Below are 230,686 nucleotides of genomic sequence, written 5' to 3'. Positions count from 1 at the left end.
TAGGCACGCAAATGCTTACCAAAGGGTTAGACTTTAGAAACGTAACCCTAGTAGGAATTATGAATGCAGATAGTATGCTTAACTTTCCAGACTTTAGAGCACACGAGCGTAGCTATCAATTAATTGCTCAGGTATCTGGTAGGGCAGGACGCACCGAAAAGCAAGGTAAAGTACTTGTGCAGACTTATAATCCTTATCATCAAATCTTACAGCAGGTTTCTTCAAATAAATTTGAAGAGATGTATAAAGAACAATTAGAAGAGCGTCGTAACTTTAAGTATCCACCATTTCATAGGTTGATACGCATTACATTAAAGCATAGAGATTATCAAAAAATTGATGAGTCCAGTATTTGGTTATCTAAGGCATTGCGACAAACTCTAGGTGCAGAGGCAGTACTAGGTCCCGAAACACCATCTATAGCAAGAATAAGAAACCTATACAGACGTAATATTCTTATTAAAATAAGTAGAAGGCAAAATTTACTCGAAACTAAAAAAACGATAGGTAGAGTAGTAACAAGTTTTAACGCTATTGCTCAATATCGTAGTGTACGATTAGTCGTAGATGTAGATTGTTATTAGGCATAAAAAAACCACTCAATGAGTGGTTTTTTATATTAAAATCTGCTTTTAAGCAGAGAGTGCATCTATAAGGTCAGACTTTTTATGTCTAGATAGCGGTATTTTCTCCCCATCTATCTCAATATTTCTACTGTTATACTTATCTACCTTGTCAATATTTATAATATAAGACTTGTGTATACGCATAAAACGTTCTGGAGGTAATTGTGCAACAAAAGATTTCATCGTAGCAAGTACAACAATAGGATCGTGCACCGTTACAAGTTTTACATAATCTCCAAGAGCAGTAATATACTTAAGCTCGTTAAGCATCACCTTTTTCTTTTTCAGATTACTTTTTACAAAGATATAATCATCATCCTCTACAGCACCTTCGGTTTTTAGTTTGTGAAGGCTTATGGCTTTATAAACAGCGTTTGTAAAACGATCCTTAGTAAGAGGCTTACGTAAATAATCTATAGCATTATAGTTAAAGGCCTTATAAGCATACTTTGTTTTACCAGTTACAAATATAATTTGTGGTTTATGTATAAGGTCATCTAGTAAATCAAACCCAGAAAGTATAGGCATTTCAATATCTAAGAAGATAAGATCAACCTTTGTTTCTAAAAGACCATTCTTTGTTTCAATGGCATTGTTATATTCGGCTACTAATCGTAGGTTAGGATGATCATTAATCATCTTTACAATAGCCAGTCGTTGTAAGCTAGAATCATCTACAACTGCACAATCTAATAATACTCCGTCCACAGTGATTTATTTGTTTAATAGGTTAAGCACGTCAATATTAGGTAAAAAACTCCATAAAACCAACAAAAAAGTGACTTTCATCGGATAATTACGTTTTTTGTCGAGCTGCTATTTCTAAAAATTATGATTGTTAAAATCTCTGCGAAGCCACAGTATTGGTAGTGAGCGCAATGTGGCTTAATAAGTCTCAAATCATATAATTCTTACAAAATGATTACTAAAAATTTAACACATATGGTTTTTAACAGTTTGAATGTAAGTTAAATAATGACTAGACTCTAGTTATATGTTATAGTAGGTTGTCTTACAAAAATTGTAATGTTTACGCTTTCGCGAAAGCGTAAGTATATACCTTATTAGTTATACATCATACAAGGGAAGAACTTTTTTAGAATATATATAAATAGCTGTTTGAAAATCAAAAGAGAATCCTTACTTTTGCACTCATTTTTAATTTAACTCATATTATATGAACCATTACGAAACTGTTTTCATCTTGAATCCCGTTTTATCTGATGATCAGATAAAGGAAACAGTAAAGAAGTACGAAGGTCTTCTTAAAGAAAAGGGTGCTAAGATGATTAGTAAAGAGGATTGGGGCTTAAAAAAGCTCGCATATCCTATCCAAAACAAGAAAAGCGGTTTTTACCACTTACTTGAATTTACTGTTGATGGACAAGCTATCAATGATTACGAACTAGCTTTTCGCCGTGACGAGCGCGTTATGCGTTACCTTACGGTAGCTATGGATAAGCACGCGATCTCGTGGGCTGAAAGAAGACGTGAAAAACTAAAAAAGCAAAAAGCGTAAGTTATGGCATCTTTACAACAACAAGCAAAAGGAAAGAAGGACGGAGATATCAGATATCTTACTCCTCTTAATATTGAAACTAACAAAGCAAAGAAGTACTGTCGCTTTAAGAAGTCTGGTATCAAGTATGTAGATTACAAAGATGCAGACTGGCTAGCAGGTTTTGTAAACGAGCAGGGTAAATTGTTACCACGTCGTCTTACAGGAACTTCTTTAAAGTACCAACGTAAAGTGTCTGTAGCTGTAAAAAGAGCTCGTCACCTTGCATTGATGCCTTATGTAACTGATTTATATAAATAGAAACTAGATAACAGATGGAACTTATATTAAAGAAGGACGTTGAGAATCTAGGATTTGCAGACGATATAGTACAAGTAAAAAATGGATACGGTAGAAATTACCTAATCCCTAACGGTCACGCAGTACTTGCTACGCCTAGCGCAAAGAAAGTACTTGCAGAAAACCTAAAGCAACGTGCTCACAAAGAGCAAAAAGTTGTAGATGATGCACAGAAGCAGGCAGATAAACTTAACGCTTTAGAAGTTAAGATATCAGCAAAAACTGGAGACGGAGACAAACTTTTCGGATCTATTACAAATGCAGACGTAGCAGAATACCTAGCAAAAGAAGGAGTAGAGGTAGACAAAAAGTATATCGCTATCGCTGGTAACACAGTAAAACGTTTAGGTAACTATGAAGCAAAAGTACGTTTCCACAGAGATGTGGTAGCTACACTTCCTTTTGACGTAGTTGCAGAAGCAAACTAAGTCCTTAGATACTTTATACAAAACCGTTCTTATCTAATAAGGACGGTTTTTTTATGAAATTTACTTTTTAAATACGCTTTCGCGAAAAAATATCACTCACAATGAAATACGCTCGCCTTACAAAAGAACAACTAGAAGAACTACACCCAGAGTTTATAAACTTTCTAGCTACCCAGTCTATCACTGCAGATGAGTGGGCAACTATTAAAGAAAAACAACCCCTCGTTGCAGAAGAAGAGATAGACGTCTTTTCTGACCTAGTATGGGAAGGTGTACTCACAAAGGCTCAATACCTAGAGCATATCTCGCCTAACCAGATGCACCTTTTCTTTTTAAGAGAAAACAATATGGCACTTATAGCCATAAAAATCAATAAAGAAAACATAGATATCACTACCGCAGAAGGGTATGGATGGCTTAAGGAAAACTTAGGTGATGATGATGTAGTATTTATGAGCGCAAGTAAAGACTATAGTGAAGATCGCAATGAAGATAAGTTTAAACTCATAAGAGAAGGCGCAGTAATCACACGTGGTGATCTTTATAAATGGTTTGAGCGCTTTGTAGATGTGAAGTAGTTATAATTCTAATAACAGCACTAAATGTAAAATTGAGGATATGACTAAGCTAGTCGTATCCTCAATTTTGCTTTTTTAAGGCGTTTGTTATCTAGTTTTTCTATAAAAGATTGAGCAGCGCTTTTGTGCACCGCTACAAAAGATTGAGTGTTTTTTACCTCAATGGTTCCTAGTTGCTCGCGTTGTGCATTTCCTTCTTTAAAGAAAAAACCAGCGATATCACCTTTTGATATCTTGTCTTTACGACCACCAGAGAGCTCAAGGGTCGTCCACTGTGATCCTTCTGGTATCTCTCTGTCGTGTAAGTACTCTTCATCCATTACCGGCATAAAGTCTGGTAATCGCTCGTTGCGCCAGTGTAGTACATAAGCCGTACCTTCAGACTGCATACGAGCTGTACGACCATTACGGTGAGTAAACTCTTCTGAGTGTATAGGAAGGTGGTAATGTATAATAAACTTGATTTCTGGTACATCTATACCACGTGCAGCAAGATCTGTTGCTAGCAGTAACTGGTGAGTCCCATTTCTAAATTTAAGAAGTGATAACTCACGCTCTCGCTGCTCCATTCCTCCATAAAAAGTGCCGTGTGCGATACCGTGATCGTTAAGATAATCACTTATTCTAGAGATGGTATCTTTAAAGTTACAAAAGATAATACCCGGTTGATCACCTAAGTGACATAACGCCTTTACAAGTGTGTCAAGTTTATCTTTTTCTGGCGAAATGATCGCTTTTATCTCGAGCTTAGAACCTCCTTGATGCAAATAATCTACTTCTACAGGGCTATTAAGCCCTACAAAGCGTGGTATATCTACACCTTGGGTTGCAGAGGTGAGCACCTTTTTTTCTAAAGCTGGTAAGAAGCTCATAATCTCTGTCATCTCTCCTTCAAAACCTACTTCTAGCGACTTGTCAAACTCATCAAGTACTAGGGTTTTTATATAGTCTGTAGAGAAAGTTTCCCTGCGTAGGTGATCTGCAAGCCTACCTGGCGTCCCTATTAATATTGCTGGACGGTGCTTTATGGCTTGTCTATCTGTATTAAAACTTTGACCACCATAAGCTGCGTGTATCTTATAACCCGTACCCATATTGCGGGCAACGTTTTCAATTTGTATGGCAAGCTCTCTAGAAGGTACGACTATAAGTAGTTGTACTTCTTCTATACTTAAGTCTAACTCTGCAATTACAGGTAGTAAAAACGCAAGCGTTTTACCAGTACCTGTAGGAGATAGTAAGATCACTTCTTTTGCTGAGTGTATGGCAAGTTGTGCCGCCTCCTGCATCTCGTTAAGTGAGGTGATTCCTAGTTTTGCTAGAATTTGTTGCTGATTTTTTTGATTACTTATCATAGGGTACAAAGGTAGAACTTTCTTTCAATGCGCGTTGTATGGTAAGAGCTCAAATATTCAACAGCTTGATTGTCTATGTGATAAGTTTTGTGGGGTTTTATTACACTTTCGCGAAAGCGTAATACCCATAAATAACATATTCACAATTGTTAATTAAATGTGAAAATAAAATTAACTTAAGGTTTAGTAAGTGTTAACACCTTCTTAAATTCGCGCAAAATAATTTTACAAAAATCTTATGTTCAAAAAACTTTTATTTTTAGTAACACTTCTAATGGCAGTAGCCGTAGGCGCACAGACGACTACTTCTGCTATCTCTGGAGTTGTAAACGCTGGTGAGCAAACGCTTCCTGGTGCAAACGTGGTAGCGGTACACACACCTACTGGTACTACGTATGGAGCGATCACAAACTTTGACGGTCGTTTTAACCTTTTTAATTTACGTGTGGGAGGACCTTATACAATAACGGTAAGTTATGTAGGTTTTCAAGCACAAGAATACACTGGAGTGACTCTTAACTTAGGAGAAACTTATAACGTAGAGGTAACACTATCTGAAGATAGTAATGCTCTTGAAGAAGTTGTAATTACAGGTAGCCGTAACAACACTTTTAGTGATGGACGTACGGGATCTGCTACAAATGTAGGAGAGCGCCAGCTTAAGGCATTACCTACGATTTCAAGATCTGCTGCAGATTTTTACCGTCTAGAGCCTAGTGCTTCTAGTAATGGATCTTTTGGAGGTCGTAATGATCAGTTTAACAATTTTAGTCTTGATGGAGCGGTTTTTAATAACCCATTTGGTCTTGATGCTGCTACTCCAGGAGGACAGACAGGATCACAGCCTATCTCTCTTGATGCGATTGAGCAAATTCAAGTAACTACTGCACCTTATGATGTAACTCTTTCTGGATTTACAGGAGCATCTGTAAATGCTGTAACTAAGAGTGGTACTAATGAGTTTAAAGGAACTGTTTACGGTTTTTATAGAAACGAAGACCTTACTGGTGGCAAAGTTGCTGGTGATGACGTTTTTAAGGCAGACTTAAGCCAGAACACATATGGTATAAGCATAGGAGGTCCTATCATTAAGAACAAACTTTTCTTCTTTGCAAACTTTGAAGATGAGAGCCGTTCTGACCTAGGAGCACCTTGGGCACCTAACCGTAATACGGGAGCTATTAATGAGTCACGTGTATTACCATCAGATCTAGATGCAGTCTCTGCAGCATTAAGCAGTATTACTTATGCAGATGGAAGTTCTTACGATCCAGGTAGATATGAAGGATTTAACTTTGATGCAGGTTCTACAAAGGCATTATTTAAGTTAGATTGGAACGTAAATGATAAAAACCGTGTTGCATTAGTATATAACTTACTAAGATCTTCTAAAGATAACCCGGCAAACCCTAATGCAATTGCATTACGTGGACCAAGCCAGTCTACAATACAGTTTGAAAATGCAGGGTATGCAATAAACAATAACATAGACTCTTTCCAACTAGAGTGGAATAGTGAGTTTGCACCAAACGTGTCAAACAAGTTTCAGGCAGGTTACACATTCTTTGATGATTTTAGAGAGCCATTCTCTACACCAGCACCTTCTATAAACATTACAAAAGGTGGTCAGAACTATATCATTGCAGGTCACGAGCCATTCTCTATAGGAAACAAGCTTGAGCAAGAAGTTTTTCAAATCACAAACAACTTAAACATTGTATCTGGTGATCACACAATTACGCTTGGTACTTCTTTTGAAAAATTCAGCTTCTATAACTCTTTTAACCTTACAGGTTATGGTTTTGATTTATTCGGTAGTGTAGCAATAGATCAAGAAACAGATCTTGATGGAGACGGTATCGCAGATACAGATTACATAAACGATGTAACAGGTGAGACAGATCTAGATGCTTTCCAGCAATTCCTTATAGATCGTTACCAAGATACGTTTACTGCTGCAGAGGCAGAGTTTAATGAAAACAATGGTTTACCTATAGGTGATCCAAACGGATGGTCACTTGCAGAGACTAACGTAGGACAGTTTAGCCTTTATGCTCAAGACCAGTGGAAAATGAGTGAAGATTTTACACTTACACTAGGAATGAGATTTGATAAGCCTTTATACTTTGATACTCAAGACAAGATTCAAGAGAATATTGATAGAAAAGGTACTTACCAGCCAGATAACGTGTATGTAGACCCAGCAACTGGAGAAGATATCTTATTAGACAGTACAGTACTTCCAGATAACGCATTCTTATGGTCACCTAGATTAGGTTTTAACTGGGATGTAAAAGGAGATAAGACGTTCCAAGTACGTGGAGGAACTGGAGTATTTACAGGTCGTTTCCCATTTGTATGGTTAGGTAACCAAGTTCAAGGTGTAGATTTCTTCTTCTACCAGACGGTAGATCAAGATTTTAAATGGCCACAAGTATGGAGATCTAACATAGGAGCAGATTACCGTTTTGATAATGGTATCGTTCTTACTGCAGACCTTTCTTATACAGAAGATCTTAATGCTGCACACGTACAGAACTGGGCACTTAATGATCCATCTTCTACACTAGAAGGTGTAGATAACAGACCTATCTACCAGACGTCAGATTTTGCTACAAACCAGTTTGGAGGTCCTACAAATGCGTATGTATTTACAAACTCAAACTCTGGACGTACTTATAATGCAACGTTTAAGGCAGAGAAGTCTTTCAGCAATGGTTTATTTGCAAGTCTTGCTTATAACTACCTTGACTCAAAAGATGTAAACTCTATTGATGCAGAGATTACAGGAGACGCTTTTAACGCAAACGCAATAAGAGGAAACGCAAATGATGATATCCTTGCAAACTCTCGTTATGGTGATCAACACCGTATTATCGCAGTAGCTTCAAAGAAATTTGAGTACGGAGATGGTAAATTTGCAACTACAGTTTCTGCTTTTGGAGAGTGGGCTAGAGGAGGACGTTTTAACTACACATATGCTGGTGATATAAACGGTGATGGTAGTAACTTTAATGACCTTATCTATATCCCTACTGCAGACGAGCTAGCACAGCAAAACTTTGCTACGCCAGAGCAAGCACAAGCATTTGAGCAGTACATCCAGCAAGATGATTACCTGAGCGAAAACAGAGGTGGTTATGCAGAGCGTTATGGAGCACTTGCACCTTGGAGAAGTCGTGTAGATTTCCGTTTACTTCAAGATTATAACTTTAATGTAAAAGGAAAGAAAAACACATTACAGTTTAGCCTTGATATCCTTAATGTAGGTAACCTTATCAGTTCAGATTGGGGACTTGTAGAGCAGCCTAACAGTATACAGCCAGTAAGTGTATCTGTTACAGATGGTGTTCCTACATATACTTATAATGAGGAGTTAACACAAACTTTTGGTACAGATGCAAGCCTTCTTAACAGATGGCAAGCACAAGTAGGGTTACGTTACATCTTTAACTAGAACCTTACGACCACATATAAAAACCGCCTGCAAGAAATTGCAGGCGGTTTTTTATTTATATAATGTAAAACTACAGGCTCTGTATGGTATAAGCAACTCCGACATAAAAGTAGACCGCGATAAAATGCGCAAAAGATCCTCCCAATACAAATACGTGGAAAATCGCGTGGTTATAAGGAATGCGAGATATACTGTAAAGTACAGCACCTATCGTATACAAAATACCTCCAGCAAATAACCATTGCACACCAGCAGGATCAAGATTAGTAAGTAATGGTTTGTATGCAAAAACAATAAGCCAACCCATCGCTACATAAAGGATAGTAGAAAGGACATCAAATCGTCCGGTAAAAAAGAGTTTTAATATAATCCCAAAGAGAGCGATAGACCAGGCTATCCCAAAAATCCACCACCCAGTAGTGCCATCTAGAGTTACTAGCGTAAAAGGCGTGTATGTGCCCGCAATGAGTACGTAGATAGCTGCGTGATCAAATATTTTAAGTCTTGTTCTACGTAAGGGTTTTGTTGCGCTATGATACGCTGTAGAGGCAAAGTATAATACACATAAACTTATCCCAAAAACAATAAGACTTATGGTGGCGGTTGTAGTTACGCTTTCGCGAAAGCAAAATAATATCAACCCAAAAACACTTGCTACAAAACCAAAACCGTGTGTCCATACATTAAGTCGTTCCTCTTGAGGGGAGTAATCTGGAGTTGGAGCTGGGGTGTTTTTCATTAGTTATCTGCGAGTAAGTAATCTAGGTGTTCCTTAAGAATTTCTGTAACCTCTGCTGCTGGGCCTCTTCCTTGAGCCATCACTGCATTTTCTACAAAACGTACGGTACCACTACGATCCATAAATACAAGCTTAGGATAGGTATTAGTTTTTAAATCTTGCTTTAAATAGCTGGCACCATCTACTAGGTGCTCAAAATCAAAAGGTTTCTTAGTTAAAAAAGCGTCGATTTTGCTTTTTGGTTCAAAAGTGATGGCTACAAAATTTACGCGACCCTCATATTGCTTTTTAAGATCATTGAGATATGGGATCTCTGCGATACAAGGAGGGCAGCTCGTAAACCACAAGTTAATGAGTGTAATTTTATCATTATAACTCTCCTTAGACTTAAGCCCGTTTGCAAGATCTTGCAGCTTAAAGTCGGGTAGGGGTTTATTAATTAATCCATTTACTCCTACATTAATATCTAGAGGAGCGCTATTAGATTGCGATAGCATCACCTCGACCTCTTGTATAATTGAGTCTTGACGCACACGCATATGGCGAACTTTAAAGTTGGCTTTAGTATATTTCCAGCTTCCTTGCGCACCATAAACCTGCTCAATAGATTTTAGTTTTGCTTGAAAAGCCTCCTCATTATAGGTATCACCTTGAAAAACGTAGTAGTTTTCTTGCGCGTTAAGCGCTAGCGCAAAGAATAATATAAATAAGCATTGTATTTTTTTCATTATCATAGGTGTGTGTTACAAAGATAGCTATTGCTATCAAACACGCACCTATACACATTTATCGTGCCTTAGTTAGGCTTAGGGGTGATTTTTTAATGTACGTGTAATAATAAGATGACGCTTTCGCGAAAGGATAATTTGAGGAAGGCTCTGAGGTATGAATTATTGATTAAATTGGGACTACATTAATTCGTGTTTTTCTTAGTGCATTGTCAGCAATTGAGCATTATTTCCAGAATCTCCACCATTTCGTTTTTGATTTATTTTCATTTAAGTTTAATTGATTAAAATCACTATTTAAAACATTTGTTTTATCATAAGAGTCAAATTCCGTGATATGACCATCTTGTTCACTTATTCTTGTCAATTTTTCTCCTTCTTTAAATAAAAGTTGAAGACCGTGTTCTTGTTCCCATTCACAGTCACAGGCTATATTCAAATAAATAGTTCCAAATTTATCGTGACTTCTTGTTACGTAAATATCTTGAGGGTAAATAAATTTCCAAATTTGTTTTTTCTCTTTTATATTCCAAAGTGGTTGATCAGCTTCATCAAATTCAACTGCGTTCAGAAAATCCATACAGTTTTCGTAGGCAAGATTTGATATTAATAATCTATCAACTTCAGATTTTTGTAAAAACGCTTGTAAGGCTTTATCTGCTTCAGTAATAAACTTAGTGTCACCTTCAGGAATAAAATCCATAAAAGTAATTTTCATTTTTTTATTATCGAAAAACGGAATTTCAATAAATTCACTTTCCCAATAATCCTTAAATCGATCGTTTTGTTTAAGTTCTCCTAATATTTCACTTTTTATTGTTTTCATTTCGGCTGTCAGCTTATTATTAATAGGCATTAAATAAAGCAAGTATAACTCGGGTAACTATCGGAACTGCTAGTATTTTTATTTGATTGTTTTCTAATTGATTGTTTAAATATACAAGTATTTAATAAAGAGGACGCTTTCCCGAAAGCGTAAAATGAATAAGGCACTGGGTGGATATTACACATTAAAATTAGCTTAAAAGCTTGCGCTGAGCGCAGATGAATTAGGCTTATTTTTTAACTCACTTCTTTGTTACCTGCTGGCTTTAATTTTTTCAAATTCCGTTTCGGTTAGGATTTCCGCTAATTCTAATTCAATCATCTCTTGTTGAATAGGGATTTTCCTTTTATATTTTATCATTCCAATATCTTTAACGTAGAAAGCGTCTTGATAAAACCTTTGCTCAACATCGTGGTCAAGCGCAAGAATTATATAGTCGTCTCTAAACTTAATTGCTCGATATTCCTTTTCATTTAAAGATATATTTTCAGTTCCAGATTCCACTCTTTTCTTTTTAAAGTCAAAACGGCCATATTTATTCACATACCTAACTGAATATGTGTATTCCTTATCTCCATTCCATTTGTAAACGTCTTTGTCTATTATTTTAGCTTTAATCTCTTTAGTTTCTCCTTTGTCATTTACTTCAAAGTCAGAATATGCAGTTAATTCAGCACCATTGTTGGTTATTTTTTCATCGAAAGTATTATAAACATTAAATTCAGAATCGTATGAAACTGTTTTTAATTCGTTCGTTTTAGGAATGGACGTTACTTTCCAATATTCAATTTTTGTTGAATCGCTTTTATCAACGTATTTATAAATCTTAATCTCTTTTTTATTGGAAAATGGGTAATAATAGTCTTTCAAATTCTCTTGGGCTTTACAGCTCAAAGTTGAAATCAATATTAAAAAAATGCTAATATGTTTTTTCATTCGTTTTGTTCAGCTTACATCCAACAGCCGACTACATAAAGCGAGTGCGGTACGGTAACGCCTGTTTTCTTGTTTTTTAATTGATGATTTAAATATACAAGAATTTGAGATTTTTTATTCTTTCGCGAAAGCGTAAAACCAAGAAGAGCCTACGAAGGGAAATATAGATGAAAATTGGTTTAAAAGCTTGTGCTGAGTGTCGTTTAAGTAGACTTGTGTTTTAACTCAGTTCTTTATTAGCCTTAGTTATTTTAATCGGTAGATTGTTTTATTTTTTTCTCCAATTTTTTCAAACAAACCTAATTCAGCTCCTTTTTTTAAATCTCTACTTGCCGTCGCAGAAGAGATGTCTTTAAAAGTATCCATATAATCTTTCCTAGTAAATTCGGTTTTATTCAGGGTGACGTAATAGGCTAGTCTGTCTTTTGCACTTAATGTTCGGTTGTTAAAATCTAACAATTCACTAATTGAAATGTGAATTACATTGAGCATATATTCAATAAACGCAGTGGATTTCCCTGCATTATCAGACTCAGCCAGCGCTTTGTAATACTTCTCTTGATCTTTACTAATTAGGGTTTCAAAAGGCAAAAACTCAAAGATTGGATATTTCTCCATCAAAATTAATGTTTGCCATAATCTTCCCATTCTACCATTTCCATCCAAAAATGGATGTATAAACTCCATTTCGTAATGAAAAACACAACTTTTAATCAATTCAATTTCATCAGACTTTTTAAGATACTCAAAGAGGTCTTTCATTAAATAAGACACATTTTCAAAAGGAGGAGCTAGATGCTCAACTTTAGATCCTTTTACAATTCCAACACCTTGTTTTCTATATGTTCCAGATTTCTCAATTAACCCTTCCATCAAAGCTTTATGGGCTTTTAAGAAGGATTTTTCATTAGAAGGTTTGTATTGCTCTAAATTCTCATAAATCTTAATGGCGTTCAAGACTTCAAGTACATCTTTCTGAGGACCTATCACTCTTTTATTTTCTAAAAGGGCTGTGATTTGTTCTTCTGTAAGCGTGTTTCCTTCTATTTTAAGAGAAGAATGAATCGTTTTTATTCTATTCTGCTTTCTCAGTTTAGGCGAAGGTCTGTCTAGATAACTAGCATTAACTTCTCCTATTTTTTCTGAAATAGAGGTGATTAATTTTAAAATAGAAGATGTTATTTCGTAAGGCGGTTTCATTTTTGATACTATCATTTGATACTATCAAATATACAATCACACGAACGAATTTTATAATTCAGTGTGATTTTTTAAGATACGTTTATTAAAAAGATGACGCTTTCGCGAAAGGGTTAAATCAGGAAGACTCTACGAAGAAAATTATAGATTAAAGGTAGCTCAACTGCTTGTGCTGAGCGCACCCGAAGTAGGTTTGTTTTTTTTAACTCAGTTCTTTGCTGGTATCAGGTTTTTTTCATTCGATATGCTAAATATAAAAACACAATCAGAATTATCGTAGACTTAAAAATTAATCCCAATAAATTATCTCCATTCATAAAGTAGTCCGATAATGTTATTAATAAATTTAAAGTCTGTGTATAAAACACAATCCCAATACAGACCAATGAAAATTTTAACTGATTTTTAAAATTAGCTCCAATGACTATTGCAAAGCAAACCAGAAAAAAAGTCAGAAAACTATTTATATACCGAGTGTTTTTTGTCCAATTAGATTTTCTTAATCGCTTTTTCAAGTGCGTGTTCTTTGTTATTTCGTTTTGTAATTGAAATAAATCTCTGCGATTAAATTCTGTTGGCAACTCGTTTTTTGAGATTCCATATTCGTTAAGCTCCGTTTTTGAAAAGTCACTTTGAATTATGCTATCAGGAATTTTTTTAAACAAGTCTGAGATGATTGTTTTTTGAGATTTGTTTTCAGTTTCTAAAGAGTCAGAATATTGGTTTATATATCCAATACTCATCATATCAACATTTGTTTTTTTGAATTCGGCAGCTTTTTCAATTCTTTCTTGGGAGGTAAATGGTTCTTTTCTTGCGTTTTCATACCTATCCAAGTATGATGTCATTCGAAGTTTTGGCACCACACTATTAGATAGTAAGAATATTAGTCCGCCAAAGATTAGTGATGCTATAAGTCCGAATTGGAAAAATTTTGAGACAGAGTTTTTCTCTTTTAATAATTCTGCTGTAACCAAGATTAAGGCAATGAAAATACCAAAATTAATTACTGCTGGTATTTGACTAAAACTAAAAAGTATTCCATTGGTTAGGTCAAATCCAAATTCACTAAAATATAAGCTGATGGTCTCAACAACTAAAAAGAAGTAATAAACTAAACAACTTATTATAAAATATAATATAAATTTTCGCAGGATTATTGCCATAATTGTGCCTAACAGGCCACTACATTAAGCGAGTGCGTTGCGGTACTGCCTGTTTTATTGTTTTTTAATTGATTGTCTAAATATACAAGTATTTAAGAAAGATAACGCTTTCGCGAAAGCTTAAAACCAGGAAGACCCTACGAAGGGAAATATAGATCAAAATTGGTTTAAAAGCTTGTGCTGAGTGTCGTTTAAGTAGACTTGTGTTTTAACTCAGTTCTTTGTTGGATTTTTGGCTTTTTTTATCAAATCGACTGTTTTATGAGCTTGATTTAAAAGAAACTTCCCATAAACGGTAATATTCCAAAAAGAACGATTCCGATTATTGAAATCCAATATTGATAATTTCTTTTTTCTTTCTTTATAGTACTAAAAATGACGAATATAACACTCAACAATAGCAGAATACTACCCAAAATGCCAAAATAGAATAAAGTCAAACCTGTATTATTTTCTACACCAGGAAAGTCAACGTAATTTATTGTCAGATATAAGGTGATAACATTTATAATGAGAATCCAAATAGTAAAACGAAAAGCCCATTTTTTAAAGTTAATTCTATTCATATTTAATTCAGTTTGTTTTCAGTGTGAGTATTTCACTGTTTGTACACAACAAGCCACTACATTAAGCGAGTGCGTTGCGGTACTGCCTGTTTTATTGTTTTTTAATTGATGATTTAAATATAAAAGAATTTGAGAAAGATGACGCTTTCGCGAAAGGGTAATTTGAGGAAGTCTCTGAGGTGTGAATTATTTATTGAAATGAGCTTAAAAGCTTGTGCTGAGAGTCTCTATAGTAAGTTTGATTTATAACTCTGTTCTTTGTTGGTAGAAGGCTTTATTTTCTACAGTTAATTCAATTTTTTCGCAACCGATACGAATTACTTTTCCGTCTTCAAAAAACATCATCAAGTCGTCATTCATTTTTGGTTTTACCTGCGGGAGAAATCCGTCATTTATTTCTCTAGATTCGGCTGGGAAAAAGGTGATTTCTCCAAGTTGTTGGGTATCCTCTTTTGCAGCTTTTGGGTCTCCGTCTTCAAAATATTCATAAGAGACATTTTTAAATTCAAAGTTTAAGTTTTTAAACTTGTCATTTTTCACCCAATCACCTAATGTCTGTTTAAAGACAATTGTTATATTCTTTCCGTTTTTTACAAGCTCGATAAAGTCAAAATTGTTGTGAAGGTCAATGTGCATTCCGTTTAATTGAACTGCATAGTTTTCTTCTATTTCAAAATTTGTCTCCATTCAGTTTTTTCTTAATGACGAACAACTACCCACTTAATAAAGCAAGCGTATCTCCCGATAGCTATCGAAATTGCTATTTCATCAGTATTATTGTTTTTCAATTGATTCCCTAAATATACACTTATTAGTGTATTCGTCACCGCATTAAGTGCCATAAAAACTTACCACTCAGGCCACAAAAAAAGTGGATACCTATCTCTAGATATCCACTTTGTATAATCATCAATTAAACTTTATTCTTCTTCTCCTGTGCGTTCTCCCTCGTTTCTAAAAACGAGTTTGTCGTCAAAGGAGTCTACGAGTATCACACTGTCTGATGCTACTTTACCGCTCAAAATTTCTTTTGATAACTGGTTAAGCACCTCGCGCTGCATTGCTCGTTTTACAGGTCTTGCACCATATTCTGGCTGAAAACCTGCTTCGGCAAGGAAGTCTATGGCTTGCTTTGTTGCGTCTAGCGTGATATTCTGCTGTGAGAGCATCTTTCTAATCCCCTTGAACTGTAGTTTTACAATATCACGTATATCTTTTCGCGTAAGCGGACTAAACATTACAATATCATCTATTCTATTTAAGAACTCTGGACGTATGTTTTGTTTTAATAATCCTAGTACATCCACCTTTGCAGACTCCATTGCAGCATCTACATCTGGAATGGTCTCAAAACGCTCTTTTATGATATGACTACCCATATTTGAAGTCATTATGATAATGGCATTTCTAAAGTCGGCGGTGCGGCCTTTGTTATCTGTGAGTCTACCTTCATCAAGCACTTGTAACAATACGTTAAACGTATCTAGGTGTGCCTTCTCAATCTCATCGAGCAATACCACAGAGTAGGGGCGACGTCGCACGGCCTCCGTAAGCTGGCCACCTTCATCATATCCCACATATCCTGGAGGTGCTCCCACCAGACGGCTTACACTGTGACGCTCTTGATACTCACTCATATCTATGCGCGTCATCGCATTCTCATCATCAAAGAGGTACTCTGCTAGTGCCTTTGCAAGTTCTGTTTTACCTACACCGGTTGTTCCTAAAAATAAGAACGAACCAATTGGCTTTTTCTGATCTTGCAATCCTGCACGACTGCGTCGTACGGCATCACTCACGGCAACAATAGCCTCACGTTGTCCTACTACACGTTTGTGTAACTCGTCTTCTAGCTTGAGTAGCTTCTCACGTTCTCCCTGTAGCATTTTTTGCACTGGGATTCCCGTCCATTTTGCAACCACCTCTGCAATGTCTTCGCTAGTTACTTCTTCCTTAATAAGCGAAGTATCTGCTTGACTTGCAAGATCCTTTTGTAGCTCCTCAAGATGCTCTTGAGCTTCTTTTATTTTACCATAGCGTAGCTCTGCTACCAGGCCATAATTTCCTTCTCGCTCTGCTTTTTCGGCTTCTAGCTTGTAGTTTTCTATGTCTTGTTTTGCATTTTGTACACTCTCTACAATATCCTTTTCAGATTGCCACTGCGCGTTAAGATCGTTGCGCTCCTCTTTAAGGTTAGCTAAATCTGCACGTAGGCTTTTGAGCTTATCTTCATCTTTCTCACGCTTTATCGCTTCAATCTCAATCTCTAGTTGCATCACACGACGGTCTAACACATCGAGCTCTTCTGGCTTGGAGTTGATTTCCATTCGCATTTTTGCGGCAGCTTCATCCATCAAGTCAATCGCCTTGTCTGGTAAAAATCTGCTCGTGATATAGCGCTGTGATAACTTTACAGCAGCAATAATAGCATCATCCTTAATACGCACCTTGTGGTGTGTCTCATACTTGTCTTTGATACCACGTAAGATAGAAATAGCACTCTCTGTATCTGGCTCATCTACGGTTACCTTCTGGAATCTACGCTCCAGGGCCTTATCTGCTTCAAAGTATTTTTGATACTCATCAAGCGTGGTAGCACCTATGGCGCGCAGCTCCCCGCGAGCAAGGGCAGGTTTTAAAATGTTTGCCGCATCCATCGCACCTTGACCACCACCGGCTCCCACCAGGGTGTGAATCTCATCTATAAAGAGTACAATGTCTCCATCACTTTCTGTTACTTCTTTAATAACCGCTTTAAGACGCTCCTCAAACTCTCCTTTAAATTTTGCACCCGCAATAAGCGCTCCCATATCCAGCGCAAATATTTGCTTGTTCTGCAAGTTTTCTGGGATGTCACCATCTACAATTCTATGCGCAAGACCTTCGGCAATGGCTGTTTTACCTGTACCTGGCTCTCCTACGAGTATAGGATTGTTCTTCGTACGGCGTGTTAAAATCTGCAAGATGCGTCGTATCTCTTCATCTCTACCTATTACTGGATCTAACTTGCCTGTGCGTGCTAGTTCGTTAAGGTTTTTTGCATACTTGCTTAGTGAGTTATACGTCTCTTCTGCACTTTGTGAGGTCACACGGTTACCCTTGCGCACTTCTGTAATAGCAGCTTGCAGGTGCTTCTCAGTCACCCCTTGATCCTTTAAGATCTGGGCTACTTTACTTTTTGTTCCAAAAATGGCGAGTATGAGATGCTCGATAGAGACATACTCATCATTCATATTTTTGGCAATAATATTAGCCTGAGTGATTGCTTTATTTGCTTCTCTCCCTAGCATTATATCACCACCAGACACCTTAGGATAACTCTCAAGGGTGCTGTCTAAAATTTGCTGTAATAAAGGCACATTTACATCAAGTTTTTGAAGCAAGAAAGGCGTTACGTGCTCATCTACTTCAAAAATTGCTTTAAAAATATGCTCATTTTCTATTTGCTGGTGGCCTAGCTCTTGAGCAATTTGCTGTGCTCGCTGTATGGCCTCCTGCGATTTTATAGTAAAATTGTTAATATTCATTTCATATGTTTTAAGAGACCATTACTTGCTGTAAAGCGCTTGCTAATGATTTCTGGTTGTACTTTTTTTGAGAGACAATAGTCAAGTATTGTTCCAAGACGGTATTGCGACATAATGTCTTGTAAGGGCTTGAATTAACTGACTTTATGACTTATTTAAGAACTATTTTACGCTTTCGCGAAAGCGTAACACAGACACAACGACTACCTTTGTATAAAAGCATATTGAAGAATGGGAATATTTAATTCGATTTTTGGAGGAGATAAAGAACCTCAAGAGGAAAAAACACCAATGCCGTGGAAGCAACTTACCACACTCGAGCAACTGGATCAAATCGCAAAAGATTCTGAAACGAAGCCACAGGCGATATTTAAGCACTCTACAACTTGCGGTATAAGCCGTATGGCAATACGCCAGCTAGAGGCACAATATGATATAGATCCAAACCAGCTGGATATTTATTACTTAGATCTTAAGGCGTACAGAGAAGTGTCTAATGAGGTGGGATATAAATTTCAGGTAATGCACCAAAGCCCACAGATTATATTGATTAAGAATGGAACCGCTGTGTATTCAGACAGCCACGGAGCGATAAGCGCACAAGCACTTGCCGAAAAGATTTAACCTAACGCTTTTTTTGTAACCCACGTTCTATAGCCTATGATGGCAAGCTGAAACTTTGTAGCTTGTGTAAGGTCAAGACCACGTTTTGAATAGGAGGGAAGTACTGCCTTATTAACTTTGGCAAGAAATTTATAGAGTTTTTGCATACCGTCAAAAGTAGCTAAAAAACAAAGCCGTAACGCAATGCGTTACGGCTTTGTTAGTTGGCTAATTCTGCTACAGGTTATGATAGTTAAATAAAACTATATACGTGTGCTTTTATGTGGTCCTTATACGTCTAGCAGTTGGGATGCTAGATGCGGCAGGAGGCACAGGATATATTATCCTATAAGTATTTCTAAAATGGTAATGATTACTTGTGTCATAAGGAATGGGTTTGGATTGGAAATGATTATTTAAAAAATTGATTGATGAATGAAAATTGATTGATGAATGATTGATTGATGAATGATTGATGAATGTGATTAATGATTACTATTATTACTTACCTAGTTGTAAAAAGGTAGTTACAATGTAAGAGATGCTAAGGCTTACCATAAAGATGGTATATAGACCTAATACTTTGTTTGTTTTTACTTGTTTCTGAGTGTGGACTGGCGTTTTCATAATAGTGAGATTTTGATTAGTAATTGTATCGTTGTTTGTTATTGATGAAGCAAAGAAGTCACCTTGAGCTCGATAAAACAAATAGAAAAGAAGTTTTTAATGAAATTAACAGCAATATTGTAACTAAAAAAATAACAACACTTTATATGTGTAGTGCCTTTATCTACGATTGTGTTAGGAACTGTAACCTGTGCTGATTGATATTGCCGTATCTGTTAGTTTTGTAGAGGGTTTTTGACCTCTTTTGAAAATCTGTAGAGGAAAATGGGCTATAAATATGCTTAAAATGGTGTTTTCATCATTTTTGTCCAGTTTTTTACAAGAGACTCTTGTAAAAAACAGCACATAAAAAAAGTCCACTTTCTGATGGAAAGCGGACTTAAATACTAATTGAGGATATATTTAATAGGTGGTATCTATCTGAATTACTCCGTTCTTTCCTTTTTTACCATAAAGCTTAATGGCTTTCTCACCTTTATATATAGTAACACTCTTAATAAATGTAGGATCTAAGGCATCTATCATTTCTTTAGAAGCCTCTTTATCATTTATGTAATAGATTGCTTTATCAAGCCCACCACGTTTTATCATATCTTCTTCACGAGATAGCGTCTTTGATTCTTCTTTACTTTTATCTTCTGCCGTGGACTCCTTGGCATTTACAAGTTCTTTATAGAGGGCATCACTCTCTTGTATCTGCACTCCCCATCTATTGTAAAATTTTCTTGATCCATCTGGGGTTTCTACATAGTAGTATGTGCCGTTTTCTAAAGTGACATAACCCGCTTTATTATTTTTAGCTGTTTTCTTAAGCTTTTTTCTTTTTGATTTAATACCCTCACGTTGCTCTTTCATTTGCATTTTCATACTATCACGTCTAGCCATTATGTACTGGCGCATAGAATCGCTTTGTGCACGGCCTTGTAGGTTTCTACGTTCATCCATACGAGCACGTAGTTCTTGTTTACGAAGCTCCATACCTGCACGTAGGCTATCTCTATTGCTCATTAGAGCCTTACGACGTTCTTCCATCTGAGCTCTCAAATTGTCATATGAAGCTTTTGAACCTTTATCCATATTTACATTGCCCATACCTGTAAAACCATTTTCATCCTTATAGATGTAAATATCATTAATAGGGTTAGGTGTTTGTAAGGTGTAGTTCTTATTATTACCCTTATCATCTATGAGATTAATTACAATACTTGTAATCTCTTGACTCTTATTTCTTTTAATACCACTCACCTTGAGAGTAGCTTTGTGCTTTTCTCTCATTAGCTTAATGAGCGCATCAATCTCATTATCCGTTGTGTTTTTAGTAATGATATAGTTATAGGTTTCTTGTACTATACGCGATACTACTCGTGTGGTGTCTGCTTTTGGACTGCTGTGTACAATGAGCGCACCGTCTTGTGCAATAGTTCCGTAGGCTTTGATAGCTTGAGCAGGAGGTAAGCTTGTGATACTATCACCTGTGACTCTTTTCTCTTTTTCTTCGCTCAGTACAACGTTATTATTCACAACTATAACGGGATTAGGTCCTAGTGCATCCTTTGTCGTATTATTTTCTTGAGCTGCTGTTTTTTTTCTATTTACAGCAACCTTCTCATCTGTGATGATTGTTTTATCTGGTGTGATGTTTATAAATGTGCCATCTTTTTGCTCCATTACAACAATCTCCTGTTCGGTATTAACCATTAGACTATAGCCTTCCCAAGAGGTATTTTCTTTTGCATTAAAAGAGAATTTATTGGTAAAAGCTTCTTGGTTTTCAAACTTCGCTTGTAGAAAGAAACCAGTAAGCGTGTTTTTTGCATTGAATTTTCTTTTGTTAAACTTAATGGCTACGTTCTCCCAGTGGTTTGATACATAGGCTTCTATTCGATCTAGTTTTGCCGGAGTGGTATTGCTATCTATAAAGAAAACATCTCTACCTTGATTTGCATAGGTGGTGTCTTTTTCCGCTTTCGCGAAAGCGGTATTATCCTCCTCCACATAATTAGTCACTTCTTTTACATTAAAAGAGTACATAAAGAGCGCAAGCACGGGAATGATAAGTGATAACCTCCAAAGATTGTTTTTGTGGGATTGTGGTGTATTGATCATAACGATTCGTTTTTTGATAAATGATTGATAAAATTGATTAGTAAGTGCTGGGGCAAATGAGGGGGATGAGACCTGTACCAGCGTGCGTTGATATTGTTTTGGATTCTTAATTTCTTGTATAGCTTGGTGATCTGCTAGGTATTCTAGATTTTGCTCAAGACTATTTTTATACAACCAGGCAAAGGGGTTACACCATTGTATCACAAGCGTTATTTGAGATAAGAGCATATCTAGAGAGTGCCTTTGCTGTGCGTGCACTTTTTCGTGAGCGATAATCATCTCTAGTTCTTCTGGCGTGTGAAGCGCAGGATTGTAAACAATTTTTGAAAAGAAAGAAAACGGACTTATCGCTTTTGTAACTGCTACAAATGTATAGCGCCCTTTTGTACTGCGACTGCCAGATGCAATGAGCTGTCTTAAGGATATGTATTGCGCACAAAGCCTAAAGAGCATTATACAGATACCTATTATATATATTATGACAAGTACTTGCCACCAGTTTATAGCTTGTTCTACAGGTTGCGGTGCTACAGCGATGGGTGCAGTGTTTACGGAGCTTACATCTAGAGCGGGCATCACAAGTGGTTGCGAGGGTATAATCACCTCGATCTCACGTGTGAATTCTATAAAAGGAAGAGTGATAGCAGCAATGATACCGGCAATAAAGTAATGCCTTTTTGCGGTAAACAAGGTATTTTTATAAAGTACGGTTAGGTAGATTACATAGAAGAGCCCGAGTATGGAGGCGCTTTTTGCAAGGAGGATGAGCGTTTCCATAAGCTTACTTTTTTTCTATGATTGCTAGTATCTCTCTAAGCTCTTCTGCAGAGATCTTTTCTTCTTTGGCAAAAAAGGAAACCATATTTTTATACGAGTTACCAAAATACTTTTGAGTAGTCGTCTCCATAAACTCCTTACGATATGACTCTAAAGACACGGTAGGGAAGTACTGGTGTGTTTTTCCAAAGGCTTGATGCCCTACATATCCTTTATCTGCCAGATTTCTTATAATAGTAGAAACTGTATTGTAATGATTGCCTTCTGGTAATGCGGCTACGACCTCTTTTACAAAGGCGCGCTCCAGCTTCCATAAAGCGTGCATAACCTGTTCTTCTTTATTTGTGAGTTTATCCATAAGAAACAATTTTATAATAGCGCTTTGCAAGCGATTGTATACGAGTGATTTGATTGATGATTCAAACATACAACGAAAAATATAGTTAAACAACTATTTTTATAGTTATATAACGAAATTTATAGTTTATGAGGGGTTTAGGCATAAAAAACCGTAAATAACTTATAGCTATTTACGGTCTAATGTATAACAATGTATGATACTAGAGTAGGGGTTATTGCCCTAGATAGTCTTGTGTCATTTGCACAAATGTTTTTACACCTAGTAGCATCCCGCTTTCATCTATATAAAAATCTGGTGTGTGGTGTGGGAACGCCTCTGTAGTACCCGGAGTTTTACCTCCTAAAAAGAAATAAAGCCCAGGAACTTCTTTTTGAAAGAATGAAAAGTCTTCTGCACCAGTTATTGCTTTTATAACGTGTACGTTTTCTTTACCAGCCGCCTTCTCTAGTGAAGGTACCATCTGGCTCGTAAGGTTTTCATCATTATGTGTAATAGGATACCCTTCAGGTATTGTAATGGTCGCTTCTGTGCGGTAAGCCGCAGCAATAGCCGGTACCATTTCCTTCATACGGTTATTAATATAAGTTTGCATATCATAATCTAGTGTACGTAATGTACCTACAATATGTGTTTCTTCTGGTATAATATTACTACGTACGCCCGCATTAATTTTACCTATAGATAATACTGCAGCCTCGTCTGTGAGAGGGATTTCACGAGATATGATGGTTTGTAAGCCATCTATAATCTTTACGGCAGCCATAATAGGGTCACGACTAGTCCACGGGGTTGAGCCGTGGCTTTGTTTTCCTTTTATATGGATCTCAAAGCTCTGTGAAGCGGCCATAATTCCGCCAGGCTTATAGGCTATGGTATTTACATCTTGCCCAGAACCTATGTGAAGGCCAAAAATGGCATCTACATCTGGGTTTTTAAGCACATTTTCTTTTACCATAAGCTCTGCACCACCTTCTTCGCCCGGAGGTGCACCTTCCTCTGCTGGCTGAAAGATGAATTTTACAGTACCTGCAAAGTCATTATTTTTTGCAAGTATCTCTGCCACGCCCATAAGAATTGCGATGTGTGTATCGTGACCACAGGCGTGCATTACAGGCACGGCCTCACCACGATATTCTCCCATTGCTTCAGATTTAAACGGTAAATCTGCACGTTCTTTTACGGGTAATCCATCTATATCTGCTCGTAGTGCGAGTACTTTTCCTTTACGCTTTCCTTCTAGTATGCCTACAACTCCAGTTTTGGCAACACCGGTTTGTACCTTCATCCCTAAGGATTTGAGGTGTGTGGCTATTTTTTCGGCAGTTTTAAACTCTCTGTTTCCTAGTTCTGGATTTTGATGAAAGTCTCGACGCCACTCTATGACCTTAGATTCTATATCATTAATTTGTTGCTCTAGATTGTTTTGCGCTTTCGCGAAAGCGAATACCAATAAGGCTACTGCTGCGAGTTTTAGTTTCATAAGTATGATTTGCTGTTTTATGTGGTTAATGTACAAATGATTTATGAAATGCTACAGTTTTATAAAATGATAGTTTTTTAAAATGGAGCAAAAAAAAATCCCTAGTGGCTAGCTAGGGATTTAATACATTTAGTGGAATCTAAATGATTTAGTATCCTGGGTTTTGTTCAAGTTGAGATAGCTCAATCTCTCTATTAGGAATAGGGAAGATTGTTTTATCTGCTCCAAATGCGCTCTCCACTTCGTTAGGCATTCCTGCTCTTCTTAAGTCAAGACCGTTTCTTAACAAGTCCATTCTACGTTGCCCTTCAAAGGCAAGTTCTTTACGACGCTCGTTTAAGATATCATCAAGTGTTACAGCAGTAAGTGCTACAAGGCCTGCACGTGCTCTAAGTAGGTTGATATCTGTAAGTGGATCTGCACCTATAGATGAACCGTTTCTTAAGTTAGCTTCGGCTCTTGTAAGGTATGCTTCAGTAATTCTTAGTACTGGTGCGTTATCTGCATTGTTTACTCCGTCAGGAAATTTTGCAGTAAATACACGTGCGTTACCTGGTGCAGATGTACCTATCTGAATAAGATCTGTGTATCTAGCATCTGGTACTGGGTTTCCTTCATCATCAAGAAGTGGGTTTCCATCTTCATCAATTTGGAATTCTTCAAGGTATGCAGCAATTAAGTTATCTGTAAATGGTGCATCACCACGACCTGTTGGAGCTGGGTTAGTAAGACCTGAGAATCCTTCTCCTGAGTCTTGTCCATCTGCAGATGTGTTTACTAATGTAAATAAGTGCTCTGGAGACTGGTCATTGTAAAACTCATAATTCTCCGCTAGTTGGAAAGAACTGTTTATCGCATCGTTAGATAGGGTAGCAGCTTCTTCAAAACGCTCTTGATATAAGTACAGACGTGCAAGTAACTGCTGTGCAGCTGCTTGCGTTGCTCTTGAGTTATCACTGTTTGTAAGTGCAGGAATTGCATCTACAAGGTCAATCTCAATCTGTGTGTGTACTTCATTAAGTGTTGCTCTTTTTGGGAATAATTCCTCATCTGTAGCCGTACTCGGGTTAACTGGGTTAACTACTAATGGCACAGCTAGGTTTGTACCTCCACCTACTTGAAGTGGTTGTGCAAAAAGATCTGCAAGCTTAAAGTATACTAGGGCTCTCATAAATTTTGCTTGCGCAACAATGTTTGCTCTATCTTCTTCAAGAAAAGTCTCATCTGCAATTTCTGGTACAAAAGCAATTACTCTGTTTGCAGCATTAATTACTTCATAACTATCATCATAAATACCCTGTATAGAAGTATTTGTAGATCTTGTGTCATACGTTCTAATGTCGTTAAATGTTGGGAAAGACCCTACAAAATCAACATTATCAGACTGCCATTCTGTAGCTAGGGCAGAAGTACCGTTAAGTACATCATCTTGCTGTGCAAGACTGTAAACCCCTACTAGTGCACCGTTTGCACCTGCTTCACTAGAGAATACTTGCTCAGGAGACTGATCGTCTTCTGGCAGTATGTCTAAATCGTCCTCACAAGAGTAGAACCCTACGCTCAAAAGGAAAATAAGTGTGTATTTAAAAATTTTCATATTGTTATTTGGTTTTATATTATAATTGGATCGTTGCTCCAAAGATGAAAGACTTTGATTGTGGTGGAGTAAAGAAAGTTTCTCCTTGTCCTAAAGCAGCACTTGTATCTGTTACCTCTGGATCAATACCTTCTAAGTCGCTTCCTTTTATAGTAATAAGGTTTGTTGCAGTAGCATATAACCTTATGTTTTTAACGTGTTTAGTCTTATCTAATACAGACTTAGGAATTGTGTATCCTAACGTTACATTCTTAAATCTTAAGAAAGAACCATCTCTTAACTGAGCAGTAGATCTCTGTGCAAACGTGTTAAAAGTTGGGCTATCAAAAGCAGGTACAAAAGCATTGTCACCTGGTTGTTGCCATACATTTAATAAAGCAGCTCTGTTGTTAAACGATCCAGAAGCAGCGTTATCTGTAAAACGTAATCCGTCTACATAGATATCGTTACCAACACTAAAGTTAGTCAAGACGTTTAAGTCAAAGTTTTTGTATTTGAACGTGTTTGTAAGTCCTCCTACAAAGTCTGGGTTTGCATCTCCTGCAATAACTCTATCTGTAGATGGGTTAGGATTTGTAGTTGCATTACCATCTGCGTCTAGCCACTCTGCATCACCAGTTTGTGGGTTTACACCTTTGTAACGTACTAAGTAGAATGTGTTAATAGACTCACCTACGATTGCTCTTTGAGAAGCAGATCCAGCTATAAATTCTCTTCCTTCTGTATCAATAGATGCTCCAGGTAAAGAGATTACTTCATTTGTATTGAAACCTATGTTAAGCGTTGTTGTCCATTTAAAATCACCATCTCTAAAGTTATTAGAAGTAAGGCTAACGTCAAAACCTCTGTTTTCAATCTCACCTACGTTACGAGCAATGGTATTATTTGTACCTGCTGCAGTAGAGATAGGAAGTGGAAGGTTTAAGATAAGGTCATCTGTTCTCTTCTTGTAATAATCAACACTAAAAGAAATTCTGTTGTTAAAAAGATCTCCTGCTAGTCCTATATCAAAAGCTTTAGAACGTTCCCATTTTAAATCTGGGTTTGGTGCAGAAACAGGAGCAAGACCAGCTTGATCATTGTACTGTCCAAAAGTACCACCACTGTAAAGTGCTAGTGACTGGAAGTTACCTATACGGTCGTTACCTGTCGTACCGAAACTTGCTCTAAGTTTAAGGTTATTAATCCAAGAACTATCTTCTAAGAATTTTTCTTCAGAAAGGTTCCAAGCACCACCTAGTGCGAAGAATGTACCGAAACGGTTATCTGCTCCAAAACGTGATGATCCATCACGACGTAAAGAACCTTCAAGAACGTATTTACTATCATAAGCATAGTTTACACGTGCAAAGTAACCTACAAGGCTGTTTGCCGTAGCACTAGATGTAGTAGTAGTCTTTTGTGCAGCAGACTCGATGTTTAAACTAGAATCACTAGCAAAACCTGTACCTGCAACAGCAATAGTTCTAATTGTATTCTCTTCATAAGAGATACCTGCTACTGCTCCTAAATCGTGCTTATCTCCAAATGTAGTATCGTAGTTAAGCGTGTTTGTTAAGATATAACGGTTGTCTTGTGCATAAAAGTTAGATCCTGTTCCTCCTGGTGAGTTAAGCTCAAAAGAACGTTGTTGCTCTTCTACAAGAACTCTATCAATACCAAAACGAGAGTTGAAAGTCAATCCTTCAAATAAAGAAACCTTTGCAGATACGTTACCTGTCGTTCTTGTAACATCTGAATCATTGATATCTAGCGACTCAATTGCAATTGTGTTTGCAATAAATCCAGTGTTTACTAGGTTTCCATTCTCATCTCTAGGTTGTACCCAAGGACGTATTAAATAAGCAGAAGTAAGTGGAGCAAACGTACTGTTTTCTGCACCTACACGGTCAAACTCATTTCTTGTAATCCCTATGTTTGCACCTATTTCTAACCAATCTGTTGCAGTGTGGTTAATGTTTAAACGACCAGCACGTCTTTTTAAATCATTACCAATGATGAATCCTTCTTCATCTTTAAAGTTTGTGCTTATGTAGAAAGAAGTTTTCTCACTACCACCACTTACAGATGCGTCTATATTGTTTGAGATTCCTGTTCTTGTAACACCATCTACCCAGTTAAATCCACCTTGAGGAAGATCTGCAACGTTGTCTATACCAAAGTAGTTTGCATCTACAGCATATTGTCTAAACTCATCAGCATTCATCATATCAAATGTGTCTGTAGACTCACTGATTCCAGTACTAACGTTTAAAGTAACCGTAGTCTGTCCTCCTTTAGAACCAGATTTTGTAGTTACAATTACAACACCGTTAGATCCACGAGAACCGTAGATAGCCGTTGCCGAAGCATCTTTTAATACAGAGATAGACTCTATATCATTTGGGTTGATGTTTGCAAGTGGGTTAAGACCTTGGTTTGCACCTTGGTTAGATGTAAGGTCTGTATCGTTAAGTGGTACACCATCTACAACAAATAGTGGTCTAGATCCAGATGATACTGAAGCGACACCTCTAATCTTGATAGTAGGAGCTGCTCCAAGTACACCAGAAGACTGTACTACTTGTACACCTGCTGCTTGACCTTGTAGTAACTCTTGTGGTGAGTTTGCCGGGATATCTTTAATAGCATCCTGACCAACTACAGATACAGATTGAACATTTTTCTTTTTTGTTTGTGAACCAAAAGCTACAATAACGACCTCATCCAGCGCATTATCTTCTTCTAGCGTCACATTAATAATAGTTTGATTTCCTACAGGAATAGAAACTTCTTTAAAGCCTACATAGCTAAAAGTTAATACATCTGTAGATGATGCTTCTAAAGAGAAGTTTCCATCAAAATCAGTTTGGGTACCCGTAGTGGTACCTTGAATTAAAACACTGGCTCCTGGTAGCGGGCCATTCTGTTCCTTCACCGTACCTGTTATTGTTTTTTGGGCTAAAGTGACTTGCGCCATAAAACCTAAAAGAACCAAAAACAGATACTTTTTGATAATAGTTTTTTTCATGTATGTATGTTTTTAATGATGCGATAAAATTATTCAATTAGGGTAATCGTTAAGAATGTCATATCACAATTAACCTAAGTTTATCATAAATTTAAGAATTCGCATTTTATGTTAAAATTTCTTACAAAATTTCTTTAACATTTATAACTATTTGAAAATCTATTAAGTAGGAATTTTCTTAACATTTTGGTCGTTGAGTTTTAATAAATGTTTAACTAAAAATGGTCTTAAAGTTTACCTTAAGGTAACATTGCTCTTAACATATATTTATGATAATTATATCTTAATTAAAACCAAAAAAGCGCCTCTTCACAAGGAAGAGACGCTCTTTAAATCGTGTTTTGTTTAACTTATTTCGAAAGGTAATCTACCGTAAGCTGACTAAGGGCTTTTACACCTAGCTGAAATCCGCTTTCATCTATATAGAAATCTGGAGTGTGATGCGGGAATGCTTCTTTGTTTCCAGGAGTCATTCCACCTAAAAAGAAATAGAATCCAGGCACTTTTTCTTGAAAGAAAGAGAAATCTTCACCACCAGTAACTGCCTTCTGTAATTGTACATTTTCTGCACCGCTTACTTTTTGAAGTGTTGGTAATGATTGCGCCGTAAGATCCAGGTCATTATAGGTTACCACGGTCATATTTTGCCATTCAATTTCTGCCTCACCACCGTAAGCCTTTGCAATGTCGCGTGCCATCTCATTCATACGTCTTATGATTTTTTCACGCATATCTGGATCAAGCGTACGTACGGTACCTATCATTTCTGCACTTTCTGGTATGATATTAAAACGTAATCCAGAAGTTATCTTACCCACAGTTATTACGGCAGCTTCTTCTGTTAAGTTACTCTCACGAGAGATAATACTTTGAAAACCGTCTATAATTTGAGCAGAGATAAGAATAGGGTCTACCCCAGACCACGGCTGGCTACCGTGTGATTGCTTTCCTTTTACTTTTACAACAAAGCGCTCTGTTGCGGCCATAGTCCCTCCAGGTTTATATCGTATAGTTCCCGCTGGTGTAGCGCTATTAATATGTAACCCAAAAATGGCATCTACCTGAGGATTTTGTAATACACCTTCCTTCACCATAAGTTTTGCACCTCCTTCTTCACCTGGTGGTGGTCCCTCTTCTGCAGGTTGAAAGACAAACTTTACAGAACCTTTTATTTTATCCTTATTCTTAGCCAGTACTTCTGCAACACCCATAAGTATAGCCGTGTGAGTATCGTGACCACAAGCGTGCATTACACCAGTTTCGGCACCTAGGAACGTAGTGGTAACATTAGATTTAAAAGGAAGATCATTACGTTCTGTAACTGGTAATGCATCTATATCTGCTCGCAGTGCAACCACTTTGCCCGGTAAGTCTCCTTTTAAAAGTCCTACAACACCAGTTTTTGCGACACCAGTTTGTACTTCTATGCCTAGTGATTTTAAGTGTTTGGCTATTTTTTCGGCGGTTTTAAACTCTCTGTTTCCTAGTTCAGGGTTTTGATGAAAGTCTCTGCGCCATTCTATTACTTTATCTTTTACTGCAGCGATGTCTTGATCAAAAGAGGTTTGCGCTTTCGCGAAAGCGGAAACTAAAATAGTCCCTACAATACATAAGGTTTTTGTGTATTTCATATAATTGTTATTAAGCAGACCCACATTTGAGTCCATATGGTATTAGGTTAATCTCTTATAATAGTACTAGGGAATGCTACTGGACTCTCGTGACCATCTTTACCTACAGCAGCTACGCCAAAGAAAAAGTTATCTATCACAATACCTTTAAGAGTGGCACTTGTACCATTTGTAATAAGTCTTGAGTTATCCCAAGTAGGAGAGGTGGTATCTCTCCAGTACACTTTATAAGCTACTGCGCCCTCTACGGCATCCCACTGTAAACGTGCGTTTGCCTCTACAATACCACCTATACCTACATTACTAGGAGTAGGAGGTGCCCAGGCGATGCTTGCAAGGTTTATGGCATTTACGGCTGTAAGTTTTGCATTATATGGAAAGTTTATGTGCTCAAATGTATCTCCATAATTTATTCCATTTTCTGTACGTATGTCTTGGTGTTGCTGTGTATAATTTTCGTGTGCTTCCATTATACGTATTCCAGCAAAACCAGCGTCGTTAAAAGGTCTGTGGTGACCACCACGGCCAAAACGGTCTAGTCTATATATCATCATAGGGTTCATCTCTGGCATATACGTCTTTGTGGTTTTGTAAATAAAACGAGCCAGTTGTCTTGATATACCATCTACCTCACCACCATAAAAGCGTCTTGCGTTGCGCTGTCTCTCTGTCTCAGTAGGAGGGACTGGCTCAGAAAATATTCTAAAGGTTCTATTATCTATTACCCCATCTACACCTTCTATATTACCTATCATATCATTGTTCATAATACCTATAATCTCCCAGCCTTGCTCTTTTGCGTAGGCTGCGAGCCCTTTTCCGCCAAAGAGTCCTTGCTCTTCTCCAGAGAGGCCTACATATATGATACTGTTTTCAAAAGTATATTTTGATAATACTCTAGCCGCTTCTAGTGTACCAGCCATACCGCTCGCATTATCATTTGCCCCAGGAGCGTCATCTGTATAATTTGTAGGATCAGAAATTCTACTATCTATATCACCGCTCATTAGTATGTAACGGTTAGGGTACTTACTGCCTTTTTGTACGGCTACAACATTTACTACCGCTACATCCTTTACTATACGAGGGTTTGTACCTTTTTTTACTAAATCACTCTGGTAAAAAACATCTAGACAGTTATTACAAGCTTGAGATGTTTTTTCAAATTCATTTTTGATCCATCTTCTAGCGGCGCCTATGCCGCGAGTGTTTGAAACGGTATCACTTAAGGTGTGTCTTGTTCCAAAATCTGCAAGTTTTTTTACATCTGCCCGTAATCTGTCTTCAGATACGGCATCTATAATATCATAGATTCTTGCATCTGTTTGCGCTACACTTGTACCTATAGAAAGGCAAAATGTAAAAGCAGTAAGTACAGAGGTAGTGATGAGTTGTTTTGGATTTGGAATGTGTAGGGTGGGTAAATTTCTTAACATTGATATAAAGTATAAATTTTTGTTTTAAAGATAGTAAAGAATGTGTTGATGTGTAGACCGCTTTCGCGAAAGCGTGTATATAAACTTTACAACACAATCGAAGCAACTCAAGATTTACTCCACGAGCTCAATAGTGCCAAAAATACCTGCGTCTATCCAGCCTCTGTTTTTATCTTCACCTGGCACGGCTACAGAGCCTATAAAGTTTTCTCGCTCTTCACTTGCATCATTATCACAATAGGCTAGGGCAAAGCCCATTTTTTTATTAGGTGCTAGTATTTTTTGCTCGTTCACACCACCATCTTTATAAGTAGCGTCATAGATAGTCATCTTACACTCCCATAGCATCTTATTTTCTCCTAAAGTTGTAGTTTTAGATTGTACGTGGCTATTGTATAATGTAGGTATTTTACCTGGTGCAACATCTACCACATTACCGTCTAGAGCTACGTGATATGCAAAGGCATTGTGGGTAAACTGGTGACCACCACCAGAGTTGTCTTCATCTATAAAGATCTCTAGGCAGTCATCATCCCACCATAGGGTGAGTGGGTCTTTTTCTTTATCATAAATTACGTCATCTGTAATTTCGGCAAGTATATATAAGGCCTCTGGAGTCCAAGCAAGTTTATAACGACCAGCAAAGTCTTGTGCAGTATAATCATCTCCGAGCCATTTTTGATCTAATTGTTGCCAGCTCACACTATTCCATATAGGATCATCTGCCTTTCCGTCCAGCTCTGGCGCAATAGTGGCTTTTTGAACTTGTCGTAACTGGTGATCTATCTTATTATTAGGTATCTCGCTTGTATCTTCAACCAGGTCTGAAGATGGGGATGCAGTTGTTGTAGTTTCTTTACAGCTCGATAATGCAAGTGTGAGTAAACAGATGGCTAGTAGGTGTTTCATTAATATTATAGTTTGTTAATTTTTTGAGTAATAATACCAGAGCTTGTAAAGACTTTTACAAAATAGATTCCGGACGGTGTGGCACTAAATGTTACAGTTGATAGAGTAGCCTGTGAAACTATTAATTGTCCTGTGATATTGTAGATTTCGAGTTTTTGAACGGCTGTGCCTGGAGCGCTTATACGTAGCGTCTCGCGTACTGGGTTAGGGTAGATCACTATATCATTTTGTGTGGTAACTTCTTCTATATCTAGAGTTCCAGAAACTACAAATCTAAGCGTAGCCTGAGAGTTAGGTCCTGTTTGATTAAGCCAGAAGGTATAAGTTCCGGTAGGTAGTGGTGGGGTAAAGCCTGTGCCCAGTTGCCCAATTTGTGGTAGTAAATCTGTATCTTGATTACCGCTACCGTACGTCATACCTCCTAGTAAATCACTTGCAGTTGTACTCATTGCATCTGTTGTAAACGCGTTGCCTTCTTGCAAACCAAGAAATGCCTCATTATTTGTACCCTCTGCGGTATAACTGTCAAGAACAAGTTGATCTAGCTGTAAATCTGGAGGTAGGGTGATCGTGATATAATCTATATCACGAGGATTACCTTGTTGATCTGCTGTAATGCTATTATCTCCTAGCTCGAGGATAAAAGGACCACTAGGAGCGTCAAATTGATCTGAGAGGTCACCGTCTGTGCCCTCATTATAAGTAAAGCCTTGAGCAGTTACAATTACAGATGTGAGTATAAATGCCATACTTAAAATAAGCTGCCTATTCATTTTTGTCTTCATTGTGCTCTTATTTTTCATCTTTATGATAGATAAATGATTACTCAGATTTTGGTTGTGAGATTGTAGATACAATAGCAATCTGATTACCACTAGGCGCAATAGCAAACCGTGTAATGTCTTGTAGCGCTGTATCTGTAAAACAATGGAAGACCTTCCACGCGTTTTTGTCTTTTACAAAAATGGTATTCCCCTTTGCCGCAAGTAATCGGCCATCTGGTAGCCAGTTTATATCTTCTACACCCTCATCTAGCGGTATTATGTTTTTTATCCTTTTTGTAGCTGGGTCAATAGATTTTACCATCCAGGGTTGTGAAGTTTTGTCTATAAAACTTACCAGATGAGTATCAGGTATTTTATGAAAAGATCTGCCTACTGCTATCTTTAGGTCTTCTGTTTTTTTACTATCTAAGTGATGAATTACTAGATGTAAATTATCTTCAACAATATCTGCACCTACAATGGTGTTCTTGTCAAACCAAGTATAGTAAGCCACTACCGCATCTTTAACTAGGGTAGGAGTTTCTGTTTTTCTAGGTAGGTAGTGATATAAACGCTGTAAGCCATCTGGATCTAGACGCACTGCAGAGATTCCTCGTGTACCCATCATAAACTGCGGAGAGTATTCTCCTCCTTGAGTGCTTATGTTAAACTGTTTTGAAATGCCTCTCGTATACTGTATGATTTCTGTTTGCCCTTCACGAGTACCAGCATAAATAATCACATTATCTGCCAGAAATTGTGGCTGGCTGTCATAGCCTTTATTTTGACTAATGTTTTTTTTGTTGTTAAGCACAGGTTTTTCGTGCGTGGCATCGATATCAAATAGAAAAATCTCTGTATCAGATTGTGACCTCACAAACGTAATTGAAAGCAGAAGTAACAGTAGTAATAGGTTTTTCATAATTAAACGTGTTGATGGTTTTTGTTACGCTTTCGCGAAAGCGTGATACTACATTTCTCGAGGTTTTGTTGAGTCATAATCACTATCTAGATCATCTGTCTCATAAGTACTATCACTAGCATAAGTCCTTGATGACGAATCATAGATTGTTTTATTTGATCTTAGATCGTGAGGTTCAAGGCTGTTATATGAAGAGCTTGTAGCACTTGATGAAGATATATAGGTGGTTCTTGTCATTTTATTCCAGGCGGGAACTCCTAAAAAATCACTTAGTGTTACAGCATCTGTTTCTATACTTTTTCTGTGGCCGTGATCAACAATATTATAACGGCTACCATCTTCAAATACAAGATTAATCTCATAGCTGGTGTAAGAACTTTTATTACCACGTACACGCTCTGGTAAAATTTGTAAAGCCTTTATGGTGTCTAGCTTATAATTATGTGCATCTTCTTGCACAGTTAGGCTTGTTACTTCTTTCTTTTTACTTCTATGAAAATATCCTGATGACTTATTAAATGTAATTGTGCTATTGAATTTTTTAATTATAAAGATCCCTACACCAATAAAAATAAGAGGGATTAGTACAAAAATTAACGCTTCTACCTTAAAGCCTGTTTTAATAATAGTTGTAGTTCCTACAAGGATAAATACTATAGGAAAAATAATAAATAGTGCTCCAAATATTTTTCCAAAAGAGGAGGCTTTATATTGAAGTTCGCTATCAGAGATTTTTACTAAGCTTTTGGTCTTGAAGTTTGCGCCACCGCCAGCCTCAGGAGACCAACTAACCTTACTGGCAAGCTCATCATTAAATACACCAGGATCAAAAGCTGTAGTTTTTGTAGCTTGAACGAGGTTTTTTATAAAATTAGAAAGTCCCATTGTACTAAAATAGAACTTTCGGAGGTAATATCTAATTAGTAGATGCTTAGAGTTTTTCCTTTAAGTATGTACCGGTAAATGATTTCTTATTTTTTGCAACTTCTTCTGGTGTTCCGGCGGCTACGAGTTTTCCTCCATTTTTACCACCTTCTGGTCCCATATCAATAACATAGTCTGCACATTTTACAAGGTCCATATTATGCTCTACAACAATGATAGAGTGACCTTTTTCAATAAGAGCCTCAAAAGAAGCTAGGAGCTTTTTTATATCGTGAAAGTGAAGTCCCGTAGTAGGTTCATCAAAAATGAATAGCGTCTTATCCTTTGTAGTTCCTTTTACGAGAAAGCTTGCAAGCTTTATACGTTGTGCCTCACCACCAGATAGGGTAGAAGAGCTCTGTCCTAAAGTTACATATCCTAGGCCTACATCTTGAAGTGGCTTTAATTTACGTGTTATTTTTGCCTCATTGTGTTCTGTAAAAAATGACACCGCATCGTCAATAGTCATAGTGAGGATATCGTCTATATTTTTACCATTAAAAGCTACCTCAAGCACTTCTTTTTTAAATCTCTTGCCGTTACACGTCTCACATTCAAGATGTACATCTGCCATAAACTGCATCTCGATAGTTACCTCGCCTTCACCTTTGCAAGTCTCACAGCGACCACCATCTACATTAAAAGAAAAGTGCTTTGCTTTGTAGTTTCTTATTTTACTAATTTTCTGACTTTCAAATAGTTTTCTAATGTCATCGTAAGCTTTAATATAAGTTACCGGATTTGATCTAGAAGACCTTCCTATTGGGTTTTGATCTACATACTCTATGGTTTTTATGTTATCATAATTACCTGTGAGCTTTGTAAACTGTCCTGCTTTCTCACCATAACCTCCTATAGCTTTAAGCATAGCAGGATAGAGGATCTTACGCACAAGTGTGGACTTACCACTTCCAGAAACACCTGTAACAGCCGTAAAAACTCCTAGAGGAAAACGTACATCTACATTTTTAAGATTATTTTCTCGAGCACCTATAACCTCTGCATAGTATTTTGAAGTTTTACGCTTTTTAGGCACCTCTATTTCTAATGTTCCATTTAGATATCCTGCCGTGAGTGACTCACTTTTAAGTATATCATCATAGTCACCTACTGCAACTACATCACCCCCAAAGGTTCCTGCTTCTGGGCCTATATCTATTATGAAGTCTGCTTGTTTCATAATATCCTCATCGTGCTCTACTACGATGACTGTGTTGCCTAAATCTCTTAGAGACTTAAGAACCTCTATGAGTTTTTCTGTATCTCTAGGGTGTAAACCTATGCTAGGTTCATCTAGAATATACATAGAGCCTACAAGGCTACTACCTAATGATGTGGCGAGGTTAATACGTTGTGACTCACCCCCAGAGAGTGTGTTAGATTTTCTATTAAGCGTGAGATAGTTGAGTCCTACTTTTTGTAAAAACTGTAACCTACTTTTTATTTCTGTAAGTAATCGCTTTGCTACCGTAGTATCATATTCATTAAGCGTTAATCCATTAAAAAAGTCTTCTACTTCGTTAAGGGGCAACTCTACAAGGTCTACAATGTTTTTTCCTCCTATCTTCACGTAGGTTGCCTCTGGGCGCAGGCGCTTACCTTTACAGGTATTACACTTAGTCTTACCGCGGTAACGAGAGAGCATCACCCGGTTTTGTATTTTATAAGCTTTAGACTCTAAGAATTTAAAGAACTTGTTGAGCCCGTCAAAGTGTGTATTACCTTCCCAAACAAGCTGCTGCTGTTCTGGCGTGAGTTCAAACCAAGGTTTGTGTATAGGGAAGTCAAACTTATATGCACGATTAACTAGCTGGTCTCTGTAATGACTCATACTATCACCTCTCCAAGGAAAAATAGCATTCTCATACACAGAGAGTGCCGTGTTAGGCACTACAAGATCTTCATCTATACCTATTACATCACCATAGCCCTCACAAGTGGGGCAGGCACCATAAGGATTATTAAAAGAAAATAAATGTACGTTAGGCTCTAAGAATGACATCCCATCTAGCTCAAACTTATTTGAGAACTGGCGTCGTGAGCCGTCCTCCATTTTTTCTATAAAGAGTGTTCCTTTACCTTCAAAAAACGCCGTTTGTATCGCGTCTGAGAGACGATTTACAAAGTCTTCATCTTCTGGATTTGTGATGATACGGTCTACCACAAGTAGAATGTCTTTCGCTTTAAGCTTAGAACCTATTTCGGCTACTTCATCTAGGCGTTTTACTTCTCCCTTTACTTGTATACGAGCATATCCTTGTTGTAAAAGGGCTTGAAGTTTTGATTCAATTTTTCTTCCTTTTTCTAAGTGAAGAGGAGCGAGGAGCAGGAGTTTTTCTCTTTTGGCGAAAGCCAAAATATACTTTACCACATCTGTAACGGTATCCTTTTTTACCTCATTGCCAGATACAGGTGAGTAGGTCTTGCCTATACGGGCAAAGAGCAATTTAAGATAATCATAAATCTCTGTAGAGGTACCTACGGTAGATCTAGGATTTGTGCTGTTTACCTTTTGCTCAATAGCAATAGCAGGAGCAATACCTTTTATATAGTCTACCTTAGGTTTATCTAACCTGCCTAAAAACTGTCTGGCATATGATGATAAACTTTCTACATAGCGACGCTGTCCTTCGGCATAGAGTGTGTCAAAGGCTAATGATGATTTACCAGATCCAGAGAGCCCTGTGATGACCACAAGTTTGTTTCTAGGGATAACAGCATTAATATTTTTGAGATTGTGGAGTTTGGCACCCTTAATGATAATATTCTTCTTAGGATTTACATCCTCAACGTCTATAAGCATCGCAATTCTTTAGATATCTAACAAAGATACCGAAAGTGTAGTGCTATTAAAACCGAGTAAAGACGGGTTTTAAGATGTTTTAATTAAAATATTGTGTAAATACCCCATTTTTTAAGAAAGGTTAACATAATTATTATATATTTACGGTTATAAACACAAAAACAAACTGCGTATAGCATAATACTACTTTATAAAATTTTGGGCTAGAATGGAGGTTCTAGCAATTTTAATCTACAAAGTGGTACTTATGAAAAGTGTTTTAATTACAGATGCTACGCTCGTTAGCAATTACATCAAAGGAGACGAAAAATCATTAGCTATGCTTATCGCAAGGCATAAACAACGTATATATAGTTTTATATATTCAAAGGTTTATGATCGTGATATCTCTGAAGATATTTTTCAAGATACTTTTATTAAAGTTATTAAAACGCTTAAAAAAGGTAAGTATAATGAAGAGGGTAAATTTTTACCTTGGGTAATGCGTATTGCTCACAATCTTGTGATAGACCACTTTAGACGTAATAACCGTATGCCTAAATTTGATAATACAGGTGAGTTTTCAATATTTTCTGTACTAAGTGATAATAGTCTTAATGCTGAGAAGCAAATGGTACGTGATCAAGTAAACAGAGATGTAAAACGTATCATTGAAGAGCTACCAGAAGATCAAAAGGAAGTACTCAAAATGCGTATTTACCAAGAGATGAGTTTTAAAGAAATCTCAGAGCGTACGGGAGTGAGCATTAATACTGCACTGGGAAGAATGCGTTACGCATTGATCAATTTGAGAAAAGTGATTGATACAAATAACATAGTTTTAACAAATTAACATAATAAGCCATACTTTTTTGCGTTCTTGATAAGAACCAAAGAAAATCCGAATGGCAAAACTTTACTCTAAACCTTCGTCAGGTAATAAAAAGACGACCCCATATGAACCAAAACAAGAGACTGTAGATTATCTCTTGAACTACTCTAAGGCTTTAAGTGTTATACATTATAAATCGATGAAGTTTGAAGCACTCATCAACTAAACTTTGAGAAAACCCCGACTAGTCATCGGGGTTTTTTTATGGGTTTTGAGTACGCTTTCGCGAAAGCGTAAAACTTATTTCTTCTTCTTTCTTTTGGCCATCATTTTTTCATAGTCTGCAAGTACTGTCTTACGGCCTATGGTTTTTGTAATGATATCTTTCTCTAAGTCCCATCCTCTAGCAGGTGAGTAATCACGGCCGTACCAGATGATTTGGAGGTGAAGATCATTCCAGAGATGTTCTGGAAAGAGGCGCTTTGCATCTTTTTCTGTTTGCACCACATTTTTACCATTTGTAAAGCCCCAGCGGTACATAAGTCTATGTATATGCGTATCTACAGGAAAAGCTGGTATACCAAAGGCCTGAGCAACAACAACACTTGCAGTTTTATGGCCCACAGCGGGAAACTCTGTAAGCTTCTCTATACTAGCAGGTACAACGCCATTATATTTATCTATAAGGATTTGTGATAGCCCGTGTATTCCTTTTGCCTTCATAGGAGAGAGTCCTACAGGCTTTATAATCTCTCTTATTTCTTCTACGGTAAGTTTTACCATATCATAAGGATTATCTGCCACCTCAAATAGTAGTGGTGTAATCTGGTTTACTCGCACATCTGTGCTCTGTGCACTCATAAGTACGGCTATAAGAAGCGTGTAGGGATCTTTATGATCTAGAGGAATAGGGATTTGAGGATAAAGCTCTTGTAGTGTATCTATAGTGAAGTCAACCTTTTCTTGCTTAGTCATTGCTTTATTGAGAATTTATAGCACCTTAAAAGTGTATTTCTTTTTGTTAATAGAGATAACTCGTAACTTTATAAAAGTGATGGTCTTTATGAGATGATCCTATTGTTATGTAAAGGTAATTAACCATTGTGAGATGTGAAATGAGATATCACAACCACAATAAATTTTAAATTGAAGATGAATACATTAGAAGTAGGGGATAAGGTCCCAGATTTTACTACAACAGATCAAGACGGAAATAGTGTAAGCCTTTCTGATTTTAAAGGGAAGAAGCTTATTGTATTTTTTTATCCTAAGGCTAGTACACCAGGATGTACGGCAGAGGCTTGTAATCTTAGAGATAATTATAAGGAACTACAAGACCAAGGCTACCACCTACTAGGTGTAAGTGCAGACTCTGAGAAGCGCCAGAAAAATTTTGCAACTAAGTATGAGTTTCCTTTCCAGCTTCTTGCAGATGAAGACAAGACGGTGATAAACGCCTTTGGCGTATGGGGACTTAAAAAGTTTATGGGTAAAGAATATGACGGTATACACCGTATGACCTTTAAGGTAGATGAAGAAGGTGTAGTTACAGATGTTATCAAAAAAGTAAAAACTAAGGATCACGCTGCTCAACTGCTAGATGCTTAACAAGTGAATTAAAATAAAAAAAAGCCTTAAGTTAAATACTTAAGGCTTTTTCTATTGCTATAATGTTTATGCTATTTATCTGCTTCTAGTAATGCAGATGGTTGGTAACCGAATAGGTTACGAGACTTTATAAGTTCAGAAACGCCTTCTGGTAGCATTTCTTCCCATCCTTTTTCACCATCAGAAATCATACGTAATACTTCTCTAGAGAATATATCTGTGATTGCTGGGTCATAATTTTCTATATCTAGTACTTTACCATTAAGTTTAAAGAACTTGTAAAGCTCCTTCATACGTGGGTGTACCTTAAGATTATCGCTTGTAGTGTACTCTCCAGTTTTAGAATCTTTCATAGGGTATAAGAATACCTTTAGATCTTTAAAGAATAATTTTCCAAAAGCCTCTAGAATACCTCCACTCAAGTGACGATAGTAGCTTGTGTCAAATATATCTATGAGATTGTTTACGCCCATTACTAGACCCATACGCTCTTTTGTGTAGTTTGAAAAATACTCAACTACACGGTAGTACTCTTTAAAGTTTGAGATCATCACTGTTTGCCCTAGTGAGCCTAACAGTCTTGCTCTTGCCATAAAATCCTCTTCATCTATATCTCCTTCTGCACGGAGGTTTGATAAGGTAATTTCAAAAATGGCCTCTGTCTTCTTCTCATTAACACGGTTTGCTTCTACAAACATTTTATATGCTTTCTCAAACATATCCATATTCACCTTAGTAACTGGTCTAAAGCTACCACGTAGGGCTAGTACGTTTTTCTTGTAAAGTAAAGCTGCTGGTAAAATGTTGTTACCTTTTGCATCAAACATTACGGCCTCTGTCATACCATTCTTTACAAGTTGTAAACTCATAAGACGGTTATCTACGTGTTCAAACTGAGGTCCAGAGAAGTTTATCGTGTCTATCTCTATCTGATCTTGATCTATGTGATCGTATAGATAGCGTAATAAATTTTTAGGGTTATCGTGCTTGTAAAAAGCACCATAAATAAGGTTTACACCCAGTGTACCTAGAGTTAACTGTTGTAAACGAGCATCATTTTCGTGAAAACGAACGTGTAAAATAATCTCATTAAACTCACCTTCTGGAGAGATTTGAAAACGTATACCTACCCATCCGTGTCCTTTATACTTCTTTGCAAAATCTATGGTAGCAACCGTATTTGCATAGGTAAAGAAGATTTTATCTGGCTGTTTGTAACGAGATATACGGTCTTCTATAAGCTTCATCTCGTGAGAAAGCATCTTTTTAAGACGCTTTTCTGTCACGTAACGACCGTCATCTTCTACACCATATATAGCATCAGAAAAGTCTTTGTCATAAGCACTCATTGCTTTTGCAATGGTACCACTCGCACCGCCTGCTCTAAAAAAGTGGCGCACAGTCTCCTGTCCAGCACCTATCTCTGCAAATGTTCCGTATATATTATTGTTAAGATTTACTCTAAGAACTTTGTTCTTGAGGGGAGGTACCTTTTCAAAGTCTTTATCTCCTAAAATTGTAACAGCCATAGTATTGTTTTTTCCATCTTTTAATGGTTAACCAAAGATACAAAAAGGGTCTACTAGCCAAAAAAATAACTGTATTTTTGTGAGAGAATTATTAGCTATTACAGTTTCTTAATCTAGTTACACTTACGTGAAAATCACCTTTCTCGGTACCGGCACCTCACAAGGCATTCCCATTATAGGAAGCACGCATCCCGTGTGTCTTAGTGATGACCCACGTGATAAAAGATTGCGCGTGTCTGTGCTCATAGAGTGGGACAAGTATAACTATGTGATAGATTGTGGGCCAGATTTTAGACAACAGATGTTAAGTACGCTTTCGCGAAAGCGCACACCAGCAGGCGATCCTGCTCCTTTGCACGGTATACTATTTACCCACGAGCACGCAGACCACGTTGCGGGGCTAGATGATATAAGACCTTTTGTTTTTAGACAAGGTGATATGCCTATTTACGGACATAAAAGAGTGATTAAAAATCTAGAAGAACGTTTTGAATATATCTTCACTAGAGAAAATAGATATCCCGGCGCCCCAAGTGTAACTTCTCACGAGGTTAAAAATAATGAGCCAATCTCTCTGGGTAATATAGCGGTGACCCCTATAGAAGTTTATCACGGCGATTTACAAGTATTTGGGTATCGGTTTGATAAAATTGCCTACCTCACAGATGTAAAAACTATTGCAGAAGAGGAGATAGCAAAACTGAAAAACCTTGAGATACTTGTTATCAATTGTTTACGTGAGGAGCCACACAGAACGCATCTTAACGTTGACGAGGCGCTATCATTAATAGCTAGAATTAATCCAAAAAAAGCATATTTAACACATATAAGTCATCATCTAGGTTTTCACGCAGATGCAGAAGCAAAACTCCCAGAAAACGTTTACATAGCCTATGATGGCCTTACCCTAACTACATAATTATGAGAAGAAATATTTTTCTATACCTATTTTTATTTGCAGCGTTGTATATCATTTTTCAATCTATTAATAGTAGTAAAGGTCTTGAGTATCAAGAACGCAGGATCAATAAACTTGAGAAAAAGATAGCCAAGAAAGATTCTCTTTATAGTGTTCTGGAAGATAGACTTGCAAATACAGAGTACTTTACACTTTTAGGTAATGAAAACACAAAGGAATACTTTGATAATGATAACCTTGTTGTGGAAGATATTAAACCAGCTATAGTAGATGGTTTATATGCAAAGAATACGGCAAACGGCAATGATCTTATAAACTTTGTAGGTGACGGGAGACCGTTTCAGATCAATCGTGTACAAATTTTGAACCACAGATGGATTATAGCCGACTTTTCAGATGGTAAAAAATGGGGAGAAATACTAGTTGAGTATTTTGTAAATGAAGATGGGTCTGTAGATTACAATCGTGTCGAAAGTTTAGTATATCCTAACTAAATTATACCTGCTCCTCAAGCCATTTTTTAAACTCATAAAAATTAGTAGGATGCACGCCGTGACCTACTGGAAACTCACTTAGAGTAGAGTTTATGCCTACTTTCTCAAGGTAAGGAGGTGTTTTTCGAGCAGCATCTATAGGTATTACTTGGTCTACCGTACCGTGTGAGTTGTAAACATTGAGGTGCGCATAAGAGGGATTACTTTTAAGCTCAATGATGTCCTCATTAATATAACCACTTAGACCTATCACATTTTTAATTTTTTCTGGATAGGTAAGTGCCACGGCATAACTAAGTATTGTTCCTTGACTAAAACCTAAAAGGGTTACATTATGCTTATCAAGATCATATGTTTCAATTGCTTCATCTATAAATCGGGCAATAAGATCTCTAGATTGACGTGCACCATCATTATCTGAAGATTTTACTCCATCTGGATCTATACTTATATGATACCACGCATTACCATATGGCTGCATTGCAATAGGTGCTCTGGCAGATATGATAAAATAATTTTTTGGTAACTCCTCTGCAAAACTAAATAAGTCTTCTTCATTACTTCCATAACCGTGAAGTAGGAGTAGTAGTGGTGCTTTATCACTAGAGGTGATGGTAGGCTTTTGTATAATGTGTTCTAATGACAGTGTCATAGGTATGTGTAATGCTAGTTATTGTTATTTCCTCCCAGTATATTCTGATAAAAAGAACCTACTAGAGGAACTAGTTGTCTTTTTCCTTGAAAGGCAGATATGATTCCATATAACCAGAGCGCAAAAAATAGCACCAAAAATCCACCAGATGCCATTGGTATATTCAAATAGCTAAGAGGAATCATTATTAAAAAATAGCTAAGGGTAAGCCCTAGCGATTGTCTTAAGTGAAAAGCGGCAAATTCATTTTTTGACTCACTATTCATAAAATAAGCTATGATAAGACCTACAAAGGTAATGTAGCTTACAACTGCAGCTGTTTTACCTTCAAATACTGTGTTTTCATCCATTAGTTAAGTACAACTTGATTATTTGCTATAATGCCATAAACCTCACCTTTTACTTTCTGATTAAGAAATATGGCGTTCTGAGAACTTGAGAGAATATCTTGTTTTGTAAATGTCTGGCTTCCCTTTGTAGAGAACAGTGTAAGATCTGCCTTAACTTGTTCTTTTACAGGGTTATTTTGACCTATAAATAGATTTCTTCCTGCTGTAAGTAGTGTTATAGCTCTTTTTTCTGAAACTATTGTAAGAAGTGCTTTAAAAGTAGCCTCTTGAGCTATTGCACCATACATAGCATTGTCAAACTCTACATTCTTACGTTCTACATCTAGCGGATTATGGTCACTTGTAACAGTATCTATAGTTCCATCTTTTACTGCTGCTACAAGGGCCTCTACGTGTTCTTTATTTCTAAGAGGAGGTAACACCTTATAACGTGTATCAAAATCTTCTATAAGATCATCTGTAAGGCATAAATTATGAATTGCAACACTACAAGTGACGTTAAGTTTTTTACTTTTTGCCGCTCGTATTAATGCAACTCCTTCCTTTGTTGAGACTGTAGGTATGTGCAGTTTACCACCTGCATATTCTAGTATATGTAAATCTCTTGCTATTTGTAAACTTTCGGCTATGGCAGGTATACCTTTAAGGCCCACTCTTGTGCTCATTACACCTTCATTTACCATTCCTTTACCAGCTATTTGCTGCTCTTGCGGAAATGACAATACAAGTCCATTAAATCCCTGAGTATATTGTAATGCAATTTTAAGGAGATTTGGGTTTTTGATAGGGGTCTGGTAATCGCCGAAGGCTACAGCTCCAGATTGTTGCATATCATATAACTCTGCAAGATCTACGCTCGCACTATTTCGCGTAAGCGCACCTATAGGATATAATGAAGTTGCGTGTCCCTCTGCCATTTTTTTTACAAATGTTATGTCAGAGCTGGTATCTATTATAGGATAGGTGTTTGGGTTAAGTGCAACACCTGTAAAACCACTACGAGCAGCTACATTAAGACCATTATCTATAGTCTCTCGCTCCTCATAACCAGGCTGCCCCATACTCACGCTAGTGTCAAACCAACCTTGCGAGATGTGTAAATCTTCTTTTTCAACTGTCGTTTCACCTTTAAGACTCGCTAGTTTTTGACCTATCTCTATAATGAGTCCATCTTTAATCCTGATATCTTGTGTTGTGCCGTGGTAGGGGCTCTCACTATCTATGATTGTGGCGTTCTTTATGAGTACTTTCATTTATAGAATTTTAAAATCAGGATTTCTAGTAGTAGAAATAGTAAGGCAAAAATAATAAACCATTTCCAAAGAGATTGTACATTATCACTACTCTCAAATTTGTCAAAAAGACTTTTAATTGAGGTATGGTAATTTTTATCATTATCTAGCTGTGCATATCGCAAGTTGCTTTCTGACCTAGTATAATTATAACTCACTTGCTGTAAAGTCGTTGTACTATACTGAACTTTATAATTACCAGCCACTTCTGGGCGCTGTGTTGTTGTGATCTGTACTCTACTACCTTTAGATTGCTGTAATGGTATAAAATTATTTTCTTGAGTAGTGCTTTGCTCAAGTGTGATAACTTCATCATCTTGTAATACTAGTGGGATATCATAGGTGTTTGTAACACCCGTATTCATATATAGATCTGGGAGTTGCAAACTTTGTCTAGCCATATTATAAAAAGTAGGCACAATGAGTGGTGAACTTTTAAAATTTGAGTTTTCTTGTGAAAGACTCCCAGAGAATGCATAGATGCTGTTTTGAGCAGTTAAAAAAGTTGATCCGTCTTGAAATTTTAAAATAGGATCACCACCAGCTATAGCATATGATTCACTTACAGATGGATATTGAAAATTATCAATTCTAGTATCAAAAACGTCTCTATAAATAGGGTGGTCATAATTGATTGTTGTGACTAGTTGCTTTTCGTTTTGCTTTGCTGTAACCTGTAGAGAAGCTAGATTTTGAAGTGTTAGATTGTAAGCGTTTGGTGATGTGGTGCTATTAGGTATTATTGTGCAGATTCCTCCCGCTTTCGCGAAAGCGTCTATAATCCCAATAAGAGATGACGGAATATCTGTCACTTCATTTAAAATGACATAATTTACCTCAGGAATTTTACTGTAATCTAAATCTTTGAGCGTGCTTGTGGTGTACTCAAACTCTGGAGCGGTAAAAATGCGTTGTAAGTAATTTGAATTACCACCATTAATAGCTAGCACACGTATAGGTCTATCTTTATTTATTGTAAAAAATAATGTGTTATCAAACTGTAATAAAGGATCATCTATAACCACGCGACCCTCTAAGCCATCTTCACTTTTTATTGTAAACAGAACACTTGTTGTGAGATCATCATTAAAGGAAGCCGTTCCTTTTGCTAGTAGCGTGTTTCCATTATAAAGAGATACAGCGGTATTAGTCTCTCTTTTTTCTAGTGTAGAGAGTAACACGGTAAGCTCTAGTCCCGAAGCTTTTCTTGCAGAAACATATATAGAATCAATGCTCACATTATTTTTTAGAACGGGTTGTAGCTGTATGTAGTTTTTTAAAACGTTTGAAGCAGGGAGTTGGTAAGGCGTTCCTTTTTCTTGATAATCTGAAATAAGGATGAGCCTTTTACTTGTAGAGGGGTCATTTGTAAATTCCTTTTGAGCTTTTAGTGTGACCGCCTCTTCAGAAAGTTGTGTAGCAGTAAAGGGGAGTTGTAGCAACTCATTTCTTATATCTTTTACTGTGGTGTTTCTATATGCTGTATTATTTGTGAGTAGGGTAAACTTTTGATCTTCTTTTAGGTTTGTAATAAGGTCTTGCGCAGCGGTTTTTAAAAGTTGACCAGAAGGGCCTTTTGCTTGCATACTATAAGAGTTATCAAGATAAATAATAGTCTCCTTAGGTAGTGTTGCTATATCAGATTGTGGTATAAATGGTTGAGCAAAAGCAAATACAATAGCTGCCAGTAATCCCATACGAGTGAGTAAAACAAGCCATTTTTTTATCGAATTACTTTTACGAGTTTGAGTCTTAATCTTCTTGAGGAAAGCAACATTTGTAAAAGCCTCAGTCTTAAACTTACGTAGTTGAAATAAGTGAACAATAATAGGGATAAGCAGCAAGAACAGGGCATAAAGTAGTTCTGGATGTCTAAACTGCATAAGGTTGTTCTGGTTTGTTCAAAAATAGATAAAAGACCCTTTATCGCCTAATAGTAAAAGTGAAAATACTTCCTTTACCCACAGTAGAGTCTACAGTAATAGTACCGCCTAATGCTTCTACGAGTTTTTTTACAGTGGCAAGCCCCATACCTGTACCTTTATTACCATTGCGATCATTTGTCCCCATAGTTTTAAAAGGCTCAAAAATATGAGCCTGCCTATCTTCTGGTATACCCACACCGTTATCTCCCACCGAGATGCTATAAAAATCTTTAGTAATAGTGCCGCCTAAAGTTATCTCTGGATGCTCACTTGTGTTATACTTAACACCGTTATCTATGAGGTTTGATATAACTTGCTCAATAGCCACGACGGGTACTGCTTTGAGATCAACGTTTTTATTAAGAGTGATAGTAACATCACTAGATTTGTGAAGGTTTTTCACCTCACTTACTATAGTATCAAGCGTAGCATCTTCTTTTGTCACGAGCAAATTATCTGCTCGATAATATTCAAGTAAGCCATCTATGTAGCTCCTCATAGATTTTGTAGACGTACTTAGATGTTCCATAAAGACTGTAAAGTCTTCATCATTTTCTTCTGCATAATCTTCGGTGAGTAGGTTTACAAGACCTTCTATACTTGATAATGGTGATTTTAGATCGTGAGCAATAAGTCTTGCAAAGTCTTCTAGTCTATTATTGCGCGCTGTTGTCTCTTGTTGTGATTTCTGGAGTTCAATATTTCTTTTACGCGCCTCAAATAATAAAATAACTTGCTTTGCTAAACCTAGCAGTGCCTCTTGCTGTTTTTCATCTAGCGTTCTAGGCTTGTGATCATATACACATAAAGTTCCTAATGCGTAGCCATCTTTAGTTTTGAGAGGGACACCGGCATAAAAGATTGCTTTAAAATCTTTTACTAGCGGGTTGTCTTGAAAACGCTCATCTACCCGAGCATCTTCTACTATAAAAATGGGATTTTCTGTAAGAATAGCGTGTCCACAAAAAGAAATATCTCTTGGTGACTCAGAGAACTCAATACCTAATCTAGATTTTAAGAAATTTCTATCTGCATCAAGAAGCGTCACTAGTGATATGGGAGTATCACATATATATGAGGCTAGCTTTGTAATAGTATCATAAGCCTCTTCTGGTAACGTATCCAGTAACTCATAGCTACGTAGCGCTTTAAGCCTTTCTTGTTCATTTATAGGTGGTACAGGTTTTTTCACGAGTATGGATAGTTGCTAGTTATATTGCAAACAGATTTTGATGACTGTTTTCTAATAAATAAAGATAGATTAAAAATTTTCAAAAGCACCAAGTCCAAATAATGCAAAATCATATTTTACTGGATCTACGGGATCCATTTTTCTTAAGGCTTTATCTAGCTCGGCTAAGGTTTTACCATCATTTTGCTTTCGCGAAAGCAATCTAAGCTTCCTTGCAACATTACTCGTATGTACATCAAGAGGGCAAGATAATAGGGAAGGGGAGATAGATTTCCAAATCCCGAAATCTACACCGGCTCGAGCATCTCGTATCATCCATCTTAAAAACATATTGATACGCTTTGCTGCCGAATTTTTGGAAGGATCACTCACGTGTTTTTGTGTGCGTGGTAAATGATCTACTTCAAAAAACACTTTTTTAAAATGTGTGATTGCAGGTTGTAAATCACCATTTGTAATTCCTGATAAAAATACCTGCTCTAGACCGACGTGATGCGTGTAGATGTTTTTAAGTGCTCTTATAAACGTCTCAAAATCTATGCTATTAAATGTGCGATGTACAAACCCTTCAAAGAGGTGAGCCTGCTCTGGCGTGTAGTTTATTACAAAGTCGTGAGGAGCTTCACCCATTATCTCCATCATCTTTGTAGCATTATTGATAATACTCTTTCTATTACCCCAAGCTATGGTAGCTGTAAGAAAAGCGGCTATTTCTATATCTTCTTTTAGATCAAATCTATGTGGAATTTGAATAGGGTCGTGAGGTATAAAGTCATTATTTTCATACTGTGCGGCCTTCTCGTCTAGAAAAATTTTGAGTTCCTTTTTGTTCATCTTCAGATTAGGGGTTGACCATAATGGTATATATATTACCTCAAGCTATGGGGCATTTTAGGCTTTTACAAACATACCGTCTTTCATCACAAGTTTACGGTCTGCCATATTTGCTAGCTCTTCATTATGCGTGACTATAATAATGGTTTGGTTAAACTCATCTCTAAGTTTAAAAAATAAATTATGTAAATGCTCTGCACTTTCTGTATCAAGGTTCCCAGATGGCTCATCTGCAAGTATAAGCGCTGGGTTATTTATAAGTGATCTTGCAACGGCTACACGTTGTTGCTCGCCTCCAGAGAGCTCATTAGGCTTATGGTCATAACGATGTGATAGCCCTAAAAAGTCTAATAGCTCCTTAGCTCTCTTTTCTGTAGTAACTTTATCTTTTTTTGCAATATAAGCAGGTATACAAACATTTTCTAGCGCTGTAAACTCTGGTAATAACTGATGAAATTGAAATATAAAACCTATATGCTCATTTCTAAAAGCACTCATAAGTTTTGCTTTCATACCTATGATTTCCTTACCATTTATATGCAAACTTGTAGTGGCACCCGTGTCTGGGCTGTCTAATGTGCCAATAATTTGAAGTAATGTGGTTTTACCTGCTCCACTTTGTCCTACTATAGAGACGACTTCACCTTTATTTACCGTAAGTGAGACATCTTTTAATACTTTAAGATCGCCAAATGTTTTAGAGATGTGTTGTGCCTTTACCATAAGAAATTACTTGACTGTGAAAATACTACAATAACCTTATAAGCACAATTAAGAGACCTTTTTAAAGACGTGCTTGATGTTGTTATAATCTATAAAATAAGTAACCCTCAATGATAAGGTATGATTTAGAGATTCTTGAAATAAATTACGTAAACTATCATTGTAGCTTATGGTTGATAATTCATCAAACTTTGAAATTTGATTACGATAGAGTAGGGAAGCTTCACTACCTGGTGCAAATCTCCACCTAAAACTTAGATCGAGATTCCAGATATTAAAATTTGCATTAGGATCTCTGCGCTCTGTTAGGTCATAATCTGCTATTTCTGATCGTGAACCATCATCATTAAGCAAATAATATATATTACTACTATGGTCTGACACTGCCCAGAAGTTCCTTAAACTTAAATTTATAGCTTTGTAGGGATCAAAATTATAGTTTGCTGTAACTCTATTTTCAAAAGAGGTTACGTCGCGTAAGCCTAAGAAGACCTCAGTATCTGTATTATCTACCCAGCCAAAGTTATTTTTTCTACTTGAGTAATCTGATGCTAATATGACAAGTAGTTTTTCTGAAAATCTATAACGTGGAGAGAAGTTAATACTATAATTAAACTGGTCTTGATTGCCAAACCACTGTCTTACAGCTCCTCCAAAATCAAAGGCAAACTTTTTTCTAAAGTCTGTAGAGATAAAGCCTCCTCCACCTAGATTAGACTCAAACGTTACAAACTTACCATCTACACGAGGCTCAAAATAATCTTGATTTTTACCATTCAGACTCAAATTACCGCCAAAGGCAAGTCTTTTTGTAGTTGCAAAAAATGAGTTGAGCCGGATGCTGTTACGTGTTTTTACGCTGGGCTTGTATAACCGCTGGTGACGTACAGTTACATCAAATCTATAGTTGTTAAATTTACCTTTAGGTTGTATGAGCTGGTATGAGCCACCTAGAGTGAAATTATTAAAGTTATTTCTAAAGTTTACGCCTAGGTCATTTATGTCAAGTTTAGTATCTGCAAAGTCGTGACCTACTCGATATCTCCAGTTTCCAGATATTTTTCTAAAATCAAATTCTGACTGAAAACCTGTAGTGGTCTCGCCAGACTCTCTCACATTACTAAAAATCCCTCTACCAGAGATGTTGTAATTATTGTTCTTATCTGCAATGTCAAATACCCCTCCTGTAACATTTGCATTTCTAAAATTGCTACCGTTCCTTGTGACATTTGTGTTTATAATTGATACAGAAGAGTTTTGATTAAACTGCTGGTCTAGTACAAAGACATTATAGTTAGATAGTGGCTCTATAAGAACTTTACGTCTCGAAGTGTCTAGAATACTACTTGTATCGTCTTCATTAAATTCTGTGCGCTCTATGGTCGCAAATGTCTTGCTACCTATCGAGTTTAGAAAACCTATACCTAGGCCACCTTTTGTACGTCCAGATATTTTAATTGAGTTGAGGAGTTTAACTTTTGCAGGGTAATCTATAATCTCTTCGGTAACGGTGTCGCTATCTTCAAGAGTTACACTGCCAGATGCTGGACCTCCTATGCGTCGAGAAAAAAAGATTCTCCCTTTATTAAACAAGTCAATACCTTCTGTAAAGAAGGCTCTATTCTCACCAAAGGTTTGTTCGAAAGGTCCTAAATTGAGCACCACATTATCAAAAGCTACTTGACCAAAATCTGGTATAAGTTGTGCGTCTAAAGTAAAACTATCACTAAGGCCATATTTTATATCTAGCCCACCAGCAAAGTTAGTCTCTGTCTGGCCATCTTGTGTGCTTAGAGCACTTTGTACAAATGGAAAAAATGTAAGTCGCACTGGAGGATCTATATTGCGCACTCCGGTCACTGCGCCATTATATTGTGTATCTCTCCCTATACCACGCTCAATTCTACTCCAAGTATGTGTTTCATTTTTAGTTACTAAACGCCTATAGAAGTTAACACTCCAATTTTGAACGTCACTTTCTGGAAAACGTAAAGCATTATATGGTATGCGGTACTCTGCATACCACCCTCTCTCATCACGTGATACCTTACATTCAAAAACAACATTAAAACCAAAGTCTCTATTATTTTGAGTGACTCGTTGATCTCCTATAGTTCCAGCACTCGTGACATAAAATCTCGTTTCATTTATACCATCATTATAGGTGTTAAGAGCTACCATAAAATGATCTGCCTGAGCAAATACTTCATCACGCTGGCTAAACTGTCTTGCAATACCTTCTGGATTAGGATCATATAAGTATGCTGCGATGTAAATAGCCTTATCATCATAGGCCATTTTTACCTCAGTGCGTTGGTTTTCTTCTATCGTCCCGTCATTACCTGGTTCAAACATATGAAAGTCACCATAAACAGGCAGTGATTTCCAGATATTATCGTCTAGTACTCCATCTATCTTTGGGGCTACACTAATACGCTCTGCGTTTAGAATTTTGGTATCCTGAGAAAAGAGAAATCCGGTAGATAGTAATGAGAGTATTCCTAAAGCAAGAAAGCGCATAAAATTTATTTTGACTAGACAAAACTATGGTTGTCATATAGATGAAACTCTAAATAAAAAGTTAAAAAGCAAAATCAAACTGTTTAATAAACTGTATATTTGATTAAACATTTTAATTAAGACAATGCCATACAGAAAATTTGAAGAGTACAACATAGAAGTAACAGAAGATGTAAAGAGTAATTTTACATCAATTATTAAAAGTCTTGGTGAAGACACAAGTAGAGAAGGTATTGTAAAAACACCAGAAAGAGCTGCAAAAGCAATGCAGTACTTAACCTCTGGTTATGAAATGGATGCTGCTGCTATATTAAAGGGAGCAATGTTTAAGGAAGACTATGATGATATGGTGATTGTAAAAAACATCGAACTCTACTCTCTCTGCGAGCATCATATGCTACCTTTTTTTGGAAAAGCACACATAGCTTATATTCCTAACGGTCATATTGTAGGTCTAAGCAAACTACCGCGCATAGTAGATGTTTTTGCGCGTAGGCTTCAAGTACAAGAACGTCTCACACACGATATCTTAGAGTGTATTAATACAACCTTGCAACCTAAAGGAGTGGCAGTTGTTATTGAAGCTTCACATATGTGTATGATGATGCGAGGAGTTCAAAAGCAAAATTCTACGACCACTACATCTGGTTTTAGAGGTCAATTTGAAAGACAAGAAACCCGCAATGAGTTCCTTAAATTAATCTCGTCAAATTTAGATTAACATTTTTGGAATGTATTTTGATTATACATAAGTGTTATATTTAAAACGCTTATGGACAATCAAACTAATAAATACAAACTCTTACTTATAGGTCTCCTTATAGACGGCCTTGGTATCGTAACTTCAAGTTGGGTATTTCCAGTTATTGGAGATTTCTCAGATATTGCTTGGGCACCATTTTCCGCCTGGCTTATGACGCGGCTTTATAAAGGAACTGCTGGTAAGGTAGGGGGAGTGGTAACCTTTATAGAAGAGCTTATTCCCGGGGTAGACATTATACCATCATTCACACTTATGTGGTTATACACCTATGTTTTTAAAGATTCAAAAGTGAGTAAAATACTAGATAAAAATTAAGATACTAGTTTTATTAATTATTACGCTTTCGCGAAAGCGCAACAATCAAAATTTTAATTTACCTCTAGTAATTACGATATCTTTAAAGATTTCTATATTAAAACATTCGCATATTTAATATTCTATAAAATTAAAAAAACGATTTATAAATATTTGTTATTTAGTAAGTTGTGTATTAATTTACAACAATATTTGTTTTACTATTTCACTATAATTATAGTTTACATTTCCCTTGAATCGACATAGTATTATAAGCTTAATTACAATATTCTTAATTATATGTTTATTTTTTACGAAATTGCGTGAAAATATGATCATATGTCTCAAATACACTATATAAGTAGTGAAATTCTTGACCTTAAAATAATTTCTTCTATTCTTGATGAAGATAAAAAACTCAAACTCAGTGAGGAATGTGTACATACTATTAATGCCTCCAGAGCTTATCTAGATAAAAAAATAAAAGAAAGTAAAACACCAGTATATGGCGTAAATACTGGTTTTGGAAGTTTGTGTAATGTTGCTATACGTGATGAAAACTTAACAAAGCTGCAAGAGAATTTAGTACGGTCTCACGCTTGCGGTACTGGAGAATACGTTCCTAAGGATATCGTAAAATTAATGTTACTTCTCAAAATACAATCCTTAAGCTATGGTCATAGTGGTGTACACATTAATACAGTACAACGACTTATAGATTTTTACAATCTCAATATATTGCCTGTTGTATATGATCAGGGCTCGCTGGGCGCAAGTGGAGATTTAGCTCCGCTTGCACATCTTGCCTTACCTTTAATAGGAGAAGGAGAGGTCTGGCTTGGTAATAAAATTATGCCGTCTGTAGAGGCTCTAAAGAGTAATGGGCTAACTAAGATCTCGCTACAGTCTAAAGAAGGCCTTGCATTACTAAATGGTACACAGTTTATGAGTGCATATGGTGTGATGGCACTTATAAAATCACATAAATTATCTTATCTGGCAGATGTTGTGGGGGCGATATCTATAGATGCCTTTAATTGTAATTTATCTCCATTTAACCCACTTGTACATTACGTGAGACCCCATAAAGGACAAATTAAGACTGCAGCTCGTATAATCTCTTTTTTAGAAGATAGTGAGATTGCTGTAACAGAAAAGCAAAATGTACAAGATCCATATTCTTTTAGATGTATACCTCAAGTACACGGTGCTACCAAGGATGTCATAGACTTTGCGACCAAAACGTTTAAAACTGAAATTAATAGTGTTACAGATAATCCTAATATTTTTCCGGCAGATGATATGATAATAAGTGGCGGGAATTTTCACGGTCAACCACTAGCACTTGCATTAGATTATTTAAGTATTGCAATGTCAGAATTAGGTAGTATAAGTGAGCGTCGCGTTTATCAATTAATAAGTGGTTTACGAGATTTGCCGCCATTTTTAGTAGATAGCCCAGGCCTCAATAGTGGTATGATGATACCACAATATACTGCAGCAAGTATAGTAAGTCAAAACAAACAACTATGTACGCCGGCTAGTGTAGACTCTATCGTATCATCAAATGGACAAGAAGATCACGTGAGTATGGGAGCAAACGCAGCTACAAAACTTCTCAAGGTTGTAGATAATGTTGAGACGTTACTCTCTATAGAATTGCTTAATGCAGTTCAAGCATTGCATTACAGACAGCCACTTCATACATCTGGATTTCTACAGTCTTTTACAAAGAGTTATAGAGAAGTAGTACCGTTTGCAGATAAAGATAGAATTTTTGCAAATGATATTAAACTAGGCAAAATATTCATCAATAGTGTGAATATAGATCTCAACGAGCTATATTAAAACTTGGGTTAACCAGTTTTTTGCCTCATCTGTCGTTTTAAATGTTTCAAATGGTTGATTAAAAAATTGTTTCTCAATAGCAACATTAGTCTCGCTAAGCGGGTTTTGAGATACAACGGCAATTGCTTTAAGACCATAATGGTTTGCGGCATCTATATATACCGTAGGGTCTACAGAGTAGGAGTTTTTTCTATATGATAAATAAGCAAAAGGCTTTTTATCAAATATTTCTTCACAGTATGATAGAAGGAGTCTATTTGATAGAGGGTCAATATGTGATCCCTCGTTCATCACGCCTATAACAATATTATCTTCTATATGTAGTTTTCCGAACTCAAATTCTTTGGTAATTTTCAAAAGATCTAGGGGGTTTGATTTTTACGCAAAAATAGAGGAATACTACCTTATCTATGAAGAAATTTCTTATAAAAAAAACTCTATTTATAAAGCATTGTATCCTTTTGAATTAGAGCTTCTTCCATTGTATGATATACTTTAAAGGGCTTGCTAAAGAATAGTTTTTCAATGTTATGAGCCTCTTTAAAATCCTTATTAGGGCTTACTACTATAAAGCCCTTTAAATTTTCTATTTGTGAAGTTTTTAAATATATGGTAGGGTCTATAGCATAAGAATATATTCTATGCGTTATATATATAAAATCCTTTTCAGGAAAGTAAGATTCGGCTATAGCGATTAAAACATCATTAAAGCCGGGTTGCACAGTAACACCTTCATCCATTATGACATATATATAGTCATCGTGGACTGTTACTTTTCCGAACGAGAATTCTAGCTGAATACCGAGTTGTAAATTTTTCATATGTTGGGGAATCTTATAAATAGAAGATAGCAAATATATTGTATTAAGCAATTAATTGTCAATACTTTAACTATGTGTGCATAATAAATAAAAAAATCCCTTAATGACGATTTTTCGTCATTAAGGGATAATAATGCGATGCAACAGTATTACGACTCTGTAGTTTCTCCTTTCTTGATATCTATAATAAGTTCATCCTTATCTGAATCAAAGTCCATAAAAATACTATCTCCTTCTTCTAGCTTAGAGTTTATAATCTCTTCGGCTAGTGCATCTTCTATATACTTTTGAATAGCTCTTTTAAGAGGTCTGGCTCCATACTCTTTATCAAAACCTTTGTCACTTATGTAATCTTTAGCTTTCTCACTTAAAGATAGGTTGTAACCAAGTCCTTTGATTCTTGTAAAGAGTTTTTCTAGCTCGATATCAATAATTTTATGGATATCCTCACGCTCTAGTGCATTAAATACTACAACGTCATCTATACGGTTTAAGAATTCTGGAGCAAATGCCTTTTTAAGTGCATTTTGAATAACACTACGTGCGTTTTCATCTGCTTGAGTTTTACGAGATGATGTACCAAAACCTACTCCTTGACCAAAGTCTTTAAGCTTTCTTGCCCCGATATTTGAAGTCATTATGATAATAGTATTTCTAAAATCTATCTTACGTCCTAGAGAATCTGTTAAGAAACCATCATCTAGCACTTGCAGTAACATATTAAACACATCTGGATGCGCTTTTTCTATCTCATCAAGTAAAACTACAGAGTAAGGCTTACGTCTTACTTTTTCTGTGAGTTGACCACCCTCTTCATATCCTACGTATCCAGGAGGCGCTCCTACAAGTCTTGAGATAGAAAACTTCTCCATATACTCACTCATATCGATACGGATGAGTGCATCTTGATTATCAAAAAGCTCTTTTGCAAGAACCTTTGCAAGTTGCGTTTTACCTACACCAGTCTGTCCTAAGAATATAAACGAGCCTATAGGTTTGTTAGGATCTTTTAATCCAGCTCTGTTACGTTGTATTGCTTTTGCAACCTTTGCAACCGCCTCATCTTGACCTATTACGTTTTCCTTTATTGTTGCTGGTAATTCTGCAAGTTTATTACTTTCTGTTTGTGCAATGCGGTTAACAGGTATGCCCGTCATCATACTTACTACATCTGCAACATTTTCTTCAGAAACAACTTCTTTATGAAGTTTAGAATCTTCTTCCCATCGCTCTTGTGCGATTGCAAGTTCTTTTTCTAAATTTTTCTCATCATCACGCAGCTTTGCAGCTTCCTCATATTTCTGCTTCTTTACCACAGAGGTTTTAAGTTCTCTTACCTCTTCTAGCTTATTTTCTAATTCTAAAATCTTTTTAGGAACATCAATATTAGTGATATGCACGCGAGATCCTGCTTCATCTAGAGCATCAATAGCCTTATCCGGAAGAAATCTATCGGTCATATACCTATTAGTAAGTTTTACACAAGCCTCTAGAGCCTCATCTGTATATGACACATTATGATGCTCTTCATATTTACCTTTAACGTTTTGAAGTATCTCAATTGTTTCTTCTACAGAGGTAGGTTCTACAATTACTTTTTGAAAACGTCGCTCTAAAGCACCATCTTTCTCAATGTGTTGTCTAAACTCATCTAGTGTTGTTGCACCTACACATTGTATTTCGCCTCGAGCGAGAGCAGGTTTAAACATATTTGAGGCATCAAGAGATCCTGTTGCTCCTCCAGCTCCTACAATGGTATGAATCTCATCTATAAATAAGATAATATCATCATTCTTTTCAAGCTCGTTCATCACGGCTTTCATACGTTCTTCAAACTGTCCTCTATACTTTGTTCCAGCTACAAGGCTAGCAAGATCAAGAGTAACAACACGTTTGTCAAAAAGGATACGAGATACTTTACGTTGTACAATACGTAGAGCAAGTCCTTCTGCTATGGCAGATTTACCTACTCCAGGCTCACCTATAAGGAGAGGGTTGTTTTTCTTACGTCTACTCAGTATCTGTGATACACGCTCAATCTCCTTACTACGGCCCACTACAGGATCTAGTTTACCTTCGTCTGCCATTGCAGTAAGATCACGTCCAAAGTTATCAAGAACCGGAGTTTTACTTTTTTTAGTACCCTTAGGGGTTGTAGGGCTGTTAAAGGGGTTTTCCTTAGACTGCTCATCACCATTATCTGCATCATCGCTAAATGATTCAGACTTTATAGGTTCTATATATTCGTCGCTCTCGTTTGCCATCATTAGTTTAAATTGGTCTTTTACGTTGTCATAATCTACCTTGAGGCGGTTTAACAACTTTGTTGTAGGGTCATTCTCATTGCGCAGTACGCACAGTAGGAGGTGAGCCGTATTTATAGCAGAGCTTTGAAAAAGTTTTGCTTCCAAAAATGTTGTTTTTAGTGCACGCTCTGCTTGCCTGGTAAGATGTAAGTTCTTCTTATCATTATTCTGTAAGCTTACATTTGGGTTTGCTGGACTTAAGATTTCTACCTTACGTCTCAAGTGCTCAAGATCAATTTCTAAAGCTCCCAGTATATCTATTGCTTTACCGCTACCATCTCTTAGTAAACCAAGCAGCAAGTGTTCTGTACCTATAAAATCGTGGCCTAGGCGTAACGCCTCCTCCTTACTATAAGCAATAACATCTTTTACTCTTGGCGAAAAATTATCATCCATATCTATCCTCGTTCGTTCTTATGTAAATTTAAGCAAACTGATTCAAAAATCATTCCGCTTAAAGTGCTTAGTCCAAATTACCAAAAATACCTGACAGTTTGCCCTATAATGGGTTGTGTAGTTATTAAAAGAACGTGTTAAAATTTGTTGATAAATAGTGCGCTTTCGCGAAAGCGTAACCCCATAAAAAATCATCAAAATGATTACATTGCTAATTGTAAAAAATTTGACTTAAAATCTAATCAATTTATATATGGCTGAAGGAGAAAAGCTGATCTCGATTAATATTGAAGATGAAATGAAATCTGCTTACATCGATTACTCGATGTCAGTTATCGTATCACGTGCACTACCTGACGTGCGTGATGGTCTAAAACCAGTACACCGTCGTGTTCTTTACGGAATGCACGAGTTAGGAATACGAGCAAGTAGTGCTCACAAAAAATCTGCAAGAATAGTAGGAGAGGTACTAGGGAAGTATCACCCACACGGTGACACCTCTGTATATGATGCAATGGTACGTATGGCTCAAGAATGGAGTTTACGTTATATGCTTGTAGATGGTCAAGGTAACTTTGGGTCTGTAGATGGTGATAGCCCAGCAGCAATGCGTTATACCGAGGCTAGAATGCGCAAGATATCTGAAGATATGCTTGCAGATATTGAAAAAGACACAGTAGATCATCAACTTAACTTTGATGATACACTTAAAGAACCTACCGTATTACCTACACGTGTACCAGGGTTACTTATAAATGGTGCATCTGGTATTGCTGTGGGTATGGCGACAAATATGCCACCACACAACCTTTCTGAAGTTGTAGACGGTATACACGCTTACATAGATAATAATGACGTTACTATAGATGAACTTATGGAGCACGTAAAGGCTCCAGATTTTCCTACCGGAGGAACTATTTATGGTTATGACGGAGTGCGTGAGGCTTTTAAAACAGGGCGTGGTCGTGTTGTAATGCGTGCAAAGGCAGAGTTTGAAGAAGTAAAAGGTAGAGAGTGTATCATTGTGACCGAAATACCATACCAAGTCAATAAGGCTGATATGATTAAGAAAACGGCCGATATGATCAACGATAAGAAGATCGAGGGTATATCTGCCATACGTGACGAGTCAGACCGTAACGGTATGCGTATCGTTTATGTTATAAAACGTGATGCTGTCCCAAATATCGTACTTAATAAATTATTTAAGTACACGGCATTACAATCATCTTTTAGTGTAAATAACATTGCTCTTGTAAACGGGCGTCCTGAGATGTTAAATCTTAAGGATATGATACACCACTTTGTTGAGCACCGCCACGAAGTAGTAGTGAGAAGAACAGAGTTTGAGCTTAAAAAAGCAGAAGCTCGTGCTCACATACTAGAAGGTCTTATCATTGCTTCAGATAATATAGATGAAGTAATAGCAATCATACGTGCAAGTGCAAACGGTGATGAGGCAAGACAAAACTTAATAGAGCGTTTTAAACTCTCAGAGATTCAAGCAAAGGCTATCGTAGAGATGCGTTTACGCCAGCTTACAGGTCTGGAGCAAGACAAACTACGCAGTGAGTACGAAGAGATAATGAAGACTATAGAAGACTTAAAAGATATCCTTGCAAAGAAGGAGCGTCGTATGTCTATCATTAGAGAGGAGCTTCAAGAAATAAAAGATAAGTATGGAGATGAGCGTCGTTCTATTATAGAGTATGCTGGAGGTGATGTAAGCATCACAGACCTTATTCCAGATAAAAAGGTAGTGATTACTATCTCAAATGCTGGATATATAAAACGTACATCACTTACAGAATACAAAACTCAAAATAGAGGAGGAGTAGGTACAAAAGCATCTACTACTCGTAATGAAGATTTCTTAGAGCATCTATTTGTAGGGACTAACCACCAGTATATGTTATTCTTTACACAAAAGGGTAAATGTTTCTGGATGCGTGTATTTGAAATACCGGAAGGAAGTAAGACTTCAAAAGGTAGAGCTATCCAGAACCTTATTAATATAGAGCAAGATGACGAGGTAAAAGCATTTGTATGCACAGGAGACCTTAAAGATGAAGATTATATAAATAATCACTACATCATTATGGCGACCAAAAAAGGACAAGTGAAGAAAACAGCGCTAGAGCAATACTCACGTCCTCGTACTAACGGTATCAATGCGATTACTATTAAGGACAATGATGAGCTACTATCTGCAAAGCTTACAACGGGAGAGAGTCAAGTAATGCTTGCGCTTAAATCTGGTAAGGCAATACGCTTTGAGGAGAGTAAGACGAGACCTATGGGAAGAAACGCCTCTGGTGTTCGTGGCATAACTCTTGCTAATGATGAAGATGAAGTAGTAGGAATGGTGTCTGTAAACGATACAGAAAGTAACATCCTAGTTGTTTCAGAAAAAGGGTATGGTAAGCGTAGTAGTCTTGAAGATTACAGAATTACAAACCGTGGAGGTAAAGGAGTAAAAACAATCTCTGTTACCGAAAAGACTGGAGAACTAGTATCTATTAAAAATGTTACTGATGCAGATGATCTTATGATTATCAATAAGTCAGGTATCGCTATAAGAATGGAAGTAGCTTCACTAAGAGTTATGGGACGTGCAACACAAGGAGTACGACTTATTAACCTTAAAGGAAACGATTCTATTGCCGCTGTCGCGAAAGTAAAAAGTGATGAGGAAAATATAGACGATGAAGATGACACAGTAGATGGAACTCCAGTAGACGGAACGCCAACTGCTTCACAAACAACCCAAAACGAAAACTCTTCTGAAGAAGAAGAATAGATGCATAAGGGTTGAGAAAAAAAGAGTAATTTTGAAACCCTTATATTAATTAAACACTTATAATGAAAACTAAAATTTTATTTGCAATAGCATTTGCCGTAACCTCTATGGCTTTTGCACAAAAGAAGGAAGTAAAAGCAATCGAAAAAGCTATCAAATCTGGTAGCTATGGAGAGGCTAAGTCTTTAGTAGGAGCAGCAGATGCTCTTTTAAGCCAGATGGACGACAAGACTAAAAGCAAGTTTATGCTTTTAAAAGCACAAGCTTTTTTAGGAGTTGATAATAAAAATGTAGCAGACTTAACAAAGGCTGGTGAAGCATTTAAAGCTCTTATGGGAACTAAAATGGAGAGCGAAGCAAAAACAGGACTTTCTAATGTTGTTGCGGCACTAGTAAATAGCGCAGTACAAGATCAGAATACAGATCAATTTAGTGATGCGGGAGCAAAGCTAGAAAAGGCTTATGCTTTTAGTGATGACAACAGAGATTATCAATATTTTGCCGCATCAAATTATCTTAACTCTAAGGAGTATGATAAAGCTGCAGCTATCTTTGAAGATCTAATGGCTGCTGGTTATACTGGTCAGGTTACTGAGTATTATGCTGTAAATGCTGCTTCTGGTGAAGAAAAGAAATTTGAAAACAAACAAGAAAGGGATATCGTTGTTCTTGCAAAAGAGTACGTAAAGCCTAGCGAAAAGCTAAGTGAGTCAAGAGAAGGCCTTATTACTGAGTACTTAATTAGTATTTACTCTTTTCAAGATCAGAATGACAAAGCACTTGCAATGTTAGATACTGCGCTAGAGAAAAAGCCTAATGATGTAAAACTACTTACTTCAAAATCTAACATCTATTTAAAGATGGATAAGAAAGATGAGTACAGAGCTATCATTGAAAAAGTATTACAGATTGATCCTAATAATGCAGAACTTCACTACAATCTAGGTGTAACTGCAGACCAGCAAGGTGATGACGCGACAGCTGTAAAATACTACAATAAGGCAATAGAGCTTGATCCTTCTTATGCAAATGCATATAACAACTTAGGAGCACTAGTATTAAGAAAAGATGCAACATTTGTAGATCAAATGAACAGCTTAGGTACTTCAAATGCAGATTTTGATAAGTATGAAGCGCTTAAAGTAGAGCGTAAGGCAAACATCAGAAAGGCAGTAGTATATATGGAGAAAGTATTAGAGCTTAAACCAGATAATATGGAAATAGCAAACAACCTACTTAACCTGTATCAAGTACTTGAGGATACAAATAAGGCTGATGCTATGAAGGCTAAAATAGATGCAATGAATTAATCATTGTTATATAAGCATAAAAAAACCCGCCAATAAGGCGGGTTTTTTATTTACTTAATCTTAAGAATAAAAAGACTTGACGTCACTATACTCTTACAGTATAGCTAGATTACCTTTTTAATTACTCTCAATTTATGCGTATGTGTACGTTTATGAACATTATATATACCAGAATGATCTAGTCTATCTACGCGCACCTCGCCGTGGGCGTGTATGATATAATTATCTTCCATAATAATACCTACGTGGGTTATCACACCTTCGTCGTTATCAAAAAAGGCAAGGTCTCCTGGTTCACTTTCTTCTATAAAACTTAAAGCTTCACCTTGGGTCGCTTGTTGTGAAGCATCCCTTTTAAGGCTATAACCGTTTAGTCTATAAACCATTTGAGTAAAGCCACTACAATCTATCCCAAAGGGAGTTCTACCGCCCCATAAATAGGGAGATTTTAAATAAAGTAGCGCTGTTTCTATAAGTTGGCTTTTATTAGACTTTCCTGTAATACTATGACCATCAAAGGTGTCTTTAAGTAAGCTTATATTTTCTATTGCGGCACCTAGCACCACGGTAAGTAGCTGGTTATGCTCTGTGGTGATAAATTGTACAGGATCTGTAGTGAGGGTTGCAGGTTGCGCTTTCGCGAAAGCGTACTCTTCCTCACTTATTTCTATATATTGCTTGTTATCTATCCAGCCCTCATACTTATCGTGCGATAGTTTGATTCGGCTCCATTTTTTACGTTGCTCGACTACCTTAAAATGTTCACCATAGAGAACTTGATTTACAAGTTCACTAGGGTCCGAAGGTTCGGCACGCATTGGGACAATACTAAGCTGGCAGATACCGTAACGCATAGTTCTTATAAAGTTCTCTTAGTTGTGATTTTCTATAACCATTGCAGATGCTCCACCGCCACCATTACAAATGACTGCTGCTCCTAGTGAAGCATTATTTTGCTTCAATACATTAATTAATGTAATAAGAATACGCACACCACTACAACCTAATGGATGTCCTAATGATACTGCGCCACCATTTACGTTTGTATTTTCATCTGTAAGTCCTAATATTTTCATATTTGCAAGACCTACTACAGAAAATGCTTCATTAAACTCAAAGAAGTCTATCTCATCTTGAGTCACTCCTGCCTTAGCTAGTGCTTTTGGTAATGCTTTAGAAGGTGCTGTTGTAAACCATTCTGGCTCGTGAGCAGCATCTGCATATCCTTTTATTGTACATAGCGGTGTAAGGTTAAGCTCTTTTGCCTTTTCTTCACTCATTACGATTACTGCGCCAGCACCATCATTTATAGTAGAAGCGTTTGCTGCTGTAACGGTTCCTTCTTTTGTAAAAGCAGGACGTAAAGCAGGTATTTTTTCCATTTTCACATTTGTGTACTCCTCATCACGATCTACAATAATATCGTCACCACGTCTTTGTGGTACGGGTACGGGTACAACTTCGTTATCAAATTTTCCTGCGTCCCAGGCTGCAGCGCTGCGTTTATAACTCTGGATGGCATAATTATCTTGATCTTCACGAGAGAATTCGTACTCTGTAGCACAAGCATCTGCACATACGCCCATCGCATTGCCATCATAGGCATCTACAAGACCGTCTTTTTGCATACCATCTACCATAGATTGTGGTCCAAATTTATGACCATTGCGTAGGTGTACATAATGAGGAATTCTACTCATATTTTCCATACCCCCAGCTACTACAACATCTGCATCTCCTAGTGCTACAGCTTGAGCTGCCATCATTACAGCTTTCATTCCAGAAGCACATACTTTATTTACCGTTGTACAAGGAACAGTATCTGGAATACCAGCACCGAGTGCCGCTTGTCTAGCAGGAGCTTGACCTACACCCGCTTGTACAACATTACCCATAAATACTTCGTTTACAGAAGTAGGATCAAGGTTAATTTTATCTAGAGCTCCTTTTATAGCAATTGCTCCTAGCTTACTTGCAGTTACAGAGGAAAGTGCTCCCATAAAACTACCTATAGGTGTACGTGCCGCAGCAACTATAACAACGTTTTTACTCATATTTTTTGTGTTTGAAGTGCTTAATTTTTGTCTTGCGAATGTAAGAAAAAATATAAGATTTTTGAGGCTTCAAGGTAGCACCTAAGGGTAATTGAAGCGATATTATTTTAGTACTTTAGCTACTTAGTATTATACCTTATGAGTACAACGTCACAGCAGTTTTATAAACATCAAGATCTTCTCTATAAATTCTTGCTTATCATTATATGTGCTGGTTTTATCGTTTATTTCTTCCCAAAGAGCGGAAAGTTTAAATACGAAATACAAAAGGGTTTCCCGTGGCAGTATGAAAACCTATATGCAGACGAAGATTTTGCAATACTAAAAAGTGCAGACGAGTTAGCCCAAGAGAAGGAGCAAATTAAATCTCAATCTGCAATTTATTATGAATATGATCAAACTGTTTTAAATAAAGTTTTAGCACTTTACGATTCAAATTTTAATAAAGCATTTCCAGATACTTTATCATATAGTAGTTCAAAACTAGAACTTAAAAACTACGGTAAAAATCTATTATCTACGTTTTATAAAAATGGTGTAGTGAAAGATAAACCTGTTTATAATACTGGCCGACTTATTTATTTAAAGCGTGGTAATGAAGTTTCAGAAATGAACTTCGATAATATTACTGTATTGAGCGATATGCCAGATGCGTTGAGCGACGCTATACAATCTAGTCTTTATAGTGAGTATTCTAATAGGTACTTACAAGTCTATTTTGATGGTCTTGAAGCAAACATAACACTAGATGAAGAACTCACGCAAGAAAGCCTAGCTCTCGAGCTATCAAGCATATCAAAAACTCACAACATTGTACCTAAGGGCAGTATTATCATAAATAGAGGAGAGCTAGTGGAAGGTGAAAATTTACAAAAATTACTTTCTCTTAAACAGAAATATGAATCTCAGAATATAAGTGAGTCTAGATATAACTGGGTGCTTTTTGGTTATGTGTTGCTTGTATTGCTAGCCTTAGTGATGCTACTCCTTTTTATAAGAACTTATAGACCAGCCGTTTTTCTAAATAATACAAAAGTGACCTTTGTATTCTTTAATGTATTACTAATGGTACTCCTCACAACTATTGTTATTAAATGGAGTCCGCAGTATGTGTATGCTGTGCCTATGTGTATTTTACCACTTATTATAAAAGCATTTTTTGATGCACGTCTAGGGCTTTTTACACACGTCATTGCAATACTTCTTTTAGGTTTTATAGTTCCTGATAGTTTTGAGTATTTCTTCTTACAAGTTATTGCGGGTATTGTGACTATTCTTACCGTTCCAGAACTTTACAAAAGAGCAAATTTATTTATTTCGGTAGGTCAGATTACTTTAATTTACATACTTGCATATTTTGCTTTTCATATTATAAGTGAAGGAGGAGTAGAGGGACTTGCCTGGCCAGATTTTGGTATGTTTATGCTTGCAGGGCTTGCAACACTCTTTGTACAACCGCTTATTTATATCTATGAAAAAATGTTTGGGCTCGTGAGCGACGTCTCACTTCTTGAACTTTCCGATACAAATAGTAAGCTTTTAAAAAGACTTGCAGATGAGGCTCCGGGAACCTTTCACCATAGTCTTAACGTTGCAAATCTCTCAGAAGCAGCAGCAAATGAAATAGGAGCAAATGCTATGCTTGTACGAGTAGGTGCTCTTTATCACGACATAGGTAAAATAATAAACCCTACAGATTTTACAGAAAATCAAGCAACAGGTATAAATAGTCACGATGATTTATCACCAAAAGAAAGTGCACGTATCATTATAGATCACGTTCTTAATGGTATTGAGCTTGCGCGAAAGTATAATCTACCAGATCGTGTTATAGATTTTATAAGAACCCATCACGGTACTAGCACTGTGCAATATTTCTACTTTAAGGAAAAGGAAAAAAATGAAGATGCCGCCATAGAAGATTTTCAATACCCAGGACCTTTACCATTTAGTAAGGAAACCGCAATATTAATGATGGCAGATAGTGTTGAGGCGGCAAGTAAAAGCCTTAAGAATCCTACATCAACACTAATAGATGCATTTGTAGAAAAAATTATCAAAAAGCAAATGGACGAAGATCAGTATCTCAATGCTGATATTACATTTAAGGAAATCCAGCAAATTAAGAAGGTTCTTAAAAAGAAACTCAATAACATCTATCACCTTAGAATCGAGTATCCAGAGTAGTAAAAGCGTTTATAATTCCGCTTTCGCGAAAGCGTAAAACCAAAAAACGAGACACATAATGTATCTCGTTTTTTTGTAACTGTCTATTTCTTTTTGAATCTATCGTAGTTTTGGAAAGCTTGATGGATTTGCTTCGTGCATCATTCCATATATCTTTTCAAAAATATCATCTGCAGATGGTTTTGAGAAGTAATCACCATCGGTACCATATGCTGGTCTATGCTGTTGTGCAGCGAGTGTTTCTGGCTTACTGTCAAGATATTTATACGCATCTTGTTTGTTAAGTACTTCATCAAGAAGATAAGCACTTGCCCCTCCAGGCATATCCTCATCTATTACAATAAAGCGATTTGTTTTCTTTATACTCTCAACTACATCGTGATTAAGATCAAAAGGTAGTAGTGATTGTGCATCTATAACTTCTGCATTAATACCTACAGATAGAAGATCTTTTGCTACCTCCATAATAATACGCAACGTACTACCGTATGATAAAATTGTAATATCTGTACCTTCTTTTACAGTCTCTACAACACCTACAGGTGTTTTAAATTCTCCTATATTAGTAGGTAAGTTTTCTTTAAGTCTATAGCCATTAAGACACTCTACAACTAGTGCAGGTTCATCACTTTCTAAAAGTGTGTTGTAAAAACCTGCTGCTTTTACCATATTACGTGGGGTAAGCACGTACATACCTCTTAACAAGTGTATAATCGCTCCCATTTGAGACCCACTATGCCAGATACCTTCTAGCCTGTGACCACGAGTACGCACTATTAGTGGTGCTTTTTGTTTACCGTGAGTTCTATATCTTAATGTTGCAAGGTCATCACTCATTATTTGGATTGCATACAGTATGTAATCTAAATATTGAATCTCTGCAATAGGGCGAAGACCTCTCATAGCCATACCAATACCTTGACCTATAATTGTTGCCTCTCGTATACCTACATCTGCCACGCGCAGTTCACCATACTTTTCTTGCATTCCCTCAAGGCCTTGGTTTACATCACCTATAGCTCCTGCATCTTCTCCAAAAACTAATGTGTTAGGATACTTTGCAAAAATTGCATCAAAGTTATCTCGTAGTACTACACGACCATCTACTAGGTTTTCTTCTCCGTAAGTAGGAGCTATAGCAGGTACAGACGTTGTACCATTACCATTCTCATTATATAAATGAGCACTGTATTGAGGCTGTATTTTTGCTGTGTAGTTTTCTATCCACTCTATGAGTTGAGTTCTAGCTGGACTATCTTCTCCTATTGTAAACCTAAGCGCCTTTCTAGCTGTGCCTAGCAAGTCAGACTTAAGAGCTTCTTTATTTTCTACTAGTGGTGTGAGTAGTGGCTTTATAAAACTACCGTTACTAGAATTACTTATAAGTGTTTCTAATATGGTAACAATTTTTTGCTTTTCATTTTTAATAGGATGTAAAAATGCTTCCCAGGCAGCTTTTTTACCATCTCTTACTTTTTTCTTAAGGTCTTTATCTATTACCTTAAGCTCTTCATCTGTAGCGAGCCCTTGATCTATAATCCAAGTTCTAAACTGTACATTACAGTCAGACTCACGTTCCCATTGTAATCTATCTTGATCTTTATAACGCTCGTGTGATCCAGACGTAGAGTGTCCTTGTGGTTGTGTAAGTTCTACAACGTGTACTAAAACAGGCACGTGCTCTTTACGAGCAATAGCACCAGCACGTTCATAAGCATCTACAAGGGCAGGGTAGTCCCATCCTTTTACTTTTATAATCTCATAACCATTATCTTCTTCATCACGCTGGAAGCCTGCGAGAATTTTTGATATGCTTTCTTTCGTAGTTTGGTGTTTAGCGTGTACTGAGATACCATACTCATCATCCCATACACTTATTACCATAGGTACCTGTAGTACACCAGCAGCGTTTATCGTTTCAAAAAATAAACCTTCACTCGTACTAGCATTACCTATAGTTCCCCAGGCTACTTCATCACCGTTGTTTGAGAAGTTTTCGCCTTGAGCTTCTTTTACGTTTCTGTAAATCTTTGATGCCTGTGCAAGACCTAATAATCTAGGCATTTGCCCAGCGGTAGGTGAGATATCAGAACTTGAGTTCTTTTGTTGTAGTAGGTTTTTCCAATTTCCATCTGGGTCAAGACTATGCGTGGCAAAGTGTCCACCCATTTGCTTCCCGGCACTCATAGGGTCAAAAGCGATATCTGTATGAGCATACAGACCTGCAAAAAACTCTTCTATAGAGAGATGGTCTATTGCCATCATAAATGTTTGATCACGGTAGTACCCTGATCTAAAGTCACCATTTTTAAAAGCACGTGCCCAAGCAAGCTGTGGTAACTCTTTACCATCTCCAAAAATACCAAACTTCGCCTTACCTGTAAGTACTTCTCTTCGGCCTAAAAGGCTACACTCTCTACTTGTTACCGCTATGCGATAATCATTAAGAACAGATTGTTTAAAATCTTCATAAGATAAAGCTGCTTTTGTATCTGGGTTACTTGCCATATGTACATATTGGATTTAAGACGTAAAAATAGCCAAAACTTTGTCGTGATGCAATACCCCTAGGCGTTAAAAAGTTGTAAAATTCATACCAAAAAGTAATTTATATAGATGTATATTTAAAAATATGCAATAATTATCTTTTCTGTTGAGGATTTATCAATTTTAAAACTAATAAAAACACTATCTAATACCACTTACGTGAAAACAGCCCAATGACCGTATCTACACTCAATTGAAGTTGAAATCTTATTTTTTGATCATAATTGGGTTGACCAATTTCCCATCCGAGATTTGAATATATAGGAAAATATAACTCAAAGTAGTCATCTAGTAGACTTACTTGTATACCAGAATCATAGACCAGTTTGCCATTTGCTCTTTTGTTTTTTACAACACCAACGTCTCCATAGGCATAGAAGTATTTCCACAAAGTTGTACTTGCATTTGCTGTAAACATCCACTCATTTGCAAAAACGGGTGCCACATCGTCTAGTTGTGATTTAAAACCACCTTCTGCAATGATTATTTGTTGAGAGAACACCCCGCTATTTTCTGAACGGCCATAATAATTATAATCAAATAAATAATCTGTAGGTCTATCTAATGCAAAACTGAAAAAGTCACCATCAGACTGTGTTTTATTATACGTAAATATCCCGCCAAACAAGCGCACATTGAGTTGTCTATTGTTTAAGAATAAACGTCTGTAAAAGATGTTACCAGAAAGCTTTCCAAAATTTCGAGCAAATTGCACATCTCCAGTTACATTAAGTGTATGAACAATACCTGGGTTAAAACGGCTATACCTAAGATTGAGAACATCATAATTAGGCGTAGGCAAGGGTACTAATGGATCTTCTTGTCGCTGGACACTCACATATCTAGCAGAAACAAATTGACGCTTATCTGCTCGTAAATTTGAGGTTCTAAATCTCAAATTTACAAATGGAGTCACTCTTGTAAAAAGTAAATCTGGAGCATAAGAAAATCTATTGCCAGAAATACCATATCGCAATCCATAAAGTCCTTGATTTTGGAAATCGTGTCTGTAAGATATTGAGGCACTCCCTATAAGTTTTTTTGATTTAAGCCCTATCTGAGGCTCGATCTTATAGTTAAGTGCTTTTGTAAGTAATGTTTTATTGTACAATTTAATTCCTGGAGAAAAACCATCATAGAGGTTAAACTCTGCCACAGGCATAAAGAATAACTGATTTTTTGAAGGGTTTTCAAAATCCTGAAAGAATTTAAATTGAAATGGCTTATCAATGCCCAAAAATGCTCCAGGCTTCTCATAATTATTACGCAAGTTATTTTCTGGGACTATATTCTCATAATTAAGGACAAAACGGTCTGCGTTGTCACTGGAGTAGGAAAGCGTAGTAGCCTTCTCCTTTCCAGACACCCAGCGTGTGCTTGTAAGGCTGTCATCTTTAAAACTATAAACAGGTATAGGAGTTTTACGTCTTTTTTTATTCTTTACAGTAACATATATAGAATCTCCTTTTACTTTAGAGTTTTTTAGGGCATAATCTATGCGCTCATTTGATGTGATATACTCATCAAAAAACCAACTCACATCCTTGTTGCTCTTAGACGTTACTAGTGTTTTAAAATCATTTGATCTTGTAGGTTTTGATGCATTCTCCTCGTAAAAAATCTTAATAACGTCATCTAGTACCTCGTCGCCTAGATACTCATTAAGATAATTAAGACCGACACCGCTTTTATAAGAATACCCTATGTTTTTATTGTACTTAATAAGCTTATCATAAGGAGTATTTAATCCTTGATCAAGATTAAGTCTTGAGATATGAGTATATAGAATAGGGAATTGATCATTAAACTCAAGTTTAGACGCATAAAACTGGCGTACGAGCCAGTATTTATCAAGACCGCCTACAACTTTAAGATCAGGGTAAAACGTATCAATATATTTTTGAAGCATATAGACTTTGAGTCCATCTATGAGCCACCTATCTTCACGTGGGTTTACAAGTAGTGTATTATTAATATAATTATTAATTGTAGTCTTGAGCAGTTTGATTTCATACTTAAAGCCATCTGGAAAAGGACTAATAAAGCTAGGTAACTCATTAAGTCCATAAACTGGCTGCTCTTTGTAATCAAGATCTGTAACCAGTATTTTATTAAAAGGATATGCTCCTAGATTTTTATCTAGAAAGCCTGCTATGCGGTCTGTAATAAGGGCCCTTATTTGAGGTGGTAGTGTGCCATTTTGTAAGTTTGAAACTATAGTTACATAATCTGTTTGTACCTCTTCATAAGTAGAGTTTTTGAGAAGAAATATTTTGGCATCTGTACGCTGTTTACCCGTAAGGCGTGTTAACTTTTCGCCTTGAGCGTATGAAGAACCTTGTGAAGACTTTTCTAAATCTGTAACAAGGGTAAACCCAACCGGAATAGAAAAACTAACCGTAATATCAGATTGCGGAAAATATCTATCATTAAGATTTTTGTTACTATAATATTGCCACCCATTATCATAAACTGCCGGTGTCATAAACCAGTACCTCAAGTTATAGTCACCGCCGCGAGTTATACCATAATCGGTAAATTTTGCATCTGGTAGGGTAACGGTATACTGTAAATTTAAAATAACCGTTTCGCCAGCAGGTACAGGTGTTTTTAAAATCACTTTTATAATGTCTGGAAAGCCTTGTGGTCTTGTATACTGCAGGATAGACCCCTGCCCAGAGATGGCCTTTACGGCTGTAAACCCACGCTCATTATCTGGAGCGAGGTGGAATTTTTTTTCAAAAGATTCGGCAAATCTTTTTGCTAGGGGAGTAGTCTTGCTAGAGAAGCTATGCGCCCAGTCTGTGAGATAAACTTCCTCCCAAACATCTGTAGACGTGTTTTGTACAGCGATTTGCTGTTGTATTGTTATAGATCTCTCATCTGGCTGTAATTGAGCATTTATGGTCATCGCATTCTGACCTATCGCTACATAGCTAGATACAATCAAAAATAGAAGTGAGTAAAAATGTTTCAATATAGATGTAAATGGGGTTTAATATAAAAACGAATACAAAGGAGATTTATGATACATTCAGAACTAGAATATTGATTAAATCTCCTATTGTGATTATAAGAGTCTTTTAATGTGTGAGTTACGCTTTCGCGAAAGCGTAATACTACTAGAAATTAGGACTTAACTGATACTCGTCATAGAAGTTATTGAGCACCTCAATCACCTCGTCAGACGTGTCTACAAGATGAATAAGATCCATATCTCCTGCACTTATATTATTAAATGAGTCAAGCAAAGTTTCTTTTACCCAGTCCATTAAACCTCCCCAAAACTCAGTACCCACAAGGATAATAGGAAACTTCTGAATTTTATGCGTTTGTATAAGTGTGATTGCTTCAAAGAGTTCATCTAGCGTACCAAAGCCTCCTGGCATTACTACAAAACCCTGAGAATACTTAACAAACATTACTTTTCTTACAAAGAAGTAATCAAAGTCTAAGCTTTTATCGCTGTCTATATATGGGTTGTCGTGTTGCTCAAATGGCAGTTCTATATTAAGCCCTACAGAGGTTCCTCCGGCAAGATGTGCACCGCGGTTACCAGCTTCCATAATACCAGGCCCTCCACCTGTGATGACTCCGTAACCGTTATCTGCAATCTTTTCGGCAACCTCTACGGCTAGTTTGTAATATTTGTGGTCTGGTTTTGTGCGTGCACTTCCAAAAATGGATACACAAGGGCCTATACGGCTCATTTTTTCAAAACCATTTACAAACTCTCCCATTATTTTAAATATGGCCCAAGAGTCGTTTGTTTTCTTTTCGTTCCAGCCTTTTGGTCTGCTTTCGTTGCGCATTCTAGTATTTTTATATTGTTAGTAAGACGTTTTTGCTTTAAGAGCGTTGCGTCTAGTTCATTTCTTTTTTTAAGAACTCAGCCGTGTAGCCTTTATTCTTTTTAATTATTTGTTCTGGCGTACCTACGGCGACTACCTCGCCACCGCCTTTACCACCTTCATAACCTATATCGATTATATGGTCTGCCATTTTTACAACATCCAGATTGTGCTCGATGATGAGAATGGTGTTTCCTTTATCTACAAGCTTATTAAGCACCTCCATTAATACTCGTATATCTTCAAAATGGAGCCCCGTCGTAGGCTCATCTAATATATAAAAAGTATTACCAGTATCACGCTTACTAAGCTCTGAAGCTAGCTTGATACGTTGTGCCTCTCCACCAGATAGTGTTGTACTTTGTTGACCCAGAGTTATATAACCTAGACCTACATCTTTAATAGTTTTTAATTTTCGGTGTATTTTAGGGATGTTTTCAAAGAAGTCTGTCGCCTCATTCATCGTCATTTCTAGCACATCTGCGATAGATTTACCTTTATAACGTATCTCAAGTGTCTCTCTATTAAAACGTTTACCTTGACAGGTCTCACACTCTACGTACACATCTGGCAGGAAATTCATTTCTATAACTCTAAGACCTCCACCTTTGCAGGTTTCACATCTTCCTCCAGCGACATTAAAGCTAAAACGTCCAGGTTTATAGCCTCTTATAAGTGCTTCTGGAGTTTTTGCAAATAGACTACGTATCTCATCAAAGGCCTTTGTGTAGGTAGCAGGGTTTGATCTAGGCGTTCTACCTATAGGTGATTGATTTATGTCTATAACCTTATCACATTCATCTAGACCCTTTATACTTTTATACGGCATAGGTTTCTTTACGCCATTAAAGTAATGTGCATTCATAATAGGGTAGAGGGTCTCATTAATAAGTGTAGACTTACCACTACCAGAAACACCCGTGACCGCTATCATTTTACCTAGCGGTATTTTTATAGATACATTTTTGAGATTATTACCCGTAGCACCTTTGAGCTCTATAAATTTTCCGTTTCCTTTTCTACGTTTTTTAGGGATTGTAATTTCCTTCTCTCCATTGAGATATTGTGCAGTAAGGGTGCTGTGATTTAAAAGTTCTTCTGGTGTTCCTTCACTTATAATCTCACCCCCATAATTACCAGCTTTAGGACCTATGTCTATCACGTGATCTGCACGCTCTATCATATCCTTATCGTGCTCTACAACGATCACAGAGTTCCCTATATCTCTAAGTGATACAAGGGAGTTTATAAGCTTCTCATTATCTCGCTGGTGAAGCCCTATACTGGGCTCATCTAGAATGTAAAGTACACCTACAAGTTGTGAACCTATTTGAGTAGCTAGACGTATGCGTTGTGCTTCTCCACCAGAAAGCGACTTAGAGCTTCTATTTAAGTTTAAATAGGTAAGACCTACATCTACAAGGAATTGTATTCTTGATTTTATTTCTTTTATAATTTCAGAGCCTATCTTGAGTTGCTTTTCTGAAAGTCTCGAGTCTACCGTTTCAAACCAGTCTTTGAGCTCAAGAATATCCATAGATGCGAGGTCTGCAATACTCTGGTTATCTACTTTAAAATAAAGAGATTCTTTACGTAATCGTGATCCCTCACACACTGGACAAGCTACTTTATTCATATAGCTTTTTGCCCATCTTACGAGAGAGGTAGACTCACTGTCCTTAAAGGTGCTTTCTATAAAATTTGCGACACCTTCAAAATCAATTTTATAATCTCTTGTAACTCCTAGTTGTTTTGAAGAAACAGAAAACTTCTCATTACCTCCGTAAAAGATAAAGTCCATCGCCTCTTGTGGGATGCTTTCTATGGGGTCTGTAAGTTTAAAGTCAAAACGCTCTGCTATGAGCTGTAACTGTTTAAAAATCCAATTATTCTTTTTTGGACCGTGTGGGTCAAGCCCTCCAGCATTTATAGACTTTTTAGGATCTGGGACAATCTTTTTTGGGTTTACCTTATAAAGTTCACCTATACCATTACAATTAGGACAAGCACCCTTAGGCGAATTAAAAGAAAAATTATTAGGCTCAGGATTAGGGTATGAGATGCCAGAAGTAGGACACATCAGGTTACGGCTAAAATAGCGTACCTCTTGTGTATCGTGATCTAGTACCATAAGTACATCATCACCGTGATACATCGCAGTATTTATACTTTCGCGCAAGCGTTTACTATCCTCATCACTTTTTTTAACCTGCATACGGTCTATCACAATCTCAATGTCGTGCACCTTGTAGCGGTCCACCTTCATTCCTTTTGTAATATCACGCACTTCACCATCTACACGCACTTTTACAAATCCCTGCTTTGCAATTTGTTCAAAAAGCTCCCTATAATGCCCTTTACGAGAGCGTATGGTAGGAGCGAGTATATTTATGCGTTTACCCTCATAACTCTCTGTAATGAGCTCCTGTATTTGCTCATCACTATAGCTCACCATTTTCTCCCCCGTATTGTACGAGTAAGCATCTCCTGCACGCGCGTAGAGTAGGCGTAAGAAGTCGTAAATCTCTGTAATAGTCCCAACGGTAGAACGCGGGCTTTTACTTGTGGTTTTTTGCTCTATGGCAATTACTGGAGATAAACCTAAAATTTGATCTACATCTGGACGCTCTAATCCACCCAGAAATTGTCTAGCATAAGCCGAAAAAGTTTCGATGTAACGACGTTGTCCCTCTGCATAAATCGTATCAAAAGCGAGTGAGCTCTTACCACTACCCGAAAGACCGGTAATAACAACCAGTTTTTCTCTAGGTATCATTACATCAATATTCTTTAGGTTATGAGCTCGAGCACCATATACTTCAATACGTTCTTCTTGTTCTATCATAGACTTTTAGGCAAGTAACAAATTTACCGCTTTAAGGCTTAATTAGAAAGTGAGTACTACTATAAGAGATTGTTAATATTAAAGCCTGCTGCGCGGTTTTTTTACGCTTTCGCGAAAGCGTGATTCTACCCCATAAAACGCTATCAAACTGCAGATATTTTCTCAAAACAACAACGGAATAAGACGATAGGTTGTCTTTTTGTATGTCTTATAGGTTGCTCCAAAATGACTTAACAGCAGTTGCTCTTCTCTGCAAATCTTTAAAACGAGAACTACAAAAAGTGCTATGTATAGCATTAAATTTATAATACTTAGAGGGATAAAAGCAGCCGGTATAAAAAACAAGAGTATACCCGTATACATAGGGTTGCGCAAGATTTGATAAGGACCACGGGTAACTAAAACTTTAGATTTAACCTCGGGTTGCACATTAAAATTCCCGATACGCATTGCAAGCACACCCCACAAAGCTACCGTAAGCCCACATACCTTAAACAACAGCGGTATATACTCCATACTAAAACTATCTGAATTGTAGAGTAGGGCGCCTATGAGTAAACCTTGAGCATTAACGAGTAGTAGTGAAGATCGTGACACGAAAAGAAATTTACTAGGGTTTTGTGTATTAAAAAAGGGTTACGATAACGTAACCCTTTTGATTATTTTATAATCCGTAGATGTCATTATAAAGATGAACATAGTTCTCTTTAATGATTTTACGTTTAAGCTTCATAGTAGGAGTGAGGTGACCACTCTCTACCGTCCAGGCGTCTGGAGTAAGTCTAAAGGCTTTTACCTTTTCCCACTTTGCAAAGCTCTCGTTTGCTTCATCTACCTCTTTCTGGTAGCGAGCTTGAACCTCTGGATTTGCAATAAGATCTTTTTGTGTTGTGTAAGACACATTTTTCATCTTTGCCCAGTCTTCTAGGAACTCAAAATTAGGTTGTATTAAGGCAGCTGGCATTTTTTGCCCTTCACCTATAACCATTATTTGCTCTATAAAACGTGATTGCTTAAATCTGTTTTCTAATAATTGTGGTGCAACATATTTACCTCCAGATGTTTTAAACATTTCCTTCTTACGATCTGTAATTTTAAGGAAACCATCTTCATCTATGTGACCTATATCACCTGTGTGGAAGTAGCCATTTTTAAGGACTTCGTTTGTCTTTTCTGCATCCTTATAATAACCTAACATTACATTAGGTCCTTTTACAAGGATTTCTCCGTCTTCTGCAATCTTAACTTCTACACCTTTAATAAGCTTACCTACAGTGCCTATTCTAAAATTACCACCACGCATATCATTTACAGAACATACTGGTGATGTTTCGGTAAGACCGTAACCTTCCATAACACCCATCTGCGCAGCGTTGTATATTCTAGCTAGACGTGGTTGTAGTGCAGCACTACCAGAAGCAATCACTTTAAGATTACCTCCTAATGCCTCTTGCCATTTTGAGAAGATAAGTTTACGAGCTATAGCGAGCTTACGCTCATATAACCAACCATTTTTACCATATGGTTCATATTCTAAACCTACATCTACAGCCCAGAAAAATAATTTTTTCTTTATACCTGTAAGATCTGCTCCCTTTGCAATAATCTTGTCGTATACCTTTTCTAGTAGTCTAGGTACAGCTGTCATAATCTCAGGTTTAACTTCCTTAAGGTTGTCTGAGATAGTCTCTAGCGACTCTGCAAAGTAGATTGCTACACTATTGTACTGATATAGATACGTAATCATACGCTCATATATGTGGCAAATAGGTAAAAAGCTCAATGCCTTGACACCTTCTCCCGCAGTAGGTACACGTTCTGTACTTGAAATAGCGTTACTCACAATATTTCTATGCGATAGCATTACACCTTTAGGTCTACCAGTAGTTCCAGAGGTATAAATAAGCGTAGCAAGGTCATCTGTCTTTACAGAATCCATAAGCGCTTGTACTTCTGGTTGATTACTATCATCTGCTCCTTGATCTAAAACCTTTTGCCAGTTATCACAACCGTCTATATCATCAAAAGAGTATACCCCTTGTAATGATGGTACTTTATCCTGAGCTTCTCTAACTTTTGCTAGTGTTTCTGTACAAGAAACAAAAACATATTTACTCTCAGAGTGGTTTAATACATATGCATAATCTTCTGCAGAGATAGTAGGGTACATAGGCACGTTTTGTGCGCCTATTTGTAAGATACCTACATCACAAATATGCCATTCTGTACGGTTAGTCATCGAGATAACCGCAATTTTATCATTAGGTTTTACTCCTAATCGTAATAGACCTCTACTAAAAGCATTTGCTTTATCAATATATTCTTGCGTAGATGTCTTAATCCATTCTCCATTTACTTTCGTACAAAGGGCATCTGGCAGGTTGTTTGTTTCCAGTTGATGATAAGGAAAGTCAAATAATCTAGTAATTTCCATAAGTGTCATTTAATTCGGTGACAAAATATGAAAAAATGCACGGTTTCTATTGAGATATTCTTAAAATAAGGCAGTAATTTTTACAATTTGGAGATATTGTATTGATTTTCTTTAAGATGCGTTTTGGACTTAATTCTTGACTATTTTAAAAATTGCACTATTTTCAAGGGTTTTAAACTCTAAAAAGTAAATTCCGGGGGTAAGGCTACTGTAATCTATAAAAGCATTTCCTTGTTGTTTTGTTGGTTTTAACACTTCCTGTCCTAATACATTGTATACAATAGAACTATAAGATGGTAGCGTAGTATGTACCGTTAGTATGTCTTTAACAGGGTTAGGGAATAACTTAAATGCGGCTTTTAAATCAATCTCATATACCTGAAGCGACTCATCTGTTACCAGTGATAATGTAAGATCATCAAAATAAAAACCATCTCTTGTAACACCACCATCAGAAATCAGTGTAAAGCGAGCCATTATAACCTCTCCAATATATTCACTCAGGTCTATCTCTTCATAAACCCATTCATCTTGTACGCCATCATAAAGAGGTTGTCCTATAGGTTGTGCATTTGTGCCAGCACTCGTGTAATTACCACATTGAGGCTCCCAAGTGCTACCATTATCTGTAGATATTTCAAACTGCACATAGTCCCAGGAGCTTTCTATATCCCATCTGGCATAAAATGATACCATTGCAGCTGTACCTGAAGAGAGATCTATAGGGTTAGACAACGATATTACACTATTTTGATTATTTGAATAATTACCAGAAGGTGAGTCTGTAATAGAAGATGAAGGAGAGACGAACGTAGTATTTGTAACTCCCCAAGCTGTATTTTCATAATTACTTAAATCGTTAGCTTCATCTATAAACACATCATTTATTGCTCCATATATTTTAGTAATACGTATAGCATTGTCATAAAATCCATTATTAATAACTAAATCAAACTCAATTTGGTCACCAGCAACTACATCTTCGGTTAACGTATAGTTTATGGTTCCTGATACTGTTTCTAGAGGCGAAACATTTGTAAAATTTTCGGCATCACCATTACTTATGATATTACTTGAGATAGGATTGAAACTAATAGTAAAATCACCTGTACTATCAACACCTAGACGCTTTAAATTAAATGAAGTTGAGAGGTTTGTAGTCTCTCCTACAAGTGTATTTGTAGTTTCTACGAGAGCACCATAATTTGTAGCCATCTGTGCAGCCGTAAGGTTCATAAACATCATAGCTTGAGAGGTAGTTATAATATCACTTGCTGGTGGCCAAAAAGAGGTCCCTATCTCTGGTGTAAAGGCAAAAATCTTATCGTGTGTTCCCACAGTACCGTACATAAAATCATCACTCTCACCTGCAAAGGGATTATCTCTTATAGGCGTATAACCGTTTAGAGAAGTTAATTCTGCACCGATACCTTGGTACAATCCATCATCTGCTGTTGCTACATCTGCATAGCCAAATGGATAATACAACAACTCACCAAAGGTGTGATTATTAAGTGCCAGCACAAAGTTGTGTTGCTCTACAAACCATTTTATAGCTTGGTTTTCTATCTCAGAAAATGGACCTGTACCGTGATAAGTGTTAGAGTTAGGGTTACTTGAGGAGCCAGCCCCTCCCCACGAGCCATTATTAGGGTCGCCATTAATATGGTAGTCATAATTTCTATTGTTATCTACACCGTTACCATTCTTTCTATTTTTACGCCATAGTCCGCCGCCGTTTGGGTCTGTAACTTGGTTATATAGGTAGCCGTCTGGATTAATAACGGGTATGAAATATAGTTCTGTATTATTAACTATAGATTGTACCTCAAGATCACTTTCATAATTTTCTAGTAAATACCACATATAATAAACAAGCTGCATAAGTGACATAGGCTCTCTAGCGTGATGTATAGCTGTATATAAAACCTCAGGCTCTGTCTCATCTACATTAGGATTATCACTTATTTTAAGCCAGTAAATAGGGTTAGAGCCTATAGATGGTGTTACAGATGTATCCGGCTGACCTTCTGTAAGAAAATCACTTATTTGTGCCTTAGTAGTTATAAGATTAGGATAAAGAGCTGCCATTGCGTCTACCTCGTCTAAAAATTCTTGATAAGTAAGATATCCTCCCATAGAACCTTGATTAAAATTTTCTGGAGTAGGGTAGTTGTTATTACTTGTTGTACAGTTTGTGCTCTGTGATTCTGATCTCATATGCTCATTTTGAGACCTATAATGGGCGGCTACATCATTGATTATGATTTCTACATCATATCCATTTTGTCTTGCAATGGCAATCTCATCGGTAGAGAAGTCTGAGATTATATATGTACCCTCCTTATGTATACCGTGATCTGAAGAAATATCAAGGCTTTTAAGTTGAGTAAGGGTTTGATTTCCAGAAAATGAAATCTTAGCCTTGTGATATATTGTTGGGTTTTGTTGCGCTTTCGCGAAAGCGTAAATACATAATACACAAAATATGCTGAGTAATTTTTTCATCAAGGTTTCTTTAAAACGATAGCGCTTATAAAGATATAACACTTAAGGACTTGAATTTCCTACTTGAGAGGGTATATTATAAAAGCCCAAGCTTAAAAAGCTTGGGCTTAAGGTTATCCGCTATTTTAGAGGGAATTATAGGGATAATTTATGTAATAATTTTTCTGCCACTAACTCAGAAGAAGCTGGGTTTTGACCTGTGATAAGAAGTCCATCTTCTACAGCAAACTCACCCCAGTCTGCAACCTTCTCATAGTTTGCACCATTTGCCTTAAGCATATCTTCTACTAAGAATGGTACTACATCTGTAAGCTGTACAGCATCTTCTTCAGAATTTGTAAAGCCTGTTACCGTTTTTCCTTTTACAAGTGGAGACCCATCTTCATTTTTTGTGTTCTTGAAGATAGCTGGTGCGTGACATACAGCAGCTACTGGCTTATTATGAGCATAGAAACTCTCTATAAGAGCAATTGAATTTTTATCTTCTGCAAGGTCCCATAATGGCCCGTGACCCCCTGGGTAAAATACCGCGTCATAATCTTCTTGACTAACCGTCTCTAGCTTAATAGTAGCGGCAAGTTTATCTTGCGTTTCTTGATCTGCAAAGTATCTTTTAGTTGCAGGTGTTTGTGCGTCTTCTGTATTACTTTTTGGGTCTATAGGTGGTTGTCCACCTTTAGGCGAAGCAAGTGTGATGTCTACACCTTTGTCCTTAAGTAGGTAATATGGAGCAGCAAACTCCTCTACCCAAAATCCAGTTTTTTCTCCTGTGTCTCCTAAGTCTTCGTGACTTGTTAAAACAAATAGTACCTTTTTCATAGTATTTTCTTTTTTTGATTCTACATTAGTTAAAGTAGTTACTTCGGTTTCATTTGCTTGTTTACAAGACAATGCAACCGCGAGTAATACAATCGCTGTGAGCGTTTTTTTCATTTGTATCAATTTCTTAATACAAAAATACAGGGCTCAATTCTTCAAAAAATTGATTTATGATAATAAAAGGGGTTTTTAACTATCCTTTAGCAATTTCCTTGCGTATGCGGCTTAAGCTTTCGGTAGTTATCCCTAAGTAAGATGCTATATGGTAGTTCTTTACTGTTTTTTCTATAGTAGGGTAGGTGGTAATAAAACTGTGGTAACGCTCCCTGGCAGATAAGGAGATATTACCCAGAATACGCTTTTGAAAACTAGCAAAAGCTCCTTCCATTTTCTTTCTAAAAAAAGATTCAAGCGATGGGATGTTTTCGTAGAGATTATCTAATTTTTCCTTAGGTAATTTATAAATCACCGCATCTTGAAGACACTCTATAGTGACTATGGCTGGCGCCTTTGTAAAGTATGCTGTATAGTCACTTATCCACCAGTCATTTATGGCAAACATAAGTGTGTGTTCCTTACCCACAGTATCTGTAAAATAGGAGCGTAGACAGCCACTATGCACATAGTATTGATCTATTACAACCTGGTTTACATCTATAAGAATTTCTCCTTTTTTTACTTCAATGCGCTCCATCCCTTCATTTATAAGGTTTACGGCTATAGTATCAAGATCTACGTTCTTAAAAATTTGGGTTATGATATTTTGATTTTCCAGGATTATAAAGTGTGGCGGTTTGAGTAAATATACGCTTTCGCGAAAGCAAAATAAAAACTCCCACAATCTTTAAAAGAGCGTGGGAGTGTATACATATGCGATGTTGCTTTCTTATTTATTCTTCTCCACCCAAAGTCTTGCATTTACAAAAGCCTCTAGCCAAGGACTTACCTCGTCTGTATGTTGAGCAGGGTAGTGTGCCCAGTTCCAAGGGAAAGTAGATCGCTCTATGTGCGGCATAGTTGCAAGGTGACGCCCTGTGGTATCACAAATCATTGCGGTATTAAAGTCAGATCCATTAGGATTTGCAGGGTACCCTTCATAACCGTAAGTTGCTACAATATCATAAGCATCTTTGCCCATAGGTAAATTAAATTTACCTTCTCCGTGTGATATCCATACGCCTAGCGTAGTACCTTCTAGTGAAGATAACATTACACTATTGTTCTTTTCAATTTTTACAGAGGTAAAATTGCTCTCGTGCTTGTGACTATCATTATGAGACATCTTTGCAAGTTGCTTATGCTCTGGGTTGATAAGGTCAAGTTCTAAAAACAACTGGCAACCATTACAAATACCTACAGAGAGCGTATCCTCACGAGCAAAGAAGTTCTTTATGGCCTTATTTGCCTTCTCATTATATTTTATAGCTCCTGCCCAACCCTTTGCAGATCCAAGCACATCACTATTTGAAAAACCACCTACAGCTCCTAAAAACTGGATGTCTTCTAGCGTCTCACGTCCTTGTATTAAGTCTGTCATATGCACATCCTTAACATCAAAACCAGCTAGGTACATTGCATTTGCCATCTCACGCTCAGAGTTACTTCCTTTCTCTCTAAGTATAGCGGCTTTAGGTCTAGGTTTACCTGTGTCAAGTACTGGTTTTTTACCTGTAAAGTGTACAGGGAATGTATAATCTAGCGCTTGATTTTTATAGTTATCAAAACGATCTTGAGCAAGTCCATTTGCCGTTTGCTTATTATCTAGTAAGAATGAAGTTTTAAACCAAGTATCACGTAGTGAACTCACGTTAAGCCCCATCTCTACACCATTGCTTTTAATTACGAGCTCTGCAGTATCTGTTACATTTCCTATTTTAAAGAAGGCTACATTATTTGCTGTAAGAACATCTTCTACACCAGCATCTGCCTGAAAGACAACACCAGCATTTTCTGAGAAGAGTAATTTTATGAGATCTTGTTCTCCTATTTCTGTGAGATCAAGACTTGCACCAAGATTTGTATCTGCAAAGCAAAGTTCAAGTAGTGTAGTTATAAGACCACCACTAGCTACATCGTGTCCTGCCTGTATTTTATTATCTTTTATTAACTCCTGTAATGTGTTAAAAGCTGTTTTGAAGTTATCATCACTTACAACAGTAGGAGCTTCATTACCTATGCTATGGCATACTTGTGCAAAACTAGAACCACCTAGTTTATGACTATCTCCAGACATATTAATGTAATAAATAGCACCACCATCCTTTTGAAGCACTGGCTCTACTACTTGATTTATATTATTACAGCTACCTGCTGCACTTATCACAACGGTACCTGGAGCAATTACATCTCCATCCGGATATTTTTGCTTCATAGAGAGACTGTCTTTACCTGTAGGTACATTTATACCTAGGTTAATAGCCATCTCAGATATAGCTTCTACAGCTTTGTAAAGTCTGGCATCTTCACCTTCGTTTTTACAAGGCCACATCCAGTTTGCAGATAGACTTACGGACTTTAATCCATCTGTAAGTGGTGCCCAAACAATATTAGTAAGTGACTCTGCGATACTGTTTTTACTACCAGCTACTGGGTTTATAAGTCCAGAAACAGGTGAATGACCTATAGAGGTTGCAATACCTTCTGTACTCTTAAAATCCATAGCCATCACACCTACATTATTTAAAGGAAGTTGTAATGGTCCTACACATTGTTGTTTTGCAACTCTACCACCTACACAGCGATCTACCTTGTTAGTAAGCCAGTCTTTACAGGCTACTGCTTCTAGCTGCAAGACCTGCTCTAAATAGTCGTGTATCTTACCTAGCTCATAAGTAGGCTCTTTATAATTACGTGCTACCGTAACATCTGTCATTACGGTTTTAGGCGAACTACCAAACATATCATCTAGGTGCAAATCCATAGGACTTTTTCCTGTGGTCGCACTCTTAAACGTAAACCTGTGATCTGTCGTGACATCTCCTACTTCATACATAGGCGATCTCTCACGATCTGCTATACGTTGTAGTGTATCAATGTCTTCCTTTCCTATAACTAGTCCCATACGCTCTTGAGACTCGTTACCTATAATCTCTTTTGCAGATAGGGTAGGGTCACCTACGGGAAGTTTATCTAAATCTATAAGACCCCCAGTATCTTCTACAAGTTCTGACAGACAGTTTAAGTGTCCTCCAGCACCGTGATCGTGAATAGATACAATAGGATTTACATCACTCTCCACCATACCACGCACAGCATTTGCAGCACGCTTTTGCATTTCAGGATTAGAACGTTGTACGGCATTAAGTTCAATACCAGAGTCTAGAGCACCTGTATCTGCACTTGATACTGCAGCACCACCCATACCTATTCTATAATTCTCACCTCCCAGTATTACAATTTTGTCACCATCTTGAGGTATGTCTTTTAATGCCTGTTCTTTTTTTCCGTAGCCTATACCTCCGGCTTGCATAATTACCTTGTCATAACCTAGACGTTGCCCATCTTCTTGATGCTCAAAAGTGAGAACTGAACCGGCTATAAGTGGTTGTCCAAATTTATTTCCAAAGTCTGAAGCTCCATTTGATGCTTTTATGAGAAGGTCTATTGGGTTTTGATAAAGCCAATTTCTTTCTTGCATACCCTGTTCCCAAGGGCGATCTTGCTCAAGCCTTGAGTACGGCGTCATATACACAGCAGTACCTGCTAGTGGTAAAGATCCCTTACCACCTGCTAGTCTATCTCTTATCTCACCACCAGAACCTGTAGCCGCACCATTAAACGGCTCAACCGTAGTAGGGAAGTTGTGAGTCTCAGCTTTAATAGAAATCACGGATTCAAACTCTTTTTCTGTGTAGTAATCTGGTTTGTCTGCCGTATTTGGTGCAAACTGAGTAGCCTTAGGCCCTGCTATAAAGGCAACATTATCTTTATAAGCAGAGACAATCGTATTCGGATTTTCGGCAGAGGTCTTTTTAATAAGCTTAAATAGTGAAGATGGCATTTCTTCGCCGTCTATCACAAACGTTCCATTAAAAATCTTGTGACGACAGTGCTCAGAATTTACTTGGCTAAAACCAAAAACTTCAGAGTCTGTGAGCGGTCTTCCTATTTTGGCTGCTACGCCTTCTAGATATGTCACTTCCTCATCACTAAGCGATAGCCCTTCTTTTTCATTATATGCGGCAATATCTATTATAGGAAGAATTTCTTCTGGTGTAACCTCAATATCAAAAATAGTTTGGTCTAATGATTCAAACTGTTGAGATATCATTGGGTCAAAAGTCGTTTCCGCTTTCGCGAAAGCAAACTCTTCTATTCTCACAATACCCGTGATACCCATATTTTGGGTAATCTCAACCGCATTTGTACTCCACGGAGTAATCATAGCTGCACGAGGGCCAATAAAAAAAGCGTCAATAGTAGACGCTTCAATTTGTGGGGAGTTGCCAAAAAGCCATACAAGCTTAGCAATATCTTCTTGTGTAAAGTCTTGTGTAGTTTGCACCGAATACACAGTGCTCTGAGGGTTACCAAAAAAGTGGATCATCCGAGTGGTTTTGTTGTGTGTTTTTGAAAAAGTAAAATTACTCAATATTTATTTATGTTAAAGGTAGGAATTAAGGAGATTAAAATGTTTATTGAGTGAGTTGTTAACCACAAATGTGAATAAATTATTATTAAAGCTGTATCTTAAAGACTCACAATAAAATGTATCCAAAATGATAAGAAAATTACTTGCAATTTCTTTACTAGTAATGAGTATGTCGGTATTTGCACAAGAAACACAACCTGTTTCTACTGTTGGCACTGGAACTTATTTAGGTAAAACTGAACCCCTACGAGATTTCCCCACTCTTTCTTCAAGTCCAAGTTATGGATTTTCTGAACTCAATATTGTAGAAAATAATTTTGGTGTGTCACCCGGCGCATCAGAAAATGCGTTACCACTTAATGGAGATCCCATAGGGCAGCGTACGATGGGAGAAAATATGAGCTATGCGCCCATAGTGAACTTTGATGGAGCAAATGCTTCTGAAGGTCAAGCTACACCACCAGATCCATCTGGCGCTGTAGGACCTAATCACTATGTACAAGGTGTTAATTTGGTTATTAAAATATATGATAAAACAGGTAACCTACTCGCGGGACCGACATCATTAGGAGAGTTTTTAGGAAACGGCGCAAATAATGGAGATCCTATTATAATGTATGATCACCTTGCAGATAGATGGTTTGTGAGTCAATTTCAAACGTCTAACAATGCATTAATTATAGGTATATCTGAAACTCCAGATCCTACAGGGGCTTATTTCTTATATGAATATCCACTAGATTCATTTCCAGATTATCCACACTATGCAATCTGGCCAGATGCATATTACCTTACATCAAACAAGAGTGGTGCAACCACATATGCATTAGACCGTGATGCATTACTTGCTGGTGAAGCAAATCCAGCAATACAAGGTTTCAATTTACCCGGTGTTATTGCAAATCCTAATACAGTATTTAGCCCAGAACCAGCGAACTTAACAGGATTTTCATTTCCTCAGGGTGATGTCCCAGGTTACATTGTTTATTTACAAGATGATGGTTGGGGTGCGGCTTTTGACCACCTTAAAGTATGGGAACTAGATATAGACTTCGATAACTCAGCAAACTCAACAGTATCTGCACCATTAGAAATACCAACAGCTCCTTTTGATTCTTTTCTTGCACCTTTTGGAGCGGGAGAACTTAATCAACCAGGAACTACGAATAAAATTGATATGCTAAGTGGTATTATTTCATATGCAGCAAATTATAGAACTTTTGAAGATCACAACTCTTGGCTTATCACTTTTAATGTTGATGTAAATAGTGATAATACGACTTCTGGAATACGCTGGATAGAATTGCGAAATAGCGACACAGAGCCTTGGTCAATATTCCAAGAAGGAACTTATGCACCAGATGATGGTAATAGTAGATTTATGGGAAGTGGAGCAATGGATGCACAGGGTAACATAGGTCTTGCTTTTAATGTAGGTGGTCCAGATCAAGAAGTAGGGATAAGCTATACTGGACGTTTTGACGGTGATGCACCTGGAGAAATGACGGCAGCTGAACAAATCATAGTAGAAGGTGGAGGAATACAGTCTAATACAAACCGCTTTGGAGATTATTCTCACCTTACTATGGATCCAGATAATTTTACATTTTGGCATACATCAGAATATTTCTCTGCTGACAATTTTTGGAATACACGCATCGCGTCTTTTAATCTTTCTGCTGGTTTTGAAACAGATTTAGGTGTTCTTTCTATAGTAACACCAGAAGATGGGGCACTTACCAATGCAGAAACTGTAGAAGTTACTGTACGTAACTTTGGAACAGTAGCTCAAAGTGATATCCCTGTTACCTTAACCTTAGACGGTGTCGAGATTGCAAATGAAGTAATCGCTGGGCCTATTGAACCGGGTACTGCTATAAATTACACATTTACTGCTACAGCAGATATGTCTACAGAAGGACAGACTTATATCCTTGAAGCTACAACTGGCTTATCTGGAGATCAGGCTGCTGTTAATGACTCTGCGATTAAAGAAGTAATGCACCTCTTTATGGTAGATGTAGGTGTTACAGCACTGGTCACACCTGTAGATGCATCGGGATTAACAGATGTTGAAACTATAACTGTAGATATTACAAACTTTGGTTCTCAAGATCAAACAGGATTCCCTGTACAATACACAATAAATGGAAGCACTCCTATTGTAGAGACTTATACTGAGACTCTAGCTGCAGCTAGCACAGCCTCATTCTCGTTTGCTACCACTGCAGATCTTTCTAGCATAGGTTCTTATGATTTTGTGATTGAAACTGCCTTACCTGGTGATCAAGTAGTAGCAAATGATGCATTTTCTGCGACTATTGAGAATCAAGTTTGCCTTCCCAATGCATTAAGTGGTTGTAATGTAGACGGTATCAAGCAATTTATTCTTAATACAATAAGTGCAGATGATGGGGCAGATGGTTGTAATACTGAGCCAGACGGCAGCCCAGCTGGATATGCAGATAGAACAGACCTTAGTACAGAATTAAGTAATCTTGCAGGGTCAAATGTATATACACTGAGAGCAAGACAAAACTGGGGAGGCGGAGCCGGTGTTGAAGCGCTTTCTGTTTGGATTGATTTTAATGACAATGGAGGTTTTGAACCAGAAGAACAGCTTATAGCTGGTGAGTTTTTTCAATCATCAAATGTATTAGAAGACTTTACACTTACTATACCTGAAGGAGCGGCTCTAGGTTCTCACAGACTTCGCGCAAAAGCAATTGATACATCTGCAAATGGTGACATAAATAATCCTTGTAGTGATTTTTCATTTGGAGAAGTACAAGATTATACGGTGGTAATCACAGATCAATTGCAAACAGCAGATATTGGTGTAGTTGCTATCACAGCACCCGAGTCTGGTGTAGAGCTAGGTAATCAAGATGTTACCATCGAGATGTCAAATTTTGGTTCTTTAGAGCAAATTGATTTTGATGTACAGTATACTGTTAATGGAGGTACTCCAGTTGTAGAAACTATTGATACTGCAATAGGTCCTGGATCATCTATTTCTTATACATTTTCGCAGCAAGCAGATTTAAGCGAAATCACAACCTATGACATCGAAGCAAGAACATTACTTGCATCTGACTCTAATGGTACTAATAATGCGGCTACAACTACTGTAGAATCTACACTTACTGTAGACGATCTAAGTGTAGACTTTTCTGATCTCACGGTAACTAAACTTGAAAATAATAATTTTGATGTGATGCTTACTACAAATTTTGATGGTCGAGTTTACGTAGGGCTGTCAAATATTTTGGGACAACAATTAAAGTATAAACCTATTGCCAAGGATGTAAACGGATATCGTGTCAATCTTGACTTATCAAGTCTTTCTTCAGGGATTTATGTTATCAAGGTAAATGACTTAAGAGGTAATTTTGTAAAAACAGCTAAAATTCTAGTTGAGTAAAATCAATTTTCAGCTTAAACAAAAAGGGATAGACCACTAGGTCTATCCCTTTTTGTTTTTAAATAAATACATATAGTTATGAAAACTACTTTATGACTAATCTCTTTGAAGCATCATTAATTTGTAATATATACATACCAGATGTAAGATTTGAAACGTCTAGTGTTGTATTTCTTATATGATTTGAGGTAGTCTCATTATATAAAACTTGTCCTAATAAGTTATATATTTTTAAAGAAGTAATATCTTGATTGCTTTCAACTTGAACCACCGTATTTGCTGGGTTAGGAAAAATACTAGCCTCTATAAACTCAGAAGAAGGAGCAGAGAGCTCTCCCCAAAAATCCTCAGCAGGTTCGCCTCCCCAAATATTTGTAGCCAGTATAGGGTTGTCTATAAAAGGGTTTCTATTACCATATTCTGCCTCTAGAGGGTCGTTACGTTGCATCTCTACTTCAGATACTGGATCTTCTACATTCCATTCTAAAAATAGCTGTAGCATTTGTGTGTCACCCTGTAATGGACCTTGTCCTACAAGTGAAGGCAGGCATTGCTCGCCGTAGCGCACATACATATACATCATCGCTCGTGCAACATCACCTTTCCATTCATCACCTGGGTACCAGTCTCCAGAACCTACATCACCAGAGTTTCCTGTGCCATCGTTAAACTTTTTTGATCCTCTGTTACCATTGCGTTGTACATCACTAGGTCGTAAGTTATGGGGATCTGCTACGATACCATTACTACTATTACTAGCAGAGCCCATAGGAGGATTTGCTAGGCTACGTGGGAAGGTATGCTCTCTATTATACTCACAGTTATCTCCACCAAATTCATCATTTGATCTTGTAATATCTGTGGTACAGTTACCATCGTTATCATTAAAACCATAAATAAGTAAAACCTCAGAGTCATCCTCAGGGTTGGCATCTGTAATTTTGGTGGTATCTCTAAAATCTCCGTAAGTATAATTTTCATTATATACAGAAAGTTTTAATCGCAGCTCTTGCAGTAATTCTGTACCCGTAAGATATACAGCCGTATCATCATAATACGATTGTTGAGCAATACTTATAAAGGGGAGGAGTATAAGTAAAAGTGAGAAATATCTTTTCATAGTCTTCTTTTATTACTTTCGCGAAAGCAAAGCCATATAAAATCCATCATATCCAGATTTTGCTGGGCTTACTGTTTCTTCTTTTTCTAATTGAAATTTCTGGCCCTGTTCTGTAGCCAAAAATGCTTGTACTTGTTCTTGATTTTCTCTGGGTAAAATAGAACAGGTAGCATACACCATCTTACCACCATCTTTTACAATCTTGCTGTAGTTTTGAAGTATGTCTGCTTGACGCTGTACCACCTTATCTACAAACTCTGGTTGTAATTTCCATTTTAAATCCGGATTTCGTTTTATTGTACCTAGACCTGTACAAGGAGCATCAATCAGAACACGATCTGCAGAGTTGTATAGTTTTTTAAATACTTTAGTAGAGGTAATTTCTCTTGTCTCGATATTATGTGCTCCTGCACGCTTAGATCTTCTTTTGAGCTCTCTAAGCTTTCCAGCATAAATATCCATTGCTATTATTTGCCCTTTGTTTTCCATAAGAGCAGCTAGATGAAGTGTCTTACCACCAGCTCCTGCACAAGCATCTACCACACGCATACCCGGTTCTACCTCTAGCATACGAGCTACTTTTTGAGAAGATGCATCTTGTACCTCAAAAAATCCATTTTTAAACGCTTCTGAGGTAAATACATTTTTGCGCTCTACAAGTTCGAGTGCATCTGGGTGAGTATCTAAAATTTTTGTATCTATATCTTGGTCTGCAAGTGTATTACGTACTTCTTTTACCGTAGCTTTGAGAGAATTTGCTCGTAATACAACCTGAGCTTGCGTGTTAAGTGCTGCTAGTTCTGCTCCCCATTTTTTTCCGAGGGCTTTTTCACCCATCTCATCCATCCAGTCTGGAATAGACTCTTTGTATTTTCTAATTTTTGATAATTCATCAAAACGTCCTTTAATACGGCGTGTAGGGATAGGCTCCATTTGTTTCCAATCTGGCACCTCTATGCCCCGTAGTGTCGCCCACACTGCAAATAGCCTAAATAAATTAGGTCTACTATATGGTGCTTTTACCTCTGCAATCTCAGAGTATAAACGTTTCCATCTTACAATGTCATAAACTGTTTCTGCAATAAAACTGCGATCTCTTGATCCCCAGCGTTTATCAAATTTGAGAACCTTGCGCAGTACTTTATCTGCTTGCTCTCCATCATTAAATATCATTCCCAATGCATCTACTGCTGCAAAGACTAGATTTCTGTGTAATTTCATACTATATTTTGAAGCTGCAAAGGTATTGGTTCTTTAATGAATAGTACTATTTTTACTAAAATTTTGACAATGAGATTCCTATCTATTTTATCACTTATATTACTTGCAACGCTTTCTTGTAAACAGGAAACTAAAATCATACAAAAATCAGACAATGAGCCTATTATCCCTTTTTCTGAGGTTGAAATAGAAGTTTTGCATCAAGATAGTACGAGTATAAGAGCAATTGAGGTTACACAAGATGCTGTGATGTATGCTGGTAGTGATGGGCATTATGGAATTTATAAACTCAATCTTACTAATACAAAGACAACAGATGCAGATATTGCATCACAATATGAAGTTGCAAATAAGGGAAGAATAGATTTTTTAGGTAATAATCCATCTTTTAGAAGTATAGCAAGTACCAGTAAGGCATTCTACATTTTGTCTATAGGGAACCCCGCATTATTATATAGATATGATAAAGAGAGTAACGCGGTAACCCTAGTCTATACAGAGCAAAAAGAAAAAGTATTTTATGATGCTATGACGTTCTGGAATGATATTGAAGGTATCGCCGTAGGTGATTCACTAGACGGTTGTCTCTCTATTATTATCACGAGAGATGGAGGACTGAGTTGGGGCAAGCTAGCGTGTAGCTCTTTACCTAATCAAATAGCTTCTGAAGGTGCTTTTGCTGCTAGTAATACAAACATAAAAACCATAGGAGATAAGACCTGGATTATTACTGGTGGAGGCACTTCACGTGTTTATTATTCTGGAGATAAGGGTAGAAGTTGGACTATTTACAACACGCCTGTTGCTCAAGGTAAAAGTACACTAGGTGCTTATACAATGGATTTTTATGATGAAAATCACGGTATTATATACGGAGGAGATTATGAGCAAGCTCAAGATAACAATGATAATATTGCTATAACTGCTAATGGTGGTAAAGATTGGAAAGTTATTGCCTCTGGAGCAAATGATGGTTATAAGAGCTGTGTGCAATACGTACCTAACTCTAATGGACAAGAAATTATAGCCTCAGGATTTACAGGTATTTCTTACTCAAAAGATGGCGGAGAAAGTTGGTCACAAATCTCAGATGCTCCCTTTTTAAGCTTTAGGTTTGCAAATGATAGTATAGCTTATGCTGGAGGGCGTAATGCCCTTGCAAAACTTACATTTAAAAGAAATACAATTAACTAAAACTATCTATTACCACGATTACGGCCTTTATCACCGCGAAGTTTACGTATAAGATCTCGTCTAAAATCGTTTTCTGCTTTAAAGAGAACTAAGGTCTTCTTTGAGGTTATTTTATCTTTAAGACCGCTCAATAACTCAGCGCGTGCATCGAGCTTTTGCTTTTCTAGTGATTGTATAGTTTGTAACGTTTTTGTGGCTGCTGCCTCATCCATTGTGTCAAAATCTGTTCTGAGCTCTCGCATAACCTTACGCTCGGTGTCATAAATATCATTTACACGGCCGTCATAAATATTATAAACAGGCCAAAAAGTTTGAGCCTCATCTGGTGTAAGTTCTAATCGCTCAGTTATAAAAGCAACTTTAAGCGCTTTAATTTTCTCTCGTTTACTTTCTTTATCCTCTTGTGCTATTGTTGTTGTAGCTATGATAAATGTGAGTACTAATGTTATATATATTTTCATAATTAATCTATGTATAAATCAAAACCATCTAAGCGCTCATCTAGATAATCTATAATAACAGATTCATCTAGGGCAAGATCATTTTGAAGGTCGTTTATATCGTCTTCTGTGAGCCACTCCGCAAATTCTATGCCTTCTAAGTCGGTGGCTTCATCATCAAAATATGCAGCTATTGTAGTGATATCATCACCAGATGAGCTTTGTACCTGAGTCCATACTATACTAACTAGCAGGAGTAATGCAGCAGCAATTCCAGCAATAGGGTAGAGGTACTGTTTTAAACTAATGACTTTAGTTTCGGTATCATTACTATTAGAAAGATCTTCAGTACGCTTTCGCGAAAGCGTATGTAAAATAGCTTCCTTACTAGTTGCAAAATAGTCGTCTGGCACATCAAATCTAGATGAGCTGCTATCTAATAACTGATTATCTAGTCTTATCTGATTTAATAAATGCGCTTTACTCTCTTGAAAATAGTTTTCTGGAGTATTGAACCCTCGATGTTTTGGTATGTTGTTTTCTGTTTTCACGTTACTAATAAGACATTTTAAATATCTAAAGGTTTAATCACTGGTTAGAATACTGGTTAGTTTCTTGGTCGCAATGTGATAAGAACTTTTTAGAGCGCCCACAGAAGTACCCAGTATCTCGCTTATATCATCATATTTCATATCTTGGTAATACTTCATCTGGAACACGAGTCGTTGCTTTTCTGGTAGTTGCGTAAGTGCTTTTTCTAGTGCAATTTGTATATCATTACCAGTAAAATAAACATCACTCTCTAAGTTTTCTATTATTCTATCTTGTAACTCTTCACTTGATATCTGAGCTTGTTTTGCTCTTTTCTTCAAGAATGTGAGCGATTCATTTGTCGCAATTCTATAAAGCCAGGTGTACAATTTACTATCACCTTTAAAGTTTTTTATACTCTTGTAAACTTTTATAAAAACATTTTGAAGCACATCATCTGCATCTTCGTGATTTTTTACAATACCTCGTATATGCCAGTAAAGTGGCTTTTGATACGTGTCAAGTAATAATGAGAAGGACCTAGTTTCGTCCTTCTGGAGGGATGCTATGAGCTGTTGTTCTTCTATTTTAGTAAGCTTTACTTAGTTATTGGACTCTTTAAGTTGTAAAAGGTTTAATTATCATCAATAATAACTTTATGGTAGTCTTTATTTAACATTAAAATTCCACTTTATCGATAAAGTGCATTTTATAACGATTAAATACACAAAAAGCTTGTGAGCTTTAAAAACATCTTTTATATTTACACCATCATAAAGAAGTTGATTAATTTGCGAATACCCCAATTCATATATTGATTTAATGATTTGATAAGTGCCTTACCCCAAATTGGGCACTTTTATCTAACCTACTAAACTAAAAAAGCCCGTATTAACGGGCTTTTTTTATGAATTAGAATGAAGTACTATCCTAAGTATTTCATTAAGATTTTACTCTTAGAGGTGTGACGCAATCTTTTGATTGCTTTCTCTCTAATCTGGCGTACACGCTCACGACTTAGGTCAAAAATATCACCTATTTCTTGAAGTGTCATCGCTGGTTGATTACCTAAACCGTAGTTAAGACGTACAACCTCTGCTTCTTTTTCTGTAAGTGTATCTAGCGCTCTATTGATCTCAATACTTAGTGACTCTTGCATAAGCTCTCTATCTGGGCGAGGTGACTCGCTAGAACTTAATACGTCATAAAGGTTGTTATCATTTTCTCCTTCGGCAAATGGCGCATCCATACTAAGGCTGCGGCTCACATTCTTAAGAGATATTTTTACTTTCTCTTCAGAGATATCAAGATACTTTGCAATCTCACCAGAGGTAGGCTTACGCTCGTGTACCTGCTGTAAGTAAACCATTGCTTTGTTAATCTTGCTTATTTCTCCAATCTTATTAAGAGGTAAACGTACTGTACGTGCGTGCTCTGCAATAGCTTGTAAGATAGATTGTCTAATCCACCATACTGCGTATGATATAAATTTGAAACCTCTTGTCTCGTCAAAACGTTTTGCAGCTTTTACAAGACCTACGTTTCCTTCATTAATAAGGTCAGATAATGATAGACCTTGGTTTTGATATTGCTTTGCTACAGATATAACAAAACGAAGGTTTGCGCGTGTAAGTGCATCTAGTGCTCGCTCATCTCCTTTTTGAATACGCTGTGCTAACTCAACCTCCTCTTCGGCAGTAATCAAATCTATCTTGCTCACATCCTGAAGATAATTATTCAGGGATTTCGTCTCTCTGTTAGTAACCTGCTTGGTGATTTTGAGTTGTCTCATATGGTATAATTATATTTATATATGGTCTAGTATAGCCGAAATAAGTAATACAAACAACTATTTAACTAAACCTGTTAATGTATAGCCCAAAAGCGGAAACAAATAATAAATACTTGTACTTTCTAGATGCTTACTCTAAGGCCTCTAATAAACTTATACGTAGAATTTTCTATTTTGTTACATTTATAAACAAAAATATTCGGTATGAAAAGAATTAATGTTGTTATACTCTTATTATTAATGTGTTATGTTTCTTGTGATACCCACACAAAAACAGAAAATAGTAACATTAAGGACACACATAGTACAACTATTAATGATAAAGAGGCAAATTTTGACCCTACATATGTACACGTGGTTTACTTCTGGTTTAAAGAAGGCACAACAAAGGAGGATCACCTTCTGTTTGAAAAATCTCTGCGTACCTTTTTAAATACTTCTCAATATGCAAAGACTAACTTTATAGGCACACCACCTCAAGCAACCAGAGCCGTGGTGGATGATAGTTTTACATACAATTTAGTACTTAGTTTTGACTCAGCACAGGCACAAAAGGCTTATCAAGATGAAGCTGCTCATAAGGTCTTTATAAAAGAGTGTGAACATCTTTGGGAAAAGGTAATCGTTTATGACGCACAAAAAATCTAAAGTAAGCTCTTTACCAAGCTTGTGCCTTTCTTGTGGTGATTAATGGATATGAGTACGCTTTCGCGAAAGCGCATTTATAACTAGCTTTACCCTATGACAAAGGAAAAAGAAAAAAAGAAAAATGTCACTATAGCATCTGCCTTTACATCTATTATTTGGCCACGCCGAAAGTTAGTTTTTATAGGCCTCATATTAATAGTTATAGGTAGACTTGCCAGCCTTATTTTACCTTGGAAATCTAAGGCTCTACTGGATGACATTATTCCTAATAAGGATATGAGTGCTCTTTATGATCTACTCTGGCTCGTAGGTTTTGCATTACTCATACAGGCAGTAACGTCATTTTTACTCACGCGCATACTAAGTGTGCAAGCACAATACCTCATATCAGAATTAAGAGCTCAGGTTCAAAAAAAGGTACTGTCACTACCTATAAGTTTTTTTGATAATTCTAAGTCTGGAGCCCTAGTTTCTCGTATTATGAGTGATGTAGAAGGAGTACGTAATTTAATAGGTACAGGGCTTGTACAGCTTGTGGGAGGTACTATTACTGCCGTAGTCTCACTAGTATTATTAATAAGAATTAATGCGTTAATGACGTTATTTGTCTTTTTACCAGTAGCCATTTTTGGCTATGTAGCGTTGCGAGCATTTAAGTATATACGTCCCATTTTTAGAAATAGAGGTAAAATAAATGCTCAGGTAAAAGGAAGACTTACAGAAACACTTGCAGGAGTGCGCGTGATTAAAGGTTTTGGAGCAGAGGCACAAGAAAACAAAACTTTTGAAGAAGGAGTAGATATGCTTTTTCAAAATGTAAAGAAGAGTCTTACTGCAACAGCTGTAATGACCAGTAGTTCTACATTTTTACTAGGTCTTGCCTCTGTAGGTATAATGGGTATAGGAGGTTATTTTATGATACAAGGAGAGATGACCACCGGTGAGTTTTTATTTTTTACACTCTTACTTGGTTTTATGATCGCTCCCATCGTACAGATGAGTAATATAGGTAGCCAGCTCACGGAGGCACTTGCGGGTCTAGATCGTACTGAGGAGTTAATGAATATGACACCAGAAGACGAGCTGGGTAATCGTGATATAACACTTGATAAATTACACGGTGATATCAAGTTTGATAATGTTTCTTTCTCTTACGAGAAAGGCAAACAAGTGATACATAATATCTCATTTGAAGCAAAAGCGGGTACAACAGTTGCACTAGTGGGAAGCTCCGGATCTGGTAAGTCTACCATTGCAGGCCTGGCGGCTACATTTTTAAATCCGCAATCTGGAGAAGTATCTGTAGATGGTAATGACTTGTCTCGAGTACAGCTATCAAGTTACAGACAAAATTTAGGGGTCGTTCTTCAAGACGAATTTCTTTTTGAGGGAACTATACGTGAGAATATACTCTTTCCCAGACCAAATGCTAGTGAAGAACGCTTATTAAAGGCTGTAAAAGCAGGTTATGTAAATGAATTTACAGACCGTTTTGATGACGGTCTTGACACCTTAATAGGTGAGCGTGGGGTTAAGCTATCTGGAGGTCAGCGACAACGCATCGCCATAGCTAGGGCTATACTCGCAGATCCAAAAATAATTATACTAGATGAGGCAACCTCAAATCTCGATACAGAGAGTGAAGCGCTTATTCAAAAATCGCTCTCTGAGCTCGTAAAGGATAGAACGACAATTGTAATCGCCCATAGACTCAGTACGATTAAAAAAGCAGATCAGATTCTAGTGATTGAAGATGGCCGTATAGCAGAGCAGGGTACTCACGATACGCTCATAGCGCAAGAGGGAAGATATTATGATCTTTATACCTATCAAGCAAAAATATAGCGTGAAGCTTACAGAGCGTAGGCTTCAAGCACTTCAATAGTTGTATACTCTAGTGCTTTTTGATGTGTGGCTGCAAGATTGAGTAGGGGAGCAACGCCAGCCTTTTCGGCTTCTAGCCAGCGCATTATGCAAAGGCACCATCCATCATTAGGTTTAAGGCCGGGAAAATTATATTGAGGTATAGGAGTAGAAAGATCATTTCCTCTAGTCTTTGTATAGTTTAAAAATGCCTCGGTCATAACAGCACAAACTACGTGTGTGCCTCTATCTATACTTGCCGTGCGGCAGTAACCATCTCTAAAATAACCAGTCATAGGGTCTGTACAACAGCCTATAAGTGTTTCTCCGTAAACATTATATTCTATAGTAGATGATGGTGTGTGACTCATTTCTAAAAATTTGTTAATGATTATAGCGTGTTCTTAATAAAGATATAAAGTTACGGTTATACCTTCTTATAATTATCACAATATGTAAATCCTTGTTTAATAAAAACGCTAAATTTATAAACAACTAATCATAAGAAAATTAAAAATGGATTATTTATCAATTATCTTAAAGTGTATTGTAGGACTAAGCATCTTAAACGTATGGTTACTGCGCACGGGTACATCTTCACAATGGAGAGGCGGTAATGCGAGCACGCTCAAAGAAGAGTTTGCACACTATGGACTATCAGAAAGTACAATGAAGATTGTAGGAACTATAAAATGTTTACTTGCTGTAGGTTTACTAGTTTCAATTTTTTATAGTCCGTTAGAATTTTATAGCGCCTTAGGTATTGCGATAATGATGGCTGGAGCTATTAGTATGCACCTTAAGGTAGGTGATGCTCTTAAAAAGTCTTTCCCAGCATTTTTATTTCTGGCAATTTCTGTTCTAATTATTCTTATCTAAGAACTATTAGATAATAGGCTAAGTAAGCATTGAGAACAAAAAATGTAAACGCAGGTAGTGAGGCTATAAAGCTATCTTTTATGCGAAGTCTTACAAACCATCCCAATAGCATAAGAAGTGAAATACCTATTAAAGCACTTATTTGTAATGGTCTATAAAAGAAACCTATAATAATACCCAGACCACCTAGTATTTGTGCAACACCAGTAATTTTACGTTGTGTTGCAGAGAGGCCAAAACGTTTAAACTCGGTAGTCATAAAGTTTGAAGATAAACAACTTATGCCGTAGTATAAGAATGAAAACCCTATCAAACCTATAAGAATTATATGTGCTGTTTTCATATTTAATACTTGTTTTACAAATGTACTACCCACACAAAATAAAAGCGACCCGTAGGTCGCTTTTAATATTATTATTATATCTATTTAATGTACTGACTGCTTTGCTCTTCTAAGTTTTCATTAGACTCACCTCCTTGGCTATAGAGCATATTTTCTTCATCTTTAATTCGGTTTGTAGTTTTCTTACTGGCCTGCGTTCTTCCTGGTACATCTAGGTCTTTACCAGCAAAGTCTACTTTTTCTGTTCTATTAGTAAGAGCTACATCATCCCCACCATCTTGGCGTATATTGTTTTCAAAATCTTGACCTAAAACTTTAAGATCTTCTGGAGTAACATCAGAGTTGTAAGTAGTATCTGTTTTTTCGGATGTAAGCTTATTGCTTGTATCTTTCATTGGTTTCATAATGTTCTTTTTTATTAAAGTTACGACTATGTACCACCTTTCAAGACTATTTTAACCCGCCACTAAGAAAATAATAACAGACTTGTTAAAATAGTGGACTCTCTTAACTTTTGACTTTACTGCCCCAAAAGACTTCTATATGTTATGTAAATAAGTTCTTAATACAACGTAGTAGTGTGTTGTAAGAATAATTACGCTTTCGCGAAAGCGTAAAAACCACTTTTAATTCCTATCTTTACAATAATCACAATATACGGCAAAGCATACTACAAGCAGAGTCACAGTTATTTATGTAAGTTCTTATAATAAATAGCGACTAATATGTGAGCGTTAAGAGATATTCTCGCAACGTAATAATTAAACACGATAAAAGAGTTAATGGCTAGACCACAAGAAACCTTTGGTAAAAAAGAAAGAGAAAAGAAGAGGCTTAAAAAAGCAGAAGACAAACGCAAGAAAAAACTTGCCCGTAAAGAGAGCGGAGAGAAATTAAATGAGTTTGTATACGTAAACCACCTAGGTCAACTAGTGGATACGCCACCAGACCCGTCACTGAAAGAAGAAGTAGATGTAGAAGACATCGTTTTAGGAATTCCTAAAAAGGTAGAAGGTGATGAACCAGATCCTATAAAAACTGGTTTTGTAGAGTTTTTTGACTCTTCAAAAGGTTTTGGATTTATTAAAGATGCAGATACTCCAGAAAAGTACTTCGTTCACATATCTGAAGTTATAGAAGGAGAACTTAAAGAAGGAAACAAAGTTTCTTACGAAATAGAAAGAGGACAAAAAGGAATGAACGCTGTACGCGTTAATAAGATTACTTAAAGTAATTCTTTTACCTCAATAACTTGGCTAGGCTCCAGACCCTTTAGGGTTTGTGAGCCTATTTTTATTCTTACAAGTCGTAGTGTAGCAAAACCTACGGCGCTAGTCATCTTACGTACTTGTCTAAATTTACCCTCAGTAATGGTAATTGAGATCCACGGTGCTGGACCGTGTCGTAAGTCTCTTATCTTTTTTGAACGTTCTGGAAAACCAGGGTCACCATCTATACGTCTAGCTTTACAAGGCTTTGTTATATATTTTTTACCCTCTACACTTATTTCTACTCCTTGAGTTAATGCGAGAATAGCCTCATCTGTAATAGCGCCATCTACCTGAGCATAATACTCTTTTTCTACCCCAGAAGTGTTTATAGTGTGAGATAGCTTACCGTCTGTAGTCATAAACAATAGTCCCTCAGAGTGCTCATCAAGTCGTCCTACAGCCATTGTGCCTTCTGGAAAATCATAAAACTCTTTTAAAAACTTCTTTTTACGAGCTTGCCTTGCATCATTAGTAATGAGCTGACTTAAATAGCCATACGGTTTAAACAATTTGAAGTGTCTATGCATAGATTGTGAGAAAGTCTAACGAAAGTATAGGATTCATTATAATTCTTATATTTATTAATGCAAAAATTAATAGTATGCTTGGTTATTTTCTTATTTACAACTTCTTGTACAAATGAGAAATCTACTCCATTTAAGGTTTCTAGTGATATTAAAAAACTTATCGCGGGTGATAGTTTAAAGACTTGGAAACTTGCCAAAAGGTATAATGGTAAAACCCGTATGAATATGGGAGATTGCTTTTTACACTACAGGCAAAGCTTTTATAGCAATGGCACTGTAACTGATAATAACGCACAACACCCATCTTGTGGGCCCTCTTTATCTGGCACTTGGAGTATCATAAAAGATAGCCTAGGATATACTCATATTAGAATAACGAGTGTAAAACTCAAAGAGCTCCTTTATATAGACGAAGATTATAAGGATTTTAGAATCTTTTATGCTAGTAAAGATTCCTTACACCTATCATATACTCATAAACAATTTGGCAAAAAACGAAGAATCTCAGATTATCTTGTGAGTGAAGAACTAAGCATACCAGACCGTAAGTTTCACCACTAATTACTCTTTAAAACGCCAAGCGAGAAATCTTGATTTCTTATTACCCTGAGACATATCTACCGTTTTATGCTCTGCCTTAAGTTTTTCTAGTTGCTTTCTTATTTTAGGTAAGTGCTCGCTTTTTGATACTAGGGTAGTAAACCAGCCTACTTGATCTTTAAAGTGTACACTTTCTTTTACCATACGCTTTATAAATAGTGCTTCACCACCGTTACACCACAACTCGTTAGATTGCCCTGCAAAGTTGCGTTCAACCTCCTTGAGCTTTAGGTTTTTTGATTTTTCTTTAGTTGCCTTAAAAGCCTCTTTTTCTGAGCTATAAAAAGGAGGATTACACATTGTAAAATCATATTGCTCTCCAGGTAGAATAGCACCTTCAAAAATTTGAGCTCTTTGTTGCTGGTATATAGCAGAGAGAAAACCTTTGAGGTGGGTGTTTTTTTCTAGTAATAAATTTGCGTTTTGTACAGCCTTTGGGTCTATATCGACACCTTTCATTTTCCAGTTAAATAATGATCCTCCTAGTAACGGGTATATGAAGTTTGCACCAGTACCTACATCAAGGCCTTGCGCTTGCTTATCTGTATTAAGAAAGTCTTTGAGATATAAGATATAATCTGCACGACCAGGTATTGCAGGCGCCAGATATCCCTCTGGTATGTCATACCAGTTAAGAGAGTAATCGTTGAGTAAGATGGCTCTGTTAAGCTCTAAAACAGCTTTGGGGTTTGAAAAATCTATGGTTTGAATACCTCTGTTAGTTTCAAGTATATGAGGTGCAAGATCCTTATTTGCTTTACGTAATTGTTTAAAGAGGTAAGGACCTATATTCTTATTATCTGGGTGCATAAAATTGTATTTGAGCACAATAAGAATGATTAAGTATTTCCTTGTGCTTTTAAGAAGCACAAAACTACAACTAATGCTTGTATCACCCTTTACAATTCTTAGTAAATACGTCTTATGACTCGTTAAGCAAGTTTACCTCTGTATGCGAGAGATATCATATTATGAGACAGTAGTGTGCTTTTATCATCTAGATAGGTAGACAAATAAGATATGACAAGAGCGCGTTGCTCTGTAGATAAGTTCTTATAAGCTGGCCGGGCAATACGTTTATCCCATTTTGTACCTACTACATTGTCTAGTGCAATGCGCAAGTAACAGTGGTTCTCAAAATTGAGCTCTGGATACTTTTGTGTTAGTGTATCAGGTAGCTGTAGGTAGTAGGTTTTGTAATCTAATGTGGTGTTCATATCAGGCAGAAATAGCTAGGGGAATTATACTTGGGTTTTTATGTCTACGCAGGTAACTTCTCAAAATAACATCTGTATGGTAGGTACTTTTCTTAAGATTAAGATATGAAGCCACTTCATCAAAATGACTAAGCTGCTCTGTCTCTGGCACAAAACCAAAACCTTTATAAACTCCTTTATCTATGTAGATAAAAGCCGTTTCATCTTCAGTACGGCCACGTTCTTTAATAAGATATGTTTCATTTTCTGAGTAATAAGCCGCTAGTGCTTGATGTACTCGCTCATTATAATCTGCGACGGCTTCTTCGTCATTACACACTCCTTTACAACCTTTAAGACGGTAATGTGAACACTGACCAAAAGTGGCTTGTAACCCACAATAACGGGCGCATAGGTGATACGTGTCACACAGTTCCATTAAACGCTCTGTGGCTTTTGCTTTCGTATAAACTTTATCTGTTGCACTTGCACGATACTTAGACTTTGCAACAGCGAGCTGTAGTATTCCTTTCCTATTTTCATAAGAGACAATAGCATAGGTGCTCACAGGCATTTTTTGCGCTCTATTAAATTTTGGAAAATACTGTTCTATATATTCAGACTCTAGAAGTAGTGCGCAAAGTTCATTACCTGTTACTTCATAATCTATTTGATATGTTTCTTGACCTAGGAGATACTCCTTATTCTTTTTATCATAAAAATGCGATAATACGCGCTTCTTGATATTAATCGCTTTCCCTACATAAATGATTTTACCAGCACGGTCTTTAAATAAATAAATCCCTGCCGTTTCTGGAAGCTCTTGAATAATACGCGAAGGTAGGTGAGGAGGTAATGTAGCCTCTTTAGACCGTACATTTAAAAATGCGTTCATAACCTTTTTGCCCTCATCTAGATCTAGCAACCTTTTAAATAGAATAACAGTAGCATCTGTATCACCTTCTGCTCGGTGTCTGTTATTAAGAGGAATCCCTATTGACGCACAAAGATTACCTAGGGAGTAACTAAATAAATTAGGAATAAGCTTGCGCGAAAGACGTACAGTGCACAATTTTTTACGCACAAATGAAACCCCAAGTCTTTTAAACTCTCCTTTAATCACATTAAAGTCAAAGTTAACATTGTGAGCTACAAAAATGGCACCCTCTGTAATTTCCAAAACGCGCTGAGCGATTTCTTCAAAGAGGGGTGCATCTTCTACCATTGCATCATCTATACCAGTAAGATTAGTAATAAATGGTGGAATGTATTGCTCAGGATTTACAAGCGATGTAAACTTGTCTATTATTTCTCCATCCTTAAGACGTACGGCGCAAAACTCGGTAATGCGATTACCATTTATTCCTTTACCCGTAGTCTCAACGTCTATAATACAATGATATGTAGGTGCTAACTCAGTCATAATTGAGTAACAAAACTACACTTTATTTTTGATTATTAGGAATTATTCCAAAAAAATGGAATAAAATATGCGCTCTATTGGAAAAAATGTGAACTCATTAGTCTTTATCCTTAATCTCATCAAGTGCTGCCTTAAATTCTTCCCAGCTCACATTATCATTTCCATCTTTGCTATACCCATCTATTAAGGCATTTGCCACGATAGATCTTATAAACCCGCTTATTTCAGCTTTTTTTAGCAGGGTCTTGATTTCGCTTTTAGAGAGTGTGCCATTTCCATCTTTATCAAAAAACGCAAAAGCCTGCTCTGGACTATCAAATTCTTGAGTTATGAGGATTTGCAGTTTATTGAGGATCATATCTTTGGTAGCCATAACTGTATTATTTTAAATTATATATCTGTTTTTCTATGCTTGTCACATTTTAAAAATACATAATCTATTGTCTATTGCTCGACTTAAATAGTGAGAGTTTCCATTTTCACGAAAGTGAAATTCTTTGTGAAACCCTTTATTTTCATTTAACAACGCGTTAACGGAGAAGCACGATGAGACACTCTAAATTTGTTAAAAAAAGAAACTATGGATACTAACAGCCAACTATTATCACCGCTCAATTCTGAGCGTTTATCTCTTAAAAATAAAGTAGTAATGGCACCTCTCACAAGGTCTAGAGCTACCCAAGAACATATACCTACAGCAATAATGTCACTCTATTACGGGCAACGTGCTGGTGCTGGATTAATAATCACAGAAGGAACAGCTCCTTCACTTAACGGTGTGGGCTATGCACGCATACCGGGTATTTATAACAGTGATCAGGTAGAAGCTTGGAAACCTGCAACAGAGGCCGTTCATAATAAAGGTGGTAAGATCTTTATGCAACTTATGCATACGGGTAGAATCTCGCATCCAGATAATATGCCAGAAGGGGCAAAAATACTTGCACCATCTGCCATACAACCAGAAGATACAAAGATGTATGTGGATGGTAAAGGTGAGTTAGAAATTCCAGAGCCTACTGCGATGACTCAAGACGATATTAATACTGTTATTGAGGAATATGTACAAGCGGCAAAAAATGCTATAGAAGCTGGTTTTGACGGAGTAGAGGTACACAGCGCAAACGGCTATTTACTGGACCAATTTGTAAACGCAGGTACAAATAAAAGAACAGACAATTACGGAGGCTCTGCCGAAAACAGAAGCAGATTAACTCTAGAAGTCACTGCAAAAGTTATTGAGGCTATAGGAAAAGATAAAGTAGGGATACGCTTATCTCCTAATGGGGCGATGAATGATTTAGGACCTTTTGAGGGGCAAGAAGAGACGTTTGATTATCTATCAAAGGAGCTAGAAAAACTAGATGTCGTTTATATACACCTCGTAAATCACGGCTCTATGGGAGCTCCAGCTTTACCAGATGACATACGTACTAATATACGTGACAATTATAATGGCCTACTTATTTTAAGTGGAGGCTATGATGCTCAAGAGGCAAATAAAGACTTAGAAGATAAAAAAGGTAATCTTGTTGCCTTTGGCCGTAAATTTATTGCAAATCCAGATTTGGTAATGCGATTTGAAAAAGACGCATCCCTTAATGAACCAAATCAAGATACATTTTATACTCCGGGTAAAGAAGGATACACAGATTACCCAACGCTTGAAGAAAGTAAGTAAACCCCAAGAGTGGTTATAATTACGCTTTCGCGAAAGCAAAAACACTAACTAATTAGTTCAAAAAAATTATTATGACAGAAGTAAAAGCATACGGTGCTCAAGATAAAGAGGCAGATTTAAAGGAAATGACAATAGAACGTCGTGACACCTTGCCTACAGACGTAAAAATTAAAATAACCTATTGTGGCGTTTGTCACAGTGACATACACACTGTGCGCAGTGACTGGGGACCTTCTATGTACCCAGTAGTACCTGGTCACGAGATTGTAGGTGAAGTAATAGAAGTAGGAGACGAGGTTTCAAAATTTAAAAAAGGAGACCTAGTAGGCGTAGGATGTCTAGTAGATTCTTGCCAGGAGTGCTCATCTTGTGAGAGCGATCTAGAGCAATTTTGTCTCAACGGCGCTACGTGGACGTATAACAGTAAAGACAAGCATACAGATGGACACACCTTTGGAGGGTATTCTCAAGAGGTGGTGGTTGATCAAAATTTTGTACTTAACATCCCAAAAAACTTAGACACAAAGGCAGTAGCACCACTATTATGTGCTGGTATTACAACCTTCTCTCCATTACATCACTGGGGTGTAAAAGAAGGAATGAAAGTAGGTGTTGTAGGTCTAGGAGGTTTAGGTCATATGGGACTAAAATTTTCTCACGCAATGGGAGCCGAGACAGTAATGATTACAACTTCTCAAGGAAAGGCAGAAGATGCAAGGAGACTAGGCGCAGATGATGTACTTATCTCAAAAGATAAAGACGCTATGAAAGCTCATAAAGGGTCTTTTGACTTTATTCTTAATACAGTACCGGTAAGCCACGATATTAATCCATACCTAGAGCTGCTAGCGATAGATGGTACTATGTGTATGGTAGGAGCCATAGAGCCGCTACCAGATGTGCACGGCGGTAACCTTATTTCTGGGCGTAAAAGTGTAGCTGGATCTCTTATAGGAGGCATAAAAGAAACTCAAGAAATGCTTGATTTTTGTGGTGAGCACAATATTGTAAGTGATATTGAGATGATAGATATGTCTAGCATTAACGAGGCTTATGAGCGTGTACAAAACAACGATGTAAAATACCGATTTGTAATCGATATGGAATCATTGAGTTAAAATCATATTACAATTAAAAAAAGCGAACTTTTAAGTTCGCTTTTTTTATGACCCTACGTTTAAGATCCATCTTTCTGTTATTAGAAAGTTCATTGCAATATAAAAGCAGTAGTATTTACATTTGTAACATCCATAAACTACTAATGCGGCACTTTATAGTTTTTTGCTTTCTTATTATATCTACGAGTCTCATAGCGCAAAATGTGGTGGTAGATAGTCAAACATATACTCCACAGCAATTAATAGAAGATATTCTCATAGATAGTAACTGTATCTCAAACATACAGGTCACAAACGTTGTAGGAGGAGATTTTGGAGGGCAGGAGCAGAGCTATGGCTACTTTAATGCAAACGGTAGTGACTTCCCTCTTCAAGAAGGAATTGTTTTAAGTACCGGAAGATTGCAGAATGTGCAAGGCCCTAACACAAGTCTCAGTGATGATGATGCTCCAGACTGGCTAGGAGATGCAGATCTTGAGTTTGTACTTGATGAGCAGAATACAACTAACGCAACTATACTAGAGTTTACTTTTCAATCTACAGCCTCAGAGGTACGCTTTAGATATGTATTTGCCTCAGAAGAGTATCAAGAAGGTAATCCTAACACTTGTAATTTTTCAGATTTATTTGGGTTTCTTATAAGAGAAGAAGGCGAGCAAGGGTATGAAAATATTGCCTTAGTTCCAGACACAACTACCCCTGTAAAGGTTACAACCGTACATCCAGAAATACCTAATGGCTGCCCTGCCATAAACGAGTTTTATTTTGAAAGCTTTAATGGTAACACAGCACCCATTAACTTTAATGGACAAACCAAAGTAATTGAAGCAAAAGCAATTATACAGCCTAATGTAAACTATCAAGTTAAGCTAGTAATAGCAGATGAGCAAAACTTTAGATTTGACTCTGCTGTCTTTTTAGAGGCGGGAAGTTTTCAGTTAGGCACAGATTTAGGTCCTGACAGAACCGTAGCCGGGGGAAATCCCATCTGCGGTGCAGGAGAAACCACACTTGTAGTAAACGAACCTCTGGCAACATCATTTATGTGGCAACGTGACGGTATACCGCTATCAGAAACTTCTAATGAACTCATCGTTAACCAAAATGGATTCTATACTGTAGAAATTACGCTTGATAATGGTTGCGAAGCCTTTGGAGAAGTCACAATAGAGTTTGCTCAGAACCCTACCGTTTCTAATAGTACGTTACAGCAGTGTGATGTAAATGGAGACGGCTTATCGCAGTATAACTTATTTGACGCATTAGATGACGTAACAGTAAACGATAGTGGCCTCGTCATAACAGGATTTTATTACAGCCTTACAGATGCCGAAAGTGAACTAAACGTAATTACAAATCCTAATACATTTCAAAACACACAAGTAAATCAGGTTGTATACGCACGTGTTGCATCACAAGCAGGATGTAGTACTATTGCTAGCGTACAACTTACTACGGGCAATAGCACGCTAGTTTTAGATTCGCTAGAAGTGTGCGACACAGATGGTTTTATAGATGGTATTACAGAGATTGATTTAAGTACGCTCTCATCACAGGTACAAGACCAAGTGCCTGCAGGAGCAACCGTAAGCTTTTATGAGAACGAGGAGGATGCATTTAATCAGCAAGGGGAAATCACTACTTCATTTACTAACACAGAGGCTTTTAATCAAACCATTTATATCCGTGTTAATGATAATGGGCAGTGCCTATCTATCACAACTGCAGATATAGTTATTCTGTCTCCGCCAGAAATGGCAGATGATGAATTGCGTTTTTATTGCATAAATAACTTTCCTGAGACTATAACGCTTAGTGCGGGAGTAATAAGCAATACTTCGGGTTTACAGTATACCTGGCAGCACAATGGCACGCTACTTATAGATAACACATCAACTATTGCGATTAATGAACCCGGGAACTATCTTGTAACCGCCGTAGGAGCTAATGGCTGTGAGTCGTCAAGAAGCATTACCGTAACTCCATCAAGTACAGCAACTATAACTAATGTTTCGGTTGTAGACGGAGGAGAAAACAATACCGTAACGATCACTGCAGAAGGTAGTGGCGTTTATGAGTATGCCTTGGGAAGTATTTTAGGTCCCTATCAAGAAGAATCTACTTTTCAAAACGTACCTGCTGGTTTATATAACTTATTTATACGCGATCTTAATGGTTGCGGTATTGTTACCCAAGAGCTATCTGTTATAGGTTTTCCTACCTATTTCACACCTAATGGTGATGGTATAAATGATACCTGGAAGCTTGAAGGTGCTCGTCAAGACCTCACCACTACGGTCAGGTTTATCATATTTGACCGTTTTGGGAAGAAACTGTATCAATCACGTGCAATGGGTAATGGATGGAACGGGAAGTACAAAGGGGCTACGCTTCCGCGAAATGACTACTGGTATCTTGTAGAGCTACAGGATGGTCGTATCTTTCGAGGTCACTTCTCTTTACTGAGGTAATATAAATAGATACACGCTTTCGCGAAAGCGTAATAAAAACACTCAAAAAATAGCTTTACAGTATTATAGATGGCGTTTTAACAATACTTTACAGCGGCAAATTATGTTAAAATGAGCAAACGGCGTTAATTTGTTAAAAAATTGAAGCCCTCTGGTGACAAACCCTGAAAACAAAGCGCCACAAACAAAAAAACCTAAACGAAAATTTAGGTGGCTACGCATTCTAGCTCGCACGTTATTTGTTCTTCTTGTACTTATGATACTCTTGCTTTTGTTTATAAGAAGTGAATGGGGGCAAAACATTGTAGTTTCTAAAGCTGTAAGTTATTTTTCTGAAAAAACGCAAACTAAAGTTGAGCTCGAAAGGGCTTTTATAACCTTTGACGGAGATATTGCTATCGAAGGGCTATATCTCGAAGATAAGCAAGGCGACACGCTAGTATACAGTAGGTCTCTAGAGGCAGATATTCCTTTGTGGCCCATCATAAATGGCACTGGCATAGGCATAGAAAATGCACAATGGGAAGGTGTACGAGCAAATATAATTAGAAAAGATACAATAAGCGGATTCAACTTTGACTTTATTGCAGCTGCTTTTGCAACTCCACCATCTCAACAAACAGATACGACTAGCACGGCACCAATGGATCTTATTATAGGTGATCTAGACCTCGAAGATTTTGATGTAGTGTATAACGATGCCGTAACGGGTATAGATAGTAGGTACACTTTTAAAGAGCTACGCATATCACCAGATACAGTAAACCTGGATGAGATGAGATTTACTGCCAGTGAGGGATATATAGAAAATGCTCAAATTAAGGTTAATCAGGTACCAGTACCATCAGACCCAGATGCCGAAGAAATACCACTACCATACCTAGCTTTTAACAAGCTTACCCTAAAAGACGTAAGCGGAAACTATACAGGTGAGGAGGTAGGCGTGTCTTTTGATTTTGACTTTAAAGAGCTTGAAACAAGTATTCCCAAAGCAGATTTTAACAGCTTTGTCATTGCTATAAATGACATTGTAATAAATGATAGCGCGATAGGTATTGATATGTTTAGTACTACCGCATCACAAGTACCTATTGAATCTAGCAATTCCCCATTTCCAGACTATAATATTACAGTAGATAAGGCTAGCGTGACTAATACAAGTATACGATATACCCTAAATGGTGCGGTAGCTACAAAAGGTGTCTTTAATCCCGAAGCAGTGTTTCTTTCTAATGTGAATCTAGAAAGTAAAAATACTTATCTAAAAGATTTTGTGGCGGGTGGTAATTTAAAAAGTCTTTCTGGAAGAGAAGTCTCTGGTATAAATGTCAAATCAGTTTCTACAAATTTTCTTGTTTCTGATACAGATTTACAGCTTGAAAATATGAATGCGGCTATCAACTCAAACACACTGAGAGGAGATATCGTGATGAGTTACCCTTCGCTAGATAAGATAGCGACACAACCAGAAAATTTGCGGTTAGACCTTAACATTACAGACGTAAAGGTAGCGCTGGGTGATTTATTTCTATTCCAACCATCTCTAAGATCTAACACGTATTTACAGACAGTAAGTAAAAATCCTATTGCTGGGGCAATAACGGCATCAGGCACGCTAGCAGATTTGACTGTCCCTAATCTTGCTTTAAGTTGGTCTAACACTGATTTAAAGGCAAATGGTAACCTTAAGAATATTAATGATATAGAGAACCTATATTTTAATCTACCTAACATTAATGCTTCTACTAGAAAGAACGACATATCAAAATTTATAGCAACAGATTCTTTAAGTATTAATCTACCGCAAGACATAAAGCTAGTAGCTGCCGCAAAAGGTACCCTTACAGACATTACGACTACTGCAAGGCTTACGACTACGCAAGGTCTCGCAACCATAGATGGTACTTTTAAAAATGACAATACCATTGCTTTTAACACCACACTGGCAATAGAAGAGTACAACCTAGGTGAGCTTCTTCAAAACAATAGCTTAGGAAACCTCAATCTCACACTCAAGGGCCAGGGCTCGGGCACTTCATTAAACACGCTTGATGCAAATGTAGAAGCTACTGTAGCATCGTTTTTATACAATGACTATGCTATAAAAGACCTAACGATAACTAGTAAAATAAAAGATGGTGAGGGCGCTATTACATCAAGTTACAAAGACAGTAATCTTAACACAAACCTTACAGGCCTTGTTGTGCTAGACACAATTGCACCGGCAGCGACAATTAATCTTAATGTCATAGGAGCAGATTTACAAGCACTCGGGTTAATGCAGCGCGATGTGCGCACCGGTTTTAAACTCACCAGTACCTTTAAAGGCAGTACAGCGAGTTATGATGTAACTGCAATAATGGATGATGGAGTGATTGTTTATGACGATCGTACATATTTAATAGGTAATCTAGAAGGATCTGCGCGTGTACGTCCAGACAGTACATCTGTACAATTTAATAACAAGTTATTAAACCTTGATTTAAGATCTAATGCTGACCCAGCGAAGATAGCAACAGCCTTACAAAATCACGTAAACAGTTATTTTTATAGAGATGCTATTATAAAAGATACCATTACAAACCCAGTAAATGTTGTACTTAAAGGAAAGGTGAGACAATCACCCTTACTCAATGAGGTTTTTCTAGTAAATATGAAAGATCTAGACACGATTGCTGTTGACCTTGATTTTAGTGAGGCTACCCGTAAACTAGATGCATCTATAAAAGCACCACACATTAATTATGCAGGTAATGAGTTGGATAGCCTCTCATTTAGTATGAACACAGATCGAGATGCATTTACCTTTGATTTAGGTTTTGACGGCTTAACTGCAGGACCTATCGCTATACAAGAAACACGTATAAAGGGAAATCAAACTAACAATGAGCTTTCACTAGATTTTCTAGCCTATGCAAATAATGAAAAGCTCATACAAGTACAGTCAGACATTACAGGGAGTAGGGAGCGATTACGTTTTCACGTAAGTGAAGACAGTCTTATTTTTAATAAAAAAGATTGGAAAACTCCGTCGAGTAATGAAGTTCTTATTACAGATGGAAAATTGGCTTTTAATGATTTTCGCTTTACGCGAAAGTTGCAATCTGTGGAGTTTACAGATAAACTTCCTACCATTGAAAAGGATCACATAGCTATCGATTTTCAGAATTTTAAAATAAGTGAGTTTCTTGCATATCTCAACCCAGACGAAAAACTTGCAAGCGGTAGTCTCAATGGTGACTTTGTGGTAGAAGAACCCTTTGGTGACATAGGTTTTCTGGCTGATATTTATGTTGAACAGCTACGAGTACTAGAAGAAGACCTAGGCATTTTAGAACTTACAGGTAGATCAATAAATGGCAATAAATACGACTTTAATCTAGCTGTTTCTGAAGGGGTGGCAGATCTAGAACTTACCGGAGACTACATTGCAGATATAGATGGCGCTACCATTAATATGGATCTAGACATTAATGAATTCAAAATGGAAGCCGTAGATGGTTTTTCACTAGGCGAGCTCAAGGATGGGTCTGGATTCCTCAATGGAAACTTTAAAATGAATGGCAAACTCACCGATCTTGAGTATCAAGGTTTCTTGCGTTTTAATGAAGCAGCCTTTACCGTAACTAAACTCAATGCACCATTTACTTTACTTAAAGAAACTGTTTCTATAGACAATGAAGGTATCTCAATGTCTAATTTTACGATACGTGATGCAAAAGAAAACAAACTAACAGTTGACGGACTTGTAGGTACAGAGCATTTTATAAACCCAACGTTTGATTTAAAAGTGGTTGCAAATGACTTTCAAGCCCTTAATGCCGAAAAAGGCGATAACGACTTTGTATACGGGATAGCGGTTTTTGACGCTACTGCCTCCATCACCGGTGATTTACAAATCCCGGTAATAGATCTTGACGCTACAGTGGGCGGTAGTACAGATATCACCTACATAATGCCTACTGCAGCGGCAAACATAGAGTCTAGTGAAGGTATTGTAGTGTTTGTTAATAGAGAAAATCCAGACGCCATTCTCACACGCACCGAAGAAGAAACGGGAACAATTACAGGATTTGATATAAAATCACTACTTAAAGTAAATAGAGATGCACAAGTAACCATACTTATAGATGAAGAGACAGGTGATAATCTAAAGGTAAATGGTGATGCAGATTTAAATTTCACACTACAACCCAATGGGCGTATGAATCTAACAGGGGTGTACGACGTGGCTGGTGGGCAGTATGAGATGAACTTATATAACCTGGTTAACCGCACATTTACACTTGACCCAAGCAGCCGAGTATCTTGGTCTGGAGATCCTTTTGATGCAAAACTTGATGTGCGTGCCGTATATTCGGTTGATGCTTCTGCGGCGCCACTTATGGCTATTACTAGCACTAGTGATGATCCCGCAGCCCAGTCACAATACAGGCAGCAATTGCCGTTTTTAGTTTACCTAAACATAGACGGGGACCTACTTAGTCCAGAGATAAACTTTGCATTAGACCTGCCAGAAGACGAGCAAGGAACACTAGGAGGTGAAGTGTACAGTAGAGTGCAACAAGTAAATCAACAAACTGGAGAATTAAACAGACAGGTATTTTCACTCTTAGTGCTTAATAGATTTTACCCTGACTCTAACTCAGATGGGAGTCAGGGAGGGTTTGCTAGTATTGCGAGAGACAACCTTAATGATGCCTTGTCTGACCAGCTTAATATTTTTTCTGATAAATTATTAGGCAACACAGGGTTCCAATTAGATTTTGGGCTCGATACATTTACAGACTATCAAGGCACAACTCCTCAAGAACGCACGCAGCTGGATATTGCTGCACAGCGTAAGTTCTTTAACGATAAGCTTACCGTACGTGTAGGGAGTAGTGTAGACGTGGCGGGCGAGAGTGCAAGTGGTGATGCCACACCGCTTATAGGCAATGTAAGTCTAGAGTATGAACTTACTGAAGACGGACAGTATCGTCTCAAAGGCTTTAGACGTAGTGAGTTTGAAAACGTGATAGATGGACAGACCATTGTAAGTGGGATCTCGCTCATATTCCAGCAAGAGTTTAATAAATTTAGTCAGTTGTGGAGTGCTATTTTGAGAAAGAAGCAACAACAACTCCTTCAAGAAGAAGAGCAAAAGGAAGAACTTAAACCTTCCCAAGAAAATAGAAAAACTAATAAGATAGATTAAGCACGTGCAGTATCGTAAATTAATACACATAGTCCTTGTCATAATAAGTATCACACTCTGCTCGTGTAGTGTAGAAAAGTATATACCTGAGGGAGAACGTTTATATACGGGTGGTGAGGTTATAATTACCTCAGATAGTACTATTGTTAATCAAAATTTACTCAAGGCAGAGCTAGAAAGTGTTTTAAGACCATCTCCTAACACTAAGGTTTTAGGGATGTATCCTAACCTAAGTATACACTACAAAGCACAGCGAGAAAATCCCGGAGTTATAAATAAATGGCTCAATAAAAAAATAGGAGAGGAGCCTGTTTACCAGTCAGATGTAGAGGAGTTTGAGGTAGAGGCATTGTTGAGAAACAGACTTGAGAACCGTGGCTTCTTTTATAGTGATGTGAGTTCTCGCTTTCGCGAAAGCGAGAAAAAGAAAAGAGCCTCTATAACATATACGGTTAAGGTGCCTACACCATACCGTATGGAGACCTATCAGCTCGACACACTCTCGCCGCCTATTTATAGAGAGATGATAAGTACGGTTAAGAGTTCGCCATTCAAAAAGGGAATGCGATATGACCTCTCAAATCTAAAACAAGAGCGCGACCGCATAGACTACAAGCTTAAGAGAAAGGGATATTACAACTTTAACCCATCGTTTCTCATTTTTGAGATTGACACAAATCAATATAAGAACAAGCGTTTTGATATGTTCTTAAAGATTAAAAAAGATGTTCCTAACAAGGTTATTGTGCCTTACAAGGTGCAAAAAATTAATGTGTATCCTAACTATGAGCTAAAGGATACCTTACAGCAAAATATAGTTCGCTACGATAGTCTCAATATGATACAGAATGAGAACTATTTTAAACCTAAATATCTTGCTCCATACATCACACTTAAAGAAGGATCGCTTTATAATCCAGATATCTCACGTAACACAGCCAGACGATTATCTACCATAGGGGCTTATAAATTTGTAAATATCCAGTATGAAGAAGTAGATAGCCTGCGCACAGATAGCTTAGGGATTCTAGAGGCAAACATATATTTGTCACCTCTTAACAAAAGAGCCATAAGAGCAGAGATACAAGCAGTCACAAAGTCTAATAATTTTGCTGGGCCCGGCCTTGCACTTACCTACAGCAATCGAAACCTCTTTAAAGGGGGAGAAGTACTTAATATAACAGGTTCTGCAGGTTATGAAGTGCAAGTAGGTGGTGGCGAGTCTTTGAGCAGTATCGAGCTGGGACTTGCAAGTGAACTTGTATTTCCTAGAGTGATTTTTCCAATTAAGATTAATACAGATTTCTTTAAATACAACATCCCAAAAACCGTCACGGCACTAGGTTTTGATTATTTAAACAGGTCAAAGCTATACACGCTTCTCTCTGGTAATGCAGGCTTTGGCTACACTTGGGATGCAAATAAATATGTGACGCATAAAATAAACCCTATCTCACTAAGCTACACGAGATTGTCTAACACCACAGAAGCCTTTGACGAGATACTTGCAGAAAATCCATTTTTAGAACAGAGTTTTGAGCAGCAATTTATCGCCGGTCTTACCTATAGTTTTACCTACAACGGGATGGTAGATACTAGTGATACACATCAAGTCTTTCTTAACACAAATATTGAGATTGCTGGTAACACGGTAAGTTTACTTGGCCAAGAAAATGAGGATACAGAAAACAACACCTTTTTAGGACTAGAGTATGCACAGTTTGCAAAGATAGATGCAGATTTTAGGTATCACTTTAACTTTGGCAAAGAGCAAAAAATTGCCACTCGTTTATTTGCTGGTTATGGGTATGCATACGGTAATTCAGAGATATTACCCTTTGTAAAGCAATATTATGCTGGCGGTCCATACAGCGTGCGAGCGTTCAGAATACGGTCTTTAGGGCCTGGTACGTCAACAGGTAACTCTGAGAGTGGGAGCTTTTTTGACCAGATAGGTAACATACGCCTAGAGGCAAATGCAGAGTATAGATTCCCTATCTTTAATTACCTTAAAGGAGCCTTCTTTGTAGATGCGGGTAATATCTGGAATAGCGTTGAGAACGAAGATCTGCCGGGTAAAGATAAGTTTACCTCAGATTTTATAAACGAGCTTGGTATAGGTGGTGGTTTTGGGCTACGTGTAGATGTACAAGGCTTTGTGATACGTTTTGATCTCGCTGCTCCCTTCCACGATCCATCGCTTGCAGAGGGAGAACGCTGGGATTTTAAATTTGATGAGCCTATCTTTAATTTTGCAATTGGTTACCCATTTTAATGTATTTACGCTTTCGCGAAAGCAAAAAAAATATCACTTATACTACTTCATATATGAACAATTCTACTCATAAAATACATATCATAGGCGCAGGAATAAGCGGCCTCATTGCAGCAATACAGCTAGAAAGCAAAGGGTATGCGCCCATACTCATAGAAGCGACAGATAGGGCAGGTGGTCGTGTAAAGACAGATGTTGTAAACGGTTACCAGCTAGATCACGGTTTTCAAGTGCTACTAGACGCATACCCAAAAGCAAAGGAATATCTAGATTATAAGGCCTTAGAGCTACAATCTTTTTTACCAGGAGCAACTATATTTAAAAACCGCAAATCTCAATCTATAGGCGACCCTACACGCAGTATCAAGATGCTTATACCTACAATGACCTCATCTGTAGGTACACTAGGTGACAAGGTTAAGGTACTTAAGCTTAACAAGGATTTAAAAAACAAATCTATAGAAGAGATTTTTAATACTCCTGAGAGCTCTACACTAGTTTACCTGCGCAAGAGAGGCTTTAGCCAGGCGATGATTACAGATTTCTTTAAGCCGTTTTTCAGTGGTATTTTCTTAGAGACAGCGCTTAGCACCTCAAGCCGTATGTTTGAGTTTGTGTATAAAATGTTTGGAGAAGGGATGGCCACTGTGCCAAAAGCTGGAATAGAAGCAATACCTAAACAACTCTCTTCACAGCTCAAAAACACCACTTTTATGTTTAATACGAGTGTAGCAAGTGTAGAAGATAACACCATCACCCTCACAAACGGAACTTCCCTAGAGAGCGATTATACTATTATAGCTACAGAAGCTAGCCAGTTTATAGCAAACCTAAGAGGTCAAGAGACTCCCTGGAAGTCTTGTGTAAACTTATATTATGAGGTAGAAGCAGTAGGGAAGAAGCAACCCTTGATCCAACTTGTAGCAGATGAGAACACGAGAATTAATAACATCTTCTATGTAGATGCGCTAGAAACTGCAACTACTGGAGCAAAAAATCTACTCTCTGTAACCGTAGTAGACGATCAAGATTTATCTGAAAAAGCACTTGTTGCAACTGTTACTTCAGAGCTCGCAACTTACTGCAATATCACAGATGTTACTTTCTTAAAAGCATATGTGATTCCGCGAGCTTTACCTAAACTTGACAATTTACGTATGGATTGTGAAGCGTCTGAAACGCAACTTAAAGACACAATTTTTCTTGCTGGAGACCATCTTCTTAACGGCTCTCTTAACGCCGCAATGATCTCTGGAGAAAGAGCTGCTCAAGCTGTCATAGAAAAAATAGAAGGACTGCTACAGTAGTGCATAATTTATGCAAAACTCCCACTATAGACATTGTTTATAGTGGGAGTTTTTGATTAAAAATATTTATTTTAAACACTTATAATCAATTGCTTACAGTTTTTAAATAAAGTTTTTATTTAATACTAAATATGTGCTTTATAGAGAAACCCTATTACTCTCAAAATAGTGATTTTAAGTTAAAATTTAACGTATAAGAGATGTCTATACTGGGTTTTTGAGACCAATTGAGTAACATAGCAGCTTGTTTATTTTATTAATAAATGAGGGTTCAAATTGTAAGTTTAGATTTCGATACCTTTATACCATAAACCCTTTTTTATGAACAGAGAAATTCCGAAAAATCATTACGATCTCATTTGTGTAGGTGGTGGAATTATGAGTGCAAATCTTGCACTTATGGCAAAGATGCTTAAGCCAGATTTGAGCATTTTAATTTTAGAACGTCTAGGTGATGTTGCGCAAGAAAGTTCGGCCGCTTGGAATAATGCAGGTACGGGTCACTCGGCACTTTGTGAACTCAATTATTGCCCAGAGCAAGAAGATGGTTCTGTCTCTATAAAAAAGGCCATAGAGATCTGTAAGCAATTTGAAATCACAAAACAGTTTTGGGCACATCTCGTAGAAAAAGGATTTATAGAGGACCCTCAGCACTTTTTAAAGCCCATACCACATCATAGTTGGGTAACAGGAGAGAAGAACGTCACGTTTCTTAAAAAGCGTTTTGAAGCCTTTAAAGAGCACTTTATGTTTGACACCATAGAGTATACAGATCAAATAAGTAAAATGAGAGACTGGTTCCCGCTTATAATGCACGATCGCACAGAAGATGAGGTAATGGCTGGATCACGTATAGATCGTGGCACAGAGGTTAACTTTGGCGTGCTTACCAAGCGTTTATATGAAATACTAGCAACAGCCTTTGACACACCCGTACACTTTCACAAAGAAGTAGAAGATCTTGACCCATTAGACAATGGTAACTGGACGGCAATTACAAAAGATCTTAAAACAGGTAAGAAACAATCTATAGAGGCAGACCATATTTTTATAGGTGCAGGCGGCGGTGCGTTGTTACTACTTGAGACTGTAGAGATAGAGGAGAAGGATGGTTTTGGCGGTTTTCCTGTGAGTGGTGGCTGGCTGGTTTGTAAAAACAAAGAGCTTATAGAGCAACACAATGCAAAAGTATATAGCAAAGCGGGAGAAGGCGCTCCACCTATGAGTATGCCGCACCTAGACACTCGCTATGTAGATGGTGAGAAGCAACTTATGTTTGGCCCTTTTGCTGGTTTTAGTCCCAAGTTTTTAAAGCAGGGGTCTAATCTAGATCTCGTAAAAAGTGTCAATTTTAAAAACATCCCGTCTATGCTAGGCGCTTTCTGGCATAATCTTGATCTTACAAAATACCTCATAGGCCAGGTCACGATGACCTTTGATGACCGTATGAACGAGCTACGTAATTTTATAAAAGATGCAAAAAACGAAGACTGGCGTATAGAAGTTGCCGGCCAGCGTGTACAAACCATAAAACGAGATGAGTTTAAAGGTGGTAAACTAGAATTTGGAACTCAAATTGTAAGTGGTTCTGACGGTAAGATCACTTGTTTACTTGGAGCATCTCCAGGAGCATCTACCGCACCCAAAATAATGCTAGACGTACTAGAGCAAGCCTTCCCAGAGATAATGAACTCCCCAGAAGGAAAGAAAAAACTTAAAGAAATTGTACCTAGCTACAAGGAAGAAATCACCAAAGAGCATTTTAATAAAGAACTACAGCGCACCACGGCTATTCTTAACCTATAAGTTTGATCACCAAGTATACATACACCAAACTGAAAATCCGCGATGATTTTCAGAAGTAGGCGAGAACGAGCAATTAATTATAACCATTGTTGTCAACTGGCTTTTTATATCCTTTCAGTCAAAATCAAAATGACTCCAATCAAGTTTCTCAATCCGTGAACATATGTTGTTATCCAATAACTTGATTCCTTTCTTTTTTGAAAAATCAGATAGGTTAGAGCTAATAAAATGCCTAATGGTAAAATCATAATGCTATACCAAACACTATAAAAGTAATGAGCAAATGAAAATAAAAGTGAAGAAATCAATATTGTAAATAAGTTAAATCTGTTATTCACTAATTTTTGAATTATTTTAATCGGAATTGATTGAAAAATTAAAGTTTCAATCAAAGGAGCAGCAATCACCACTGATATAATCAGTCCTAGAAAAGAATATTCGTCAGCTTTTATTCCTCCGATTTCATTTTCTCCTACATTTAATAATTCGAGTGCAAATGCTAGTGGAATCATAAGTATTAGACTCAGTATAGTTGTAATAATGATAAATTTCAATGGTTGTAAAATTGACCATTTAAAATATAATAATCTTATTTGTTTGTTGAATTTTTTCATAGCTTGTTGCCTACAGGTCACTACATAAAGCGGATGCGGTATACTTCGACAAGCTCAGTACAAGCTTTGCTGGATAGCCTGTTGTTTGTTTTTTAATTGATTCTCTAAATATACAAGTATTTAAGAAAGATGACGCTTTCGCGAAAGCTTAAAATCAAGAAGACATTGCGATGAGAATTATAGATCTAAACAAGCTTAAAAGCCTGTGCTGAGCTCTGTAGAAGTAGGCTTGCTTATAACTCAGTTCTTTGTTGGCAACTGTTATTTTCTAAATGTCGCCAATTCACCATTTTCTATATAAACAATGGCGTCAAAATGTTCAAGCCATTTGGTATTAAGGTGTTTCTTTGGTCCACTCCATAGGTTGGCCAGAAATTCTTGATTTTTTAAGTCATTATTTACTTTAACAGCCTTTTCTATATCAATGAAATAATCATTGTTTCGATCTGGTAAATAGTAAAGTAAGCAATTCTTTTTTTCAGCTTGTTTCTCAATTTTTTTTAATTTCCGGTAAGGCATTTTGATAGAGGCAAAAGCAACGTGATAAGAGTTATTTTGATTTGCTTTTAAGAATTCACAACCCATTGTAGCCTCTCCCATATACTCGCTATCCGTTTTTGCGATATGCGCATTAGCAGCCCAAACTATGAATTTTTTGTTGGGAAATTGCTTTGATAAAAAATCTAAGTTATCAGCCATTTGTCGGTCTCTGTTTGCCATACCAACTTTAATATCTTCTGTCATATAGATTATTGCACTGCTTTTAAGGTTTTTCAAAGACTGCAAAAGAAATGGCTCATCTAATGTATTTACTATTTGGGTGATTTGATCAAGTTCATTTAGATATGAGTTGAGTTCAGAATTTGAAATATTTTCTTTTGCATTAAACTGATAATCAACTAAATATTTCGTTTTTGAGATGAATGATTGCGTCAGAGTAATGTTCAATTCATTTAACTTTTCTTTTAATTCAAATTGAAAATTCCTTTTTGAGTAATTAGAATGTAATTGACTGTCAATTCCCCAAATATCAATGTTTTTCTCTTTAATAAAATCAAATAGTTCTATACACTGATTTGCTCCATACCAAGTCCAATAGATATTTCTTGGATTCTTGTCTAGATACAATCCATAAAAGTCCGATTCAAAAGCAATATTTTGAAATCCGAGTTCCTCAACTAAATATTTTACAAATTTTGTTTTGTAAACTAAGTCAGATCCTGATTTATGAAACGATTCACCTAAAAAAATAAATTGTTTGTTTACAAGATTTTGTTTGATGATTTCCTTTACAATATTGGAGATCTCATTGTTTTCTGAAAGTAGATTGTGAGTATTGTCTTGGATTTGACCAATACACGCATCTCCAGAATACAATAAAATCAAAAGTATAAGTAGGTGTTTTTTCATAATTGTAGCCAACAGGCCACTACATAAAGCGAGTGCGGCTCCCGATAGCTATCGGGATTGCTGGTTTGCTTTACTTTGTGGTCTTGATTTGTTTGGACTAAATATACAATGAATTTTGGATTAGTCGCCGCGCATAGAGCTTTCAAACCTGCCTCTCTCATCATCGACGAAGGAGTTAGCGACTGAGAGAATGATGCTGGATGAGATTTATAATAAGGCATAAATTCGCGTTATGTAATAGTTCTTGCATCCGACGAGAGAGGGACGCACGAGAGGAATGCATACTTGCAACTACGTGTGGGCTTTCTATGTTTAAGATGTATGCCCTAAGCATTTTTGAGTCTTGCCTCCGACGAGGAAGGAACGACCGAGAGGAAGGCACAAGGTGGCGGCTGAGTAGGGTGGGAGCTTTAAAATCCTAGCAGATTTGCTCTATAATCTATCTGTGCCAGATCCTTAATTATAGCCTTTACAATCGCTCTTAAACCGATTTTGAAGCGTAGCCATACGATTGCGGTAATTACCAAGTTTACAACTACCTTTTGTGTGGCTTATTTTGTCGTGAACTGCGAGCCCTTGGGCAATCAGCCGCCACGGTCTAGTATAAGAATAGTAGCGGATTAAAATCCACTAACTTTTCGGTTAAATTCAGACCTTTTCATATTCACTTACTTCTTTTTTAGCGATTAAACCGCTATTATTTTTATACATTGTTGGGCACGGTTATTTTACCAATCCATATTAGCTGCATTTTCGAGTTCATTCATAATTTCATCAGCAAAAGCTCTCATATTTTCCATACTATCACAAGCAGCTTTATAAGTTCCATTTGCCGAAAGTGTTAGAATAGTTGGTAATTGATATTCTTGTGTGTATTCCATTGCTGGTGCTGTAATATCTGACCAAAGAAATTTTATAAACTCTTCGATTAATTCAATTACTTCATTTTCTTTAAAAGTTAGAAATCCGTGTAGCGAAAATTTGTTTTTATTTTTTTTATGGTTCATTAAAACAGGCACAGCTCCTGTTTTGGAATGAAATCTAAACGCATTCCCATCCTTACCAAATGCACCGTGCGCTACAAAATTTCTTAATTGATTTCTTACTGTAATTAACTCGTTATAAAAACTCTCCGCTTCTTTTGACGATTCAATTGGAATTGCTGCTTTGAATTTAGTTTTCCATTCAGCGCCAATCAGTTCCGAAACCTTTTCGCCATCGCTTAAATTTTGTCCGATAATCGCAAGATGAATAAACAGATGCTCTGTCCAACTAAAAAAAGCTTCAATGCAGGAAATTGCTAACCAATTAGCTCTTTGCTTGAATTCAAAATCCAATGAGGTGATTGTTGTGAACTCACCAAATTCGGACTTTTCTACTTTCTTTTCGGTTTTTCCTTTGTTGTCTATGAATTTTTGATATTCCGTTTTATAGAAATCAAGTAGGAAGTTAAATCTATCAAATAATTGCCTGTTGTTATTTATAACATTGAATTCGGAATTTGATACAGCTTCTTCAGCTAGATAGTCATAATATGGTCTAATACTCTTTACTGCACCTGAAATTTTCTTAGCTATTTCTTTAGCTATTTCTTGGTCTTCTTCGTCTTGAATAAATACTCCAACACCAAATTTTCGATGTTCGATAAGAAAGGCTTTACCTTTGTAATCGATAGGAAATGACCAAGCTATTTTTTCGAAGCGACCAAGGTTCTTAAAATTCAACAAATCGGAAAAAAGAAAGAATATTAAATAATACTCTGGCAATTGTCTACTTGCTTCGCTTCTTTTAGCACTAAACAAAAAGTCATTTACTGCATTTGTTCCTTTGTCAGCAGGTTTGATTGGACTTAAAATTTGTAAAGCTTTCTTTCTGTATTTTTCAATATCAATCAATATTGTTTCGTTTTAATTGTGCCCAACAGGCCACTACATAAAGCGAGTGCGGCTCCCGATAGCCATCGGGATTGCTGGTTTGCTTTGTATTGTGGTCTTGATTTGTTTGGACTAAATATACAATGAATTTTGGATTTGTACGCCGCGCATAGAGCTTTCAAACCTGCCTCCGACGAGCGTAGCGAGAGGAAGGCACACATTCGCGTTATGTAATAGTTCTTGCATCCGACGAGAGAGGGACGAGCGAGAGGAATGCACACTTGCAACTACGTGTGAGCTTTCTATAATTGAGATGTATGCTCTAGGCATTTTTGAGTCCTGCCTCCGACGAGTGAGGAACGACCGAGAGGAAGGCATAAGGTGGCGGCTGATTGAGTAGGGTGGGAGCTTTAAAATCCTAGCAGATTTGCTCTATAATCGATCAGTGCCAAATCCTTGATTATAGCCCTTACAATCGCTCTTAAACCGATTTTGAAGCGTAGCCATACGATTGCGGTAATCACCAAATATGCAACTGCCTTTTGTGTGGCTTATTTTATCGTGGTCTGCAAGCCCCTTGGGCAATCAGCCGCCACGTTGTTGTATATGGTTTGTTGCGTGTTTCAAGCAACTAATTTAGTAAATAATAACTGAATAAAAAGTCCTCACAAACTTTCGTAAGTAGGTGAGGACTAAGCAATAAATTATATACGGTGTTGTAAGGCGTTTTCTTGGTAGTTCAGGTTTGTTTTATCGACTTCCCAAAGTTCGTATATTCTATTTATTTCATCTTTGGATATTAAATTCAAACCGCTTAATTGTTCAGTAATCAATAATTTTTCCAGAATTATTTTTCTTCCCTCTAAAGTTATTGGTCCTAATCCTTTAACTCCATTTCTTCTGTAGGAACATCTATATTTTGTGTTGTCTCTAAATTCAGCAATCCAATTTCTAAATGCATATAATTCTTTCAATTCCGAATATCCATTTTCTATCATATTACCCATTGATTTATCTTTTCTAACAACAGTACAAGTCCAACATCCAAATCTTGAATTTCCACAAGAAGAACCTTTTGACTCTCTATAAACGGGACATTCGGATTCGGCATCTTGGTATATTGTTCTAATTTGATTAAAGTCAATGCTTTTTGGTAATTTATTATAGCGTAATGTTAGCCAAACGTCTTCTAAAGCGTGATTAATAATTGGACTAAAAATAATGTTCTTTGATGAACCACTTTGTTTTAGATAGTATTCATTATCTGTTCTGTGTTTAGATATTGTTCTATCTCTTTGCTCACTTTCAGAACTTCTCACTCCAAGTAATATTACAGCTTTCTCATCTTTATCAATTAACTGTTTAACGGGATTAATTCTTAATTTGTCTGTACACCATCGAAAAATATTAGTAGGTGTAGGATAGCCTCTACCAATCACTTTTACAAAGAATCTATCTTCTAATTTTGGCTTAACTATTTTAAAAATCAAAGGTATATTTAGCTCCTCACATTCTCTTTTTAGTTTATCAAAGGTTTCATATACATAAGTTGTTACAATTGGATTTTCAACACCCTGTATCACAATAGAGGACAGTAATTGGTTTATGAAAAGAATCTACTTGTTTTAAAGCATTAAAAACTAATTTTAGCATTGAAGAGGAATCTTTTCCTCCACTATATCCAATATACCAAGGAAGTGTGTTCTTTTGGTATTCACGAATTATTATTTTGATTACTTCTTTATCCTTTTTAGGTGTTTTTTGCATACGATTATTTTAAAATGTCATCAAATTTTGTTTTAACAATAGATGACAATTCTTTATCGTTCACAATTGGATTTAGTTGTTTATTTGACAGATTAATGTGCTTTTTTACTGAAATTAAATGCAGTATAAATGAGATTATTGCTGTGTAAAGTAAAAACGTAGTAAGCAATTCAATATTTTTTATTTCTGCAAAGAAATATTTGTAAATAAAAAAAAGGACAATAAATATTAGTGAAATATCAGCTGTTGAAGTCCAAAATATTCCATTAAATTTTACGTTTTCTCCTTTCCTTTTTAAAGATTCATCATTATCAATTACTTTGTAAAAAGTAGTCATATAGGCATCTTTATATTTCAATGTTTTTCTTTCTTCCGTACTAATTTCTCTATCGTATGCAGAAATAAGCTTGTCTAAAATATTTTTAGTAATGAAGTAATGTGAAGGTTTAGTTATTATTCTTTGAATGTTTAATTGATAGTAAACAGCGCCTAGCAATAATGATATAAAGGAAATGTACATTACGTGTAAGCTTGTAATGTCATAGATTTCTGAAAAATAATGATTGTACATTGGATATAGTCCAAGAAGTAAAACAAATCCAGGTATAAATACTCTTAAATATTTTAATGTTTTTTGTTCCATAGTTTCTCAAATGACTTACAACAGGCCACTACATAAAGCGAGTGCGGCTCCCGATAGCCATCGGGATTGCTGGTTTGCTTTGTATTGTGGTCTTGATTTGTTTGGACTAAATATACAATGAATTTTGGATTTGTACGCCGCGCATAGAGCTTTCAAACCTGCCTCCGACGAGCGCAGCGAGAGGAAGGCACAACATTCGAGTTATGTAATAGTTCTTGCATCCGACGAGAGAGGGACGAGCGAGAGGAATGCACACTTGCAACTACGTGTGAGCTTTCTATAATTGAGATTTGTAACCTTTAGGCATTTTTGAGTCCTGCCTCCGACGAGGAAGGAACGACCGAGAGGAAGGCACAAGGTGGCGGCTGATTGAGTAGGGTGGGAGCTTTAAAATACTAGCAGATTTGCTCTATGATCTATCTGTAACAAATCCTTGATTATAGCCCTTACAATCGCTCTTAAACCGATTTTGAAGCGTAGCCATACGATTGCGGTAATTACCAAGTTTACAACTACCTTTTGTGTGGCTTATTTTGTCGTGAACTGCGAGCCCTTGGGCAATCAACCGCCACGTTCTTGTATAATAACAGTAGGGCGGAAAATACCCGCTAACCATTCGGTTAAACACAAGCCGAATTTTTAAATTTTTCTTATTACTTTTTCTTTCTCAATAAGCCAAATTTAAAAATTTGGCGACTTTGCAAATGCGCCCGAACCATTCGGTTTTGCTACAATTGCCCTATTGTTTTTATACGTTGTTAGGCACAGGCTTTCTGCACTTTAATTGTAATATTTTCTTCTGAATTATAACCAACAATTTCGTTTTTATCAGTATCAAATTTGTCCAATTCAAATTGCCCAATTTCTCTTATAATTTGAATTTTTCCAGATATAACATCAAATTTTATCAAATCAGAAGTTGGTTTGCCAAATTCATTAATTCTAATCTGTTGTAATAATAGACAATCATTTAATTTATGTTGGAAAAGAGTTAAGTATTTTCCATCAAGTTCGGTCTTTTTACCTTCATTTCTGACAAAAAATACCGCACTCTCATCGCCATATTCAACAATAGAATATAAAAAATCTAAAGCTAATTGATGTTCGTCATTTGGGTCCTCAATGTATTCACGAGTAAGTCTATAATTATCAGTTTCAATCAAAGTTGGTGGCTCTGGATTTTTTTCTTCGGTTCGCTTATATCCAAGAAGTTTATATTTTATAAAATGATACGGCATAACAAAAATAATCGCCAATATCGCCACTACAACCATTATGATAGAAACTATAATTTTTAATATTCCGCCAATAATGGGAATTTCAAAAATGCTTTTCTTTCTTTTCGATATATTTATTGTAAGTTCCAATTTTTTTTTCAGCTTGTGCCTAACGGTCTCGTATAAGAATAGTTGCGGGTTTACGTGCGAGGATTTTCCGAAGGAAAATCAGACGTAGTAAACTTGCAACGACCTTTGATTAAGCCCAAATTTGAGCAATTATTTTTATACATTGTTGTAAAACGTTTTTTATTCCTCAATTATTAGGATTATTCCTCTTTCCTCAAACATAAATGAAAAATTCGTTTTTATATTCAGTTCGTTAATATTAGTAATTATTTTAAGTAAGAGTGTTTTTGTCTCAATAATGTTTTTAATGTTATCAACATTTATACTTATCAGTCTTTGTTCATCAGGTGAAGGATAATTTCTGTCATTATTCGGATTTCTCAGATGATTGTTTAAAACCATTTTCAAACTATCTATTGGGTATTGTAATTCATAATTTACCGTTATACTTTCAGTATTTACATAAACTACTTCTCTTAATTTATAGTCAAATATATCCTCACAAAACTGTAATGGTTGAATATTATAAATCTTTGTGTCAGTTTTGAGTTTAAATAAAGCGTAATTTTTATTACAGTCTATTTTGTTTTGAATTTTTATTATCTCGTTAAAATTTGAAAGAGTATCTAAATCAAACTCAATAAATTTATTATCGATCAATCTAAATGTGAAAAAATTTTGCTCGGGTTTTTCATTTTTCCGATTATTTTTTTCGCTATTATTTTGTCCGCAACTTATCAGCAGAAAAATCAATATTGATATGAAAAATGTTCCTCTCAAATGTTTTACAACAGGCCACTACATAAAGCGAGTGCGGCATTTTGCTGGTTAGCCTGTATTTATTTGTTTTTTAATTGATTGTCTAAATATACACTTATTTGTGAATCTGTCGCCGCGCATAGAGCTTTCAAAAATGTCGTATTCGCGTTATGTAATAGTTGTGTCTGGTTGCAACTACGTGTGAGCTTTCTATAATTAAGATGTATGCCCTAGGCATTTTTGAGTAGTGGCCTGTGGCGGCTGATTGAGTAGGGTGGGAGCTTTAAAATCCTAGCTAGTTTGCTCTATGATGATTCTGTACCAGATCCTTGATTATAGCTCTTACAATCGCTCTTAAACCGATTTTGAAGCGTAGCCATACGATTGCGGTAATAACCAAGTATGCAACTGCCTTTTGTGTAGCTTATTTTATCGTGAACTGCGAGCCCTTGGGCAATCAGCCGCCACGTTCAGTATAAGAAACGTAGGGCAGGTGATAAGCGATACGTTTCGTTTTGGTACTAAGCCAAATATAATATTTTGCTTTTATCTTTTTTGTTGAAATGCCAAATTTTATATTTGGCGACTTTGTAAATTGACACAGACCTTTTGGCAAGCGAAAACTGCCCTATGTTTTTTATACATTGTTGTAAGTAGTGCTTTTTTGTTACTTACTCAATTTCAGTATTCGAAATGCACCTTGAATTACCAATACAAAAACGACTGTTCCTATAATCAAATCGGGTGTATTAGAACTTAACCAATTCACTAAAATCCCTGCAATTATTACTCCCAAATTTATAATCACATCATTCGAAGTGAAAATCAAACTCGCTTTCATATGTGTCTCCTCTTTGCTCTTTGATTTTTGTAAAATGTAAAGACAAATTCCATTTGCTATTAGTGCAAAAATTGAAACGATAATCATTGTCGAAAAGTCTGGAAGTTTCTCGTCTCCTAAAAATCTTCTCAGAACTTCTACAAATCCGATAATCGCAAGTGTTATCTGAAAATATCCAGCAAGCTTTGCAATCCGTTTTTTCTTAATCAACGTTCCGCCAACTGCAAATAAGCTAATTCCATACACAAAACTGTCCGCAAGCATATCGAGACTATCTGCAACAAGTCCCATTGATTTTGATATTAATCCTGTTGCCATTTCGATAATGAAAAAAGCAAAGTTGATTGCGAGGACAGACCAAAGTAGTTTTTTTTGGTCTACATTTTCTTTAAATTCTTTTTTGTCAGTCTGCTCGGTTGAGATTTTCTTTCCACCCAAATTCAGTTCAATAACTGACTTTTCAATTTGTTCTATTTCTCCGTTGTGAAAAACGGTCAATTTTCGGTTTGGAATGTCAAAGTCCAAATTAACAATACCTGAAATTCCGTCTAATTTCATTCGAATTAAATTTTCCTCTGAAGGACAATCCATTTTTGTTATTTCAAATGTCGTTTTTTTCATAATTGTTAGAATTAGACTCCAGCTTTTGTGAAAATATCTTGTAATTCCTTTTTTATCGGAAATGACTTTAGAGGAGGAACATTGGCTCCTCCTGGATTACCAATTGGAATTTTACCAACAAAGGATTTAACACCTCCAAAAATTAGTCTTGGAATCTGACCAAAGATTTCTATTACGCTTTTGATTTTAAATCCAAATTTTAGCATTTTCCAATGGACTAAAGTATGTGCATAAGGATATTTTTGCCCGATTATATGAGCACGTTCCAAATGATTCCAAGCATTTAATAAATTTCCAGAGATATTTTCAGTTCTGTATTTCTCTAATTCTGTGTTGAAATAAGGTTTTAATTCTTTTGGTATTGAAGTATAAAGTTTCATAATATCGTTTTAATGATATTACAAATGTAAAAGTCTTATGGTGCAACTCGATTGCAAAGATTATTTGTTGCAGTTGTTACACAATCCTTTTACAACCATATTTGCTTGTTGTATTTTGAAGTTTTCGGGAAGTTCGATGTTTTGAAAAGGAACGTCAAAAAGACAAAATGTTTTGTTGCAGTTATTACAATAAAAGTGGTAGTGTAAGTCTTTTGGGTCGCAGTTACATCCTTCTGCACAAACAGCATATTTTATCATACCTGAACCATCTTCTATGCTATGTATAATTTTGTTCTCTTCAAACGTTTTCAAAGTTCGAAAAATAGAACTCCTGTCTGTATAGATTAATGCGTTTTCGATGTCTTTAAGAGACTGTGCTTTTTCTTGACTTAAAAGATGTCTCAAAACCACAGTTCGAACTGCGGTATTTTTTACATTTTTTATTTTAAGGATTTCATCAACGGTTTGCATTTCTCTAAAATAGAGTTTTTAATTTAGATTTGTTGCGTTAAGTTCTTGAGTGCGCAAAGTTTTTTTCGCATTACTTACAACAGGCCACTACATAAAGCGAGTGCGGCATTTTGCTGGTTAGCCTGTATTTATTTGTTTTTTAATTGATTGTCTAAATATACACTTATTTGTGAATCTGTCGCCGCGCATAGAGCTTTCAAAAATGTCGTATTCGCGTTATGTAATAGTTGTGGCTGGTTGCAACTACGTTTGAGCTTTCTATGTTTAAGATGTATGCCCTAGGCATTTTTGAGTCCTGCCTCCGACGAGGAAGAAACGACCGAGAGGAAGGCACAAGGTGGCGGCTGATTGAGTAGGGTGGGAGCTTTAAAATCCTAGCGGGTTTGCTCTATGATCTATCTGTACCAAATCCTTGATTATTGCTCTTACAATCGCTCTAAAACCTATTTTGAAGCGTAGCCATACGACTGCGGTAATAACCAAGTATGCAACTGCCTTTTGTGTAGCTTATTTTATCGTGAACTGCGAGCCCTTGGGCAATCAGCCGCCACGGTTTAGCTATGAACAGTACGGGGGCAAACTAACGTTTGCTTTCCGCCACGCACATAGCGAAATCTTTTTGTTTTGATTTATTTTTTCTAGTCCAGAGCAAAATCCCAAAGATTTTGCGGACATTATAAAAATACGCAAACCTTTGGTTTAAGCCTGAAGCCCGTATTGTTTATAGGTTTTGTTGTAAGCAGTTTTATTTAGCAATACAATTCGGGATTTTTCGTATGCTTTATTGGTTCATCATAAATCAAATGCCAGTCAATTATTCTGTCCGAAATCCAATCATAAATTTCATCCCCAGTTTGTGGTTCGTCTTCAATTTTCAATAAATCCAATTCACTATTAATTTCGGAAATAATCTCTTTGTCAAATACACGCTCATCAGTTAGTTTTTCCCGCAAGTATTCCACTAATATTCCGTGGCATTTTTCATTAAAATTGATGTTTCCATTGCGATTAGCTTCGTCCCGCAATTTTTCGATTGCTCTTAATAATTCTCCAACCACAAATTCCGCCTGTCCATTCTTTGGAACGTAATTAGCCCAAATTCCCCTAGCTTTTTCATCATAAGCTTTCTCCTCACGTATTTTCAAATACTGTTCGTATTCGCCTAACTCATTTTCCTTTTTTCTACCGAAAAGGTTTTTAAAAAATCCCATTTTAAATCTCAGGTTAAATTGCTTACAACAGGCCACTACATAAAGCGAGTGCGGCATTTTGATGGTGTGCCTGTTTTTTGTTTTTTAATTGATTGTTTAAATATACACTTATTTGTGAATCTGTCGCCGCGCATAGAGCTTTCAAACCTGCCTCCGACGAGCGTAGCGAGAGGAAGGCACACATTCGCGTTATGTAATAGTTCTTGCATCCGACGAGTGAGGGAGCACGAGAGGAATGCACTCTTGCAACTACGTGTGAGCTTTCTATAATTGAGATTTGTAACCTTTAGGCATTTTTGAGTCCTGCCTCCGACGAGGAAGGAACGACCGAGAGGAAGGTACAAGGTGGCGGCTGATTGAGTAGGGTGGGAGCTTTAAAATCCTAGCAGATTTGCTCTATGATCTATCTGTACCAAATCCTTGATTATTGCCCTTACAATCGCTCTTAAACCGATTTTGAAGCGTAGCCATACGATTGCGGTAATAACCAAATAAACAACTGCATTTTGTGTAGCTTATTTTGTCGTGAACTGCGAGCCCTTGGGCAATCAGCCGCCACGTGTTTGTGTATGATTTCGTTGCGTGTTTCAGCAACTAAATTAGTAAACAAAAACGAACCAGAGGAAATTCCGAAGGAATTTCCAAGTAAGCTAGAACTAGCAATGAATTATACACGTTGTTGTAAAACGTTTTTATTCAGTAACTCTTTTTCATAACTCGTCCCAAATCCGATGTAACTAATCTCATCAATTTTTATTTTTTCATTTCCAATCCATTCTGCATCTTCGTTCAGCAGTTCTAGTTCTAACTCCTTTTCCGATTGGTTTTTAATCTTACCTACGAAATATGAATCATCATCAGATTCTTTAAAAATAGCTATCAATTTTTCGTTTTTCAGTTCCGATAAACATTCGGACATATTTTCCATTTTTTCAAGAGGTAGTTTTTCAATGAAATCGGAGTAATTATTCTTTTTTATTTCACTTAACTCTTCCTTATCCCATTCTCTATATTTTTCAATTTCATAGTTTCGAATGATAGCGAAACCATCGAATTCTTTAGATTCTTCATTGAAGCAAATGAAAATGAATATGTCATCGTTTGATTTTAAACAAATACCAGAATAAACTTCGTCTCTATTTGGTGCTAAATCAACGTGAATAGGAATTCTATTTTTGATAGTTTCTTTCATTATTTAATATATTCTTCTAGCCAAAATTCGGCATAAGTCCACATAAAATTTTCTTTCTCTTTTGAGAGAAGTTTTTTCAACGAAATTCGGTCGAAATATGTACATCCTGAACAAACAGAAACTAAATCGTTCGATTCGTACGCTTTTTTTATTAATCCTCTGTCGATTTCCGTTAATTCATATTTATTCAATTCCGTTAATCGTTCCGCAACAATTACTGCTAAATATCTTTCCGCTGGATTTTTCGATTTCAGTTTCTTAATTATCTTTTTGTATTTATTATCGTTCAAGTCAAAAGTTACGTCATTCACAACGTCAGATCTTGTTCCACCAGAATAACATCCAAATCCAATTAATTCTTTTAGATTGATATTATCTTGAGAAAATACGATACTTGATAGTAAAAAAGTCAATATTAAAATGGGTATTCTCATTTTTGGTCAAATGTTTTACAACAGGCCACTGCATAAAGCGAGTGCGGCATACTTCGACAGGCTCAGTACAAGCCTTACTGGTTTGCTTTACTTTGTGGTCTTGATTAGTTTGGACTAAATATACATTGAATTCTAAATCATTTTAACTACCCAAACAGATTATTAAAACGTAGTAATTACAGTTTCGCGAAAGCGTATCTACCACAATACATCGATATAGCTACCTTCTCATAAAGTAAAGCACCTCCTACTTCCCGATACAAAAGTTTGCAAAGATGTTGCCTAGTAGCTCATCGTTGGTCACCTGGCCAGTAATCTCCCCAAAGTGGTAGAGCGCCTCACGTATATCTATTGCCATAAGGTCGCCAGAGAGGCCGGTGTCAAGACCGTACTGTACTTTTTCTATTTCTTCTAGGGCTTTGAGGAGGGCATCATAGTGACGTGAGTTTGTAACTATGGTCTCGTCATTGCGCAGAGCGCCTGTGTTTACAAAGTCTAAGAGTTTGTTTTTAAGAGCGTCTACGCCTTGGTTTTCTTTGGCAGAGAGCAGGTGTAGGTTATCTATTTTTGTCGCTATCTCATTGAGTTCTGTAGGAGATAGGGCATCTATTTTATTGGCCACAACTAGTAGTGGCTTGAGTGGGAATTGATTTTTAATTTTTTCTATCTCAAGTTTTACGCTGGCTGTCTGGTGTATAACTTCGCTAGCGGTGTGTAGTAATACAACTACTTGTGCTTGTTTTATCTTTTCAAAAGTCTTTTTAATCCCAAGACCTTCTATCACGTCTTCGGTCTCACGTATCCCTGCCGTGTCTATAAATCTAAAGCCTATACCACCTATAGATAACTCGTCTTCTATAGTGTCTCTGGTGGTACCCGCTATGTCAGACACGATGGCGCGCTCCTCATTAAGTAAGGCGTTGAGTAGGGTAGACTTGCCCACATTAGGTTCTCCTACAATGGCTACAGGTATACCGTTTTTTATAACGTTACCGGTGGCAAAAGAGTCTATAAGGCGCTTGAGTACTTTTGTAATACGAGCTATGAGGTCTTTAAACTGAGTACGATCTGCAAACTCTACATCTTCTTCAGAGAAGTCTAGTTCTAGTTCTATAAGTGAGGCAAAGTTGAGTAGCTCTTGTCGCAGTTGTGCAATCTCGTTAGAAAAGCCACCACGCATTTGCTGCATTGCTATCTGGTGTGCTCCCTCATTATCACTTGCAATAAGATCTGCCACGGCTTCTGCCTGGCTCAAGTCCATCTTACCGTTTATAAAGGAGCGCAGGGTAAACTCTCCAGCCTTTGCTGCTCTACAACCAGAGCGCAGTAAGAGCTGTATAATCTCTTGCTGTATATAACTTGAGCCGTGACAAGAGATCTCTACTGTAGGTTCTCCAGTATAAGAGTTTGTGCCCTTAAAGAGGGATACAAGTACCTCGTCTATGGTGCGCTGCCCGTCCATAATATGCCCTAGGTGTATGGTGTGGGTTTTTTGATTTGCAAGTACTTTGCCGCTTACAGATTTAAAAATGGGTGAGCATATGGCAAGTGATTCTGGACCAGAAACGCGTATCACGGCAATGGCTCCAGCTCCTGCAGGACTGGCGAGGGCAACTATGGTGTCTTGTATATTCATCACTGCAAAATTAAACAAACGTGTAACATTTTCGCGTAAGCGTAGACGTATATGTTAATCAATCAAAAATCTGTTATTATGGAAATTATACAACAAACACCACACGTAAGGGAAGACAAAACGCTTCTAGTACTCACACATTTATCACAGCTATTACATTATGTAGTAGGTTTTGGCGGTCTTATCGTACCGCTCATTATCTGGGCGGCAAACAAGGAGCGCGTGCAAGAACTAGATGAAAATGGAAAGCAGATACTTAACTTCCAGATAAGCCTTATTGTATATGCACTATTGAGCATACCGGCTATCCTTCTATTAGGACTGGGGCTCATCACATTACTAGGGATCGCTATCTTAGGGTTTGTACTACCTATTGTAAATGCCGTAAGAGTAAATAGGGGAGAGAAGCCTAATTATTATATAAGCATCAAGTTTTTAGGCTAGCGGGCGGAGATATTTTTTATCCATCCAGAAAGTACCAAATGGAATGATAGAACACAGCAGTACAATAGCAAGTGTTTTATTGTTCCATTTTAATATGGGCTTCATCATAATAGCCATCACGACATAGGCAAGAAATAAAAAACCGTGTGCCATCCCGATTACTTTGTTTGGCGCACCATTGTCAAAAGCATATTTTAACGGCATCGTGATAAAGAGAATCACAAGAAATGAAACTCCTTCTAGTAAACTAAGTATTCTAAAGCTTTTGAGCATTGTTTATTTTTTTGACAAAAATAATACGCAACGTAAAATGAGCCAACAATAAGCCACACTTATTCTACCGCAAAGAGGATAAGCTGGTTAAGCTGTTTCCCAAAAGAGTTAAAATTATTATCAGAAATAATTATAAGTGACCGTTTCCCACTCTCTAGTACGGGTCCAAAGGTCATTCCCTCTATATTATCTATCATACCATCTGTAAGTTGTGGTCGCAAGGTCTCCATATCTAGTAAAAGGGTTTTAGTCACAGGAGTATATGAGGCTTCCTGCAAGCTTGCAATATCACGTACATCTGTAGCACCTGCGGTATTTACCTTATAAATCTTGACATCATTACCGCCATCACTATGGCCAGAGGCATAAGAGCGCTCTAGTACAAGAAAAGAATCTTTATCATAAGAGAGGATCTCTGTCACACCATTTACCTCTAGCTTGCCAGGTCTTGCCACCTTATCTAGAAGATACACATACTCTGCTGCAAAGGTGCCATCTGCCTCTATATGTGCCATACGCACCGGTGACTGTGCTTCTTTATATGTAGGTTCATTACCGTCTTGCTTAAGCGGTAACTCTGTGGTAATCCAGTAGCTATTATCGCTATAGTCTCTTGTGAGTGCTTCAAAAACGCCATTATTACGAGGTCCTTTATCCTTTTGAGAGATCAAAAACTTAGGGGCAACCGTCATATCTTTTACATAAGCTCCGTCTTGTGATGCCATACGTACAAAGGGTTGTATCCCTTTTGCCACATTGCCCTCACTGCTCCATATAATGTGATTATCATTTGTAACGCGCAGCGCCTCGGGATCTGCAATGCCAGGTGTAAACACGCTGTCCTTATCCTTAAAATAAGTAACTGCTGTAAACACAGGTTGTGATATACTGGCAGCACTAGTTGCTATGCGCGCTGTATAAAATCTAGGTTGTGCTCTGTCATCACAAATCATAAACCACTGTCCGTTTGCATAATCTATAGAAGAGAGACCGCCCACCTTAGTATCGTTATAAGTGGTAGCTGCAGGTATAATAGTCTCATCTATAAAAGTGAGCGTTGTAATTTCGGCCTTAGCGGTGTTTTTTACACCTTTTGATAAGGAGCTGCAAGAAGTTATGAGTAATAAACAAAGAAGCGGGAGTAGGCTACGTAGCTGCATAGGTGCATATCATTTTAGGTTACAAAGGTCTGTCATTTTATGATAATATAACGTTATCATTCTAGATTAAGGGCGTAGCAAATTTTCACAATACTTTAAAATAGTATATTTCCGCTTTCGCGAAAGCGTGATTACCTTTATACAAAACTCAATCACAATGGAAGATTTAAAAGATAAAGTTGCCCTCATCACGGGCGGTACCAAAGGAATAGGAAGAGGCATAGCCGAAGCATTACTCCATCAAGGAATGAAAGTAGCCATCACCGGAAGAGATGAAAAAAGCACCAAAGAAGCTGCCACAGAGCTCACCGAAAACGATAATTACATACTAGGCGTCGCTGCAGATGTAAGAGATTACGATAGCCAGCAGGCTGCCGTAAAGGCAACGCTTGATAAGTTTGGGAAGATAGATGTACTCATTGCAAACGCAGGCTTGGGTCACTTTGAAAACATCACAGATATGACACCCCAGCAATGGAACGAGACTATAGATACAAACCTCACGGGCGTATTTTACTCTGTAAAAGCATCGCTAGAAGCTATAAAAGAGTCAAAAGGGTATATGATTACCATCTCTAGCCTTGCGGGTACCAACTTCTTTGAGAAGGGTACGGCTTATAATGCGAGTAAATTTGGCCTTACAGGGTTTTCACAAGCCTTAATGATGGATGTACGTCAGGATGATGTTAAGGTAACGACTATTATGCCTGGGTCTGTGAGTAGCCATTTTGGCGGGAGAACGCCAGATGAGGGTACAGACTGGCGCATACAACCAGAAGATCTAGGGCAACTCACAGTAGACTTACTTAAGATGCACCCTAGAACGTTACCTAGCAAAGTAGAGGTAAGACCAGCAAAACCACCCACAAAATAAGCGCATAAAAAAAGCCTCAAATTGATATTTGAGGCTTTTTTTTATTTGTGACTTATAGGCTTAGTAATCTCTAAGCGCCTGTACGTACACACGCAGTTCGTCTTCATTTGTCTTTTTGTCTATATTCTTTATAAGAGACATAAAGTAGTGAAAACTCTCTTCTGGAGTACTTTCGGCAACTTCTACTTCAGAGATGATTTCATCATTCTCATCTGCGATATCCTCATCTTGTGGGATAGGGATAGCAAAAGTTCCATACTCTTCTATATGCTCTGCAGAGAGGCGTGTAGCCTTTGCAAGTAATGGTAATTGTTCTGTAATAGTATGTGGGCGTAAAGCTTTTAGGTCTTCAACTACGGTATTTGTAATGATTCCGTTTTGAGCAACATCAGCGATCAGTTTTTTGATCAAGTTTACGGCTTTACTATCTTGTAATGTATTCATTGCAGGTGGTGGTTTAGTAACTGTATTGGTATTGTTACAAAAATAGGTTTTTGAATCGCTTCTTGCCACTATTTTTTATTTTAAATTCGCTACAGGTAATCACTTCTTAATGAGTAAACGAGCACTTAAAAAACACCTTCTAGACTTAGATAATGCTGCCCTTCAAGAGCAAATTATGGAGTTATATGACCGTATACCAGCGGTTAAGACCTATTATGATTTTGTTTTTAACCCTAAAGAAGACAAGCTGGTAGACGAGGCAAAGGTTAAAATAAGTAATGAATATTTTCCTACCCGCCGTAAACGAGCAAGAAAAAGGAGGTCTGTTGCTCAAAAATACATCAAGCATTTTAAAACACTAGGGATGAACCCCTTACTACTTGTAGACGTAATGCTTTTTAATATTGAGATAGCACAAACCTACGCCCAGGGCACCACACCACAACCAGATGCTTTTTATAAAAGTATGCTCAACTCTTTTAAAGAACTCGTACAGTATGCGACCTATCATCATTTACTTGAAGAGGTAGGAGATCGCATAGAGCGCATCGTAAGTCTTACTGAAGATGAGCGCTGGCCTAATGCAACACTTTTTGACGAAGCAGCAGACCCAGAGTAAGATTTTGTAAGATTAGTACTATTTTTTTTGCGGTACGCTTTCGCGAAAGCAGAAAAATCCCTTAGTTTTGCAAGATTGACTTTTAACCGAAGAAACCTACACTTTTGAGCGACCTCATTAAAGAAAAAGACACTCCAGAAAAGAAATTATACGACTATCAATTAAAAGATCTTGACGCGGTCTTTGCTGTGATGGATAGAACTTCGCCAGATTATAATTTACTATACCAATTGCCTACTGGTGGAGGTAAAACCGTTATTTTTTCTGAGATTGTACGTAATTATATAAAACGTGCAAATAAGAAGGTAGTTATCCTTACACACCGTATTGAGCTCTCTAACCAGACCTCGCGTATGCTTACGGAGTTTAAGGTGCCTAATATGATTATAAGTAGTGATGTAAAAACCCTAGACGAAGCAGATGATTATATGTGCTACGTAGCAATGGTTGAGACACTCACAAACAGACTACAAGAAGAGCAAATCACAATGGAAGATGTGGGGCTCGTGATTATAGATGAGGCACACTATAACTCGTTTAGAAAACTCTTTAGCTACTTTAAAAATGCTTTTATACTAGGTGTGACAGCAACACCGCTAAGTTCTAACATAAAGTTGCCTATGAAGGACAACTATCAAGAACTTATGATAGGAGAGAGCATACCTGCACTTATAAAAAGAGGGTTCTTGTCTAAGGCAGAAACCATAAGTTATAACGTAGGATTAAGTACCTTAAAGCTGGGTATTAATGGAGATTATACCGTAAAATCTTCTGATATCTTATATACAGACGCCTCTATGCAGCAAAAGCTGCTTAGCGCCTATGAAGATCAATCTAAAGGTAAGAAGACCCTTATTTTTAATAATGGTATTAATACGTCTAGATACGTACACGAGACCTTTAGACAAGCAGGATATGATATACGCCACTTAGATAACACAAATAGTGCTAAGGAGCGTGCAGAGATATTAGACTGGTTTAAAAATACACCAGACGCGATACTTACCTCTGTAAGTATCCTCACAACAGGTTTTGATGAACCTACGGTAGATACCATTATACTCAACAGAGCAACAAAGTCGCTTACACTTTACTTCCAGATGATAGGTCGTGGGTCACGTATAGCGCCTGGTAAGACTACCTTTAAAGTATTAGATCTAGGTAATAATGCAGCACGTTTTGGTCTTTGGGAAGCACCTATAGACTGGAAAGAGATATTCGCATACCCAGATTTTTACCTTGAAAACCTTATTGCAGATGAGGAGATAGAACGCAACTTTACATACGTTATGCCTCCAGATCTTCGGAAAGAGTTTGCAAATACAGAAAAGATACACTTTGATATAAAGAAGGAATATAAAAAGGTAATTAAAGAAGGTAAGAAGGCAAAGACAGCACTAGAAAATGCCATCGAGCAACACGCACAGATGGTGGTAGAAAATAGTGAAGACGTTTTTGATGCTCGTGTACTGGCTCGTAAATTAAGAGATGATATTGCTTATAGAGTACGCCAGTATTCTTATAGTATTATGAATAATACTCAAAACTATAGAGACTGGCTACAAGAAGATTACGAGCGTAAGTTAAAGCGCAGGATTAACCAAATATGTCGTGAGCGAGATATGTAATATCTCTAAATAATAAAATATAAAAGAGCCCAAACAATCTCGTATTGTTTGGGCTCTTTCATTTTAATCATTTACAGCTCACTAAGATTTCATCTCTGTGGCATAGGCTTGTACCTCGTCAAGTACGCGTAGTAAATTACCACTCCATAGTTGTTCTATTTGTGCTTCTGTATACCCTCTCCTTACAAGTTCTACAGTAACATTCATCGTTTCTGAAGCATCGCTCCATCCTTCTATACCGCCACCACCATCAAAATCTGATGAGATGCCTACGTGATCTATTCCCATCTTCTCAACTAGGTAATCTATATGATCTACAAAGTCTGTCACATCTACAGCAGGAGGGAGGTCTGTGCGTTGTGCGAGTTTCTTTTTTTGTACCGGTAGCATTACGGTTGTATACTTCTCATAATAATCTGCTCGTTGCTCTTGTGGTAAAGCCATTACCTCTTTGCGCTCCATCCATTTAAGACCTATAGAGTCTGCAATTTCTTTTAGTATTTGCTGTGCTTCGGCTTCATAGGCATCGTGCTTCTCTGTATTTAGGTAGCTTTTAAAAGCCACTGTCTGTACAACACCACCGTTTTCTACCATCCACTGTAGTTGCTCATCATCAAGATTACGGCTGTGGTTACATAATGCTCTCGCAGAGGAGTGTGAAGCGATTATAGGTGTCTCACTTAGTTCTATCATTTGTCGCATCGCTTCTTTACTAGGGTGTGATACATCTATCATCATACCTACGCGATTCATCTCTGAAATAACCTCTTTACCTAGATCACTTAGACCATTGTGAAGCCATACATTATCTGCCTCACCGGTATTACTATCACTTAGCTGGCTGTGGCCATTATGAGCAAGTGACATATAGCGGGCACCTAGGTCGTAAAACTTCTCAACGTTTGTAATGTCTGTACCTACAGGATACCCGTTCTCTATTCCTATCATTGCTACTTTTTTACCAGATTTCCAGATCTCTCTAGCTTCTTTTGCACTTGTGGCTAGCTGGATTTGCTCTGGAGCAATCTCTTCACAAAGTTTATGGATAGCGTCAAATTTTGACATAGCATTTTCATAGGCCGCTTTATATCCTTCTTCATTAAGTTCACCTTGACCTGTATAAACGATAAACCAAGGCACATCTAGACCGCCTTCTTGCATTTTTGGTAAGTTTACTTGAGAGGTAAGATTTTGTGTATAATTTATAGAGTCTGTAAAGTTCTTGACGTTTATATCACAGTGCGTGTCTAGCGTCATTACATTTTTATGGATGGCCGTAGCCTTTGCTATAAGTTGGCTTTCTGTCATTTTTTCTGGAGTTTTTACTTCTTTCTCTTGACAAGATTGTAAGAGTAGCACACAAGCAACAACATAAAATAGTTTATTCATTGGTTAGGATGTTTGGATTAAGCATCCTAAGATACTAAAAATGTCTGCTTTATCGTCTAAAAGATATGGCACTATATAACAAAAAGAAAACCCTAGCGCATATAGCAACTAGGGTCTTCCAAACTAACCAACCAAAGTTATTTTCTCCTATCCTCTTCTTGATCTCGTAGTGGTTGCTCTACTTGATTTTTTACTTGATGAAGATCTAGCGCTTGTACTTCTTGTGCTGCGCTGTGGTGTTGCTTTACGCTGTGTACTACGTTGTGAAGTTGCTTTTCTTGCATTAGTACTTCTTGATGTAGTTGCTCTCTTTTGAGAAGAGCGTTGCGTTGTTCTCGCCTGTGGGCGTGATGTTCTGTTACTTGCTACAGACTTATTGCTAGAGCGTTTTGTCGCTGTTCTAGTAGTAGGTCTTGTTGCTGGTCTCGTCGTTCTAGTAGAAGCCTTGCGAGCTGTATTACCAGATCTTGACGTTATTGCCTTTGTACCTCTGCTTGAGTTTCCTCTTGCTGTTGTAGTAGGTCTCCCACGTTGAGCGCCATCACGAGCTACTGCAGTATTTCTTTTTGCGTTTGTAGATCTTGCAGCTGTATTACCTCTTGAAGTAGTACGGTTTGCACGGCTTATGGTTCTTTGTGAGTTTCCTCGACTTGCTACTCTACCAGTATTTGCACGAGTAAAGCGAGCGTTGTTACGATCTACATTATCACGACGACCATTGTTATGTGCTACACGACCTCTATCTGGACGTCTAAAGTCTCTACGTGCATTTCTATATCCATTATTATAACCTCTGTAATAGTTGTTTCTATGAAACGCGTAGTTATAACGTATAGGAGTATAAAATCTTCTGTAAGGCGTTGTATACACTAGACATCTGTTAAAGAGTGGTCTATAGTAATAGTTGTGATATGGGTGAAAAACATAGTTTCTGTTATACACATTTATAAAACCTGTGTAGTGTGAAAAAGCGCCAAAGTTGTTATAGAATATCTGTAAGCCACCTACACGAGAGATTCTGTTGTTTCTGTAAAAGATATTTACATCACCTGCTTGTGAGATACGACCATAGTTGTCATAATATAGAGGTGTATTTTCTATCTGTATCACAGCTCCATACTCGTCATACTGTACGTAAGGGTCATAATCAAAACCTGTGTTAAAACTTATCCCTACAGGTCCAGCGTTTACAGATAGACTTACGCCCTCTACATATTCTGGAATGTAAAAATCAAATTCGCCATCTGGAAAGACAGAAAACTCTATCCCGTTTTCTACAAAGATGTATTTACTTCCGTCGTAAACTGTTCCTCGTCTTATTGATGTATCTTCTTCTGCTGCATAGGTACTTCCTGCAAAGGTGAGTAGACCTATAAATAATAATGCTATCTGTTTCATAATATTCGTTTTTTATCAATGTGGATTGATGTTCACGATTACCTAAATACAAGTAGCGTGCCAAAGTTCGAAAACGTTATCGTGTTAAGAGGGTGTATATATACGCTTTCGCGAAAGCATAACAAGGATTAATTAATTATAACTATATGAAATACAGACACTTGTAACCTAATTCGTTTTGATAATTCTATATGTATCTATGATCAATTATGGAATTCAAAATATTTAATATTCTTATAAAAATAATTTTGAGTAATGGGTAAATTGTTAATTATCTGTTATTTAAAAAGACAGCATTTAGATTTTAAAATACCTTTACAATAAAAAAAGCTATGCATAAGTCAACCACAAAAAAACACGCAGATTTTCAAGATCCCTATCGTCGTTCGTCAAATTTTAGACGCATTATCCCAAAGGAAACTTTTGCCGTAGAGGGTGATGGCAACGTGACTTTAGATACAGAAGAGAACTAGGCACGAGCCTAAAATTTATTTACACAATAAGAGAAGCCTTTTTATCAATATGATAGAGAGGCTTCTTTTTTTTTGCTTTCGCGAAAGCGTAAAACTCCATTGTTAAACTTCTCTCAATACACTTCACAAAAACTATTAAAGCCACTTTGCTCAGCACACAATCCTTGTAATTTTATAAAAAAACCAAACAAGATATTATGGAAAGAGAGATAAAAGGAGGTTTTAGAACCATTAATCCGCATACCGAAAAAGAGATTGCAACCTATACCTACTTTACAGAAAGTGAAGTAAATGATGCAATAGACAATTGTCACGAAGCTTTTCTAGAGTGGAAAGGAAAGTCACTAGACGAGCGTGCCACTATTATAAAAAACATAGGTAAGGAGCTTAAGAGTCATAAAGAACAACTCGTACAATTAATGACAGACGAGATGGGAAAAGTGGTGACGCAAGGAGGATCTGAAATAGATTTATGTATCGCCATTGCAGAGTATACTGCAGCAAATGCAGGAAAAGAATTAGAACCTATAGAGCGTGAGTTACCAAATGGAGGTAAAGGAATCATTACCTACTCACCAGAAGGTGTCATATATAGTATACAACCGTGGAATTTTCCAACATACCAACCGCTACGTGTTGTGATAGCAAACTTAATGGCTGGTAATGGAGTGCTCTTAAAGCACGCGCAAAATGTAACAGGTAGTGCATTGCTCGTAGAAGAAGTATTACGTAAAGCAGGTGTCCCAGAAGGACTTTTTAAAGTACTAGTAATAGATCACAGCCAGTCTAATGATGTGATTAAGAATGATAAGGTACGTGGTGTAACCTTTACAGGAAGCTCTGCTGGAGGACGCAAAGTAGCCGAAAAAGCTGGTGCTGCCATCAAGAAAACAGTTCTTGAGCTAGGTAGTAACGACGCATATCTAGTTCTAGATGATGCAGATATTGAAATGGCTGTAAAGGCTTGTGTACAAGGACGCCTTATTAATAATGGAGAAACCTGTATCGCTGCCAAACGTTTTGTGGTGGTAGATAAAGTGTATGATGCTTTTAAGGAAGGGTTTGTACAGGGTATGAAAGATGCCGTAATGGGAGATCCTAACAATGAAGAAACCCAACTGGGACCTATTGCACGTGAAGACTTAAGAGATTTACTTGCAGACCAAGTAAAGAAAAGTGTAGAAAAAGGAGCCGTGATAGAAGTAGGAGGAGAGGTGCCAGATAACACGGGGTTTTATTACCCATCTACCGTATTAAGTAATGTAGAGCCAGGGCAACCCGCTTATGATGATGAGCTTTTTGGCCCAGTAGCATCACTTATACGAGCAAAAGATAATGAAGACGCAATGCGCATTGCAAATGATAGCCGTTTTGGACTAGGAGGAGGAATCTTCTCAAGAGATGAAAAAGCTGCTATAGAACTTGCTCAAAAGCACTTTGATACCGGGATGGTATTTGTAAACTCATACGGACTTGCCCAGCCTATGATGCCTTTTGGAGGCGTAAAAGACTCGGGGTATGGTAGAGAGCACGGAGGTTTTGGACTTAAAGAATTCGTAAATGCAAAATCTGTAATGCTCGTAGAGGAGTCGTAAGAAATACGCTTTCGCGAAAGCGAACTAAAGATCCATATTATGATAAGGGCTTCAAGGAAATTTTCCTTGGGGCTTTTTTCTTTATCCAGAATAAAATACCTAGCGATATTGCTGCACAACTAGAAAAACCTATAAAAAGCGGTAGGGTAGTGTTCTCTACAAAGCGACCTATAAAGGTACTTATAGGTACAGCCATAAGTGTGGAGATGAGCCCAGTGATAGCCGCTCCTATACCAGCAATATGACCTACTGGCTCCATTGCAAGCGCACGTAAGTTTCCAAACATAAAACCTATACAAAAGAACTGTAGCGCAAAGAAAGCGACAAGTATATAAATAGAAGGGTGAAGTACATCATAAAAGAGTATCACATATAGTAATGACACACAAAAAAAGCCTGCAAGGGCATAGGTAACTAGTTTTTCCATACCTAGACGTACTACCAGCGTGGCATTAAGAAGTATGGCGGCACCTATAGAGGCTGCCAGACCTGCAAATATGTATGGAAACTCATCTTCAAGGCCATATTGATTTTCAAAAATCTGCTGGCTGGCACTTAGATATACTAGAAAAGAGCCAACGATGAATCCCTGTATAATAGTAAATGCGATGGTGCGCTTGTACTTAATGGTTTCATAAAAGCCACTTAAAATTCGTTTTACTGAGTAAGGAATGCGCTTGTCTGGAGTGAGTGTCTCGTGCTGGCGTTTCCAAAACCAGAACATAACGAGCACACTTATGATAACCTGTACTATAAAAATACCTTGCCAGTTCCAGGTGTCTAAAACTACTTTTCCCATTGCGGGAGCAACGATGGGTATGAGCAAAAAAACTACCGTTACAAAAGACATTATACGTGCCATATAATCACCTTCATACAGGTCTCTTATAATAGCAACACAAATAGTACGCGGTGCAGAAAGACCAACTCCTTGTAATATTCTGCCTAAAATCATCACTTCAAAACTACGTGTGTAAACACATATAAATGAAGCAATTATAAAAATAAAAAAACCTATGTAAACCGAAGATTTACGCCCGCGAGCATCTGCCAGTGGCCCAAAAATAAGCGGACCAATACCTAGCCCTAAAAAGATCATTGTGATGAGCAGTTGGTTATCTGCAGGTGTCTTAGTTTGTATGGCTTCTCCTATGATATCAAGAGCAGGAAGCAATGCATCTATAGCGAGCGCCGTGACAGACATAAGTGCTGCCATAAGGGCGATAAATTCTATTTGCGAACTACGGGATTTTTGCATCCGGCAAAAGTACGCCGTATTTATAAGCTAGCCGTTGTTATTTCCTTAAAGGAATATTAAAAATGTGTGACCTTAACGCATAAAAAAGCCAGCAATAGCTGGCTTTGTAAATCTCACTAGGTTAGTAGCTCTATAAATCTAGATCTCCAGACTCTCCCAGATCTTGCTTGTTGCCAGTTAAGGCTCCCAGTCCCATTTTAAATAACGTAGTAATCATACCATCTTTTGTGTCCCAGTAATGTGCTTCTTGCGGTACGACCTTGATAGCTGTAATGTTTGGGTCTGTAGGCCCGTTAAACCAGGCATCATCGCTGGTTGTGTACAGCTTTTTTATCGTCTCCAGGTCGTTGTATATAAAAGCTTGGCCGTAGATGCTCATATACTCCATCGCTGTAGGCTTTGAGTAGAGTAGTTGTACGTCTTTATCTTTATGGATAAAGCTATTGTGATCACTGTCTTTATTACTTAAAAACCAGAGACTCCCTTCTTGATCACACTTTTTTGTACTCATAGGGATCACGTGTGTAGGTCTTGCGCCCAGATTAGTCTCAAACATTGCATAGTCTATGCTTTCGGCTAGTTCTTTTAGTTTATCGTATGCTTCTTGATTAGATAGATTCTTTGTGCTCATAATGTTTCTTTTTTCATAAAGTTAACGCTCGTGTGAGGCAATCAGTAAGCCTTTAACGCGAGTTTATAAAGGTTTAACGAGCTTTTAGCACTGTGTGGAGCATTTGTTATGAATGAGGTTACGCTTTCGCGAAAGCGTAAAAAAGTCCTTTCAATACCTATGAATCATTTTATATGTAATGAATTACAGTTCGGAAGTGAATTGTGACAGTTCAGGGCATATCATATGGCGGTGATGTAACATTGTGTGTTATTTGTGGTCTCTTATATAAATCAAAAAACGAACTAATGACCATCTTTAAACAACTTAGCCTTGCTTTCTTAGTACTACTATGTAGTTCTAGTGCCTTTGCTCAAGAGTCTCTTACTGCTGCACAGTGGCAAGAAGACCTTACATATCTAAAAGAAACAGTACATAAGGACTATCCCTTCTTATTTAAAAAAATCACTGCAGAAAAATGGGATGCAGCCGCTACGGCTTTTTATGACAAAATCCCTACAATGCAAGATCACGAGGTAAAAGTAGGGTTAAGTCGTATGGTTTCACTCTTTAAGTACGGTCACACGCAAGTACCTTTTAGTACTGTTGCATCACAGGGAGTGCTACCAGTAAATCTATACCATTTTGAAGATGGTGTATTTGTAGAAGGAGCGACTAAGGAAAATACAGCCATTATAGGTGCCAGAGTTCTCAAAATAGGAACTATACCTGTATTGCAGGCAATAGAAAAAGTACGTGCTGTTGTGCCAGTAGAAAATGAATCATATTTAAAAGCCTACGGGATGCGCTTTCTCACCGTACCAGCAGTATTACACGCTCAAGGAGTGATCCCTACGTATAGTACGGCAGTTACACTTACATTAGAAAAGGATGGAAAACAGTTTACCCACACCCTTAACACAATACCCCTTGATGGACTATCAAGAGATTATGGGTTTACTATCCCTAGTGAGCAGTGGGAGAGTGGTAGAGCGCAAGACACGACTCCATTTTATTTAAAACATCTTAATGATAAACTGTATTATTTTGAAATGATACCAGGCACAAAAACTTTATATGTGCGTCAGAGCTCCGTTTTTCACGATGATGAAGAAACCCTACAAGATTTTTATAAACGACTTTTTGAGTTTATAGATACGACAGATGTACAGAAGCTTGTGTATGACGTGCGCCTCAATGGTGGCGGAAATAACTATAATAACAAACCCCTCATAAAAGGACTTATGGCGAGACCTAAGATAAATAGCCGTGGTAAATTCTTTTATATCATAGGTCGTAACACCTTTTCTGCTTGTCAAAACCTTACAAATGAAATAGAGCAGTACACAGAGGCAATTATAGTAGGAGAGCCCACAGCCGAAAATATAAACTTTTATGGCGATACAAGGCGCGTTACCTTACCTAACTCAGGTCTTAACACATATCTCTCATTTGCCTGGTGGCAAGATAGATCTCAGTGGGATAATAAAGACTGGACAATACCACATCTAGCTGTAGCGATGACTTCTGAGCAATACTTTACAAATCAAGACCCAGTACTTGACGTAGCACTCAATTATACTGAGAAGGGAGCTATTTTAAACCCAATGGATTATCTTACAGAGCTATTTACAGCGGGTAAATTTGCAGAGGTAAAATCTGTAGGTATGCAAGTAGCAAAAGATCCAAAATATAAATACTATAATTTTGAAGATGAATTTGGTACGGCTGGATACAGACTATTTTCTGGTGGTAATAAAGAAGGCGGATTGTTTATTCTGGAACTGGTAGCCGAAATGTATCCAGCGTCTATGGGCGCATTGTACAGTCTTGCAAGTGCGCAAGAAGAAATGAAACAAACCGATAAAGCAATTGCAAACTATACAAAGCTTATAAAACAAGATCCTACAAATGAACTTGTACCTACGGCAAAGAAAAAACTTTCGGTGTTGCAGAAATTATAAGTTCTTATAATGAATGGTACGCTTTCGCGAAAATAGAAGCAGCACCTGTAACGAACTAACTTAAAATTTAATGAATCGCTCTGATTAGAATTAGAGCGATTTTATTTTAATGAGGAATATATAAGGGAAGTATTGAAATATAATAATATGCTATCAAATATTCTATTTGACATAATATAAATTATAGTACATTCTACTGCAATTTGAAAAATAGTGATTATCGGCTTTATAGCGCTATTTGATATAGATTACAGATATAATGCCTAAAGAACCTATGCATAACCTCAGTTTCTTTACATATTGCAAATCAAATCATTATAGCACCAATAAATTAATTCATTATTTATTATTATAAATACTTGCTTATTCTGCACAATTGTACATAAAAAGTTTTATATGCGATTTATTGAATGGTTTGCCGTATAATAATCAACTGCAAAAGGCTTTGTGAATCTATTCACACATACGCTATAGCATTCTTTCGATTACTATTTTTCTGAGTCTTTCAATATTATGTCAAATAACTATACAATAGTTAACACTATTACTCCTTACCAAGTTTAACAGCGACGCTATCATAGTATTCTTGAGTGACAACTTCTGTCCATTCTGTTGGTATTTGACCACTATACAGTGCTAAGTAAGTTACATCACTTTCTTTTGATGATGCGTGCCAGTGTTCTGTATCTTTTGCACACTTTATAATATCACCACTTTTCATTTTATAAGGAGCCTTTCCTTTTTCTTGATAATAACCTATGCCGTCTACTACAATTAACACTTGTGGTGTACTATGCTTGTGCCAATCTAGTGTTGAGTTTGCTTTAAAAGTTGCTTTTACGACATTATACGGCAACTCATTATCTTCTTGTAGTAATCTACTAAGCCAGGCCTCTCCTATGTAATGCGTATTTGGTGCTTTTGTGCCTTCATCAGTATACGAGACTATATTATAATGATCATCTTGGGCTATTGCACTTAATGATATTATAAGAGCTAAAACCAATACTATTTTTTTCATCTTTCCTTCTTTTAAATTAATTTAAGTTTTTTTTATCAATCCAATCGTACATCAATGATGCAACTTTTTGATTATTTAAGTCAGACATAGGAAAATGTGTATTTCCTTTAATTCCAAGTTCTGGTAGCACGACTAACGTCACATCTCCACCCCTATCGTTAACAAATTTAGTCCATCTTCGAGCCATTGTAAGTGCAGCTCTCCATTGTTCTTTTCCCGGGTTTTCTACTGCCCCTTCAGGAATATAGTCACCATAATATATCACAATGGGAATCTTAGTGAGTTTCTCAAATTCATTTTCTGATACACCCCGAGCTTTTAATGTACCACCTACATAAGGAATTACATCTGGTAGATTATCTTCTGGAAAAACAAAATTACTTCCAGGTTCATAAGCAACAATTGCCTTTATATTATCAGTTTTAAGAGCTGTTAACCAGCCTTGACCGCCACTATGAGAGTGAGTGACTAGAATACCATCGCCAATTTTATTAAATAATGTAGATACGGCGTTAACATTGATGTCAATATTTAAGGGTCCTGTATCAGGTGTCATTTGTCTAAAAAATTGATTTAAAGCCTCAGGATCTTTTGAAAACTGAATATCTGGATAAAAGGTAGATCCCTCTCCAAGTCTAAATATTCCAAACCATAGTTGGTCTTCCGTTCGCGCTTGTAGTGTTCTTGGTTCTAGACTTTGACCCGCAAGTCCGCGTCTAGGTTGGTCTATTAAATAAACTGGAAATCTTTTTCTTAGAAATATGCTTTGAAATCCCTCTCTTCCGTCTGGTGTTGTTTGCCAAGTACGCATTGACTGCCCATAACCGTGCCAAAATATAAGTGGTAAGCTTCTAGCGTTTGTTGGTATTTGGTACAATACCGAGGCGTGATCGCCGTGCAAAGTTTGTCCATCCGTGTTCTGATCTGTCGGATTAAAAGCTCCGTGAGCTATAGGGTCAAACACGCCGCCACTAGTTTTTATTTTACCCCCAACAGAAAAAGTACCTTGAGAACTAATAGATATAGTGGTGTTATCTATGTTTTCAAACTCATTTTGATCTGTACTGTTTCTACCACAACTCAAGAATAGTAAGGTTGTAAATAAAGCAATATATAATTTAATGTTTCTAAATGGGATAAAAATCATAATCGTTAATATAAGATATTTACTAATGTTGTTATATTTTGAAAACCTAATTCCACACACAGATTGCATCCGCATAACAAATTACATAAAATGTTTACTAAGTTAGTCACCTTAATGCACTCGTATTTAATAATGTATAATTTTGATCTTCAAATTGTGAATATCTATTGCATCTTATGATATTTTGCCCCTTTGCTATACCCTATTTTTGGCAACCTTAAAACAAAAATAGTATGAGCGCAACGTGGTACGAGTGTAAAGTAAAATATAGAAAACTAGATGAAGCATCTGGAACGCAAAAGGTAAAAACAGCACCTTTTCTAGTAGATGCAATTTCATATACAGAGGCCGAAAGTAGAATCACACAGGAGATGGCTGCTTACCTTCCAGATAGTGAGGAAATTAAAATCACAAACATCAAGGTGGCAAACTATGCAGAGATTCACCCTTTTGAAAATACAGACAGATGGTTTAAATCACGCGTATCTCTTATAGCTTATGATGAAGAAAGCGGTAAGGAGCGCAAAACGAGTCTATACCTACTCGTACAGGCAAATGACGTTAAAGAAGCCTTTGACAACACGGTTTCTACTATGAAGGATACTATGGGTGAATACACCATACCAGCCATTGCTGAGTCACCTATAGAAGATGTCTTTCCATACTTTTCTGGTGAAGAAGGAGATCTAGAACGTCTGGAAGAGTTTACAAGAGTAAAAGATTCTGTGCCTGTAGACAATAGTGAGAATGAAGAGCTGGCAATGGCAGATTCTCTCACTGGCGAAGAAGAATAACAGATGCCATATAAGATATATAAAGGCGGTTTACATTAAGTAGATTGCCTTTTTCTATTTACTATTAAAACGTATAAGTACGCTTTCGCGAAAGCGTAAAAAAAGCTTCTCAATCAAGAGAAGCTTTTTTAAACATACATAGTCAACCACCAATTATTGGTGCTCATCAAATGGGGAGATTTAGCTTATTGTGAGACCAAACCATAGCGCAACGTCTTCAGGTTGTTGTGGTGCCTTTTTTTGACCACCACCCTGTCCTTGTCCACCTGGACGGCCTCCACCTCCACCACGGTTTCCTCCACCAGGACCACCTTGCGATCTGCCGCCACCACCCAGAGACAAACCTCCACGGTCTTGAGGGCCTTGATTTTCTCTTTCGGGTAGTGGTGTAGAAATAATACCTAAAGTTAGTTTTTCAAAATCAATAGGATTCTCATCAATTTTTGAAACAGGTATTTTGAGTTTATATACAAGAATGCCTCCTTGTGGTTCTTTTTGATAACTGTAGTTAATTGTGATATCTAGCGCATTAAGGTCTAGGTGAAACTCTTGCGCGCTGTCGTCTTTTATATAAACAGCTTTACGGTCTATATCTTCTAGCATACGGGCAACGGGCAATTCTCTTTCTTCGTCAGAGTTTCTAGACTCTCCTTCGTTAGAATTTGGCGGAGTATTACCTAGTTTTTTTCGATCTAATGTAGGGCTGCTTATTCCTACTCTTTTTTTCTTTTTTCCCTTTTTATCAAAATATACTGTAAAACCTCTTCTTAAAAAAGAAGTGATAACCCCTTGTTCTGCCGTGCGTATGTCTACATAGATATACGTACCATCTGTGGTCGCAGTTGGTGTAATCTTTGTATCCTTCTTTTTACGATAGTCATTAGGAGATGTAGCATTTACAAGGGCTACATTCATCACAATTAGTAGTATGGCTAGTGTTTTTGTCATAGTAAGCTTATCTTTTTGTTTGATAAATGTACTGTGATTAAACGTGTGCTTTTTTGATTTTAAGTCGTTGCAGAATGACTTTCTGTAAAAGCCGCTTTATACTCTGCCATTCTTTTATATAGCGGTACTACGCTTTCGCGAAAGCGTAAAAAAAACTCCATAAACACGAATATGCTTATGGAGTTTAACCTTGTTATATGTCTTTATCTATTCTTCTAAGAGAATGTCTATTGTAACGTCTACATCTTCCCATAGTTTATTCTCGTGATATTCACCACAAACGGCTTCTAGAGCATCATAACCAGCATCCCAGTTATAAATACTTAAATCAGGAATGGATCCCGTGAGTACAAGTCTATCCGAAAGTATTGTTACGTCAAAAACTTGAGTAGTCGTAATTGAGTTCATTTCAAAATCTATAGTGACAGTTGTGTCAGTAAAGTTTGTTACTGTCCCTACTATATCTGGGGTAAATGCCGCAAAAAATGTAAATACATTTTGTGTGCGTTCTGACTCATTACCTACGTTTACAGAACTGGCATCTACAGTTACAATTGCATCTTCTAGAATTGAAACTGGTGTGTCACCACTTTCATTAAAAGCATATGTTACTGTATCAAATGTACCGCTCACTCCTGCCCTATTATCATAATCTGGATATTTATAAGCTGTCCACTCTATTTGCACGCGTGGCTCTAGAGTATCATCATCTGCATTGAGAAGGTCTAGAAATTCTTGAAAGTAACTTGCCTCTTCTTCGGTAAGTTGTGTCGCATCTGCTGGAGGCATTACGGTATTTGAGTTAGAGTTAATTCTACTCACCATCTGTACAATGTTAGACTTGGTCTTCTCATAATTATCATATCGATTATTACCCTCTACGTGGTAGATATGACAGGAGATACACTTGGTGTCTATTACATTTTTAAGTGTACTGGTATAAAAGGCTTGCGCCTGTGCATCATTTACAGGATACAAACTATCTGCCTGCTCTGTTGTACAACTTATAGCAGTGCAAATAAGTAGTATTATGATTGCTTTACAATAACGCATTTTGAAAGTATAATTTCATTAAACATTTCTTCTAGTCCACTATAAATACCACGTATAGTAACCTGGCTACCTGTTGTGATGGTACTATCTATTTGTGCATTTTCAACCTCACAGGTAATGCGCTCATTGATTACGATAATGCTCGTAAGCTCTCCTTTTTCAATAAGGGTTATGGTACCGGTTACTTCTATTATATCACTTAGTAACGTTGTTGCTACCTCAGATTCGTTATCAAATTTTGTGATTAAGTCTTCTGCGCTCATTGTGATATCTGCACTAGCGCCTGCTGCTGTTTTTGCCGGTAGGTTGTATAAATACAAAGCATATGAGGCTGCTACCATAACAACCACAATACCTACCGATAGGATCTTTTTAATCATACTACTTGTAGTTTGCTTCTAAGTTTACATCTATATCTGCAGAAATTTTATCTTTTACGAGTGATGGGATCTCAACCTTGTATGTTGCAAGGGTGATTTTAAAATCACTTGTTACTTTTACAGATTTATCTTCCATTACTTCTATAACAGCTTTTACAGTTTTTGGAGACGTCACACCGTGTAAAATCATAGAGCCGCTTATAGTCACATCATTATATACTTGTACAGTATTAAGATCTATGTCTTGATCTATAGTCCCTTTAAACTTTGCTGCAGGGTACTTATCTGAGTGCACATACTTTTCATTAAAGTGTTCTTCCATAAGTGCTTTTTCAAACTTGAATGACTTTAAAAGAACATTAAATGCTATTACATTTTTTGAAGTATCAAAAATGCTAGCAGCCTGGCTGCTAGTAGCTTCTATATTTTCCATAGAAGTCTCTGAAGAAAAGGTGATCACACCTGTACGAGTGATAAGTTTTTCTTGAGCCTGAGTAACAGCAACAGTAAGAAGTACGAGTAAGAGTGTAAGTGATTTGTTCATAATATATGCGTTATTTTGATTTTTTTGAAAATGAAAATTCCCTAAGAATACTAAACCCAAAATTGATATCTCTATTAAAGAAATCTCCGCTTTGGTTAATAGCAAACTTACCGGGGTGTAATGCAAAGGCATTAGTAAAATATAATTGAAAAACGTGACCTCCAGTTTCTATATCCATCCCTACGGCTAGCGTGTTTTTACTGCCATCGTGCGTGTCAAAAGTGGGTAGCGTATAGTAATACTCCGCATTAAGTGATATAGATCGTGATATAAGATAACGTCCTCCCATAGCTATAGAAAATATAGCATTAGGGTCATTTTCTGTCTCAGTAAGGTTTCTATATACAAATGTAGGTGACACTTGTAAAGAAAGGTCTTTATTGAACTTACGGCTTATGAGTAGCTGGTTTACATACTCTAGTCTACCACTAAAGTTTTTATTGCGAGCTTCTGGAAAATACTCCCTAGTTTTTATATCAAGACTTCCAAAATAGCTTAAAGCGAAAGGAAAAGGTGATGCACCATCTCGCTGTCTCAATGCACTTATTTTAATACTATTAGAATAGGTTTTATCTGGTTTGTTTGATCTTGCTATACCTAGTTGTATGAAGTCTGTCAATCCGTATTCAAGACTTATGTGCATATTGTTAATCTGGTCGAGACCAAAAAAATTATCAATGCCCTTAATTTTTCCAAAGACGTGGGAAATTCTAAAATGAAGCTGGCGTTGCTTTACTCTCTCTGTAGACTGGCCTATAAGTAATCGTGTAGACTTAAATGTGGCAATTACTTCGTTATCACTCTCGATGGTTAGATCATCTAGTTCTGCAAATAAATCATCATCCTCTTGATTATTGGTAGGTTCTTGTGCGTAAACCGATAAGGAGCATACTATAAGTAATAGTACTGCTAAGCGTTTTTTCATTGATTGATGTAATATATTGTCATATTAAGTTTAAATACACATCATATTATAAACGTAATATTGAGAATTTTCACACAAATCTAAACTATTTTAACAATTAATACACTTGTAAATACCCTATTTAAGAATGGAAGTTTTTTTTTATGAATATGGCAATATTTAATTGTATTCTAGGCGGTTAGGCAGTCTATTTTAATAAAATTTTAAGAATCTAACATTCCACAAAAAAATAGCGAGTATCAGATTGATACTCGCTATTAAAATTTCGCCTTGAGCGTATAAAATATGTAGCAAAGATTATTTCTTAACTCGCTTTACATTTACAGCGCTAGGTCCTTTTTCTCCGTCTTCTACTTCAAATGTAACTTTGTCATTCTCTCTCAATCTTCCAGTTACGTTTGTAGTATGTACAAAAACCTCCTCGTCAGAATTGTCTATGGCAATAAATCCAAATCCTTTTTTTGTATTGAAGAACTTTACCTTTCCTTCTTTTCGTATCGATGCTTTAGTAGACCCAAATAGTCTATTAAAAAATGCTTTAATCATTATATCTTAATTTTATTTTGGTTGTTTTAATTAAGTCCTAGTGATTGTAATCTCTTCTTCCTCATCACTATTTTTAATTTTTTACGTGGCAAATATCGTAAATACAAATCTCTTGTAAATCGTATTACCAGATTTTAATTCTTTCTTCTGGTGTTTTAAAGTTTTTTTGCCCCTCTTTTACATCAAAAGCTTCATAAAATGGAGTGAAGTTCATAAGTGGTCCATTTACACGCCAGATAGGTGGTGAGTGCGGATCTGTAGCTACATAATTTCTTAAATACTCATCTCTTGTCTTGACACGCCAGATGCGTGCTACAGATAAAAAGAAACGCTGGTCTGGAGTAAAACCTCCTATTTTTGTGGTGTCTTGACCTTGCTTTGTTCTTTTAAAGGCATCATAAGCGATAGAGATTCCGCCATTATCTGCCGTGTTTTCTCCTACTGTAAGTGCTCCTTTAAGGTGTACACTGTCAAGAACAGTGAAACTGTCGTACTGCTCAATAATTTGCTGTGTTTTTGCTTTAAACTTGGTATAATCTTCTTCTGTCCACCAGTTTTTGACATTTCCTTCTTTATCGTATTGAGCTCCTTGATCGTCAAAGGCGTGTGTAAACTCGTGACCTATTACCATCCCTATACCACCATAGTTTACAGCATCGTCTGCATATAGGTCAAAGTATGGCGCCTGTAATATTCCTGCAGGGAAGACTATCTCGTTAAGTGATGGGTTGTAATAAGCGGTAACTGTAGATGGTGTAGTACCCCATTCATCACGGTTAGGTGCTTTATTAAGTTGTTTAAGTTCGTACTGGTAACTATCATTACGTAAGGCAACTACATTCTCAAAAAACCGATCTCTGTTTATCTCTACGTCGTAGGTTCTCCATACATCTGGATATCCTATTTTTTTATTGATAGCAAAGAGTTTCTCCTTGGCTTTTACTTTAGTACTATCACTCATCCACTCAAGGTTTTCTATCCGTTGCTCGAGTGATTTCTGAAAATTGTTCACCAGGTCAAGTGCTCTTTCCTTTGCTTCTTCATTAAAATATCGCTTTACATACAGCTGGCCTAAGGCAAATCCTATTTGTCTATCTACATTGCGCACCATACGTTTAGTACGTGACTGTTGCTCGCTTTGTCCAGAGATCACCTTAGTATATGCAAAAGAGGCATCTTGAAAAGGTGTACTTAATATATTATCGTGGTTGCTTAAAGACTTTGCTTTTACATAAAGCTTTAAATTTTTGAGAGAAGTACTCGCAAGTACATCATTTACTTTATCATAATATGCCGGCTGTCTCACATTTAATGAGTCTATATCTGTACCTAGCGTAGTAAAAATACGCTGCCAGTCTATTTGATTATGTCCATTATCTAGGTCTACTACCGAGACTTTATTGTAATTATCTTTTATAACGCGACGCTGTATTCTTGTTTTATGAGAATCTGCAAGTTCTTTTTCTATAGCGTAGACTATTGCTGCGTTTGCAGTTGCTTCTGTGTCACCTACTAATTCAAAAAGTGTAGTTAAATACGTTTTATACGCATCTTGTATGGCTACAGATGAAGGATCTTCATTAAAGTAGTAATCACGATCTGGCAGACCTAATCCCGTTTGAGCTAGATGCAAGATGTTAAGCTTGCTGTTTTTTTGATCTGGTGAGATGTAAGGTGCAAGAAAGGAATAATCACCCGTTTTAATTTGATTTGCTACTACATCCATCAACTCCTCTGTAGTAGAAGTACCATCTATCTTTTCTAGCAGGGGTTGTATAGGCGTGATACCACGCTTATCAATACTGAGCGTATCCATACCAGAGGCATAAAAATCTCCCACTAGTTGCTCAACACTACCCTTGTCGTGTGATTGCTCAGAAACCTCTTCGAGTATATTTTTAAGAAGCTCTTGTTGTGGTATGTTAAGAAAACGATATGCTCCCACTCCCACTTGGTCATCTGCAATGACAGCATTATCATACCAGTTTTTATTCACGTGATTATAAAAATCATCACCTGGAGCAATTTGTTTAGATATTCCGTCAAAGACTACCTCAGGGTGTGTTTCGTTTTTTTGCTCAGACTGCTCACAGGCTATAAAGCTAGCTGCAATCATTGAGAGATACCATAGTTTTTTCATAGTTGGTTGTGTTTCTTGTAATCTCGTTATTATTTAATCTTTCCAGCCCCAAGGCGCTTCTGGTGTGGCAATAGGATTTGTGATATCCATCACTACTTTAAAGACACTATCGCGGCCTAGTCTTCTTAAGTTATATGTAAAGGTGGTGTCATCTAGAGTTACCCACCAGACATTTGTTGCTGCGGCAGGTATAAGTTGTTGTGTATGTGGATCTGCAGGAAAGAATTGAATATCTCCCTTCCCCATATTACTTGCTGTACCTCCATATTGAGTTACGGCATCTTCACTACCGTCATCGTGGCGATGATCGTGTTTTAAAGTGATAATACCATCCTTCTTTGTAAAGACCCAAGTACGCGATCTATCTTCTCCTAAAAAAAAAGGAACCTTTATCTCGTTATCTGAGCAAGAGCGCACGTGCATTACGAGCTCTTTACCGCCAAAAGCTTCATCATTTTCTGGTAAAGCAAGATGACCCTTGTAAGCTTTACCGCAATGACTTGCGAGTGTTTCCCAAAATATATCTGAAGGTTGCTTTTCTTGAGCAAATAGGTTACTAGTTAAGATAAGACTTACTAGTAAAAGGCTTTGTTTTAATGTCATAGCCAAAGCTAAGTAATAATAACAAGGCTATAATTATTTATCTGCAGTAAATTTGAAAATGAAAAATTGCTTTTATATACTACCTTATCTCTAGTTTATACCCTACTCCGTGTATGTTTGTAAGCTTTATAGCAGGATCTGTCTGTAGTTTTTTTCTAAGTTTTGAGACGTAGGTATCTAGACTTCTACCTACAATCACCCCTTTATCTTCCCATACTTTTTTAGACAACTCTTCACGTTTTATCACCTCGTTAGGCCTACTAGCAAATAGGGTGAGTAGTTCACATTCCTTTTTAGACAAAACAAGTTCATCGGGTGACTTTACTAGTTTATGCTGTTCTGGATAGAAAGAAAAACTTCCTATAGTTACTATCTTTTCGGTACTGGGAAGGGTTTCTTTTTTGCTTTCGCGAAAGCGGAATCCTAAAAATAATAAAGCACCACCTGCTATAAATAGTAGTCCCATCTTTGAATAGGATGATTGAGAAGGGACAATATTTTCTTCTATAAATTGAATTTTGATCGTATAACAATCTAACGGCAACTTGCGGCCAGAGCAGGGAACAATCGTATTTTCAATGGTTTTATTGATTTCAAAACTATAAGCTACCTCATTATCATAACATTGATAAACTTCGATAATATAATTTTTAGGAAACTGAGCTCTAGTAAATTGCTCACTAGCGATGGCTACAAGCTGTTCTGGTAAGAAGGATAAATCACTAGAGAAAGCAAGTACGTAAATGTCGCTCTCAAGTTGACGCACAGGTAGTATGCGAGATATAGTGTCTCGTTGTGCAAGTAATAGCTGGTTACCCACTTCGCGTATAACAATCTTACTGCGTTCTTCACGCATAGTAGCCGGCATATCGGCTTGAGGTAATAACCAAGATATGCTTGCACACATTACAAAAAGACATACTAATAAGAGTCGCGTTTTATTCATCTTATCACAAAGAACCGTCAAAAAATCGAGATTTTACAACCGTTGACAGTTCTTTTACATTCTTTTGACACTTTTGTAACGGTGTGCTTCTAGTTTTACTTTCAAAATATTAAACCTATGTATAAGCTCATAAGCACACTCATTATTTTAGTAGTAACTTCTCAAATACACTCACAAGTAGTCGCACCAGAAACTCACAATCTCGACACGGGTAAAAGCATCTTGCACTGGAAGGGGTCATATGTTTTTAACGTAAGTGAACACAATGGCGAGGTATACTTTAAAGATGGTTATCTCAACAGTATAAATGATAATGTGATAGGTGGTTCTTTTACGATAGATATGACGTCTATTACTAATGAAGACCATTTACATAACAGAGGTCCTGTTACGCATCTCAAAGATGAAGACTTCTTCTATATAGAAAAATACCCAGAGGCGAGTCTAACCATTACTTCTATTAAATATTTTGAAGATACTAATACACACGAAGTCTTTGCAGACCTTACTATTAAAGAGGTTACAAAAAATATAAAGTTTTATGCAATCATAGATGGTCAAGCAAGATCCTTTAAAGCTCATTTTAAAATAGATCGTACGCGCTGGGGTATTACTTATAATAATGAAGTAAAGAACCGATCCATCTCTGAAGCAATAGAATTTAAGGCAGACTTACAGTTTTAAGAGGTCTGCCTTGCAAGTAGCTTATCTATAAGTTCTTCTTTAGTAAGGTGGTGAAAAACCTTGTGTACTTTTTCTCTTAGCTCTGGTGAGAGTTCACGATTAGGCTTTGTTTTAAAGATTTTACGAGCCCAGAGTATGAGATTATTATCTGCGATTTCTTGAGGTGACGCTTTCGCGAAAGCGGAAAAAGTAATTCCCAGTTCTTCTTCAAATTCTGGTATTTCTGCAACCTCTTCTTGTTGTAAAACAGTAAGCGCATAGCCTGTTTTTCCTGCTCTGGCAGTACGTCCCGTTCTATGTACATACATATCATAAAACTCTGGTAAGTGGTAGTTAACCACATAAGAGATCTCCTTTACATCTATACCACGTGCCGCAAGATCTGTGGCTACGAGTATGTCTATGTGGCCTTCTCTAAACTGTCCCATCATACGATCACGTATAGCCTGGCTCAAGCTACCGTGTAATGCCCCAGAAGAAAACTTATTAATAGCCAGGTTTTTTGCAAGTTTATTTACAGCAGCCTTTGTCTTACAGAAGATAATGCCACGCTCCCCTATTTTTGAGTTTAAGAAATGCATTAATACATCCAGCTTCTCTATGGGCTCCACCACGACATAATCGTGTGTGATTTTGTGACTAGCAAGGTTTGCTCGCTCTGCAGTAATCTCTAGCGGATTTTTAGACAGATAATTTTGTACGAGTTGTTTAACCGTACCAGGCATCGTTGCCGAAAATAAGAAGGTACGCCTATTATTAGGCATTGTCTCTACAATAACATCTATACTGTTTTTAAGAGCACTTACCATCTCATCTGCCTCATCTAGCACAAGGTAATTGGCTTGAGAGATGTTTATTGCCTTACGCTCCATTAAGTCTATAAGACGTCCAGGTGTTGCAATTACAATTTGAGCGGGTTCTTTAAGACGTTCTATATTTTCTTTTACAGGTATACCTCCATAAAACACCGCTGCCGATACTTCTGGTAATTGTGCCGCATAGGCTACAATGTTTGAGTATATCTGTTGTCCTAGTTCTCGTGTAGGGACAAGTATAACAGCCTGCACCGTAGGATTAGTACGATCTATAAGTTGTAATAAAGGAACCCCAAAGGCTAGCGTTTTACCAGTACCTGTTTGCGCTAGTGCAACCACATCCTTTTTTGATGTGAGCAACGCCGGGATGGCCTGCTGTTGTATATCTGTAGGTTGTACAATATCTAGCGCAGCTAGAGCTTCTTGTATTCCGTTTGTTACTCCTAGAGCGGTAAATGTACTTGTCATATATGCTGGCGCTTTGTAATCTGTAAACTTGATATTGCCTTAATTATGCTTCTTGTAAGTGTCTTTTTGACTTACGGTAATTATGCTTAGGGTAAATACTACGCTTTGCAAAACGGTTAAGATTACCTGCATTAATCATTTTAATATACGTCTTTTTTGTCACCCCAAAGTACTCGTAAGTAGTACCATCTGTAAAAGTTACCTCAAGTAGTAAACCTTTATGCTGGTAATCTGCAATGGCGGCATTAGTTATGGTTTCTGTGTATGCTTCAAGATTTGCCTCCTTAGTCTCTGGCGCCATACTTACTAGAAAGTGGTAACCATCTATGATGCGACGGCTTTGCAGCTCTGCCTCTTCTTGCTTAGGATCTCCTGCTTGAAACTTATCTGGATGCCACTCTTTTACAAGATTTCTATAGCTCTTTTTGAGCATTTTAAGATCTATTTCTTTCTCAACTCCAAAGAGTTTTTTGTATTCATTTATACGCTTCATAATCAGGGCTTTTATCAGTGCGCGAAAGTACGCCTAATTAATGGTTTAATTAGAACCTTATGTAAAAGAAAACTTCTTAAAAAAAGGCTTGCTCTTGAGATCCAAACCATAGATCTCTTACGTATTACTTATACCAGCATAGTATACCCTATAGCGTAGTAGTATAAAAGTTAAACAATTTATAAAATACTGACTATTAGATTTTTATTAACACTTTAGATTTTATTTTTATGATGTTCAAAAGAAAAAAACCAAACGCTATGATCCAATCAAACAACAACATTGTAAGAAGTCTCAATAATCTTATAGAGTACTCTACAGATTTTCGCTTTAAGCGCAGAGCAAACTTTAAGCAGTTGCACACGGCTATTATAAAGAATCACTTTAACGCCTCGTCGGTAGTGCTTGATGTAGAAAAAGGAACAGTTTTACTAGGTATAGATATGCTAGAACGAGGTGCCGAGGTTGAAATCACGTTTAACAGCCTTGAGAAGTTTTTAAAGTCTTGTATACGTGAGACAGAAGAAAACATTTCATTTTATAAAAACATCTTGCATTATTATGCAATGACAGAGGCTGTTGCCTAGTAGTTTTTTTGATGCGCTTTCGCGAAAGCGTACTCATACCCACCATAAACAGTATATCTTAAAACAGTGAGTGATTTTACTAAAAGTGTATTAATAAAATACTAATATCGTGGTAGCTGGAGGTATTTTAATACAGATAACTTATATTTAGTAAGCAACCTAAAAACAAGCTATACTATGAACAATAACACAAAAGGAATACTAGGATTACTTGCAGTAGCTGCGGGTGCCCTAGGTTTATATAAGTACAATAAATTATCACCAGAAGAGAAAGCCGCGCTTAAAGACAAGGCAAAAAGAGCTGGAGACACACTCAAGGAAACATATAATGATGTAGAAGAGCAAGTGTCTGAAAAGCTCACGAGTTTAAAAAATGCCCTTGACAAAGAACTCTCAAAGGCTGATAAGACTACAAACCGCAGAGCCGCTCATCCAGATGATATAGAAGATGCTACCATTGTAGACGCAAAAGAAGCATTAGATAAAGGTGAGACCACCTTTGTATAATTAGACATAGCGATATAAAAAAGTCCCGATATAACTCGGGACTTTTTTTATGCCTTACAAGTACTTTAAACGCTAGCCTCTACCTCTACGCCAGGGCTTTCTTAGGGTTGTTTTGTCATTTTTCTTCACACTGTTTATAAAATAAACACCGCTTAGAAGTACTACGGCAGCAATCATAGATTGTAAGGTGACCTGCTCATCAAGAAAATACCACCCTAAAAATAATGCAACCACTGGGTTTACATAAGCAGAGGTAGCAACCTTCTCTGTAGATACCTTTTTAAGAAGATAATTAAAAGATGTAAAGGCGGCAATCCCTCCAAAAATTACGAGACACACCATAGAGATTTGTGCACGTGTACTCCAGGAGTTTGGAAAGCTCCAAGGTTCATTAATCACAAAGCTTGCTGTCCATAAAAGTATACCTGCGCTTACCATTTGGTAACCCGTTGTTATAAAAAAGTTTTTAGGAAGATCTGCTTTAGCCACAAAGAGGCTCCCTATGCTCCAGCTCAAAATACAGGTGAAAATCATCCCTATACCGAGTGTGGCTCCTTCTTGCATTGCAATCTCACGTTGTGATACTAGTAAATACATCCCTATGAGACCGAGTACAACACCTACAATAGATTTAGGTTTTAGACCCTTTTTCTGAGTAATTCTCATTAATAGAAGTATGGATAAGGGTTGTAGTGCAGCAAGCAATGCGGCAAAACCGCTATCTACATAGTTAAGTGCCCATACAAATACACCATTACCATAGACTAAAAAAAAGAATCCTGCCAGTACAGAATTGCGTAATTGCTTAGGAGTAATCTTAAGTGACTTGCCTGTGATTTTTGCTATAAAAAAGATAAGAAGGCCTGCCGTGGTAAATCGTAAACCAGCAAGCATAAAGGCAGGAGCCTCACTTACAACAATCTTGTTCCATAGATAAGTAGAGCCCCAAAAGACGTAAATAGAGAAAAAAGCCAGTATAATTAAGTAGGTTTCTTTTTTCATAATGTTTGCAATTATTACCCGTTTTTAAAGGCCGTACGAACTTAGCTATAATAAAACAATAGTAAAACATCTTTAGATAACGATTTTAAAGAGGTTGTTGAGTAGTATCTTTGTAAAGCAAATTTGTAAAGCATTGACAGAGATACGTAATTATATAAATAAATTTTCACCCGTTTCAGACAGTGATTGGGAGCTCTTTAGTTCAAAGCTAAAAGAGCGTACTTTTAAGAAAAAAGACATCATACACAAAGCTGGTGTGGTAGAAAATTATATCTCATTTATCACCTCTGGTACAGTAAGACTGTTTATACCTAAACCAAAGACAGAAAAGGAAATTACCTTTGGCTTTTGTTTTGAAAATCAGTTTGTAAGTGCTTATGACTCATTCTTGCTTCAAAAACCTTCTGAGCACGCCGTACAAGCACTCTCTAATACAAGTATGCTTAGTATCTCTTATAACGATCTTCAAGAAATTTACAATAAAACAGCCATAGGCAACCTTATAGGTAGACTCACAGCCGAAAATCTATTTATTACTAAGTCAAAAAGGCTACAATCGCTTCTTGATCAAACGGCAGAAGAGCGTTACCTCAGTATTTTTAAAGAGCGCCCGCAACTTCTCAAGGAGATATCTCTCAAGTACATAAGCTCTTACATAGGTGTAACGCCTCAAGCACTTAGCCGTATACGCAAGCGCATTAGTTAATGTAGGTTCATTGTGCGAGTTTGCTCACCAGAGTACCTTTGCATAAAAAAGAAATGCTCATTCTCCTCTTTGTAATCGTAATGTGGTACAGTGGCCTGTTTTTTCAGTCATTTTTTCTACATAGATATGCGGCACACCAGACATTTACAATGTCTAAAACAGCCGAAAAAATAACCTTTGTACTAACCTGGATTTTTCAAGGCCCCAGCTACCTGAGTGCCTATGGCTATGGTATTATGCATAGAATGCACCACGCCTATACAGATACAGATAAGGACCCACACTCCCCTAGCTATGATGAAAATCCATTTGCTATGATGTGGAAAACAAAAAATATCTACCAAGACATTAATAACGACCGAGTTGAAGTAGATGCAAAGTTTAAAAAGAACGTCCCACAATGGAAACGTTTTGATGCCTTTGCCAGTTCTCGTTTCTCTAGAGTGCTTTGGGGTGCGTTGTACATTACTTTCTTTGCTGTATTTGCAACCGCCTGGTGGCAATGGCTATTTTTACCAGTAGTACTAGCTATGGCTCCTATACACGGTGTCATCATTAACTGGTTTGGACATATTTTAGGCTACCGAAACTTTAAAACTAAGGATACTTCTAAGAACCTCTTCCGCTTTGACTTCTTGATGATGGGAGAAGGATATCATAACAATCATCACAAGTTTGGGTCTAGACCTAACTTTGGAGGGGTGCGTTGGTATGAGATAGATGTAACATATCTTATAATGCGTTTTTTACATCGCATTAACCTTATCCAGATGAAACCCATTAAAATAGATGTGCAAAGACATCGCTAATTTTTTAAAAAGCTCAGATTGATATTTCTTTCTGAGCTTTTCTAATTTTGGAGAGATATATCTTTTACAAAACGGGAGGTTTGGGTCTGTTTTGTCATCATTTGTTATTTTGTTACGAGACGGTTTAAATGCACAAAAGTATAGCAAGCTGACGATGATTTTATCTTCACTTTGAAGTGTAACTTATTTAATTCCGCTTTCGCGAAAGGGTATTGCTCCTTGCTACACGCATAAATGGCAGAGATGTATTGTAAAGCAAATCTGCTAGGGTTTTAAAGCTCACACCCTACTTAATCAGCCGCCACAGGCCACTACTCAAAAATGCCTAGGGCATACATGTCAATTATAGAAAGCTCACACGTAGTTGCAACCAGCCACAACTATTACATAACGCGAATACGACATTTTTGAAAGCTCTATGCGCGACGACAGATTCACAAATAAGTGTATATTTAAAAAATTAATTAAAAAACAAAAAACAGGCACTCCAGCAAGGCTTGTACTGAGCTTGTCGAAGTATGCCGCACTCGCTTTATGTAGTGGCCTGTTAGCGGCAACTCAAAAGAACGACATTGAAACTATTCAACTTCACACAGAAAAAACAGTCGACTGACAAAACACCAAATCAGATAATTAAAAATTTGATTGACTATTTGCCTGCGGTCTACAATAACCATAGACAATTAAAAAACTCAAATGACTTTTTACAGCAAAACGAATTGGGACTTGCTTTGGACAGTTTAATCGAACTGACTGAAGAAACAGGACATTACTTCTCAGACAAATATTGGCTTGACCTTACAGACGCGGCAGACAAAATGGAAATGAATAAAGAAAGAGATTTTTGTCGTCAACAGATTAGAAAAACTGAGAAGGACTTAAAATTCAAAGTATCCTTCGGCTCGACAGTTGAGAAGATTGATGATACACATTTTCAGCATTACACTTCAGAAAAAATCAAGGACAAGTGGGCAAATGAAAGACGAGAAAAGGACAATGTTGACCAAATAATGAACAATGACGGACTTCATTTCAAGTCATACGGACGCAATGGATTTTTCTATTTTGTAGACAAAGGGAGACTTGCAGAAATTGAATATGAATTGGAAGTAAACGGACTAATCATTTGGTTCAATTCGACGGACAATTGGGGAGTTCCAGACAAATTGCCTTTAACGACAAATGAGAAAATGACCATAAAGACTGAAATTGAAAAATGGGCAGAAAGAACTAAAAATGCGATTGATTTCGACTAAAAAATAAAAGAGTATGCCGCTAACAACACATATAGCTTATGGCGGGTGAAGGGCTGACAGCAAGGTTTTCGCTTTGTAGCCAGCTTCGGTTTCGTGGGATAGGAAAGTGCTTCGAAACCACCACAAGCCATATGCGCCACGTGGCGGCTGATTGCCTAAGGGCTCGCAGTTCACCACAAAATAAGCCACATAAAAGGCAGTTGCGCACTTGGTAATTACCGCAATCGTATGGCTACGCTTCAAAATCGGTTTAAGAGCGATTGTAAGTGCAAAAATCAAGGATCTGCCACAGATGGGGCATAGAGCAAATCTGCTAGGATTTTAAAGCTCCCACCCTACTCAATCAGCCGCCACCTTGTTCCTTCCTCTCAGTCGTTCCTTCCTCGTCGGACACAGGTTTGAAAGCTCTATACGCGGCGCACAAATCCAAAATTCATTGTATATTTATTGTAAAAAAATCAAGACCACAAAGTAAAGCAAACCAGCAAAGCTTGTACTGAGCTTGTCGAAGTATGCCGCACTCGCTTTATGTAGTGGCCTGTTGTAAAACATTTAAAATCCGCAATATGAACAGAAAAATTAGTGTTTTTTTACTTTTCTCAATTTTCTTTTTTTGTGGGTTATTTCTATTTCAATCTTTTAAAAAAGAAAAAATAGATAACGAGAAAACAAAATATCAGATAAAAAGAACTGAACCAATTAAGTTACCTAATTCAGAAAACTATATAGTTGCAGAATTCAAAAAAGAAATTGATGACGTTTTTGCTAATTCAACAGAGGATGAAGTGCTTTTACCATATACCATTCCCACAACTTCAATAAATGTAATTTTTTTTGACAAAAACCATAATGTAATAAGGAGATTATTAAGTAAGAACTGTTCTATTACAAGTATGTGTGTTTCAAATTACAACTTGGACAAACTAAATAATAAAGAGCCTAAATTATCATTTTTTATCGCCGAAAAAGATTCTAACAATGATGGGGAAATAAACCATAAAGATGAACACTATATTTATGTAGCAAATTTAAACGGTGAAAATCTTACTCAAATTACTGACCGAAAAGTAAAGAAATATCAGTGGGTAAATAATAACGAAGAACTTTTATTAACTTTCGATAATGAAAACACAAATGAACCTTCCGAATATGGGGTTTACAACCTTGAAACTCATAGAATAACTGAAAAGGAAAATGAAATAATTACTGAATAAAAAACGTTTTACAACACCGTGTATAAAACATAGCTAAATTAGGCTTTCCGAGAGGTTTTTGCTTATTTGGTAAGTCCGCCAAATTTTTAATTTGGCTTTTACTTTTGACAAGTTAAAAACAAAATTAAAAATTTAGCTCTGTTTTATCCTTAAAAATCTTACCTTTTTACACGCTACGTTGCATACACATAACCGTGGCGGCTGATTGCCCAAGGGCTCGCAGTTCACGACAAAATAAGCCACACAAAAGGCAGTTGCATACTTGGTTATTACCGCAATCGTATGGCTACGCTTCAAAATCTGTATTAGAGCGATTGTAAGAGCAATAATCAAGGATCTGGTACAGATGGATTATAGAGTAAATCTGCTAGTATTTTAAAGCTCCCACCCTGCTCAATCAGCCGCCACCTTGTGCCTTCCTCTCGGTCGTTCCTTCCTCGTCGGAGGCAGGACTCAAAAATGCCTAGGGCATAAATCTTAAGTATAGAAAGCTCACACGTAGTTGCAAGAGTGCATTCCTCTCGGTCGTCCCTCTCTCGTCGGATGCAAGAACTATTACATAACGCGAATTTATGCCTTCCTCTCGCTACGCTCGTCGGAGGCAGGTTTGAAAGCTCTATGCGCGGCGACAGATTCACAAATAAGTGTATATTTAGTCCAAACAAATCAAGACCACAAAGTAGAGCAAACCAGCAATCCCGATAGCTATCGGGAGCCGCACTCGCTTTATGTAGTGGCCTGTTGTGCAACATTTGAAAACAGGACAAAATAATAATCAAATGGAAAAAAATTCAATTTTAAAAAAAACATCTAAAACAGTTACTGACAGTTCTGAACAGATAATAACGCAACTCAAAAACGGACTTTCTAAAATTGGAGATATTGGAACAAATGCTAAAAACAAGTTTGTTGATTATGTAAAAGATGTATTTGATGTTTTGCCTTTAATTGAAAACGCTGGATTTAAAACAAATCGACTGATTGTTGGAATTTCTGTTCCACCATCTATAGAAATTCACTTCAGTAGATTTAAGGAACTTAGTGAAGAAGAAACTGAAAAGTTACTTGAATTATATTCTGACCGAAAAATGTTTAAATTGATATTCAAAGCTCTGAAAATGTCCAATGAATTTCAGGGAAAATTATCTTCGGACACATTAGTTTTTAGCGAAACTTGTATTGAGATTTCAATTCCCCCTAAAGTCAGCATAAAATACCTGAATAAGGACATTTCAAATCTGACTAAAATAGAAACTGAATTTGATTAAAAAACGTTGCACAACAAAGAACTGAGTTAAAAAACAAGCCTTTTTAAGCTAATTTTGATCTATAATTTTCATCGTAGGGTTTTTCCTGATTTTATGATGGCAAAGGCTTGTTTTAAGAGCTTATTAGCTACTGCGATGAGGGCTAATTACTCCTACCTAATTAGTGTTATTCTTTCGCTAAAGCGTACTTCTTACAGTCAATTTTCAAACCGCTATGCGCGGCGTACAAATCCAAAATTCATTGTATATTTAGTCCAAACAAATCAAGACCACAAAGTAAAGCAAACCAGCAATCCCAATAGCTATCGGGAGCCGCACTCGCTTTTTGTAGTGGCCTGTTGTAACCAATTTGACAGAACAATCAGATGAACATAAAAAAGTACATAAGAAAAGAATATAAAGGTTGGATAATTGCAATCTTTCTGTTTTTGATTTTACTCGCTTTTGGAAAATCATTTGAATACGTAAAATCAATTGCGGAACTGAATCCGATTTTAAAAATTGGACAAATAATCTTGATTTTGGCATTCGGATTTTCATTTGTTTTTTATGCAATTTATGTAAGCGGACTTGAACATAATGCGGAACTTGAATTTAGAGAATATGAACCAGAAGACGTGGAAAGATTAAAGCGGAATTTAAGAAAGATGCTGAACATCTTTTTAGTAAGTTCTGTATTATGGATAATCGGAAACTTAATTATCGGAATTGAATATGGAAATGCGGAAAATTTAAAATATTTTATTGCAATAATTTTATTTCCAATAATTATAAACGGAATTATGATTTATATAAAAAACAGAATAAAAACTGCTTACTACCACGTGTGTAATTAATTGCTTGGTTCTAGCCTACTTACGAATAATTCCTGCGGAATATTCTATTCGGTTTTTATTTGCAAAGTTAAGTGCCAACCCACGCCACTAATCATACACAAGACCGTGGCGGCTGATTGCCCAAGGGCTCGCAGTTCACGATAAAATAAGCTACACAAAAGGCAGTTGCATACTTGGTTATTACCGCAATCGTATGGCTACGCTTCAAAATCGGTTTAAGAGCGATTGTAAGAGCAATAATCAAGGATTTGGTACAGATAGATCATAGAGCAAATCTGCTAGGATTTTAAAGCTCCCACCCTGCTCAATCAGCCGCCACCTTGTGCCTTCCTCTCGGTCGTTCCTTCCTCGTCGGAGGCAAGAACTATTACATAACGCGAATTTATGCCTTCCTCTCGCTACGCTCGTCGGAGGCAGGTTTGAAAGCTCTATGCGCGGCGCACAAATCCAAAATTCATTGTATATTTAAATCAAATTAATCAAGACCACAAAGTAAAGAAAACCAGCAATCCCGATAGCTATTGGGAGCCGCACTCGCTTTATGTAGTGGCCTGTTGTAAAGCATATAATATAACTCAAACTAAACAAAAATATAAATTGCGCACATTCCTTTTTGAAAAAGAAAAATATGGATTTGAGTTTCTAATGGATTTACATAAATTCGAAACAAATCCTAATGTTTTTTTTGAAGCTTCTCCTCATACAACCAACTTTTTTGAAATTTTTATTTTCGAAAAAGCAAAAGGACATATTGAATTAAATGGGCACACATTAAACATTGCAGAAAACACCTTCTTTTTTATTTCCCCATACCAAAAAAAGAGCTGTAAAATAGACCTTTCCGAAATTAAAGGGTTTCATCTTGTTTTTCAAAATGACTTCTTATCCCATTTTTTTGATGATAAACTATTTGTTTACAGACTTCAATATTTTTATAATTCAAAACATCCTCAATATTTACAGCTACCAAAAGAAGAATATGATAAAATTCAATTTGCACTAAATGAAATTATATTTGAAATAAGTAATTTCCAAAATGATAGCCTTCATATTATAAGATCACTTTTATACTTCTCTTTATCAAAATTAAATAGGTTATTTTCAAGACACTACAAACTTTCACCTGAAACACAAGCAGATTCAGTCATTTATAACTTTAAGGAAAAATTAGAGTTAAATATCCGAAAATTTCATTCTGTAGAGGAGTATTGTAAAACTCTCAGTATCTCGAGACATCAATTAAACAAAGTTATAAAAGAGTATTTTGGCTGCACTTCTAAAGAGATTATTCATTTTAGATTACTACAAGAAATTAAAATGGAGTTACGCTATTCTAATAAAACTGTTTCTGAAATTGCAGATGCTCTAAATTTTAGTGAAGCCAATAATCTCACACGTTTTTTCAATAGACTTGAAGACACCACTCCAAGTATGTACCGTAAAAATTACCAAAATGATAGTCATTTATTATAAAATGATATATTTTCAGCAAGAATAAAACCCAACCTTTGCAAGTATTAAAAATCAATAATACTATGAAAAATTTATTCTATTTAAACTTGTCTATCATTCTACTAAACTTGCAATTATCCTATTCCCAAAATAAGGAGACAGTTGTTTCTATGAGTAATTCAAATTGGGAGATTGCCAAAGGAACATCTACTTTTGAAATATTTGATTCTAGAGAAACACTTCTTTTAAATGGTAAAGCCATTCTTAAAAACAAACAATTCTCTAATGGAACTATAGAAGTTGATGTATATGCCAATAAAGAAAGAAGTTTTGCAGGTATTATTTTCAGAAAGCAACAAAAAACAATGGAAGAAGTTTATATGAGACTTCATAAATCCAATCAAGCCGATGCCATACAATACTCACCAACTTATAACGAAGAATTAACCTGGCAATTATATAAAGAATACCAAGCCAATGTTACCTTTAAAAATAAAGGTTGGAACACGTTACGTATTGAAGTAAACCAAGATAATGCCGATGTTTTTGTTAACGATGAAAAAGTTCTTACTGTAGGTAACTTAAAAACAACACATGATAAAGGAGAAATAGGTCTGTTTGCATTATTTAGCAATAGATTTTCAAATTTTAAATTCACCAATAAAGATGTTGTTAGCCAGACAAAAAAAGAAGAGAAACACGACATAGAATCTAGTATTATATCGCAATGGAATATTACAAAAGCATTTCCTTTTACTGAAAAGAAATTACGCTTTAACAACTTTTCAAAAGAGGAATACACAACTGTAACCACCGAAAAATCTGGTTTACTTCCGTTCTCAAAATACATTGAAAAGCCATCTTCTGGTAATTTCGAAAAAAACAAAGAAGTCTATTCTGTGGCTTCAACTATTATTGAATCGAATAACAATCAAGTAAAGTTATTTTCATTTGATTATAGCGATAAAATAATTGTGTATCTAAATGGGAAAGCGATTTTTAAAGGCAATAACGCATTTAGGTCTAAAGGCATACAATACCAAGGCCATATAGATAATAATGCAAACAAATTATATTTAAACCTAAAAAAAGGCAAAAACATACTTCATTGCGTTGTTATCGATAAAGCAAACGGTTGGGGATTAATTGCCAAACTGGAATAATACGCTTTACAACAACGTGTATAAAACATAGCTAATAAAGGCTTTCCGAGAGGTTTATGTTTTATTTGCTGAGATTAACAAGTTTTTAATTTGGCTTTAAAACTAAAAACTTAAAACAAAATATAAAAAATTGGCTCAGTGCTAAACCCAAAATGTAGTATCTCTTTACACGCAACTAACCATACACAAAACCGTGGCGGCTGATTGCCCAAGGGCTCGCAGTTCACGATAAAATAAGCTACACAAAAAGTAGTTGCACACTTGGTAATTACCGCAATCGTATGGCTACGCTTCAAAATCGGTTTAAGAGCGATTGTAAGAGTAAAAATCAAGGATCTGGCACAGATGGATCATAGAGCAAATCTCCTAAGATTTTAAAGCCCCCACCCTACTCAATCAGCCGCCACCTTGTGCCTTCCTCTCGGTCGTTCCTTCCTCTCGGTCGTTCCTTCCTCGTCGGAGGCAAGAACTATTTTATAACGCGAATTTATGCCTTATTATAAATCTCATCCAGCATCATTCTCTCAGTCGCTAACTCATTCGTCGATGATGAGAGAGGCAGGTTTGAAAGCTCTATGCGCGGCGCACAAATCCAAAATTCATTGTATATTTAGTCCAAACAAATCAAGAACACAAAGTAAAGCTAACCAGCAAAGCTTGTGCTGAGCTTGTCGAAGTATACCGCACTCGCTTTATGTAGTGGCCTGTTACCTGTAATTATGAAAAAAAACATTCTGCTGATATTAATCACTTTTCTGACTTGTACAATTTTGTCTTGTAAAGAAGAACTTGAATCGATTTTGGAAACTGATTATAAAGTTATCGAAGTGGATTATGGGTTTGGTAATTATATAAATAACACAAGAGACAAATCGGAGCAATTAATTATCAAGGAAAGAAATCTGGTTATAATTGACGTTGATAATAAAGGTAATATCAAAGTTGAGAATAATTTGGTAAACGATAGTTTATTAGTAAACGAAATCAAAAAATATATTATTCCCAATCCAGAAAATGAGGAAATGCCAAATACAATCGAAAAGGAATTTCAATATTCTGGAAAAGTTGATGTAAATAAAAATATCATAATTTTAGCAAGTTTTGATGGAGAGCTGAATTACAAAACATATAATGGAATACGCAATAAAGTTTATTTAGCATATAACGAAGTGCGAGATGAATTCTCAAAAGTGAAATTTGGAAAATCGGCAGAAGAATTAATCAGTTCTAAAGATGAAATTGACAATGCGAAATGGAATGAATTGAGACAAGTATTCCCAATTAGATATACCGAAACAACAATGGAGAAATAACTACAGGTAACAAAGAACTGAGTTAAAAACAACTCTACCTCAATTACACTCAGCATATCATCACATCTTCATCGCTATCTATAAATAATTGTATATTTAAGTTCATTAATATACACAACACTATGAAAGTTACTGCTGCCAAAGAAGATAAGGTTGCACAAATGATATTTGCATCCATATACCCACACTACTGGAATAGACTAGAAAAAAATGGACGTACCAGGGAGGAGTTTCATCAAGTTATAGAATGGTTTACTGGTTATAATGAGGCACAGCTACAGGCACTTATAGACCAGAAGGTGACATTTCAAACCTTTTTTAAAGAAGCAACCATTCACCCTAACGCACATCTCATAAAAGGTGTTGTATGCGGTTACCGCATTGAGGAGATAGATGATGAGTTTGAACTTTACAGGCAGTGCCGGCAGATGGAAAAGCTTATAGACGAGCTGGCTAAAGGTCGCAAGATGGAGAAGATATTAAGAACGTCTTAATAAGTACCTTGCATCCCTAAACACATTTTTACTACTTATTATATACGCCAGCGGTATATGGTATTAAGTACGCTTTCGCGAAAGCGTAATCACACTACATTAAGATCTTTTAAGTCTAGAATATAGCATACTTGAGTAATAATTACCACCTTAAACACCAAATCAAACTACTGCTATTCAGTTAGTTAAAAATAATTTTAAAATTTTTACAAAAAAGTTTTTTGATTTGTTTTTTTCACTATGTTTACCGCATAATTCGAGCATAGTTAAATCGAATTGTCATAACGATGAAATCTTTTTTCATATTCGGGCTTAGAAGGATAAGGAAGTCTACTTCGAAAGCTGCTCTAGGGATAGAGACCCGAATTTTTAGGCTGACTTCTGAAATCATTACTACCCTTACTTCATTAAAGCTTCTAAGCTTTGATCCTTATACGGTATTCATTTTCCGCATCTGAATGTACTAGAAGATCACTCCACTGCCCTATTATCACTGGGCCCACATCTCTATTTACATATTTTACAACTTTATAATGAAGACAAAATACTTTGATCTTATTGATCAAACTTTTGATTTTCCGCAGGAAGAGTTCACCCTAAAAACAAATGAGCTCCAGTTCCACGGGATTGATTTAATGGCACTTATAAAAGAACACGGTGCACCACTTAAGTTTACATACCTACCTAAAATCTCTGATAATATAAACAGAGCAAAAACCTGGTTTGCAGCTGCTATAAAAGAGCACAACTACGCTGGCAGTTATAACTACTGCTATTGTACTAAGAGTTCGCATTTTAAGCACGTGCTAGATGAGGCTTTAAAAAATGATATTCATATCGAGACTTCCTCTGCTTTTGATATAGATATTGTAGAAAATCTTAAAGCACAGGGCAAGATCAATGACGACACCTTTGTGATATGCAACGGGTTTAAACGTGACCAGTACGTTCAAAACATTGCGCGTCTCATAAACAATGGTCATAAAAACTGTATCACGGTTATAGATAATTATGAAGAGATCACCCTGCTGAGTGATGCTATAGATGGTAATTATAACATAGGTATACGTATCGCCTCAGAAGAGGAGCCTAAGTTTGAGTTTTACACCTCTCGTTTAGGTCTGGGTTATAAAAACATTGTGCCCTTTTTTAATAAAGAGATAAAGGATAACCCTAAGGTGACCCTTAAGATGCTGCACTTTTTTATAAATACAGGCATACGTGACACCGCATACTACTGGAACGAACTTCTTAAATGTATGAAGGTGTATATCGCTCTTAAAAAGGTATGCCCATCACTTGATAGCCTTAACATAGGTGGTGGTTTTCCTATAAAAAACTCACTCGCCTTTGACTATGATTATGCATATATGGTAAGTGAGATTATAGGCCAGATTAAGCAAACTTGTGACGAGGCTGGCGTGGCGGTGCCTCACATTTTTACAGAGTTCGGCAGTTTTACCGTAGGTGAAAGTGGCGGTGCGATTTACCAAGTGCTATATCAAAAACAACAGAATGATCGCGAAAAGTGGAATATAATAAACTCATCATTTATCACCACCATACCAGATACCTGGGCGATTAATAAACGTTTTGTAATGCTTGCTATAAACGGCTGGCAAAAGGAGTACGAGCGCGTTTTACTAGGTGGTCTTACCTGTGATAGTGATGATTATTATAACAGTGAGCAGCATATGAACGGGATTTATCTACCTAAGTACAATAAGGATAAACCGCTGTATATAGGCTTTTTTAATACGGGTGCTTATCAAGAAAGTATAGGCGGTTTTGGCGGGTTACAACACTGCCTCATCCCTACCCCAAAACACGTTTTGATAGATCGTGATGAAGATGGCAAACTGGTAACTAGCGTTTTTGCAGAGCAACAAACCTCTGAGCAACTACTATCCATTTTGGGATATGATTATGGGGTTAATGACGCTTTCGCGAAAGCGGAATCAAAAACAGCCTCACAAACCAAAGAAACAGTAAACTAACACAAGTAACAAAACTTAAACAAATTACAATGAAATCTCAAAAAACGTATGCCGGTATAGATGAAAAATATGCCAGCTCCGAATCTTCAAAAATCGTATTAATCCCTGTCCCTTATGACGGTACTAGTACCTGGGGAAAAGGTGCAGATAAGGGTCCTGAAGCCTTTTTACACGCATCTGAAAATATGGAACTGTACGATATAGAGACAGATACAGAGGTTTATAAACAAGGTGTATTTCTTGCAGAGGCTCTTACGGGGCATAACACTCCAGAAGAAATGGTAGCTGAAGTACACAAAGAGGTGAAAGCTGCTATTTTACGCAATAAGTTTGTCACAATGATGGGTGGAGAGCACTCTGTATCTATAGGTTCTATACGCGCTTTTAATGAGTGTTATAATGACTTAACTGTACTACAACTAGATGCGCACACAGACCTACGTAAGGAATATGAAGGGTCTGTATATAATCACGCTTGCGCGATGTATGAAGCAAATGAGACTACAAACCTTGTGCAAGTAGGTATACGCAGTATGGATGCCTCAGAAAAAACAGTTCTCAATGAAGAAAACGTGTTTTATGCACACGATATGAGTACAGATGACTACTGGATGGATAATGCCATAGAGCTTATGACAGATAATGTATACATCACGCTAGATCTTGATGCCTTAGACCCTTCTATTATGCCATCTACCGGCACTCCAGAACCAGGTGGACTTTTATGGTATGAAACACTTGAGTTTTTACGAAAGGTTTTTGAAGAAAAAAATGTGGTAGGTTTTGACATTGTAGAGTTATGTCCTAACCCTTCAGAAAAATCTTCAGACTTTCTAGCGGCTAAGCTTTACTATAAAATGCTGAGCTACAAATTTATGGAGCACGATGCAGATGAGGATAATGATAATCTCTATGCAAAAAATCAAAACACAATTACAAAGTTAAAATACGATCAAGATGAAGACTAAAGGAGCAATCTCTCAATTTATAGAGAAGTACTATCTACACTTTAACGCAGCCTCTGTAGTAGATGCAGCAAAGGCCTACGAAGAGCAACTTAATAAGGGCTCAAAAATGCTTGTATCTCTTGCAGGTGCTATGAGTACGGCAGAGCTAGGTAAAATATTTGCAGAGATGATACGTAAAGATAAAGTGCAAATCATCTCTTGTACTGGTGCAAACCTTGAGGAGGATGTAATGAATCTTGTAGCGCACAGCCACTACGAGCGCGTGCCTAACTATCGTGATCTAACTCCACAAGACGAGTGGGATTTATTAGAACGTGGTTTAAACAGAGTTACAGATACGTGTATTCCAGAAGAGGAAGCCTTTAGGAGAATACAAGAACATATTGTAAAAATATGGAAAGATGCAGAGGCTGCCGGTGAGCGCTACTTCCCACACGAATTTATGTATAAATTATTAATCTCTGGCGTGCTTGAAGAATACTATGAGATAGACATAAAAGACTCGTGGATGTATGCTGCCGCACAGGCAAACCTACCTATCATAGTGCCAGGTTGGGAAGATAGTACAATGGGTAACATTTTTGCTAGCTACGTGATGAAGGGTGAACTTAAAGCAAGTACCGTAAAATCTGGTATTGAGTATATGACCTATCTAGCAGACTGGTATACGGCAAACTCAGATAACGGTATAGGTTTCTTTCAGATAGGTGGTGGTATCGCTGGCGATTTTCCTATTTGTGTTGTGCCTATGCTTTATCAAGATATGGAGCGCACAGATACACCATTCTGGAGTTATTTCTGCCAGATAAGTGACTCCACAACTAGCTATGGCTCTTACAGTGGCGCTGTGCCTAATGAAAAGATAACCTGGGGTAAACTAGATATGAATACGCCTAAGTTTATTATAGAAAGTGATGCAACCATCGTAGCACCACTCATATTTGCTTACCTTCTAGATATGTAATTATGAAAAGCTCAAATAATCCAAACCTCAATAGAGTAATCGTAGACTTTAAGAAATTAACTCCTGAGATACTTGCCTTAGTGGTCGAGAAATATCCCTACGGTTATGATGATAGTGATATCATACGTTTTAGAAATGTAAAAGATGAACTCGTAAAGTGTATTGAAATTATTACAGAAGACACAAAGTACCTAGTAAAAATAAGTGCAAAACTAGAGCGTGTGATGGAACAATATGATGAAGATGATTATGAGTCATACCAAGATAATGACCCAACAGCTGTACAAGATCCTTTTGACACAGACGAGGATATAAAAGAATAATGAAAACTGGAGATATAGAACACATTGAGCTCAAGTATCTTGAGCTCAATGACTATCAAGAACTTAAAACGGCTATGATATCTGCATATACAAATATGCCAGATTCATACTGGGAGGAGAAACATATATCAACTTTGATTAAAAAGTTTCCAAAGGGACAAGCCGTCATAAAAATTAATGGGGAAATTGCCGGCTGTGCACTGTCTATCATTGTCAACTATGATAATTTTGAAGATGACCACACGTATAGAGATATTACTGGCAACTATACATTTTCTACCCACTCAGATGATGGTGATGTTCTTTATGGTATAGATGTATTTATCAAACCGACTTATAGAGGTCTACGCTTAGGCAGAAGGCTCTACGATTATCGCAAAGAGCTATGTGAAGAACTTAACTTAAAAGGTATCACCTTTGGCGGTAGAATGCCCAATTACAGTCTTTATGCAGAAGACCTGAAACCTAAAGAATACATTGAAAAAGTAAAGCGCAAAGAAATAAATGACCCAGTGCTAAACTTCCAAATCTCTAATGACTTTCACCCAGCAAAAGTTATGAGAGGATATCTAGAAGGAGATAAAGCATCTGGAGAGTTTGCTATCCTGATGGAATGGGATAACATTTACTATAAAAAACCATCTAGAAAAGCAGCTACAAAAAAATCAAATGTTCGTCTAGGGCTCATACAGTGGCAAATGCGACCTTATAATAGCTTAGAGGAGTTACTTAACCAAGCAGAATATTTTATAGATGCTGTTGCTGGTTACAGATCTGACTTTGTGTTATTTCCTGAGTTTTTTAATGCACCCCTTATGGCAAAAGATAATCATCTTAAAACATCAGATGCAATAAGAAAACTTGCAAGGCATACTCAAGCTATAGTTCAGCAATTTTCAGAATTTGCAATAACCTATAATATCAATATTATAGCCGGTAGTATGCCTGAGATACGAGATGAACGTTTATACAATGTAGGCTATCTATGTAGACGTGATGGCAGTACAGAGCGTTATGAAAAACTACACGTTACTCCGGACGAGGCAAAAGTATGGGGTATGCAAGGAGGTACTGAGCTTAAAACATATGATACAGATTGTGGAAAAATAGGAATATTAATTTGCTATGATTCTGAGTTTCCAGAGTTAAGTAGACTACTTGCAAATGAAGGAATGGATATACTATTTGTTCCCTTTCTTACAGATACACAAAATGGATACTCAAGAGTGCGCCACTGCTCACAAGCAAGAGCTATAGAAAATGAATGTTATGTAGCAATTGCTGGTAGTGTAGGTAACTTACCTAATGTAGAAAATATGGATATACAGTTTGCACAATCTATGGTGTTTACTCCTTGTGACTTCTCCTTCCCTACTAATGGCATAAAAGCAGAAGCAACACCAAATACAGAGATGATATTAATAGCCGATGTTGACCTAGATTTACTAAAAGAACTCAATCAATTTGGCGCAGTAAAGAATTTACGTGACAGACGCACAGATCTTTTTGAAGTGGTTAGAAGGTAGGTAGAATACGCTTATAAGATTATTTTTATGAGCGTATTTTGATTAATAGAAGTACTATCAATCAAATGAAAAATTATAACCAAGCCCTACGGCATAGGTATTCTCAAAGTTATTTATAAAATCTGCCCCTCCATATAGAGTAAATGAGCCGAACTCCTTTGTTGGTAGGGTAAGTTCTCCAGATGTATAGACTAAACGCTGTCTTGGATAAATAGGTGCAGCATATGTACCTAAGCTTTCTTGATAAGTCCCTTTTACCTTATAATTAACCTTATAGATAGTACCAGACATTTCCAAGTGGTGAGCAATAACTCTATTACTTGCTGGAGTTGTAGTATTACCATATGGATTAATTAAAGGTAATCCCAATATAACCCCATTATACGTCCAGCCAGAGCTATATATACTATTTATAAAATAATTATCTCCTCCACTCTGTTGATTAAGCCCCTCGGTTGCTGTGGGCCTACCACTCTGTGATATGGTTTGGATATATTCGTACGTAAAATTTTCTATAAAAGATGAAGCTTTCGGAAATATACTTACGCCCCACACACCATCTGGAAAATTATTAAGTTCACGACCAGATCGATCTTCAAATAATGTATGGTGATACAGCTTAAAGTTTATGTTTTTATATGTGCCTAGATATACTAACTCATAAGTCCCTAGGTGATTTCCTAGGGCATTAATAGCTTCATTATCATTATCAATATCCCCTCCATTGGCTCCTGTAAATGTTCTGATAAATGCATTAAAATCACTGGGTAATTTTGTGCCATCACTCTGCGTACCCGCCCATTGTACATAATGTCGCAAAGAAACGTGTAATGATGACCTATCCTGAATACGCCAATTTAATCCAAGTTTCTTATAATGCAATCTTGCATTATAAACCGAACGATCATCGTTAAATTGATAATGAGCTATCTCCGCATTAAATGAAATATTTTTAAAAAGCTTTATAGGTTTGTTATTTGAAAGAAATAAACCAGGAAGCGCGCGCGCATTTCCAGTAAAAAGAATGTTATTATTAATAACAGAATTTGATAATTCTGACTCTGGTAAACTTTTAGAACCTACTATTACCCTAATTAAGCTATTCTCATACTCTAGAAAGAGATCACTTCTTCTAATACTATTCTCAAATCCATCAGTAAAGTATCCCCCTACTCCAAGACTAAGCTTATATTTTTCTGCGAGTTTGTATTCTGCTTTCGCGAAAGCGGAAACGCCATAATCACTATTCTCACTAAGTAAACCTTGGGTATTAGTATGTAACCAGAATGGTAATCTATCTGAGTACAAAAAACTACGAGCACCAAAAGTCGCTTCAAAATCTAAGTTATTTTGGGCAAAAAGCGATAAATTTAAAAAAGAAATTAGAATGATTATAATCGTGCTTCTTATCATAATATGAAGGTACGAGTTTCTAAAATAATTAAGGTATTTTTACACTATGTTTGGACTATTTAATAATAAAATATCGTTTCTTGAGATCTGGTCTGGAACTCCTGAAATGCATTGTCACGTTTTACCTGGGATAGATGATGGTGCAAAGACTCCCGATCAAAGTGAGGAGCTTTTGAAAAAATATTCAGCTTTAGGTTGTACAAAAATTATAGCGACACCGCATACTATGGCGGGTATTTATGATAATACGCCAGAGATTATTAAAAGTGCATATGAAAGTATAAGTGACAAACAGGACATAGCTTTGAGTTATTCTTCTGAGTATATGCTGGACGAAAATTTTAGTCAACTTCTAGAAGAGGGTAATATTATACCTCTTTATGACAAGTATGTTCTTGTAGAAATGTCTTTTTTCCAACCTCCAGAAAACCTTTTTGAAATTATTTACAAAATTGGTACTTTAGGTTATATACCTGTTATGGCGCATCCTGAACGTTATGCCTACTATCATAAACGTTTTGATATTTATAAAGAGTTTAAACAAAAGGGTTGTTTGTTACAACTTAACGCCTTATCACTTACACCACATTATGGGGAGGGTGTACAAAAAATTGCCTTCAAATTACTTTCTGAAAACTTGTATGACTATATTGGTACAGATACCCATCGCATAGATCATTTAGAGAAAGTAGAGAGCTTTAAAATTCCAAAGAAGTATCGAGAAAATTTACAGACCATATGTGATTTTACTAGAAATGAAATATTATAAAAATAGCCTCTCAGAATTGAGAGGCTATTTTTATAATAAACTAGTAGTAATTAAGATAAACCTAATCTATCTTTTAGTCTTTTAAATAAAGATTTTTTAGTCTGACCATAGCCGTAACCATAACCATATTTACTACCATAACCGAAATTATTGATTTTAATACCATTTATTGCAAATGCAATATTTTTAAGCTTACCGTCTCTGTAAAGCTCTTTTGGATACTCTAATAATTTTTTCTCTGTATAATCTGCTCTACTTACATATACTGTCATATCTGCATTTTGACTTATAAGTAATGTATCGGTTACAAGTAATGTTGGAGCTGTATCTACCACTACATAGTCATAGTCATCCTTAACCTCACTGATTAAAGTTTCAAAGCGTCCATTCATAAGAAGTTCTGCCGGGTTAGGCGGTATTCTACCTGATAAGATTAAATCTAGCTTATCACTTTGATTTTTCACCTCAAAGGTTATGGAATCTACATCTACTGTATCATCAAAAAGATATTCTGATAATCCAATAGTCCATATATTTTTGTCTATATATCGGTGAAGTTGCGGATTTCTTATATCCGCTCCCACTAAAAGAACCTTTTTCCCTGTTGTAGCTAATGATAATGCAAGATTGTAAGCAACAAATGTTTTACCTTCTCCCTTAATAGTAGACGTAACAAAAATAGTATTACCATTAACACTAGATGAACTCTTTATAAAATAACCTAAGTTTGTTCTTAAAATTCTAAACGCTTCTGCAAGTACTGATCTATCATTGCTTGTAATTGTTTCACTCTCCTTACTATCTATAGTAGGTACCTCCCCTAAAATTGCAAGTTCTGGGAGTGCCTTCTCAATATCAAGTCGGTTATGGATTTTAGTATCTAATAGTGTTTTTACATACACTATACCGAAGGGAATTAATAAACCTAAAACCAAAGCACCTAAGTAAACAATTTTAGGTTTAGGAGATATAGGCTGCCTTAAACTATATGCTCTATCAACAATTTTTGCCTTTGGTGTTGTTACGGCTAGAGAAATTGCAGTTTCTTCCCTTTTTTGAAGCAAATATAAATATAAGGCCTCCTTAATCTCTTGCTGTCTCATTATATCTCTAGCAGCTTTAGTGAGACTTGGTATAGCAGCAATTTTACCACCTATAGAACCAGTTTGTCTTCTTAAGTCTCTATCTTCTATTTCTAAAGAAGTCTTAACGTTGTCTAAACTAGAAGTTATACTCGATCGTAACTGTTTTAATTGATTATCTAAGGTAATTATAACAGGGTTTGCAGATGTGGAGCTTTTTAATAGACGTTCCTTTTCTAAAACCAAATTATTATATTCTTGTATTGATTTGGCAAGACCATCACCAGACAGTCCTAAGTTTACCGGTAACAACTCGTTGTCAGAACCATTTTGCAAAAGTTCATTCATAGCGCTAGCTAGACCAATTTTTGTTGAAACCTCTAATAGTTTACGCTCAAGTTCTGTCTTACTTTGCAAAAACAATTGTCCTTCAGTAGCGATGTCAGTGACATTTTTATCTTCTCTAAAGTTTACGTTTTTTGTCTCTACAGAATCTAATTCGCTCGTAATGATTTCTAATCTTCTATCAATAAATTTAGCAGTATTGGCCGATACTAGATTACGATCCTGTATAGCATCATTATTATATACATCTATGAGCGTATTCAGTATAGCCTCGGACTTATTTGGTGCAGAAGAATTAAAAGATATTTTTAGAACACTACTATTTTTATTGGCAGCTTGAATATTAAGATTATTTTTTAAATCTATTACTGCTTGTGAAACACTAGATATACTCACGAGTGTAAAGTCATTAAATTCGTCCTTATCACTTCTTCTTGAAGGATTATTTGCTGAATTAATAACTAGTTCTCCGAAATCCAAATTTAATATATCACCAAAATTATAAGTACTCTCTTGAGCATCTTGAGCATCTTGAGCATCTTTAATTACAAACTCTTTATCTGAAATTGGCTTTATATAAAGAGATTTAAGAAGGTATGGAGATGACTCTTTTAAAGAAACCACAGTTACTGTGAAAGGTGTTTCCAAAAAGACCTCTGAAGATTTGACATTACCTTCCCTATAGTACTTAACGTTTAAATTTAAATTTCTAACAACCTCAGATATGAGCCGTTTAGATTTTAGTATTTCTATTTCATTTTCAAAATCTGACTTACTAAGTCCTGCTCCTCCAAGTCCTAAATCTTCAAATGCAGCGAGCTCTGAGAGAGCCCCATTATTAGTGTCTTTTATTAAAATAGTTGCCTCACTCTGGTATACATAGGTGCTATATCGTATGTAAAGAAATGCTAACGATAAAAAAACTAATGCCGATAAAATAAACCAAGGTAAAAAACGGACATAAGGTGCAATTAATTCTTTGAGATTAAAATCTTCCTCTTTTATAGATGTTTTAAGTTCTGACATTATGTTGTATTATCGAGTAAGAATAGTAAGTACAGATATAATAATACCCGCAATTGAAATAAAAATAGTTGAGTTACGATTAAATGCACCACTCTGAACTTGAGCTTTATTTGGCGATACAATTACCACATCATTCTGTTGCAAGTAATAAAAGGGTGAATTAACCACATCAATGCTTGTGAAGTCAAGTTCTCCATAACTTTTTACTCCATTTTCTTCTCTTATGATTTTTACAGTTTTACGTTCACCGAATATGGTCATATCCCCTGCAAGACCTAATGCTTCGAGAACTGTTATCCTTTCATTAGGAATTGTGAACGTTCCTGGACGCTGCACTTCTCCTAAAACTGAAATAGAAAAATTTAGAATACGAATATCTACAACGGCCTCTTTTGCATATTTATTAATCTCACCTTTAAGTAAAGCTATAGCTTCCACCCTAGTTTTATTAGCTATTTGTAGCGTTCCAATAAAAGGAAATTCTATATTTCCATTAGAATCGACTAAATAGGTGCCGAGGCGATCATTTGTTGTTCGCAATGCATTTGCTGCTCCTGCAACCGGATTGAAAATAGCAACAGATTCTGGATCTTGAGACGAAACTGTAATGGATAACAAATCATCAGGTCTTATTATCGTATTATAATTAGTGTTATCCGTTTGATTATTTAAGGCTTCTATATCCTGAAAATATAAAACCTCTTTTTTTGAAATACACGAAGTACATACTAAACTGAATAAAAGAACAAGAGCAGTAATTCTGCTCAAAAATTTGATTGACATACTTATAAATTTGACTGCAAAAATACTATACTATCCCTCTTTAGACAATTGTTTTTCTGTCTTTATAAAAGAAGTATCATTATGAACCTCAATATCTAAAATTTCGTATTCTGAATTTTTACTTTTAAATTCAGGAACTAAAGATTTCAACTTTGAAACACTTATAGCATTATTATTTTTTATGGCTGCCTTAACAATTTTATTTATGGTTGTGCTTATGTCATCAAAATTGCTGGTAGAATCTTGGCTAATCATAATTTTTTCGTGATGAGTAGGCAATGTTTTGCTTTCATCACTTAACAATTCTTCATATAATTTTTCTCCAGGCCTAAGCCCTGTTATTTTAATCTCTATATCTTCATTAACCGTATGTCCAGAGAGTTTTATCATTTTTTCGGCGAGATCCATTATTCTAACTGGTTCTCCCATATCGAAAATAAAAATCTCTCCACCTTCTCCCATTGTTCCAGCTTCTAAAACTAGTTGACAGGCTTCTGGAATAGTCATAAAGTAACGAATAATGTCGGGGTGGGTAATCGTAACGGGGCCACCACTTTCAATTTGCTTTTTAAATAATGGTACAACAGATCCATTAGATCCTAATACATTACCAAACCTAGTTGTTATAAACTTAGTGTACCTCTTTTTTCCTTTATCTTGTAAATCAAAAAATTTGGACTGTACATACATTTCGGCAGCTCTTTTTGTTGCTCCCATCACGTTAGTTGGATTTACAGCCTTATCTGTACTAACCATCACAAAATGGCTTACTTTATGCTTAGCTGCAATGTCTGCAAGATTTTTTGTGCCATAAACATTTGTAAGTATAGCTTCAGAAGGGTTGTTCTCCATTAAAGGCACGTGCTTATATGCTGCAGCGTGATAAATAATATCTATCTTAAATGAATCAAAAAGAATTCTTAACCTATTTCTATTGGCTACATCACATATAACAAACTCAAAATCGACATCAGGAAAGGAATTTTGCAATTCTAAACTAAGTGAATGCAAAGGAGTTTCTGCCTGGTCTAGTACAATAAGCCTTTTGGGATTATAGGAAGCCACTTGCCTTGCTATTTCACTACCTATTGATCCTGCTCCTCCAGTTACAAGAATAGTCTTCCCTTTTATCTTACCCGACTTTACATTATCATTTAATTCTATTGGGTCTCTATTCAATAGATCTTCAATTTGAAGACTTTTTAATTGATCTGTAACTGTCGTCGTCTCACTCCAATTTATAACCAAAGGTGAATTAAATACTTTAATATCGTGTTCTAAACACTCTTTAACAATAGAAAATCGTTCTTCGGCAGTCATAGAATTACCTGCAAAGACAATTGCTTCTGCTTTGAGCTTTTCTACTAAATGCTGAATGCTTTTATCAAGCTCTAGTACAGGTTTGTCAAGAATTCTTAAACTCTTATTCTGTCTTTTTGAAATAAACCCCTTGATTATAAAACGCTGTGGATGCTCAATATCTAATGCTGCAGCTACAGATATAGCACCATCGTCTACTCCTATAATTACGGCATTTATTATTTCTTCATTTTTTTGAGCAACTTTAAAACGCTCGTATAATTGCTTTACTGCAAGTCTAAAACTAAATAAGGCTGTAAAAGAAATAAATGAAAAAAGTATAAGCCCAGTATTTATAAAAATCTTTAAACTATAGAACTCTTGTAATACCAGATTAAGCACCATTAATAAAGAAAATGTTGCTATAGTCGCAAACATAAGCTTCATAGCATCCATAAAAGAGGAATGCCTTATAAGACCTGCATATGTTTTAAAAATCAATAAAAATATAAAATTTACACCTATTACAAGGCTTAACTGCTGGCCATTTGTTATTACATCGAGCGGTTGTATATGTAAATCTAATAGTAAAAAATAGGTGATAAGTGTTGATATTAGTATCAACAATGTATCAATAAATAATACCATCCACCTTGGAAGATAGCGTACATTACGAATATCTAATTTATTTTCATCAGAAAACAAATTAGATATGGCCGCTTTTAATCTAGTTAACATTTATTAAGCGCTTTTGAATAATTCAAATATAACTTTTTGAATTCGTTCTCTATCATCATTTGTTAAGTTTGAGCCAGAAGGAAGGCATAATCCAGTTTCAAATAGTTCTTCGGCTATACCTGACCCATAATAAGGAGCATCTTTAAAAATAGGTTGCAGGTGCATTGGTTTCCATAATGGTCTTGACTCGATATTCGCTTTCGCGAAAGCGTGACGTAAGTCCTCTCTACTTATTCCGTTTGTTTTAGCTGTATCAATTAATATGGCACTTAACCAGTGATTGCTATGAAAGTCTTCTGATGGTTCTTGAAAAACAGTAATACCATCAATACTCTTAAAAGTTTTAATGTAAAAAGAATTCATAGCTCTACGCAGACCTATATGCTTATCGAGCACTTCCATTTGACCTCTTCCAATTCCTGCTGAAATATTACTTAATCTGTAATTGTACCCTATGGTTGTGTGCTCATAGTGAGGCGCATCATCACGTGCTTGCGTAGCAAGAAAAACAGTTTGTTTTTTGTCTTCTTGAGAATGACAAACCATTGCCCCACCACCACTTGTAGTGATAATCTTATTGCCGTTAAATGAAAGTATACCAAAACGACCAAATGTACCGCACTTCTGGCCTTTGTAGGTAGAACCCAGAGCCTCTGCACTATCTTCTACAACAGGTATATCAAATTTACTAGCAACCTTGTTTATTAAGTCTACCTGATAAGGCATACCATATAAATGTACTGCAATGATTGCTTTGGGCTTTTTTCCTTGCTTTATTCTATCTTTTATGGCTTCTTCTAGATAAATAGGGCACATATTCCAGGTTGTAGACTCACTGTCTACAAGTACAGGCTTTGCTCCCAGATATTTTATAGGATTAATACTACCACAAAAGGTAAATGACTGGCAAATAACCTCATCACCAGCCTCTACACCACATTGTACTAATGCAAGGTGAATTGCTGCAGTTCCTGAGCTTAAGGCAGCAACGTGAGTATCCTGACCCTGATATAATTGCAGGTCATTTTCAAAACCATTAACATTAGGTCCAAGTGGAGCAACCCAGTTAGTATCAAAGGCTTCTGTTACGAAGTTACGCTCTGTACCTCCCATATGTGGCGATGAAAGCCAGATTTTTTGTTGAGACATATAATTATTTTGTATTTGCAAATATAGTTCAGAAAAACAGAGATTTAATCGTTAAAACAATGATATTTATATCATACCAAAAACTTCGTTTTTCAAGATAATCTAGATTCATCTTAACTTTATCTGGAAAAATAATTTCAGTATTAAATTTACTAGGATTTACTTGCCGTGCTAAGAGAGCCTCTTCATTGCGATATTTAATAGCTGCTAAGCTAGTAAGACCAGGCTTTAACAAAAGAACCCCCCTATCCTTACCTATGAGCTTGTCATAATATCCAGGTATATCTGGTCTTGGACCTACAAAAGACATATCTCCTTTTAAGATATTAAAGAGCTGAGGAAGTTCATCAATTTTATATTTCCTAAGAAATTTTCCTAAAGAGGTTACACGTCCATCTTTCATCGTTTTTATTTTATAAATAGTAAAGTATTTTCCAAACCTACCTACACGAGTTTGTTTAAAAATAGAAACGTAAGGAGTAATTAAAATAATCACCCAAAGAGGAATCAAAAGAACAATTAAAACTAGTGATATAATAAAATCAAATAGTATTTTAGTCAATTGCTAAAGTTTTTATTATTCTAGCGGGATTCCCCACTACCACAGTAAAATCGGGAATATCCCTTATAACTACTGCACCGGCCCCCACTACAGACCATTTACCTATTGTAATACCTGGTATAACAGATGCTCCTGCTCCAATATGAGCCCCAACTCCTACATTAACACCACCACTCAAAGTAGCATTAGGTGAAATGTGTGCGTAGTCATTAATTATACAATCGTGCTCAATAACCGATGCTGAGTTTATTATGCAGTGTTCACCTATGAAGTTACACTCATTAATAACAACACCCGGCATAATAACCGTACCGCTTCCGATGTCATTTTCAACAGAGACAATCGCGCTTTTATGAATTAATGCATTATGCCATTTGTGAGTATGTGATTCGGCTATTTTCTTTCTAATATTATTATTACCTATTCCGATGATTATTTCATCAGATGTACCTAATTCGCGTACTGGCACATTCAAAAATGATTCTTTTTCATAATTATCATCTATAAATCCGTCGACTATAATATTTAAACTATCTGCTATAGCTTTTATAGCCTTACCGTGACCACTAGCTCCGTATATTACCATTAACCCTCAAATTTTTTAGTTGTAACTTCTCCCTCGGCAGTAATTCCCTCAGATTTAAATACCTTCATCACAGTCATAAACAAAATCTTAATGTCCAGTAGCATATTTTGATTACTTACATACCAAACGTCATAATCAAATTTTTTCTCCCAACTTATTGCGTTGCGTCCATTTACTTGTGCCCACCCTGTTATACCTGGTTTCACCTTTAATCGTTTTGTTTGATGACTGTTATAGAGCTTTAAATATTCAACTAATAACGGCCTAGGTCCTACAAAACTCATATCGCCTTTTATCACATTAAAAAGTTGCGGCAACTCATCTAAAGAGGTTTTTCTTACTATCTGACCTATTTTTGTAATACGTTCTTTATCACTTAGTAATTCCCCATTCTCGTTTTTCTTATCATTCATTGTTTTGAATTTAAAGATTTTGAAAATTTTTCCATTTTTGCCTGGTCTCATTTGCGTAAAAAATGGATTTCCAGAATTTACAACTATTAAAAGAATGCAAACTATAAGAAAAACAGGGAGAAATAAAATAAAGACGATACTTGCAGTAAGTACATCGGCTACTGGTTTAATCACAAGTCTATACATCACTTTACAATTAATTTCATATGATTGAGGTACTTCTGTGCTAGTACTGACCTGTCAAAATGCAATAAAGCATACTCATAACCATTTTCTCCCATTTCTGTCAATCTTAAAGGATTATTCATAATATCCTTAATACCATCTGCAATTGCTAAACCATTTTCTGGTTCAACATAAATACCACATTCTGCTTGCTCTACAAGCTCTCTACTCACACCATCTATAGCGAGTAGCGTTGGTATTTTACAAGACATATAATCAAATGTCTTATTAGAATATATTGTTTTAAAAGTATCGACTTTCTTTAAAACGGATGCGCCCATATCAGAAGATAAAATGTATTTAAACACTTCAGCCTTTGCTATAGGATCTCTAAAAATAACATTATCTAGATTGCGCTTTAGCTTCTCGGTCATTAACATTTCTTTTTCCATTCCTGAACCTATAAGCTGGAAAATAACATTAGTATTTTTTAAATACTCTGCCGCATCGAGAAGCTGGATCAAATGATTTGCAACGCCGTGTGCTCCTACATACGTTATGACGAATTTGTCGCTAAGCCCAATATCATTTTTAAATTTTTTATAATCAAAATCCTTTCTCACCTCATTTGCTAGAGTAAAATCGGCAGCATTAGGAATAAGAATAACCTTTTCCTTCGGAACCCCCTTTTCTATTAATTTTGTTTTGAAAGCTGGTGTTAACACATTTATTAATTTTGCTTTTTTGTACATCAACCCTTCAAACCAATAAGCAAATTTTATTATAACCTTGTTCTTTAAAACTCCGGTATCTATTGCGCTCTCTGGCCATAAATCACGAACTTCAAAAACAAAAGGAACACCTTTTAATAGAGATAGCGCATATGCTGTGATCCCAACAAATAATGGCGGAGAAGTCACCAAAATAATATCAAATTTTCTATTTACTTTAAAAATACCTGCATATATACTACTAAATACAAATGAAAAATAGGCCCAAAGTCGACCTATAAAACTAGCATTATAACTTTCTGAAACGTGACATCTCACTACATCCACGTTGTTATAAAATTGTGAGTCTTTAAAAGTAAACTTCCCTTTATAACGAGGCATTTTCTTTCCTGTATTATAATGTACCATTCCCGAGAGCACGGTTATTTCGTGCCCTTGAGCAGCCCAAGATTTTGACATCTCATTAAACCTAGAACCACCTCCGTCATTTTTTTCTAAAAAATATTGGTGTATGAGTAAAATACGCATTTAAGTATGTATTATAATTTGTGTGTGAATTAAATTGGTCGGTGTTGAAAAACTAATGGATAACGATTTTTCTTTAAGTCCATAATAGCCCGAATACCAATTGCTTTCTACCTTAGGCAGTAACTCATTACCATTATTATCTTTAGCAATAAAAGATATTTTATCCTTAAACCTCGGGTTGATATGCCAGTGTTGAGACATTATGGAATCTTTGTTTTTATTTGTTGTATCAATCACATTCCAGCTTAATGTATTGGGTGATTTTTCTACAACTCGGCTGTGAGTTATACCTCCTAAATGTCTATAAGCATTTATAGACCCTCTAAATATATAATTTTGATCCTTCTTAAGTGTCGCTTGAGCTTCCTTAATCCATTTAAACCATATAAAACGTCCTCCTTTAAGCATTTGATCTTTATGATCTATACTTACCGTGTTATGCCCTGCCGTACCTGTAAAGTGCTTTATAAGATTTAAATCAGTATTATATTTATAACTCCCACTGTCCCAAAGGTAATTCTCACCATTTACCCATAGGTCCAGATGTAAATTATCTGCTTGAGCAGGTCTATCGTTATAAGCACCACAACGTATGAACGTTTTTACATCGGGTTCATTAATTATATAATATCCTCCAATGTCAAAACTACTTATAGCCATTTGGTTTCTCTCTACAATACTCGCATTTTTAAGTCCATACCACTCAAAACTCTCAGATTTTACAACTGCAGTGCCTTGTAGAGACATACGTAAATCATCAAGTTGGCTTGTATAATTACGATAATCTAAATCTGTTAACTTAAAGAACAATGCGCCGTCATTACTACCATAATTAGGCAAAGTGCCAGAACTTTTGTCTAAACAAGCATCTAAAAAGTCTAAAGACTTTTGCGCTTTAACATATACAAATTGAGAAAATCTCTCATTGTTTAAATCTGCAAGTCTTATTCCCCAAGTGAGTAATTGTATAACTACCCTATGATAATTCATAGAATACTGTAAAAAAGTACCGTCATCATAAATTTGATAATCTACTTCTTGTTCAAACCATTGTTTGCCTTTTTTACTCCACGCTTTTGTTTCGGGAATAAAAGGAAATAATAAGTGAGAAAGATAGAGTGTTAAAGTTTCCGTTATAGCGTGATTATTTCTAACCGCGATTCTTGAAAAATTAATGTTATGGTATACGTGATGAAGTTGCCAGTAAATCGCATTCATTACTTTACTAAATAACTCTTCTGTAAGGTGTTCACTATGTTTATAATAGTGTAGAGCAAAAGACCAGTTAAGTATACGTAAGCTTATCTCTTGACTACACTTATATTGTGGGCCTAAGTTTATATGGTTCTTATCTATAAAATCTTCTATTTCACTTAGAACATAAGCCGCTTGATCAGATTCAAAATGATAATCATATCTTATGATATCATATAAAAATGAGAATCGAGCTTTTTCCCAAACAAATTTTATATCACCAGCTTCTGTAGATAAATCTGGTATCTGAGACCAATGTTTTGTAGCATCATAAATAAATCCAGAATCTGGATTCTTAAACCATTGATTATCTACTTCTAATTGAATTTTCCGATTACTAAAAAAAGTGATGATATTTTTTTTGCTTTCGCGAAAGCGTGATTCTAATATCTCAGTTGGTTCTTTTTCTAGCTGTAAATCATACTTTGAGTCAAAAAAGAATGAGATATTTTTTTCTACCCACTCCTTTTTAGAAATAAATTTTTTAGCCTTTGGTGCACTTGGGAATTTCTTTTTGAAAATCCCAGTTTTCACCTGGAAAGTATGCCATACTCTAAAAAGAATATAGCGGAAACCCATATTCTTTATAAAATCAAAAATAAGACTAGGTTTATTTAACATCTATCCACTTCCCTTCTTTAAGACTTTCTATAGCAGCAAATGAAGCCATTGTGGTATTTACTAGTGAGTCCATTGGTATTAATGCTTCCCCACCTTCATTTACGTGTTTTACAAATAATGAGAATTGATTTTTATGTCCTTTATCCATTTTAGACTTCATACCTTTAAAATTCTTGAAGCCATACGCTTTTAATTTACGCCAGTTATCAAGGGTAAGTGTACGTTCTTGACTATACACTTCTACACGCTCTTTTGAATAGCTCTTACTTCCATTTGCAAAATAATTTACTACCCCATTTGAGCCATTCTCATACTTTAATAAAAGTGTAGCATTATCTGTATTTTCTTCAGGATTTATACCCATCGCAGTCATACAAACACTTTTAACCTTACTACCTGTTAAAAATGATATTAAATCAATAAAATGACAAGCTTCTCCTATAATACGCCCGCCACCTATTTTGAGATCGTGTATCCATACATTAGAGGGTATCATACCAGCATTCATAGTAGCTACAATATTTACTGGGGTGTCACCTCCCCCTAGCACTTCTTTCATTTTTATAGCAAAAGGAGAGAATCTTCTATTAAAACCTACCGTAACAGAGTTATTAGTCTTGTTATAAGCACCTATTATTTTATCTAGCTCTACCTGGTTAAGTGCTAATGGTTTTTCTACAAACACATTTTTACTTGCCTCAAGTGCCTCCACAACCATAGACGCGTGTAAATTATGTCTGGTGGTTATCATTACAGTGTTAATGTCGTTTTCTTTTAATACTTCACTATAATCTGTAGCACTTTTTGCAATGCCAAACTTCTTTGCAAGTGTAGTTCCGGAAAGACCACCAGAGCTTACAATCTGCTGTAAATTTGCATCGATTCCCTTCATCGCAGGGAGCATTGTCATTTTTGTAAAATTACCTGCTCCTACAATAGCGATACCGTTTGTAGAGCCACTTTTTGAATTTGTATCAAAAGTTATTGTATTACTGTACACGGCTTCATTTCCATAATTTAATATGGAAGCGATAGACTTTGAGCTTCCTATCTCACCATAAATATCCTTGTAATTCTCAAGATCTATGACCTCGGTAATCATAGGGTCTACTTCTATATATTGTTTTGAAATAGCATTGAGCATTGTTTCAAAATTGCGTTGCTCTGTCCACCTAACAAATGGAAGTGGATAATCTTGCCCTCTGTTTTCATAATTTTCATCATATCTACCTGGGCCATAAGAACAAGATACTTGAAAAGTTAGTTCTTTCTCATAAAATTCTGCACGACTTAAATCTAGACCGATAACCCCTACTAACACTATGCGACCTCGTTTACGAGACATTTGAGCTGCTTGTGAGATTACCTCATTACTTTTTGTAGAAGCTGTGATAATTACACCATCTGCTCCTACATCACCCGTTAGACTCATTACAGTTTTTACAGGATCATCTCCTTTTGCAGGATTAATAGTAGTGATGCCCCACTGATGAGCTAGATCTAACTTAGATTGATCAAAGTCAATTCCTATAACATTACATCCATTTGCTTTAAGTAGTTGTGCTGTAAGGAGGCCTATAAGACCTAAGCCAGTTACAACAACGGTCTCTCCAAGTGTTGGATTTAAAAGTCTCAAGCCTTGTAAACCTATACTACCTATTACTGTAAAACAAGCTTGTTCATCTGTTACATTATCAGGTATAAGAGCCACTAGGTTTTTAGGAACCGAAACAAACTCTGCGTGACCTCCATTAGACGCAACACGATCTCCTACACTAAATTCAGATACTCCTTCTCCTACTGCAATTACTTTACCCACGTTGCAATAACCCAGTGGTAAAGGCTCGCCTAGTTTATTAAAAACAGTTTCAACAGTAGGAAGTAAACCGTCTGTTTTAATCTTATCAAGAACCATTTTAACCTTATCCGGCTGCTGTCTTGCCTTTGATATTAAATTAGATTTTCCAAATTCTACAAGCATACGCTCTGTACCTAGAGAAACTAATGATTTTGTAGTTTGTATAAGTACCTGCCCACGTTTTACTTTTGGGGCTGGCAATTCTTCTAAAATTGTTTCTCCTGTTTTAAAGGACTGTATAATTTGTTTCATAATTCTAATCTCTTTCTCTTAAAAATTTCGCTGGCACACCACCAACTACAGTATATGGTTTAACATCCTTTGTTACAACACTTCCAGCTCCGACTACTGCGCCATCGCCTATTGTCACACCAGCTACAATTACACTATTACCACCTATCCAGCAATCTCTACCTATTGTAACTTTTTTAGCCGTGTGACCAGATCCAAAGATATGCTCTCGATTACTGGGGATATTATGATTAGCTGACGAAATCAATGTTCGATATCCAATAAGGGTTCTATCACCAATCTCAACACCACCTGTTGTCGTAATAATTACACCCCACGCTAAATCAACGTTGTTCCCTAAAATAATATTACGCGCAGGATTAATCTTTATACCTGGATAGAAAGTAATATCACGACCTATTTCACATCCTTGAGCACGCATATAATTAGATTTAAAAAAATTAAATACTTTATGCCTAGGTAAACCAAAAATTAACCTTCCTAAGAATTCATAAGTACAAACGAAAAAATTTTTCATCATATTGTCGTTTTTAAACTATTTGAAACATCAATGATTTTTAATTTTCCAAAAGAAAAATAACCTAGTAAAAAACCAAATAGGGCGCTACTATATGGGGCTCTAACTGGAGTATTTACATTAAAGGATACTACTAATAATAGTAAAAAAGAAACAAATAATGCGTAAACTATTTTGTAATTGCCAACATTAATTTTTTTTCTCCAATTAAGCCTATAATCAACAATACTTTTACCTACTAAAAGCATAAACAAAACTAAACTAAATACCCCTCCTCGAACTAATACTTCTAAGTATTGATTATGTGGACTTAATATATTCTCATTATTATAACCTGTACCCAATAATAATGTGAAGTTATTTAGTCTAGAATCAAAAACTCGAGAAATCATCTCGGACCTACCAGCACTGTAATCCCCTCCCTCCTCTAAAGCTCTCAACTTTGTGACTAAGGTTGCATCACCAAAAGTAGAGAGTATATTTTCAAATGATGAAAATAAAAACATTCCTAACAAAAAGAAAATTATAATCAAAACTGGAATGTATTTAAAGTTTTTAGTTAAATAAATCCTGTAAAAAATAGAAACCAAACCAAAGAGAACCATTAGGAAAGATTCCCTGGAACCTATCATTAAAATATTTAAAAGAATCAAAACACTGCAAATACGAGAAATTTTACCATCAAAATATAACGATAAAACAAAAAATATTGATAGAATCGTTGGGTAGTAAACTAACTTTTGGTAAATAGAAAAAAGTCCAAATATGTCATCGGTTCCTCTTTTAGCAAACGATACAACAAAACCCAAAGTTGAAAAAGAATATAATAAGTGTAAAGCAGAAATAATTGCAAGACCCCTGATGCTAAACTTAATCATAGTTTCAAAGTCAAAAAAACTTAATGACCTTCGGGCATAAGATCCAATTGAATAGCTAACCAACAAGGGTAATGTGGAAATTATTAAAAGTGACGGATCACCCTTTCCATTATATATTATTGAAAAAATCAGAAAAACTATTATTTGAACAAATATAAATGGCAATATTAACGTAGATGATCTTAAAATTCCTTTAACAAAAATCTTACTTCTCAGAACAATTAATAAAATACCTACGAATAAAGAAATTGGCAAAGCGAATACATCTGCACCAAAAGCAGCACCTTGATATATTGTTCCGTTAATATTAAAAAAAACAGGTAAAGGAAGAAGGATTATGTAAATCATAATCCATTTATCAAACTTTTGTTTAAATTTTACGTGTTGCAAGGTCATAACTTTACTCTTCTACGATTGTATAATAAATAGAATAGAGACAAAACATATGACAAAGTTATAATACTACTAGCTTCAATTGCATCTATAAGGAAGCTTTTAATAATTAAAAAAAATACAATCGGACACAACCATAAAACCCCTGTTTTCAGAAGTATTATATATTCTTTCCGCGCATTAAAGAAATGTATAAAAAATGTATTTAAAGAAGTAATTATGGAAGCTAACAGTATAATTTTCAAAACACTTATATTATAAGAAGATCCTTCGGTTTTATAAATATCTAAAATCAATGGAAGAACAAAATAGGTTATCAAAGCTTGCAAAAGTGAAATTGCGAGATAAACAGAAAAAATCGATATCCATTTTTTGTCTTTTTTATCGTTATTTTGAGATAGATAAGGAATTACAATTCCACCAAATACTAACGGCAGAAAGACTAAAACAGAAAAGAGTTGATAACCCAACGAAAAAATTGCTTTCTCACCATCTCCGACCACAGACTGTATGATGAGTTTAAATCCTAAAAGAGTGGTGGTTGCGAATGAACTTATAAACAAACTGTTTAAAAAAATTTTCTTATAATTTTTAATTTTAACAACAGCAGCTAATTCAAAAACTTTGTTCTTTTTTAAAAAAACCAAAGACGCTATTCCAATTATAAAGTAAGAACTACTAAATAGGATTAAAGTAACATCCAGAGAAATATTATTAAAGACAAGAATAGCCACCGAAAACAACTCAAGCGAAAAAACTGCTAACCAGGTTCTACCTACAAGATTATATTTCTTTTCACCGCTATAGTAAGCACAGCAGAGGGTCAGCAAACCATATCCAAAAATATAGCAAAACATAAATAACAGCTCCTCAATATTTGATGTAATTGAAAAAAATAAACTGACTAAAAATGTAGTTATTAATAAACTTAAGGATAATCCTATTAAACTTGATATATCCGAATTAGAATTATTAGAAATCATTAACTGTGGAGAAATTCCGCCCGTACAAAATGACACAACCAAATTTCCAAATATTAAATACTCTACAAATAATGCGTAAGATTGATTATCATAGAAACGCGCTAAAATCAGTCCAAATAATAATGGAATAGCTCTGGATATTACGTTACCGCCTATATGATAAAGAATTTTTAATAATTTTGCCAAGATTGATTATTTATTAACTCCAGCAAAATCCAAAATCATCTTATCTGAGTCTTTAGGTAATTCTTGGAATTCGTTGTGATTTACGAGATATACTACAATATCAGCTTTCTCAAAAGCATCTTTATAATCTGTTAGTTTGAATACCTTATGCTCATTAATATTTGGTTCTACAATATAGTATTCTTCATCATTTGCATCTTGGAGCACCTTTTGAGCTATATACTTTGCCGGAGACTCTCTTAAGTCGTCAATATTAGGCTTAAAAGCGAGGCCCATTATCGCAATTTTAGGAAGCTTACCGTGATCTAACCTAAACTGAAGCTTTGCATTCTTAACCTGCTCAGCACACCAGAATGACTTATAATTGTTAATTTCTCTTGCTTTCCCAATAATTTGAGATTCCATAGGGAAATCTGCAACTATGAAGTATGGGTCAACCGCTATACAGTGTCCTCCTACCCCACATCCAGGCTGTAATATGTTAACTCTAGGATGCTTATTTGCTAGATTGATAAGTTCCCAAACATTGATATCTGCTTTTGCACAAATAAGAGATAGCTCATTTGCAAACGCTATTTGTACATCTCTTGAAGAATTTTCTACTAGTTTACACATTTCTGCTGTACGAGCATTTGTAGCGTGTAATTCTCCTTTTACGTGTGCTTTATAAAAAGCAAGAGCTTTCTCTGTACTTTTATCATCTACCCCCCCTATAACACGATCATTATAAACTAACTCGTGCATCACATTACCTGGTAGTACTCGTTCTGGACAATATGCAATATGTAATTTGCCCTTAAGTTCTGGTCGCTCAGTATATATGAGATCCATCATTTTTTCTGTAGTGCCTATAGGTGAAGTAGATTCTATAATGTATAAATCACCTTCTTTTAATAACGGGAGTATACCACGAGTAGCAGCCTCTACAAACGAGATATCTGGTTCATTTTTATCCTTAAATGGAGTAGGAACTACTATTAAATAATTATTTGCTTCTACAGCTGTGGTAGATGCTTTTAAAAAGCCATCTTTTACAGCTCCTGCCACAGCTACATCAAGTGCAGGTTCAACAATATGTATCTTACCCTGGTTAATTGTATCAACCACAGATTGATTTATATCTACACCGTGTACGTATACTCCATTTGAGGCTATAAGTGCTGCCGTAGGAAGCCCTATATACCCTAAACCTATCATTACTACTTCTGGTTGTCTCATAATTGTGCTATAAATTGTACTATTTTTTTACAAGCATTACCGTCTCCATATGGGTTATGGAGTTTGCTCATATTCATAAATCTTTCTTCGTTTTCTAAAAGATCAATTGTTTCTTTTACTATAAGTTCCTTATCAGTACCTACTAGAATAACAGTTCCTGCAGCAACAGCCTCTGGTCTCTCTGTGGTATCACGCATTACAAGCACGGGCTTTCCTAAGCTTGGTGCTTCTTCTTGAACACCACCACTATCTGTAATGATTAACTTTGACCTATTCATCATCCAAATAAAATCTTGATAAGCTAATGGATCAATTAAATGAATGTTCGAAACCTCACTTAAAATCCTCTTGACAGGCTCCTGAACCTTTGGGTTAAGGTGCACAGGGTATACAATCTCCATTTGCGGTTTTTTTAAAGCAATTTCTTTTAAAGCTTCACAAATTCTTATAAAACCATCACCGTGATTTTCTCTTCGGTGACCTGTCACCAAAATCATTTCTTTGTCACCTAGTTGTGCTGATAATTTTTTAATGAGTTCACTAGGGTCTTCTTTTACTTTTGAAACGCTATCTACTAGCGCGTCTATAACAGTATTACCTGTAACTAAAATCAAGTTTTCTTGAACATTTTCTAAAAGTAAATTATCCTTAGAAGTTGATGTAGGAGCAAAGTGAAAATCTGCTATTCTTCCTGTGACTTGCCTGTTAATTTCTTCTGGAAAAGGAGACCACTTATTTTGTGTACGTAGGCCTGCCTCAATATGACAAACCTTAGATTGATTATAAAACGCTGCAATACTTGTTGCCATAGTGGTTGAAGTGTCACCGTGCACAAATACATAATCTGGATTAAACGCTTCTAAAACAGGTTTCATTCCTTCGATAATTGCCGCAGTAATAGTGTATAGATTTTGACCAGGCTTCATTAAATTCAAGTCAAAGTCAGGTTGAATTGAAAAAAAGTCTAATACTTGATCTAACATTTCTCTATGCTGTGCCGTAACACAAACTTTAGTTTCAAATATTGATGTTTGTTGTTGAAATTCTTTTACCAATGGAGCCATTTTTATAGCCTCTGGTCTAGTTCCGAAAACAATGAGTATTTTCTTTTTCATAATTTATCCTTGTCCAATTGTATACATTTCAAAACCAATATCTTCCATTTTTGACGGTGCAAATATAGCCCTTCCATCAAAAATAAAAGCGGGTTTATACATTTTATCATAAATAGTTTTCCAGTCATAACTAACAAACTCATCCCATTCTGTCATAATAGCAATGGCGTGCGCATTATCACAGGCTTCCATAGGGTTATTAACCACTGTAACCAAAGCTCTATTTTCAGCTTCAGAACGCGTGTTTAAATAATCCAGATCTGCTAGAATCTGTTCCTCAGAAACCTTTGGGTCATATATAACTACCTCTGCTTGTTCATTGAGCAAATAATCTGCCACATAAATGGCTGCCGATTCTCGCGTATCATTAGTATCCTTTTTAAATGCCCAACCTAATAATGTAATCTTCTTACCAGAAACGGTGTTAAACAGCGTCTTTACTATCTTTTCTGCAAATCGTCTTTTTTGGTGATCATTCATAATAATAACCTGCTCCCAGTAATCTGCCACCTCATTAAGTCCATATGACTTTGCAATATAAACGAGGTTTAAAATATCTTTTTGAAAACAAGATCCACCAAAACCAACGGAAGCCTTTAAAAACTTTGGCCCTATCCTTGAGTCTGTACCAATTGCTCTAGCAACTTCTTGAACATCTGCTCCAGTAACTTCACAAAGCTCAGACATCGCGTTAATAGAAGAAACGCGTTGCGCAAGAAATGCGTTTGCCGTGAGTTTAGACAGCTCTGAGGACCATACATTTGTTCTTAAGATACGCTCTTCTGGAATCCAATTTGAATAAATGTTTGCAAGAGCTTCGGTAGCCTTTTGACCACCAGGAGTATCTTCTCCTCCTATAAGCACACGATCTGCATTGAGTAAATCTTGGACAGCAGTACCCTCGGCTAGAAATTCTGGGTTTGATAAAATATCAAAGCGTACACCTTTACCTGTATTGTGAAGTATATTCTGTAATGCTTCGGCAGTACGTACAGGTAGCGTAGATTTTTCTACTACAATTTTATCTGTAGTTGCTACTCTGGCAATCTGGCGAGCACATAGTTCTATGTACTTTAGATCTGCTGCCATCCCTTTACCTACTCCATACGTTTTAGTAGGTGTGTTTACAGATATAAAAATAAGCTCTGCTTCATCTATCGCCTTATCTACTTCTGTAGAAAAAAATAGATTTCTCCCTCTAGCTTCTTTTACAACTTCAGCTAGGCCTGGTTCATAAATGGGTAGGTTACTTACATCTTCATCATTCCAAGCTGCGATGCGCTTCTCATTAAGGTCAACTACAGTAACTTTTATATCTGGACATTTTAACGCAATTACAGACATTGTAGGTCCTCCTACATAGCCTGCTCCAATGCAACAAATGTTTTTTATGCTCATATTTTTCAAATTATTGGCAAATCGCAAATATAGCAGTTTGCATACTAATGACAGGGAAATCTTACGCTTTCGCGAAAGCGTACTAATCCTTATAATAACTGTTATACCATTTTACAAAGGCCGCTATCCCATCTTCTACACTTACAGATGGCTCATATTTATAATGTTCCCTCATAGCCTCTACACTTGCCCAAGTCTGGTTTACATCACCATCTTGCATAGGAAGCATTTCTTTTTTTGCTTTTTTGCCAAGTTCCAGCTCTAAGGCTTCTATAAAGTCTAATAGCTTTACAGGCTTGCTATTACCTATGTTTAAAATCGTATTTCCGGATTGTACTTCATTTTGTATTACAGCCGTGACGCCAGCAATAATATCTGATATATATGTAAAATCACGTGAGAGATTACCCTCGTTAAAAACCTTAATAGGTTTATTATTTATTATCGCATCTGTAAATAAAAACATTGCCATATCTGGTCTTCCCCAAGGGCCATACACTGTAAAAAAACGTAAACCAACAGCATTTATACCGAATAGATGCGCATAGGTATGCGCCATTAACTCATTAGATTTTTTTGTTGCGGCATAGATACTTATGGGCTCGTCTACAGACTGTTTTTCTGTAAATGGAACATCTAGACTATTGCCGTATACACTAGAGCTACTCGCATAAACAAGTTTTTTTATATTATTATTACGACAGCTTTCTAATATATTTAAAAAGCCTACAACATTTGTATCTATATATACCTCAGGATTTTCTATAGAATATCTTACACCCGCTTGAGCCGCAAGATTACATACGAGGTCGAAAGACTCTTTTTTAAAAAGCTCAGGCAACGCTTCCCTATCCTCAAGATTCATACGCACAAATTGCAGTGCTTTATGCTTTTGGCTTGCCACTGTCAAATTCCAGACTGATGCTTCTGCTTTTGATATACCTAATTGCGATAATCTATCATACTTGAGATTAGGGTCGTAATAATCGTTAACATTATCAAGAGCCACTACAGTATGCCCTTCCTTGAGCAATTGCTCACAAAGATGATACCCAATAAAACCAGCGCCACCTGTAACAAGAATTTTCATAAACAGTATTAATAAGCTTCAAAGTTAGGACTAAATAAGGACTTCTTATTATATGTTAATTTCTCCGTTGTTCCTGCAATAAAAACAGTAACTCCAGCGGTCTCACATATAGCATCACCAGCAGCCGTATCCCACTCCATACAAGGAGCAAATCTAGGGTATCTATCTGCATTTCCTTCTGCAAGCATACAGAATTTAAGCGCACTACCCGCAGGAAGTAAGCTTACCGAAGTGGTTATTTTTTTTAAATCCTCTATATACGATACTGTTTGCTCATTGAGGTGAGAGCGACTTGTCACGACTCGTATATCTTTTTGTGATTTTAGCTTATTTGTAAAAATTATATGCTTATCATCCACTACTTGATTCCACCCCATCTCCATTGTAGGATTTGACATTTTATAGCTTTTGCCTAGTAAGCTTCCTCCCAGATATAGTGTATCAGACACCGGAATATAGATAATACCAAAAACTGGTCTAGCTCCTACTATCAATGCAATGTTTACAGTAAATTCTCCATTGCGATTTATAAACTCTTTGGTACCATCTAGTGGATCTACGAGCCAAAAGATATCCCAAGTCCTTCTTTCTTCATAAGGAATTTCGACGGCTTCTTCACTTAAAACAGGAATGTCTGTAGCGCTTAACTCCTTACAGATTACCTCGTGGGCACGAGTATCTGCAACTGTAAGGGGTGAATCATCACTTTTAAGAATGCTGTTAAATGCGGTCGCATACACCTCTCTAATTACGTCACCAGCTTGAAGAGCAGCTTTGACAGCGATACCTTTAAATTGATCACTTATCATAATTTAACCAGCATTTTCTCAAGACTTTCTTCCCAAGGCACGTTCTCAATCCCTAAAAGGGTGATGATTTTAGAACTTTCTAGTTTACTATTTTTTGGGCGGGTGGCCTTTGTTACAAAGCGGTCGCTGGACACAGGCAAAACGTTTATACTCATTTTCTTGTAGCTGAATACCGCTTTCGCGAAAGCGTACCACGTAGTGACACCCTCATTTGTATAATGATATACGCCTGCATTCTGTATAGTAAGCACGTTTGACAACTGTAAAATAACAGAAGCTAGATTATTTGCCAACGTAGGAGATCCATATTGATCGTTTACAACCGAAATCTCGTCTTTCACATTACCTAATCGTAACATAGTCTTCACAAAATTACTCCCGTAAACACTATACACCCAAGAGGTTCTTATAATAGCATAATCAAGAAGCCCTGAATTAATTATGGCCTGCTCACCAGCAAGTTTAGACTTGCCATAAACCGTTGTTGGATTTGGAATATCTTCCTCTGTGTATTCTTCTGGTTTTTCTCCGTCAAAGACATAATCTGTAGAAATGTGAATGAGTTTGATTCCATTATCCTTACAAGCTTGAGCTAGATTCTTTACTCCTATTTCATTTACTAGAAATGCTTTCTCTTTATCCTCTTCGGCGGCATCTACAGCAGTGTATGCGGCTGTGTTTATTATAACATCTGGTTGATGTAAATCAATCGCTTTTTTAATAGAAGATGTTGATGTGATGTCTAACTCAGATTTTGACAGATGTATACTCGTAACATTCTCAAAAGTAGCTTCTTCCTCATTTATGGCTTGAGCCACCTGACCACCACCACCTGTAATGAGTAATCGTATATTTCGCGAAAGCGTACTCATTAAAAAAGGTTAGAAGGTAAATCTGCAAGCATCGTATTTTCCTTATCTTTTTCTGAAAGGATGACATCCTGCTTATCTAATAACCAATCGATTTGCAATGATGGATCGTTATACGCCAGACCACGCTCGCTCTCTTTATTATAGTAGTTATCGCATTTATAAATAAACGTTGCGGTATCACTGAGTGTTACAAAACCGTGTGCCATCCCTTTGGGAACGAAAAGTTGTTTTTTATTTTCTGCACTGAGGTGTATGCTATAAGCTTTCTTATAAGTAGGTTCGTTTTTTCTCAAATCAACAACTACATCAAGTACCTCACCTGCTACAACCCGTACGAGCTTAGATTGTGCAAACTCCCCTATTTGAAAATGAAGCCCACGCAAGACGCCATATGTAGACTGCGACTGATTATCTTGAACAAACTCTGGTTCAAACCCTGCAAAGCTGTGAAATGCCTTTGCATTAAAGGATTCATAAAAATAACCTCGATCATCTTCAAACACCTTTGGAGTGCATATAATTAAATCTTTGAATGCTGTTTTTTGAAATTCCACTATAGTGTATTTATGTATTGTGCATAAGCACCTTTACCATATCTTGATGCACTTGCCTTAAGAGCTTCGTATGATATCCAATTCATCTTGTAAGCAATCTCCTCAAGACAAGCTATCATTGTGCTTTGATTACGCTGTAATACTCTTATAAATTCTGTCGCATCATCTAGCGCATCTACCGTGCCAGTATCAAACCAAGACATTCCTCTACTCATAACTCCTACAGTAAGCTTTTTACGAAGTAAATATTCTTGATTTATTGCTGTAATCTCAAGCTCTCCCCTATGAGAGGGCTTAATTTCTTTTGCAATAGCAACTACATCATTATCATAAAAATAAATACCTGGTACGGCGTAGTTAGATTGTGGACTCTCCGGTTTTTCTTCGATACTCGTGACATTCATATCCTTATCAAAAGCGACAACTCCAAAACGCTCTGGGTCACGAACAGGATATGCAAATATGGCACCTCCATCTACTGTGACTTTGCTTTGTAATAGCTTACTGAGACCATTCCCATAAAAAATATTATCACCTAGTACAAGAGCTACTTTATCTTTCCCAATAAAGGATTCTCCTATAATAAATGCTTCTGCAAGCCCATTTGGTTGTTCTTGCACCTCATAAGAAAAAGAGCACCCAAGTACTGATCCATCACCTAATAGCCTTTTAAATAAATGACTGTCTTCTGGCGTTGTGATAATAAGAATCTCACGTATACCAGCAAGCATAAGCACTGATATAGGGTAATATATCATAGGCTTATCATACACAGGTAACAATTGCTTACTTACAGCAATGGTAAGTGGTGACAGTCTAGTTCCAGATCCTCCAGCAAGTACAATACCTTTCATTATGTATACATTTTATTGTAATATTCTTGATATGCTCCAGAAGTGACATTCTCTAGCCAAGAGCTATTGGCAAGATACCAATCTATTGTGAGTTCTAGCCCTTCCTCAAAAGTAACAGATGGTTTCCACCCCAGTTCTTTTTCAATTTTTGAGGCATCTATCGCATATCGCTTGTCGTGACCTGGTCTGTCTTTTATAAAGGTAATAAGAGATTGAGAGGTATTACGCTTTCGCGAAAGCTTCTCATCCATCTTATCACATAGTAACTTTACGAGATCAATATTTTTCCATTCATTAACCCCACCTATATTGTAGGTCTCGCCTAGTTTTCCTTCTTTAAATATACGTGCTATAGCTCTTGCGTGATCTTTTACAAATAACCAATCTCTTGTATAATTTCCATCACCGTAAACAGGTAGCGCCTTGTTTAAAATAATATTATTTATAAATAGAGGAATGAGTTTTTCTGGAAACTGATTAGGACCATAATTATTAGAGCAATTACTAATGATATATGGCAAGCCATAGGTCTCACCATAAGCTCTAACAAAATGATCTGAGCTTGCCTTAGACGCAGCATAGGGTGAGTTTGGGTCGTATGACGTAGTCTCTGTAAACAAGCCTGTCTCACCAAGTGTACCATACACCTCGTCTGTACTTATATGGTAGAAAAGCTTGTCATTAAAGTTATCTTTCCATATTTCCTTAGCTGCATTGAGCAAGTTTAATGTTCCAATAACGTTAGTCTGCACAAAAGCTAGAGGATTTTTAATACTTCTATCTACGTGAGACTCTGCTGCTAGGTGTATTACCTTATCAAATTGATATTTGGAAAATAAGGTCATCAAAAAGGGGGCATCATTGATGTCCCCTTTTATAAATGTATAATTGCTAGACGCTTCTACATCAGCCAGGTTCTCTAGATTACCTGCATATGTAAGTGCATCAAGATTGTAAATATGACTCTCTGGAAAAACTTCTAGAAATAGCCTCACTAAGTGAGAACCTATAAAACCTGCTCCGCCTGTTATTAATATATTCATCTATAATCTACCGTCTACATTACCTTTTAATGTTCCTTTCACATCATAAATGATAGATGCATCTTTTCTCAATAATGAAAAATCTATTTTTTGAAATTTATCGTGTGAAACCGCTTGAATAATTGCATCAAATTTATGATTAGGCAATTCAGTCATTACGTCAATTCCAAATTCTTTAAAAACTTCTTCATTATTTACCCAAGGATCGAATGTTGTCAAATTTACGCCATACTCCTTTAAATTCTTATGAATATCAACAACTCTTGAGTTACGGACATCAGGACAATTTTCTTTAAAAGTAATTCCTAATACAAGAATTTCAGAACCTTTAACCGGAATATCATTTTTAAGTAATAGCTTTATTACTTGACTAGCAACGTATGACCCCATACTGTCATTGAGGCGTCTACCTGCCAAAATAATTTCAGGATTATACCCTAAATCTAGTGCTTTTTCAGCAAGATAATATGGATCCACACCAATGCAGTGCCCACCTACCAAGCCAGGCTTGAAAGGAAGAAAATTCCATTTTGTTCCTGCCGCTTCGAGTACATCTTGAGTATCTATATCCATAAGATTAAAAATCTTAGCAAGCTCATTTACAAAAGCTATATTGATATCTCTTTGAGAATTTTCAATGACTTTTGCTGCCTCTGCCACTTTAATTGAAGGCGCTAGGTGCGTTCCTGCGGTTATTACAGAAGCATATAAATCATCCACCTTCTTACCTATTTCAGGTGTGCTTCCAGATGTAACTTTCAAAATTTTATCTACAGTGTGCAATTTATCTCCTGGATTAATTCTTTCTGGAGAATAACCAGCAAAAAAGTCTTTATTAAATATTAATCCACTATGTTTTTCTAAAATAGGAACACACTCCTCCTCTGTTACTCCAGGATATACCGTACTCTCATAAATGACTATATCATTTTTCTTTAGTACAGCTCCAATAGCAGCACTACTGTCATAAAGAGGCTTGAGGTCTGGCTTCTTGTGCACATCTATTGGAGTAGGCACCGTAACAATGTAAACGTTACAATCTGTAATATCATTTAAGATACTTGAGCACTTAAGTCCGTTAGTTTTTAAAGTTGATTGCAAAACACTTTTCAGATGGCTACTTTGAACTTCTAAGGTAGTATCAATACCTGAATTAATTTCTTCTACTCGCTTGTTGTTAATATCATAACCTACAACATTATATTTTGATGCAAACAAACAAGCTAAAGGCAGACCAACATACCCTAGTCCAATTACTCCTATTTTAATATTTTCCATTATATATAGACCTCCAAAGGCTTACAAGCCCTCATTTTTATAAATTGCAGAATAAGCAATTTAATCAAATATCTAGTATTAGACTAGATTATCATAATACCATTTTACAGCCTCTACCAAACCTTGACGTACACTGTATTCTGGATTATACCCTAATAATTTTTTTGCCTTATTTATATCTGCAAGAGAATGAGGGACATCACCTACTCTATTTGGACCGAAAATCACTTCAACATTACTTATTGAAGAATCAAAAAATGACAATTCTTTTTTCAAAATTTTAATTAATTCCGTAAGATCAATGCGTTCACCATAAGCTACATTATAGACTGTATTTAAGGCTTGCTTATTTTTAGAAAGCATCGCCCTAATATTCATTTCTATTACATTATCTATATATGTAAAATCTCTAGAATAACTCCCATCCCCATTTATAACTGGGGATTCTTGATTCATCAAAAGTTTTGTAAACTTAGGTATCACAGCCGCATAAGCGCCATTGGGATCTTGTTTCCTACCAAAAACATTAAAATATCTAAGCCCTATACAATCTATCCCATAGGTTTTATGAAACACATCTGCATACAACTCATTTACATATTTTGTGATGGCATAAGGAGACAATGGTTTCCCTATAATATCTTCTTGCTTTGGCAATCCTTGAGAATCTCCGTAAGTTGAAGAACTTGCCGCATACACAAAACGCTTTACACCTTTATCTTTAGATGCAATGAGCATATTCAAAAATCCACCTACATTGACTTCATTACTCGTTGCAGGATCTTTTATTGATCTTGGTACAGATCCTAATGCAGCCTGATGCAATACATAGTCACTCTGAGACACTGCCTTTTTACAAGTTTCAATATCTCTTATATCTCCTTCTATAAAAGTAAAATTTGAATGATCTATGATAGCATCTAGGTTATGTCTATGCCCCGTTGCAAGGTTATCGAGACAAGTTACAATTGCTCCATTTTTAATAAGAACCTCACAGATATTAGAACCTATAAAACCAGCTCCTCCTGTCACTAAAATCATTTTACCTTCAAGCTCATTCGTCAGGTCTGAATCCATTATTTTTTTAATCCAAATATAAAGTATTTTCTATGCAGTCAGAACATTGTTTTTTATCACAATCTTAGCATATCGGGTTAAACTTATCCCAAACTAACCCGCAAATAAACCTCAGACCACTAAGCCTTTGTAATTTTATATAAAAACCAAAGAACTATGAATTATTTAAACTTAGACACAAAAAAAACCAAAGAGACAGTTACAGAGCTCAACATACTTTTATCTGACTATCACGTATACTACCAAAAACTTCGTAATTTTCACTGGAACGTTTCTGGTGAGAACTTTTTTGACTTACACGAGCAGTTTGAACAACTTTATGATGATGCCAAGATTAAAATCGATGAGATTGCAGAGCGTATCCTAACATTACGTTTTGCTCCAGTAAGTAATCTCTCAGATTATCTTGAAGCATCTAGCATCAAAGAGTCAAAATCTGATCTGTCTGACAGAGATATGGTAGACACGATACTTGGAGATCACGGAAAAATTCTCAAACAACTAAGCGCTGTTGTAAAAAAAGCAGACGACGCTGGTGACGAAGGTACCATAGACCTTATAGGAGCCTACATACGTGAACTAGAAAAAACAAGCTGGATGCTAGATGCTTGGAGAAAGAAAACAGCAGGCACCTACAAAGAAGCATAAATCCTAATCACCCTTACAAATTAAAATGCCTCAATACTTTAAATAGTATTGAGGCATTTTATTTAAGTACTTATAAAATATCTACTCATCTGGAGTAAAACTATATTCTGGCACCTTACCTACAGCTCCCTTAAAAAACTCGTGTATAAGTGCAAGGTCTTCATCTATATTACCTGACGGATATAAAGGCTTAGATATACGTTGCTCTTTCTTACCAAAATCAAAAGCAACCATTATAATAGGTACCTCTGCTGCAAGAGCAATGTAATAAAACCCAGTTTTAAGCTTATCAACTTTTTTACGTGTTCCCTCCGGGGCTATTGTGAGTCTAAACTCCTCTTTATCCTTAAAAACATTTGCGATAGATTGTACTTTATCCTGACCTGGTGTACGGTCTATAGGTGCACCTCCCATTGCTTTAAAAATAGGTCCCATAGGCCATTTAAAAAGCTCTTTCTTACCGATGAAGCCTATCTTGACATCTAGCATAGTACGAAGTAAAATACCCATATAAAAATCGTGCCAACTGGTGTGGGGCACAGCGATTACTACAGCCTTCTTTACTGTGTCTTGAGAAAAGTCACCTTTTACCTTCCAGCCTAAAATATTTTTATATATAAACTTTGCAAGTCCCATATGCGCTACTTATTCGAATAAATTTTAATTGCTTTTTCTAGATCTTCTGGAGTATCAATACCTATTGCAAGCCTTGATGAACGTACCATTTTAATTTTCTTACCATACTCTAAGAATCGTATGCACTCTATTTTTTCTGCCTTTTCAAGGGGTGTCATATGCATAGATGCAAAGTCAAGTATTGCCTGCTTTCTAAAGGCATAAATACCTTTATGCTTATATGTGATTATACCAGATTCATTATCGCGTACATATGGAAGTGGTGACCTAGAGAAGTATAATGCAAAGTCAAAATTATCTACAATAACCTTTACATTATTAGGGTTTACAATCTCTTGCTCCTCCTTCATAGGCATCATCACACTAGCAAGATCTATTTGTGCAGCATCATCTCCATAAAACACGTCTAACACTGGTGCTAAGTCTTCCCTACTCGTAAAAGGTTCATCTCCTTGTACGTTTACAACCACATCTACATCTAGAGAAGCCACTGCCTCTGCAATTCTATCACTACCGCACTCGTGCTCTTTAACACTCATTATGGCCTTACCGCCCTCGGCCTTTATGGTGTTATAAATAACATCACTATCTGTAACTACATATACTTCGTCAAACAACTTTGTGGCCACTACACTCTCATAGGTGCGCACAATAACAGGCTTGCCTGCAAGATCTTTCATCATCTTACCGGGAAACCTAGACGCCGCATAACGTGCAGGAATCATTGCTATAATCTTCAGATTTTCTTTCAATATATTGACGTTTTGAATGTCTTATTCTGGTTATAATTACGCTTTCGCGAAAGCATAAAACACCATAAAACAAGTTGCAAAGTTACTTAAAAAGAAATGTAAAACTTATGCCCTTCTTAGCCTAGAAATAATCTTCCAGCCAAGACCTATAAGTATCGATACAATCACTAGTGCGAGTATAGGCGAAAAGATACTCGCTACTGAAACTGTAGTTGCAGCAATGGTTTCTGTACCTGCAACTAGTGGGTTTGCAATACCGCCTGTAGTTGCTGTACTCCCTAATCTAGTGGCGCTCGTGGTACCAGAAACTGCTGCTGCTGCTCCGCCACCAGCGATGATGGCCAGCGCCCAAGTAATAGTAGGATCCATATCTCCCATAGTCGCTACCATAAGTAATGTACCTGCGATTGCAGCTAGTGGTACAGATATGGTGTCCAACAGGTTATCAACCCAAGGAATAAAATAGGCTCCTACTTCAAATAATGTAGCAACACCAAGTAAAACTAGCGCCGGAACGCTACCTACCCACTGCCAAGTATCGTTTACTGGAAACCAACCAAAGTGCGCAGATAAACTTAAGACTAATAAAGGAACAAATACTCTAAAACCAGCGGCGGCGGCAAGTGAAAATCCTAATATGATACTTACTATTAATTCAAAACTCATAATTGTAAACTTACTTATTTATATACAGACGTTATAATCAAAAAACTGGCCATAAATATATAACTATCTAATCCATAGCCCCGATTGTAGTGAAAATCCCGCAAGAGCTGGCGTAGCCGCGATGAGGAATTGTAGCGTAAAGCGGGAAATAGCTCCTAAAACAATTTTCTATAACAACGCTACTCTGCTTCAACAAACATTTCGTCTTTAAAACCTATTAAGTACAGCTTACTTTTAGCTCTGGTAATAGCCGTATACAGCCAGCGTAGGTAATCTTTACTCATCCCGTCTGGAAGGTAGGGTTGCTCTATAAAAACATTTTCCCACTGCCCTCCTTGTGATTTGTGACAAGTAATAGCATAAGAGAATTTAACCTGTAAGGCGTTAAAGTATTTGTTGTTTTTTATTTTTTGGAATCGCTTGTAATTAGACTTCTCGTCTACATAGTCTTTTTGAACTTCTTTATAGAGCCGATCTCCATCTTCATAAGGTAGTGCTGGTGTCTCAAGTATGAGAACATCTAGCATAACTACAGTCTCAAATGGTTGCATTTGTGGGTAATCTACCATTTGTACTTTTACCTCTGCAAAGCGAAAGCCGTAGAGTTCCTTAATAGCTAGAATTTCTAATACTTTTACAATGTCACCGTTTGCAATAAACCCCGCATCGCTTTTTGCATCTAGCCAGAAGTAATTATTTTTTACCACCATTAAGTGGTCTCCTGCAGATATTTCTTCTTCTTGAAATAGAATTCGATTTCTTATTTGCTGGTTATATAGATTTGCTCTCTTGTTGGATCTTACAATGATTGCAGTTTCTTCTGTACCTACAGAGCTGTAACAATCATTAATGGCATCCATAATCTCGTGACCGTCTACTAGCCTAACAATATCGTTATACCCTTCTAATTCAAATTTAAAATCTTCATAAAACCCTTCAGAAAGCTGTTCTCTTAGAGCGGTTGCATTCATAAGTATACCACTATCTTCTCCTTGACGCATTACCTCGTCTAGCTGTATAGTCTCTACGGTTTTATTAAACTGCAATGACAACATATCAATATCTAGAGCTGGGGACATCTCAAGCTTTACAGGTGGTAACTGCGCCTCGTCTCCTACTAATATGAGTTTACATTTGTAACCACTATACACGTATTGCATCATATCATCTAGCAGAGATCCATTGTCAAAAAACTTGGAACTAGTTGCTTTATCAGATATCATAGATGCCTCATCTACTATAAAGAGACAGTTTCTATGTTTATTAGGCTGTAGCGTAAAAGAAACGCCTCCTCCACGTTCTTTTTTGGGGAAATAAATTTTGCGATGTATAGTATACGCCTGTTTTTTACTATAATTACTGGCAACCTTTGCAGCTCGACCCGTAGGTGCCATAAGAACTGATGACATTTTTGCGTGCCAAAGATTTTTTACAACCGTTCCTATCACTGTAGTCTTACCTGTACCTGCAAACCCTTTAAGAACGAATACTTTATCCTTAGAACTATCAAACAAAAAGTGAGATAACTGCTCTAGTAGCCTATCTTGTTTTATGGTAGGTTGATGTTCAAAATCTTTTACTAATAGCTTATAAAATGCTCGGGCGTCTTTAATCATAGAAGGCTTAGAATACAACGAAATTAAGCAAACGAAAAATGAGATAATAAATTTTTGTGTGTAAAAAAAAATTGTAGATTTGTTGCTCACCATAACTAATTTAAACATCATTACATGAAACTAGTATTACAGCTTGTACTTTGGGTAGTAATTGCCGCATTAGGTTACCTTCTTTTTAACGCAATTTGGGGAGAGGTAAAATTTAATGAAGTTAAGGAAGCGCGTTACAGTGCTGCCATAAAAAATATGCGTGATCTAAGACAGGCGCAACTAGCTCATAAAACAGTTACAGGTACTTACCAGAAAGATTTTGATAAGTTAGTACGTTTTATTGATACTGCAGAGTTTACAATTACTCAACGTAGAGATACAACTGTACTGGACGAAGAAAAAACAAAACGTTTCCGTGTAGATACATTTAAAGAAATAGTAGTAATTGACACACTAGGTACTCGCCCAGTTAAAGATTCACTATTCAAAGGGTCTGATCGTTATAAGACTATGATCAATGTGCCAATAGAGGGAATAGATGCAAAGTATACTATGGACGCTGGTCAAATAGAAAAGAGTAACACGATGTATCCTGTGTTTCTTATCTCTGTAAAGAAAGATGTATTACTTGCAGACCAACCTAAAGATTATGTTGCTAAAGAAAAGCAAATCGTATCTGTAGATGGTGTTAATGGAGATGCACTTACAGTAGGATCTATGGAAACTATTAATACAAATGGTAACTGGCCTAAGAGTTATGGGGCTAATGACTAGTCAAGACAATACAAACTCATTATATAGTCTGTCCATCCAAATACACCTGGATGGACTTTCTTTTTTTACCCAAAACAGCCATAGTAAAGAAGTAATAGCTACACAGACTATAAAATTTACAAATAATGTAAATCCTACTTCATTGAGTAATGAGGTAGAAAAGGCTTTTAAAAATAATGAGATACTCTCCCAAAATTTTGCAAAGGTAATTGTAGTCTATTCTAACGAGCTATTTACAATGGTTCCAAAGGCACTCTTTGATGCCGAAAAAGGTGCAGATTATTTAAAGTTCAATACAAAAATTCTTAGTACAGATCACATCTCGCACGATGTGATAGACTTTTATGACCTTGTAAACGTATATGTGCCATACACCAATGTAAATAATTTTCTTTTTGAAACCTTTGGCTCTTTTGATTATTACCATAGTACAACGGTTTTTACAAAATTTCTATTAAACAAATTTATAAATAGCACAGAACCAAAAGTCTTGATAAATTTTCAAGACTCATACTTCGAAATGGGTGTTGTAGCAAATAAGAAACTGCTCTTTGTAAACCGTTTTGAAATTAGAACTAAGGAAGACTTCATCTATTATATGCTCTTTACAATGGAGCAATTAGAATTGAGTACAGAAACTATAGAAGTTGTACTTACAGGTACTATTACAATGGATGATCCATATTATGAGCTAGCACACACTTATGTACGACACCTTAGCGTTCTAAAAGCAGTACATACACAAATACCACAAGACCAAGCTATACTTGGCAGTTTATTATGACACGTATCATATCTGGAAAATACAAAGGCCGAAGAATCGCGGCACCAAAAAAGCTACCCGTACGCCCTACTACAGATATGGCAAAGGAAGCCCTTTTTAATATTATAAGAAGCAACTACCATATAAGCCAGCTTAGCGTGTTAGACCTCTTTGCGGGTACGGGCAACATAAGCTATGAGTTTGCCTCTAGGGGTACAGATCAAATCACTGCAGTAGATGGTCATTATGGCTGTGTACAGTTTATAAACAAAACGTCACAAGAGTTTGATTTTTCTATACACGCTATAAAGAGCGATGTATTTAAATATTTAGAACGTGCTACGGGAACCTATGATATTATATTTGCAGACCCTCCATACGATATAGACATTAAGGACTTTGAAAAGATTGCAACACTGGTATTTAAAAATAATCTTTTAGAGCAAGATGGTGTACTCATCATTGAGCACGGCAAGTATTCAAAACTTGATGGCTTTATAAACTACGTGCAGACCCGTCATTATGGTGGTAATGCCTTTAGCTTTTTTGAACTACCAGAAAGTGATGAAGAAGAATAAGAACGCTTTCGCGAAAGCGTAACAACATAAACTACAATTAATAAATCCCGCTTGTTGCGGGATTTATTGTTATATAGATTTATTTAAAATCATAAAATAAGCAGGCCTATAAGCCGGATTCTGTTCAATCTAGATGCTTCTAGAAATTCCTTATTATTTATCTGGGATTATCATTACTAATAATCTCTATCTGTCTACCCTCCCACAACGCGCGGATTGCACTTAACTGTGAGTATACTTGACATTGCACCGCATAGAGTTTACCTGGGTTCGCTACAGCATTACCTGTACATTCTTTCTGTTGCACTTGTCCTCTCCCAAAACGAGTTTGGGATGACGGCCGTTAGCCGCTATGCTATCCTGTGGTGTCCGGACTTTCCTATCCATTGCTGGATCAATAAGGCGGCCTGCTGTCGCAAAGGTAGTCTAAGTATAACAAGGGAGCAATACTTACTCCCTTATCATTACTAGTTTATGCCGAATTTCTACTCGCATTTATGTTTCCAAAGAGTGACCTTGTAACCATACGCTCATATACTTTCGCCTTATCTGTTTGCTCTCCAGAACGTTGCATATCTTGTATGGCTCTAAGCGCATACTGCTGTATAGTTAATAGTGGTAGTACAATATTCTCTCTTTCTTGAATGGACGCTTTACCTGCCTTCTCATTTTCCATTAACTCCGTAAGTCCCGCCACTTCTAGCATTAATCGCTTGCTGCGCTTATACTCTTCAAAGAGTAACTTCCAGAACTCGCCAAATTCTTGATCTTCTTGCATATATGCTGTAAGACCAAAAAATGATTTTGTGAGACTCATCATACTATTCTCAAGTAACGTTCGGAAGAATGAACTATTTTTATATAGCTGCTTTACATCCTCTAGTTTTCCAGCATCTTCAAAAGAGGCAAGTGCTGTTCCTACTCCATAAAAACCTGGCACGTTTTGTTTAAGCTGGCTCCAACTACCTACAAATGGAATCGCTCTAAGATCCCCAAAGTCTAAGGTACTTTTTTGAGATCGCTTGCTAGGGCGGCTACCTATATTAGTTTTTGCATAATACTTAAGGGTAGACATACGCTCTAGGTATGGCAAGAACTTATCGTGTCCTTTAAATGCCGTATAAGCCTCATAGCTCTTTTGTGCGAGTGCTTCTAGCGTTTCTCTATCTGATGGTGATATATCATTATGTGCTCCCTTAAAGACCTCGTTATTAACACCGCTACTAAGTAGTTGCTCTAGATTGTACTGACAAGAATCTACCGTTCCAAAATTAGAACTTATAGTTTGTCCTTGTACTGTAATCTGAATTTCTTGTGCTTCTATATTAGGTCCTAATGATGCATAAAATTGGTGTGTTTTACCACCTCCACGTGCTGGTGGTCCTCCTCTACCGTCAAAGAAAATTACGGTTACGCCATACTTTCTAGACATAGCTGTCATTGCCTCCTTAGCCTTAAAGATACTCCAGTTTGCCATTAAATAACCACCGTCTTTTGTTCCGTCAGAAAAGCCTAGCATTATAGTCTGTCGCATACCACGACTCTTTAAGTGTTTACTGTAAGTTGGGTTTGTATACAGTGCTTCCATCACAGCGGGTGCAGCAATAAGATCTGGTACGGTCTCAAACAGTGGTGCTACATCTGCCGTAGGAGATTCCCAGTCACATAGTCTTAAAAATGTAAAGGCTTGCATCACGTGCAGTGCGCTTTGTGAGTTACTTATTATGTATCTGTTTGAGCCACGCTCACCATTTTCATCTTGAATGGTTTTCATCGCATAGATAGAACCAAGAGTCTTAGTCACTACTTCCTCTTCAAAACTTTCTGGATCTAACGCTCCGTGCACGTTGTTTAAGAAGTCTATTTGCTCGTTTTCGCTTAAAGCGAGATAACCCTCCGGAAAAATCTTTGATCCATTTATTGTTGCATTTTCAACAATTTGCTCAAAAACTATTTTATGAATACTACTATCCTGTCGTATATCTAACGATGCAAAGTGAAGTCCAAAAAGTTCTACCTTATGAATAAGACTATCTATTTTATCTAAATATAAACTCTGGTGCTTATCTCTTACAATATCACGGATATCTTTAAGTGTTTTGAGAATAGATGCTTGTGAAATGGCTGGTTTCTCTTCAGAAAAAATAGCTGTATATACTTGATCTTCTAGTTCTGAAAGTGGTGCCTCAGTACCTCTAAAGGTGATTCTCCTACGTAATTGCTTTATCTCTCTGTAATAATTTCTAAGTACAGAACTACGCAACTTTCTGGCAACCTTAAGTGTTATAGCTGTGGTGACAAATGGATTACCATCACGGTCACCACCTGGCCAAAAACCAAGATCTACAAGCGTATTACTAAAGCTTTCATCTTGTATTAAGTGCCTATGCAGGTAGTCATATATAGCCCCCGCACTGTGATAAAACACGTTTTCTAAATACCAGATAAGACTCACAGCTTCATCATATGGCGTAGGTTTTTCTTTTTTAAAGAATGGTGTTTTACCTAACTGCGCAAGTAAGGTTTTTATATCTTCAAGTCGATTATCTCTTATTGCAGCACTTAGATCATTTATGATACCTAGTACTACGCCTGGATAAAATTGAGTAGGGTGTGCTGTAAGTACGGGACGTATAGTAAACCTGTTTAAGTAAGAGATGAGCTCTTCCTTTTTACCCGTTGCCTCTGCTTCTTCTTTTATATTACGCAGGGTGCCTCGACCATCCATATTATTTACGATACGATATGAAGCGTCTTCAATCGCGTCAAATAGCACTACTTGTCGCTCGATATACTGTATAAATTTAAACAATATGTCTTCGCGTTCTTTTTCTGTAGCATCACGCATATAACGCTCAAAGAAGTACTCAATAATTTCTGTCGGGTTTTTATTGTCTTTATACCCTTCCTTACATATAGAATGAAACAGCGGTAAAAGGACCCCTGTGTTTGAGATACCATCAAAGGGAAGCGTCATAAATATCCCATTATAGACTTCGTATTTTGACTTTACATTTGCGTTAAATCTCTCTATTTTCGGTTCTCTTGACATCTGTTAATATTTTTACTAAAAATACGTAAACCTCAAGTATTGCAGGCTCTACAATACTAGTTTTGGCGATCTCATAAAAAAAGACTGTCTTTGGTTTAAAATATATTATTTGCAATCGTTTTTGGGCATTTTTATTTCATTATATCTAACTATAATTTTTACTAGATATGAGTACGCTTTCGCGAAAGCGTAAAACTCCCCCTTTATAGCAGCTTGGTTTTATTACATTGTAGTGTATTGCATTTTAAAAATGCAGCCAGCAGTGTAATCTTGAGACATAAAAAAAGGCCAGCAAAAGCTGACCTTTAATAGTAGTTTATAGAATGAAATTACTCAAAATCTGCATTTGTGATGCCTTCATTTACCTTAATTTCTGTCACATTAAACTCTATAGATTGTGGGCCAAATGACTGACTTAACACAAATGGGAATTTGATTCCTCCCACATCTTGATATTTGCTCAAAGTGATAGACGTTTTTAAAGTCTGACCTTGCATTTCTTGTATAGTTACCTCCTGAAGTTTAAGCCCCGTTTTTGTACTGTAGTAGTTCATTTTACCATCTGCTACTTTAACCACATAAGCATCTTCTCCATTTACTTTTTCTATACCTTCTAGGCTCGCTCCACCATTTAACCAGTTTACTTCTGGAAATGGAGATGACTCAGCTTTTACCTTCTCAACATCTTCTCCTTCTAGATCTTTGCGTTGCCCTTGTACAACTACATATCCTTTATCTCCATCAAGTACTTGTTTTGAAACTGAGTTTCCTCCCATCATAATGTTTTGTACAAACTGCTCTTTTGTAGTTTTTTTGAGTTCTAGATCAAGCGTCATACCTTGCATAGCTCCTTGTGCTTTGATATAAACCGAGTTTACCGCAGCAAGCTTATCCTTACCACCTATAGCAGCAATGTAAGATTCTAGTACCTTATTTACCGTAAGATCTGCTGGAAGTTCCTTTTTGAATTCTGGTTTTTCTATTCCTTCACCGTATACGTTAAAGTACTTTACAGGGATAGTCTTACCGTCTATAACCACCTTACTTAGATTATCTATTACCTCACTACCCTTACCAGTCACAACGATTCTTGCGTTATCACCTTTAAATAGTTTACTAGCTGCATTTTGTACATCTTGTTGAGATACCTTATCTATATTAGACAAGTAGTTTTTGTAAAAATCTTTAGGGAGCCCTTTACTCTCAATATTATATGCATAGTTTGCAATAGTTTGTGGTCGCTCTAGAGCGAGTACAAAGCTACCTGTATACTTAGCTTTTGCATTTGCTAGCTCTTCTGGTGAAACTGGCTCAGACCCTATACGGTTAATCTCTTTTACTATCTCTACCACAGAGCTATCTGTAACTGCATTACGCACGCTTGCTGTAGCACTAAAACGAGTCACTGTCTTTTCATTAGAACCTATTCTTGAGTATGATCCATAAGTATATCCTTTATCTTCACGTAGGTTATTAAAAAGACGGGCTTCTCCTCCACCTCCTAAGATGTTATTTGCAATAAGAGCTGGAAAATAATCTTGGTCTGTCATTTTGAGCTCAACAGTATTTTGAACTGCAATTTCTGACTGAACGGCATTGTCCATATTAACAAAGTTGATTTCTGTAGTTGAGACATTTTGCTTTTCAGAAAATGGTGTTTCTGGTATAGTTCCTTTTTTCCACTTCTTGAAGTTGTCTTTTACTACTTTCTTTACAGTGTCAAAATTTACATCACCTATAATGATTAAGTATCCATTATTAGGTCTAAAGTAGTCTGAATGAAACTTCTCAACATCTGCAAGAGTTACATTATTTACAGTCTCTTCTGTAGTAAACTCTCCATAAGGGTGGTCTGCACCATAAGCTAGTACACTTTGCACACGTCCAGCGATAGCTGTCACACTCTTCTCATTAGATTTTAATCCTTCTATGAGACGTTCCTTTTCTTTATCAAACTCTACTTGTGTAAAATTTGGATTTATACCAGCATCTGCAGTAAGTTCAACTAGACGTTCAAAATACTTAGATAGACCGCTTGCAAATGCGCTCTGAGACCCAAAGCTTATGTTTGCTCCAAGATAATCTACCTCTTCTTCAAACACATCTTTTGCAATACTCTTAGACCCTTTACCTAACATAGATGATGTAAGGGCAGCAACTCCAGCCTTTTCTCCCTCTACAATAAGAGGATTATCTATAGTAAGTTGTATAGATACTCTAGGTAGCTTTTTATTTTCTACAACTAGTACTTTGAGACCATTTTTGAGCTCAAAAGAGGCTGGGTCTTTAAGATTAATCTCAGGAGCTGGACCCGGCTCAGGTTGTTTACTTCTGTCCACTTGTGCATAACTAGCTGTTGCTAGCAATAACATTGCACCTATTATAATATTCTTCTTCATTATTTTTCTTTTTGAGATTCTGGTAAGTACTCTAATATTACACGCTCATTTTCTTTAAGATATTTGATAGCTGCTGCCTTAATATCTTCTCTAGTTATTGATCTATAAATATCAATCTCAGTATTAATAAGACTAGTATCATCATATAACATATAGTTGCGCGCAAGTGAGTTTGCAATACCTTCTACACTACTGTTAGAGTTTACAAAGCGGTTTTCAAATTTGTTCTGAAGTTTCTGGTAATCTCTTTCTGAAATTAAAGTTGTTTGAAGCTTTACAATCTCCTCATCCATCTCTGTAATTAAATCATCTAGAGAGTTATCACCTAGTGGTAAAGCACCTATTAAATATGATCCATAATCTTCTTGTGCACCGCTAAAAGCAAATACTTGTAGCGCCTTTTTCTTAGTGTCTACTAATTTCTTGTAAAGTCTAGAACTCTTACCATCACTTAATACGGATGATACCATATCGAGCACATAAGCATCCTTTTCTGTTTGAGCAGGTGTTCTATAAGCTAGAAAAATTGCAGGTATCTGTATATTAGGATCATAAAATGTCTCTCTTACTGGTACTACAGGATCTTCCTTAAAAGTATTACGTATAATATCTTTACCTCTAGGTATAGGTGCAAAATACGTGTCAATCATCTTTTTTGTCTCTGCAACATCAATATCTCCAGCCACAACGAGCACGGCATTATTAGGCACATAATAAGTATCACTAAATTTTTGAAAGTCTTCTAGTGTTGCACTAGCTAGATGATCAAGAGACCCTATGGTAGTCCAACGGTATGGGTGCTTCTTAAAAAGCATTTTACCTATTACTTCTTGAAAACGGCCGTAAGGCTGGTTATCTACTCTAAGACGCTTTTCTTCTTGAACTACTTCTTTTTGAGTATCAACACCTATTTGATTAATAATAGGGTGAAGTAGGCGCTCAGACTCCATCCACAGACCAAGCTCTAAGTTATTAGAAGGAAAGACTTCATAATAGTAAGTACGGTCTTGTGTTGTATTTGCATTGTTTTTACCTCCGTTAGAAGTAACTATTTTAAACCACTCACCACGCTCAATGTTTTCTGTCCCTTCAAAAAGAAGGTGCTCAAAAAAGTGAGCAAATCCTGTTTTACTTGGATCTTCATCTTTTGCTCCTACGTGATACATAACTGATGTTGTTACTACAGGTGCGCTGTTATCTTGATGTAAAATAACGTGCATACCGTTATCAAGATCATACTCTTCAAAGCTAACTTCTTGTGCTGTAAGGACTACGCCACTCAACATAAAAGCTGCCAAAGCATACATTTTCTTTTTCATATTAAAAATTAAAATTAGTGTTAGTACGTAAGTCGCAATCGTTGTAAATTGTTACAACTTACTAGAGTAAATTTAAGAACTCATTGTACTAACAGCAAGCCTAGGCAGTAGTTATCATCTCACTGGAAACTGGTTTTTAGAACTTTATGATTTCTGTTTAACTTTAATATAATTTAGTACACTCATAATTTAAGTTATCAGTATTTTTAATTTTTATAAATTCATTTATGCATCGCACCTTACTAGCAGTCATTATACTATTGTTTACCAGCGGGTTTATAACTGCTCAAGATCTTGCAGTACTAAAATATAAAGGAGGTGGAGACTGGTACAGTAATCCCACTGCCCTGCCTAATCTCATACGTTTTTGTAATAAGAACATAAACACAAAAATGAATGACAAACCAGAATCTGTAGATGCTGGTAGTATCGACGTGTTTCAATACCCACTGCTGCATATGACCGGTCACGGTAATGTACTTTTTACAGATGACGATGTAGAGAACCTTAGGGATTACCTCACTAGCGGAGGCTTCTTACACATAGATGATAATTATGGAATGGCTGAGTATTTACCTAAGGAACTCAAAAAGATTTTTCCAGACCAAGAGCTTACAGAGCTTGCCGCTAGCCACCCCATTTTTTCTAGTGCTTATAAATTTCCGCAGGGACTACCCAAAATACACGAACACGATGGAAAGAGACCACAAGCACTAGGGCTCTTTTATGAAGACAGACTCGTCGTATTATTTACAACAGAGTCAGACATAGGTGATGGCTGGGAAGATCCAGAAGTACACGGCGACCCAGAGAGTGTGAGACAAAAAGCACTCCAAATGGGAGCAAACATTGTTAAGTATGCTTTTGAAAATTAAAACACTCACCCCTTGCAATTAACTCATACACATCACACCCCAGCTTCTCATAACAAAGAGATTATCATTGTATGCGATCACGTTTCTGGTCCGGCAAATGTGGGTAGCATTTTTAGGCTGGCAGATGCTTTTGGTGTACAAGAGATCATTTTTTGCGGCAACGCTCCAGATGTTACTAGTAGTAGACTACGTAAGACGGCTCGCAATACAGAACGTACGGTCCGCTTTCGCGAAAGCGAGAATATAAGCACTACACTTATTAATCTAAGAGAGCAAGGGTTTAGCACTATCGCACTAGAGATAGATTCTACAAGTCTTCCCATTGCCGAAGTTCATATTGCTAATATGTCAAAAATTTCACTTGTCATAGGAGCCGAAAGTACTGGTGTCACTCCAGAAGCTTTAGAACAATGTGCTGTAATCGCACATATACCTATGCACGGCATTAATAGTAGTATGAATGTAGCACAAGCCGCAGGCATCGCACTTTACGAGCTCACACGATAATAAAACCAGTATCTTTGACCATTATATGAAGCCACTAAAAGCAAAAGAAATAAGTTATGGAATCTTACGCGCCGTAGGTGTCGTTGTGGGTATCTTAATCTTACTCTGGCTTCTTTATACCATACAAAGTGTGCTTGTTTATCTAGCCGTTGCAGCTGTACTATCACTAGTGGGTAGGCCTGTTGTAAAGTTTTTAAGGTACACACTTAAGTTTAGCCCTACCTGGGCAGCGATAGTCACAATATTTATATTATTACTGGTAATACTAGGTGTTTTTATGCTTTTTATACCTGTGGTTATCGACCAAAGCCAGCATCTGGGTCAGATAGATTTTGAAGAGGTAAAAGTTAATATTAATAGGCTCTTTGGCGAGATTGCAACTTATTTTGGTCTCGATAAGATGACTATAATACAAGGAGTTCAAGAGGCAGAGCTCGTAAAGAATTTTGATTTTAGTATCATCCCTGCATTTTTAAACGGAATTATAGGTAATCTAGGTGCCGCAGGCATTGGTACATTTGCTATTATATTTATTACTTTCTTCTTTTTAAAGGATAATAGATTGCTTGTAAATAGTTTACTCGCTTTCGCGAAAAAAGGCAACGAGGGCAAATTCTTACGGGTGTTTGAAAAAATAAAATACCTTCTCTCTCGCTACTTTATAGGGCTCATAATACAAGTATTTACAATGTTTGTCTTATACGCTATAATACTCCTATCATTTGGTATAGATAACGCGCTTGCCATAGCGCTCTTTTGTGCTGTACTTAACCTGGTTCCCTATTTAGGGCCTCTTGTAGGTGGTGCTGTTATGCTATTACTGGTTACCTCGAGTAATATTGAGATGGATTTTAGAACCATTATTTTACCTAAATTACTCTGGATCTCCTTATGCTATGGCGCAGCACAAATGGTTGATAATTTTGTGATACAACCTTTTGTTTTTGGTAACAGTGTGAAGTCACATCCGCTAGAGATATTCTTAGCTATTATTATTGCTGGATTGTTATTTGGAGTATTTGGGATGATACTTGCCGTTCCTGTTTATACCGCACTTAAAGTGATCTCAAAAGAATTTTTGAGCGAGTATAAGATTGTTCAAAAACTTACACAAGACTTATAATGAACACCGCGCTTTTACAGCCCGAAGTGCGTGCTTATTTACAAGACCACGAGCATACACCACTCCACGCTTTTATTTTAAAAGGAAGCCCTTTTATAGATATTACAGTACAAGAGCTTGCACAACAACTTGAAGGTAAACGTAAAGCCAAAGGAAAATTACCGCGCTGGCATAACACCGCTGGTATCTTATTCCCGCCTAAACTCAATATGGAGCAAACCTCTTCTGAGGCAACGGCAAGTTACAAAGCCAGTATTATGCAAGGTACTACCCTAGCAGATGGTACAGGTGGCTTTGGTATAGATGCTTATCACTTTGCACAGACTAACAAGCAGGTAACGCACATAGAGATGGACGCCAGTTTATCAAGATTTGCACAGTCTAATGCAGAAGTTCTCAAGCAAGAAAACATAGAATTTATAGTAGATGATTCAATGCATTATTTTGAAACCTGCGATACTCGTTTTGACACCATTTTTTTAGACCCAGGGAGACGTACAGATAGTAAGGGAAAAGTTTTTATGCTTAAAGATTGTCTACCTAATGTACCGCTTTACAAAAACCTGTTATTATCAAAGTGTAACACCCTCTGGATAAAAACATCTCCCATACTAGACATTGCAGCAGGTATAGAAGAACTGCGCAGCGTGACCGAAATACACATTGTAGCTGTAAAAAATGAGGTAAAAGAATTGTTATGGAAACTTACTTCACAGCGCTGTAAAGACATAAAGTTTACTGTTGTAAACTTACAATCATCAGATCCAGTAGTGAGTTTCTCTCATAGTGATGCTCTTAATGCGCAAGCCGTTATAGATATTCCTCAAAAGTATCTTTATGAGCCTAACAGTACGCTTATGAAGAGTGGCGCCTTTAACTGGGTGAGTACATATTTTAATGTTTCAAAACTACACGAGCACTCACACTTATATACCTCAGAAGAGCTCATCTCATTTGCAGGCCGTCGTTTTGTGATAGAGAAGATTGTTCCTTACTCAAAAAGAATTGCAAAGGAATTAGGAATCACAAAGGCAAATATCACCACTCGCAACTTCCCTATGCCAGTAGATGTGATACGTAAAAAGTTAAAGATAAAAGATGGTGGAGACGTATACCTATTTTTTACCACGCTAGATGATGGTAAGAAAGTAGTTATCTCGACTAAAAAAGTGGCACAATAGCCCTACTTCTTTTTAGGAGGCATAGGTCCTCGCTTGTGTATTACTAGACCATTTAAAAAATTACGTAAAAACTGGTCACCACACTCCATAAATTTAGGATGATCTGGCTTGCGAAAAATTGCGCCTAGCTCACTCTTAGAAACTTGAAAATCTACGAGCTTACAAATTTCTATAATTTCGTCATCACGTAGCTGAAGTGCTACTCGTAGTTTCTTAAATATATCGTTGTTTGTAAGTGCCATTTTTATCGGTTTTAAGCGCAAGTTACGGGTTAACAAACAAAATATCCCAACTTATTATTTGCAAAAACACCACAACACATACCCATAAGACTAAGCTTTAAAATTGTCACACACTATAAACAATTGGATGAGAGGTGATTACGCTTTCGCGAAAGCGTAAAAAAGTATTTTAAAACAATAACACACAATTGTGATTTTCTGGATTAAATAGCAGTAAGTTTGCAGCTTAACATATTTAAATTATTATAATGCACAAAGGAACAGTAAAATTCTTCAATGAAACTAAAGGTTTTGGATTTATCAATGAAGAAGAAGCAAACCAAGAGCACTTCGTACACGTAACAGGACTTATCGATGAGGTAAGAGAAGGTGATGCTGTTGAGTTTGAATTAAAAGAAGGTAAAAAAGGATTAAATGCAGTAAACGTCAAAGTAATTGACTAAGCACATATAACTTTTTAGTTCACTTTTATGAACTTGTAATGCCAGTCTCGCGACTGGCATTTTTTTGTTCTATAAATAGTACTTTTGCTCATAATGGAAGAGAAAAAACAAACCCGCATCAATAAATACCTCAGCGAGGCTGGCTATTGCTCACGCCGTGCTGCAGATAAGCTTATAGACCAAGGTCGCGTTACCATAAACGGTAAGGTGCCAGAAATGGGTACAAAAATTACAGAAGGTGATGAAGTGCGTGTAAATGGTGAACTTATAACAAGCTCTACAGAAAAACCTGTGTACATCGCTCTTAACAAGCCTGTAGGTATCGTTTGTACGACAGATACTCGGGTTGAAAAGGATAATATCATTGATTTTATAAACTACCCTTCTCGTATCTTCCCTATAGGTAGACTTGATAAACCTTCTGAAGGTCTAATCTTCCTAACTAATGATGGTGATATTGTAAACAAGATATTACGAGCTCGTAATAACCACGAGAAGGAATATGAAGTGTGGGTAGATAAGCCTATCACACCGTCATTTATACAGCAAATGAGTAATGGTGTACCTATACT

Annotated in this window: 200 protein-coding genes, 1 other RNA gene and 1 pseudogene (2 of these 202 only partly in view); 68 read left to right on the top strand and 134 right to left on the bottom strand. The window is 36.6% G+C overall.

The features are described from left to right. On the top strand, nucleotides 1-584 hold the final stretch of the coding sequence (priA, locus tag MED134_RS02230) for a primosomal protein N' (RefSeq protein WP_021778997.1). It extends 1,873 nt beyond the left edge of the window; only the last 584 of its 2,457 coding nucleotides appear in the window; its start codon lies beyond the left edge, outside the window; the stop codon is at nucleotides 582-584. A 48-nt stretch (nucleotides 585-632) separates the two neighbouring features. Here priA and MED134_RS02225 read toward each other — a convergent pair whose 3' ends face one another. Further along, the gene (locus MED134_RS02225; protein ID WP_021778998.1) at nucleotides 633-1,334 is read right to left on the bottom strand and encodes a LytR/AlgR family response regulator transcription factor; all 702 of its coding nucleotides are present in this window, start codon (nucleotides 1,332-1,334) and stop codon (nucleotides 633-635) included. Nucleotides 1,335-1,803: 469 nt separating this feature from the next. On the opposite strand from MED134_RS02225, the gene rpsF reads away from it, so the two are divergent. The 4 genes from rpsF (at nucleotide 1,804) to MED134_RS02205 (ending at nucleotide 3,490) form a co-directional block, all read left to right on the top strand. Next, on the top strand, nucleotides 1,804-2,145 hold the full coding sequence (rpsF, locus tag MED134_RS02220) for a 30S ribosomal protein S6 (protein ID WP_021778999.1): 342 nt from the start codon (nucleotides 1,804-1,806) through the stop codon (nucleotides 2,143-2,145). A gap of 3 nt (nucleotides 2,146-2,148) precedes the next feature. Continuing rightward, nucleotides 2,149-2,445, top strand: a complete 297-nt coding sequence (gene rpsR, locus MED134_RS02215; protein ID WP_013752085.1) for a 30S ribosomal protein S18 — start codon at nucleotides 2,149-2,151, stop codon at nucleotides 2,443-2,445. A 14-nt stretch (nucleotides 2,446-2,459) separates the two neighbouring features. After that, a complete protein-coding gene (gene rplI / locus MED134_RS02210) occupies nucleotides 2,460-2,912 on the top strand; it encodes a 50S ribosomal protein L9 (RefSeq protein ID WP_021779000.1) in 453 nt (150 codons plus the stop codon). A gap of 101 nt (nucleotides 2,913-3,013) precedes the next feature. After that, nucleotides 3,014-3,490 carry a DUF6495 family protein gene (locus MED134_RS02205; RefSeq protein WP_021779001.1) on the top strand — a complete coding sequence of 159 codons (477 nt, stop codon included), beginning with the start codon at nucleotides 3,014-3,016 and terminating at the stop codon, nucleotides 3,488-3,490. A 44-nt stretch (nucleotides 3,491-3,534) separates the two neighbouring features. On the opposite strand, the gene MED134_RS02200 is transcribed toward MED134_RS02205, so the two are convergent. Beyond that, nucleotides 3,535-4,845 (bottom strand): DEAD/DEAH box helicase, encoded by a 1,311-nt coding sequence (locus tag MED134_RS02200; RefSeq protein ID WP_021779002.1) that lies wholly within the window; start codon nucleotides 4,843-4,845, stop codon nucleotides 3,535-3,537. A 238-nt stretch (nucleotides 4,846-5,083) separates the two neighbouring features. On the opposite strand from MED134_RS02200, the gene MED134_RS02195 reads away from it, so the two are divergent. After that, complete coding sequence (locus tag MED134_RS02195; RefSeq protein ID WP_021779003.1) at nucleotides 5,084-8,302, top strand: TonB-dependent receptor; 3,219 nt, start codon at nucleotides 5,084-5,086, stop codon at nucleotides 8,300-8,302. A gap of 70 nt (nucleotides 8,303-8,372) precedes the next feature. On the opposite strand, the gene trhA is transcribed toward MED134_RS02195, so the two are convergent. From trhA to clpB, 8 genes are all read right to left on the bottom strand, one after another. Continuing rightward, nucleotides 8,373-9,041 (bottom strand): PAQR family membrane homeostasis protein TrhA, encoded by a 669-nt coding sequence (trhA, locus tag MED134_RS02190; RefSeq protein ID WP_021779004.1) that lies wholly within the window; start codon nucleotides 9,039-9,041, stop codon nucleotides 8,373-8,375. Beyond that, nucleotides 9,041-9,769 (bottom strand): TlpA family protein disulfide reductase, encoded by a 729-nt coding sequence (locus MED134_RS14630; RefSeq protein WP_021779005.1) that lies wholly within the window; start codon nucleotides 9,767-9,769, stop codon nucleotides 9,041-9,043. The genes trhA and MED134_RS14630 overlap by 1 nt, the downstream gene beginning before the upstream one ends. A 226-nt stretch (nucleotides 9,770-9,995) precedes the next feature. Then, a complete protein-coding gene (locus tag MED134_RS02180; RefSeq protein WP_237747141.1) occupies nucleotides 9,996-10,595 on the bottom strand; it encodes a DUF6985 domain-containing protein in 600 nt (199 codons plus the stop codon). A gap of 252 nt (nucleotides 10,596-10,847) precedes the next feature. Further along, a complete protein-coding gene (locus tag MED134_RS02175; protein ID WP_021779007.1) occupies nucleotides 10,848-11,531 on the bottom strand; it encodes a hypothetical protein in 684 nt (227 codons plus the stop codon). A 246-nt stretch (nucleotides 11,532-11,777) separates the two neighbouring features. Further along, nucleotides 11,778-12,731 (bottom strand): Fic family protein, encoded by a 954-nt coding sequence (locus tag MED134_RS02170; protein WP_038600805.1) that lies wholly within the window; start codon nucleotides 12,729-12,731, stop codon nucleotides 11,778-11,780. Nucleotides 12,732-12,955: 224 nt separating this feature from the next. Further along, a complete protein-coding gene (locus MED134_RS02165) occupies nucleotides 12,956-13,897 on the bottom strand; it encodes a hypothetical protein (RefSeq protein WP_021779009.1) in 942 nt (313 codons plus the stop codon). Nucleotides 13,898-14,706: 809 nt separating this feature from the next. Next, nucleotides 14,707-15,150: a hypothetical protein gene (locus MED134_RS02155; protein WP_021779011.1), complete on the bottom strand. Its 444-nt coding sequence runs from the start codon at nucleotides 15,148-15,150 to the stop codon at nucleotides 14,707-14,709. Between the two features lie 233 nt (nucleotides 15,151-15,383). After that, on the bottom strand, nucleotides 15,384-17,990 hold the full coding sequence (gene clpB / locus MED134_RS02150) for an ATP-dependent chaperone ClpB (RefSeq protein ID WP_021779012.1): 2,607 nt from the start codon (nucleotides 17,988-17,990) through the stop codon (nucleotides 15,384-15,386). Between the two features lie 231 nt (nucleotides 17,991-18,221). On the opposite strand from clpB, the gene ytxJ reads away from it, so the two are divergent. Beyond that, nucleotides 18,222-18,614 carry a bacillithiol system redox-active protein YtxJ gene (gene ytxJ / locus MED134_RS02145; protein WP_021779014.1) on the top strand — a complete coding sequence of 131 codons (393 nt, stop codon included), beginning with the start codon at nucleotides 18,222-18,224 and terminating at the stop codon, nucleotides 18,612-18,614. On the opposite strand, the gene MED134_RS02140 is transcribed toward ytxJ, so the two are convergent. From MED134_RS02140 to uvrA (MED134_RS02075), 14 genes are all read right to left on the bottom strand, one after another. Beyond that, nucleotides 18,611-18,760: a hypothetical protein gene (locus tag MED134_RS02140; RefSeq protein WP_021779015.1), complete on the bottom strand. Its 150-nt coding sequence runs from the start codon at nucleotides 18,758-18,760 to the stop codon at nucleotides 18,611-18,613. The genes ytxJ and MED134_RS02140 overlap by 4 nt on opposite strands. 334 nt (nucleotides 18,761-19,094) lie before the next feature. After that, nucleotides 19,095-19,220, bottom strand: coding sequence for a hypothetical protein (locus tag MED134_RS15415; protein ID WP_262485470.1), 126 nt, complete (start codon nucleotides 19,218-19,220; stop codon nucleotides 19,095-19,097). A 402-nt stretch (nucleotides 19,221-19,622) separates the two neighbouring features. Then, nucleotides 19,623-22,103 (bottom strand): M56 family metallopeptidase, encoded by a 2,481-nt coding sequence (locus MED134_RS02130; RefSeq protein ID WP_021779017.1) that lies wholly within the window; start codon nucleotides 22,101-22,103, stop codon nucleotides 19,623-19,625. Nucleotides 22,104-22,107: 4 nt separating this feature from the next. Beyond that, complete coding sequence (locus tag MED134_RS02125) at nucleotides 22,108-22,461, bottom strand: BlaI/MecI/CopY family transcriptional regulator (RefSeq protein WP_021779018.1); 354 nt, start codon at nucleotides 22,459-22,461, stop codon at nucleotides 22,108-22,110. Between the two features lie 214 nt (nucleotides 22,462-22,675). Then, nucleotides 22,676-23,944: an amidohydrolase gene (locus MED134_RS02120; protein ID WP_021779019.1), complete on the bottom strand. Its 1,269-nt coding sequence runs from the start codon at nucleotides 23,942-23,944 to the stop codon at nucleotides 22,676-22,678. A gap of 148 nt (nucleotides 23,945-24,092) precedes the next feature. Then, nucleotides 24,093-25,541 carry a RagB/SusD family nutrient uptake outer membrane protein gene (locus tag MED134_RS02115; protein WP_021779020.1) on the bottom strand — a complete coding sequence of 483 codons (1,449 nt, stop codon included), beginning with the start codon at nucleotides 25,539-25,541 and terminating at the stop codon, nucleotides 24,093-24,095. Nucleotides 25,542-25,560: 19 nt separating this feature from the next. Further along, on the bottom strand, nucleotides 25,561-28,551 hold the full coding sequence (locus MED134_RS02110) for a SusC/RagA family TonB-linked outer membrane protein (protein WP_021779021.1): 2,991 nt from the start codon (nucleotides 28,549-28,551) through the stop codon (nucleotides 25,561-25,563). A gap of 350 nt (nucleotides 28,552-28,901) precedes the next feature. Further along, nucleotides 28,902-30,182, bottom strand: coding sequence for an amidohydrolase (locus tag MED134_RS02105; RefSeq protein ID WP_038600802.1), 1,281 nt, complete (start codon nucleotides 30,180-30,182; stop codon nucleotides 28,902-28,904). Nucleotides 30,183-30,229: 47 nt separating this feature from the next. Continuing rightward, nucleotides 30,230-31,618 (bottom strand): M28 family peptidase, encoded by a 1,389-nt coding sequence (locus MED134_RS02100; RefSeq protein WP_021779023.1) that lies wholly within the window; start codon nucleotides 31,616-31,618, stop codon nucleotides 30,230-30,232. Between the two features lie 114 nt (nucleotides 31,619-31,732). Beyond that, entirely contained in the window at nucleotides 31,733-32,527 is a 795-nt protein-coding gene (locus MED134_RS02095) for a sugar-binding protein (protein ID WP_021779024.1), read from the bottom strand. Between the two features lie 5 nt (nucleotides 32,528-32,532). Continuing rightward, nucleotides 32,533-33,312 (bottom strand): T9SS type A sorting domain-containing protein, encoded by a 780-nt coding sequence (locus tag MED134_RS02090; RefSeq protein WP_038596888.1) that lies wholly within the window; start codon nucleotides 33,310-33,312, stop codon nucleotides 32,533-32,535. Nucleotides 33,313-33,349: 37 nt separating this feature from the next. Then, complete coding sequence (locus tag MED134_RS02085; RefSeq protein ID WP_021779026.1) at nucleotides 33,350-34,213, bottom strand: hypothetical protein; 864 nt, start codon at nucleotides 34,211-34,213, stop codon at nucleotides 33,350-33,352. Nucleotides 34,214-34,261: 48 nt separating this feature from the next. Next, on the bottom strand, nucleotides 34,262-35,098 hold the full coding sequence (locus tag MED134_RS02080) for a hypothetical protein (protein ID WP_021779027.1): 837 nt from the start codon (nucleotides 35,096-35,098) through the stop codon (nucleotides 34,262-34,264). Between the two features lie 46 nt (nucleotides 35,099-35,144). Next, entirely contained in the window at nucleotides 35,145-37,940 is a 2,796-nt protein-coding gene (uvrA, locus tag MED134_RS02075) for an excinuclease ABC subunit UvrA (protein ID WP_021779028.1), read from the bottom strand. A gap of 247 nt (nucleotides 37,941-38,187) precedes the next feature. Between uvrA (MED134_RS02075) and MED134_RS02070 the strand changes: the two genes are divergently transcribed. Continuing rightward, the gene (locus tag MED134_RS02070; protein ID WP_038600795.1) at nucleotides 38,188-38,772 is read left to right on the top strand and encodes an RNA polymerase sigma factor; all 585 of its coding nucleotides are present in this window, start codon (nucleotides 38,188-38,190) and stop codon (nucleotides 38,770-38,772) included. 279 nt (nucleotides 38,773-39,051) lie between these two features. Here MED134_RS02070 and MED134_RS02065 read toward each other — a convergent pair whose 3' ends face one another. Then, nucleotides 39,052-39,726, bottom strand: a complete 675-nt coding sequence (locus MED134_RS02065; RefSeq protein ID WP_021779031.1) for an endonuclease III domain-containing protein — start codon at nucleotides 39,724-39,726, stop codon at nucleotides 39,052-39,054. A 177-nt stretch (nucleotides 39,727-39,903) separates the two neighbouring features. Between MED134_RS02065 and bcp the strand changes: the two genes are divergently transcribed. Further along, nucleotides 39,904-40,359 (top strand): thioredoxin-dependent thiol peroxidase, encoded by a 456-nt coding sequence (gene bcp / locus MED134_RS02060; protein WP_021779032.1) that lies wholly within the window; start codon nucleotides 39,904-39,906, stop codon nucleotides 40,357-40,359. A 71-nt stretch (nucleotides 40,360-40,430) separates the two neighbouring features. Here the strand turns inward: bcp and MED134_RS02055 are convergent, their stop codons facing one another. Continuing rightward, on the bottom strand, nucleotides 40,431-41,888 hold the full coding sequence (locus MED134_RS02055) for a hypothetical protein (protein ID WP_021779033.1): 1,458 nt from the start codon (nucleotides 41,886-41,888) through the stop codon (nucleotides 40,431-40,433). Between the two features lie 127 nt (nucleotides 41,889-42,015). Between MED134_RS02055 and MED134_RS02050 the strand changes: the two genes are divergently transcribed. Further along, the gene (locus MED134_RS02050) at nucleotides 42,016-42,807 is read left to right on the top strand and encodes an MBL fold metallo-hydrolase (protein WP_021779034.1); all 792 of its coding nucleotides are present in this window, start codon (nucleotides 42,016-42,018) and stop codon (nucleotides 42,805-42,807) included. Nucleotides 42,808-42,809: 2 nt separating this feature from the next. Further along, the gene (locus MED134_RS02045; protein WP_021779035.1) at nucleotides 42,810-43,301 is read left to right on the top strand and encodes a hypothetical protein; all 492 of its coding nucleotides are present in this window, start codon (nucleotides 42,810-42,812) and stop codon (nucleotides 43,299-43,301) included. Between the two features lies 1 nt (nucleotide 43,302). On the opposite strand, the gene MED134_RS02040 is transcribed toward MED134_RS02045, so the two are convergent. The 8 genes from MED134_RS02040 to MED134_RS02005 form a co-directional block, all read right to left on the bottom strand. Further along, complete coding sequence (locus MED134_RS02040) at nucleotides 43,303-43,953, bottom strand: alpha/beta hydrolase (RefSeq protein ID WP_021779036.1); 651 nt, start codon at nucleotides 43,951-43,953, stop codon at nucleotides 43,303-43,305. Nucleotides 43,954-43,967: 14 nt separating this feature from the next. Beyond that, the gene (locus MED134_RS02035; RefSeq protein ID WP_021779037.1) at nucleotides 43,968-44,303 is read right to left on the bottom strand and encodes a DUF4870 domain-containing protein; all 336 of its coding nucleotides are present in this window, start codon (nucleotides 44,301-44,303) and stop codon (nucleotides 43,968-43,970) included. Then, entirely contained in the window at nucleotides 44,303-45,556 is a 1,254-nt protein-coding gene (locus MED134_RS02030; RefSeq protein WP_021779038.1) for a dihydroorotase, read from the bottom strand. Before MED134_RS02030 ends, MED134_RS02035 begins: the two co-directional genes overlap by 1 nt. Further along, nucleotides 45,553-47,478, bottom strand: coding sequence for a BatA domain-containing protein (locus tag MED134_RS02025; RefSeq protein ID WP_021779039.1), 1,926 nt, complete (start codon nucleotides 47,476-47,478; stop codon nucleotides 45,553-45,555). Before MED134_RS02025 ends, MED134_RS02030 begins: the two co-directional genes overlap by 4 nt. Before the next feature lie 40 nt (nucleotides 47,479-47,518). After that, a complete protein-coding gene (locus MED134_RS02020; protein ID WP_021779040.1) occupies nucleotides 47,519-48,712 on the bottom strand; it encodes a sensor histidine kinase in 1,194 nt (397 codons plus the stop codon). A 69-nt stretch (nucleotides 48,713-48,781) separates the two neighbouring features. Beyond that, on the bottom strand, nucleotides 48,782-49,546 hold the full coding sequence (locus MED134_RS02015; RefSeq protein ID WP_021779041.1) for a TIGR02757 family protein: 765 nt from the start codon (nucleotides 49,544-49,546) through the stop codon (nucleotides 48,782-48,784). Nucleotides 49,547-49,603: 57 nt separating this feature from the next. Further along, nucleotides 49,604-50,269 (bottom strand): ABC transporter ATP-binding protein, encoded by a 666-nt coding sequence (locus MED134_RS02010; protein ID WP_021779042.1) that lies wholly within the window; start codon nucleotides 50,267-50,269, stop codon nucleotides 49,604-49,606. A gap of 48 nt (nucleotides 50,270-50,317) precedes the next feature. Beyond that, nucleotides 50,318-52,789 (bottom strand): DUF5916 domain-containing protein, encoded by a 2,472-nt coding sequence (locus tag MED134_RS02005; protein WP_021779043.1) that lies wholly within the window; start codon nucleotides 52,787-52,789, stop codon nucleotides 50,318-50,320. A 124-nt stretch (nucleotides 52,790-52,913) separates the two neighbouring features. Here MED134_RS02005 and folE point away from each other — a divergent pair, with 124 nt between their 5' ends. From folE to hutH, 3 genes are all read left to right on the top strand, one after another. Then, entirely contained in the window at nucleotides 52,914-53,510 is a 597-nt protein-coding gene (folE, locus tag MED134_RS02000; RefSeq protein WP_021779044.1) for a GTP cyclohydrolase I FolE, read from the top strand. 51 nt (nucleotides 53,511-53,561) lie between these two features. Continuing rightward, on the top strand, nucleotides 53,562-53,867 hold the full coding sequence (locus tag MED134_RS01995; RefSeq protein ID WP_021779045.1) for a hypothetical protein: 306 nt from the start codon (nucleotides 53,562-53,564) through the stop codon (nucleotides 53,865-53,867). 318 nt (nucleotides 53,868-54,185) lie between these two features. Continuing rightward, the gene (hutH, locus tag MED134_RS01990; protein WP_021779046.1) at nucleotides 54,186-55,694 is read left to right on the top strand and encodes a histidine ammonia-lyase; all 1,509 of its coding nucleotides are present in this window, start codon (nucleotides 54,186-54,188) and stop codon (nucleotides 55,692-55,694) included. Here hutH and MED134_RS01985 read toward each other — a convergent pair. The 3 genes from MED134_RS01985 to MED134_RS01975 form a co-directional block, all read right to left on the bottom strand. Continuing rightward, nucleotides 55,686-56,051 (bottom strand): STAS/SEC14 domain-containing protein, encoded by a 366-nt coding sequence (locus MED134_RS01985; RefSeq protein WP_021779047.1) that lies wholly within the window; start codon nucleotides 56,049-56,051, stop codon nucleotides 55,686-55,688. The two genes, hutH and MED134_RS01985, sit on opposite strands and share 9 nt — an antisense overlap. Nucleotides 56,052-56,131: 80 nt before the next feature. Further along, complete coding sequence (locus MED134_RS01980) at nucleotides 56,132-56,515, bottom strand: hypothetical protein (RefSeq protein WP_021779048.1); 384 nt, start codon at nucleotides 56,513-56,515, stop codon at nucleotides 56,132-56,134. 149 nt (nucleotides 56,516-56,664) lie between these two features. Continuing rightward, nucleotides 56,665-59,217, bottom strand: a complete 2,553-nt coding sequence (locus tag MED134_RS01975) for an ATP-dependent Clp protease ATP-binding subunit (RefSeq protein ID WP_021779049.1) — start codon at nucleotides 59,215-59,217, stop codon at nucleotides 56,665-56,667. A 253-nt stretch (nucleotides 59,218-59,470) separates the two neighbouring features. On the opposite strand from MED134_RS01975, the gene gyrA reads away from it, so the two are divergent. Together gyrA and MED134_RS01965 are read left to right on the top strand one after the other, a co-directional pair. After that, nucleotides 59,471-62,017, top strand: a complete 2,547-nt coding sequence (gyrA, locus tag MED134_RS01970; protein WP_021779050.1) for a DNA gyrase subunit A — start codon at nucleotides 59,471-59,473, stop codon at nucleotides 62,015-62,017. A gap of 62 nt (nucleotides 62,018-62,079) precedes the next feature. Next, on the top strand, nucleotides 62,080-63,327 hold the full coding sequence (locus MED134_RS01965; protein ID WP_021779051.1) for a tetratricopeptide repeat protein: 1,248 nt from the start codon (nucleotides 62,080-62,082) through the stop codon (nucleotides 63,325-63,327). A gap of 104 nt (nucleotides 63,328-63,431) precedes the next feature. Here the strand turns inward: MED134_RS01965 and MED134_RS01960 are convergent, their stop codons facing one another. Both MED134_RS01960 and MED134_RS01955 read right to left on the bottom strand, forming a co-directional pair. Continuing rightward, nucleotides 63,432-64,181, bottom strand: a complete 750-nt coding sequence (locus tag MED134_RS01960; protein WP_038596880.1) for a C40 family peptidase — start codon at nucleotides 64,179-64,181, stop codon at nucleotides 63,432-63,434. Nucleotides 64,182-64,199: 18 nt separating this feature from the next. After that, nucleotides 64,200-65,381, bottom strand: coding sequence for an acetyl-CoA C-acyltransferase (locus MED134_RS01955; RefSeq protein WP_021779053.1), 1,182 nt, complete (start codon nucleotides 65,379-65,381; stop codon nucleotides 64,200-64,202). 138 nt (nucleotides 65,382-65,519) lie between these two features. Here MED134_RS01955 and MED134_RS01950 point away from each other — a divergent pair, with 138 nt between their 5' ends. Then, nucleotides 65,520-67,568, top strand: a complete 2,049-nt coding sequence (locus tag MED134_RS01950) for an HD family phosphohydrolase (RefSeq protein ID WP_021779054.1) — start codon at nucleotides 65,520-65,522, stop codon at nucleotides 67,566-67,568. Nucleotides 67,569-67,667: 99 nt separating this feature from the next. Here the strand turns inward: MED134_RS01950 and MED134_RS01945 are convergent, their stop codons facing one another. The 10 genes from MED134_RS01945 to purL all read right to left on the bottom strand — a co-directional run bounded on the left by MED134_RS01945 (nucleotide 67,668) and on the right by purL (nucleotide 87,118). After that, complete coding sequence (locus MED134_RS01945; protein ID WP_021779055.1) at nucleotides 67,668-70,076, bottom strand: thiamine pyrophosphate-dependent enzyme; 2,409 nt, start codon at nucleotides 70,074-70,076, stop codon at nucleotides 67,668-67,670. Between the two features lie 184 nt (nucleotides 70,077-70,260). Continuing rightward, a complete protein-coding gene (locus MED134_RS01940; RefSeq protein ID WP_237747139.1) occupies nucleotides 70,261-73,092 on the bottom strand; it encodes a metalloprotease in 2,832 nt (943 codons plus the stop codon). 145 nt (nucleotides 73,093-73,237) lie between these two features. After that, a complete protein-coding gene (locus MED134_RS01935) occupies nucleotides 73,238-73,927 on the bottom strand; it encodes a TIGR00730 family Rossman fold protein (protein WP_021779057.1) in 690 nt (229 codons plus the stop codon). 52 nt (nucleotides 73,928-73,979) lie between these two features. After that, nucleotides 73,980-76,811, bottom strand: a complete 2,832-nt coding sequence (uvrA, locus tag MED134_RS01930) for an excinuclease ABC subunit UvrA (RefSeq protein ID WP_021779058.1) — start codon at nucleotides 76,809-76,811, stop codon at nucleotides 73,980-73,982. A gap of 162 nt (nucleotides 76,812-76,973) precedes the next feature. Beyond that, nucleotides 76,974-77,408 (bottom strand): methyltransferase family protein, encoded by a 435-nt coding sequence (locus MED134_RS01925; protein ID WP_038596874.1) that lies wholly within the window; start codon nucleotides 77,406-77,408, stop codon nucleotides 76,974-76,976. 67 nt (nucleotides 77,409-77,475) lie between these two features. After that, entirely contained in the window at nucleotides 77,476-79,245 is a 1,770-nt protein-coding gene (locus MED134_RS01920; RefSeq protein WP_038600792.1) for an AMP-dependent synthetase/ligase, read from the bottom strand. Between the two features lie 129 nt (nucleotides 79,246-79,374). Continuing rightward, nucleotides 79,375-81,753, bottom strand: coding sequence for a M14 family zinc carboxypeptidase (locus tag MED134_RS01915; protein ID WP_021779061.1), 2,379 nt, complete (start codon nucleotides 81,751-81,753; stop codon nucleotides 79,375-79,377). 135 nt (nucleotides 81,754-81,888) lie between these two features. After that, nucleotides 81,889-82,686 carry a type 1 glutamine amidotransferase domain-containing protein gene (locus MED134_RS01910; RefSeq protein WP_021779062.1) on the bottom strand — a complete coding sequence of 266 codons (798 nt, stop codon included), beginning with the start codon at nucleotides 82,684-82,686 and terminating at the stop codon, nucleotides 81,889-81,891. 79 nt (nucleotides 82,687-82,765) lie between these two features. Further along, nucleotides 82,766-83,413, bottom strand: a complete 648-nt coding sequence (locus tag MED134_RS01905; RefSeq protein ID WP_021779063.1) for a Crp/Fnr family transcriptional regulator — start codon at nucleotides 83,411-83,413, stop codon at nucleotides 82,766-82,768. 45 nt (nucleotides 83,414-83,458) lie between these two features. Then, a complete protein-coding gene (purL, locus tag MED134_RS01900) occupies nucleotides 83,459-87,118 on the bottom strand; it encodes a phosphoribosylformylglycinamidine synthase (protein WP_021779064.1) in 3,660 nt (1,219 codons plus the stop codon). Between the two features lie 172 nt (nucleotides 87,119-87,290). Here purL and MED134_RS01895 point away from each other — a divergent pair, with 172 nt between their 5' ends. After that, nucleotides 87,291-90,587 (top strand): GEVED domain-containing protein, encoded by a 3,297-nt coding sequence (locus tag MED134_RS01895; protein ID WP_021779065.1) that lies wholly within the window; start codon nucleotides 87,291-87,293, stop codon nucleotides 90,585-90,587. Nucleotides 90,588-90,672: 85 nt separating this feature from the next. On the opposite strand, the gene MED134_RS01890 is transcribed toward MED134_RS01895, so the two are convergent. After that, nucleotides 90,673-91,707, bottom strand: coding sequence for an endonuclease (locus tag MED134_RS01890; protein WP_021779066.1), 1,035 nt, complete (start codon nucleotides 91,705-91,707; stop codon nucleotides 90,673-90,675). 12 nt (nucleotides 91,708-91,719) lie between these two features. Beyond that, nucleotides 91,720-92,928: an RsmB/NOP family class I SAM-dependent RNA methyltransferase gene (locus MED134_RS01885; RefSeq protein ID WP_021779067.1), complete on the bottom strand. Its 1,209-nt coding sequence runs from the start codon at nucleotides 92,926-92,928 to the stop codon at nucleotides 91,720-91,722. A 69-nt stretch (nucleotides 92,929-92,997) separates the two neighbouring features. On the opposite strand from MED134_RS01885, the gene MED134_RS01880 reads away from it, so the two are divergent. Continuing rightward, nucleotides 92,998-94,122, top strand: a complete 1,125-nt coding sequence (locus tag MED134_RS01880) for a WD40/YVTN/BNR-like repeat-containing protein (RefSeq protein ID WP_038596869.1) — start codon at nucleotides 92,998-93,000, stop codon at nucleotides 94,120-94,122. 2 nt (nucleotides 94,123-94,124) lie between these two features. On the opposite strand, the gene MED134_RS01875 is transcribed toward MED134_RS01880, so the two are convergent. From MED134_RS01875 to MED134_RS01860, 4 genes are all read right to left on the bottom strand, one after another. Next, nucleotides 94,125-94,583, bottom strand: coding sequence for a hypothetical protein (locus MED134_RS01875; protein WP_021779069.1), 459 nt, complete (start codon nucleotides 94,581-94,583; stop codon nucleotides 94,125-94,127). A 2-nt stretch (nucleotides 94,584-94,585) separates the two neighbouring features. Then, on the bottom strand, nucleotides 94,586-95,113 hold the full coding sequence (locus MED134_RS01870; RefSeq protein ID WP_021779070.1) for a hypothetical protein: 528 nt from the start codon (nucleotides 95,111-95,113) through the stop codon (nucleotides 94,586-94,588). Between the two features lie 33 nt (nucleotides 95,114-95,146). Continuing rightward, complete coding sequence (locus tag MED134_RS01865) at nucleotides 95,147-95,662, bottom strand: RNA polymerase sigma factor (RefSeq protein ID WP_316930998.1); 516 nt, start codon at nucleotides 95,660-95,662, stop codon at nucleotides 95,147-95,149. A gap of 356 nt (nucleotides 95,663-96,018) precedes the next feature. Next, on the bottom strand, nucleotides 96,019-96,885 hold the full coding sequence (locus tag MED134_RS01860) for an RNA polymerase sigma factor RpoD/SigA (RefSeq protein ID WP_013752207.1): 867 nt from the start codon (nucleotides 96,883-96,885) through the stop codon (nucleotides 96,019-96,021). Between the two features lie 204 nt (nucleotides 96,886-97,089). On the opposite strand from MED134_RS01860, the gene MED134_RS01855 reads away from it, so the two are divergent. Continuing rightward, on the top strand, nucleotides 97,090-97,533 hold the full coding sequence (locus MED134_RS01855; RefSeq protein WP_021779073.1) for a Dabb family protein: 444 nt from the start codon (nucleotides 97,090-97,092) through the stop codon (nucleotides 97,531-97,533). A 93-nt stretch (nucleotides 97,534-97,626) separates the two neighbouring features. Further along, nucleotides 97,627-99,378: an ABC transporter ATP-binding protein gene (locus MED134_RS01850; protein ID WP_021779074.1), complete on the top strand. Its 1,752-nt coding sequence runs from the start codon at nucleotides 97,627-97,629 to the stop codon at nucleotides 99,376-99,378. An 8-nt stretch (nucleotides 99,379-99,386) separates the two neighbouring features. On the opposite strand, the gene MED134_RS01845 is transcribed toward MED134_RS01850, so the two are convergent. Further along, on the bottom strand, nucleotides 99,387-99,767 hold the full coding sequence (locus MED134_RS01845; RefSeq protein WP_021779075.1) for a DUF2237 family protein: 381 nt from the start codon (nucleotides 99,765-99,767) through the stop codon (nucleotides 99,387-99,389). A 145-nt stretch (nucleotides 99,768-99,912) separates the two neighbouring features. Between MED134_RS01845 and MED134_RS01840 the strand changes: the two genes are divergently transcribed. After that, entirely contained in the window at nucleotides 99,913-100,275 is a 363-nt protein-coding gene (locus tag MED134_RS01840) for a DoxX family protein (RefSeq protein WP_021779076.1), read from the top strand. Here MED134_RS01840 and MED134_RS01835 read toward each other — a convergent pair. Together MED134_RS01835 and MED134_RS01830 are read right to left on the bottom strand one after the other, a co-directional pair. Beyond that, nucleotides 100,268-100,618, bottom strand: coding sequence for a DoxX family protein (locus MED134_RS01835; RefSeq protein ID WP_052084125.1), 351 nt, complete (start codon nucleotides 100,616-100,618; stop codon nucleotides 100,268-100,270). The two genes, MED134_RS01840 and MED134_RS01835, sit on opposite strands and share 8 nt — an antisense overlap. A gap of 80 nt (nucleotides 100,619-100,698) precedes the next feature. Beyond that, nucleotides 100,699-101,013, bottom strand: a complete 315-nt coding sequence (locus MED134_RS01830) for a hypothetical protein (RefSeq protein WP_021779078.1) — start codon at nucleotides 101,011-101,013, stop codon at nucleotides 100,699-100,701. A gap of 387 nt (nucleotides 101,014-101,400) precedes the next feature. Between MED134_RS01830 and MED134_RS01825 the strand changes: the two genes are divergently transcribed. Continuing rightward, a complete protein-coding gene (locus MED134_RS01825) occupies nucleotides 101,401-101,847 on the top strand; it encodes a cold-shock protein (RefSeq protein ID WP_021779079.1) in 447 nt (148 codons plus the stop codon). Here the strand turns inward: MED134_RS01825 and MED134_RS01820 are convergent. Continuing rightward, on the bottom strand, nucleotides 101,844-102,416 hold the full coding sequence (locus tag MED134_RS01820) for a pseudouridine synthase (protein WP_038596857.1): 573 nt from the start codon (nucleotides 102,414-102,416) through the stop codon (nucleotides 101,844-101,846). The two genes, MED134_RS01825 and MED134_RS01820, sit on opposite strands and share 4 nt — an antisense overlap. Nucleotides 102,417-102,473: 57 nt before the next feature. Here MED134_RS01820 and MED134_RS01815 point away from each other — a divergent pair, with 57 nt between their 5' ends. After that, entirely contained in the window at nucleotides 102,474-102,977 is a 504-nt protein-coding gene (locus MED134_RS01815) for a lipocalin family protein (protein ID WP_021779081.1), read from the top strand. On the opposite strand, the gene rlmF is transcribed toward MED134_RS01815, so the two are convergent. The 4 genes from rlmF to MED134_RS01795 form a co-directional block, all read right to left on the bottom strand. After that, nucleotides 102,978-103,826 (bottom strand): 23S rRNA (adenine(1618)-N(6))-methyltransferase RlmF, encoded by an 849-nt coding sequence (gene rlmF, locus MED134_RS01810; RefSeq protein ID WP_021779082.1) that lies wholly within the window; start codon nucleotides 103,824-103,826, stop codon nucleotides 102,978-102,980. Between the two features lie 122 nt (nucleotides 103,827-103,948). Beyond that, the gene (locus MED134_RS01805; protein ID WP_021779083.1) at nucleotides 103,949-104,233 is read right to left on the bottom strand and encodes a hypothetical protein; all 285 of its coding nucleotides are present in this window, start codon (nucleotides 104,231-104,233) and stop codon (nucleotides 103,949-103,951) included. Nucleotide 104,234: 1 nt separating this feature from the next. Further along, entirely contained in the window at nucleotides 104,235-105,635 is a 1,401-nt protein-coding gene (locus MED134_RS01800; RefSeq protein ID WP_021779084.1) for an exonuclease domain-containing protein, read from the bottom strand. 97 nt (nucleotides 105,636-105,732) lie between these two features. Next, nucleotides 105,733-106,008 (bottom strand): EF-hand domain-containing protein, encoded by a 276-nt coding sequence (locus tag MED134_RS01795; protein ID WP_021779085.1) that lies wholly within the window; start codon nucleotides 106,006-106,008, stop codon nucleotides 105,733-105,735. 207 nt (nucleotides 106,009-106,215) lie between these two features. On the opposite strand from MED134_RS01795, the gene MED134_RS01790 reads away from it, so the two are divergent. The 7 genes from MED134_RS01790 (at nucleotide 106,216) to mqo (ending at nucleotide 121,490) form a co-directional block, all read left to right on the top strand. Next, nucleotides 106,216-107,316, top strand: coding sequence for an alkene reductase (locus tag MED134_RS01790; protein ID WP_021779086.1), 1,101 nt, complete (start codon nucleotides 106,216-106,218; stop codon nucleotides 107,314-107,316). Between the two features lie 71 nt (nucleotides 107,317-107,387). Next, nucleotides 107,388-108,434, top strand: a complete 1,047-nt coding sequence (locus MED134_RS01785) for an NAD(P)-dependent alcohol dehydrogenase (RefSeq protein ID WP_021779087.1) — start codon at nucleotides 107,388-107,390, stop codon at nucleotides 108,432-108,434. Between the two features lie 143 nt (nucleotides 108,435-108,577). Continuing rightward, entirely contained in the window at nucleotides 108,578-110,905 is a 2,328-nt protein-coding gene (locus MED134_RS01780; RefSeq protein ID WP_021779088.1) for a T9SS type B sorting domain-containing protein, read from the top strand. A 256-nt stretch (nucleotides 110,906-111,161) separates the two neighbouring features. Next, complete coding sequence (locus tag MED134_RS01775; RefSeq protein WP_084811681.1) at nucleotides 111,162-116,102, top strand: translocation/assembly module TamB; 4,941 nt, start codon at nucleotides 111,162-111,164, stop codon at nucleotides 116,100-116,102. 4 nt (nucleotides 116,103-116,106) lie between these two features. After that, nucleotides 116,107-118,377, top strand: a complete 2,271-nt coding sequence (locus MED134_RS01770) for a BamA/TamA family outer membrane protein (RefSeq protein WP_021779090.1) — start codon at nucleotides 116,107-116,109, stop codon at nucleotides 118,375-118,377. Nucleotides 118,378-118,430: 53 nt separating this feature from the next. After that, nucleotides 118,431-119,684 (top strand): NAD(P)/FAD-dependent oxidoreductase, encoded by a 1,254-nt coding sequence (locus tag MED134_RS01765; protein WP_038596850.1) that lies wholly within the window; start codon nucleotides 118,431-118,433, stop codon nucleotides 119,682-119,684. Between the two features lie 321 nt (nucleotides 119,685-120,005). Continuing rightward, the gene (gene mqo, locus MED134_RS01760; RefSeq protein ID WP_021779092.1) at nucleotides 120,006-121,490 is read left to right on the top strand and encodes a malate dehydrogenase (quinone); all 1,485 of its coding nucleotides are present in this window, start codon (nucleotides 120,006-120,008) and stop codon (nucleotides 121,488-121,490) included. Nucleotides 121,491-121,594: 104 nt separating this feature from the next. Here mqo and MED134_RS01755 read toward each other — a convergent pair whose 3' ends face one another. The 15 genes from MED134_RS01755 to mnmE all read right to left on the bottom strand — a co-directional run bounded on the left by MED134_RS01755 (nucleotide 121,595) and on the right by mnmE (nucleotide 136,689). Next, a complete protein-coding gene (locus tag MED134_RS01755; protein ID WP_021779093.1) occupies nucleotides 121,595-122,104 on the bottom strand; it encodes a CPBP family intramembrane glutamic endopeptidase in 510 nt (169 codons plus the stop codon). Between the two features lie 261 nt (nucleotides 122,105-122,365). Beyond that, nucleotides 122,366-123,514, bottom strand: coding sequence for an erythromycin esterase family protein (locus tag MED134_RS01750; RefSeq protein WP_021779094.1), 1,149 nt, complete (start codon nucleotides 123,512-123,514; stop codon nucleotides 122,366-122,368). A 728-nt stretch (nucleotides 123,515-124,242) separates the two neighbouring features. Next, the gene (locus tag MED134_RS01745; protein WP_021779096.1) at nucleotides 124,243-125,409 is read right to left on the bottom strand and encodes a hypothetical protein; all 1,167 of its coding nucleotides are present in this window, start codon (nucleotides 125,407-125,409) and stop codon (nucleotides 124,243-124,245) included. Between the two features lie 683 nt (nucleotides 125,410-126,092). After that, nucleotides 126,093-126,971, bottom strand: a complete 879-nt coding sequence (locus tag MED134_RS01740) for a phosphoadenosine phosphosulfate reductase family protein (RefSeq protein WP_021779097.1) — start codon at nucleotides 126,969-126,971, stop codon at nucleotides 126,093-126,095. Then, nucleotides 126,955-127,155, bottom strand: a complete 201-nt coding sequence (locus tag MED134_RS14625) for a hypothetical protein (RefSeq protein ID WP_021779098.1) — start codon at nucleotides 127,153-127,155, stop codon at nucleotides 126,955-126,957. The genes MED134_RS01740 and MED134_RS14625 overlap by 17 nt, the downstream gene beginning before the upstream one ends. 4 nt (nucleotides 127,156-127,159) lie before the next feature. Then, complete coding sequence (locus tag MED134_RS01735; protein WP_021779099.1) at nucleotides 127,160-127,798, bottom strand: hypothetical protein; 639 nt, start codon at nucleotides 127,796-127,798, stop codon at nucleotides 127,160-127,162. A gap of 758 nt (nucleotides 127,799-128,556) precedes the next feature. After that, nucleotides 128,557-129,165, bottom strand: coding sequence for a hypothetical protein (locus MED134_RS01730; RefSeq protein WP_021779100.1), 609 nt, complete (start codon nucleotides 129,163-129,165; stop codon nucleotides 128,557-128,559). A gap of 159 nt (nucleotides 129,166-129,324) precedes the next feature. Further along, nucleotides 129,325-129,924 (bottom strand): hypothetical protein, encoded by a 600-nt coding sequence (locus MED134_RS01725; protein WP_038596843.1) that lies wholly within the window; start codon nucleotides 129,922-129,924, stop codon nucleotides 129,325-129,327. Nucleotides 129,925-130,570: 646 nt separating this feature from the next. After that, the gene (locus MED134_RS01720; RefSeq protein WP_021779102.1) at nucleotides 130,571-131,365 is read right to left on the bottom strand and encodes a cation transporter; all 795 of its coding nucleotides are present in this window, start codon (nucleotides 131,363-131,365) and stop codon (nucleotides 130,571-130,573) included. A gap of 11 nt (nucleotides 131,366-131,376) precedes the next feature. Next, on the bottom strand, nucleotides 131,377-131,745 hold the full coding sequence (locus MED134_RS01715) for a DUF3703 domain-containing protein (RefSeq protein ID WP_021779103.1): 369 nt from the start codon (nucleotides 131,743-131,745) through the stop codon (nucleotides 131,377-131,379). Between the two features lie 60 nt (nucleotides 131,746-131,805). Further along, complete coding sequence (locus MED134_RS01710) at nucleotides 131,806-132,216, bottom strand: Fur family transcriptional regulator (RefSeq protein WP_021779104.1); 411 nt, start codon at nucleotides 132,214-132,216, stop codon at nucleotides 131,806-131,808. Nucleotides 132,217-132,965: 749 nt separating this feature from the next. Next, nucleotides 132,966-133,427: a hypothetical protein gene (locus MED134_RS01705; RefSeq protein ID WP_021779105.1), complete on the bottom strand. Its 462-nt coding sequence runs from the start codon at nucleotides 133,425-133,427 to the stop codon at nucleotides 132,966-132,968. A gap of 667 nt (nucleotides 133,428-134,094) precedes the next feature. Beyond that, entirely contained in the window at nucleotides 134,095-134,619 is a 525-nt protein-coding gene (locus MED134_RS01700; protein ID WP_021779106.1) for a hypothetical protein, read from the bottom strand. After that, the gene (locus tag MED134_RS01695; protein ID WP_021779107.1) at nucleotides 134,619-135,053 is read right to left on the bottom strand and encodes a hypothetical protein; all 435 of its coding nucleotides are present in this window, start codon (nucleotides 135,051-135,053) and stop codon (nucleotides 134,619-134,621) included. The genes MED134_RS01700 and MED134_RS01695 overlap by 1 nt, the downstream gene beginning before the upstream one ends. Nucleotides 135,054-135,300: 247 nt before the next feature. After that, nucleotides 135,301-136,689: a tRNA uridine-5-carboxymethylaminomethyl(34) synthesis GTPase MnmE gene (mnmE, locus tag MED134_RS01690; protein ID WP_021779108.1), complete on the bottom strand. Its 1,389-nt coding sequence runs from the start codon at nucleotides 136,687-136,689 to the stop codon at nucleotides 135,301-135,303. Nucleotides 136,690-136,767: 78 nt separating this feature from the next. On the opposite strand from mnmE, the gene MED134_RS01685 reads away from it, so the two are divergent. Next, on the top strand, nucleotides 136,768-137,133 hold the full coding sequence (locus tag MED134_RS01685; protein WP_021779109.1) for a DUF4870 domain-containing protein: 366 nt from the start codon (nucleotides 136,768-136,770) through the stop codon (nucleotides 137,131-137,133). On the opposite strand, the gene MED134_RS01680 is transcribed toward MED134_RS01685, so the two are convergent. Next, a complete protein-coding gene (locus MED134_RS01680) occupies nucleotides 137,125-137,406 on the bottom strand; it encodes a DUF3817 domain-containing protein (protein ID WP_021779110.1) in 282 nt (93 codons plus the stop codon). The genes MED134_RS01685 and MED134_RS01680 overlap by 9 nt on opposite strands. A 59-nt stretch (nucleotides 137,407-137,465) precedes the next feature. Further along, nucleotides 137,466-138,566 carry an esterase-like activity of phytase family protein gene (locus MED134_RS01675; protein WP_021779111.1) on the bottom strand — a complete coding sequence of 367 codons (1,101 nt, stop codon included), beginning with the start codon at nucleotides 138,564-138,566 and terminating at the stop codon, nucleotides 137,466-137,468. Between the two features lie 157 nt (nucleotides 138,567-138,723). Between MED134_RS01675 and MED134_RS01670 the strand changes: the two genes are divergently transcribed. Continuing rightward, entirely contained in the window at nucleotides 138,724-139,440 is a 717-nt protein-coding gene (locus MED134_RS01670) for an SDR family oxidoreductase (protein ID WP_021779112.1), read from the top strand. Nucleotides 139,441-139,500: 60 nt separating this feature from the next. On the opposite strand, the gene MED134_RS01665 is transcribed toward MED134_RS01670, so the two are convergent. After that, a complete protein-coding gene (locus MED134_RS01665) occupies nucleotides 139,501-139,884 on the bottom strand; it encodes a hypothetical protein (RefSeq protein WP_021779113.1) in 384 nt (127 codons plus the stop codon). A gap of 109 nt (nucleotides 139,885-139,993) precedes the next feature. On the opposite strand from MED134_RS01665, the gene MED134_RS01660 reads away from it, so the two are divergent. Continuing rightward, nucleotides 139,994-140,503 carry a DUF6155 family protein gene (locus MED134_RS01660; protein WP_021779114.1) on the top strand — a complete coding sequence of 170 codons (510 nt, stop codon included), beginning with the start codon at nucleotides 139,994-139,996 and terminating at the stop codon, nucleotides 140,501-140,503. 104 nt (nucleotides 140,504-140,607) lie between these two features. Continuing rightward, a complete protein-coding gene (locus MED134_RS01655; protein WP_021779115.1) occupies nucleotides 140,608-142,131 on the top strand; it encodes a DEAD/DEAH box helicase in 1,524 nt (507 codons plus the stop codon). An 81-nt stretch (nucleotides 142,132-142,212) separates the two neighbouring features. Here the strand turns inward: MED134_RS01655 and MED134_RS01650 are convergent, their stop codons facing one another. Next, the gene (locus MED134_RS01650; RefSeq protein WP_021779116.1) at nucleotides 142,213-143,520 is read right to left on the bottom strand and encodes a dipeptidase; all 1,308 of its coding nucleotides are present in this window, start codon (nucleotides 143,518-143,520) and stop codon (nucleotides 142,213-142,215) included. A gap of 147 nt (nucleotides 143,521-143,667) precedes the next feature. After that, entirely contained in the window at nucleotides 143,668-144,918 is a 1,251-nt protein-coding gene (locus MED134_RS01645; protein ID WP_021779117.1) for a hypothetical protein, read from the bottom strand. A 332-nt stretch (nucleotides 144,919-145,250) separates the two neighbouring features. Between MED134_RS01645 and MED134_RS15240 the strand changes: the two genes are divergently transcribed. Both MED134_RS15240 and MED134_RS01640 read left to right on the top strand, forming a co-directional pair. Continuing rightward, nucleotides 145,251-145,391 carry a hypothetical protein gene (locus MED134_RS15240; protein ID WP_021779118.1) on the top strand — a complete coding sequence of 47 codons (141 nt, stop codon included), beginning with the start codon at nucleotides 145,251-145,253 and terminating at the stop codon, nucleotides 145,389-145,391. A 197-nt stretch (nucleotides 145,392-145,588) separates the two neighbouring features. Then, nucleotides 145,589-146,986 (top strand): NAD-dependent succinate-semialdehyde dehydrogenase, encoded by a 1,398-nt coding sequence (locus tag MED134_RS01640; protein ID WP_021779120.1) that lies wholly within the window; start codon nucleotides 145,589-145,591, stop codon nucleotides 146,984-146,986. A 37-nt stretch (nucleotides 146,987-147,023) separates the two neighbouring features. Here MED134_RS01640 and MED134_RS01635 read toward each other — a convergent pair whose 3' ends face one another. Both MED134_RS01635 and MED134_RS01630 read right to left on the bottom strand, forming a co-directional pair. Then, on the bottom strand, nucleotides 147,024-148,268 hold the full coding sequence (locus tag MED134_RS01635) for a multidrug effflux MFS transporter (protein WP_262485474.1): 1,245 nt from the start codon (nucleotides 148,266-148,268) through the stop codon (nucleotides 147,024-147,026). A 106-nt stretch (nucleotides 148,269-148,374) separates the two neighbouring features. After that, nucleotides 148,375-148,875 carry a pyridoxamine 5'-phosphate oxidase family protein gene (locus tag MED134_RS01630; RefSeq protein WP_021779122.1) on the bottom strand — a complete coding sequence of 167 codons (501 nt, stop codon included), beginning with the start codon at nucleotides 148,873-148,875 and terminating at the stop codon, nucleotides 148,375-148,377. Between the two features lie 287 nt (nucleotides 148,876-149,162). Here MED134_RS01630 and MED134_RS01625 point away from each other — a divergent pair, with 287 nt between their 5' ends. After that, entirely contained in the window at nucleotides 149,163-150,818 is a 1,656-nt protein-coding gene (locus MED134_RS01625) for a tetratricopeptide repeat protein (RefSeq protein ID WP_021779123.1), read from the top strand. Between the two features lie 544 nt (nucleotides 150,819-151,362). Here the strand turns inward: MED134_RS01625 and MED134_RS01620 are convergent. After that, entirely contained in the window at nucleotides 151,363-151,839 is a 477-nt protein-coding gene (locus MED134_RS01620) for a cupin domain-containing protein (protein WP_021779124.1), read from the bottom strand. A 16-nt stretch (nucleotides 151,840-151,855) separates the two neighbouring features. Further along, nucleotides 151,856-152,986 carry an alpha/beta hydrolase gene (locus MED134_RS01615; RefSeq protein WP_021779125.1) on the bottom strand — a complete coding sequence of 377 codons (1,131 nt, stop codon included), beginning with the start codon at nucleotides 152,984-152,986 and terminating at the stop codon, nucleotides 151,856-151,858. A gap of 233 nt (nucleotides 152,987-153,219) precedes the next feature. Between MED134_RS01615 and MED134_RS01610 the strand changes: the two genes are divergently transcribed. Continuing rightward, a complete protein-coding gene (locus MED134_RS01610) occupies nucleotides 153,220-153,780 on the top strand; it encodes a DUF4494 domain-containing protein (RefSeq protein ID WP_021779126.1) in 561 nt (186 codons plus the stop codon). Between the two features lie 180 nt (nucleotides 153,781-153,960). On the opposite strand, the gene MED134_RS15310 is transcribed toward MED134_RS01610, so the two are convergent. The 9 genes from MED134_RS15310 to MED134_RS01565 form a co-directional block, all read right to left on the bottom strand. Beyond that, a complete protein-coding gene (locus tag MED134_RS15310) occupies nucleotides 153,961-154,728 on the bottom strand; it encodes a hypothetical protein (RefSeq protein ID WP_021779127.1) in 768 nt (255 codons plus the stop codon). 207 nt (nucleotides 154,729-154,935) lie between these two features. Next, nucleotides 154,936-155,781, bottom strand: a complete 846-nt coding sequence (locus MED134_RS01600; protein WP_021779129.1) for a YceI family protein — start codon at nucleotides 155,779-155,781, stop codon at nucleotides 154,936-154,938. Then, nucleotides 155,757-156,161, bottom strand: a complete 405-nt coding sequence (locus MED134_RS01595; RefSeq protein WP_021779130.1) for an OB-fold protein — start codon at nucleotides 156,159-156,161, stop codon at nucleotides 155,757-155,759. Before MED134_RS01595 ends, MED134_RS01600 begins: the two co-directional genes overlap by 25 nt. 1 nt (nucleotide 156,162) lies before the next feature. Then, on the bottom strand, nucleotides 156,163-156,705 hold the full coding sequence (locus MED134_RS01590; protein ID WP_038596835.1) for a YceI family protein: 543 nt from the start codon (nucleotides 156,703-156,705) through the stop codon (nucleotides 156,163-156,165). 10 nt (nucleotides 156,706-156,715) lie between these two features. Beyond that, nucleotides 156,716-157,630 (bottom strand): DUF5777 family beta-barrel protein, encoded by a 915-nt coding sequence (locus MED134_RS15235; protein WP_021779132.1) that lies wholly within the window; start codon nucleotides 157,628-157,630, stop codon nucleotides 156,716-156,718. 297 nt (nucleotides 157,631-157,927) lie between these two features. Continuing rightward, nucleotides 157,928-158,176 (bottom strand): cold-shock protein, encoded by a 249-nt coding sequence (locus MED134_RS01580; RefSeq protein ID WP_021779133.1) that lies wholly within the window; start codon nucleotides 158,174-158,176, stop codon nucleotides 157,928-157,930. Between the two features lie 124 nt (nucleotides 158,177-158,300). Next, a complete protein-coding gene (locus MED134_RS01575) occupies nucleotides 158,301-160,316 on the bottom strand; it encodes a M13 family metallopeptidase (RefSeq protein ID WP_021779134.1) in 2,016 nt (671 codons plus the stop codon). A gap of 33 nt (nucleotides 160,317-160,349) precedes the next feature. After that, nucleotides 160,350-160,919: a hypothetical protein gene (locus MED134_RS01570; RefSeq protein WP_021779135.1), complete on the bottom strand. Its 570-nt coding sequence runs from the start codon at nucleotides 160,917-160,919 to the stop codon at nucleotides 160,350-160,352. Between the two features lie 79 nt (nucleotides 160,920-160,998). Then, nucleotides 160,999-161,826, bottom strand: a complete 828-nt coding sequence (locus MED134_RS01565) for a winged helix-turn-helix domain-containing protein (RefSeq protein ID WP_021779136.1) — start codon at nucleotides 161,824-161,826, stop codon at nucleotides 160,999-161,001. A gap of 156 nt (nucleotides 161,827-161,982) precedes the next feature. Between MED134_RS01565 and MED134_RS01560 the strand changes: the two genes are divergently transcribed. Beyond that, a complete protein-coding gene (locus MED134_RS01560; RefSeq protein ID WP_021779137.1) occupies nucleotides 161,983-162,549 on the top strand; it encodes a YceI family protein in 567 nt (188 codons plus the stop codon). On the opposite strand, the gene MED134_RS01555 is transcribed toward MED134_RS01560, so the two are convergent. Further along, complete coding sequence (locus tag MED134_RS01555) at nucleotides 162,546-163,832, bottom strand: DEAD/DEAH box helicase (protein WP_021779138.1); 1,287 nt, start codon at nucleotides 163,830-163,832, stop codon at nucleotides 162,546-162,548. The genes MED134_RS01560 and MED134_RS01555 overlap by 4 nt on opposite strands. A 43-nt stretch (nucleotides 163,833-163,875) precedes the next feature. Then, complete coding sequence (locus tag MED134_RS01550; RefSeq protein ID WP_021779139.1) at nucleotides 163,876-164,325, bottom strand: KTSC domain-containing protein; 450 nt, start codon at nucleotides 164,323-164,325, stop codon at nucleotides 163,876-163,878. Between the two features lie 260 nt (nucleotides 164,326-164,585). On the opposite strand from MED134_RS01550, the gene MED134_RS01545 reads away from it, so the two are divergent. Together MED134_RS01545 and MED134_RS15305 are read left to right on the top strand one after the other, a co-directional pair. Then, nucleotides 164,586-164,912, top strand: a complete 327-nt coding sequence (locus MED134_RS01545) for a hypothetical protein (protein WP_038596828.1) — start codon at nucleotides 164,586-164,588, stop codon at nucleotides 164,910-164,912. A 177-nt stretch (nucleotides 164,913-165,089) separates the two neighbouring features. Then, nucleotides 165,090-165,419 (top strand): hypothetical protein, encoded by a 330-nt coding sequence (locus MED134_RS15305; protein WP_021779141.1) that lies wholly within the window; start codon nucleotides 165,090-165,092, stop codon nucleotides 165,417-165,419. Between the two features lie 72 nt (nucleotides 165,420-165,491). On the opposite strand, the gene MED134_RS01535 is transcribed toward MED134_RS15305, so the two are convergent. Continuing rightward, nucleotides 165,492-166,421, bottom strand: a complete 930-nt coding sequence (locus MED134_RS01535) for an EamA family transporter (RefSeq protein ID WP_021779142.1) — start codon at nucleotides 166,419-166,421, stop codon at nucleotides 165,492-165,494. A 133-nt stretch (nucleotides 166,422-166,554) separates the two neighbouring features. Between MED134_RS01535 and MED134_RS01530 the strand changes: the two genes are divergently transcribed. From MED134_RS01530 to MED134_RS01510, 5 genes are all read left to right on the top strand, one after another. Next, nucleotides 166,555-167,127, top strand: coding sequence for a Crp/Fnr family transcriptional regulator (locus tag MED134_RS01530; RefSeq protein ID WP_038600752.1), 573 nt, complete (start codon nucleotides 166,555-166,557; stop codon nucleotides 167,125-167,127). A gap of 53 nt (nucleotides 167,128-167,180) precedes the next feature. Then, the gene (locus MED134_RS01525; protein WP_038596825.1) at nucleotides 167,181-167,936 is read left to right on the top strand and encodes an acyl-CoA desaturase; all 756 of its coding nucleotides are present in this window, start codon (nucleotides 167,181-167,183) and stop codon (nucleotides 167,934-167,936) included. A 572-nt stretch (nucleotides 167,937-168,508) separates the two neighbouring features. Next, complete coding sequence (locus MED134_RS01520) at nucleotides 168,509-169,192, top strand: hypothetical protein (RefSeq protein WP_021779145.1); 684 nt, start codon at nucleotides 168,509-168,511, stop codon at nucleotides 169,190-169,192. Nucleotides 169,193-169,758: 566 nt separating this feature from the next. Continuing rightward, nucleotides 169,759-170,406 carry a hypothetical protein gene (locus MED134_RS01515; protein WP_021779146.1) on the top strand — a complete coding sequence of 216 codons (648 nt, stop codon included), beginning with the start codon at nucleotides 169,759-169,761 and terminating at the stop codon, nucleotides 170,404-170,406. 752 nt (nucleotides 170,407-171,158) lie between these two features. Beyond that, nucleotides 171,159-171,674 (top strand): hypothetical protein, encoded by a 516-nt coding sequence (locus tag MED134_RS01510; RefSeq protein WP_021779148.1) that lies wholly within the window; start codon nucleotides 171,159-171,161, stop codon nucleotides 171,672-171,674. A gap of 43 nt (nucleotides 171,675-171,717) precedes the next feature. On the opposite strand, the pseudogene MED134_RS15460 reads toward MED134_RS01510, so the two are convergent. After that, nucleotides 171,718-171,820: pseudogene (locus tag MED134_RS15460) on the bottom strand (IS110 family transposase); the annotation flags it as partial. Between the two features lie 219 nt (nucleotides 171,821-172,039). Here MED134_RS15460 and MED134_RS01505 point away from each other — a divergent pair. The 10 genes from MED134_RS01505 to MED134_RS01460 all read left to right on the top strand — a co-directional run bounded on the left by MED134_RS01505 (nucleotide 172,040) and on the right by MED134_RS01460 (nucleotide 182,710). Next, nucleotides 172,040-172,510: a hypothetical protein gene (locus MED134_RS01505; protein WP_021779149.1), complete on the top strand. Its 471-nt coding sequence runs from the start codon at nucleotides 172,040-172,042 to the stop codon at nucleotides 172,508-172,510. Between the two features lie 597 nt (nucleotides 172,511-173,107). Beyond that, the gene (locus MED134_RS01500; protein WP_237747137.1) at nucleotides 173,108-173,983 is read left to right on the top strand and encodes a helix-turn-helix domain-containing protein; all 876 of its coding nucleotides are present in this window, start codon (nucleotides 173,108-173,110) and stop codon (nucleotides 173,981-173,983) included. Between the two features lie 62 nt (nucleotides 173,984-174,045). Then, nucleotides 174,046-175,125 (top strand): family 16 glycoside hydrolase, encoded by a 1,080-nt coding sequence (locus MED134_RS01495; protein ID WP_038596820.1) that lies wholly within the window; start codon nucleotides 174,046-174,048, stop codon nucleotides 175,123-175,125. Between the two features lie 719 nt (nucleotides 175,126-175,844). After that, nucleotides 175,845-176,438, top strand: a complete 594-nt coding sequence (locus tag MED134_RS01490; protein WP_021779152.1) for a hypothetical protein — start codon at nucleotides 175,845-175,847, stop codon at nucleotides 176,436-176,438. 122 nt (nucleotides 176,439-176,560) lie between these two features. Further along, nucleotides 176,561-176,932, top strand: a complete 372-nt coding sequence (locus MED134_RS01485; protein ID WP_021779153.1) for a DUF2200 domain-containing protein — start codon at nucleotides 176,561-176,563, stop codon at nucleotides 176,930-176,932. Between the two features lie 533 nt (nucleotides 176,933-177,465). Continuing rightward, complete coding sequence (locus MED134_RS01480) at nucleotides 177,466-178,929, top strand: arginine decarboxylase (protein ID WP_021779154.1); 1,464 nt, start codon at nucleotides 177,466-177,468, stop codon at nucleotides 178,927-178,929. A gap of 29 nt (nucleotides 178,930-178,958) precedes the next feature. Next, nucleotides 178,959-179,897: an agmatinase gene (gene speB, locus MED134_RS01475; RefSeq protein WP_021779155.1), complete on the top strand. Its 939-nt coding sequence runs from the start codon at nucleotides 178,959-178,961 to the stop codon at nucleotides 179,895-179,897. Beyond that, a complete protein-coding gene (locus MED134_RS01470) occupies nucleotides 179,887-180,861 on the top strand; it encodes a deoxyhypusine synthase family protein (protein ID WP_021779156.1) in 975 nt (324 codons plus the stop codon). The genes speB and MED134_RS01470 overlap by 11 nt, the downstream gene beginning before the upstream one ends. 2 nt (nucleotides 180,862-180,863) lie before the next feature. Beyond that, nucleotides 180,864-181,184, top strand: coding sequence for a hypothetical protein (locus MED134_RS01465; protein ID WP_021779157.1), 321 nt, complete (start codon nucleotides 180,864-180,866; stop codon nucleotides 181,182-181,184). Then, nucleotides 181,184-182,710 carry a carbon-nitrogen hydrolase family protein gene (locus MED134_RS01460; protein ID WP_021779158.1) on the top strand — a complete coding sequence of 509 codons (1,527 nt, stop codon included), beginning with the start codon at nucleotides 181,184-181,186 and terminating at the stop codon, nucleotides 182,708-182,710. The genes MED134_RS01465 and MED134_RS01460 overlap by 1 nt, the downstream gene beginning before the upstream one ends. A 57-nt stretch (nucleotides 182,711-182,767) precedes the next feature. On the opposite strand, the gene MED134_RS01455 is transcribed toward MED134_RS01460, so the two are convergent. After that, nucleotides 182,768-184,123, bottom strand: a complete 1,356-nt coding sequence (locus tag MED134_RS01455; RefSeq protein ID WP_021779159.1) for a capsule assembly Wzi family protein — start codon at nucleotides 184,121-184,123, stop codon at nucleotides 182,768-182,770. A 46-nt stretch (nucleotides 184,124-184,169) separates the two neighbouring features. On the opposite strand from MED134_RS01455, the gene MED134_RS01450 reads away from it, so the two are divergent. Then, nucleotides 184,170-184,892, top strand: coding sequence for a tyrosine-protein phosphatase (locus MED134_RS01450; RefSeq protein ID WP_021779160.1), 723 nt, complete (start codon nucleotides 184,170-184,172; stop codon nucleotides 184,890-184,892). Nucleotides 184,893-184,942: 50 nt separating this feature from the next. Here MED134_RS01450 and MED134_RS01445 read toward each other — a convergent pair whose 3' ends face one another. From MED134_RS01445 to MED134_RS01330, 24 genes are all read right to left on the bottom strand, one after another. Continuing rightward, nucleotides 184,943-187,345 (bottom strand): GumC family protein, encoded by a 2,403-nt coding sequence (locus MED134_RS01445; RefSeq protein WP_021779161.1) that lies wholly within the window; start codon nucleotides 187,343-187,345, stop codon nucleotides 184,943-184,945. Between the two features lie 9 nt (nucleotides 187,346-187,354). Continuing rightward, nucleotides 187,355-188,128 (bottom strand): polysaccharide biosynthesis/export family protein, encoded by a 774-nt coding sequence (locus MED134_RS01440; RefSeq protein WP_021779162.1) that lies wholly within the window; start codon nucleotides 188,126-188,128, stop codon nucleotides 187,355-187,357. Nucleotides 188,129-188,158: 30 nt separating this feature from the next. Beyond that, on the bottom strand, nucleotides 188,159-190,165 hold the full coding sequence (locus MED134_RS01435; protein WP_021779163.1) for a polysaccharide biosynthesis protein: 2,007 nt from the start codon (nucleotides 190,163-190,165) through the stop codon (nucleotides 188,159-188,161). Between the two features lie 3 nt (nucleotides 190,166-190,168). Further along, on the bottom strand, nucleotides 190,169-191,314 hold the full coding sequence (locus MED134_RS01430; RefSeq protein WP_038596812.1) for a DegT/DnrJ/EryC1/StrS family aminotransferase: 1,146 nt from the start codon (nucleotides 191,312-191,314) through the stop codon (nucleotides 190,169-190,171). Nucleotides 191,315-191,342: 28 nt separating this feature from the next. Beyond that, nucleotides 191,343-191,876, bottom strand: coding sequence for a sugar transferase (locus MED134_RS01425; protein ID WP_021779165.1), 534 nt, complete (start codon nucleotides 191,874-191,876; stop codon nucleotides 191,343-191,345). Next, nucleotides 191,869-192,462 carry an acetyltransferase gene (locus MED134_RS01420; RefSeq protein ID WP_021779166.1) on the bottom strand — a complete coding sequence of 198 codons (594 nt, stop codon included), beginning with the start codon at nucleotides 192,460-192,462 and terminating at the stop codon, nucleotides 191,869-191,871. Before MED134_RS01420 ends, MED134_RS01425 begins: the two co-directional genes overlap by 8 nt. Then, nucleotides 192,462-193,061, bottom strand: a complete 600-nt coding sequence (locus MED134_RS01415) for a sugar transferase (RefSeq protein ID WP_021779167.1) — start codon at nucleotides 193,059-193,061, stop codon at nucleotides 192,462-192,464. Before MED134_RS01415 ends, MED134_RS01420 begins: the two co-directional genes overlap by 1 nt. Next, nucleotides 193,061-194,299 (bottom strand): glycosyltransferase family 4 protein, encoded by a 1,239-nt coding sequence (locus tag MED134_RS01410; RefSeq protein WP_021779168.1) that lies wholly within the window; start codon nucleotides 194,297-194,299, stop codon nucleotides 193,061-193,063. The genes MED134_RS01415 and MED134_RS01410 overlap by 1 nt, the downstream gene beginning before the upstream one ends. Continuing rightward, the gene (locus tag MED134_RS01405) at nucleotides 194,300-196,174 is read right to left on the bottom strand and encodes an alginate lyase family protein (protein ID WP_021779169.1); all 1,875 of its coding nucleotides are present in this window, start codon (nucleotides 196,172-196,174) and stop codon (nucleotides 194,300-194,302) included. It lies immediately after the preceding gene. Next, complete coding sequence (locus MED134_RS01400) at nucleotides 196,164-198,284, bottom strand: bi-domain-containing oxidoreductase (protein ID WP_021779170.1); 2,121 nt, start codon at nucleotides 198,282-198,284, stop codon at nucleotides 196,164-196,166. Before MED134_RS01400 ends, MED134_RS01405 begins: the two co-directional genes overlap by 11 nt. A gap of 4 nt (nucleotides 198,285-198,288) precedes the next feature. Next, on the bottom strand, nucleotides 198,289-198,804 hold the full coding sequence (locus MED134_RS01395; protein ID WP_021779171.1) for an acyltransferase: 516 nt from the start codon (nucleotides 198,802-198,804) through the stop codon (nucleotides 198,289-198,291). Then, nucleotides 198,801-200,075, bottom strand: a complete 1,275-nt coding sequence (locus MED134_RS01390; protein WP_021779172.1) for an O-antigen ligase family protein — start codon at nucleotides 200,073-200,075, stop codon at nucleotides 198,801-198,803. The genes MED134_RS01395 and MED134_RS01390 overlap by 4 nt, the downstream gene beginning before the upstream one ends. Continuing rightward, complete coding sequence (locus MED134_RS01385) at nucleotides 200,072-201,241, bottom strand: hypothetical protein (protein ID WP_021779173.1); 1,170 nt, start codon at nucleotides 201,239-201,241, stop codon at nucleotides 200,072-200,074. Before MED134_RS01385 ends, MED134_RS01390 begins: the two co-directional genes overlap by 4 nt. A 6-nt stretch (nucleotides 201,242-201,247) precedes the next feature. Then, nucleotides 201,248-202,459 (bottom strand): UDP-N-acetyl-D-mannosamine dehydrogenase, encoded by a 1,212-nt coding sequence (gene wecC / locus MED134_RS01380; RefSeq protein WP_021779174.1) that lies wholly within the window; start codon nucleotides 202,457-202,459, stop codon nucleotides 201,248-201,250. Further along, entirely contained in the window at nucleotides 202,456-203,574 is a 1,119-nt protein-coding gene (gene wecB, locus MED134_RS01375) for a non-hydrolyzing UDP-N-acetylglucosamine 2-epimerase (RefSeq protein WP_021779175.1), read from the bottom strand. The genes wecC and wecB overlap by 4 nt, the downstream gene beginning before the upstream one ends. 3 nt (nucleotides 203,575-203,577) lie before the next feature. Next, nucleotides 203,578-204,972, bottom strand: coding sequence for a UDP-glucose 6-dehydrogenase (locus MED134_RS01370; protein WP_021779176.1), 1,395 nt, complete (start codon nucleotides 204,970-204,972; stop codon nucleotides 203,578-203,580). A gap of 82 nt (nucleotides 204,973-205,054) precedes the next feature. Further along, the gene (locus tag MED134_RS01365) at nucleotides 205,055-206,062 is read right to left on the bottom strand and encodes an NAD-dependent epimerase/dehydratase family protein (RefSeq protein ID WP_021779177.1); all 1,008 of its coding nucleotides are present in this window, start codon (nucleotides 206,060-206,062) and stop codon (nucleotides 205,055-205,057) included. 8 nt (nucleotides 206,063-206,070) lie between these two features. Next, nucleotides 206,071-206,871, bottom strand: coding sequence for a 3'(2'),5'-bisphosphate nucleotidase CysQ (gene cysQ, locus MED134_RS01360; RefSeq protein WP_021779178.1), 801 nt, complete (start codon nucleotides 206,869-206,871; stop codon nucleotides 206,071-206,073). Further along, nucleotides 206,868-207,743, bottom strand: a complete 876-nt coding sequence (gene rfbD, locus MED134_RS01355) for a dTDP-4-dehydrorhamnose reductase (RefSeq protein WP_021779179.1) — start codon at nucleotides 207,741-207,743, stop codon at nucleotides 206,868-206,870. The genes cysQ and rfbD overlap by 4 nt, the downstream gene beginning before the upstream one ends. Continuing rightward, on the bottom strand, nucleotides 207,743-208,297 hold the full coding sequence (rfbC, locus tag MED134_RS01350) for a dTDP-4-dehydrorhamnose 3,5-epimerase (RefSeq protein WP_021779180.1): 555 nt from the start codon (nucleotides 208,295-208,297) through the stop codon (nucleotides 207,743-207,745). Before rfbC ends, rfbD begins: the two co-directional genes overlap by 1 nt. Next, the gene (rfbA, locus tag MED134_RS01345; protein WP_021779181.1) at nucleotides 208,297-209,151 is read right to left on the bottom strand and encodes a glucose-1-phosphate thymidylyltransferase RfbA; all 855 of its coding nucleotides are present in this window, start codon (nucleotides 209,149-209,151) and stop codon (nucleotides 208,297-208,299) included. The genes rfbC and rfbA overlap by 1 nt, the downstream gene beginning before the upstream one ends. Further along, nucleotides 209,151-210,194: a dTDP-glucose 4,6-dehydratase gene (gene rfbB, locus MED134_RS01340; RefSeq protein WP_021779182.1), complete on the bottom strand. Its 1,044-nt coding sequence runs from the start codon at nucleotides 210,192-210,194 to the stop codon at nucleotides 209,151-209,153. Before rfbB ends, rfbA begins: the two co-directional genes overlap by 1 nt. Next, nucleotides 210,195-211,472, bottom strand: a complete 1,278-nt coding sequence (locus MED134_RS01335; protein ID WP_021779183.1) for a nucleotide sugar dehydrogenase — start codon at nucleotides 211,470-211,472, stop codon at nucleotides 210,195-210,197. A gap of 78 nt (nucleotides 211,473-211,550) precedes the next feature. Further along, nucleotides 211,551-212,549, bottom strand: coding sequence for an SDR family oxidoreductase (locus tag MED134_RS01330; protein WP_021779184.1), 999 nt, complete (start codon nucleotides 212,547-212,549; stop codon nucleotides 211,551-211,553). A gap of 156 nt (nucleotides 212,550-212,705) precedes the next feature. Here MED134_RS01330 and MED134_RS01325 point away from each other — a divergent pair, with 156 nt between their 5' ends. Next, nucleotides 212,706-213,197, top strand: a complete 492-nt coding sequence (locus MED134_RS01325; protein ID WP_021779185.1) for a Dps family protein — start codon at nucleotides 212,706-212,708, stop codon at nucleotides 213,195-213,197. 81 nt (nucleotides 213,198-213,278) lie between these two features. Here MED134_RS01325 and MED134_RS01320 read toward each other — a convergent pair whose 3' ends face one another. From MED134_RS01320 to MED134_RS01305, 4 genes are all read right to left on the bottom strand, one after another. Beyond that, nucleotides 213,279-213,833, bottom strand: coding sequence for a 1-acyl-sn-glycerol-3-phosphate acyltransferase (locus MED134_RS01320; protein WP_021779186.1), 555 nt, complete (start codon nucleotides 213,831-213,833; stop codon nucleotides 213,279-213,281). Nucleotides 213,834-213,838: 5 nt separating this feature from the next. Beyond that, on the bottom strand, nucleotides 213,839-214,558 hold the full coding sequence (gene kdsB, locus MED134_RS01315) for a 3-deoxy-manno-octulosonate cytidylyltransferase (RefSeq protein WP_021779187.1): 720 nt from the start codon (nucleotides 214,556-214,558) through the stop codon (nucleotides 213,839-213,841). 132 nt (nucleotides 214,559-214,690) lie between these two features. Further along, nucleotides 214,691-215,251 carry a DUF4126 domain-containing protein gene (locus tag MED134_RS01310; protein WP_021779188.1) on the bottom strand — a complete coding sequence of 187 codons (561 nt, stop codon included), beginning with the start codon at nucleotides 215,249-215,251 and terminating at the stop codon, nucleotides 214,691-214,693. Nucleotides 215,252-215,430: 179 nt separating this feature from the next. Then, nucleotides 215,431-216,867, bottom strand: a complete 1,437-nt coding sequence (locus tag MED134_RS01305; protein WP_021779189.1) for an ATP-dependent RecD-like DNA helicase — start codon at nucleotides 216,865-216,867, stop codon at nucleotides 215,431-215,433. 114 nt (nucleotides 216,868-216,981) lie between these two features. Between MED134_RS01305 and MED134_RS01300 the strand changes: the two genes are divergently transcribed. From MED134_RS01300 to MED134_RS01290, 3 genes are read left to right on the top strand one after another with little or no spacing between them, the layout of a single operon-like run. Further along, complete coding sequence (locus MED134_RS01300) at nucleotides 216,982-217,632, top strand: hypothetical protein (RefSeq protein WP_021779190.1); 651 nt, start codon at nucleotides 216,982-216,984, stop codon at nucleotides 217,630-217,632. Beyond that, on the top strand, nucleotides 217,625-218,416 hold the full coding sequence (locus tag MED134_RS01295; protein ID WP_021779191.1) for a DUF3822 family protein: 792 nt from the start codon (nucleotides 217,625-217,627) through the stop codon (nucleotides 218,414-218,416). Before MED134_RS01300 ends, MED134_RS01295 begins: the two co-directional genes overlap by 8 nt. Continuing rightward, a complete protein-coding gene (locus tag MED134_RS01290; protein WP_021779192.1) occupies nucleotides 218,413-218,973 on the top strand; it encodes an RsmD family RNA methyltransferase in 561 nt (186 codons plus the stop codon). The genes MED134_RS01295 and MED134_RS01290 overlap by 4 nt, the downstream gene beginning before the upstream one ends. Nucleotides 218,974-219,066: 93 nt before the next feature. Here the strand turns inward: MED134_RS01290 and rnpB are convergent. The 4 genes from rnpB to MED134_RS01275 all read right to left on the bottom strand — a co-directional run bounded on the left by rnpB (nucleotide 219,067) and on the right by MED134_RS01275 (nucleotide 225,743). Next, nucleotides 219,067-219,387: RNase P RNA component class A (gene rnpB / locus MED134_RS14835), an RNA gene on the bottom strand. Nucleotides 219,388-219,445: 58 nt separating this feature from the next. Further along, nucleotides 219,446-222,025, bottom strand: a complete 2,580-nt coding sequence (locus tag MED134_RS01285) for a phosphoenolpyruvate carboxylase (protein ID WP_021779194.1) — start codon at nucleotides 222,023-222,025, stop codon at nucleotides 219,446-219,448. A 329-nt stretch (nucleotides 222,026-222,354) separates the two neighbouring features. Then, nucleotides 222,355-224,424 (bottom strand): M16 family metallopeptidase, encoded by a 2,070-nt coding sequence (locus tag MED134_RS01280; protein WP_021779195.1) that lies wholly within the window; start codon nucleotides 224,422-224,424, stop codon nucleotides 222,355-222,357. Further along, complete coding sequence (locus tag MED134_RS01275) at nucleotides 224,424-225,743, bottom strand: M16 family metallopeptidase (RefSeq protein WP_021779196.1); 1,320 nt, start codon at nucleotides 225,741-225,743, stop codon at nucleotides 224,424-224,426. Before MED134_RS01275 ends, MED134_RS01280 begins: the two co-directional genes overlap by 1 nt. 227 nt (nucleotides 225,744-225,970) lie before the next feature. Between MED134_RS01275 and MED134_RS01270 the strand changes: the two genes are divergently transcribed. Genes MED134_RS01270 through MED134_RS01255 form a run of 4 tightly spaced genes read left to right on the top strand, consistent with a single transcriptional unit; the run spans nucleotide 225,971 to nucleotide 229,429 of the window. Beyond that, complete coding sequence (locus MED134_RS01270; RefSeq protein WP_021779197.1) at nucleotides 225,971-226,618, top strand: DUF4159 domain-containing protein; 648 nt, start codon at nucleotides 225,971-225,973, stop codon at nucleotides 226,616-226,618. A 12-nt stretch (nucleotides 226,619-226,630) separates the two neighbouring features. Beyond that, nucleotides 226,631-227,125, top strand: a complete 495-nt coding sequence (locus tag MED134_RS01265) for a TrmH family RNA methyltransferase (RefSeq protein ID WP_038596805.1) — start codon at nucleotides 226,631-226,633, stop codon at nucleotides 227,123-227,125. A gap of 25 nt (nucleotides 227,126-227,150) precedes the next feature. Further along, nucleotides 227,151-228,248: an AI-2E family transporter gene (locus MED134_RS01260; RefSeq protein WP_021779199.1), complete on the top strand. Its 1,098-nt coding sequence runs from the start codon at nucleotides 227,151-227,153 to the stop codon at nucleotides 228,246-228,248. Next, complete coding sequence (locus tag MED134_RS01255; protein ID WP_021779200.1) at nucleotides 228,248-229,429, top strand: THUMP-like domain-containing protein; 1,182 nt, start codon at nucleotides 228,248-228,250, stop codon at nucleotides 229,427-229,429. The genes MED134_RS01260 and MED134_RS01255 overlap by 1 nt, the downstream gene beginning before the upstream one ends. Nucleotides 229,430-229,431: 2 nt before the next feature. Here MED134_RS01255 and MED134_RS01250 read toward each other — a convergent pair whose 3' ends face one another. After that, nucleotides 229,432-229,671: a DUF1456 family protein gene (locus MED134_RS01250; RefSeq protein WP_021779201.1), complete on the bottom strand. Its 240-nt coding sequence runs from the start codon at nucleotides 229,669-229,671 to the stop codon at nucleotides 229,432-229,434. Nucleotides 229,672-229,919: 248 nt separating this feature from the next. Between MED134_RS01250 and MED134_RS01245 the strand changes: the two genes are divergently transcribed. Continuing rightward, entirely contained in the window at nucleotides 229,920-230,114 is a 195-nt protein-coding gene (locus MED134_RS01245; RefSeq protein WP_021779202.1) for a cold-shock protein, read from the top strand. Between the two features lie 93 nt (nucleotides 230,115-230,207). Beyond that, on the top strand, nucleotides 230,208-230,686 hold the 5' portion of the coding sequence (rluF, locus tag MED134_RS01240) for a 23S rRNA pseudouridine(2604) synthase RluF (protein WP_021779203.1). It continues 304 nt past the right edge of the window; the window shows 479 of its 783 coding nt (coding positions 1-479); the start codon lies at nucleotides 230,208-230,210; its stop codon lies beyond the right edge, outside the window.

Origin of the sequence: Dokdonia sp. MED134, assembly GCF_000152925.2 — a bacterium.
Classification (GTDB): Bacteria; Bacteroidota; Bacteroidia; order Flavobacteriales; family Flavobacteriaceae; genus Dokdonia.
This window is presented reverse-complemented; position numbering and strand designations above follow the sequence as displayed.

What these genes read in the sequence shown, in the direction of transcription:
- rpsF (WP_021778999.1), top strand. Translation starts at nt 1,804, where the DNA reads ATGAACCATTACGAAACTGTTTTCATCTTGAATCCCGTTTTATCTGAT.
- rpsR (WP_013752085.1), top strand. Translation starts at nt 2,149, where the DNA reads ATGGCATCTTTACAACAACAAGCAAAAGGAAAGAAGGACGGAGATATC.
- rplI (WP_021779000.1), top strand. Translation starts at nt 2,460, where the DNA reads ATGGAACTTATATTAAAGAAGGACGTTGAGAATCTAGGATTTGCAGAC.
- MED134_RS02205 (WP_021779001.1), top strand. Translation starts at nt 3,014, where the DNA reads ATGAAATACGCTCGCCTTACAAAAGAACAACTAGAAGAACTACACCCA.
- MED134_RS02200 (WP_021779002.1), bottom strand. Translation starts at nt 4,845, where the DNA reads ATGATAAGTAATCAAAAAAATCAGCAACAAATTCTAGCAAAACTAGGA.
- MED134_RS02195 (WP_021779003.1), top strand. Translation starts at nt 5,084, where the DNA reads ATGTTCAAAAAACTTTTATTTTTAGTAACACTTCTAATGGCAGTAGCC.
- trhA (WP_021779004.1), bottom strand. Translation starts at nt 9,041, where the DNA reads ATGAAAAACACCCCAGCTCCAACTCCAGATTACTCCCCTCAAGAGGAA.
- MED134_RS14630 (WP_021779005.1), bottom strand. Translation starts at nt 9,769, where the DNA reads ATGAAAAAAATACAATGCTTATTTATATTATTCTTTGCGCTAGCGCTT.
- MED134_RS02180 (WP_237747141.1), bottom strand. Translation starts at nt 10,595, where the DNA reads ATGAAAACAATAAAAAGTGAAATATTAGGAGAACTTAAACAAAACGAT.
- MED134_RS02175 (WP_021779007.1), bottom strand. Translation starts at nt 11,531, where the DNA reads ATGAAAAAACATATTAGCATTTTTTTAATATTGATTTCAACTTTGAGC.
- MED134_RS02170 (WP_038600805.1), bottom strand. Translation starts at nt 12,731, where the DNA reads ATGAAACCGCCTTACGAAATAACATCTTCTATTTTAAAATTAATCACC.
- MED134_RS02165 (WP_021779009.1), bottom strand. Translation starts at nt 13,897, where the DNA reads ATGGCAATAATCCTGCGAAAATTTATATTATATTTTATAATAAGTTGT.
- MED134_RS02155 (WP_021779011.1), bottom strand. Translation starts at nt 15,150, where the DNA reads ATGGAGACAAATTTTGAAATAGAAGAAAACTATGCAGTTCAATTAAAC.
- clpB (WP_021779012.1), bottom strand. Translation starts at nt 17,990, where the DNA reads ATGAATATTAACAATTTTACTATAAAATCGCAGGAGGCCATACAGCGA.
- ytxJ (WP_021779014.1), top strand. Translation starts at nt 18,222, where the DNA reads ATGGGAATATTTAATTCGATTTTTGGAGGAGATAAAGAACCTCAAGAG.
- MED134_RS02140 (WP_021779015.1), bottom strand. Translation starts at nt 18,760, where the DNA reads ATGCAAAAACTCTATAAATTTCTTGCCAAAGTTAATAAGGCAGTACTT.
- MED134_RS15415 (WP_262485470.1), bottom strand. Translation starts at nt 19,220, where the DNA reads ATGAAAACGCCAGTCCACACTCAGAAACAAGTAAAAACAAACAAAGTA.
- MED134_RS02130 (WP_021779017.1), bottom strand. Translation starts at nt 22,103, where the DNA reads ATGGAAACGCTCATCCTCCTTGCAAAAAGCGCCTCCATACTCGGGCTC.
- MED134_RS02125 (WP_021779018.1), bottom strand. Translation starts at nt 22,461, where the DNA reads ATGGATAAACTCACAAATAAAGAAGAACAGGTTATGCACGCTTTATGG.
- MED134_RS02120 (WP_021779019.1), bottom strand. Translation starts at nt 23,944, where the DNA reads ATGAAACTAAAACTCGCAGCAGTAGCCTTATTGGTATTCGCTTTCGCG.
- MED134_RS02115 (WP_021779020.1), bottom strand. Translation starts at nt 25,541, where the DNA reads ATGAAAATTTTTAAATACACACTTATTTTCCTTTTGAGCGTAGGGTTC.
- MED134_RS02110 (WP_021779021.1), bottom strand. Translation starts at nt 28,551, where the DNA reads ATGAAAAAAACTATTATCAAAAAGTATCTGTTTTTGGTTCTTTTAGGT.
- MED134_RS02105 (WP_038600802.1), bottom strand. Translation starts at nt 30,182, where the DNA reads ATGAAATACACAAAAACCTTATGTATTGTAGGGACTATTTTAGTTTCC.
- MED134_RS02100 (WP_021779023.1), bottom strand. Translation starts at nt 31,618, where the DNA reads ATGTTAAGAAATTTACCCACCCTACACATTCCAAATCCAAAACAACTC.
- MED134_RS02095 (WP_021779024.1), bottom strand. Translation starts at nt 32,527, where the DNA reads ATGAAACACCTACTAGCCATCTGTTTACTCACACTTGCATTATCGAGC.
- MED134_RS02090 (WP_038596888.1), bottom strand. Translation starts at nt 33,312, where the DNA reads ATGAAGACAAAAATGAATAGGCAGCTTATTTTAAGTATGGCATTTATA.
- MED134_RS02085 (WP_021779026.1), bottom strand. Translation starts at nt 34,213, where the DNA reads ATGAAAAACCTATTACTACTGTTACTTCTGCTTTCAATTACGTTTGTG.
- MED134_RS02080 (WP_021779027.1), bottom strand. Translation starts at nt 35,098, where the DNA reads ATGGGACTTTCTAATTTTATAAAAAACCTCGTTCAAGCTACAAAAACT.
- uvrA (WP_021779028.1), bottom strand. Translation starts at nt 37,940, where the DNA reads ATGCTTATAGACGTTGAGGATGTAAATCCTAAGAAGAATATTATCATT.
- MED134_RS02070 (WP_038600795.1), top strand. Translation starts at nt 38,188, where the DNA reads ATGAAAAGTGTTTTAATTACAGATGCTACGCTCGTTAGCAATTACATC.
- MED134_RS02065 (WP_021779031.1), bottom strand. Translation starts at nt 39,726, where the DNA reads ATGACTAAGCAAGAAAAGGTTGACTTCACTATAGATACACTACAAGAG.
- bcp (WP_021779032.1), top strand. Translation starts at nt 39,904, where the DNA reads ATGAATACATTAGAAGTAGGGGATAAGGTCCCAGATTTTACTACAACA.
- MED134_RS02055 (WP_021779033.1), bottom strand. Translation starts at nt 41,888, where the DNA reads ATGGCTGTTACAATTTTAGGAGATAAAGACTTTGAAAAGGTACCTCCC.
- MED134_RS02045 (WP_021779035.1), top strand. Translation starts at nt 42,810, where the DNA reads ATGAGAAGAAATATTTTTCTATACCTATTTTTATTTGCAGCGTTGTAT.
- MED134_RS02040 (WP_021779036.1), bottom strand. Translation starts at nt 43,953, where the DNA reads ATGACACTGTCATTAGAACACATTATACAAAAGCCTACCATCACCTCT.
- MED134_RS02035 (WP_021779037.1), bottom strand. Translation starts at nt 44,303, where the DNA reads ATGGATGAAAACACAGTATTTGAAGGTAAAACAGCTGCAGTTGTAAGC.
- MED134_RS02030 (WP_021779038.1), bottom strand. Translation starts at nt 45,556, where the DNA reads ATGAAAGTACTCATAAAGAACGCCACAATCATAGATAGTGAGAGCCCC.
- MED134_RS02025 (WP_021779039.1), bottom strand. Translation starts at nt 47,478, where the DNA reads ATGCAGTTTAGACATCCAGAACTACTTTATGCCCTGTTCTTGCTGCTT.
- MED134_RS02015 (WP_021779041.1), bottom strand. Translation starts at nt 49,546, where the DNA reads ATGAACAAAAAGGAACTCAAAATTTTTCTAGACGAGAAGGCCGCACAG.
- MED134_RS02010 (WP_021779042.1), bottom strand. Translation starts at nt 50,269, where the DNA reads ATGGTAAAGGCACAACACATCTCTAAAACATTTGGCGATCTTAAAGTA.
- MED134_RS02005 (WP_021779043.1), bottom strand. Translation starts at nt 52,789, where the DNA reads ATGCGCTTTCTTGCTTTAGGAATACTCTCATTACTATCTACCGGATTT.
- folE (WP_021779044.1), top strand. Translation starts at nt 52,914, where the DNA reads ATGCCATACAGAAAATTTGAAGAGTACAACATAGAAGTAACAGAAGAT.
- MED134_RS01995 (WP_021779045.1), top strand. Translation starts at nt 53,562, where the DNA reads ATGGACAATCAAACTAATAAATACAAACTCTTACTTATAGGTCTCCTT.
- hutH (WP_021779046.1), top strand. Translation starts at nt 54,186, where the DNA reads ATGTCTCAAATACACTATATAAGTAGTGAAATTCTTGACCTTAAAATA.
- MED134_RS01980 (WP_021779048.1), bottom strand. Translation starts at nt 56,515, where the DNA reads ATGAAAAATTTACAACTCGGTATTCAGCTAGAATTCTCGTTCGGAAAA.
- MED134_RS01975 (WP_021779049.1), bottom strand. Translation starts at nt 59,217, where the DNA reads ATGGATGATAATTTTTCGCCAAGAGTAAAAGATGTTATTGCTTATAGT.
- gyrA (WP_021779050.1), top strand. Translation starts at nt 59,471, where the DNA reads ATGGCTGAAGGAGAAAAGCTGATCTCGATTAATATTGAAGATGAAATG.
- MED134_RS01965 (WP_021779051.1), top strand. Translation starts at nt 62,080, where the DNA reads ATGAAAACTAAAATTTTATTTGCAATAGCATTTGCCGTAACCTCTATG.
- MED134_RS01960 (WP_038596880.1), bottom strand. Translation starts at nt 64,181, where the DNA reads ATGCGTTACGGTATCTGCCAGCTTAGTATTGTCCCAATGCGTGCCGAA.
- MED134_RS01955 (WP_021779053.1), bottom strand. Translation starts at nt 65,381, where the DNA reads ATGAGTAAAAACGTTGTTATAGTTGCTGCGGCACGTACACCTATAGGT.
- MED134_RS01950 (WP_021779054.1), top strand. Translation starts at nt 65,520, where the DNA reads ATGAGTACAACGTCACAGCAGTTTTATAAACATCAAGATCTTCTCTAT.
- MED134_RS01945 (WP_021779055.1), bottom strand. Translation starts at nt 70,076, where the DNA reads ATGGCAAGTAACCCAGATACAAAAGCAGCTTTATCTTATGAAGATTTT.
- MED134_RS01935 (WP_021779057.1), bottom strand. Translation starts at nt 73,927, where the DNA reads ATGCGCAACGAAAGCAGACCAAAAGGCTGGAACGAAAAGAAAACAAAC.
- uvrA (WP_021779058.1), bottom strand. Translation starts at nt 76,811, where the DNA reads ATGATAGAACAAGAAGAACGTATTGAAGTATATGGTGCTCGAGCTCAT.
- MED134_RS01920 (WP_038600792.1), bottom strand. Translation starts at nt 79,245, where the DNA reads ATGGAAATTACTAGATTATTTGACTTTCCTTATCATCAACTGGAAACA.
- MED134_RS01915 (WP_021779061.1), bottom strand. Translation starts at nt 81,753, where the DNA reads ATGAAAAAATTACTCAGCATATTTTGTGTATTATGTATTTACGCTTTC.
- MED134_RS01910 (WP_021779062.1), bottom strand. Translation starts at nt 82,686, where the DNA reads ATGAAAAAAACGCTCACAGCGATTGTATTACTCGCGGTTGCATTGTCT.
- purL (WP_021779064.1), bottom strand. Translation starts at nt 87,118, where the DNA reads ATGATCCACTTTTTTGGTAACCCTCAGAGCACTGTGTATTCGGTGCAA.
- MED134_RS01895 (WP_021779065.1), top strand. Translation starts at nt 87,291, where the DNA reads ATGATAAGAAAATTACTTGCAATTTCTTTACTAGTAATGAGTATGTCG.
- MED134_RS01890 (WP_021779066.1), bottom strand. Translation starts at nt 91,707, where the DNA reads ATGAAAAGATATTTCTCACTTTTACTTATACTCCTCCCCTTTATAAGT.
- MED134_RS01885 (WP_021779067.1), bottom strand. Translation starts at nt 92,928, where the DNA reads ATGAAATTACACAGAAATCTAGTCTTTGCAGCAGTAGATGCATTGGGA.
- MED134_RS01880 (WP_038596869.1), top strand. Translation starts at nt 92,998, where the DNA reads ATGAGATTCCTATCTATTTTATCACTTATATTACTTGCAACGCTTTCT.
- MED134_RS01875 (WP_021779069.1), bottom strand. Translation starts at nt 94,583, where the DNA reads ATGAAAATATATATAACATTAGTACTCACATTTATCATAGCTACAACA.
- MED134_RS01860 (WP_013752207.1), bottom strand. Translation starts at nt 96,885, where the DNA reads ATGAGACAACTCAAAATCACCAAGCAGGTTACTAACAGAGAGACGAAA.
- MED134_RS01855 (WP_021779073.1), top strand. Translation starts at nt 97,090, where the DNA reads ATGAAAAGAATTAATGTTGTTATACTCTTATTATTAATGTGTTATGTT.
- MED134_RS01850 (WP_021779074.1), top strand. Translation starts at nt 97,627, where the DNA reads ATGACAAAGGAAAAAGAAAAAAAGAAAAATGTCACTATAGCATCTGCC.
- MED134_RS01845 (WP_021779075.1), bottom strand. Translation starts at nt 99,767, where the DNA reads ATGAGTCACACACCATCATCTACTATAGAATATAATGTTTACGGAGAA.
- MED134_RS01840 (WP_021779076.1), top strand. Translation starts at nt 99,913, where the DNA reads ATGGATTATTTATCAATTATCTTAAAGTGTATTGTAGGACTAAGCATC.
- MED134_RS01835 (WP_052084125.1), bottom strand. Translation starts at nt 100,618, where the DNA reads ATGAAAACAGCACATATAATTCTTATAGGTTTGATAGGGTTTTCATTC.
- MED134_RS01830 (WP_021779078.1), bottom strand. Translation starts at nt 101,013, where the DNA reads ATGAAAGATACAAGCAATAAGCTTACATCCGAAAAAACAGATACTACT.
- MED134_RS01825 (WP_021779079.1), top strand. Translation starts at nt 101,401, where the DNA reads ATGGCTAGACCACAAGAAACCTTTGGTAAAAAAGAAAGAGAAAAGAAG.
- MED134_RS01820 (WP_038596857.1), bottom strand. Translation starts at nt 102,416, where the DNA reads ATGCATAGACACTTCAAATTGTTTAAACCGTATGGCTATTTAAGTCAG.
- MED134_RS01815 (WP_021779081.1), top strand. Translation starts at nt 102,474, where the DNA reads ATGCAAAAATTAATAGTATGCTTGGTTATTTTCTTATTTACAACTTCT.
- rlmF (WP_021779082.1), bottom strand. Translation starts at nt 103,826, where the DNA reads ATGCACCCAGATAATAAGAATATAGGTCCTTACCTCTTTAAACAATTA.
- MED134_RS01805 (WP_021779083.1), bottom strand. Translation starts at nt 104,233, where the DNA reads ATGAACACCACATTAGATTACAAAACCTACTACCTACAGCTACCTGAT.
- MED134_RS01800 (WP_021779084.1), bottom strand. Translation starts at nt 105,635, where the DNA reads ATGACTGAGTTAGCACCTACATATCATTGTATTATAGACGTTGAGACT.
- MED134_RS01795 (WP_021779085.1), bottom strand. Translation starts at nt 106,008, where the DNA reads ATGGCTACCAAAGATATGATCCTCAATAAACTGCAAATCCTCATAACT.
- MED134_RS01790 (WP_021779086.1), top strand. Translation starts at nt 106,216, where the DNA reads ATGGATACTAACAGCCAACTATTATCACCGCTCAATTCTGAGCGTTTA.
- MED134_RS01785 (WP_021779087.1), top strand. Translation starts at nt 107,388, where the DNA reads ATGACAGAAGTAAAAGCATACGGTGCTCAAGATAAAGAGGCAGATTTA.
- MED134_RS01780 (WP_021779088.1), top strand. Translation starts at nt 108,578, where the DNA reads ATGCGGCACTTTATAGTTTTTTGCTTTCTTATTATATCTACGAGTCTC.
- MED134_RS01775 (WP_084811681.1), top strand. Translation starts at nt 111,162, where the DNA reads ATGATACTCTTGCTTTTGTTTATAAGAAGTGAATGGGGGCAAAACATT.
- MED134_RS01765 (WP_038596850.1), top strand. Translation starts at nt 118,431, where the DNA reads ATGAACAATTCTACTCATAAAATACATATCATAGGCGCAGGAATAAGC.
- mqo (WP_021779092.1), top strand. Translation starts at nt 120,006, where the DNA reads ATGAACAGAGAAATTCCGAAAAATCATTACGATCTCATTTGTGTAGGT.
- MED134_RS01755 (WP_021779093.1), bottom strand. Translation starts at nt 122,104, where the DNA reads ATGAAAAAATTCAACAAACAAATAAGATTATTATATTTTAAATGGTCA.
- MED134_RS01750 (WP_021779094.1), bottom strand. Translation starts at nt 123,514, where the DNA reads ATGAAAAAACACCTACTTATACTTTTGATTTTATTGTATTCTGGAGAT.
- MED134_RS14625 (WP_021779098.1), bottom strand. Translation starts at nt 127,155, where the DNA reads ATGCAAAAAACACCTAAAAAGGATAAAGAAGTAATCAAAATAATAATT.
- MED134_RS01735 (WP_021779099.1), bottom strand. Translation starts at nt 127,798, where the DNA reads ATGGAACAAAAAACATTAAAATATTTAAGAGTATTTATACCTGGATTT.
- MED134_RS01720 (WP_021779102.1), bottom strand. Translation starts at nt 131,365, where the DNA reads ATGAAAAAAACGACATTTGAAATAACAAAAATGGATTGTCCTTCAGAG.
- MED134_RS01715 (WP_021779103.1), bottom strand. Translation starts at nt 131,745, where the DNA reads ATGAAACTTTATACTTCAATACCAAAAGAATTAAAACCTTATTTCAAC.
- MED134_RS01710 (WP_021779104.1), bottom strand. Translation starts at nt 132,216, where the DNA reads ATGCAAACCGTTGATGAAATCCTTAAAATAAAAAATGTAAAAAATACC.
- MED134_RS01705 (WP_021779105.1), bottom strand. Translation starts at nt 133,427, where the DNA reads ATGGGATTTTTTAAAAACCTTTTCGGTAGAAAAAAGGAAAATGAGTTA.
- MED134_RS01700 (WP_021779106.1), bottom strand. Translation starts at nt 134,619, where the DNA reads ATGAAAGAAACTATCAAAAATAGAATTCCTATTCACGTTGATTTAGCA.
- MED134_RS01695 (WP_021779107.1), bottom strand. Translation starts at nt 135,053, where the DNA reads ATGAGAATACCCATTTTAATATTGACTTTTTTACTATCAAGTATCGTA.
- mnmE (WP_021779108.1), bottom strand. Translation starts at nt 136,689, where the DNA reads ATGAATATACAAGACACCATAGTTGCCCTCGCCAGTCCTGCAGGAGCT.
- MED134_RS01685 (WP_021779109.1), top strand. Translation starts at nt 136,768, where the DNA reads ATGGAAATTATACAACAAACACCACACGTAAGGGAAGACAAAACGCTT.
- MED134_RS01680 (WP_021779110.1), bottom strand. Translation starts at nt 137,406, where the DNA reads ATGCTCAAAAGCTTTAGAATACTTAGTTTACTAGAAGGAGTTTCATTT.
- MED134_RS01675 (WP_021779111.1), bottom strand. Translation starts at nt 138,566, where the DNA reads ATGCAGCTACGTAGCCTACTCCCGCTTCTTTGTTTATTACTCATAACT.
- MED134_RS01670 (WP_021779112.1), top strand. Translation starts at nt 138,724, where the DNA reads ATGGAAGATTTAAAAGATAAAGTTGCCCTCATCACGGGCGGTACCAAA.
- MED134_RS01665 (WP_021779113.1), bottom strand. Translation starts at nt 139,884, where the DNA reads ATGAATACATTACAAGATAGTAAAGCCGTAAACTTGATCAAAAAACTG.
- MED134_RS01660 (WP_021779114.1), top strand. Translation starts at nt 139,994, where the DNA reads ATGAGTAAACGAGCACTTAAAAAACACCTTCTAGACTTAGATAATGCT.
- MED134_RS01650 (WP_021779116.1), bottom strand. Translation starts at nt 143,520, where the DNA reads ATGAATAAACTATTTTATGTTGTTGCTTGTGTGCTACTCTTACAATCT.
- MED134_RS01645 (WP_021779117.1), bottom strand. Translation starts at nt 144,918, where the DNA reads ATGAAACAGATAGCATTATTATTTATAGGTCTACTCACCTTTGCAGGA.
- MED134_RS15240 (WP_021779118.1), top strand. Translation starts at nt 145,251, where the DNA reads ATGCATAAGTCAACCACAAAAAAACACGCAGATTTTCAAGATCCCTAT.
- MED134_RS01640 (WP_021779120.1), top strand. Translation starts at nt 145,589, where the DNA reads ATGGAAAGAGAGATAAAAGGAGGTTTTAGAACCATTAATCCGCATACC.
- MED134_RS01630 (WP_021779122.1), bottom strand. Translation starts at nt 148,875, where the DNA reads ATGAGCACAAAGAATCTATCTAATCAAGAAGCATACGATAAACTAAAA.
- MED134_RS01625 (WP_021779123.1), top strand. Translation starts at nt 149,163, where the DNA reads ATGACCATCTTTAAACAACTTAGCCTTGCTTTCTTAGTACTACTATGT.
- MED134_RS01620 (WP_021779124.1), bottom strand. Translation starts at nt 151,839, where the DNA reads ATGAAAAAAATAGTATTGGTTTTAGCTCTTATAATATCATTAAGTGCA.
- MED134_RS01615 (WP_021779125.1), bottom strand. Translation starts at nt 152,986, where the DNA reads ATGATTTTTATCCCATTTAGAAACATTAAATTATATATTGCTTTATTT.
- MED134_RS01610 (WP_021779126.1), top strand. Translation starts at nt 153,220, where the DNA reads ATGAGCGCAACGTGGTACGAGTGTAAAGTAAAATATAGAAAACTAGAT.
- MED134_RS15310 (WP_021779127.1), bottom strand. Translation starts at nt 154,728, where the DNA reads ATGACAAAAACACTAGCCATACTACTAATTGTGATGAATGTAGCCCTT.
- MED134_RS01600 (WP_021779129.1), bottom strand. Translation starts at nt 155,781, where the DNA reads ATGCGTTATTGTAAAGCAATCATAATACTACTTATTTGCACTGCTATA.
- MED134_RS01595 (WP_021779130.1), bottom strand. Translation starts at nt 156,161, where the DNA reads ATGATTAAAAAGATCCTATCGGTAGGTATTGTGGTTGTTATGGTAGCA.
- MED134_RS01590 (WP_038596835.1), bottom strand. Translation starts at nt 156,705, where the DNA reads ATGAACAAATCACTTACACTCTTACTCGTACTTCTTACTGTTGCTGTT.
- MED134_RS15235 (WP_021779132.1), bottom strand. Translation starts at nt 157,630, where the DNA reads ATGAAAAAACGCTTAGCAGTACTATTACTTATAGTATGCTCCTTATCG.
- MED134_RS01580 (WP_021779133.1), bottom strand. Translation starts at nt 158,176, where the DNA reads ATGATTAAAGCATTTTTTAATAGACTATTTGGGTCTACTAAAGCATCG.
- MED134_RS01575 (WP_021779134.1), bottom strand. Translation starts at nt 160,316, where the DNA reads ATGAAAAAACTATGGTATCTCTCAATGATTGCAGCTAGCTTTATAGCC.
- MED134_RS01570 (WP_021779135.1), bottom strand. Translation starts at nt 160,919, where the DNA reads ATGACATTAAAACAAAGCCTTTTACTAGTAAGTCTTATCTTAACTAGT.
- MED134_RS01565 (WP_021779136.1), bottom strand. Translation starts at nt 161,826, where the DNA reads ATGTGTGCAAGCATATCTTGGTTATTACCTCAAGCCGATATGCCGGCT.
- MED134_RS01560 (WP_021779137.1), top strand. Translation starts at nt 161,983, where the DNA reads ATGTATAAGCTCATAAGCACACTCATTATTTTAGTAGTAACTTCTCAA.
- MED134_RS01555 (WP_021779138.1), bottom strand. Translation starts at nt 163,832, where the DNA reads ATGACAAGTACATTTACCGCTCTAGGAGTAACAAACGGAATACAAGAA.
- MED134_RS01550 (WP_021779139.1), bottom strand. Translation starts at nt 164,325, where the DNA reads ATGAAGCGTATAAATGAATACAAAAAACTCTTTGGAGTTGAGAAAGAA.
- MED134_RS01545 (WP_038596828.1), top strand. Translation starts at nt 164,586, where the DNA reads ATGATCCAATCAAACAACAACATTGTAAGAAGTCTCAATAATCTTATA.
- MED134_RS15305 (WP_021779141.1), top strand. Translation starts at nt 165,090, where the DNA reads ATGAACAATAACACAAAAGGAATACTAGGATTACTTGCAGTAGCTGCG.
- MED134_RS01535 (WP_021779142.1), bottom strand. Translation starts at nt 166,421, where the DNA reads ATGAAAAAAGAAACCTACTTAATTATACTGGCTTTTTTCTCTATTTAC.
- MED134_RS01525 (WP_038596825.1), top strand. Translation starts at nt 167,181, where the DNA reads ATGCTCATTCTCCTCTTTGTAATCGTAATGTGGTACAGTGGCCTGTTT.
- MED134_RS01515 (WP_021779146.1), top strand. Translation starts at nt 169,759, where the DNA reads ATGAACAGAAAAATTAGTGTTTTTTTACTTTTCTCAATTTTCTTTTTT.
- MED134_RS01505 (WP_021779149.1), top strand. Translation starts at nt 172,040, where the DNA reads ATGAACATAAAAAAGTACATAAGAAAAGAATATAAAGGTTGGATAATT.
- MED134_RS01495 (WP_038596820.1), top strand. Translation starts at nt 174,046, where the DNA reads ATGAAAAATTTATTCTATTTAAACTTGTCTATCATTCTACTAAACTTG.
- MED134_RS01490 (WP_021779152.1), top strand. Translation starts at nt 175,845, where the DNA reads ATGAAAAAAAACATTCTGCTGATATTAATCACTTTTCTGACTTGTACA.
- MED134_RS01485 (WP_021779153.1), top strand. Translation starts at nt 176,561, where the DNA reads ATGAAAGTTACTGCTGCCAAAGAAGATAAGGTTGCACAAATGATATTT.
- MED134_RS01480 (WP_021779154.1), top strand. Translation starts at nt 177,466, where the DNA reads ATGAAGACAAAATACTTTGATCTTATTGATCAAACTTTTGATTTTCCG.
- speB (WP_021779155.1), top strand. Translation starts at nt 178,959, where the DNA reads ATGAAATCTCAAAAAACGTATGCCGGTATAGATGAAAAATATGCCAGC.
- MED134_RS01470 (WP_021779156.1), top strand. Translation starts at nt 179,887, where the DNA reads ATGAAGACTAAAGGAGCAATCTCTCAATTTATAGAGAAGTACTATCTA.
- MED134_RS01465 (WP_021779157.1), top strand. Translation starts at nt 180,864, where the DNA reads ATGAAAAGCTCAAATAATCCAAACCTCAATAGAGTAATCGTAGACTTT.
- MED134_RS01460 (WP_021779158.1), top strand. Translation starts at nt 181,184, where the DNA reads ATGAAAACTGGAGATATAGAACACATTGAGCTCAAGTATCTTGAGCTC.
- MED134_RS01455 (WP_021779159.1), bottom strand. Translation starts at nt 184,123, where the DNA reads ATGATAAGAAGCACGATTATAATCATTCTAATTTCTTTTTTAAATTTA.
- MED134_RS01450 (WP_021779160.1), top strand. Translation starts at nt 184,170, where the DNA reads ATGTTTGGACTATTTAATAATAAAATATCGTTTCTTGAGATCTGGTCT.
- MED134_RS01445 (WP_021779161.1), bottom strand. Translation starts at nt 187,345, where the DNA reads ATGTCAGAACTTAAAACATCTATAAAAGAGGAAGATTTTAATCTCAAA.
- MED134_RS01440 (WP_021779162.1), bottom strand. Translation starts at nt 188,128, where the DNA reads ATGTCAATCAAATTTTTGAGCAGAATTACTGCTCTTGTTCTTTTATTC.
- MED134_RS01435 (WP_021779163.1), bottom strand. Translation starts at nt 190,165, where the DNA reads ATGTTAACTAGATTAAAAGCGGCCATATCTAATTTGTTTTCTGATGAA.
- MED134_RS01430 (WP_038596812.1), bottom strand. Translation starts at nt 191,314, where the DNA reads ATGTCTCAACAAAAAATCTGGCTTTCATCGCCACATATGGGAGGTACA.
- MED134_RS01420 (WP_021779166.1), bottom strand. Translation starts at nt 192,462, where the DNA reads ATGGTAATATACGGAGCTAGTGGTCACGGTAAGGCTATAAAAGCTATA.
- MED134_RS01415 (WP_021779167.1), bottom strand. Translation starts at nt 193,061, where the DNA reads ATGTATAGACTTGTGATTAAACCAGTAGCCGATGTACTTACTGCAAGT.
- MED134_RS01410 (WP_021779168.1), bottom strand. Translation starts at nt 194,299, where the DNA reads ATGCGTATTTTACTCATACACCAATATTTTTTAGAAAAAAATGACGGA.
- MED134_RS01405 (WP_021779169.1), bottom strand. Translation starts at nt 196,174, where the DNA reads ATGTTAAATAAACCTAGTCTTATTTTTGATTTTATAAAGAATATGGGT.
- MED134_RS01400 (WP_021779170.1), bottom strand. Translation starts at nt 198,284, where the DNA reads ATGAAACAAATTATACAGTCCTTTAAAACAGGAGAAACAATTTTAGAA.
- MED134_RS01395 (WP_021779171.1), bottom strand. Translation starts at nt 198,804, where the DNA reads ATGATGAAAAATTTTTTCGTTTGTACTTATGAATTCTTAGGAAGGTTA.
- MED134_RS01390 (WP_021779172.1), bottom strand. Translation starts at nt 200,075, where the DNA reads ATGACCTTGCAACACGTAAAATTTAAACAAAAGTTTGATAAATGGATT.
- wecC (WP_021779174.1), bottom strand. Translation starts at nt 202,459, where the DNA reads ATGAGACAACCAGAAGTAGTAATGATAGGTTTAGGGTATATAGGGCTT.
- wecB (WP_021779175.1), bottom strand. Translation starts at nt 203,574, where the DNA reads ATGAAAAAGAAAATACTCATTGTTTTCGGAACTAGACCAGAGGCTATA.
- MED134_RS01370 (WP_021779176.1), bottom strand. Translation starts at nt 204,972, where the DNA reads ATGAGCATAAAAAACATTTGTTGCATTGGAGCAGGCTATGTAGGAGGA.
- MED134_RS01365 (WP_021779177.1), bottom strand. Translation starts at nt 206,062, where the DNA reads ATGAAAATTCTTGTTACAGGTGGCGCTGGTTTTATTGGGTATCATCTT.
- cysQ (WP_021779178.1), bottom strand. Translation starts at nt 206,871, where the DNA reads ATGATAAGTGATCAATTTAAAGGTATCGCTGTCAAAGCTGCTCTTCAA.
- rfbD (WP_021779179.1), bottom strand. Translation starts at nt 207,743, where the DNA reads ATGAGTACGCTTTCGCGAAATATACGATTACTCATTACAGGTGGTGGT.
- rfbA (WP_021779181.1), bottom strand. Translation starts at nt 209,151, where the DNA reads ATGAAAGGTATTGTACTTGCTGGAGGATCTGGAACTAGACTGTCACCA.
- rfbB (WP_021779182.1), bottom strand. Translation starts at nt 210,194, where the DNA reads ATGAATATATTAATAACAGGCGGAGCAGGTTTTATAGGTTCTCACTTA.
- MED134_RS01335 (WP_021779183.1), bottom strand. Translation starts at nt 211,472, where the DNA reads ATGGAAAATATTAAAATAGGAGTAATTGGACTAGGGTATGTTGGTCTG.
- MED134_RS01330 (WP_021779184.1), bottom strand. Translation starts at nt 212,549, where the DNA reads ATGGATTCAGACCTGACGAATGAGCTTGAAGGTAAAATGATTTTAGTG.
- MED134_RS01325 (WP_021779185.1), top strand. Translation starts at nt 212,706, where the DNA reads ATGAATTATTTAAACTTAGACACAAAAAAAACCAAAGAGACAGTTACA.
- MED134_RS01320 (WP_021779186.1), bottom strand. Translation starts at nt 213,833, where the DNA reads ATGGGACTTGCAAAGTTTATATATAAAAATATTTTAGGCTGGAAGGTA.
- kdsB (WP_021779187.1), bottom strand. Translation starts at nt 214,558, where the DNA reads ATGATTCCTGCACGTTATGCGGCGTCTAGGTTTCCCGGTAAGATGATG.
- MED134_RS01310 (WP_021779188.1), bottom strand. Translation starts at nt 215,251, where the DNA reads ATGAGTTTTGAATTAATAGTAAGTATCATATTAGGATTTTCACTTGCC.
- MED134_RS01305 (WP_021779189.1), bottom strand. Translation starts at nt 216,867, where the DNA reads ATGATTAAAGACGCCCGAGCATTTTATAAGCTATTAGTAAAAGATTTT.
- MED134_RS01300 (WP_021779190.1), top strand. Translation starts at nt 216,982, where the DNA reads ATGAAACTAGTATTACAGCTTGTACTTTGGGTAGTAATTGCCGCATTA.
- MED134_RS01295 (WP_021779191.1), top strand. Translation starts at nt 217,625, where the DNA reads ATGACTAGTCAAGACAATACAAACTCATTATATAGTCTGTCCATCCAA.
- MED134_RS01290 (WP_021779192.1), top strand. Translation starts at nt 218,413, where the DNA reads ATGACACGTATCATATCTGGAAAATACAAAGGCCGAAGAATCGCGGCA.
- MED134_RS01285 (WP_021779194.1), bottom strand. Translation starts at nt 222,025, where the DNA reads ATGTCAAGAGAACCGAAAATAGAGAGATTTAACGCAAATGTAAAGTCA.
- MED134_RS01280 (WP_021779195.1), bottom strand. Translation starts at nt 224,424, where the DNA reads ATGAAGAAGAATATTATAATAGGTGCAATGTTATTGCTAGCAACAGCT.
- MED134_RS01275 (WP_021779196.1), bottom strand. Translation starts at nt 225,743, where the DNA reads ATGAAAAAGAAAATGTATGCTTTGGCAGCTTTTATGTTGAGTGGCGTA.
- MED134_RS01270 (WP_021779197.1), top strand. Translation starts at nt 225,971, where the DNA reads ATGCATCGCACCTTACTAGCAGTCATTATACTATTGTTTACCAGCGGG.
- MED134_RS01260 (WP_021779199.1), top strand. Translation starts at nt 227,151, where the DNA reads ATGAAGCCACTAAAAGCAAAAGAAATAAGTTATGGAATCTTACGCGCC.
- MED134_RS01255 (WP_021779200.1), top strand. Translation starts at nt 228,248, where the DNA reads ATGAACACCGCGCTTTTACAGCCCGAAGTGCGTGCTTATTTACAAGAC.
- MED134_RS01250 (WP_021779201.1), bottom strand. Translation starts at nt 229,671, where the DNA reads ATGGCACTTACAAACAACGATATATTTAAGAAACTACGAGTAGCACTT.
- MED134_RS01245 (WP_021779202.1), top strand. Translation starts at nt 229,920, where the DNA reads ATGCACAAAGGAACAGTAAAATTCTTCAATGAAACTAAAGGTTTTGGA.